207 protein-coding genes, 1 tRNA gene and 5 pseudogenes (1 of these 213 cut by a window edge) are annotated in these 227,757 nt (G+C 66.9%); 108 read left to right on the top strand and 105 right to left on the bottom strand.

Annotated features, from left to right (window positions below):
* Positions 1-21 precede the first annotated feature (21 nt).
* On the top strand, positions 22-306 hold the full coding sequence (locus tag ACOGI8_RS03320) for a hypothetical protein (protein WP_419855472.1): 285 nt from the start codon (positions 22-24) through the stop codon (positions 304-306).
* 10 nt (positions 307-316) lie between these two features.
* Positions 317-772, top strand: coding sequence for a hypothetical protein (locus ACOGI8_RS03315; protein WP_419855471.1), 456 nt, complete (start codon positions 317-319; stop codon positions 770-772).
* A 10-nt stretch (positions 773-782) separates the two neighbouring features.
* Here ACOGI8_RS03315 and ACOGI8_RS03310 read toward each other — a convergent pair whose 3' ends face one another.
* Genes ACOGI8_RS03310 through ACOGI8_RS03260 form a run of 11 tightly spaced genes read right to left on the bottom strand, consistent with a single transcriptional unit; the run spans position 783 to position 7,884 of the window.
* The gene (locus tag ACOGI8_RS03310; protein ID WP_419855470.1) at positions 783-1,145 is read right to left on the bottom strand and encodes a hypothetical protein; all 363 of its coding nucleotides are present in this window, start codon (positions 1,143-1,145) and stop codon (positions 783-785) included.
* On the bottom strand, positions 1,142-1,432 hold the full coding sequence (locus ACOGI8_RS03305; RefSeq protein WP_323672530.1) for a hypothetical protein: 291 nt from the start codon (positions 1,430-1,432) through the stop codon (positions 1,142-1,144). Before ACOGI8_RS03305 ends, ACOGI8_RS03310 begins: the two co-directional genes overlap by 4 nt.
* A 1-nt stretch (position 1,433) precedes the next feature.
* Positions 1,434-1,712, bottom strand: coding sequence for a hypothetical protein (locus tag ACOGI8_RS03300; RefSeq protein WP_419855469.1), 279 nt, complete (start codon positions 1,710-1,712; stop codon positions 1,434-1,436).
* A 13-nt stretch (positions 1,713-1,725) separates the two neighbouring features.
* Positions 1,726-1,953, bottom strand: coding sequence for a hypothetical protein (locus tag ACOGI8_RS03295; RefSeq protein ID WP_419855468.1), 228 nt, complete (start codon positions 1,951-1,953; stop codon positions 1,726-1,728).
* An 11-nt stretch (positions 1,954-1,964) separates the two neighbouring features.
* A complete protein-coding gene (locus ACOGI8_RS03290) occupies positions 1,965-2,180 on the bottom strand; it encodes a hypothetical protein (protein ID WP_419855467.1) in 216 nt (71 codons plus the stop codon).
* Between the two features lie 46 nt (positions 2,181-2,226).
* Positions 2,227-2,811: an SRPBCC family protein gene (locus ACOGI8_RS03285; protein WP_419855466.1), complete on the bottom strand. Its 585-nt coding sequence runs from the start codon at positions 2,809-2,811 to the stop codon at positions 2,227-2,229.
* A complete protein-coding gene (locus tag ACOGI8_RS03280) occupies positions 2,811-3,770 on the bottom strand; it encodes an XdhC family protein (protein WP_419855465.1) in 960 nt (319 codons plus the stop codon). Before ACOGI8_RS03280 ends, ACOGI8_RS03285 begins: the two co-directional genes overlap by 1 nt.
* Positions 3,767-6,148, bottom strand: a complete 2,382-nt coding sequence (locus tag ACOGI8_RS03275) for an aerobic carbon-monoxide dehydrogenase large subunit (RefSeq protein ID WP_419855464.1) — start codon at positions 6,146-6,148, stop codon at positions 3,767-3,769. Before ACOGI8_RS03275 ends, ACOGI8_RS03280 begins: the two co-directional genes overlap by 4 nt.
* Before the next feature lies 1 nt (position 6,149).
* Positions 6,150-6,749, bottom strand: a complete 600-nt coding sequence (locus ACOGI8_RS03270; RefSeq protein WP_419855463.1) for a (2Fe-2S)-binding protein — start codon at positions 6,747-6,749, stop codon at positions 6,150-6,152.
* Position 6,750: 1 nt separating this feature from the next.
* A complete protein-coding gene (locus ACOGI8_RS03265) occupies positions 6,751-7,626 on the bottom strand; it encodes an FAD binding domain-containing protein (RefSeq protein WP_419855462.1) in 876 nt (291 codons plus the stop codon).
* A 3-nt stretch (positions 7,627-7,629) separates the two neighbouring features.
* Complete coding sequence (locus ACOGI8_RS03260) at positions 7,630-7,884, bottom strand: hypothetical protein (RefSeq protein ID WP_419855461.1); 255 nt, start codon at positions 7,882-7,884, stop codon at positions 7,630-7,632.
* Between the two features lie 148 nt (positions 7,885-8,032).
* On the opposite strand from ACOGI8_RS03260, the gene ACOGI8_RS03255 reads away from it, so the two are divergent.
* The 3 genes from ACOGI8_RS03255 to ACOGI8_RS03245 all read left to right on the top strand — a co-directional run bounded on the left by ACOGI8_RS03255 (position 8,033) and on the right by ACOGI8_RS03245 (position 13,611).
* Positions 8,033-8,539, top strand: coding sequence for a DUF2269 family protein (locus tag ACOGI8_RS03255; RefSeq protein ID WP_419855460.1), 507 nt, complete (start codon positions 8,033-8,035; stop codon positions 8,537-8,539).
* Between the two features lie 49 nt (positions 8,540-8,588).
* On the top strand, positions 8,589-9,653 hold the full coding sequence (locus ACOGI8_RS03250) for an isocitrate/isopropylmalate dehydrogenase family protein (protein ID WP_419855459.1): 1,065 nt from the start codon (positions 8,589-8,591) through the stop codon (positions 9,651-9,653).
* A 208-nt stretch (positions 9,654-9,861) separates the two neighbouring features.
* Entirely contained in the window at positions 9,862-13,611 is a 3,750-nt protein-coding gene (locus ACOGI8_RS03245) for an AAA domain-containing protein (RefSeq protein ID WP_419855458.1), read from the top strand.
* A gap of 90 nt (positions 13,612-13,701) precedes the next feature.
* Here ACOGI8_RS03245 and ACOGI8_RS03240 read toward each other — a convergent pair whose 3' ends face one another.
* The gene (locus ACOGI8_RS03240) at positions 13,702-14,163 is read right to left on the bottom strand and encodes a hypothetical protein (protein WP_419855457.1); all 462 of its coding nucleotides are present in this window, start codon (positions 14,161-14,163) and stop codon (positions 13,702-13,704) included.
* 67 nt (positions 14,164-14,230) lie between these two features.
* Between ACOGI8_RS03240 and ACOGI8_RS03235 the strand changes: the two genes are divergently transcribed.
* From ACOGI8_RS03235 to ACOGI8_RS03220, 4 genes are all read left to right on the top strand, one after another.
* Entirely contained in the window at positions 14,231-14,503 is a 273-nt protein-coding gene (locus tag ACOGI8_RS03235; protein WP_419855456.1) for a type II toxin-antitoxin system HicB family antitoxin, read from the top strand.
* Complete coding sequence (locus tag ACOGI8_RS03230; protein WP_419855455.1) at positions 14,500-14,715, top strand: type II toxin-antitoxin system HicA family toxin; 216 nt, start codon at positions 14,500-14,502, stop codon at positions 14,713-14,715. Before ACOGI8_RS03235 ends, ACOGI8_RS03230 begins: the two co-directional genes overlap by 4 nt.
* A 120-nt stretch (positions 14,716-14,835) precedes the next feature.
* The gene (locus ACOGI8_RS03225; RefSeq protein WP_419855454.1) at positions 14,836-15,057 is read left to right on the top strand and encodes a hypothetical protein; all 222 of its coding nucleotides are present in this window, start codon (positions 14,836-14,838) and stop codon (positions 15,055-15,057) included.
* Complete coding sequence (locus ACOGI8_RS03220; protein ID WP_419855453.1) at positions 15,020-15,358, top strand: type II toxin-antitoxin system PemK/MazF family toxin; 339 nt, start codon at positions 15,020-15,022, stop codon at positions 15,356-15,358. Before ACOGI8_RS03225 ends, ACOGI8_RS03220 begins: the two co-directional genes overlap by 38 nt.
* Before the next feature lie 366 nt (positions 15,359-15,724).
* On the opposite strand, the gene ACOGI8_RS03215 is transcribed toward ACOGI8_RS03220, so the two are convergent.
* Complete coding sequence (locus ACOGI8_RS03215; protein ID WP_419855452.1) at positions 15,725-21,277, bottom strand: cadherin-like beta sandwich domain-containing protein; 5,553 nt, start codon at positions 21,275-21,277, stop codon at positions 15,725-15,727.
* A gap of 242 nt (positions 21,278-21,519) precedes the next feature.
* Between ACOGI8_RS03215 and ACOGI8_RS03210 the strand changes: the two genes are divergently transcribed.
* The 3 genes from ACOGI8_RS03210 to ACOGI8_RS03200 all read left to right on the top strand — a co-directional run bounded on the left by ACOGI8_RS03210 (position 21,520) and on the right by ACOGI8_RS03200 (position 22,710).
* Entirely contained in the window at positions 21,520-21,840 is a 321-nt protein-coding gene (locus ACOGI8_RS03210; protein WP_419855451.1) for a helix-turn-helix domain-containing protein, read from the top strand.
* Between the two features lie 300 nt (positions 21,841-22,140).
* A complete protein-coding gene (locus tag ACOGI8_RS03205; RefSeq protein WP_419855450.1) occupies positions 22,141-22,470 on the top strand; it encodes a hypothetical protein in 330 nt (109 codons plus the stop codon).
* 75 nt (positions 22,471-22,545) lie between these two features.
* A complete protein-coding gene (locus tag ACOGI8_RS03200; RefSeq protein WP_419855449.1) occupies positions 22,546-22,710 on the top strand; it encodes a hypothetical protein in 165 nt (54 codons plus the stop codon).
* 104 nt (positions 22,711-22,814) lie between these two features.
* On the opposite strand, the gene ACOGI8_RS03195 is transcribed toward ACOGI8_RS03200, so the two are convergent.
* From ACOGI8_RS03195 to ACOGI8_RS03185, 3 genes are all read right to left on the bottom strand, one after another.
* Positions 22,815-24,104 (bottom strand): IS256 family transposase, encoded by a 1,290-nt coding sequence (locus tag ACOGI8_RS03195; protein ID WP_419855237.1) that lies wholly within the window; start codon positions 24,102-24,104, stop codon positions 22,815-22,817.
* Positions 24,105-24,606: 502 nt separating this feature from the next.
* On the bottom strand, positions 24,607-24,948 hold the full coding sequence (locus ACOGI8_RS03190) for a retropepsin-like aspartic protease (protein WP_419855448.1): 342 nt from the start codon (positions 24,946-24,948) through the stop codon (positions 24,607-24,609).
* 103 nt (positions 24,949-25,051) lie between these two features.
* Positions 25,052-25,357 carry a hypothetical protein gene (locus ACOGI8_RS03185; protein WP_419855447.1) on the bottom strand — a complete coding sequence of 102 codons (306 nt, stop codon included), beginning with the start codon at positions 25,355-25,357 and terminating at the stop codon, positions 25,052-25,054.
* Between the two features lie 173 nt (positions 25,358-25,530).
* On the opposite strand from ACOGI8_RS03185, the pseudogene ACOGI8_RS03180 reads away from it, so the two are divergent.
* Positions 25,531-25,695 (top strand): annotated as a pseudogene (locus tag ACOGI8_RS03180) (isocitrate/isopropylmalate family dehydrogenase); the annotation flags it as partial.
* Positions 25,696-26,874: 1,179 nt separating this feature from the next.
* On the opposite strand, the gene ACOGI8_RS03175 reads toward ACOGI8_RS03180, so the two are convergent.
* Positions 26,875-28,197: an ATP-binding protein gene (locus ACOGI8_RS03175; RefSeq protein ID WP_419855446.1), complete on the bottom strand. Its 1,323-nt coding sequence runs from the start codon at positions 28,195-28,197 to the stop codon at positions 26,875-26,877.
* Between the two features lie 253 nt (positions 28,198-28,450).
* On the opposite strand from ACOGI8_RS03175, the gene ACOGI8_RS03170 reads away from it, so the two are divergent.
* Both ACOGI8_RS03170 and ACOGI8_RS03165 read left to right on the top strand, forming a co-directional pair.
* The gene (locus tag ACOGI8_RS03170; protein ID WP_419855445.1) at positions 28,451-29,608 is read left to right on the top strand and encodes an Ldh family oxidoreductase; all 1,158 of its coding nucleotides are present in this window, start codon (positions 28,451-28,453) and stop codon (positions 29,606-29,608) included.
* Positions 29,605-30,852 carry an acyl-CoA dehydrogenase family protein gene (locus ACOGI8_RS03165; protein WP_419855444.1) on the top strand — a complete coding sequence of 416 codons (1,248 nt, stop codon included), beginning with the start codon at positions 29,605-29,607 and terminating at the stop codon, positions 30,850-30,852. The genes ACOGI8_RS03170 and ACOGI8_RS03165 overlap by 4 nt, the downstream gene beginning before the upstream one ends.
* A 379-nt stretch (positions 30,853-31,231) precedes the next feature.
* On the opposite strand, the gene ACOGI8_RS03160 is transcribed toward ACOGI8_RS03165, so the two are convergent.
* The 4 genes from ACOGI8_RS03160 to ACOGI8_RS03145 all read right to left on the bottom strand — a co-directional run bounded on the left by ACOGI8_RS03160 (position 31,232) and on the right by ACOGI8_RS03145 (position 36,007).
* Positions 31,232-32,893, bottom strand: a complete 1,662-nt coding sequence (locus ACOGI8_RS03160) for a deaminase (RefSeq protein ID WP_419855443.1) — start codon at positions 32,891-32,893, stop codon at positions 31,232-31,234.
* Positions 32,894-33,015: 122 nt separating this feature from the next.
* Positions 33,016-34,689 carry a thiamine pyrophosphate-binding protein gene (locus ACOGI8_RS03155; RefSeq protein ID WP_419855442.1) on the bottom strand — a complete coding sequence of 558 codons (1,674 nt, stop codon included), beginning with the start codon at positions 34,687-34,689 and terminating at the stop codon, positions 33,016-33,018.
* A 124-nt stretch (positions 34,690-34,813) separates the two neighbouring features.
* Entirely contained in the window at positions 34,814-35,377 is a 564-nt protein-coding gene (locus tag ACOGI8_RS03150; protein WP_419855441.1) for a DUF4389 domain-containing protein, read from the bottom strand.
* 87 nt (positions 35,378-35,464) lie between these two features.
* Positions 35,465-36,007 (bottom strand): DUF4389 domain-containing protein, encoded by a 543-nt coding sequence (locus tag ACOGI8_RS03145; RefSeq protein WP_419855440.1) that lies wholly within the window; start codon positions 36,005-36,007, stop codon positions 35,465-35,467.
* 209 nt (positions 36,008-36,216) lie between these two features.
* Here ACOGI8_RS03145 and ACOGI8_RS03140 point away from each other — a divergent pair, with 209 nt between their 5' ends.
* Both ACOGI8_RS03140 and ACOGI8_RS03135 read left to right on the top strand, forming a co-directional pair.
* Positions 36,217-37,620 carry a 3' terminal RNA ribose 2'-O-methyltransferase Hen1 gene (locus ACOGI8_RS03140; protein WP_419855439.1) on the top strand — a complete coding sequence of 468 codons (1,404 nt, stop codon included), beginning with the start codon at positions 36,217-36,219 and terminating at the stop codon, positions 37,618-37,620.
* Positions 37,621-37,630: 10 nt separating this feature from the next.
* Positions 37,631-40,174: a polynucleotide kinase-phosphatase gene (locus ACOGI8_RS03135; RefSeq protein WP_419855438.1), complete on the top strand. Its 2,544-nt coding sequence runs from the start codon at positions 37,631-37,633 to the stop codon at positions 40,172-40,174.
* 12 nt (positions 40,175-40,186) lie between these two features.
* On the opposite strand, the gene ACOGI8_RS03130 is transcribed toward ACOGI8_RS03135, so the two are convergent.
* Together ACOGI8_RS03130 and ACOGI8_RS03125 are read right to left on the bottom strand one after the other, a co-directional pair.
* Entirely contained in the window at positions 40,187-41,038 is an 852-nt protein-coding gene (locus tag ACOGI8_RS03130) for a phytanoyl-CoA dioxygenase family protein (protein ID WP_419855437.1), read from the bottom strand.
* Positions 41,039-41,075: 37 nt separating this feature from the next.
* Entirely contained in the window at positions 41,076-42,659 is a 1,584-nt protein-coding gene (locus tag ACOGI8_RS03125; RefSeq protein ID WP_419855436.1) for an FMN-binding glutamate synthase family protein, read from the bottom strand.
* A gap of 133 nt (positions 42,660-42,792) precedes the next feature.
* On the opposite strand from ACOGI8_RS03125, the gene ACOGI8_RS03120 reads away from it, so the two are divergent.
* Positions 42,793-43,887 carry a sucrase ferredoxin gene (locus ACOGI8_RS03120; protein WP_419855435.1) on the top strand — a complete coding sequence of 365 codons (1,095 nt, stop codon included), beginning with the start codon at positions 42,793-42,795 and terminating at the stop codon, positions 43,885-43,887.
* The gene (locus tag ACOGI8_RS03115) at positions 43,884-45,107 is read left to right on the top strand and encodes a CaiB/BaiF CoA transferase family protein (protein ID WP_419855434.1); all 1,224 of its coding nucleotides are present in this window, start codon (positions 43,884-43,886) and stop codon (positions 45,105-45,107) included. The genes ACOGI8_RS03120 and ACOGI8_RS03115 overlap by 4 nt, the downstream gene beginning before the upstream one ends.
* Positions 45,108-45,162: 55 nt before the next feature.
* Here the strand turns inward: ACOGI8_RS03115 and ACOGI8_RS03110 are convergent, their stop codons facing one another.
* Positions 45,163-45,684 carry a shikimate kinase gene (locus ACOGI8_RS03110; RefSeq protein ID WP_419855433.1) on the bottom strand — a complete coding sequence of 174 codons (522 nt, stop codon included), beginning with the start codon at positions 45,682-45,684 and terminating at the stop codon, positions 45,163-45,165.
* 216 nt (positions 45,685-45,900) lie between these two features.
* Between ACOGI8_RS03110 and ACOGI8_RS03105 the strand changes: the two genes are divergently transcribed.
* Entirely contained in the window at positions 45,901-46,605 is a 705-nt protein-coding gene (locus ACOGI8_RS03105; protein ID WP_419855432.1) for an arsenate reductase ArsC, read from the top strand.
* A gap of 53 nt (positions 46,606-46,658) precedes the next feature.
* Here the strand turns inward: ACOGI8_RS03105 and ACOGI8_RS03100 are convergent, their stop codons facing one another.
* Positions 46,659-48,242: a trimethylamine methyltransferase family protein gene (locus tag ACOGI8_RS03100; protein WP_419855431.1), complete on the bottom strand. Its 1,584-nt coding sequence runs from the start codon at positions 48,240-48,242 to the stop codon at positions 46,659-46,661.
* Positions 48,239-50,749, bottom strand: a complete 2,511-nt coding sequence (locus ACOGI8_RS03095) for a GcvT family protein (RefSeq protein WP_419855430.1) — start codon at positions 50,747-50,749, stop codon at positions 48,239-48,241. The genes ACOGI8_RS03100 and ACOGI8_RS03095 overlap by 4 nt, the downstream gene beginning before the upstream one ends.
* A 337-nt stretch (positions 50,750-51,086) precedes the next feature.
* Between ACOGI8_RS03095 and ACOGI8_RS03090 the strand changes: the two genes are divergently transcribed.
* Positions 51,087-52,361 (top strand): ATP-binding protein, encoded by a 1,275-nt coding sequence (locus ACOGI8_RS03090; RefSeq protein ID WP_419855429.1) that lies wholly within the window; start codon positions 51,087-51,089, stop codon positions 52,359-52,361.
* Positions 52,362-52,572: 211 nt separating this feature from the next.
* Here ACOGI8_RS03090 and ACOGI8_RS03085 read toward each other — a convergent pair whose 3' ends face one another.
* Both ACOGI8_RS03085 and ACOGI8_RS03080 read right to left on the bottom strand, forming a co-directional pair.
* A complete protein-coding gene (locus ACOGI8_RS03085) occupies positions 52,573-55,137 on the bottom strand; it encodes a GcvT family protein (RefSeq protein ID WP_419855428.1) in 2,565 nt (854 codons plus the stop codon).
* Between the two features lie 10 nt (positions 55,138-55,147).
* Entirely contained in the window at positions 55,148-56,386 is a 1,239-nt protein-coding gene (locus tag ACOGI8_RS03080; RefSeq protein WP_419855427.1) for an alpha-hydroxy acid oxidase, read from the bottom strand.
* A gap of 24 nt (positions 56,387-56,410) precedes the next feature.
* Here ACOGI8_RS03080 and ACOGI8_RS03075 point away from each other — a divergent pair, with 24 nt between their 5' ends.
* Both ACOGI8_RS03075 and ACOGI8_RS03070 read left to right on the top strand, forming a co-directional pair.
* On the top strand, positions 56,411-57,700 hold the full coding sequence (locus ACOGI8_RS03075; RefSeq protein WP_419855426.1) for an aspartate aminotransferase family protein: 1,290 nt from the start codon (positions 56,411-56,413) through the stop codon (positions 57,698-57,700).
* A gap of 100 nt (positions 57,701-57,800) precedes the next feature.
* Entirely contained in the window at positions 57,801-59,099 is a 1,299-nt protein-coding gene (locus ACOGI8_RS03070) for an ATP-binding protein (RefSeq protein ID WP_419855425.1), read from the top strand.
* 52 nt (positions 59,100-59,151) lie between these two features.
* Here ACOGI8_RS03070 and ACOGI8_RS03065 read toward each other — a convergent pair whose 3' ends face one another.
* Positions 59,152-60,555: a hypothetical protein gene (locus ACOGI8_RS03065; RefSeq protein ID WP_419855424.1), complete on the bottom strand. Its 1,404-nt coding sequence runs from the start codon at positions 60,553-60,555 to the stop codon at positions 59,152-59,154.
* Positions 60,556-60,562: 7 nt separating this feature from the next.
* Positions 60,563-61,627, bottom strand: a complete 1,065-nt coding sequence (locus ACOGI8_RS03060) for a zinc-dependent alcohol dehydrogenase (RefSeq protein WP_419855423.1) — start codon at positions 61,625-61,627, stop codon at positions 60,563-60,565.
* Between ACOGI8_RS03060 and ACOGI8_RS03055 the strand changes: the two genes are divergently transcribed.
* Both ACOGI8_RS03055 and ACOGI8_RS03050 read left to right on the top strand, forming a co-directional pair.
* The gene (locus tag ACOGI8_RS03055) at positions 61,602-63,287 is read left to right on the top strand and encodes an MFS transporter (protein ID WP_419855422.1); all 1,686 of its coding nucleotides are present in this window, start codon (positions 61,602-61,604) and stop codon (positions 63,285-63,287) included. The two genes, ACOGI8_RS03060 and ACOGI8_RS03055, sit on opposite strands and share 26 nt — an antisense overlap.
* A 53-nt stretch (positions 63,288-63,340) precedes the next feature.
* Positions 63,341-65,014, top strand: a complete 1,674-nt coding sequence (locus ACOGI8_RS03050; protein WP_419855421.1) for an SDR family oxidoreductase — start codon at positions 63,341-63,343, stop codon at positions 65,012-65,014.
* On the opposite strand, the gene ACOGI8_RS03045 is transcribed toward ACOGI8_RS03050, so the two are convergent.
* On the bottom strand, positions 65,011-68,469 hold the full coding sequence (locus ACOGI8_RS03045; RefSeq protein WP_419855420.1) for a carboxyl transferase domain-containing protein: 3,459 nt from the start codon (positions 68,467-68,469) through the stop codon (positions 65,011-65,013). The two genes, ACOGI8_RS03050 and ACOGI8_RS03045, sit on opposite strands and share 4 nt — an antisense overlap.
* A gap of 112 nt (positions 68,470-68,581) precedes the next feature.
* Between ACOGI8_RS03045 and ACOGI8_RS03040 the strand changes: the two genes are divergently transcribed.
* The 3 genes from ACOGI8_RS03040 to ACOGI8_RS03030 all read left to right on the top strand — a co-directional run bounded on the left by ACOGI8_RS03040 (position 68,582) and on the right by ACOGI8_RS03030 (position 71,332).
* A complete protein-coding gene (locus tag ACOGI8_RS03040) occupies positions 68,582-69,256 on the top strand; it encodes a nitroreductase family protein (protein ID WP_323671549.1) in 675 nt (224 codons plus the stop codon).
* Between the two features lie 31 nt (positions 69,257-69,287).
* Positions 69,288-70,538, top strand: coding sequence for an acyl-CoA dehydrogenase family protein (locus tag ACOGI8_RS03035; protein WP_419855419.1), 1,251 nt, complete (start codon positions 69,288-69,290; stop codon positions 70,536-70,538).
* A 71-nt stretch (positions 70,539-70,609) separates the two neighbouring features.
* Entirely contained in the window at positions 70,610-71,332 is a 723-nt protein-coding gene (locus tag ACOGI8_RS03030; protein ID WP_419855418.1) for a TSUP family transporter, read from the top strand.
* Positions 71,333-71,369: 37 nt separating this feature from the next.
* Here the strand turns inward: ACOGI8_RS03030 and ACOGI8_RS03025 are convergent, their stop codons facing one another.
* The gene (locus tag ACOGI8_RS03025) at positions 71,370-72,596 is read right to left on the bottom strand and encodes a pyridoxal-phosphate-dependent aminotransferase family protein (RefSeq protein ID WP_419855417.1); all 1,227 of its coding nucleotides are present in this window, start codon (positions 72,594-72,596) and stop codon (positions 71,370-71,372) included.
* A gap of 145 nt (positions 72,597-72,741) precedes the next feature.
* Here ACOGI8_RS03025 and ACOGI8_RS03020 point away from each other — a divergent pair, with 145 nt between their 5' ends.
* The 5 genes from ACOGI8_RS03020 (at position 72,742) to ACOGI8_RS03000 (ending at position 78,170) form a co-directional block, all read left to right on the top strand.
* Positions 72,742-73,962, top strand: coding sequence for an aspartate aminotransferase family protein (locus tag ACOGI8_RS03020; RefSeq protein ID WP_419855416.1), 1,221 nt, complete (start codon positions 72,742-72,744; stop codon positions 73,960-73,962).
* Positions 73,963-74,029: 67 nt separating this feature from the next.
* Entirely contained in the window at positions 74,030-74,449 is a 420-nt protein-coding gene (locus ACOGI8_RS03015) for a nuclear transport factor 2 family protein (protein ID WP_419855415.1), read from the top strand.
* 142 nt (positions 74,450-74,591) lie between these two features.
* Positions 74,592-76,289, top strand: a complete 1,698-nt coding sequence (locus tag ACOGI8_RS03010) for an N-acyl-D-amino-acid deacylase family protein (protein ID WP_419855414.1) — start codon at positions 74,592-74,594, stop codon at positions 76,287-76,289.
* A 29-nt stretch (positions 76,290-76,318) separates the two neighbouring features.
* Complete coding sequence (locus tag ACOGI8_RS03005; protein WP_419855413.1) at positions 76,319-77,479, top strand: amidohydrolase family protein; 1,161 nt, start codon at positions 76,319-76,321, stop codon at positions 77,477-77,479.
* 97 nt (positions 77,480-77,576) lie between these two features.
* Positions 77,577-78,170 (top strand): isochorismatase family protein, encoded by a 594-nt coding sequence (locus ACOGI8_RS03000; RefSeq protein ID WP_419855412.1) that lies wholly within the window; start codon positions 77,577-77,579, stop codon positions 78,168-78,170.
* A gap of 36 nt (positions 78,171-78,206) precedes the next feature.
* Here the strand turns inward: ACOGI8_RS03000 and ACOGI8_RS02995 are convergent, their stop codons facing one another.
* Positions 78,207-78,521: a chorismate mutase gene (locus ACOGI8_RS02995; protein ID WP_419855411.1), complete on the bottom strand. Its 315-nt coding sequence runs from the start codon at positions 78,519-78,521 to the stop codon at positions 78,207-78,209.
* A gap of 107 nt (positions 78,522-78,628) precedes the next feature.
* Between ACOGI8_RS02995 and ACOGI8_RS02990 the strand changes: the two genes are divergently transcribed.
* Both ACOGI8_RS02990 and ACOGI8_RS02985 read left to right on the top strand, forming a co-directional pair.
* Complete coding sequence (locus ACOGI8_RS02990; protein ID WP_419855410.1) at positions 78,629-79,825, top strand: thiolase C-terminal domain-containing protein; 1,197 nt, start codon at positions 78,629-78,631, stop codon at positions 79,823-79,825.
* Entirely contained in the window at positions 79,822-80,280 is a 459-nt protein-coding gene (locus ACOGI8_RS02985; RefSeq protein WP_419855409.1) for a Zn-ribbon domain-containing OB-fold protein, read from the top strand. The genes ACOGI8_RS02990 and ACOGI8_RS02985 overlap by 4 nt, the downstream gene beginning before the upstream one ends.
* A gap of 6 nt (positions 80,281-80,286) precedes the next feature.
* On the opposite strand, the gene ACOGI8_RS02980 is transcribed toward ACOGI8_RS02985, so the two are convergent.
* The 3 genes from ACOGI8_RS02980 to ACOGI8_RS02970 are packed head-to-tail and all read right to left on the bottom strand — an operon-like array spanning position 80,287 to position 81,390.
* The gene (locus ACOGI8_RS02980) at positions 80,287-80,739 is read right to left on the bottom strand and encodes a PIN domain-containing protein (RefSeq protein ID WP_419855408.1); all 453 of its coding nucleotides are present in this window, start codon (positions 80,737-80,739) and stop codon (positions 80,287-80,289) included.
* Positions 80,736-80,945: a type II toxin-antitoxin system VapB family antitoxin gene (locus ACOGI8_RS02975; protein ID WP_419855407.1), complete on the bottom strand. Its 210-nt coding sequence runs from the start codon at positions 80,943-80,945 to the stop codon at positions 80,736-80,738. Before ACOGI8_RS02975 ends, ACOGI8_RS02980 begins: the two co-directional genes overlap by 4 nt.
* 37 nt (positions 80,946-80,982) lie before the next feature.
* The gene (locus ACOGI8_RS02970; protein WP_323671536.1) at positions 80,983-81,390 is read right to left on the bottom strand and encodes a PPOX class F420-dependent oxidoreductase; all 408 of its coding nucleotides are present in this window, start codon (positions 81,388-81,390) and stop codon (positions 80,983-80,985) included.
* 131 nt (positions 81,391-81,521) lie between these two features.
* Between ACOGI8_RS02970 and ACOGI8_RS02965 the strand changes: the two genes are divergently transcribed.
* The 11 genes from ACOGI8_RS02965 to ACOGI8_RS02915 all read left to right on the top strand — a co-directional run bounded on the left by ACOGI8_RS02965 (position 81,522) and on the right by ACOGI8_RS02915 (position 91,820).
* Positions 81,522-82,502, top strand: coding sequence for an LLM class flavin-dependent oxidoreductase (locus ACOGI8_RS02965; RefSeq protein WP_419855406.1), 981 nt, complete (start codon positions 81,522-81,524; stop codon positions 82,500-82,502).
* Between the two features lie 72 nt (positions 82,503-82,574).
* Entirely contained in the window at positions 82,575-83,249 is a 675-nt protein-coding gene (locus ACOGI8_RS02960; protein WP_419855405.1) for a helix-turn-helix domain-containing protein, read from the top strand.
* Between the two features lie 4 nt (positions 83,250-83,253).
* Positions 83,254-83,481 carry a hypothetical protein gene (locus ACOGI8_RS02955; protein WP_419855404.1) on the top strand — a complete coding sequence of 76 codons (228 nt, stop codon included), beginning with the start codon at positions 83,254-83,256 and terminating at the stop codon, positions 83,479-83,481.
* A gap of 32 nt (positions 83,482-83,513) precedes the next feature.
* The gene (locus tag ACOGI8_RS02950; RefSeq protein ID WP_419855403.1) at positions 83,514-83,927 is read left to right on the top strand and encodes a hypothetical protein; all 414 of its coding nucleotides are present in this window, start codon (positions 83,514-83,516) and stop codon (positions 83,925-83,927) included.
* 256 nt (positions 83,928-84,183) lie between these two features.
* Entirely contained in the window at positions 84,184-85,569 is a 1,386-nt protein-coding gene (locus ACOGI8_RS02945; RefSeq protein ID WP_419855402.1) for an ammonium transporter, read from the top strand.
* A gap of 163 nt (positions 85,570-85,732) precedes the next feature.
* A complete protein-coding gene (locus ACOGI8_RS02940) occupies positions 85,733-85,948 on the top strand; it encodes a hypothetical protein (RefSeq protein ID WP_419855401.1) in 216 nt (71 codons plus the stop codon).
* Positions 85,949-85,958: 10 nt separating this feature from the next.
* A complete protein-coding gene (locus ACOGI8_RS02935; RefSeq protein WP_419855400.1) occupies positions 85,959-86,087 on the top strand; it encodes a hypothetical protein in 129 nt (42 codons plus the stop codon).
* A gap of 211 nt (positions 86,088-86,298) precedes the next feature.
* Positions 86,299-86,724: a hypothetical protein gene (locus tag ACOGI8_RS02930; RefSeq protein ID WP_419855399.1), complete on the top strand. Its 426-nt coding sequence runs from the start codon at positions 86,299-86,301 to the stop codon at positions 86,722-86,724.
* A gap of 28 nt (positions 86,725-86,752) precedes the next feature.
* Complete coding sequence (locus ACOGI8_RS02925) at positions 86,753-89,131, top strand: DUF1989 domain-containing protein (protein WP_419855398.1); 2,379 nt, start codon at positions 86,753-86,755, stop codon at positions 89,129-89,131.
* A 90-nt stretch (positions 89,132-89,221) separates the two neighbouring features.
* A complete protein-coding gene (locus tag ACOGI8_RS02920) occupies positions 89,222-90,565 on the top strand; it encodes a flavin-containing monooxygenase (RefSeq protein ID WP_419855397.1) in 1,344 nt (447 codons plus the stop codon).
* A 43-nt stretch (positions 90,566-90,608) separates the two neighbouring features.
* Positions 90,609-91,820, top strand: a complete 1,212-nt coding sequence (locus ACOGI8_RS02915) for an NAD(P)/FAD-dependent oxidoreductase (RefSeq protein WP_419855396.1) — start codon at positions 90,609-90,611, stop codon at positions 91,818-91,820.
* On the opposite strand, the gene ACOGI8_RS02910 is transcribed toward ACOGI8_RS02915, so the two are convergent.
* The 6 genes from ACOGI8_RS02910 to ACOGI8_RS02885 all read right to left on the bottom strand — a co-directional run bounded on the left by ACOGI8_RS02910 (position 91,817) and on the right by ACOGI8_RS02885 (position 98,243).
* Entirely contained in the window at positions 91,817-93,148 is a 1,332-nt protein-coding gene (locus ACOGI8_RS02910) for an NAD(P)/FAD-dependent oxidoreductase (protein WP_419855395.1), read from the bottom strand. The two genes, ACOGI8_RS02915 and ACOGI8_RS02910, sit on opposite strands and share 4 nt — an antisense overlap.
* Positions 93,149-93,163: 15 nt before the next feature.
* Entirely contained in the window at positions 93,164-93,619 is a 456-nt protein-coding gene (locus ACOGI8_RS02905; RefSeq protein ID WP_419855394.1) for a hypothetical protein, read from the bottom strand.
* Between the two features lie 2 nt (positions 93,620-93,621).
* Positions 93,622-95,025, bottom strand: a complete 1,404-nt coding sequence (locus ACOGI8_RS02900; RefSeq protein ID WP_419855393.1) for an FMN-binding glutamate synthase family protein — start codon at positions 95,023-95,025, stop codon at positions 93,622-93,624.
* A 20-nt stretch (positions 95,026-95,045) separates the two neighbouring features.
* Positions 95,046-95,840 carry a GXGXG motif-containing protein gene (locus ACOGI8_RS02895; RefSeq protein WP_419855392.1) on the bottom strand — a complete coding sequence of 265 codons (795 nt, stop codon included), beginning with the start codon at positions 95,838-95,840 and terminating at the stop codon, positions 95,046-95,048.
* Positions 95,828-96,757, bottom strand: coding sequence for a glutamine amidotransferase (locus ACOGI8_RS02890; protein ID WP_419855391.1), 930 nt, complete (start codon positions 96,755-96,757; stop codon positions 95,828-95,830). The genes ACOGI8_RS02895 and ACOGI8_RS02890 overlap by 13 nt, the downstream gene beginning before the upstream one ends.
* Positions 96,758-96,842: 85 nt before the next feature.
* On the bottom strand, positions 96,843-98,243 hold the full coding sequence (locus tag ACOGI8_RS02885) for a glutamine synthetase family protein (protein WP_419855390.1): 1,401 nt from the start codon (positions 98,241-98,243) through the stop codon (positions 96,843-96,845).
* Positions 98,244-98,468: 225 nt separating this feature from the next.
* On the opposite strand from ACOGI8_RS02885, the gene ACOGI8_RS02880 reads away from it, so the two are divergent.
* Positions 98,469-99,482, top strand: a complete 1,014-nt coding sequence (locus ACOGI8_RS02880; protein ID WP_419855389.1) for a L,D-transpeptidase family protein — start codon at positions 98,469-98,471, stop codon at positions 99,480-99,482.
* Positions 99,483-99,538: 56 nt separating this feature from the next.
* Here ACOGI8_RS02880 and ACOGI8_RS02875 read toward each other — a convergent pair whose 3' ends face one another.
* The gene (locus ACOGI8_RS02875; protein WP_419855388.1) at positions 99,539-99,697 is read right to left on the bottom strand and encodes a hypothetical protein; all 159 of its coding nucleotides are present in this window, start codon (positions 99,695-99,697) and stop codon (positions 99,539-99,541) included.
* Positions 99,698-99,835: 138 nt separating this feature from the next.
* Between ACOGI8_RS02875 and ACOGI8_RS02870 the strand changes: the two are divergent.
* Positions 99,836-100,054 (top strand): annotated as a pseudogene (locus ACOGI8_RS02870) (IS3 family transposase); the annotation flags it as partial.
* Between the two features lie 57 nt (positions 100,055-100,111).
* Here ACOGI8_RS02870 and ACOGI8_RS02865 read toward each other — a convergent pair.
* The 3 genes from ACOGI8_RS02865 to ACOGI8_RS02855 all read right to left on the bottom strand — a co-directional run bounded on the left by ACOGI8_RS02865 (position 100,112) and on the right by ACOGI8_RS02855 (position 108,340).
* The gene (locus ACOGI8_RS02865) at positions 100,112-101,140 is read right to left on the bottom strand and encodes a hypothetical protein (protein WP_419855387.1); all 1,029 of its coding nucleotides are present in this window, start codon (positions 101,138-101,140) and stop codon (positions 100,112-100,114) included.
* A 110-nt stretch (positions 101,141-101,250) separates the two neighbouring features.
* A complete protein-coding gene (locus ACOGI8_RS02860; RefSeq protein WP_419855386.1) occupies positions 101,251-101,976 on the bottom strand; it encodes a hypothetical protein in 726 nt (241 codons plus the stop codon).
* 340 nt (positions 101,977-102,316) lie between these two features.
* Positions 102,317-108,340, bottom strand: a complete 6,024-nt coding sequence (locus ACOGI8_RS02855) for a hypothetical protein (protein WP_419855385.1) — start codon at positions 108,338-108,340, stop codon at positions 102,317-102,319.
* Positions 108,341-108,685: 345 nt separating this feature from the next.
* Between ACOGI8_RS02855 and ACOGI8_RS02850 the strand changes: the two genes are divergently transcribed.
* Genes ACOGI8_RS02850 through ACOGI8_RS02825 form a run of 6 tightly spaced genes read left to right on the top strand, consistent with a single transcriptional unit; the run spans position 108,686 to position 114,129 of the window.
* Positions 108,686-109,672 (top strand): SAF domain-containing protein, encoded by a 987-nt coding sequence (locus tag ACOGI8_RS02850; RefSeq protein WP_419855384.1) that lies wholly within the window; start codon positions 108,686-108,688, stop codon positions 109,670-109,672.
* Entirely contained in the window at positions 109,672-110,577 is a 906-nt protein-coding gene (locus ACOGI8_RS02845; protein WP_419855383.1) for a hypothetical protein, read from the top strand. Before ACOGI8_RS02850 ends, ACOGI8_RS02845 begins: the two co-directional genes overlap by 1 nt.
* Complete coding sequence (locus ACOGI8_RS02840; RefSeq protein ID WP_419855382.1) at positions 110,574-111,857, top strand: CpaF family protein; 1,284 nt, start codon at positions 110,574-110,576, stop codon at positions 111,855-111,857. The genes ACOGI8_RS02845 and ACOGI8_RS02840 overlap by 4 nt, the downstream gene beginning before the upstream one ends.
* Complete coding sequence (locus tag ACOGI8_RS02835; RefSeq protein ID WP_419853873.1) at positions 111,854-112,801, top strand: type II secretion system F family protein; 948 nt, start codon at positions 111,854-111,856, stop codon at positions 112,799-112,801. Before ACOGI8_RS02840 ends, ACOGI8_RS02835 begins: the two co-directional genes overlap by 4 nt.
* Complete coding sequence (locus tag ACOGI8_RS02830; protein WP_419855381.1) at positions 112,798-113,622, top strand: hypothetical protein; 825 nt, start codon at positions 112,798-112,800, stop codon at positions 113,620-113,622. Before ACOGI8_RS02835 ends, ACOGI8_RS02830 begins: the two co-directional genes overlap by 4 nt.
* A gap of 3 nt (positions 113,623-113,625) precedes the next feature.
* Positions 113,626-114,129 carry a hypothetical protein gene (locus tag ACOGI8_RS02825; protein ID WP_419855380.1) on the top strand — a complete coding sequence of 168 codons (504 nt, stop codon included), beginning with the start codon at positions 113,626-113,628 and terminating at the stop codon, positions 114,127-114,129.
* 7 nt (positions 114,130-114,136) lie between these two features.
* Here the strand turns inward: ACOGI8_RS02825 and ACOGI8_RS02820 are convergent, their stop codons facing one another.
* The gene (locus ACOGI8_RS02820; protein ID WP_419855379.1) at positions 114,137-114,706 is read right to left on the bottom strand and encodes a hypothetical protein; all 570 of its coding nucleotides are present in this window, start codon (positions 114,704-114,706) and stop codon (positions 114,137-114,139) included.
* Positions 114,707-114,745: 39 nt separating this feature from the next.
* On the opposite strand from ACOGI8_RS02820, the gene ACOGI8_RS02815 reads away from it, so the two are divergent.
* The 4 genes from ACOGI8_RS02815 to ACOGI8_RS02800 are packed head-to-tail and all read left to right on the top strand — an operon-like array spanning position 114,746 to position 117,096.
* Positions 114,746-115,495, top strand: coding sequence for a hypothetical protein (locus ACOGI8_RS02815; protein WP_419855378.1), 750 nt, complete (start codon positions 114,746-114,748; stop codon positions 115,493-115,495).
* An 8-nt stretch (positions 115,496-115,503) separates the two neighbouring features.
* Positions 115,504-116,133, top strand: a complete 630-nt coding sequence (locus ACOGI8_RS02810) for a hypothetical protein (RefSeq protein WP_419855377.1) — start codon at positions 115,504-115,506, stop codon at positions 116,131-116,133.
* Positions 116,130-116,615: a prepilin peptidase gene (locus ACOGI8_RS02805; RefSeq protein WP_419855376.1), complete on the top strand. Its 486-nt coding sequence runs from the start codon at positions 116,130-116,132 to the stop codon at positions 116,613-116,615. The genes ACOGI8_RS02810 and ACOGI8_RS02805 overlap by 4 nt, the downstream gene beginning before the upstream one ends.
* A gap of 31 nt (positions 116,616-116,646) precedes the next feature.
* The gene (locus ACOGI8_RS02800; RefSeq protein WP_419855375.1) at positions 116,647-117,096 is read left to right on the top strand and encodes a hypothetical protein; all 450 of its coding nucleotides are present in this window, start codon (positions 116,647-116,649) and stop codon (positions 117,094-117,096) included.
* Positions 117,097-117,123: 27 nt separating this feature from the next.
* Here the strand turns inward: ACOGI8_RS02800 and ACOGI8_RS02795 are convergent, their stop codons facing one another.
* From ACOGI8_RS02795 to ACOGI8_RS02775, 5 genes are all read right to left on the bottom strand, one after another.
* Positions 117,124-117,543 (bottom strand): hypothetical protein, encoded by a 420-nt coding sequence (locus ACOGI8_RS02795; RefSeq protein ID WP_419855374.1) that lies wholly within the window; start codon positions 117,541-117,543, stop codon positions 117,124-117,126.
* Positions 117,544-117,732: 189 nt separating this feature from the next.
* Entirely contained in the window at positions 117,733-118,323 is a 591-nt protein-coding gene (locus ACOGI8_RS02790) for a hypothetical protein (RefSeq protein WP_419855373.1), read from the bottom strand.
* Positions 118,316-121,177, bottom strand: a complete 2,862-nt coding sequence (locus ACOGI8_RS02785; RefSeq protein WP_419855372.1) for a 2Fe-2S iron-sulfur cluster-binding protein — start codon at positions 121,175-121,177, stop codon at positions 118,316-118,318. Before ACOGI8_RS02785 ends, ACOGI8_RS02790 begins: the two co-directional genes overlap by 8 nt.
* A 78-nt stretch (positions 121,178-121,255) precedes the next feature.
* On the bottom strand, positions 121,256-121,528 hold the full coding sequence (locus ACOGI8_RS02780) for a sarcosine oxidase subunit delta (protein WP_419855371.1): 273 nt from the start codon (positions 121,526-121,528) through the stop codon (positions 121,256-121,258).
* A 13-nt stretch (positions 121,529-121,541) separates the two neighbouring features.
* Entirely contained in the window at positions 121,542-122,852 is a 1,311-nt protein-coding gene (locus ACOGI8_RS02775) for an FAD-dependent oxidoreductase (RefSeq protein ID WP_419855370.1), read from the bottom strand.
* A gap of 96 nt (positions 122,853-122,948) precedes the next feature.
* Between ACOGI8_RS02775 and ACOGI8_RS02770 the strand changes: the two genes are divergently transcribed.
* On the top strand, positions 122,949-123,845 hold the full coding sequence (locus tag ACOGI8_RS02770) for a LysR family transcriptional regulator (protein ID WP_419855369.1): 897 nt from the start codon (positions 122,949-122,951) through the stop codon (positions 123,843-123,845).
* A gap of 21 nt (positions 123,846-123,866) precedes the next feature.
* Here ACOGI8_RS02770 and ACOGI8_RS02765 read toward each other — a convergent pair whose 3' ends face one another.
* Positions 123,867-125,054: a phytanoyl-CoA dioxygenase family protein gene (locus ACOGI8_RS02765; protein ID WP_419855368.1), complete on the bottom strand. Its 1,188-nt coding sequence runs from the start codon at positions 125,052-125,054 to the stop codon at positions 123,867-123,869.
* 92 nt (positions 125,055-125,146) lie between these two features.
* Between ACOGI8_RS02765 and ACOGI8_RS02760 the strand changes: the two genes are divergently transcribed.
* Positions 125,147-125,935 carry an enoyl-CoA hydratase/isomerase family protein gene (locus tag ACOGI8_RS02760; protein WP_419855367.1) on the top strand — a complete coding sequence of 263 codons (789 nt, stop codon included), beginning with the start codon at positions 125,147-125,149 and terminating at the stop codon, positions 125,933-125,935.
* A gap of 22 nt (positions 125,936-125,957) precedes the next feature.
* Here the strand turns inward: ACOGI8_RS02760 and ACOGI8_RS02755 are convergent, their stop codons facing one another.
* Complete coding sequence (locus ACOGI8_RS02755) at positions 125,958-126,887, bottom strand: Dyp-type peroxidase (protein ID WP_419855366.1); 930 nt, start codon at positions 126,885-126,887, stop codon at positions 125,958-125,960.
* 213 nt (positions 126,888-127,100) lie between these two features.
* Between ACOGI8_RS02755 and ACOGI8_RS02750 the strand changes: the two genes are divergently transcribed.
* Together ACOGI8_RS02750 and ACOGI8_RS02745 are read left to right on the top strand one after the other, a co-directional pair.
* Positions 127,101-127,814 (top strand): alkylhydroperoxidase-related (seleno)protein, encoded by a 714-nt coding sequence (locus ACOGI8_RS02750; protein WP_419855365.1) that lies wholly within the window; start codon positions 127,101-127,103, stop codon positions 127,812-127,814.
* A gap of 15 nt (positions 127,815-127,829) precedes the next feature.
* Positions 127,830-128,216 (top strand): hypothetical protein, encoded by a 387-nt coding sequence (locus ACOGI8_RS02745; protein ID WP_419855364.1) that lies wholly within the window; start codon positions 127,830-127,832, stop codon positions 128,214-128,216.
* 21 nt (positions 128,217-128,237) lie between these two features.
* Here ACOGI8_RS02745 and ACOGI8_RS02740 read toward each other — a convergent pair whose 3' ends face one another.
* Both ACOGI8_RS02740 and ACOGI8_RS02735 read right to left on the bottom strand, forming a co-directional pair.
* Complete coding sequence (locus ACOGI8_RS02740) at positions 128,238-129,980, bottom strand: hypothetical protein (RefSeq protein ID WP_419855363.1); 1,743 nt, start codon at positions 129,978-129,980, stop codon at positions 128,238-128,240.
* Positions 129,981-130,083: 103 nt separating this feature from the next.
* Positions 130,084-130,620, bottom strand: coding sequence for a YbhB/YbcL family Raf kinase inhibitor-like protein (locus tag ACOGI8_RS02735; protein WP_419855362.1), 537 nt, complete (start codon positions 130,618-130,620; stop codon positions 130,084-130,086).
* A gap of 262 nt (positions 130,621-130,882) precedes the next feature.
* Here ACOGI8_RS02735 and ACOGI8_RS02730 point away from each other — a divergent pair, with 262 nt between their 5' ends.
* The 8 genes from ACOGI8_RS02730 (at position 130,883) to ACOGI8_RS02695 (ending at position 141,170) form a co-directional block, all read left to right on the top strand.
* On the top strand, positions 130,883-132,583 hold the full coding sequence (locus tag ACOGI8_RS02730) for an alpha-amylase family glycosyl hydrolase (protein WP_419855361.1): 1,701 nt from the start codon (positions 130,883-130,885) through the stop codon (positions 132,581-132,583).
* Complete coding sequence (locus ACOGI8_RS02725) at positions 132,571-133,647, top strand: LacI family DNA-binding transcriptional regulator (RefSeq protein ID WP_419855360.1); 1,077 nt, start codon at positions 132,571-132,573, stop codon at positions 133,645-133,647. Before ACOGI8_RS02730 ends, ACOGI8_RS02725 begins: the two co-directional genes overlap by 13 nt.
* Positions 133,648-133,809: 162 nt before the next feature.
* Complete coding sequence (locus ACOGI8_RS02720; protein ID WP_419855359.1) at positions 133,810-135,255, top strand: ABC transporter substrate-binding protein; 1,446 nt, start codon at positions 133,810-133,812, stop codon at positions 135,253-135,255.
* Between the two features lie 167 nt (positions 135,256-135,422).
* Positions 135,423-136,982, top strand: a complete 1,560-nt coding sequence (locus tag ACOGI8_RS02715; protein WP_419855358.1) for an ABC transporter permease subunit — start codon at positions 135,423-135,425, stop codon at positions 136,980-136,982.
* A 5-nt stretch (positions 136,983-136,987) separates the two neighbouring features.
* The gene (locus ACOGI8_RS02710; protein ID WP_419855357.1) at positions 136,988-137,950 is read left to right on the top strand and encodes a carbohydrate ABC transporter permease; all 963 of its coding nucleotides are present in this window, start codon (positions 136,988-136,990) and stop codon (positions 137,948-137,950) included.
* Between the two features lie 23 nt (positions 137,951-137,973).
* Complete coding sequence (locus ACOGI8_RS02705; RefSeq protein WP_419855356.1) at positions 137,974-138,879, top strand: aldo/keto reductase; 906 nt, start codon at positions 137,974-137,976, stop codon at positions 138,877-138,879.
* Positions 138,880-138,928: 49 nt separating this feature from the next.
* Positions 138,929-140,068, top strand: coding sequence for a Gfo/Idh/MocA family protein (locus tag ACOGI8_RS02700; RefSeq protein ID WP_419855355.1), 1,140 nt, complete (start codon positions 138,929-138,931; stop codon positions 140,066-140,068).
* A 31-nt stretch (positions 140,069-140,099) separates the two neighbouring features.
* Positions 140,100-141,170 (top strand): LLM class flavin-dependent oxidoreductase, encoded by a 1,071-nt coding sequence (locus tag ACOGI8_RS02695; RefSeq protein ID WP_419855354.1) that lies wholly within the window; start codon positions 140,100-140,102, stop codon positions 141,168-141,170.
* Between the two features lie 4 nt (positions 141,171-141,174).
* On the opposite strand, the gene ACOGI8_RS02690 is transcribed toward ACOGI8_RS02695, so the two are convergent.
* Positions 141,175-142,335, bottom strand: coding sequence for an ABC transporter ATP-binding protein (locus ACOGI8_RS02690; protein ID WP_419855353.1), 1,161 nt, complete (start codon positions 142,333-142,335; stop codon positions 141,175-141,177).
* 168 nt (positions 142,336-142,503) lie between these two features.
* Between ACOGI8_RS02690 and ACOGI8_RS02685 the strand changes: the two genes are divergently transcribed.
* From ACOGI8_RS02685 to ACOGI8_RS02670, 4 genes are all read left to right on the top strand, one after another.
* Positions 142,504-143,265 (top strand): class II aldolase/adducin family protein, encoded by a 762-nt coding sequence (locus ACOGI8_RS02685; RefSeq protein ID WP_419855352.1) that lies wholly within the window; start codon positions 142,504-142,506, stop codon positions 143,263-143,265.
* Positions 143,266-143,360: 95 nt separating this feature from the next.
* On the top strand, positions 143,361-145,139 hold the full coding sequence (locus ACOGI8_RS02680) for an FAD-dependent oxidoreductase (protein ID WP_419856356.1): 1,779 nt from the start codon (positions 143,361-143,363) through the stop codon (positions 145,137-145,139).
* 33 nt (positions 145,140-145,172) lie between these two features.
* The gene (locus ACOGI8_RS02675; RefSeq protein WP_419855351.1) at positions 145,173-145,931 is read left to right on the top strand and encodes a crotonase/enoyl-CoA hydratase family protein; all 759 of its coding nucleotides are present in this window, start codon (positions 145,173-145,175) and stop codon (positions 145,929-145,931) included.
* A 189-nt stretch (positions 145,932-146,120) separates the two neighbouring features.
* A complete protein-coding gene (locus ACOGI8_RS02670; protein ID WP_419855350.1) occupies positions 146,121-147,107 on the top strand; it encodes an SDR family NAD(P)-dependent oxidoreductase in 987 nt (328 codons plus the stop codon).
* Positions 147,108-147,216: 109 nt separating this feature from the next.
* Here ACOGI8_RS02670 and ACOGI8_RS02665 read toward each other — a convergent pair whose 3' ends face one another.
* Positions 147,217-148,452, bottom strand: a complete 1,236-nt coding sequence (locus ACOGI8_RS02665) for an FEA1-related lipoprotein (RefSeq protein ID WP_419856355.1) — start codon at positions 148,450-148,452, stop codon at positions 147,217-147,219.
* 112 nt (positions 148,453-148,564) lie between these two features.
* Positions 148,565-150,247, bottom strand: a complete 1,683-nt coding sequence (locus ACOGI8_RS02660) for a lysylphosphatidylglycerol synthase domain-containing protein (protein WP_419855349.1) — start codon at positions 150,245-150,247, stop codon at positions 148,565-148,567.
* 75 nt (positions 150,248-150,322) lie between these two features.
* Here ACOGI8_RS02660 and ACOGI8_RS02655 point away from each other — a divergent pair, with 75 nt between their 5' ends.
* From ACOGI8_RS02655 to ACOGI8_RS02645, 3 genes are read left to right on the top strand one after another with little or no spacing between them, the layout of a single operon-like run.
* The gene (locus ACOGI8_RS02655) at positions 150,323-151,453 is read left to right on the top strand and encodes an extracellular solute-binding protein (RefSeq protein ID WP_419855348.1); all 1,131 of its coding nucleotides are present in this window, start codon (positions 150,323-150,325) and stop codon (positions 151,451-151,453) included.
* 36 nt (positions 151,454-151,489) lie between these two features.
* Complete coding sequence (locus ACOGI8_RS02650) at positions 151,490-153,124, top strand: ABC transporter permease (RefSeq protein WP_419855347.1); 1,635 nt, start codon at positions 151,490-151,492, stop codon at positions 153,122-153,124.
* 55 nt (positions 153,125-153,179) lie between these two features.
* Positions 153,180-154,622 carry a hypothetical protein gene (locus ACOGI8_RS02645; RefSeq protein ID WP_419855346.1) on the top strand — a complete coding sequence of 481 codons (1,443 nt, stop codon included), beginning with the start codon at positions 153,180-153,182 and terminating at the stop codon, positions 154,620-154,622.
* Here ACOGI8_RS02645 and ACOGI8_RS02640 read toward each other — a convergent pair.
* Positions 154,553-155,566 (bottom strand): NAD-dependent epimerase/dehydratase family protein, encoded by a 1,014-nt coding sequence (locus ACOGI8_RS02640; protein ID WP_419855345.1) that lies wholly within the window; start codon positions 155,564-155,566, stop codon positions 154,553-154,555. The genes ACOGI8_RS02645 and ACOGI8_RS02640 overlap by 70 nt on opposite strands.
* 153 nt (positions 155,567-155,719) lie before the next feature.
* Between ACOGI8_RS02640 and ACOGI8_RS02635 the strand changes: the two genes are divergently transcribed.
* Positions 155,720-156,904: a protoporphyrinogen/coproporphyrinogen oxidase gene (locus ACOGI8_RS02635; protein ID WP_419855344.1), complete on the top strand. Its 1,185-nt coding sequence runs from the start codon at positions 155,720-155,722 to the stop codon at positions 156,902-156,904.
* A gap of 84 nt (positions 156,905-156,988) precedes the next feature.
* Positions 156,989-157,273, top strand: a complete 285-nt coding sequence (locus ACOGI8_RS02630) for a hypothetical protein (RefSeq protein WP_419855343.1) — start codon at positions 156,989-156,991, stop codon at positions 157,271-157,273.
* A 17-nt stretch (positions 157,274-157,290) separates the two neighbouring features.
* Here the strand turns inward: ACOGI8_RS02630 and ACOGI8_RS02625 are convergent, their stop codons facing one another.
* Positions 157,291-158,064, bottom strand: coding sequence for an EthD domain-containing protein (locus ACOGI8_RS02625; RefSeq protein ID WP_419855342.1), 774 nt, complete (start codon positions 158,062-158,064; stop codon positions 157,291-157,293).
* Positions 158,065-158,253: 189 nt separating this feature from the next.
* Between ACOGI8_RS02625 and ACOGI8_RS02620 the strand changes: the two genes are divergently transcribed.
* Complete coding sequence (locus ACOGI8_RS02620; RefSeq protein WP_419855341.1) at positions 158,254-159,429, top strand: amidohydrolase family protein; 1,176 nt, start codon at positions 158,254-158,256, stop codon at positions 159,427-159,429.
* 19 nt (positions 159,430-159,448) lie between these two features.
* Here ACOGI8_RS02620 and ACOGI8_RS02615 read toward each other — a convergent pair whose 3' ends face one another.
* Entirely contained in the window at positions 159,449-160,963 is a 1,515-nt protein-coding gene (locus ACOGI8_RS02615) for a Fic family protein (protein WP_419855340.1), read from the bottom strand.
* 297 nt (positions 160,964-161,260) lie between these two features.
* Positions 161,261-162,496, bottom strand: coding sequence for an acyl-CoA dehydrogenase family protein (locus tag ACOGI8_RS02610; protein ID WP_419855339.1), 1,236 nt, complete (start codon positions 162,494-162,496; stop codon positions 161,261-161,263).
* A gap of 169 nt (positions 162,497-162,665) precedes the next feature.
* Between ACOGI8_RS02610 and ACOGI8_RS02605 the strand changes: the two genes are divergently transcribed.
* From ACOGI8_RS02605 to ACOGI8_RS02570, 8 genes are all read left to right on the top strand, one after another.
* Positions 162,666-163,928, top strand: coding sequence for a Fic family protein (locus tag ACOGI8_RS02605; protein ID WP_419855338.1), 1,263 nt, complete (start codon positions 162,666-162,668; stop codon positions 163,926-163,928).
* Positions 163,929-163,991: 63 nt separating this feature from the next.
* On the top strand, positions 163,992-164,780 hold the full coding sequence (locus tag ACOGI8_RS02600; RefSeq protein WP_419855337.1) for a short-chain dehydrogenase/reductase: 789 nt from the start codon (positions 163,992-163,994) through the stop codon (positions 164,778-164,780).
* A gap of 78 nt (positions 164,781-164,858) precedes the next feature.
* Positions 164,859-166,277 (top strand): amidase, encoded by a 1,419-nt coding sequence (locus tag ACOGI8_RS02595; RefSeq protein WP_419855336.1) that lies wholly within the window; start codon positions 164,859-164,861, stop codon positions 166,275-166,277.
* 100 nt (positions 166,278-166,377) lie between these two features.
* Positions 166,378-166,839: a cupin domain-containing protein gene (locus ACOGI8_RS02590; RefSeq protein WP_419855335.1), complete on the top strand. Its 462-nt coding sequence runs from the start codon at positions 166,378-166,380 to the stop codon at positions 166,837-166,839.
* Positions 166,832-167,665 carry an SDR family NAD(P)-dependent oxidoreductase gene (locus ACOGI8_RS02585; RefSeq protein WP_419855334.1) on the top strand — a complete coding sequence of 278 codons (834 nt, stop codon included), beginning with the start codon at positions 166,832-166,834 and terminating at the stop codon, positions 167,663-167,665. Before ACOGI8_RS02590 ends, ACOGI8_RS02585 begins: the two co-directional genes overlap by 8 nt.
* A 269-nt stretch (positions 167,666-167,934) precedes the next feature.
* Positions 167,935-168,684, top strand: coding sequence for a RidA family protein (locus tag ACOGI8_RS02580; protein ID WP_419855333.1), 750 nt, complete (start codon positions 167,935-167,937; stop codon positions 168,682-168,684).
* Between the two features lie 90 nt (positions 168,685-168,774).
* Positions 168,775-169,416, top strand: a complete 642-nt coding sequence (locus tag ACOGI8_RS02575; protein WP_419855332.1) for a TetR/AcrR family transcriptional regulator — start codon at positions 168,775-168,777, stop codon at positions 169,414-169,416.
* Positions 169,417-169,501: 85 nt separating this feature from the next.
* Positions 169,502-169,873 carry a DUF2237 family protein gene (locus tag ACOGI8_RS02570; RefSeq protein ID WP_419855331.1) on the top strand — a complete coding sequence of 124 codons (372 nt, stop codon included), beginning with the start codon at positions 169,502-169,504 and terminating at the stop codon, positions 169,871-169,873.
* Between the two features lie 37 nt (positions 169,874-169,910).
* Here ACOGI8_RS02570 and ACOGI8_RS02565 read toward each other — a convergent pair whose 3' ends face one another.
* Together ACOGI8_RS02565 and ACOGI8_RS02560 are read right to left on the bottom strand one after the other, a co-directional pair.
* On the bottom strand, positions 169,911-171,266 hold the full coding sequence (locus ACOGI8_RS02565) for a hypothetical protein (RefSeq protein WP_419855330.1): 1,356 nt from the start codon (positions 171,264-171,266) through the stop codon (positions 169,911-169,913).
* Positions 171,267-171,304: 38 nt separating this feature from the next.
* Entirely contained in the window at positions 171,305-173,254 is a 1,950-nt protein-coding gene (locus tag ACOGI8_RS02560) for a hypothetical protein (protein WP_419855329.1), read from the bottom strand.
* Positions 173,255-173,505: 251 nt separating this feature from the next.
* On the opposite strand from ACOGI8_RS02560, the gene ACOGI8_RS02555 reads away from it, so the two are divergent.
* Entirely contained in the window at positions 173,506-173,883 is a 378-nt protein-coding gene (locus ACOGI8_RS02555) for a DUF2784 family protein (RefSeq protein ID WP_419855328.1), read from the top strand.
* A 36-nt stretch (positions 173,884-173,919) separates the two neighbouring features.
* Here ACOGI8_RS02555 and ACOGI8_RS02550 read toward each other — a convergent pair whose 3' ends face one another.
* Both ACOGI8_RS02550 and ACOGI8_RS02545 read right to left on the bottom strand, forming a co-directional pair.
* Complete coding sequence (locus ACOGI8_RS02550) at positions 173,920-174,318, bottom strand: PIN domain-containing protein (protein WP_419855327.1); 399 nt, start codon at positions 174,316-174,318, stop codon at positions 173,920-173,922.
* Entirely contained in the window at positions 174,315-174,557 is a 243-nt protein-coding gene (locus tag ACOGI8_RS02545; protein ID WP_419855326.1) for a type II toxin-antitoxin system Phd/YefM family antitoxin, read from the bottom strand. The genes ACOGI8_RS02550 and ACOGI8_RS02545 overlap by 4 nt, the downstream gene beginning before the upstream one ends.
* An 81-nt stretch (positions 174,558-174,638) precedes the next feature.
* On the opposite strand from ACOGI8_RS02545, the gene ACOGI8_RS02540 reads away from it, so the two are divergent.
* Positions 174,639-175,262 (top strand): hypothetical protein, encoded by a 624-nt coding sequence (locus ACOGI8_RS02540; protein ID WP_419855325.1) that lies wholly within the window; start codon positions 174,639-174,641, stop codon positions 175,260-175,262.
* Between the two features lie 57 nt (positions 175,263-175,319).
* Here the strand turns inward: ACOGI8_RS02540 and ACOGI8_RS02535 are convergent, their stop codons facing one another.
* Positions 175,320-175,769, bottom strand: coding sequence for a PIN domain-containing protein (locus ACOGI8_RS02535; protein WP_419855324.1), 450 nt, complete (start codon positions 175,767-175,769; stop codon positions 175,320-175,322).
* Positions 175,753-176,106, bottom strand: coding sequence for a type II toxin-antitoxin system Phd/YefM family antitoxin (locus ACOGI8_RS02530; RefSeq protein ID WP_419855323.1), 354 nt, complete (start codon positions 176,104-176,106; stop codon positions 175,753-175,755). Before ACOGI8_RS02530 ends, ACOGI8_RS02535 begins: the two co-directional genes overlap by 17 nt.
* 60 nt (positions 176,107-176,166) lie before the next feature.
* Here ACOGI8_RS02530 and ACOGI8_RS02525 point away from each other — a divergent pair, with 60 nt between their 5' ends.
* The 3 genes from ACOGI8_RS02525 to ACOGI8_RS02515 are packed head-to-tail and all read left to right on the top strand — an operon-like array spanning position 176,167 to position 178,558.
* A complete protein-coding gene (locus ACOGI8_RS02525; protein ID WP_419855322.1) occupies positions 176,167-176,571 on the top strand; it encodes a DUF983 domain-containing protein in 405 nt (134 codons plus the stop codon).
* 37 nt (positions 176,572-176,608) lie between these two features.
* The gene (gene betC / locus ACOGI8_RS02520; protein WP_419855321.1) at positions 176,609-178,153 is read left to right on the top strand and encodes a choline-sulfatase; all 1,545 of its coding nucleotides are present in this window, start codon (positions 176,609-176,611) and stop codon (positions 178,151-178,153) included.
* 39 nt (positions 178,154-178,192) lie between these two features.
* Entirely contained in the window at positions 178,193-178,558 is a 366-nt protein-coding gene (locus tag ACOGI8_RS02515) for a hypothetical protein (protein WP_419855320.1), read from the top strand.
* Positions 178,559-178,839: 281 nt separating this feature from the next.
* Here ACOGI8_RS02515 and ACOGI8_RS02510 read toward each other — a convergent pair whose 3' ends face one another.
* From ACOGI8_RS02510 to ACOGI8_RS02485, 6 genes are all read right to left on the bottom strand, one after another.
* Positions 178,840-179,889 (bottom strand): hypothetical protein, encoded by a 1,050-nt coding sequence (locus ACOGI8_RS02510; RefSeq protein ID WP_419855319.1) that lies wholly within the window; start codon positions 179,887-179,889, stop codon positions 178,840-178,842.
* Between the two features lie 164 nt (positions 179,890-180,053).
* Entirely contained in the window at positions 180,054-180,329 is a 276-nt protein-coding gene (locus ACOGI8_RS02505; RefSeq protein ID WP_419855318.1) for a hypothetical protein, read from the bottom strand.
* 443 nt (positions 180,330-180,772) lie between these two features.
* Positions 180,773-181,456, bottom strand: coding sequence for a DUF6338 family protein (locus ACOGI8_RS02500; protein WP_419855317.1), 684 nt, complete (start codon positions 181,454-181,456; stop codon positions 180,773-180,775).
* A gap of 79 nt (positions 181,457-181,535) precedes the next feature.
* Positions 181,536-181,721 carry a hypothetical protein gene (locus tag ACOGI8_RS02495; protein ID WP_419855316.1) on the bottom strand — a complete coding sequence of 62 codons (186 nt, stop codon included), beginning with the start codon at positions 181,719-181,721 and terminating at the stop codon, positions 181,536-181,538.
* Between the two features lie 80 nt (positions 181,722-181,801).
* Complete coding sequence (locus tag ACOGI8_RS02490) at positions 181,802-182,272, bottom strand: helix-turn-helix domain-containing protein (protein WP_419855315.1); 471 nt, start codon at positions 182,270-182,272, stop codon at positions 181,802-181,804.
* A gap of 240 nt (positions 182,273-182,512) precedes the next feature.
* Positions 182,513-182,698 (bottom strand): hypothetical protein, encoded by a 186-nt coding sequence (locus ACOGI8_RS02485; RefSeq protein WP_419855314.1) that lies wholly within the window; start codon positions 182,696-182,698, stop codon positions 182,513-182,515.
* An 85-nt stretch (positions 182,699-182,783) separates the two neighbouring features.
* On the opposite strand from ACOGI8_RS02485, the gene ACOGI8_RS02480 reads away from it, so the two are divergent.
* The 3 genes from ACOGI8_RS02480 (at position 182,784) to ACOGI8_RS02470 (ending at position 184,727) form a co-directional block, all read left to right on the top strand.
* Positions 182,784-183,476, top strand: a complete 693-nt coding sequence (locus ACOGI8_RS02480) for a hypothetical protein (protein WP_419855313.1) — start codon at positions 182,784-182,786, stop codon at positions 183,474-183,476.
* Positions 183,473-183,913, top strand: a complete 441-nt coding sequence (locus tag ACOGI8_RS02475) for a hypothetical protein (RefSeq protein WP_419855312.1) — start codon at positions 183,473-183,475, stop codon at positions 183,911-183,913. Before ACOGI8_RS02480 ends, ACOGI8_RS02475 begins: the two co-directional genes overlap by 4 nt.
* Positions 183,914-184,151: 238 nt before the next feature.
* Positions 184,152-184,727, top strand: coding sequence for an RDD family protein (locus ACOGI8_RS02470; RefSeq protein WP_419855311.1), 576 nt, complete (start codon positions 184,152-184,154; stop codon positions 184,725-184,727).
* Positions 184,728-184,732: 5 nt separating this feature from the next.
* On the opposite strand, the gene ACOGI8_RS02465 is transcribed toward ACOGI8_RS02470, so the two are convergent.
* Positions 184,733-184,906 (bottom strand): hypothetical protein, encoded by a 174-nt coding sequence (locus tag ACOGI8_RS02465; protein ID WP_419855310.1) that lies wholly within the window; start codon positions 184,904-184,906, stop codon positions 184,733-184,735.
* Positions 184,907-185,050: 144 nt separating this feature from the next.
* Here ACOGI8_RS02465 and ACOGI8_RS02460 point away from each other — a divergent pair, with 144 nt between their 5' ends.
* Both ACOGI8_RS02460 and ACOGI8_RS02455 read left to right on the top strand, forming a co-directional pair.
* Positions 185,051-185,371: a hypothetical protein gene (locus ACOGI8_RS02460; RefSeq protein ID WP_419855309.1), complete on the top strand. Its 321-nt coding sequence runs from the start codon at positions 185,051-185,053 to the stop codon at positions 185,369-185,371.
* A gap of 8 nt (positions 185,372-185,379) precedes the next feature.
* Entirely contained in the window at positions 185,380-185,997 is a 618-nt protein-coding gene (locus ACOGI8_RS02455; protein ID WP_419855308.1) for a hypothetical protein, read from the top strand.
* A gap of 87 nt (positions 185,998-186,084) precedes the next feature.
* On the opposite strand, the gene ACOGI8_RS02450 is transcribed toward ACOGI8_RS02455, so the two are convergent.
* Together ACOGI8_RS02450 and ACOGI8_RS02445 are read right to left on the bottom strand one after the other, a co-directional pair.
* Positions 186,085-186,798, bottom strand: coding sequence for a phosphotransferase (locus ACOGI8_RS02450; protein ID WP_419855307.1), 714 nt, complete (start codon positions 186,796-186,798; stop codon positions 186,085-186,087).
* A gap of 53 nt (positions 186,799-186,851) precedes the next feature.
* Positions 186,852-187,037 (bottom strand): hypothetical protein, encoded by a 186-nt coding sequence (locus ACOGI8_RS02445; RefSeq protein ID WP_419855306.1) that lies wholly within the window; start codon positions 187,035-187,037, stop codon positions 186,852-186,854.
* 206 nt (positions 187,038-187,243) lie between these two features.
* Here ACOGI8_RS02445 and ACOGI8_RS02440 point away from each other — a divergent pair, with 206 nt between their 5' ends.
* Complete coding sequence (locus ACOGI8_RS02440) at positions 187,244-187,549, top strand: hypothetical protein (protein WP_419855305.1); 306 nt, start codon at positions 187,244-187,246, stop codon at positions 187,547-187,549.
* Positions 187,546-187,782, top strand: a complete 237-nt coding sequence (locus ACOGI8_RS02435) for an Arc family DNA-binding protein (RefSeq protein ID WP_419855304.1) — start codon at positions 187,546-187,548, stop codon at positions 187,780-187,782. The genes ACOGI8_RS02440 and ACOGI8_RS02435 overlap by 4 nt, the downstream gene beginning before the upstream one ends.
* 59 nt (positions 187,783-187,841) lie before the next feature.
* On the opposite strand, the pseudogene ACOGI8_RS02430 reads toward ACOGI8_RS02435, so the two are convergent.
* Positions 187,842-188,177 (bottom strand): annotated as a pseudogene (locus tag ACOGI8_RS02430) (phosphotransferase); the annotation flags it as partial.
* A 107-nt stretch (positions 188,178-188,284) separates the two neighbouring features.
* On the opposite strand from ACOGI8_RS02430, the gene ACOGI8_RS02425 reads away from it, so the two are divergent.
* Entirely contained in the window at positions 188,285-188,440 is a 156-nt protein-coding gene (locus ACOGI8_RS02425) for a hypothetical protein (protein WP_419855303.1), read from the top strand.
* Between the two features lie 277 nt (positions 188,441-188,717).
* Here the strand turns inward: ACOGI8_RS02425 and ACOGI8_RS02420 are convergent, their stop codons facing one another.
* From ACOGI8_RS02420 to ACOGI8_RS02360, 13 genes and pseudogenes are all read right to left on the bottom strand, one after another.
* Positions 188,718-189,701, bottom strand: coding sequence for a ComEC/Rec2 family competence protein (locus tag ACOGI8_RS02420; protein ID WP_419855302.1), 984 nt, complete (start codon positions 189,699-189,701; stop codon positions 188,718-188,720).
* A 56-nt stretch (positions 189,702-189,757) separates the two neighbouring features.
* Complete coding sequence (locus ACOGI8_RS02415) at positions 189,758-190,462, bottom strand: hypothetical protein (RefSeq protein WP_419855301.1); 705 nt, start codon at positions 190,460-190,462, stop codon at positions 189,758-189,760.
* A 668-nt stretch (positions 190,463-191,130) separates the two neighbouring features.
* Positions 191,131-191,550, bottom strand: a complete 420-nt coding sequence (locus ACOGI8_RS02410) for a hypothetical protein (RefSeq protein ID WP_419855300.1) — start codon at positions 191,548-191,550, stop codon at positions 191,131-191,133.
* 481 nt (positions 191,551-192,031) lie between these two features.
* Positions 192,032-195,670, bottom strand: a complete 3,639-nt coding sequence (locus ACOGI8_RS02405; protein WP_419855299.1) for a DUF4062 domain-containing protein — start codon at positions 195,668-195,670, stop codon at positions 192,032-192,034.
* A gap of 9 nt (positions 195,671-195,679) precedes the next feature.
* Complete coding sequence (locus ACOGI8_RS02400; protein WP_419855298.1) at positions 195,680-198,823, bottom strand: type I restriction endonuclease subunit R; 3,144 nt, start codon at positions 198,821-198,823, stop codon at positions 195,680-195,682.
* Positions 198,823-200,088, bottom strand: a complete 1,266-nt coding sequence (locus ACOGI8_RS02395; RefSeq protein WP_419855297.1) for a hypothetical protein — start codon at positions 200,086-200,088, stop codon at positions 198,823-198,825. Before ACOGI8_RS02395 ends, ACOGI8_RS02400 begins: the two co-directional genes overlap by 1 nt.
* Positions 200,089-200,201: 113 nt before the next feature.
* Positions 200,202-202,310, bottom strand: a complete 2,109-nt coding sequence (locus ACOGI8_RS02390) for a type I restriction-modification system subunit M (protein WP_419855296.1) — start codon at positions 202,308-202,310, stop codon at positions 200,202-200,204.
* Between the two features lie 214 nt (positions 202,311-202,524).
* Positions 202,525-203,511, bottom strand: a complete 987-nt coding sequence (locus ACOGI8_RS02385) for a tyrosine-type recombinase/integrase (RefSeq protein ID WP_419855295.1) — start codon at positions 203,509-203,511, stop codon at positions 202,525-202,527.
* A gap of 391 nt (positions 203,512-203,902) precedes the next feature.
* Positions 203,903-205,246, bottom strand: a complete 1,344-nt coding sequence (locus ACOGI8_RS02380; protein WP_419855294.1) for a PASTA domain-containing protein — start codon at positions 205,244-205,246, stop codon at positions 203,903-203,905.
* 503 nt (positions 205,247-205,749) lie between these two features.
* Positions 205,750-206,181, bottom strand: a complete 432-nt coding sequence (locus ACOGI8_RS02375; RefSeq protein ID WP_419856438.1) for an HNH endonuclease — start codon at positions 206,179-206,181, stop codon at positions 205,750-205,752.
* 102 nt (positions 206,182-206,283) lie between these two features.
* Positions 206,284-206,442: pseudogene (locus ACOGI8_RS02370) on the bottom strand (topoisomerase DNA-binding C4 zinc finger domain-containing protein); the annotation flags it as partial.
* Positions 206,443-206,699: 257 nt separating this feature from the next.
* On the bottom strand, positions 206,700-206,855 hold the full coding sequence (locus ACOGI8_RS02365) for a hypothetical protein (RefSeq protein WP_419855293.1): 156 nt from the start codon (positions 206,853-206,855) through the stop codon (positions 206,700-206,702).
* A 226-nt stretch (positions 206,856-207,081) separates the two neighbouring features.
* On the bottom strand, positions 207,082-207,378 hold the full coding sequence (locus ACOGI8_RS02360; protein WP_419855292.1) for a hypothetical protein: 297 nt from the start codon (positions 207,376-207,378) through the stop codon (positions 207,082-207,084).
* A gap of 147 nt (positions 207,379-207,525) precedes the next feature.
* On the opposite strand from ACOGI8_RS02360, the gene ACOGI8_RS02355 reads away from it, so the two are divergent.
* From ACOGI8_RS02355 to ACOGI8_RS02340, 4 genes are all read left to right on the top strand, one after another.
* Positions 207,526-208,746, top strand: a complete 1,221-nt coding sequence (locus ACOGI8_RS02355; protein WP_419855291.1) for an ATP-binding protein — start codon at positions 207,526-207,528, stop codon at positions 208,744-208,746.
* Complete coding sequence (locus tag ACOGI8_RS02350) at positions 208,746-208,940, top strand: hypothetical protein (RefSeq protein WP_419855290.1); 195 nt, start codon at positions 208,746-208,748, stop codon at positions 208,938-208,940. The genes ACOGI8_RS02355 and ACOGI8_RS02350 overlap by 1 nt, the downstream gene beginning before the upstream one ends.
* Before the next feature lie 168 nt (positions 208,941-209,108).
* The gene (locus tag ACOGI8_RS02345) at positions 209,109-210,434 is read left to right on the top strand and encodes a metallophosphoesterase (protein WP_419855289.1); all 1,326 of its coding nucleotides are present in this window, start codon (positions 209,109-209,111) and stop codon (positions 210,432-210,434) included.
* A 246-nt stretch (positions 210,435-210,680) separates the two neighbouring features.
* Complete coding sequence (locus tag ACOGI8_RS02340) at positions 210,681-212,111, top strand: hypothetical protein (protein ID WP_419855288.1); 1,431 nt, start codon at positions 210,681-210,683, stop codon at positions 212,109-212,111.
* 129 nt (positions 212,112-212,240) lie between these two features.
* Here ACOGI8_RS02340 and ACOGI8_RS02335 read toward each other — a convergent pair whose 3' ends face one another.
* Complete coding sequence (locus ACOGI8_RS02335; RefSeq protein ID WP_419855237.1) at positions 212,241-213,530, bottom strand: IS256 family transposase; 1,290 nt, start codon at positions 213,528-213,530, stop codon at positions 212,241-212,243.
* A gap of 109 nt (positions 213,531-213,639) precedes the next feature.
* Here ACOGI8_RS02335 and ACOGI8_RS02330 point away from each other — a divergent pair.
* Positions 213,640-213,712: transfer RNA gene (locus ACOGI8_RS02330), tRNA-Arg, on the top strand.
* A 48-nt stretch (positions 213,713-213,760) separates the two neighbouring features.
* Here the strand turns inward: ACOGI8_RS02330 and ACOGI8_RS02325 are convergent.
* From ACOGI8_RS02325 to ACOGI8_RS02305, 5 genes and pseudogenes are all read right to left on the bottom strand, one after another.
* Positions 213,761-214,915, bottom strand: a complete 1,155-nt coding sequence (locus tag ACOGI8_RS02325; RefSeq protein WP_419854680.1) for an IS481 family transposase — start codon at positions 214,913-214,915, stop codon at positions 213,761-213,763.
* Between the two features lie 99 nt (positions 214,916-215,014).
* The gene (locus tag ACOGI8_RS02320) at positions 215,015-215,761 is read right to left on the bottom strand and encodes a TetR/AcrR family transcriptional regulator (RefSeq protein ID WP_419855287.1); all 747 of its coding nucleotides are present in this window, start codon (positions 215,759-215,761) and stop codon (positions 215,015-215,017) included.
* 69 nt (positions 215,762-215,830) lie between these two features.
* Positions 215,831-216,403, bottom strand: coding sequence for a type 1 glutamine amidotransferase domain-containing protein (locus tag ACOGI8_RS02315; protein WP_419856354.1), 573 nt, complete (start codon positions 216,401-216,403; stop codon positions 215,831-215,833).
* 219 nt (positions 216,404-216,622) lie between these two features.
* Positions 216,623-218,464, bottom strand: a pseudogene (locus tag ACOGI8_RS02310) (sulfatase-like hydrolase/transferase); the annotation flags it as partial.
* On the bottom strand, positions 218,461-218,904 hold the full coding sequence (locus tag ACOGI8_RS02305; RefSeq protein WP_419855286.1) for an SRPBCC family protein: 444 nt from the start codon (positions 218,902-218,904) through the stop codon (positions 218,461-218,463). The gene ACOGI8_RS02305 and the pseudogene ACOGI8_RS02310, both read right to left, overlap by 4 nt.
* A gap of 100 nt (positions 218,905-219,004) precedes the next feature.
* On the opposite strand from ACOGI8_RS02305, the gene ACOGI8_RS02300 reads away from it, so the two are divergent.
* Positions 219,005-220,129, top strand: coding sequence for a TIGR03617 family F420-dependent LLM class oxidoreductase (locus ACOGI8_RS02300; protein WP_419855285.1), 1,125 nt, complete (start codon positions 219,005-219,007; stop codon positions 220,127-220,129).
* Positions 220,130-220,229: 100 nt separating this feature from the next.
* Positions 220,230-220,580: a hypothetical protein gene (locus ACOGI8_RS02295; protein ID WP_419855284.1), complete on the top strand. Its 351-nt coding sequence runs from the start codon at positions 220,230-220,232 to the stop codon at positions 220,578-220,580.
* Here ACOGI8_RS02295 and ACOGI8_RS02290 read toward each other — a convergent pair whose 3' ends face one another.
* The 7 genes from ACOGI8_RS02290 to ACOGI8_RS02260 all read right to left on the bottom strand — a co-directional run.
* On the bottom strand, positions 220,581-221,750 hold the full coding sequence (locus tag ACOGI8_RS02290) for an amidohydrolase family protein (RefSeq protein WP_419855283.1): 1,170 nt from the start codon (positions 221,748-221,750) through the stop codon (positions 220,581-220,583).
* Positions 221,750-222,322 (bottom strand): amino acid synthesis family protein, encoded by a 573-nt coding sequence (locus tag ACOGI8_RS02285; protein ID WP_419855282.1) that lies wholly within the window; start codon positions 222,320-222,322, stop codon positions 221,750-221,752. The genes ACOGI8_RS02290 and ACOGI8_RS02285 overlap by 1 nt, the downstream gene beginning before the upstream one ends.
* Positions 222,322-223,785 carry a 4-hydroxyphenylacetate 3-hydroxylase family protein gene (locus tag ACOGI8_RS02280; RefSeq protein WP_419855281.1) on the bottom strand — a complete coding sequence of 488 codons (1,464 nt, stop codon included), beginning with the start codon at positions 223,783-223,785 and terminating at the stop codon, positions 222,322-222,324. Before ACOGI8_RS02280 ends, ACOGI8_RS02285 begins: the two co-directional genes overlap by 1 nt.
* 69 nt (positions 223,786-223,854) lie before the next feature.
* Positions 223,855-224,718 carry a DM13 domain-containing protein gene (locus ACOGI8_RS02275; RefSeq protein WP_419855280.1) on the bottom strand — a complete coding sequence of 288 codons (864 nt, stop codon included), beginning with the start codon at positions 224,716-224,718 and terminating at the stop codon, positions 223,855-223,857.
* Between the two features lie 129 nt (positions 224,719-224,847).
* Complete coding sequence (locus ACOGI8_RS02270) at positions 224,848-225,384, bottom strand: disulfide bond formation protein B (protein WP_419855279.1); 537 nt, start codon at positions 225,382-225,384, stop codon at positions 224,848-224,850.
* A 48-nt stretch (positions 225,385-225,432) separates the two neighbouring features.
* Entirely contained in the window at positions 225,433-227,037 is a 1,605-nt protein-coding gene (locus ACOGI8_RS02265; protein WP_419855278.1) for an MFS transporter, read from the bottom strand.
* Between the two features lie 62 nt (positions 227,038-227,099).
* Positions 227,100-227,757, bottom strand: the 3' portion of a protein-coding gene (locus ACOGI8_RS02260) for an enoyl-CoA hydratase-related protein (RefSeq protein WP_419855277.1). 170 nt of this gene lie beyond the right edge of the window; only the last 658 of its 828 coding nucleotides appear in the window; its start codon lies beyond the right edge, outside the window — the gene reads right to left on this strand; it ends in the stop codon at positions 227,100-227,102.

Below are 227,757 nucleotides of genomic sequence, written 5' to 3'. Positions count from 1 at the left end.
ACGAACGATGGAATGCCGACGGTGAGCAAGTGGAGCGTTTCCATCCAGGCCGAAGGCGATCGGCCCGTCGAGCTGGGCGAAGTGGTGGCCCTGGCCGATGCTGTCGCACCGCTCGAAGGCATCGCATCCGGCGTTGGTGCGATGGCCTACGGCGCCCAGATCGTTGTGGAGGCTGAGAGTTCCGACCAAGCGGTCGAAGCGGCCATGGCGGCATTCGCTGCTGCCGTCGAGACAGCAGACCTTCCGGCTTGGCCGATGACCCGAGCCGAAGTCATCGGCGAGGACGAGTTGGAGTTCGACGAGTGACGCGGCCCCAATGATTCGGCTCGGCTCGCTTGCCGGTTACCCCTTCGAGGGACCACGGGTGCTCGGCGGCTGGACGCCGCCGGCAAGTGCAGCCGTGTTCGCGATCCTGTACCGGGCCGACCCCGACGGCAAGCCGTACGACTACGCCGTGCTCGATGTCGATCACGCGGACAACCTGGCTGCAGCGGGGCTGCCGTTCGGCCATCCCCGCGCCAAGTGCTGGGAGCGGCGCGCCGGAAACAAGTGGAACCTCCACATCTGCACCTATGAGGTGCCGGGCGGGCTGCGCTCACATCGCGAGCAGATCGTCCAGGAGCTGGTTGCCATTTACCGGCCCGGCTGCGCGCCCGACCAGTTCGACCAAGTGTGGGAGGACGAGTGGATCGGCAGCTACCGGGCCCCCACCGCAGGCCCGCTCACCACGACGCGAGACCCCAGCGGTTCGACTGGGCCAGACTCAAGCTGATTGCTGGCGGCTATTCGGGGTGATAGCCGACTGCTTCGTGAAGCCGGCTGCGGCGCGTACCCATCGCAGGCCGGGCCGAGGACGGCTCGCGAGGCTCGGGTTCAGGCTCGTACGTGGCGCCGGTCACGATGCCTTCGGCCATGCCGTACAGCAACGGCAATGCGCCCGCGATGACGCCGGCCGTGTTGTTGATGCGCTCGACGCCCGGCTCGACAGCCTCGGCGTCGGATTTGATCTTCCACACGATCTGCGAGCACTCCTCGAGCAGGCCGGCGATCCGGGTGAGCTGGCTGCCCACCACGAACAGGTAGAACGCGAGCCCGGCTATGAACAGGCCGATCAGGATGACCGAGAGAACTACGAGTGTCGTCATGAGCGCACCTTGTCGAGTACTCGGCCCAGGAACAGGTGGTGTTCGAGGCCTTCGGTCAGCACCGCGTCGACCCCGTCGGCGGTCTCGGCGATCAGGGCGGTGTCAGACGTGTTGGCGGCGGCTCGCTCGAGCGTGCCTTTGATGGTCTCCACCCGGCGCTCGATCGTGCGCACCAGCAGCACCAGCATGGTGAGCAGCACCACCACGGCCACGATCACCACGAATCCGCCGATGATGACACCCCACCACAGGTTCTCCTGGGTGTCAGTGAGAGCCAGCAGGTTCATGTCAGCCTCCTAACCGGTTGCGGCCGCGTTTGAGGCCGTCGACGATCACCGTTGCAGCTGCGATCGTCGTGTTCAGTTCCCCGAGCGCCGCCGTATTTGTGACGGCGTCTTCCAGTCCGTCGTTGATCTCGGTGGCCCGATTGCCGATCGAACGGGCCAGCACGAGGATCGGCACGACGAGGGCGACCACTGCGATCACGACGACGATGCCGATGACGATGCCGATGACCCATCCCGTAGTGGATCCGGCGTCCGAACTCTGGGCGAGCAACTGCAGCATGGCGGCGCCTCCCTCAGATCGATTCGCAGAAGTCGTGGACGGGCATCAGCGTCGAGTTGACCGACGGCAGCACAGTGGGCACCGTCGAGGTCTGTTCGGCGATGACACGAACGCCGCCGGCCACTTGGGTGAGCGTGCGGTGCACCGCCACCAAATGCAGTACCACCCGCAGCAGGCCCACCGCGGCCGCCAGGATGATCAAGCCGCCGATAATGACGGTGACCCAGGCAACAACAGGCATCACGTCCCCTTTCAGCCCAGGAGCTTCCCGACCGAGCCGGCGTAGCGGACCGCACCGTCCGCCACTTCTTCGATCGTTTCGTCAGTGGTTGCGAGCAAGTCCTGCGTGGTGTCGAGCTCGCCGATGATCCCCACGCCGCCGGCCAGGATGTCGTCGCTGGCCTTGCGAATACGCTCGATCGCGGCGAGCACCCGGTTCAGCAGCGCGAGCGCAACCGGCACGACCACCAGGAGCAGTATCAGGTTTCCTATCCACCAGAGCACGAGCGCCTCCTCACACGGCCTCGGGTCGGTACGGAAGGGCAAGCCGGCGCACGACGCGGGCGAGACCCATTCCCGCGGCACGCAGACCGATGGCGACGCCACCGGCGGCTTGAACCTGTTCGACTTGGTCTGGATCGCGCCCCTCCGCGATGGCAGCGAGCCGGTTCTGGACGTTGGCGGCAAAGTCGTTCAGCAGCACCGCGGTGATGTCACCCACCAGGCCACGCCCATACTGAGCTGCGGGCCCGGACAGCTGCAGGTCCATGGCCACCTCCACGCTCGTGCCGCCTGCGGCCGCAGCGAGGCTGGCATTGAGCTCGAGCGTGGCTTGGCCCCGGCCCTTGCGATCGGCGCCGCTGGCAGCGACGGAGATCGTCCGGTTCTCCTCGTCCCGCTGCGTGATCTCGGCACCGCCGTCGAAGTCGAGCTTGATGGGGCCGAGGCCGATGGACACGGTGCCGCCGTAGCGGTCGTCGCCCAGCTCGGTGGTCAGCTCCGTGCCGGGCAGGCATGCGGCGACCTGCGGCACGTCGCCGAAGAAGTTCCACACAGCCTCCAGCGGCTGCGCGACCTGGAACTGGTTGGTGATCTGCATCAGGCGACTCCCCGCTCGCGTGCGAAGGTTGTGCGGCACCCCGCACAGCAGAAGTAGAAGACCTCGTCGCCGATCTGCAGCGACGGCGTCGCCGGATCGACCTGGACGGTCATGCCGCAAACAGGGTCGACAGCCGCCGGCGTCGCTGACGCTTGGGCGCTGGCTGTCGCTGCGAACGCACCCTGGGCACGGAGCTGCACCAGCTCGGCCAGGATCGACACTGCGACTTCCTTGTGCGAGGTGCTGCCGAGATCCAGGCCGGCGGGAGCTCTCAGTGCGCCGAGCTGGGTTTCTCCCACGCCTTGATCTGCGAGCAGGGTCCGGACGCTGCGGCCTCGTCGAGCCGACGAGACCAGGCCCACGTAGGCCGGATCGGCCTTGAACGCAGCGACCAGCACGTCCTCATCGCCGTGTCCTTGGGTGGCAACTACCACCATCGACTGCGGCGTGAGCAGCCCCTCGCTGAATTCGGCGCGGTCGACCAGCTCGACACGCCAGTCGAGCTGGGCGGCCAGCACCGACAGGGTGGTCGCCATGGGCGAGCCTCCGACGATCACGAGGTGCGGTGCGGCCACGACGGGCTCCAGGTAGATCTGCAGGGCGCCTTCGCTCTGACACGACATCGGCACCGCAGTGGTGCCCTGGGGCAGGTCGCCGAATCGGTCGCTCGCACCGAGCGCCAATAGGCGCGGCGTGCCCGCTTCGAGCGTGGCGATGGCCTCGCGGATGAACACCGGCTCGGCGCAGGCGCCGCCGATCCACCCGTACATCTCGCCCGCCGCCGTGTAGATGGCGCGAGAACCGCGCTGCCCCGATGTCGGACCCTCGCGCCAGACAACCGTGGCCAGCACGAACGCCTCGCCGCTGCGAGCGAGCTCGGTGGCGCGCTCGATCACGCCCCAGCCCTCGACGGCCCCTTCTCCGACGGGTTCGGGCCCGACGAGTCCGGAGCTGCTCATGGCTCGGTCTTCACCGGCGGAGCGCCGGAGACATCGTGGCCCTGCGTGATGGCCTCATGCACCCGATCGGGCAGCAGCGGCATGTCGATATTGCGCACACCGCTGTCGCCGATGGCGTCGATCACCGCGTTGACGAATGCCGCTGGGCCGCCCACGGTGGCGCACTCCCCGATGCCCTTCGCACCGATGGGATGGTGGGGGCAGGGGGTCACCACCTCGTGGAGCTCGAAGCCCGGTGTCTCCCATGCCGTCGGCAGCAGGTAGTCCATGTAGTTGGAGCCGATGCAGTTGCCGTCCTCGTCGAAGGTGATGAACTGCATGTTGGCCATGGCGTAGGCCTCGGTGAGCCCGCCCATGATCTGGCCCTCGACGATCATGGGGTTGATGCGCACGCCGCAGTCGTCCACCGCCACCACCCGCAGCACGTCCCACACGCCGGTCTCGGGATCGACCTCGACGGTCGCGATGTAGCAAGCGAACGGCCACGTCAGATTCGGCGGGTCGTAGTAGGCGTTGTTCTCCAGGCCCGGCTCCATGCCGTCGGGCATGTTGCTGTAGGCGGCAATCGCGCATTCCTGGATGGTCACTCCCCGGTCAGGTGCACCACGCACCGAGAACCGGCCCAGCTCCCATTCGACGTCCTCTTCGGACACCTCAAGCAGGTGCGCGGCGATCTGGCGGGCCTTGGCCCGGATCTTGCGCGACACCATGGCCACCGCCGCCCCGGCCACGGGGGTGCTGCGTGACGCGTACGTACCCATACCGAATGGGGCCGTGTCGGTGTCGCCCTCTTCGACCAGGACATCCTCGGCGGGAATGCCGAGTTCGTGGGCCACGATCTGCGCCCAGGTGGTTTCGTGGCCCTGGCCCTGGGTCTTGGCGCCGGTGCGCAGCAGCGCCTTGCCGGTCATGTGGACCTTCAGCTCTGCCGAGTCGAACATCTTGATGCCCAAGATGTCGTACTCCCGGCTGTTGCCCGCCCCGAGGGGCTCGGTCATGGTCGAGATGCCGATGCCCAGCAGCCGGCCCCGCTGGCGCGCCTCCTCCTTCTGGCGCAGGAAGTCCTCGTAGCCGATCGCTTCGAGGCCGAGGTCGAGGCATTTGCCGTACTGGCCGGAATCGGTGAGGAACCCCCAGGGCGTGCGATGGGGGAAGTCGTCGTCGCGCACCAGGTTGATGCGGCGGAACTCGGCCTGGTCCATGCCCAGGTCGGCGGCGGCCGCCTGCACCATGCGCTCCTGGAAGTACATGGCCTCGGTGACCCGGAATGAGCAGCGATACGCGACGCCGCCGGGTGCCTTGTTGGTGTAGACGCCTTGGGCTGTGAGATGCGCGGCGGGAATGTCGTAACAGCTGAAGGCCGAGTGCATCAGGCCGATCTTGAACTTGCTCGGCTGGGCATCGGAGAAGAAGGCGCCGTGGTCGGAGTCGGTGTGCATCCGCACGCCGAGAATGCGGCCGTCGTTGCGCAGCGCCATCTCGCCCTTGAGGTAGATGTCGCGGCCGAACCCCGTCGAGATGAGGTTGCCGCTCTTGTCCTCGATCCACTTGACGGGGCACTCGAGCAGGATCGACGCCAGGATCGACACGACATAGCCCGGGTACACCGGCACCTTGTTCCCGAATCCGCCGCCGAGGTCGGGGGACACGATGCGGATCATGTGCTCGGGCAGCTCGGCTACCAAGGCCACCGCGGCGCGGATGATGTGCGGCGCCTGGGTGGTCATGTACACGGTGAGCTTCGAGGTCGCCCGGTTGAAATCGGCGATCGAGCCGCACGCCTCGATGGGCGACGGGTGCGAGCGCGGGTAGTGCATGTCGATGGTCGAGACCACATCGGCCTGCGCGAAGGCTCGATCGGTGCCATCGCGGTCGCCGACCTCCCAGTCGAAGACGACGTTGGAGTCTTGGCCGGTCTTGTCGTCGCGGATCAGCGGGGCGCCGGGGGCCGTTGCCTGGGTCGGGTTGACGATGGGCGGCAGCGGTTCGTAGTCGACCACGATGGCCTCGCAGCCGTCCTTGGCGATGTAGGGGTCGTCGGCGACGACGCAGGCCACTTCCTGGCCCTGGAACCGGACCTTGTCGGTGGCGAGGACAGCCTGGGTGTCGTACGACAGCGTCGGCATCCACGCCAGATTCCGGGCGGCCAGCATGTCGCCGGTGAGCACCATGCGAACGCCGGGGATGGCCCAGGCAGCGCTGACGTCAATGGAACGGATGCGGGCGTGAGCGAGCGGGCTGCGCAGGATCTCCATGTGCAGCATCCCGGGCAGGGCGATGTCGTCGATGTAATTGCCCTTGCCGCGAATGAAGCGATTGTCCTCCACCCGCCGCCGGCTGGCTCCGAGGCCGCCGATCTTGATCTCGTCGAGCGCCATCTCAGCCCTCCCCGCCTGCGTTGGAAGCAGCGCCTTCGGCGCTGCTGGCGTCGCCGGCATCGTCCGCGCCGTCGCTCTCAGCGTTGGCGCCTAGCTTGTCGGCGGCCCACATCACTGCCTTGACGATGTTCTGGTAACCGGTGCAGCGGCAGAGATTGCCCGACAGCGCCCAGCGGATCTCGTCCTCGCTGGGATTCGGATTCTCTTCCAGCAACGCCTTCGCGGCGAGCATCATGCCCGGGGTGCAGAAGCCGCACTGCAGGCCGTGCTCGTCCTTGAAGCCCTCCTGGATCGGATGCAGCTCGCTCGCGGTCGCCAGGCCTTCGACGGTGAGCACCTCGTGGCCGTCGGCTTGGACGGCGAACATCGTGCAGCTCTTGACGGGCACGCCGTCGTACAGCACCGTGCAGGCACCGCAGTTGGTGGTGTCGCAACCGGTGTGAGTTCCCGTCAGCCGGAAGCCGTTGCGCAGCAGGTGCGCCAGCAGCAGTCGCGGTTCGACGTCGGCCGCACGCCGCTCGCCGTTCACGGTCAGCTCCACCCGGCGAACGGGCACATCTTCAGCGAAGCTCGGCGGTACCTCTTCGTACAACGTGCTCATGTCAGGCCGCCTCTTGTTCTGATCGCTGGATCTGAGCCCCGATGCGCCGCACAAAGGTGGCGACGACATGGCGCTTGTAATCGGCGCTGCCCCGGTGGTCAGAGCGTGGCTGCGCTGCCTCGGCGGCGAGCTGGGCCGCCGCAGCGACGGCGTTTGCATCGAGTGCCGTGCCGACCAGCGCCGCCGCGGCGTCCGAAGCGTTGATGGTGGCTGGCCCGACTCCGGTCAGCCCGATGCCCGCCCGAGCAACGCTGCCGCCCGACATCTCGACCGAGACCGCCACGCCGACGGTGGCGAAGTCACCGACCCGACGTTCGAGCTTGAGATAGCCACCCGCCCGGGCGCCGCGTGCTGCGGGAATCACTGCCTCGACGGCGATCTCGTCGGGAGCGAGCACCGTCTGGAACGGGCCGTCGATGAGATCGGCCACCTGAATGCTCCGGCGCCCATTCGGGCCTTGAGCCACGATGGCGCCTTCCAGCGACACCATGACCGAGGCCCAGTCGCCTTGCGGGTCGGCGTGACACACCGAGCCCACGAGCGTCCCCCGTGTACGCACCAACGGGTCGGCCACGACGGGGGCCGCCGCAGCGATGGTCGGTTGGGCATCGGCGAGCGCAGCGGATTTCTCGAGATCAGCGTGCCGGCACAGCGCCCCGATGCGATAGGTGCCGTCGGGATCGGACCGGTGGTAGTCGAGGCCGCCGATGCCGTTGATGTCCACGATCATCGCGGGCGCCGCGAATCGCAGCTTCATCATCGGAATGAGGCTCTGGCCGCCCGCCAGGATCTTGGCCTCGCCGTCTGCGGCGGCGAGCATCGCGACTGCCTCGGCGACGGTCGAGGGCGCTTCGTAGCGGAAGCGAGATGGATACATGCGTCAGCCCCCTGTCGACGGCCCGCCGGGACCTTGCGGATCCGGCACAGCTCGCGGCAACGACTCGGCGTCGGGATCAGGCCGTCGCTCCTGGTGTGGCGGCCATGGCCCCTGAACTGGCTGACCAGCGACTTTGAGATAGTCGATGATCTGCGGCCAGGCCCAGATCGTCGGGCTGGCGCCTTCCTTGGGCGCACCCTCAATGACCTCGTACAGCCTCGGGTTGCCTGCGCTATGGCCTGATGACTCGATCGGCATGGATACCCCTTCCCCCGGAGATCCGGCCGTGTCTCTGCGGCACAGCGAACTTACCACTGCCCGTCCCGGCGGTCCGAACGAACTCACGAGCCACGCCGGTACCTGCTCCCGCTGCGGCATCTGTGCGTCTGGCAGCGATACTCGCGGCATGGCGCTTGGCTTCGGCGATTCCTTGGTGGCGGCCAGCTTCAATTCCGGCTGGTATCAGGCAGTACTGGTTGTCCACTTGGTGAGTGCCGTGGTGGGGTTCGGCGGCAGCGCCCTGGGCACCGTCATGCTGAGGCGGGCATGGGCTGATGGTCCCGACGCAGCAGGAGCCGTACGGCGGGCGTTCGAATTCGCGTCGAACCGCTTGACGGACATAGCGGCATATCTCGCCGGTGTTGCCGGCCTGGTCGCGGTGCTCATCGATGACCGCTGGACGTTCCGGCAAGGCTGGGTGACGACGGCGCTCATTTTGTACTTCGTCTGGTTGGGCATTGCCCACGGCGCGCTACGTCCGACCAGCGCCAAGCTTGCCGAGGCCATGGACGCGGGCCCCGAACGGTCCAACGACGCGAAGCGACTGCGCAAGCGAGCCGAACTGTGGTCGATGGCGAACAACCTGGTGATCGTGGCAGCCATCGCCGTGATGGTGACCAAGCCAGGCTTGTGAACCCCGGCGCCCACGCGGGTCTCGGCCCTGACGCGTAGCGTCGGCGGGCATGACCGAACAGCGGCGGCACCGGGTGTGCGTGATCCCCGGCGACGATGCCGCACCCGAAGCAATGGCAGCGTCGTTGCGCGTGCTCGATGCGTTGGACCTGCCCATCGACTGGGACCACGTGCCGGTGGGCGACGAGCTAGCAGCGCTGACTCCCGACGAACGGGAAGCGCTGGTCGGTGAGCACATCGACGCTGCCGACACCGTGCTGTTTGGATCGTCGAACGGCACGACGCCGGGCGCGGGCTTCATGCGTTGGGGCAAGCGCACCTACGCCAACGTGCGACCGGTGCGCTGGCGTCCCGGCTATGCCTCGCCGCTGGCCCGGCCTGAGGGGATCGACTACGTGATCGTCAGGGAGAACCTCGAGGACATGTACGTCGGCGTCATGGGCCCAGCGCAGCGGCTGCTCGATGCGGGACTGACCGAGGGCCGATCTCGCGTCCCGCCCGATGCCGCCAACGGGCGCTTCGCGGCGAAGATCATCACCCGTCCCGGCACCGAACAGGTCACCCGCTTCGCCGCCGAGCTGGCGCTGAGCCGCGGCGGCAAGCTGACCGTCTCGGCCAAGACGAACATGCTGCCTGCGACCGACAGGTGGTTCTGCGACATCGCTCGGGAAGTGGCACAGGAGTACCCCGGCCTGGAATACGAGCAGTTCATCATCGACGACATGGCGCACCGTTTGGTGGTGCGACCGCACGAGCTCGACGTGCTGCTGCTGCCGAACCTGTATGGCGACATCCTGTCCGACCAGGGCGCCGGCACGATCGGCGGCATGGGCCTGGCGCCGTCGGGCTGTTACGGCGACGACTGGGCGTACTTCGAATCGGCCCACGGCACGGCACCCGACATCGCCGGGCAGGGCATCATCAACCCGACAGCCACGCTCGAATCGGCCGAGATGATGCTGCGCCACCTGGGCCTCGACGCACCGGCAGATCGGTTGGACCGGTCGCTGGCCGCCGTGTACGAAGCAGGCGAGCACCTGACCCCCGACCAAGGCGGCACTGCGGGCACCGAGGATTTCGCCACCGTTGTCATCGACAATCTGTCGGGTCACTAATCAACAACCTGCACAAACCCTCGTCAACAAACTTTCGCCTCGCCGACGCCGCGATTGGCAATCAGCCGCTGAAGAGCCGAGGTTGAGTCTCAGGTAGTGGTGTGCGGGGTCGCCCCCGCTCATTCGAGGCCAAGTTGGTCGGCACTCGACGGACAGCACAACCGGTCCAGAGAGCGGTCTCGCAGGGCTTGGCTACGATGCCGCGACTATGTCGCTCGACGACCAGCGTCTTGATGCCGTGCGCTCAGCGGCAGAGCGGTGGCAGCGCGAGCTCTTGGACACGAGCGGGCGCAATCGACTGCGCAACTATCGAGACCTGAGGACGGGCACGCTCGATCTCACCCCAGGCGGGCAAATAGGGCTGAGCGCGCCTGCATTGGACCGTCTGCTGGCCGGTCGCACGGTGCGCCTCAGCGAGCTCTTCGCAGCGGCCGCGGCGCCGGACGCTGCGACGCCGTTGGATGATGCTCGACGGCGCATGACCAACATCCACAAGACAGCGCTGACCAATCTGGAAGAGAAGGGCATCGACACCTGCTTCGCGGGAATCGGCCTCGCTACGTGGAATGTCGATCAGTGCACGGAACCGAATACACCGGTGATCCTCGTGCCGCTGCACACGGCACCGACGGGAGCCGCTACACGCGACTACGAGGTCTCGGTGGCCGGCGACGCGCACCTGAACCCGGTTCTTGCACACATCTTGCGAAGCGAGCACAGCATCGACACCGACGACACTGAAGCCGACCTCGCCGAGGATCCTCCCGCTTCGCTCGAAGCCTTCGATGAGCTGTTCGACCAGCTGGCCGGCGCATGGAGCGAGCTCCCGGGATTCGCCATCACGCCACGGGCCGTGTGCGGCAATTTCTCGTATTCGACGATGCCGCTGGTTCACGACCTCGAACAGAACACCGAGGCGCTCGCACAGAACGATCTCGTGGCGGCAATCGCAGGGGTCGCACACGCCCGTGATGCGCTCAGCGCTCAGGTGTGCGACCCGAGTCCCAGCCAGCCTGATGCCGATCCTCTCGAATCGGAGTTCCTGATCCTCGACGCCGACTCCAGCCAGCATCGAGCCATCAATCAAGTGCTCGGCGGCGAGTCGCTGGTGATCCAAGGACCGCCCGGGACGGGCAAGTCGCAGACCATCTCCAACCTCATCGCAGCACTCGCTGCCCGCAGCAAGCGAGTGCTCTTCGTCGCCGAGAAGCGGGCCGCCATCGAGGCGGTCACCAAGCGACTGAATCAGGCCGCACTGGGCGACTTGGTCATGGACTTGCACGGCGGTGTCACGTCTCGCCGGGACTTCGCATCCAACCTGGCTGCGTCGCTCGACAATGTCAGCAAGATCCCTGCTCAGGACTATGCCGACTTGCATGGCCAGTTGGCGGCCCGAAGGGGTGAGTTGCTCGCGATGTCGGCGGCGCTTCACGAAGCCCGCGAGCCGTGGGACCTCAGCGTGCGGGAGATCTATGAACGGCTGCTGGCGCATGATCCACCGGCCCGCTCAGACCAGCGCCTGAGGGGCGACGCCGCTCGGCGAATCGATCGCGACGACTGGCGCACGCTGGAGAGCCGAATCATCGAGTGGGTCGAACTCGGCGGCCCCCTGTTTCCGAAACAGCACCCGCGCTGGCACAACAGCACAGTCACATCGCCGTCCGAAGCCCGGGCAGCGGTCGAGACGCTGCGACATGCCGCACACACTGCGCTCCCCACGGCCGACCGCGAAATCCGCTCCTGTCTCGAGAGCGTCGGCATACCCATCTCGGGCGAAGCCTCCGATCGAGCCGGCGTCCTGAGCCTCTTCGGCGAGATTCGGTCGCTGCTCGAACGCTGCAGCCCCAACGTGTATCTCCTTGATCTGACTGCGCTGAACGCCGAATTCGCACGAGCCCGCGACTCGTGGAAGCTCACCCAGGCGTTCTCGCGCAAGCTGCGGCAGTGCCGCAGGACTGTCGAGGACACGTTGCTCGACGGCGGCAGCAAGCGGCTGGGAGCAGACGAGGCAGCCGAGATTGTGGAACAGGCACTGCGTCATCAGTCGACGTGGTCCGAGCTCGGCGCCGACGGCCTGCCCCGACCGCCCGTTGACCTCGATGCCGCGCTCACAGCAGCAGCCGAAGCGCTGTCGGCGCTGGTCCAGCTCGCCGAGACCGGGTTGATCGACCGGGCCGCTGCCGAAGCTCGGTCGTGGGCAGAGCTGTCGGCCGACATCGGCGCGCTCGCCGCAGACGCGCATGCTGCCCAGCGTCTGCCTCGGCTGCGCGAACTGGAATCAGACCTGCACGCATTCGGCGTCACAGACGTTCTCGCCTCGCTTGACGATGAGTGTTCCCCGAGCAAGGCCGCGGAGGCGGTCGAGCGCGCTTGGCTGAGCCAAGTCCTCGAGGAGATCCAGTTCGCCGATCCTCGAATCTCGAACTTTGACAGCAAACGCGCAACCCGCTTGCTGAGCGAATTCGCCGAGTTCGATCGGGATCATCTCGCTGCCAATCCGATGCGCCTCCGGCGCGAGGTCGCGGAGAGCGTCGTCGCTGCAATGGACGCACACCCGGGCGAGGCTGACATCCTTCGCAAGGAAGCTGCGAAGCGGCGCCGTCATCGCAGCATCCGCCGTCTGCTTGCTGACGCGCCGCATGTGCTGACCGCGCTGCGCCCCTGCTGGACGATGTCACCGGTGCTCGTCGCCGAGATGATCCCAATGCAGTCGAGTCTCTTCGACGTGGTCATCTTCGACGAGGCGTCGCAGATCCCGCCGGCTGAGGCCATCAGCAGCCTTGCGCGTGCCCGTCAAGCTGTCATCGCCGGCGACAGCCGTCAGCTGCCGCCCACGACGTTCTTCGGACGAGAGTCCTACGAACATGAAGGCGTCGAAGACGACACCGATTTCTCGACGGGGGACGTGGAGTCTCTGCTTGATCTCGCGGACGTTTTCCTTCGCGACGCCATGCTGACGTGGCACTACCGCAGCCGCGACGACCGCCTCATCGCCTTCTCGAACAAGCACGTCTACAGCGGTTCGCTGACCACGTTCCCCGGCACAGACGCAGCGCCGCCAGTGACGCACCATGAGGTCGAGTTCCGCGCGCTCGCCGCTGCGAACGGCACGCGTTCCAATCCCGACGAAGCCCGCTATGTGGCCGAGCGGGTGCTGGAACACGCACGCACCTCGCCGCACGAGACGCTCGGCGTGATCGCGTTCGGCCAAGCCCACGCCGACGCCATAGAAGGTGAACTCAGCCGGCTCATGCGAGACCTCGAAGATCAGTCCTTGGATGCCTTCTTCTCCGAAGCCAATGAGGAGCGCTTCTTCGTGAAGAACATCGAGCGGGTTCAGGGCGATGAACGGGACGCCATCGTGCTGAGCGTCGGCTACCACAAGGACGCCAACGGGCGGCTGCCGTACCGGTTCGGTCCGTTGAATCAGGAAGGCGGCGAGCGGCGTCTCAACGTTGCAGTGACCAGGGCCCGCTCACGTTTAGCACTCGTCTCCTCGTTCAGTCATCGCGACATGGCGCCTGATCGTTCGTCGGCGCGGGGTGTAGAGCTCTTGCGTCAGTATCTGGAGTACGCCCATTCCCGATGCGAGGTGCTCGGATCGGCCGCACATGATGTACCGCTCAACCCTTTCGAACTCTCGGTACAGCGCGGCCTGCAACGTCGCGGCATTCCCGCCACGCCGCAATTCGCCGTCGCCGGCTACCGGGTCGATTTCGCGTGCGCCCATCCCGACAAGCCAGGGCTGATGGTGCTCCTTCTTGAGGCCGACGGTGCCAGCTACCACTCCGGCGCGACCGCCAGAGATCGAGACCGCATCCGCCAGCAAGTGCTTGAAGACAAGGGCTGGAGCGTTCACCGCATCTGGTCGACCTCATGGTTCACCGACTCCGAAGCCGAACTCGACAAGGCAGAAGAAGCTTGGCGCGAGGCGGTTTCTGCTGCGGACGCTCCGTGAAAGCCACAACGATCGGCGAGTTCGTCGGCAATACGGCCTGTCACCTCGCCCGCATCTCGCGGTGCCAGGCCAAACGTTCCCCGTGTCGGCTCACCGGGGAGGCGGAACATCGGCGACTACACGCACGCCGAACTGGTGGCCCTCGCCCGCTGGATCAAGCGGGACACGCTGCTTCGTACCCAAGCCGACCTGATCTCGGAACTTGCCGCCGAGCTGGGTTTCAAGCGACTCGGCAAGCGAATAGTCGAGGCCCTGACGGCAGCGGCCAAGGCCGTCGGAGACGGGCCGACGGCCTAGCCGTGCCGGAATATGCGAACAGTGGCGGTGGGGCCGTTCCATTCCACCAGTGCCCTGCCGCGGACTGGCAGCGGGGTCGGCATAGCCAGCGCGAATCGCGTCCCATTCGTCGTCCAACACTTGGAGCAGCGGCACCAGTCTTGAACTGCGGTCGATGAGCAGCGCCCACTGACCGGGATCGTCAGCGACAAGCATCGATCGAAGCTTCTCAAACCGCTCCTCCAAGCGGGTGAGCACAGCATCGGGCTGCGCCATGGCGCCCACGCTGGCGGATTGGGCCTGCCGCCGTAGTCGCTCCGAGAGCCAGAACTACACTGAGGCCATGGCGCAGGCCCCGTCGCAGCTCCCGTCAGAGGAATGGCTCGACGCTGCGCTTGCCGGTGCAACCGTCGAAGAGGTATTCGATGACGACGGATCGCTGACCGGATGGTGGGCCGAGAACCCTGACTGCCTCGGTGCAGCCGCATACGGTGCCACCCACGAGGAAGCTCGCACGAAGCTCCGCGAAGTGCTCAGAGGATGGGTCCAACTCGGTCAAGAGCTCGACCATCCGATTCCTTCGATCCGTGAGGGCGAAATCGCCGCACCTGCATGACAAGTCGGCTCCCTCCAGCCACACGTCGAGACTTCATCCGCTTCCTCAGCGAGCGAGGCTGGGACGGTCCCCGGCCCGGCCGTAATCACGACTTCATGATCAAGGGAAGCCACCGGCAAGTCATACCGAGCGACCGCGAGATCCCCGCACCGTTTCTGCAGCGCCTTCTGAAGCAGGCCGGCTACACACGCCAAGATTGGCTGGGTCGTTGAAGACCCGATGCGATTGGGCCCGTGATCTTGGCTAGAGCCTCGACGTCTCGCTGGCTCGCAGCAGCGCTAGATGTTCTGGACCTAGAGGTCGGCAGCAGGGTGATGGGTATACTTAGTGGTATGCCTGAGTCGACTACCATCAAGGTGTCGGTGCGGACCCGGGATGCGTTGCGTCAGCTTGCCGATCGTGAGGGGCTGACGTTTGACGCGCAGATCGAGATGCTGATCCGGCGGGAGCGCCGCCGCATCTTGGGGGCGCAGCTCGCGAGCGCCCCGCTGGATGGCGACGAACAGGCTGTGCTCGATGCGTCAGCGAGCGATGTCGCCGATGCAAGCGGGTGACGTCGTCCACTGCGACTTCGGTGCGCCGGCAAGGGGCGAGCCGGGGTTCGTGCGGCCGGCTGTTGTCGTCACGTCCGATGACGTGCTCGAGTTCCGCCAGCATGCGATCGTGGTCGTTCCCTGCACGGCCACGCGGCGAGGGTGGCTGAGCGAAGTCGACGTCGCCGGCTTCGGTGTCGCCCAGGCGCATCTGCCCACGACGCTGAGCGTCGACCGCGTCGTCGCGGTGACCGACACCAACATCGGCCCTGTCGCGTTGCGGCAGATCCGCGAACTCATCGCCGACCTGATCGGACTCTGACCCACGCCGCCCCGTTGGAGCGCAGCACTTCGACGAAGCCGATCTGCGCGTCGGCATCCCAGCAGCTACGTCGACTTCGGCCGGCTGCTCTACTGCAGGAGCAAGACGAATCGCGAGATCGATTTCGTCGGCCGCGATCTCGGGGACATCGCCATCGAGTCCAAATACGTCGACGGCGGCTGGCGGGGCGGCGCCGGGCGCACGATCGGTGCGTCCAGGTGACGATGAGGTCCGAGGGCGGGCCGATCACCGAGGTGTCGACGCGGTCGCGGAGCTTGAGCAGCGCCGCGGCAGCGTGATCGACGGCGGCGCGGGTGCCCAGTTTCACCGGTGAACCGCCGGGTGCTGCGGTTCGGGTTCGGGCTGTTACCCGGCGGCCTTGGGGGTGGTGTGCTCGCCTTTGACCCGTATCCACTGGCTGGAGTGCTCGCTGCGTTCGGAGTAGCTGCTGTCGGTGAATGAGCGGACGAAGACCCCCGTCGCCACGCCGTTCTGCAGGCCGGTGATGGTGTAGGACGCGACTCCGCCTTCGACCACGATGCCGTCTTCATGAGCGCCCGACGGCCCGGGCGGGTTGGCCCAGACGCCGGACTGCTGGCTCCAGCGCAGGGCGTGGCGTATCGCATCGTCCTCGAGCCCCTCGCGGGGCGCGACCGTCCAGGTGACGGTGAGCGTCCCGTCGCCGGGCGTGACCCGCACGTTGTACGGCTCGGTCTGTCCCGGCGTCGGCGGGGCCTCCGGGACGGTCTCCTCCTCCACCGGGGCATCCTCCACCGGGGCATCCTCCACCGGGGCATCCTCCACCGGCGCAGCCTCCACCTTCACCGTGGCGGGCCCGCACGGCGAGCTCTGGTCGTCGGGGCTGAGGCCGCCATGCTTGAGGACCGGGTACTGGCACGACGTTCCGAAGTCCCAGGGGTCGTCGGCGCTGCCGTCGCCGTCGAGGTCCGCGTTCCAGTTGGCGTAGATGCCGGTGTAGCCCGTGGGAGTCTGCAGCTCGGAGGTGGTCTTGCCCTCGCCGCCGGGTCCGGCGGCCTGGGACTCGTCCGAATCCCAGTAGCTGGCGGTGATTGAGCCGCCGCGGTGGCCCACCAGTCCGCCCGCGTCCGTGCCGCCCGCCGTCGCGCCGGCCGCGTAGCTGGCGGTGATTGCTCCCGCGTAGTGGCTGCCCGCCAGCCCGCCGATGTACCGGCCGCTGCCGGTCACGTCCAGGCGGGCGTAGCTGGCAATGACGGCGCCGCTGTTGAACCCCACCAGGCCGCCGGTGTTGTTGGCCCTGCCGGACACGGCGCCTGCGGCGTAGCTGGCCCGGACGGCGCCCTCGTTGTAGCCCACCAGGCCGCCCACGTCCCGGCCGCCCTCGCTGCGCGGCTTGGTTCCGGTGACGCTCGCCGTCGAGCGGCCGGCGGTGATGACGCCGGACGCGACGGACGCGCCCGCCACGCCGCCCACGGAGTTCCGGCCCGTCACCTCGCCGCTCACGCTGACGCCGCTGATTGACCCGGCGTTCCGCCCGACGAGACCGCCGACCTGTCCGACGGCGGTGACGCCGACCGATTCCAGCGTCAGGCTGCGGACGGTTCCGCCGCTGGCGATGCCGCTGAACAGCCCCGCGCCGTCGCCGGTCGACGAGACGAACAGGCTGCGGATGGCAAAGTCGTTGCCCTCGAAGACGGCCGAGAAGTCGCCGACCCCGTGGTCGATCGGGCCGTCATCGGGCCCGTAGCCGATGGGGGTCCAGCCCGCGCCGCCGTTCCAATAGGCATCAGCGGAGTTGGCGCCGCCGCTGGCGTCGGTGTCAAAGTCCAGGCTGGCGGTCAGCTCGTAACCGACGCAGCCCGAGGACGGACAGCCCATGTCGGCCATGGCATCGGGGAAATAGGCGTAGTACTCGTTGTTGCCGGGGGAGCCGTCGCCGTCGAGGTCCCAGCGGATGGCGTTCAGCTGCCCCAGGCCGGAAACGTCGATCAGCCCGTCGTCGTCCGCGTCGTAGTCCTTGTCGCCGAATGCCGACGGCGAGTCGGCCGGCTGCCCCGCAGCGGGATCATCCGACGACCCCGGACGCTGGCCGGCCACGCTGGGGCCGGCGTTCTTCAATACCGGGTACTGGCTGCCCGTGCCGAAGTCCCAGGGATCATCTGCGTTGCCGTCGCCGTCGAGGTCCCGGTTCCAGTTGGCGTAGATGCCGGTGTAGCCGGTTGGCGCCTGCAACTCGGCGGTGGTCTTGCCCACGCCCAGGGAGCTGCCGCTCTGACCGGAGGTCTGGGTATCCCAATAGCTGCTGACGGCGTCGCCGCCCCGACCCAGCCCGGTGGTGAGTGAGCCCCAGCTGGACACGACGCTGGTGGAGTAGCTGGCAGTCACGGAGCTCTTCACGCTGCCGTATCCGATGAGGCCGCCCGTGGCCAAGGCCTGACCGGACACACGGCCCGCGGCGTAACTGGCGATGACGGCGCCGTCATCGTTGAACCCGACGAGACCGCCGATATATCTCCCCATCAAGCTCTGCGGCATGCGGCCAACCACGCTGGCCGTGGAGTAGCTTTCGACAATCGTGCCGGACACGTACGACAGTCCAACCAATCCACCCACAGCGTGCAGTCCGGTTACGGACCCGGTCACGTAGCTGCGGATGATTCTCCCCTTATTCAATCCGACCAATCCACCAACGTTCTCCATACCAGCGACGTTCACTGATTCCAGTCCAACGTTGCGGATAATTCCCCGGGACGCGCCGAACAAACCCTGATTTTCATACGAGCGGTTGCGCCACCAGGTCCTTTCCGAGGACGTCCGGTTGAGGTAGAGATTGCGAATCACGTTGCCGTTGCCTTCGAACACGCCGGAAAACGGGCCGGAACCGAGGCAGACCGAGCCCCACGTCCAGCAGGCAACGCCCACCGGATGCCAGCCCGCGCCGCCGTTCCAATAGGCGTCGCCGGCGTCGGCCTCGCCGTTCCCGTTGGTGTCAAAGTCCAGGTCGTTGGCCAGCTCATAGCCGGAGCACCATGACGACGGACAGCCCATGCCGTTCATGGCGTCAGGGAAGGCGGCCGCGTATGGCTCCAACAAATACGCATAGCCGTTGCCGTCCGGATCCCAGCGCATGGCGTTCAACTGCGCCAGCGTGGACACTTCAATCAGTCCGTCGTTGTCCACGTCGTAGTCGGTGCTGCCATTGGGCAACTGAACTCCGGGCTGCCGCACCGGCGCGCCGATGATCACGGCCGCTTTGCCGGTGAAGGCAAAACTGGTTGTCAGCCAGTCGGTTGTGTCCCTAGGATACTTCCCAACGATATAGCCGCGACCCCTGACCCGGTACTCGGAACCGTTGACTGCTGAATCAGGGAGCGTACCGGCCTCCCTGAATGCCTTCGAAGTTGGTTTCTTCGAGCGTCCGGGCGTATGCGGCGTAAGGTAAGCGTCCAACTGCTTCCACGGGCCACCGTTCTCGCTGACCTCAAGCTGATAGCCATCCACGATGCGCCCGGCGCAAGCGGCCGGTCCGGAAGTGGCCCAAACCTCACCGCTTTCGTCCATGATTACGGACGGAGCGGCGAGCGTGCGACACTCGCCCGGTTTGGCGCGGATTACCTGAACCGTCAGCGTGTCCAGATCGCCGTTGTACCGCGGGTCGTCGCTGACCCCCACGTGCGTAATGGTGAAGGTGCCGATCGCGTCGCGAGTCACGATGTATCCCAAAGCTTCTCCAACTGCCCCCGGCTGGTAGCTGCCGGCGCTGAAATGGGCAGTACGTTGGACGTGAGAGGCCTTCTCAAAGAATGATGGTGGATCGGATTTCAGATAGATTGTTACGTCTGCCGTGGGAGGATGCTTCAGCGCGATGTAGTGAACGGCGGTCATACCTTGCGCTACGGTTACGGGACGTATCAGTTTGGTAAAGCCGACGATGCTGGAATCCCCGATCATTCGACCTTCGGAGAACCGCAGCACGCCGTCATCCTCGTTGGGGGAAAGGTAGATGCCCCCCGCCGTGATCTCTCCCCTCAGCGTGTCGGTCGTGGAGGCCAGGGTGTAGTTGCTTGCCTTGAACGAGCCGTGGTCCTGCAGCGAGTAGGTCACGCTCACGTCGTGCGTTCCCGCAGTCGCGGCATTGAACGTCCCGCTCACTTGCAGGCCGCCCGCTCGAAAGTCGGCAAGCTCCGATGACAGGACGCCCGTTCCCCGGGCATTGCCGGTGTCGAAGGTCGCGTCCGTGGTTCCGTCCGCCGTCCGGCTGTTCACGGTCACGCCGCTGACTGCCGTTATCTCCTTGGCAGTGATGGCGTAGGTCGCGACGGACGGACTGGACGGCAGCGTGTACTTGTCCGCGTAGGCGCCGGCTATCGCCAGCGTCCCCATGTTGATGGCGTAGCTGCCCGTGTCGTCGCCGGTCGCCCGAGCCAGCGCTCCCGTGACCACGCCGGCCGCCGCGTCGCCCGGCGCCAGCCCGCCCACCGTGTAGCTCAGGTCGTCCGTGCCCCCGTACTCCCGCGTGGGGCTGGCAGGCGTGATGGTCAGCTCAGTCTTGGGCTCGGCCGGCGTCGCCCGCGCCGCCACCCAGCCGCTGGCCAGCCAGTCGTCCTTGCGCTCGTCAGGCACATTGTGGCCGTAGTAGCTGCGCCCGCCGCCCACCAGGGCCTCCAGCTCCACCACGTACTCCGCGCCGTTCTCCAGCCCGGTGATGGTGTAGGTCAGCGGGCTGGATCCCTGGCTCCAGACCCACGTGCCGCCTTTCGCGCCGGTGATGGCGCTCTTCAGTGCCGTGTGCCGCAGCTGACCGGAGTTCAGCCAGGTCGTCGTGCCCGCCTTCCGCCAGCGGGCAAAGTAGTTCTGCGCCTCTCCCGACGCCGGATGCTCCCAGGTCAGCGTCAGCTGCCTGTCCCCCGGCGTCAGCTTCACGTTCCGCGGGTCGCCGGTCGGCCCGTACTCCACCCTCACGCTGTAGGTCTTCGCCGTCGTGCCGTCGGCCGCGGTCACCTTCACGTCGACCCAGGTGTACCCCGCCGGCGTCGCCCACGGCCCGCTGGCCCACGGCCCGTTGCCCTCGCCCTCCCCTTCGGCAGTGGCCGGGTGGGTATCGGGCCGGACCGGCGCCCGCTTCGGGTCCCGCGTCTCACCGCCCAGCCGCCGGCCCGTCACCAGGAACGTCACCGGCGCCGGCGCGTCCGACGCCACCACCGCCGTGATCCGCGGGCCGTGGCCAAAAAAGTCTTCCGCGGATGAGTAGGCCGACTCCGGTATCCGCACCTCATACTGGGTGATCTGCGGATCGAAGGCCGGCGTCAACGCGTGGGCCGAACCCTTGGGGGTAACGATCCAGCCGGCGTCCGGGCCGCTGTTGTCCGTCATGAATATCTGAAGCCGGCTCAGGGTCGCGTCGCTGGAGCGCGGCGCGTCCTGCCGCTGCTGCTGTTCGGGCTGGGTGTCCGGCTCCGGTGTCCGCTTCACCGGCTCCGGAGTCGGCGTGGGCTCCTCGGGCGCGGGCTCCTCAGGCGCGGACGCCGACGCCGGCAGCTGGCCGTCGATGCCAATGGTGTAGGTGCGCGTCGTCGAGCCGTCCGCCGCCGTAACCAGCACCGTGATGTTCGCGGGCCGGGGGTCCAGCGACACGATGAACCAGCCGCCGGGGATCGACCGCGTGCCGGGGACCGCCGCAGTGGCCTCCGAATGATTCACCCGTGCCCGCACGTAGGCTGTGGACTGGTTCTGCCCCACGGTGGCGGCGTACTCGGTGCGTGCCGGGTCGAAGGGCTCGGTGAAGGGAGATCCAGAGATGTACAGGTCGCGCAGGCTGGCGTCAGACGACGCATCCTGCGCCTGGGCGGGCGGGGGCGAGAGCGCGAACAGCGAGAGCGTGATGATCAGGACGGCGAGAGCGCCGACGGCGATGCAGGGGCGGGACCCCCCCCCGAACATGGGTGCTGGTGGGGTCGGAGTACGTGCTGAATCACCCATTATTCGGCCTCTTGTCGTTCATGGATACGGGCGAGATTACAAGCGGCAGATCGTGGGCAGGGACATTCAGTGGTAGGGGAGGTACTCGTTGATCTCCCACTCGCTGATGTCGTCGTGTGTTGCGTCTGAGTTCGCCGCGGATGTGTGGTGGATTGATTGTCCAAGTCTGGTTTTGTTCTCGCTGACTTGTGAAGGAGTCCCAGGTGACGACCGGCGAGAGGCGGCGGCCCAAACGGCTGTCGGCGGAGGCGAAGTGGGAGATCTACCTGCAGGTGACCAGCGGCGCTGTCACTCAGGCCGACGCGGCCCCCAAGTGGGGGGTGGACGTGTCGACGGTGATCACCATCAGACGCACGGTCAAGGACGCCGCTTTGGCTGCGCTGGCCCGCAAGCCGGGACGCCCCGCCGCCGAGCGGAACTGGGGGCTCGAAGAGGCGCAGGCGGAGATCGGGCGGCTGGCCGAGGCGGTGAAGGCCCAGGCGATAGAGCTGGCGATCGTGCGGGGAGAATCGGGCTGGGACTGAGCGGACCGGTACCGGCGAGAGTCCCCGCCGATGCCAAAGAACTGGTCCTGCGCACTGTCGATGATGCTGTCGCGGCGGGCTTGGCGCACCGCTGGGCGACCGGCGTGTGGCAGGTGTCCGACGACCGGGTGCACCGCTGGCGGGCACGCCGACGCGAGCTGGGCGCCCTCGAGGACTCCGCCCCCGGCGGCGTGCCGGTCCATGGGCTGCTGGCCGAGGAGATCGCGGAGATACTCGCTGTCGCGCAGGAGCGGGGGCCGACCGACCGGTCTCATCGCAAGCTCGCCCACCGCGGGTCCTATGAGGGCCGCGTGTGGGTGGCGCCGGCGACGTTCCGCCGCCCTCGTCACGACCGAGGAGACCTCCACCCAAGTGCGCGTCATCCTCGACCAGGCACTCGCCGACCAAGGCCTCAATGAGCTTCTCACCGACGAACGTCTCGATCTCGACGCCGACGACCCCGCCCGGCCGATCCTGCCCGCCGTGTCCGACAACGGCCCCGCCATGACCAGCCGCGACACGCGCGCATGGATGGCCATGATGGCGATCGCCCAGCACCACGGACGGCCCAACACCCCCACCGACCAAGCCCGGACCGAGAGCCTCTACGGGCACATCAAACACGAATAGCCCCACCTCGCCGACATCGAACACCCCGAGCTGCTCGAAACAGAAGCCGCGCGCGTCCGCAACGACTACAACAACGTGCGACCGCACCAAGCCATCGGCTACCTCACCCCCGACGACGAACACCACCACCGAGGACAGACAATCCGCGAGGCCCGCCGGCAACGCCTCCAACGAGCCCGCCAACAACAGCTCGAACACAACCGCCGGAACACCAACAACCACCCCGAGAACACACCATGACTAGGTTCATCACCCAGCCCATCTCCGCGGAAGACTCAGACACACCTCAGTTTTGCGCAGGCTCGGGACTGTCAGATTTTTTGTGTAACCGGCCGTGATGGTGTTCATCGGATGTGGTCGGCGATCCGGTCGCCGTAGTGGACGGTCAGGGTGTTCAGGATGGTCTTCCAGCCGTTGGTCTTTCCGGTCAGGTTGCTGCGGTTTTTGCGTCTGGCGTTGGCGACAAGGTAGAGGACCTTCATCGCGGCCTGCTCGTTGGGGAAGTGGCCTCGATGGCGCACGGCCCGTCGGAATCTGGCGTTGAGGCTCTCGATGGCGTTGGTGGTGTAGACGACTCTGCGCAGCTCAGCGGGGAACTCCAGGAACGGCACGAATTCGTCCCAGGCCTGCCGCCAGGAGCCGATCATGGCGGGGTAGGTGTGCTCCCAGTCCTCGGCGAAGCTCTCGAAGCGTGCCTCGGCGGCCTCGGCGGTGGGCGACGTGTAGATCTCCCGCATTGCCTTGGTGATCGGCCCCCAGTGCCGTTTGGAGGCGTAGCGGAGGCTGTTGCGGACCATGTGCACCACGCAGGTCTGCACCGTGGCCTGGGGCCAGGTCGCCCGGATCGACTCGGGCAGGCCCCGCAGCCCGTCGCAGCACACGATCAACGCGTCAGCGAGGCCTCGGTTTCTCAGCTCGGTCAGCATCGCTGCCCACTGCTTGGCGCCCTCGCCGCCTGCGGGGCCCAGCCACAGGCCCAGCACGTCGCGCTCGCCGGCGAGATCGACGCCGATGGCGACATAGACGGGCCGGTTGGCGACCTGGGAGTCGCGGACCTTGATGACGATCGCGTCGATCAGCAGCACGGCGTAGACCGGCTCAAGGGGCCGGTTCTGCCACACCGCCATGTCGGCGACGATCTCGTCGGTGATCTTCGAGATCGTCTCCCGGCTCACCGAGGTGTCGTAGATCTCTGCTAGATGGTCCTGGATCTCCCCGGTGGTGAGCCCCTTCGCATAGAGGCTGATCACGTTGCCCGACAGCCCGTCGAGACGGCGCCGGTGCTTGGGCACCGTGGTCGGCTCGAAGGTGCCCGCCCGGTCACGCGGCACCGCCAGGTCGACCTCGCCGATCTCGGTCGTCACCCGCTTGGGCGTCGACCCGTTGCGCGAGTTCGGGGTGCCGCGGCCCTCAGGAGCGTGACGCTCATAGCCCAGATGCTCGGTCATCTCGACCTCGAGACCGGTCTGGAGCACCTGGCGCACCAGCCCGGTCAACAGGCCACCGTCACCGGTCAGCTCCACGCCCTCAGCGCGGGCCTGGGCCACCAGCTGCTCGGCCCAGTCGGCCATCGCCGCCTCGCCGGCAGCCTCGCTCGCCGGCACAGCCGGCATGTCATGATCAGTCACAGACATGATCCTCTCCAGCCCACAGCCCCCGGCTGCGGACCCTCAGATCACGCCCGATACACAAAATTCCTGACAGGCCCTCAGGCTCTGGTCGGACCGGCGAGGTGTCAACACCCACGACTTCCAGCGGGTGAGCTGGTACGTCGGCTGGTGCGGTGTCCGCAAACCCGCGGCGGGTCGGATCATGGCGAAACGCGCTGTCGCTGCGGGAATTTGTGGAGCACAAGCGCGCAAACGTTTGTGGTCACAGCACTAGTTCCGTGACGGCACGACCACCTCAGCACCGAATTTCGCGCCGTTCGGCAGCCGCCGGAAGCTGTTCGGCAACAACCCGATCGAGTGGGCGTTCCCCCGCCGCGACCAGCCGCATCAAGCGGGACACGCTGCTTCGTACCCAAGCCGATCTGATCTCGGAACTTGCCGCCGAGCTGGGTTTCAAGCGACTCGGCAAGCGAATAGTCGAGGCCCTGACGGCAGCGGCCAAGGCCGTCGGAGACGGGCCGACGGCCTAGCCGTGCCGGAATATGCGAACAGTGGCGGTGGGGCCGTTCCATTCCATGCGACTGCGACGGAGCACGTCGAGGCCAAGCAGCATGTCTTCTTGCAGCGTGTCGGCACGCCCGACGATCAGGTCTTGAGGCTTGCCGATGACGGTTCCGTGCGACACGAATGAGAACGCAACGGCGTAGCAGAGAGCGGTAGTCCGACCGGCGGCGGTGCGCAGCACCGTTGTGCGCGTCGGGTCAAGGCCGAGTGCCTGCGCGACGCGGTCGCTTATCAGGGACATCTGAGTACCGGTGTCGATCAGTGCCCTGCCGCGGACTGGCAGCGGCAGCGGGCGCGCGACCATTCGATGCTCTTGCACATCGACGGCCGTGGCGTTCAACTCGAAATCGACGCGTGCGCCGCTGCCTGTGATGCGGGCCGTCAGCGGCCATGGGGCAGCCGCGGACTCAATGCCGGGCCCCCAACGAATTCACCATCAACTCTGGGTCGGCCTCAAGGATCGGCTTGACACAGAAGCGGCGGACGGCGGGGTCGGCATAGCCAGCGCGAATCGCGTCCCATTCGTCGTCCAACACTTGGAGCAGCGGCACCAGTCTTGAACCGCGGTCGATGAGCAGCGCCCACTGACCGGGATGGTCAGCGACAAGCGTCGATCGAAGCTTCTCAAACCGCTCCTCCAAGCGGGTGAGCACAGCATCGGGCTGCGCCATGGCGCCCATGTTGGCCAATTGGGCCTGCTGCAACTGGCTCACTCCGGCAGCATCGCACATCGTCGCTCGGAGTCCACATCATTTTCCTGACTCGCTGATTCCCATGTCCGTCCGGCGCGAAGCAGCGGCTGCCGGTGTACACACTCGCGTACGGTTCGATATGAAGGCAGGCGAAACGAGATGAGCGAGCAGACGGCGATGATTGGACGTACTTCGAATCGGCGCCCGGCACGGCACCCGACATGGCCGGCCAAGGCATCATCAACCCAACTGCCGCGCTGGAATCGACGGAGATGATGCTGCGCCACCTCGGCTTCGAGACCCCAGCGGACCGGCTCAACGGGCCTTTGCGATCGTGTACGAAGCGGGCTGGCACCTGACCCCCGACCAAGACAGCACTGCCGACACAGAGGATTTCGCCACGGCCGTCAGCGACGCGCTGGGGAAGCGCTCCGAGAGCCAGAACGACACTGAGGCCACGATGCAGGCCCTGTCGCAGCTGCCGTCAGAGGAATGGCTCGACGCTGCGCTCGCGGGTGCAACCGTCGAAGAGGTGTTCGATGACGACGGATCGCTGACCGGATGGTGGGCCGAGAACCTTGGCTGCCCCGGCGCATCCGCATATGGGGCGCTTCGCACTCATACTGGTAGTTGTGTCTCTGACCGGCGTGGGTCTGACTCAGCGCTTCGCTGGCTTCGTGCCTTGCAAACGATCTGTCGGCCTGCGCCGTGTCGGGGGCGCGCACCAGCCGGTCGGATCGAATGTGACCTGATAGGAGCGTCGGTTCGAGCGCCTTGAGTGCACTGTCCGTCGTTCCGGCCGGTGGTGCCCTGTCCGTTGGATGTTCCGAGGAGGGCCAGCCGATTATGCCAAATGAGAATCGAGTCGTGGGCGGGGTCGACACGCACCGCGACCGGCACACTGCCGCGGCACTCGACGCGGCAGGCTGCTCGACACAGTCCCTGGTCGCAGCGCTGAAGGCGCCACCGAATGGATCGGTGCCCGGTCGTCTCGGTGGCGAAGACAGATCCGCTGGGGAGTGATGGATCTGTCGGGTCCGTACCGCAAGACGTTCACCGAGGGAGTGTCACATGTTCTGTGTAAGGGGGGTGGTGGGTGGTCATGTTAGGGGGAGTCGTCCTGGGTAGCGGATGGCGAGGGAGGACGCGGAGAACACCAAGGGTCCACGCGCAGACGTGGGCCACGGCCGTATGTGCCACGGCTCGGTTCAGGCGGACGCAACAGCATCACCGACTACAGCATCGACGAGTTGGCGCGCCTCGCTCGCTGGATCGAATCGGACACTCTGCTGCGTACGCAGAGTGACGTGGTTCAGGCCATGATGGACGAGATCGGCTTCAAGCGCAGCGGCAAGCGGATTGTCTCTGCACTTGAGGAAGCGATCAGCACCTCTCGCCTACCGCAGCCACAGCCACCATCGCGACGTCGGTACCGTCGCCATACTTGAAGATGCGATCAGGACAGCCCGCGAACCACACCGGATCCAAGGCCTCTTCTCTGTCACGCGGCCCCTCGGTGGCGCGGCTCGACGCTGCGTTCACCCGCGCCAGAGTGTGTCGAGCGGGGCGGACAGCAGGCGGTCTCCTTGGGGAAGTGTGTTCACGCCAGCGTGGAGCAGCACGCCTGCGCGGAATGCGCCGGGGTCCACAGTGTCGAGACGGTCGCGGAAGTGGGCCAGGTGGCGCAAGTCTTCTGCCCGCGGCGAGGACGTTGCCTTGACCTCGATGGCCACGACAGCTCCGTCCGCTCGTTCCACCACCAGATCGACCTCGCGTTGGGTTGTGTCGCGGTAGTGGTACAGCGTGACGGGCATCTCGGCGGCGGAGCAGAGCCGCACGATCTCATTGATCGCGAACGTCTCGAACAGCGGGCCTGTCATGGGGTGTTTCAGCGAGGCCAGCGCACCGTGGTCCAGACCGAGCAGGCCGGCGGCGAGCCCGCTGTCTGCGATGTGCAGTTTCGGGCGCCGCACCGCTCGTGCCGTGCGGTTGCGGTGCCATGCCGGCAGTTCGTGGACGAGGAAGACCGTCCGCAGCCAGCCGAGATACGACTGGACGGTTGCTCGATCCGCGCCCAGCTGATCGGCCCAGCGCGACATGTTTAGCTCCGATGAGGTCTGCGCGGCTGCCAGTCGGAGCATCTGCGGCAGCACGGCGACTCGTCGGATGTCACCGAGTTCGGCTATGTCCCGGCTCACCACCGTCTGGACGTACCCCGTGAACCATCGGCTGCGCCGGCCTGCGCTGAGCCGCTGTACCTCGGGGAAGCCGCCGACGCAGACCATCTCCAAGTAGTCGCCGCGGCTCAGGGGCGGGTGAGGTGACCCCGCGGCCGGGCGGTCGCCGCTCAGCCACTGCTCGACAGGATTGATGCGGCGATCTTCGCCAACGCGCTCGGCGGAACTGGAAGGCGCACCCCGCATTTCGGCTTGGCTGAACGGCCACAGCGTCAGGATCGACACGCGGCCCGCAAGCGACTCGCTGATCGTCGGCACGGTCAAGAAGTTCGTCGAGCCAGTCAGCAGGAAACGCCCGGTGGCGTTCGACCCGTCGTCCACGGCAGTCTTCACTGCTCGCACCAGTCGGTCTCCGGCGCGTTGCACCTCGTCAATGACAACGGGCGGGCGGAACGCAGCGAGGAAGGCATGGGGATCGTCAAGCGCCACCGCCAGCGCGTCATCGTCGTCAAGCGAGACATAACTGCCTCCGCGTTCCGCAGCGATCCGCCGAGCCAGCGTCGTCTTGCCGCTCTGTCGCGGGCCGTGAAGCACCACTGCCCGCGACGCGTCCAGCGCGTCGATGACGTTGGCGCTCAGATGCCGCCGGTGCTCCTCCACGCCCTCCGAGCCTACCTCCCTCATCGACAATTTGTCCGACCACTCATCGACAATTCATCAGCCCGCTAGTCTAAAATTCTCCACATGTCCCCATCGCTCGGCGCCGGGATGGCACGCAGCGCCCGTGTGGTGCAGCCATCAGGCAGCAGGTGGACTGTCGTGCCGGGGCCGCTCCATTCCAACCGGCAGCGGCGGATCACTTCGAGGCCCAGCGCGAACTCGGGCCTACGGGTGTACACACTCGATTGCGGATCGACACCAAGGCAGGTGACGGGACATGAATAAGCAGGAGGGGAGCAGGGAGGCGCTGCCTCGGGGGATACCTGACGACCGGCCGGCGGAGGGCGACGACAGCGCACCGGTGTCGTTTCGCCTCGACGAGCTCCGGCCCTGGGGCATCGCGGCGTACGTGGCGGCCGGCATGGCTGCCGACGACGCGGCGACCGTGGTCGACAACCAGCTCTGGTCGGACCGGCGCGGTGTCGACACGCACGGCTTCCAGCGGGTGAGTTGGTACGTCAATTGGTTCCGCGACGGCACGACTGACCCGACTGCGCAGTGCGAGATCGTCACCCGCACGCCGTCAGTGCTCGTAGCCGACGGGCACCACGGGCTCGGGCAGCTGGTGATCACCCGGTTCATGGAGCAGCTCATTGACGCCGCCCGCGAGAGCGGTCTGGTGGTTGGCGTGATCCGCAATTCCAACGACTGGGGCTGCGGCGCGAACTACCCGTACCAGGCCGCCGAGGCCGGATTCGTCTGCTACGGCACCACCACGTCGGTGCCGAACCTGGCGCCGTTCGGCAGCCGCCGCAAGCTGTTCGGCAACAACCCGATCGTGTGGACGTTCCCCCGCCGCGCCCAGCCGCCGATCGTGCTCGACATGGCCATCACGCCCGTCGCGCTCGGCAAGGTGCTGCGGGCCCGTTCCGAGGGCTCGGAGATCCCGGTGGAGTGGGGATTCCTGGACCGCGACGGCAACCCCACGGTCGATCCCGACGTGGCGATGCGCGGCATCGTGCCGGCCATCGGCGGCTACAAGGGCATCGGCATGATCACCGCCTCGAACATCGCCGCAGGAATCCTGGGCGGCTCAGCCCACACCGGCGATGTGGCCGTGGGGCGGAGGGGGCAGTTCTTCCTGCTGATGGACCCGGGTGTGTTCCGCGACCGTGAGGGCTACTTCGACGACATCGAGGACATGGTCGACCAGATCCGCGCTGCCGGCGAAGAAGACGTGCTGCCGGGCCAGACCGTGTACCTGCCGGGCGAGCTCGAACAACTTGAGATGGACCGGCGGACTGCGGCTGGCACCGTCAGCTACCCCGCGTCGGTCGTCCGGTCGCTTGGCCGTGTCGGCGACGAGCTGGGCGTGCCGTTCGAGTGCGAGCCGGTGTCGGCAGCGGCCAACGCGCAGCAGGACGCTTCGCCGTGAACTCCGCAGTCGCCGGCGAGACTGCCGGCAACAAGATGCTGGCGGCGGCGGCGGCAGGACTCGTGCCCGAGCTGCGCGAGCGCAGCCCGGAGATCGACCGGCTGCGACAGCTTCCGCAGGATCTCGCAGAGTCGCTTGCCGAGGCGGGCTTCTACCGGACGCTGGTGCCGCCCGAACTGGGCGGACTGGGGCTTCCACCGGCGGTGGTCGCTGAGATCAGCGAAGTGCTCGCCATGGGCAATGCCTCCGCAGCGTGGTGTACGTTCATCGGTGCGACATCGCAGATCATGTTCGCCGCACTCGAGCCAGCCCAGCTCGCAGAGTTGCTGGAGAATCCCGACGTCATCACGGCCGGGGTGTTCGCACACTCGGGAACAGCCACGGCCGCGCCCGGGCCCGACGGTACCGACGGGTACGTCGTAAGCGGCCGCTGGGCCTGGGCATCGGGCTCTCACAACGCAGAGTGGATCTCCGGCGGCGTGCAGATCGGCAGCGGGGATACCGCTCGACGCGGTGGCGACGACAGCGGCGACGAGGCTGGACCCAGCGGTGCCGATGAGGGCGACCCTCGGCCAGCGCTTGGCCGGGCGTTCTTCCGGCCCGACGACATCGTGCTCCACGACGACTGGTACACCAGCGGGCTGCGCGGCTCGGGTTCGAGCACATTCGAGGCTCACGATGTCTGGCTGCCTGCATCGCGCATCGCCTACGAGCGGGCCATCCTGAAGTCGCCGTATGCCGCTGAGCCGCTGTACCGCATGCCGCTGTTCGGCCTGCTGGCACTGCCCATCGGCGCGATCGCGCTGGGGATGGCCCGGGCGTGCGTGGACGAGGTCATCGACGTCGCCAAGTCGAAGGTGCCCCAAGGCTCGCGGCGCACCCTGGGCCAGCGGCCGGCACTGCACAGCGCCGTGGCGGTGGCAGACACCGAGGTACGGGCGGCCCGGACGCTGCTGTACACGTGCATCGATGCCGCGTGGGAGCGCGCACAGCACGGCCTGTCCGACTTGGAACTCCGCCGTGACCTGCGCACGGCAACCACCCATGCGATGCAAACCAGCCTGCGAGTCATCCAGTCGATGAACAACGCCGTAGGCGGCACGGCGGTGTTCGAAGCATCCCCGCTGCAACGCCACCTGCGCGATGCCCAGACCGCCTCGGCTCACTTCATGGTTGCGATGCCGGTGATGGAGCTGGCCGGCCGCACCTTCTTCGACCCCGACGCCGACACCTCCGGCCTCTGAGCGAGTTTGACGGTCCGATCGCGATCAGAACGGCATCCCATTGGCAGCGGAGCCGCGGCTGCTCAGGGGTTGTGTGTAGTTAGTCTCCTACTCACCGTGCACCCTTCAGATCTCGGCTATTCCAGCGTCGAAAGGCCCATGAGCGGTGGCTGTACCGCCGAACTCTCCGTCGTCGCACCCCCATCGATCCCCTGAAGTTCAGACATGGGGTTGCCTACCGGCGTCCGGACGTAAGGAACGGCCGATACGAGCCGCCGCGCTGCTGGCCCGAGCTTTTCGAAGGGCATCTCTCGCAAATGCCGACGTGCGTCATCCGCGATTTCGTCAAAGATTGCGTCATCTCCGCTCATCAATCCTCAATTCGTTTCAACTGAACTGGCTATCTTTCATGTACACGTGGAAGTTCCGAAATGGTTCCGACATCACGTGATTGCTCGGCATCTGCATCGGGTGCGCTGCTATCAGACTCAACGGTTTGGTGCGAATCCATTCCATCAATAGTTTCAGTAATCGACTCTATCACACCCGACTCGAGTTCTTCGACTGCAAGCTGAATCCAGTCGTTAGAACGTGGGTTGGCCTCACTGCGAACAAAATCCACGAGTTTGTTACCCATGCGACGCTCCTGTGCCCTGAACGCTTGAGAATACCATCGGGGAGCGATACCGGTGAACTGGACAAATGGCAGCCGATTGGCCGATTGCGCTTCCCCATCATCACCGAATCTGTCTGGAGATGTGTCAATTTCGTTCCGAAACAGGCGGTCGACCAAGCTCTTCGGATAAGGTTCGATATATTGAACTTCGGAAATACCAGCACCGACGATCATCTTCGCACATTCATGACACGGAAATGCGGTGCTATAAAGAACTGCATCCTGTGTAGAAACACCGCCACGTGCAGCGTTAATGATCGCCGCCTGCTCAGCGTGTAGACAACGGGTGAATTCTATCAGTGACGCGACATAGGCGTCCTTCAGAGACGGTGCTGTCGAATCTCCCGCGCTCCGCGCCAACTCCAAGAGTTCGGGCCCGGTCTTGTTGGCTAGATCGTCCTGCAGTAAGCCCGTATTCCTGAGCGTCACGAGCAGGTCTTGGATAAGCTCTTGCACGAAGTTCGGGTTTGGATCTCTGCCTGCCCTGAAGTCGCGATAATCGGGTGAATCGCCTTCCCAGTACTGGCCACCCCCTGGCTTTGGGACCTCATTGACGCCTGCAACTATAGGCGTCCCAATAACCGGCAGCAGGGCTGCTCCTACTTGACGACCTGCAGCAGCAGATCGAAGCGACGCACCGTCTGCAAAGAACATCGCCTCCTCACCAGGCGTGGGTGTCACGAATGGCGCTCCAAATATGGTATCGACGAAACGATTGATCTCAAGCGATACGTTGATACCACGATTGCCTGGCACATACGCGTCTGCCAGTTCGTAAGCGTCGCGGACCTTCTGGCCATATTCTCGATTGGAGCTATCGGCTTGGTCGCGTGCAACAAGTTCTTCTACTTGTGATTTGTGATCCTCGAACAATGACAGCGAATCGGAAAGAACCTCACGACGTTCTTGCGCACTGCACACAACTCCGACTGCAAAAAACGCACTTCCGTAGACGTAACGCAAGAGATCGATCTCACTTGGGTGCTTGAGACTGCGCAACAGATACGCGACAGGTACCTTGGATGTGCGGGATTTCCTCAGGCGTACAATCTGTCTCACGGCGAGGGCGGCCATCGCAGCCGCGTTCTTGGCACTCGATCTCAATTCGTCGCCTGCATTCATCCGTCGGTCGTAGTACTCGGCAGAATCGCGTTCTGGCAGTTCCTGAAATATCTGAGGCCCGAGATCGTCCAAGAGACTTGCAAGATGTATCAACTCAACCGTGTAATCGAATCGTTTGAATGACTCTTCAAAGCTGCGAATGACTTGCTCCCAAGGAGTACCGATAGCACCGACGAATCCCACAATCAGGTCATGTCGCTGTGGCTCCCGTTTCACGAGCATGTCGAGCGCGTCGACATGCGGTGCATTTCCGATTTCAGGCATGTCTGCCCCCCACACTCACGACAGCTTCTCCAATTGGCGCAGGATTGTACGCGTGCCGCAGGCGCACGCTGCTTGATTTTTCGAATACGGAGATCACAGGGCGTGTGGCCACGGGCTGGTGCTCAGTCGTCGCGGCGGCGCTGGTGGGCGGGGAGCGGGAATGTGATCGGGATGAGCGCGGTGAGGTCGATGTCGATCAGCGACGGTCCCGCGGAGCCCGATTCGCCGCTGGCACGGGCAACCGCTTCGCCGAAGGCAGCTTCGAACTCGGCGACGCTGCGTACGCGCCGGGCCGGAACGCTCATGGCCTCGGCCACGGCGACGAAGTCGATGCCGCCGATCTCTGTGCCGTGGTGGGAGTCCCACAGGGCATCCTGGATAATGCGCAGCACGCCGTAGCCGCCGTCGTTGAAGACGCACACGATGACGGGCAGGTCGTGCTCGGCGAGCGTCGAGATCTCCCCCACCGACAGCATCAGCCCGCCGTCGCCCTGGATCACCACGGTCGGCTGGCCGGTGGCGAGCGCCGCACCGACCGCCATCGGCACGCCCGGCCCGATGGCAGCGTTGGCCGCCCGGATGGACGTGCGCGGCGCCACGATCGGCAGCAGCCGGTTGCCCCACATGTAGCCGGGCACGGTGGTGTCGCGCACGATGCGGGCTTCGTCGGGGAGCATGCGGCGGATCGCGTCGCAGATCGCCGCGTGGTCGGGGCCGATCTCCTCCCGCATCGCCTCGATGTCAGACGAGCGGTGCTTGCGTGCCCGCTCGACGTAGCCGTCGTCGATGGTGGGGCTGACATCGCCCAGCCGCTCGAGCAGCCCGGCCAGGCTGAGCTTCGCGTCGCCGACGACGGCCAGCGACGCCGGGTAGTTGAGACCGATCACGCCGGGGTCGGCATCAAGGTGGATCAGCTCGTCGGGCAAACGCAGCGCCCACACCCGGGTGGCGTAGTTCTGGAACCGGGTGCCCACGGCGAGCAGCAGGTCGGCCTCGGCAAAAACCTCGGCCATCTGGGGGCGGTCCGAGCGGAAGCCCAGCGACAGCGGGTGCAGCTCGCTCAGCGCGCTGCGACCCTCGATGGTCGTCACGACCGGAGCGCCGAGCCGCTCAGCCAGTGCGGTGAGCTCGGCTGACGCATCGGCGCTGACGACGCCGCCACCGGCCCAGATCAGCGGGCGCTGAGCTGCAGCCAATCGCTCGGCAGCATCGTCGAGCAACGATGCATCTGGCCGAAGGCGGGGCACCTCGGATGAGCCGGCGATGGGCCCATCGCCGACCTTGGCGTACTGGAAGTCGATCGGGATCTCCACAGCACCCGGCTGCGGGCGACCGGTGCGGATGTCGTCGGCGACGCGGGCGATCTCGGCAGAGATCTCGCTGGGATGCCGTACCGATGCCACGCTGCGACACACGGAGCGCAGCATGTCGACCTGCTGATCGTTCTCGTGCAGGAAGCCCTTCCCCTTGCCATAGAACCGTGACTCGGTCTGACCGGTCACCATCAGCACTGCGGAACTCGTGAACGACGCCTCGTAGAGACCGGGCACGGCGTTGGCGGCGCCGGGGCCGGTGGAGGTGAGCAGCACCCCCATCTCACCGGTGGCGCGGTAGTAGGCGTCGGCGGCATGCGCGGCCGCCTGCTCGTGGCGGACCTTGACGACCTCGATGTCGTCACGCACGGAAAGCGCCTCATACATCGGCAGGTTGTGGACGCTGACGATCCCGAACACGTGCCGCACGCCGAGGCGCGCCAGCGTCGCCGCGACGGCCTCGCCGCCGGTTGTCTCACTCATGGCAGTCACACTCCGAGGGGATTCGCTCACCGCCCGCACGGTAGCCCCGCCGCATTGCGGACTGTTCGGCAGGACACGCCCGACCGAGATAGATGTTGGCGCTGCCGAACAAGCAGCTGGCGGCTCAGGCGTCGAGGCTGAAGGGCGGGTAGTCGTCGGTCAGCAGGCCCATGTACGCACCGAGACGCAAGTCCACGCCCATGGCCGACACGACCCAGCCGCGCAGCCCTGCCGGCCAGCGACCGGTGAACAGCACTGCCAGGAAGCCCAGCAGGTGCACCACCATGGCAATGATGCCGACGACCAGCGCGAACAGCATCGCCGGGATGGCCAGGATCAGCCGCACCAGCGTTGTCAGACGATTGCGGCCGTCAAGCTGGGGCTGCACATTCACTGACACCGGAGTGCCGCCGGGGTCATCACCCGTCATGTCAAATGCGAACGGCGGGTAGCTGCTGTGCAGGAACCCTGCGTACGCGTTGAGGCGGGCGCTGTAGCGCAGGTACATGATCTGGAAGTTCGCCAGTCCCGCCGGAAGGCGGCCGGTGAACAGGATCGCGAACCACGAGATGAAGCTGACCGCAGAGGACACATAACCGAGAACGGTCACGATGATCCAATGCGGCAGCGCCAAGAGCCATTGCAGCAATGGACGCCAGTTGGCGATCCGCTCCGGTGACTCGACCATGAGGGAAGCTGGATAAACCATGCAGCCGAACCTACTTGGAAGCCTGGAACGCTCGATGCATGGTCGAGCGGCGGGCGAGAACAGGCTCTATGCGGCGGCGCTGAAGGGCGGGTACTTGTCGGTGAGCATGTACATGAAGGCCAAGTAGCGCGCATGGGCCCGGTAGAACCCGATCACGAAGTTGCGCATGCCTACGGGCCAGCGGCCGGTGAACAGGATGATGAGGTAGGCGATCGTCACCACTGCTACGACGAGATACGAGTAGACGGTGACGAAAACGATCTGCGGCAGCCCGTAGATCGGACGGAACAGTGCTGCCAGACGATTGCGGTTCCCCGACGGCACTGCGATATTCACCGCCACCGGCGAACCGCCCGGATCCTCTTCCGACGAAGGGAATTCAAATGGCGGGTACTGGTCGTGGATGATGTGCACGTACGACAGCACACGGTGGTAATAGCGGATGTACATCACTTGGAAGCTCGCGATGCCTGCCGGCAGCTTGCCGGTGAAGAGAACCACGAGCATGGTCAAGATCGCGAGCAGCCAAGCCACGATGTGGAACACGGCGAGGATCACGAAGTGCGGGATCAGCATGATCCAGTGGACCAGCGGACGCCAGTTCGCCACGCGCTCTGAGGGTTGGACAGCAACGGAGGCTGGGTAGTCCACACCCCGAAACTACTCGCGTTCTAGTAGTCACTGCTACTAACTCGTCGGGCGGCAGCTGCGCTACGCGGCGACGAGGGGATATCGCTCGCCATCGGGCCGTGCCGGGCCGAAGGGCGTCCGAAATCCTGTGGACCGGCACGTCGCCGTGCCGATTGAATGGGTGCTTCATGCTCGTCTCGCTGACGTCGACAACACCGGATGCGACCGACTTGGGATACCTGCTGCACAAGCATCCCAATCGGGTGCGATCTGTCGACGTCGGATTTGGGCGCGCCCATGTCTTCTACCCCCAGGCGGCACCGGATCGCTGCACGGCCACGTTGTTCGTGGAGGTCGACTCGTTCGCTGTGTCTCAGCGCCGTCCAGGACGGCGGCCGCTGCATCTCGGAGGACTCGAGCCCTACGTGAACGATCGGCCATATGCGGCATCATCGATGCTGAGCGTGGCCATCGGCCGGCTGTTCCGCACGGCGCTCGCCGGCACATGCGAGGCCCGGCCCGAACTTGTCGATCGGCCCCTTGATCTTGAAGTCGAGCTGCCGGTACTCGGAGTGCGGGGAGGTGCGGAACTGCTTCGACGGCTGTTCGAGCCGCTGGGCTACGACGTCGAGAGCGCGGCCATTCCCCTCGACACGGAGTTCGAGACTTGGGGAGACAGCCGGTATCTGTCGGTCGGGTTGACGGGTCAGCACACCATCCGCCGCACTCTGGAGCATCTCTACGTCATGCTGCCGGTGCTTGACGACCGCAAGCACTATTGGATCGGGCCCGACGAAGTCGACAAGCTGATGCGGCGGGGAGGCGAGTGGCTGGCCGCGCACCCCGAGTCGGAAATGATCACTCGGCGCTACCTGCGCTTTGGCACGCTCGCCCGCGAAGCACTGACGCGTCTCGCCGAAGCCGGCGAGGATGTTGATCGGGCCGACCAGCGAAATGACGACGCGGAGCAGGCGAACGAGCGCCAGATGAACCTGCGGGAGTCGCGATTGGATGCAGTCATGGACGCCGTGCGGAACGTGGGCGCGGGGCGGGTCGCCGACCTGGGATGCGGTGAGGGACGGCTGTTGCAGCGGCTCATTGACGAACCCGCTGTAACTGAAGTACTCGGCATGGACACCTCCATCGGGGCACTCGAGCGCGCGGGGCGACGCCTCGGACTCGGCGAGATGTCCGAACGTCGCCGCGAGCGAATCTCGCTGCTGCAGGGCTCCCTCACCTATACCGATGCGCGCCTGCGCAGCTTCGATGTCGCCACGCTGGTGGAAGTTGTCGAGCACGTCGACCCCGAGCGTCTCGACGTGTTTGCCGATGTCGTGTTCGGCCACGCCGGCCCATCGGCGGTGGTGTTGACGACGCCCAACCGCGAATACAACGTCAACTTCGAGTACTTGGGCCCGACCGGACTGCGTCACGGCGACCACCGATTCGAGTGGACGCGCGACGAATTTGCAGCGTGGGCGCACGGCGTCGGGGCCGAATACGGCTACGGCTGCGACATCAGCGGCATCGGACCTGAGGATCCCGAGTGCGGGCCGCCGACCCAGATGGCGGTCTTCCGCCGGGCAGCATGAGCAGCGTCCGATGAGGCCAGTGCTGACCGAGATCGAGATCGCCGAACCGGGGCTGGTCGTGCTGTGCGGTGCGTCGGGTTCGGGCAAGTCCACCTTCGCCCGGCGGCACTTCGCTGCCACCGAGGTCGTGTCGAGCGATCAGTGCCGGGCCATGGTGGGCGACGACGAGACTGACCAGACGGTCACTGCGGAGGCCTTCGACCTGCTGCACACCATCGTGCGCAAGCGGCTCGAAATCGGACGCCTCACCGTGGTCGACGCCACCAATACTAAGGCACCCGACCGCAAGTCGCTGGTGGAGTTGGCGCGCCGGGCCGACCTGATGGTCACGGCCATTGTCTTCGACCTGCCGCTGGCGCTGTGCGTCGAGCGAAACAACGCTCGCCGGGACCGGCAGACGCCACGCCATGCCATCAAGCGCCAGCACGAGACGCTGCGCCGCAATGCTCGGCGTCTGCGCAAGGAAGGTTTCGGCCGGGTCTACACGATCGGCTCCGGCGACGAGCTGGACTCCGTGCGCATCGGTCGCACCAAGCTCTGGTGCGACCGCCGGGACGACGCCGGGCCATTCGACATCATCGGCGACGTTCATGGCTGTCACACCGAGCTCATCGAGCTGCTCGATCGCTTGGGCTACGACGTCACCGCTCGACCGATCGCGCACCCCGACAATCGGCGGGCGGTGTTCGTGGGCGACCTCGTCGATCGTGGACCAGGCGTCGCCGAGGTGCTCGAGGTGGCGATGTCGATGGTCGAGAACGGCAGCGCGCTCTGCATCGCAGGCAATCACGAGAACAAGCTGGGACGAGCGTTGGCGGGACGCCAAGTGCAGATGACGCACGGACTGGCCGAGTCGCTCGCTCAGCTCGAACAGCGCAGTGCCGCCTTCCGCGATCAGGTTGCCTCCTTCATCGACGGACTCATCAGCCACTACGTGCTCGACGGCGGCCGCTTGGTGGTCGCCCATGCGGGCCTTCCCGAGCGATACCACGGACGGGCGTCGGCTCGGGTGCGTGACATCGCGCTCTTCGGCGACACCGACGGCGAGAGCGACGAGTACGGCTTGCCTGTCCGCTACCCGTGGGCCGCCGACTATCGGGGCGACGCCGCCGTGGTGTACGGCCACACGCCGGTGATTGCCGCGGAATGGGTCAACAACACGATCTGCGTCGACACCGGCGCAGTCTTCGGCGGCGAGCTGACCGCGCTGCGCTGGCCCGAGCGCGACTTGGTGTCGGTGCGGGCGGCTGAGGTGCATTACGAGCCCATCCGGCCGCTCAAGGCCGAGCCTCCTGTCGGCGATCGGGCGCACGCCTCGCTTGACATCAGCGATGTGGAAGGCAAGCTCGTCGTGGACACGTCGCTCGCAGGCCGCCTCACCATCGAAGCTGAGCAGTCGAGCGCGGCCCTCGAGGTCATGAGCCGCTTCGCCGTCGATCCCCGCTGGCTCCCCTATCTCCCGCCCACAATGGCGCCAGTAGCCACAAGCACTCGCGACGGCTACCTGGAGCATCCTGACGAGGCCTTCGCCTACTTCCGGCGTGCCGGCGTGCGTGAGGTCGTGTGCCAGGAGAAGCACATGGGCTCGCGGGCTGTGGTGGTGATGGCACGCGACGCGGATGCCGCCGAGGCCCGGTTCGGCATCGCCAACCAGGCTGCCGGAGTCATCGTGACCCGTACGGGACGGGCGTTCTTCGCCGAGCCCGCAGCGACAGCATCACTGCTCGCACAACTGCGTGCTGCGGCCGAAAGCACCGGGCTGTGGGATCGCCTCGGGACCGATTGGCTCCTGCTCGACGCCGAGCTGCTGCCCTGGTCGGCGAAGGGTGTCGAGCTGATCCGAGACCTGTACGCCGCAACGGGAGCCGCAGGCACTGCCGCCCTGAGCACGGCGAGCAAGCTGATCGCCGACGCCGCCGAGCGAGACGTGATGCTCGACGAGCTATCAGCCCGTACCGATGAGCGGGCATCCCACCTCGGGTCGTTCATCGACGCATACCGGCAGTACTGCTGGGACACCGACGGCATCGACGGCGTCGAGATCGCCCCGTTCCAGATCCTGGCCGCCGACTCTGAGGTCCTCGGTCGTCGGCCGCATGCGTGGCACCTCGAAGAGATCGACGCGCTGATTGCCCAGGCCCCCGATCTGCTCCGCCGCACTGATCGCCATTACGTCAAAACGGACGACGATGCGTCGATTGCCGATGCGACCGATTGGTGGCATTCGATGACCGAGCGCGGTGGCGAGGGCATGGTGGCCAAGCCCGCCGATCCCGTCACGGTCAACGACAAGGGCCTCGTGCAGCCGGGCGTCAAGTGCCGCGGCCGGGAATATCTCCGCCTCATCTATGGAGCCGAATACCTCGCGCCGGAGAACCTGCAGCGACTCCGCCAGCGATCGCTCAAGCGCAAGTCGTCGCTGGCACGGCGGGAATTCGCACTCGGCATCGAAGCCCTCGAGCGGTTCGTGGCCAACGAGCACCTGTCCCGGGTTCACCAGTGCGCTTTTGCCGTGCTCGCGCTCGAGAGCGAGCCGGTCGACCCGCGGCTCTGAGCCGCGGGAGCGCTACGCAGCGACGAGCGGGAACTTGTCGTTGTCGGCGGGATACTCGCCGGCGACTGATGTGGTGTCATCGTCGCCCACGATGGGATCGCACCCGGGATGGGGGTACCACACGGCGTCGTCGCCCAGCCAGCGGGTCGACAGTGCGACGCGCCGGTGATCGCCGGCATTGCCCGGCGAGCCGTGGACGATCCACGATGAGAAGAACAGCGCATCGCCGGGCTCGACGTCGAACCCGATGATGTCGTACGCGGCCCGGTCAGCCTCGACGTCGGGCATCTTCTCGCCTTCGAAGTCGGCCATGAAGCCCTTCTTGCCGTCGAAAGACTCGGGTGCGTAGTAGGCGTCCCAGCTGTGCGAACCTCGCACGAACTCGAGCGAGCTCTCTGCCACGGTCACGGGCGTCATCGCCACCCACGCAGAGCAGATCTGCTTGCCCAAGAAGGGCCAGTACGGGATGTCCTGGTGCCACGGGGTGGGGTTGGCTGTCCGCGGTTCCTTGATGAGCAGGTGGTCGAAGTAGAAGCGGGCGGTATCCGAGCCCATCAGCGCCGCGGCCATCTGCGCCATGCCGGAGCCAAAAACGAAATCGCCGATGACCGGATCGATCTCCCACCGGTACCGGCTCGTGAACAGACGATTCTCCGACGCTCCCGGATTCGTGTCTGACACCCATTTGCCGGGCTCGCGCAGCTGCTGGTCGGCCACGTTGAGCACCCGTTCGACCCACCCGTCCGACACCGCATGGGTCACCTTCACCACGCCGTCTGCGGCGAACACCGCCTTGTGCTCGTCGGTAATGCGCTCGGCGGCATGCGAACTGGCCTGAATCGGGTGGCCATAGGGGCGGCTCATGGCTCCTCCTCGACGCGAATGGCGGGGCTGGCTGCGGCTAGGCAGCGCCTGCTGACGATTCCGATGCGAGAGAGTTTGCCAGCGCTTCGGCGTCGGTTTGTGCGTCCTTGGCCGCCCGTGCGTTCACGGCCTCCAGCAGGCCGGCGATGCGGGCTGGGCTGTGCGTGCGCTCCGGGGTCACGCCGAATGCATGATGCGCCGGGATGAGGTCGCCGAAGGGGCTCACCACGTTGACGTTGTCGCCTCCGATGAGTCCCGGGTGGGGCACTCCGCATGCATCGGCCAGTCGGAACAGTTCCTTGCGCAGGCCCACGACATAGTTCGCGAGCCGCACGCTCTTCAGCGTCGGGTCGAGGCCGCGGGAGAGCCACTTATTCTGCGTTGCCACGCCGGTGGGGCAATGGTCGGTGTGGCAGCGCTGCGCTTGGATGCAGCCAATGGCCATCATCGGCTCACGGGCCACGCCGATCATGTCCACGCCGATGTTGAACGCCAGCGCTGACGGGGCCGGAAAGCCGAGCTTGGCCGAGCCGATCATCACGATCTCGTCGGTCAGGCCAGCCTCGCCGAAGGCGCGGTGCACGACTCCGAACGCCCGCCAGAACGGCAGTGCCACGTGATCGGTGAACACCAGCGGCCCAGCACCGGTACCGCCCTCGGCACCGTCCACCGTCACGAAATCCGGTCCCCTGCGAGTCTCGGCCATGTGCTGGGCCAACTCGGTCCAGAACGCCTCTTGGCCTACCGCTGACTTGATGCCCACCGGCAGACCAGTCGCAGCGGCCACTTCCTCTACGAAGTCCACCAGCTCGGCGACGCTGCCGAATGCGGAATGGCGGCTGGGGCTCACCACGTCCTTGCCGACCGGGACGCCGCGCGCCTCTGCGATCTCGGGGCTCACCTTTGCCGCAGGCAGCAATCCCCCGACACCGGGCTTGGCTCCCTGGGATAGCTTCACTTCGATGGAGCGAACCGGCGCGCTGTCGATCGTCTCCAGCAAGCGGTCCATCGAGAAAGTGCCATCGAGGTTCCTGCACCCGAAGTAGCCGGTTCCCATCTGGAAGACCAGGTCGCCGCCGCTGCGGTGGTACTTCGAGATGCCGCCCTCGCCCGTGTTGTGCATGCAGCCGGCCATCTTCGCCCCGCGGTTGAGCGCTTCGATCGCCGTGCCCGACAACGATCCGAAGCTCATCGCCGAGACGTTCACGATCGAAGCGGGTCGGAATGCGTTGGCCCGGTTGCTCCATGCGCCCATGACCTTGCCGCACGGCAGCGGGGCATCAACCGGCACGGTGCGGCCCAGCGGGAAAGGACTGTGACGGAACGTGATGTGACCCGGCTTGTCGATCTCGTCATCGGTGCCGAAGCCGAAGTACGTGTTCTGCTCTTTGGCGGTCGAGTACACCCAGCGTCGCTCGTCCCGGTTGAACGGCCGCTCCTCCTCGTTGTGAGCCACGATGTACTGCCGCAGCTCGGGGCCGATCTTCTCCAGCAGGAAACGGAGATGACCGATGACCGGGTACGTGCGCAGGATCGAGTGCCGTTTCTGGATGCTGTCGTGAATGAACACGAGTGCAAGAAAGACCCCGATGCTGATCAACAACCACAGCCACCACGGCACGTACCCGAACCTACCGCGAGCCCGAACAACGCTTGAGCAGCGCCATGGTGAACCTCTCTCAACGATTCGGGATGCGACCGCTCGGCGCCGGGTTCATCGGGCCCCGGCCAGAACGGCTTCCTATGCTGGCCCGATGGCAGCGGCACCGGAGGGAACAGGGTCCCGACTGGCGCAGCCGACCCTGCCAAACCTGCCACCGCTCGAGGCCGAAGTGCTGGCTCTGCTGCCTGCCGCCGATGATGCGCCGCGCTGCTCGATGCACGCGGCCGCCATCGGCACCGATCCCGGCGGCACCGCAATCTCCGCTGATGCCGTGGCACTGGTGGAAACGCCGCTGCCGTGGCCGAAGCCGGTGTTCGCGAGCGGCTTGCTCGAGGGCTTCACGCCCATGATGGACCTGCACGCAGGCCTGACCCGGGTGCTCGCGGTGGTGCCGCCCCACGAGCGCAGTCCGCACGACAGGGTTCCCGTAGCGCTGCACTGGCGCGCCGGTGCGGGCACGCAATCGGCCTACTTCGACGCCGACGGCCGCGACGGACTCCGCCAGCTGTTCGCCCACCTCGGGGATCAATCGCCCGCAGACCCGGTACCGAACGGGGCAGCGTTCGCTTCGGTCGGCTACGCCGAGAACGAACGGGCGGTGCTGATCTGCACCCAAGGCAGCCATGACGTGTGCTGCGGCAGCGAGGGCACACGTCTCGCGGCCGACTTCGAAGCGGTATTGCGCGCCTACCGGGATGCCGACGTCAACGAGCCGTACGCCGGTGCGCCCACCGCGGGCGGACGGGTCGCCGTGCACCGCGTCAGCCACACCGGAGGCCACCGATTCGCCCCCACGGCGATGACGCTGCCCGACGGCCGCATGTGGGCCAGCATCGAAGCCGGCGAGATCGCGACGATCTTGGACCAGACCGCCGACGCATCCGCCATGGCGCCACGCTGCAGGGGATGGTGGGGCGCGCCGACCGGGCCCGCGCAGGTCGCCGAGCGTGCGGTGTTCGCAGAGGTCGGCTGGCCGCTCGAGCACATGGCTCGCGAGGTCCGCTTCCGATCTGCGGGAAGTGGCTGGGACGTCGAGGTAGTTGCGGCGGAGGCCGAGCGGGCATGGAAAGTGTCGGTGGAGGCCGGGCGCACCGTGCCGACCATTGCGTGCCGGGCGCTCGGCGGTCTCCCCGCCAAGCCCGCGACAGAATTCACCGTCACCGATATCTGGGAGACATCGACATGACATCACCGCTTGATGGGATCCGCGTCGTCGAGTTCGCCAATTTCGCTGCGGCGCCGTCCGCCGTGGCGATCATGGCCGACCTGGGGGCGGAGGTGATCAAGGTAGAAGCCATCGGCGGCGACCCGATTCGCGGGCTGATGAAGCAGGCCAAGGTGCCTGAGGGCGCTCACAACCCCGACGTGGCGTTCCAATTCATCAACCGGGGCAAGCAGTCGATCCAGCTCAACCTCGAGGATCCCGACGGCTCAGCGATTGCGCGACGCCTGGTCGCGGCCTCCGATGTCGTGGTCATGAACCTGCTGCCCGAGCGCCGCGACCGCTTCGGCCTGAGCACCGGCGACCTGCTGGCGCTGAAGCCTGACCTGGTGATCGGCGTGCTGTCGGGCTACGGCGAAGTGGGAGACGAGATCGACCGGCCGGGCTACGACGTGACGGCCTTCTTCTCACGGTCGGGCTTGTACGGCGCCTCGACGCCTCCCGGCGGCGCCCCGCCACACGCCCGGCCAGGCCAAGGAGACCACACCACGAGCCTGGCGTTCTTCGGCGCGATCATGGCCGGGCTGCGGGCGCGGGATGTCACCGGCGAGGGCCAGGTGGTGGAATCGTCGCTGCTGCGCACTGCGACCTGGACCATCGCCATCGACATGTCCACCTCGCTGGTGGACGGTCGACCGAACACCGAACGTCCTCGTGACAGCGGCCTGTCGCCCATGCTCGAAGCCTTCGAGTGCGCGGACGGGCGCTGGCTGCACTTCACGATGCCCGACACCGGCGACGCATGGGAACGCTTCTGCAAAGCCATCGAGCGCGAGGACCTGCTGTCCAATCCCGACTACCAGACCGGCCGGCAGCGATTCCGGGCGATGCGCGCACTGCTGGCCGACATCGACGACACGCTCAAGTCACAGCCATCCGACTACTGGATGCCCCGGCTGGACGAGCACCGCTGCATCTGGGCGCCGATCAACGACACGGCGCAAGCAGCGCAGGATCCGCAGGTGCGCGCAACCGGCGCCTTCGAGACCATTCACCACCCAGAGGCCGGCGACTTCGAGACGATCGCCGCCCCGTTCCGCATGCACAACTCGCCCGACGTGGGCGTGCGCGGCCCCGCGCCACGAGCCGGCGAGCACACAGCAGCCCTGCTGGGCGATCTGCTCGGCCTGGACGAGAGCGAGATCGCCGACTTGACCGAGCGCGGCATCGTCGCCTCCGACTGAGCATCCCCTGACGATCCGCCGGCTTTCGACAGCCGGTCAAGCGTGCTATCGCGGGTCAGGCTTCGAGGCGCTTGATGATGTCTGCCGCTATGTCCTGCGGTGAGCGGCCCGCTGTGTGGACCTGCTCGAACTGCCCGTAGCCCGCGGCCCGCTCGTCGAGGAGCCGGGCAACTGCGGCGGCCGGGTCGTCGCCCGCAAGCAATGGCCGCACCGGGCCATCGACATCGGCCCTCAGGCGGCGGAGGATCTCGTCGACACTGGCGGCGAGACAGAAGACGCGACCCGTGGCGGTCAGCGCGTCGGCATTGGCCGAGTCGAGAAGCATCCGACCGCCAGTGGCGATGACGTGCTGCCGACTGCGGGCAGCTTCGGCAGCCACCTCCCGCTCGAGTGCTCGGAAAGCACGTTCGCCCTGCTCGGCGAAGATGGCGTTGATCGGTCCGTGCCGGGCCACGATCACGTCATCTGTGTCGATGAACGTCCAATCCAGCTCGTGTGCGACCAACCGACCGACGGTGGTCTTGCCCGTCCCCATGAAGCCAGTCAGCACCACGTTGAGATCGAGCGAGCGCGCCACAGGATCACGCTAGGAGGCCGAGCCGATCGGCGACGCCGCCTCGCCCGGTGCATTGCGGACCGTGGAGGCGCAGCGATGCCTAACGCAAACATCGCGGAAACATCGGCCAACGATGCCGCGACATCGCTTGATCCCTCTCCCGGTCGCCGCTTACCTACGACGCTGAGCCGGTTGCCGCGCGGCGGCAGATGCGCGGCCGCACACCCAGGAGCACCTATGTCCACGAACTCGACATCGGACAGCGCTGCGCTGCGCAACCTCACGGCGAGCGACCACGAGATCGGCCTGCCGGAGTTCACCACCGAGCAGCTGCTGCTGATCAAGCAGGGCTCGGCTCGACTACGCGACGAGTTCGATGGCGTCTTCAATGCCGAGACCATCGAGCGATACATGCTCGACTCGCGCACGAAGCTGAAGGCCGGGGCGAGGCTGCTGGACTGGCTACCGCTGCTGATCGAACGCTTCACCCGCGACCGCTTGCGAGCGCTCAAGCGTCTCGAAGTCGGCTCGCTCGACGTACCTGCGGTGCTGTTCCTGTGCACGCACAATGCGGGGCGCTCCCAGATGGCGGCCGGCTGGCTCCGGCACCTTGCGGGCAGCCGCGTCGACGTGTTCTCCGGCGGTTCGGATCCCGGGCTCGAGACCAACGCCGCCGTCATCGAGGCCATGGGCGAGATCGGTATCGACATCACCGGCGAGTACCCCAAGCCGTGGACCGATGAGATTGCCCGAGCTGCTGACGTGATCGTCACCATGGGATGCGGCGATGCCTGCCCGATCTTCCCCGGCAAGCGTTACGAGGACTGGGAGCTCACCGACCCGGCCGGCCAAGCGATTGAGGTGGTGCGGGAGGTACGCGACGACATCGGCCAGCGAGTCGGCGCGCTCTTGGCCACGCTCAATATCCCCGCGGCGGCCTAGTCGCCGCGCTCACGGGCCGCTCGGGCAACGGCTTCGCCATTCGGCTCAGCCTCTTAGGAGGCGACGGCAGTGGTCGAAGGGCCTTGCGGCTGCAGGCCGATCGGGAAGGCGTCCCGGATGGCAGCGTCGACGGCAGGGCTGATGTGCGAGGGCCAGTGGCTCTCCAAGGTGGCCACCACATGGTCGTGGGCCACATCGTGTGCAGGCCGGCTGCCCGCTTCGGTCCAGTCCTCGGGAGTGTCCCGGTTGGACACCAGCGGGTAGAGGTACTCGGTTTCCATGAGCTCAAGCGTCTGCGGCGAGCCGAGGAAGTGGCCCGGCCCGGCAATGACCTCGCCGATGAGCTCTGCCGACAGCGTGTCGGCGTTCACCTCGATGCCGCGCACGGTGCGGTTGATGGCGCCGAGCATGTCGTTGTCGATCACCAGCGCCTCGTGCGAGCACGCCAGCAGGCTCGCCAGCATCCCCGCCGACTCATAGACGATGTTCGCTCCCGCATGGCCGGCCAGCCCCACGTTCAGGCCCTTCTCGTAGCCGGCCTGGGCGTCGTTCACCTTGGAGTCGGTCATGCCCGCGGCCACACCGGTGGGCAGCCCGAGCCAGTGGCCCACTTCGGCCGCTGCAGCGTTGAGGATTCCTTCCTCGCCCGATCCCCCACTCATCGCGCCCGTGCGCAGGTCCGACACGAACGGCCACAAGCCCAGCAGGCAGGGATGGCCCGGCGACAGCAGGTTCACGAAGGTCAACCCCCCGAGGCACTCGGCCACCGCCTGCGCGAGAGCGCCTGCGAGCGCCGCAGGCGCAGTGGCGCCGGCCTGCAGGGCCGACAGCAGGTTGATGGGCATGCCCGTGCGCACCTGTGCGACGAGGCATCTCGCCGAGTCGTAAGCGAAGCGCAGCGGTGGTACGACGAAGGTGTTGTTCGCGGCGATGAACGGGCGCTTGGCGAACTCGCCCTCGCCTCCCAGCACGAGATCGAACATCTCGACCGACTCGTACACCCACTCCGGCTCGAACCACGACGATCCGCCCGGCTTGGTGGTGCTGCACATCACTGCGTATGCCGTGGTCATGTCGAGGTCACGGGTCTCGACCATGTCGCGTGCCACCACCGTGCGCACGTAGAAGTGCAGGTTGTCGAGCGTGTCGACCAAGCGGCCGCAGTCGTACACGTCCTGCGCGAGCGAATCGCGGAACGTGCCCGTCTCGTGGTCGTACATCATCACCGCAGCGCCGGACGTGCCGAAATAGACGTGCTCACCGCCCACGTGCACCGACTGGTCGTCGTCGAAGCCGTGCCAGATCCATTCCTTGGCCGCCGTCTCGATGGCTCGCTCCACGACGCCACGGGGCAGGTGCAGACGGCCCGTGTCGTCAACCCAGGCACCCAACGGCACCGCTGCCTCGATGAACTCGTCCAGCGGCTCGCCCATGCCGACGTCTTCGAGCAGCCCGAGTGCGGTGTCATACACCTGCTGCATGTCGCTCTCGGTCAAAGGTTTGAATCGCCCTGCTGGCAGGCCGGGGCGAACAGGTCGGCGATCGCGCTCGGGCGCAGCTTCGCGGACGGCGATGCGGCCAGCCCGGCCGCCGCCGCGGCGTCGCCGAGGTGCCTCGCTCGTGTCGGTCTCGCTCATGACCGCAATCCCCGGTTCTGCGGGTCGTAGGCCGCTTCGGCCAGCACAGTCGCTGTGCGCCGCTCGCCGAGCAGGTCCAGTTCGAAGGTGCTGCCGGGGGCTTCGAACCGGGGGTCGACGTACACGAAGGCCAAGCTGCGGCCCACGGTGTGGCCCCAGGCGCCGCTGGTGCCGATGCCCATGGGCTCGTCGCTGCCCGGCGCGAACGCCGGCTCATTGCCGCGGAGGTCGTTGCCCATTGGACCCATCTCGGTGTCCACCTCGCAGTACACGAGCACCATCGACAACGGCTCGCCCTGCTGCTCAGATTCCCGGCGAGCCTGTGCCGCGTCACGGCCGAGGAAGGGACGGCTGTAGTCCACGAAGCGCCCGAGTCGGGCCTCGACCGGCGTGATCTCGGTGGTGAGTTCGCTGCCCCATGCCTTGTAGGCCTTCTCGATGCGCATGACATTCATGGCGTAGCTGCCGAAGTGCACCAGGCCGTGGGGCTCGCCGGCTTCGGCGACTGCGTCATACACGCGGGCCAGATCGTCCATCGGGCAGTGCAGCTCCCAGCCCAGTTCACCGACGTAGGACACCCGTAGCGCAATGACGGGCACGCCTGCCACGAAGACCTCTCGGGCTGTCAGCCAGATGAATGCGTCATTGCTCAAATCGGCGTCGGTCACCGGCGACAGCACGTCACGAGCACGCGGGCCGGTCACCCCCAAGATGGCAGTGCTGTCGGTGGCGTCGCGCACGCTCACCTGCTCGCCGGCCGCGACGTGATCGCGCAGCCAGTCCAGGTCGTGGCTCTGGCCCATGATCGCGGAGGCCAGCCAGAACCGGTCCGGCGCCAGCCGTGCAATGGTCATCTCGCACTCGATGCCGCCCAGCTCCGTGAGCATGTGGGTCAGGCGAATTCCGCCGTCGCGCCCGGGCAGGCGGTTGGCCGACAGCCGATCCAGCAGGGCCGCCGCGTCAGGCCCGGTCACCTCGAACTTGGCGAACGCGCTCAGGTCGGCCACGCCGACCCGCTCACGAACGCCGCGCACTTCGGCGCCGACAACGTCATGCGCGTTGGAGCGGCGGAACGAGTGGGCCTCAGGCGTGCCGTCGGGCGAGAAGTACTGGGGGCGCTCCCACCCGTAAATCTCCTGCCACTGCGCTCCCAGCGCGTCGAAGCGTCCCCACAGCGGCGTGGTCTTGACCGGCCTGCCGGCGGCTCGCTGCTCCCCCGGCAGCCGCACTTGGTACATCTCGTGGTACTCGTCGAGCGCCTTCTCGAGAGCGAATTGCGACTTGGGGCCGGTGTGGTCGCCGAAGCGGCGCGGGTCCATGGCGCGCACGTTGATCTCGGTCTGACCGTGGACCATCCACTGCGCCAGGAACTTCCCGGCGCCCGGGCCCTGGGTGATGCCGATGGACGCCCCGTTGCAGTGCCAGTAATTGCGCACCCCCGGTGCGGGGCCCATCAGATAGCCCGAGTCGGGGGTATGGGTGATCGGCCCCGACACGACCTGCTTGATGCCCGCGTCGGACAGCACGCCGATGCGCTGCTCGGCGAAGCCGAGGCATTCTTCGAGCACATCGAGGTTCTCGCCGGGCAGATGGAAGTGCAGGTCCCAGTCGATGCCGTCGATGCCGTAGGACCGGGATCCGGACATCTCGTACGGCCCGATGAGCAGGCCGTCGATCTCCTGGCGGTAGTAGCAGGAAGCACGGGGATCGCGCACTACCGGCAGCTCAAAATCGAGGGCTTCGACCTCGGGCACGGTCTCGGTCACCAAGTACTGGTGGATGACCGACACGATCGGCACGTCGAGTCCGATCATGGCTCCGAGCTGGGGTGCGTAGTGCCCGGCGGCATTCACGACATGCTCGCAGTGGATGGTGTCCTGCTCGTCGTGGCCGTTCGAACCGTTGCGGCGCCGGCCCGGATCGGCACCGCCGCGCACGACCGTGACATCCCAGCTGCCGTCGGGGCGCTGGGACATGCCGGTCACGAGCGTGTGACGCATGATCCGGCAGCCCAGATCGCGGGCACCCTTGGCCATGGCGTTCGTGCAGCTCGACGGATCGGTCCAGCCGTCATGCGGTGTGAAGAAGCCGAGCCGTACGTCGTCGAGATCGGTCAGCAACGGGTGCCGTTCAGCAATCTCAGCGGGCCCGATCAGGTGCGACTCCACGCCGATCTGGGTGAGCATGGCGTGGACGTAGTGGTGCCAGTCGGCCTCGTCGGCCGTGCGCGCCAGCCGGATTGCGCCGCAGCCGTGCCAGCCCGCCGACAGTCCTGTTTCGGCTTCCAACCGCGGGTAGAGCGCGACCGCCTCCTGATGCACCTTGGCCATGTTGAGATCGCCGATGAAGTTCGGGATCAGGCCGGCCGCATGCCAGGTGGACCCAGAGGTGAGCTCGCCCTTCTCCACCAGGATCGTGTCGGTCCAACCCTCGTGCGCGAGGGCATACAGCAGGCCGGCCCCCATGGCCCCACCGCCGATGATGACGCATTGCGCTTGTTCAGGCATGCTCAGTGATGCCGGGCCTGCTCAGACATACACAGGTCCCCATGTGTCCAGGCCAGACGTGAGCCGAACCCCCCGGTTCGGACCCCGTGGCATGCCGATGTGGTGCGCGCAAATTATCACCACTCCGCGCACCACTGCGCGCATCTTGACGCTCATGGATATGCAATCCGAAAGTTCAGGTTGCAGATTGCAGACTCACATTTCAGCTTCACCCGACTTCGCCGGTCGCGGCGCAGGTGTGGCGCAACGGCAGTCGGCGCGCTGCTGTTTGTGTGATTCCGGCATTGTATGTCGTGCTGGCACGCCATACAACGCGATATTGAGGTAGGATTCCGGCATGGCTGGCACCTACCTGCGCCGGCATGTCGACGGGCTGCTCGAAACGTACCTCGCGGAGTTCCCCGCGATCATGCTCGTCGGGCCACGCGCCTGCGGCAAGACCACGACCGCCGCACGGCACGCCGCCGCCGTGCTCAGGCTCGACACCGCACAGGGCTCCGATGCCCTGCGCGCCGATCCGGACGCCGCGTTGCGCAACCGGCCCGAACCGCTGCTGCTCGACGAATGGCAGGAATACCCGCCGGTGATGGGAGCGGTGAAACGAGCGGTGGACGCCGAACGTCGACCCGGGCGATTCCTCATCACCGGTTCGGCACGCTCCAACACTGACGAGCGACTGTGGCCCGGGACTGGCCGTGTCGTGATGCTCCCCATGTACCCGCTGACCGTGGCCGAGACACGGGGCAGGCCGCTTCGGCCGTTCATCGACCGTGTCGTCGCCGGCGAAGTGCTCTCTGGCGACGAAGCGCTGCCCGACCTCTCCGACTACCTCGGCATGGCGCTGCGAGGCGGCTTTCCCGAACCTGCGCTCGAACTCGGCGAGGCAGGCGCGCAACGCTGGCTCGCGAGCTACGCCGATCAGGCAGCGCTACGCGACGCCCGTTCTCACGACCGCATGCCCGACGCATCTCGCCTGCGCAGGTACCTCGAGGCACTGGCACTCAACTCGGCCGGAACCCCGCAGGACAAAACCCTGTATGAGGCCGCCGGCATCGACCGCAGGACGGCCCGGGCGTACGAACAGCTCCTCAGCGATCTCGTGCTGGTCGATCACCTCGAAGCCTGGTCCACGAACCGGCTCAAGCGCATGAGCCGCACACCGAAGCGATACCTCATCGACTCAGGGCTGATGGCCGGAATCCTCGGACTGAGCCACGAGGACATCCTGGGCGACAGCGCGATGCTTGGCGCCCTGATCGACACCTTCGTCGCGGCCCAGCTCCGCGCCGAGGCCCCCGCAGCCACAACGCGCTACCGACTCTCGCACCTGCGAGACCAGAACGGCCGGCGAGAGGTCGACGTGATCGCCGAACTGCCCCGCGGACGCCTGATCGGCATCGAGATCAAGGCAGCCGCCAGCGTCCGGCGCAGCGACACCCGTCATCTGGCTTGGCTCCGAGACTCCATAGGCGAATCCTTCGTCGCCGGCCTCGTGCTGCACACCGGCCACGACACCGTCCAACTCGACGACCGGATCGTCGCCGCCCCCATCTCAGCGCTGTGGTCCCCCAGGCCCAACGGCCAGCAGAGCTTCACGACTCAAGGGGACTGATCCGTAAGCCTCACACTTGGCATCGCGGCACATAATGCTCGAAGGCCCGCCGAAGCGGGCCTTCGCCCAACCACCAGAAGCGACTGGGGGATATGCCGACACGATACAGCAGACGCGTGACACTGACCACAGCGCGGACGCCTTCGGAGTGGCAGATCGCTGATCTGCACGGTCTGCGATCTGCTGCAGACTGGCGTTCGAGTCGGTGCGGCTACAGGCGGACGCGCTGGTTGGTGGGGTCGTAGAAGCTGCGGATCGAGGGCGTGGCGGCGATGCGCCGACCGGCGATCTCGATGTCGAAGCTGCCGGCGTCGAGCCAGGCCTTGGTGACGGCCTGCGGCTCGGGGTCGGCCGCGGTCGGGTGCGTCACGTAGCCCATCGCCAGGCAGCGATCCTCGGTGTAGCTCCACATCGCCGAGGTGACCCGTCCGACGAGCTCGCCGTCGCGGCGGATCGGCTCGTCGTGGTAGGCCAGCACGTCGGGATCTTCGAGCCGGAACTGGATGAGTCGGTGTGTGCGGGGCTCGTGGCGCTGTGCCTCCAGTGCGGCGCGGCCGATGAAGTCCCGCTGCTTGTCCCACGCGATCGCGAAGCCGAGGCCGGCCTCCAGCGGCGTGTCCTCGTCGCTGATGTCGTGCCCCCAGTGGCGGTAGCCGCACTCCAGCCGCAGCGTGTTCATGGCGTGGTAGCCGGCGTGTGCCAGCTCCAGCCCGTCCGCGGCTGCGGCGGCGTCGCGCAGTGCTTCGTAGACCGCGACTGCCTCGGCGTTGGGCACATACAGCTCCCAGCCGAGTTCCCCCACGTAGCTCATGCGCACGGCCAGCACCGCAATCGGGCCAGCCGAGGCCGCCACCTCGATGTGCTGCGCAGCGCCGAAGCCGAACGACTCGTTGTCGAGCGCGGCGTCGGTGACTCGGCTGAGCAGATCTCGAGAGTGCGGCCCCATCAGCCCGAGCACTGCCCACTCATCGGTGACGTCGGCGATGTCCACGTCACGATCTCGGCAGTGGCGCCGCAGCCACGCCCAATCGCGGGTCTGGCAGGCAGCCGAGGTGACCACCCAGAATTCATCGTCGCCCAGCCGGGTGACCGTCAGGTCGGCCTCGATGCCGCCTCGCTCGTTGCACCACTGCGTGTACACCGCGCGCCCCGCAGGCACGTCCACCGACGCCACGCTCAACGTGTCGAGCACGTCGAGCGCGTCGGGGCCGCGCACCGTGAACTTGGCGAATGACGACTGGTCGAACACGGCAACGCCGTTGCGCACGGCGTCGCACTCACGCCCGGAGTTCTTGAACCAGTTCTGCTTGCCGTAGCTGTAGCGGTACTCGCGCTCCTGGCCCGGCTCGGCGAACCAGTTGGCCCGCTCCCAGCCGGCCGTCTCGCCGAAGACCGCCCCGGCCGCATCCATCGCGTCGTGCAGCGCCGAGCGCCGCTGGTCACGAGCGCTCGTGTACTGGAAGAACGGCCAGTGCATCGCATACAGCAGCCCGAGACTCTCGCTGATGCGCTCGGCCAGGTAGCCGTTGTCGGCCTGGAATGGCATGGCACGCCGGATGTCGACCGCTGAGAGGTCCATCGGCGGGTGCCGATCGGCGATCCAGTCGGCCAGCACCCAACCGGCTCCCCCCGCGGACTGGATGCCGACGGAGTTGAAGCCGGCCGCCACGAAACAGCCGTCGATCTCGGGCGCTTCGCCGAGGTAGTAGGTGCCGTCGGGAGTGAACGATTCGGGGCCGTTGAAAAACAGCTGCACGCCGCAGTCGGCCAGCGCAGGCACCCGATGGCAGGAGCGCTCGAACACCGGCCCGACGTGGTCCCAGTCTTCCGGCAGCGTCCCGAACTTGAAGTCGCGGGGAATGCCGTCGAGGCGCCACACCTTGGCTTCCGGCTCGAAGAAGCCGACCATGAGCTTGCCGGTCTCTTCCTTGAAGTACGTGTAGTTCGTGGGGTCGCGCACGATGGGCGTGGAGGTGTCGAGGCCTTCGAGCGGCTCGGTGACCACGTAGAAGTGCTCGCACGCCTGCAACGGGACGTTCACGCCGATCTGTGCGGCGAGGTGGCGGGTCCACATGCCGGTGGCCAGCACCACCGTCTCGGTTTCGATGAGGTGGTCGCCCCCAGCGGCTTCACCGGTGCCGCTCGCGGCGCCGGGTGTCAACTCAGTCCGGACGCCGCAGATGGCACCGTTGCGGGTCTCGAGCCCGGTGACCGCGACTCCCTCGATGATCCGGCAGCCGTGCGCACGTGCGCCCTTGGCGAGCGCCATCGTGGCGTCCACCGGCGAGACCAAGCCGTCGTCTGGCAGGTACAACGCTCCTACCAAGTCGTCTGTGCGCATCAGCGGCCACATCTCAGTGAGCTCGTCCATGTCGATCTGGCGAGATTCGACGCCGACAGTGGCCCCCATCGACGCGCCCCGCAGGATCTCCTCCCAACGCTCGGCGTCAGACGCCACCGAGATCGAACCCGGCGCACGGAAACCGGTGGCCTGGCCCGTCTCGTCTTCCAGTGCCTCGAACAGGCGCACCGAATAGGTGGCGAGCTTGGTGAGGCTGTACGTCGCCTTGAGCTGCGCCGCGAGACCGGCGGCGTGCCATGTGGTGCCCGCCGTGAGCTGGTTCTGCTCCAGCAGCAGCACGTCGGTGATGCCCCGACGCACCAAGTGGTACGCAACGGCGCACCCAACGATCCCGCCGCCCACGACGACCACTTCGGCACGATCCGGGATCGTGCGATCGCCAAGGGCGCGCCCGGGTGAAGTCTTTTCTGCCATCAGTGCCGCCTCAGACGCGTTCGAGCAAGTCGGGGGTCAGGTCCGCAGTGGAACGCACGCCGTTCAGGCGCATCGTGCGGGTCATCCCCTCGACGAAGTAGTTGAGCACCCAGTCGACACCGGTCTCGCCCGCGGCACCAAGGGCATACAGGTACGCCCGGCCGATCATGGCTGAGTCAGCACCCAGTGCCAGCGCTTTCACGATGTCGCTGCCGCGCCGGATGCCGCCATCACAGATGACCTCGCACCGGTCGCCGACGGCTTCGCGGATTGCAGGCACGCACTCCACCGGCGCAGGCGCCCCGTCGAGCTGGCGTCCGCCGTGATTCGACACAATGACGGCGTCGAGCTCCATGTCGGCAGCGATCTTGGCGTCGTCGGGCGACAGCACCCCCTTGAGCATCACCGGGCCGTCCCAGCGATCGCGGAACCACTCGATGTCGTCCCATGACAGCGACGGATCGAACTGGCTGTTGATGTAGTCGGCCAGGGCCACCGCGTCGCCGCCGTCGCCGCCGGCCGCGCCTTCGCAATTCGAGAACTTGATCGGTTCGTTGCTGAGGAAGTCCAGGAGCCAGCGCGGATGCAGCAATCCGTCGATGATCGTGTCGGGGCCTAGCTTGGGGGGAAGGCTGAAGCCGTGCCGGACATCGCGCTCGCGGCGTCCCAGCACTGCAGTGTCGACCGTGATCATGATCGCCTCGTAGCCGACTGCCGCCGAGCGCTTCAGCAGATCAGCCATCAGTTCGCGGTCACGCCAGACGTACACCTGGAAGAACTTCCTGCCGTCGCAGACGTCAGCGACCTCCTCGACCGAGCGCGTCCCCATGGTCGACAGCGAGTACGGGATGCCGGCGCGCTCGGCGGCGCGGGCCACAGCCAGCTCTCCTTGAGAGTGGGCGATGCGGTCAAAGCCGGTCGGTGCGATCACGAGCGGGATCGGTACTTCTTGGCCCAGGACCCTGCCCGAGATGTCCACATCGGTGACGTCCCGCAGCACTCGAGGCCGGAACTGCCAGCGGTGATACGCGGAGACGCTGCGCTCAGCGCTGACCTCGTCCTCCGCTGCCCCGTCGATGTAGTCGAAGCAGCCGACCGGCATCCGGCGTTTGGCCATACGCCGCAGGTCAGACACGTCGGCGGCGCGGATCAGCTGCCGTTTGTCTGCATCGCGTTCGAACTCGCCGAACTGCATGACGCTGCGGGCCGTTTCGTAGGCCTGCGATACCCATTTCGTCAACCCCGCCATAGGCGCGAACTCTACGATGTGGCGATGGCCACAAACGCCGAACTGGCGGAGCGTTACCGCGCGATCCTGCCCAGCTTCATCAGCCCGCTGTACGAGCGTCCGGTCTCGATCGACCGCGGCGAAGGGAGCTACGTCTTCGATTGTGAAGGCGCCCGCTACCTGGACTTCTTCGGCGGGATCCTCACCACCATGATCGGCCACGCCAATCCCGTCGTAGTCGAGGCCGTGCAGGCCCAAGCAGCCAAGGTGATGCACACCTCGACGCTGTACTTGAACGAGGAGATGATCTCGTTCGCCGAAGAGGTGGCCGCCGTCTCGGGCATCCCCGACCCCCGGGTGCTGTTCACCACGTCGGGCAGCGAGGCCAACGACACCGCCATCTTGCTGGCGACCAACTACCGCAACAGCAACCAGGTGCTGGCGATGCGCAACAGCTACCACGGTCGCTCGCTCACAGCCCAGGCGATCACCAGCCACCGCGCCTGGTCCACCAGCAGCTACAGCGGGCTCGACGTGCAGTTCGTGCAGGGCGGCTACCGGCTGCGCAGCCCGTTCCGGCAGCTCGACGATGACGCCTTCACCAATGCCTGCGTGGAGGACCTGGTCCAGCTCATTGACATGACCGACTCCGGCGGCTTCTCGGCACTCATCGCCGAGCCCATCCAGGGCGTCGGCGGCTTCGCCACACCGCCCGATGGCTTCTTCGGCGCCATGGGCAAGGTGCTGCACTCGGAGGGGATCCTGTTCATCTCCGACGAGGTGCAGTCGGGCTGGGGTCGCACCGGCGAGCACTTCTGGGGTTATGAGGCCCACGGCATCACGCCCGATGCGATCACCTTCGCCAAGGGCGTCGGCAACGGCATCACCCTGGCGGGCATCGTGGCCCGGGCCGAGCTGATGAACTGCCTGACGCGCAACTCGATCACCACGTTCGGGGGGAACCCACTCTCGACAGCGGCCGGGCGGGCCACGCTGCGCTACCTGCTCGAGAACGACCTGCAGGGCAACGCTGCGGCCCGCGGGGCGCAGATGCACGAGCGCCTGGCCCCCGTGTGCGACGCGTCACCGCACGTGGCTGAGCTGCGCGGCAAGGGGCTGATGCAGGGTCTTGAGTTCTGCCATGCCGGCAGCATCGAGCCCGACGCCGCCACCACCGCAGCGGTGCTCGAATCCGCCAAAGACCACGGCTTGCTCGTGGGCAAGGGCGGTCTCTACGGCAACGTCATCCGCATCACGCCGATGCTGAACGTGACCGAAGCCGAGATGGACGAGGGCCTCGACATCCTCGTGCAGGTGATCGAAGCGCTCGACTGAGCCTGCCGCACCGACCCGCTGCGATCAGACGCTCGCGAGATGAGGAAAAGTAGCGTAATAGAGAATTTGTAGTGTTTCCGAGGAATGGTAGCCTTTGCAGATGGCCACGATTCCGGGTGTCGAACATCAGCCACGCATCGCCGATGATCATTTGGCCGAACTTCTCAGCGCGCTGCCGGCCGTGAGCATCGAGGGACCTCGGGCCGTGGGCAAGACTTGGACCGCCAGCAGACTTGCCAACACCGTCTATGCACTCGACGACCCTGAGGTGTTCGCAGACGTCGAGGCCGACCCGCACATGCTCACCCGGGGCGAGCCGCCGATACTGATCGACGAATGGCAGCGGCTTGGCTCGGCGTGGGACATCGTGCGCCGTGCAGTGGACCGAGACTTCGGCCCAGGTCAGTTCATTCTCACCGGTTCCGCCCGTCCTCGCACGCAACCGGTGCACTCGGGTGCAGGACGCATGGTCACGCTGCGCATGTGGACCACAACTCTGGCTGAGCGGCATCGGGGCCAGAGCTCGGTCAGCTTCGCAGCGTTGCTCGGCGGGGACCGTCCCGAGATCTCTGGTGAGTCCAGTCTCACGCTGCAGGACTATGCCGAGGAGATCGTGTCGGGAGGGTTCCCCGGCTGGACCGGTGTCAGCGGTCAGGTGCGAGAACTCCTTGCCGAGAGCTATCTCCACCAGCTCGTCGAGCACGACTTTCGCCTTGCAGGTCACCGTGTCCGCAACCCGGCAGCTGTGCGCCGATGGTTGCGGTCGTATGCCGCGGCCACCGCGACGACCGCCGCCTTCGAGACGATCCGTGACGCAGCGACACCAGGCGAGAGCGACAAGCCAGCAAAGACGACGACGATTGCGTTCCGCGACACGCTCGAAGCGATGTGGGTGCTGGAGCCACTGCCCGCGTGGTTGCCGGTCGGGAGCCACCTGAGCCGTCTCAAGCGTGGTCCCAAGCATCACCTGGCTGACACCGCGCTTGCCGCGCGTCTGCTCGACGCTGACGTGGACTCTCTGCTCGGCGGCGCCCCGGCCGTCATGCGCGGAATTGGGGCTGCGCCGGCCGCCGCCAACCTGCTCGGAGCGTTGTTCGAATCGATGGTGGCTCATGACGTGAGAGTGCACGCCCACAGGACGGGCGCCAGCGTGTCGCATATGCGCACATGGAACGACGAGCGCGAAGTGGACCTCATCGTCGAGCACCGCGGGCGAGTGCTCGCCGTGGAGGTCAAGCTTGGTGCTGAGGTGACCGCCCGCGACACTCGTCACCTGCGCTGGCTGCGCGACCGGCTCGGCCCGACACTGCTGGATGCCATGGTGGTGAACACCGGCGAAGCTGCATACCGAGACGGCGACGGCATCGCCGTCGTGCCCGCCGGTTTGTTGGGGCCATGACCCGCGCCCGGATCACACCCGTCGGTCTTAAACCCGTGACGGTCGCGGGACGCTAGCTGGCAACCACCGGATCGTTCTCGATTTCGGCGTCGGTCCGACGCTCAAGACGCGGTGCTGGCGGCAGGACGGCACGAAGGTTCTGCAGGACATCTCCATAGAAGATGTTCACGGCATCGAGTAACGCATCGATAAAACCTGGCTTGCGGGCTGAGCGGCGGCCCTGACCCATCTCGGACCGCCGCAATACGCGAAACCGCACCGGTTCCTTGCGCTCCTCGCCAAGCCCCAGTCTTGGATCCTCGAGTAGGCACTCCAAAGTCGACACGACCGGGACTCTTGCACCCCGCGCGTACGTTTCGATGATCAGCGAACCTTCGGTGTCGCGCAGCTGCCGGGTGAGCCACGAGATTCGGGCCCTTCCGCCTCGGTCGCGAGGTGCATCGAATGTTGAACTGACGGTCACGAGCCGGGCCTTCAAGTCTGCAATGACAACCATGTCGGCGATCGTGTCAGGCACCCGAAGCGTGCCCATGAGAGTGCCGTCGTCGCAAAGCGACTCCACGAAGACCCGGTTGCGGTGCTGTCGATCAGCCCGGTGCGCCTTCGGAATCACCTCTTGAACATCGGATCCGATCTCTGCTCCTAGCCTCAACGCCGCGAAACGGATGAGCTGGTCCCAGCGTTGGCAGACCTCGATGACCGCCCCGTCTCGCCGGTCAAGAGTTCCCTCACGGGCACTGTCGCGAACGGCCGTCCAGTTGGCGCCCATGTCGGCGAACTCCAATGCGCCTGAGTTTGGGTGCTCAAGGTACCGAATCAGCTCTCCGAGAATCCACGCCTGCTCCGGGTCGTCAACACCGCGATGAGTGTGTTCCTTCACTGCCTCGGCGAGGATCATGGACCACGACATGTGATGCACCTGCACCCTCGAGTTGGATCTGATTCGCAGTCCATCAGTCGGATGCACTCCTGGCGACGGAGCGATCTCGTTCGAGACCGTTACTACGCAGTCATAGTCGTGCAGGCGAGCTATCTCGACGTATGCGTTGATCTGCTCAAGGTCCAGCTTCGCTTCGCCGGTCTTCACCTCAATGAGGGCTACAAAGTTGCGACGGCCGAAGGACACGCTCACCAGACCGTCCGGTCTGACCGTCCGTCCATCGGGCAGATCGAAGCTGACCTCGGTGAACGCCTCCACCGTCGCTTTGGCACCCCCGGTTGCTCCCAGCGGTGTCAACAGCGCTTTTGAGAAGGGCCGTACGATCGAAAGCACTGCCAGAAGGGCAGATGCCGCACGAGCCTCGGCATCCCGGCTGCCGGACATGCCGGCCACAGGGATCAAGCGTGCCTGCTGTGCGCTGAACTCCACGCTTCCTCCTGGCGCTTCTCCAATACCAAACAGACGGAGCCGGCTCACAGTAGCCGAGCATGTACAAACTCGATCTGCTGGTTGCACCCTGAGGTCAGTTGAAGCTGACCGACACTTTCAGCGCTCCGGCGTCGTGGGGTTCGTGGGCCATCCGGAAGGCGTCGCCGATCTCGCTCACGTCGTACACGTGGCTGAGCAACGGCGACACATCGATGTCGCCCGAAGCGATGAGCTGCAGCGCCTGGCGAAATGACATCGATCCGGGCTCGTCCTGGGCTCCGTAGGTGCTCGCCGCAGAGAGTCGCTTGCGGAAGAACTTCTGGAAGCGGACATGGATGTTGTCGTCGGTCGACGGCAGGCCGAACCACAGCAGCTGACCGTCCATGCGCACCAGCTCGACTGAGTCGAGAAACGTGTCCGAGCGGCCGACGGCCTCGACGACATAATCGGCTCCGCGACCGTTGGTCATGTCTTTGACCGCCTCGATGACGCCGGCGTTGCCGAGCTCGGCGGCATTGAGGCATTCGTCCGCGCCGTAGGCCTCGGCGACGGCGAGACGAGTCGGCGACAGGTCCGAGACGATGACCCGCTCGGCACCGGCTCGCTTCAGCAGGTAGGTGAAAAACAGCCCCGCCGAGCCTTGGCCCATGACCATGACCGTCTCGCCAGCAACATCACGTGGATGCTGACGCATGGCGTAGATCACCGTGCCGAGCTGCTGGCCCATGAGCAGGTGCGAGCGAGGCACGTCGCTGGCCGGCAATGGCACGCAGTAGCTGGAGTTGACCCGCTGGAAGGCGCAGAAGCACTCGCCTACCGGCGGGTTCGGGAACGTCAGCACGTGCGTGCCCTCCGGAAGCCCGGGCGCCCGGCTCTCCACCACCATGCCGATGCCTTCGTGACCCGGGAAACCGTGCGGGCAGGGCGGCCGGTGAGCGAGGCCGGCGCCCATCATCACCATGTGCAGGTCACTGCCGCAGATCGACGCCATCTCTGAGCGGATGAGGACGTCGTAGTTCACTGCCGTCATGCCCAAGGCGGCATCTGGCCGGGAGGACGGGGCGGCATCTGAGGAGATCTCATCCAGAGGCGGCACCGGGATCTCTTCGCACACCATGCGACCCACATCGACCATGCGGCCAGCCTTCATCATCTCCATCGGCTCGCTACTCCCTGCGTCGACGGCGCATCCGGGAAAGTTAGCTGGCAGGCTGTCCGGCGTGAATGTGCCGGTGGCGACCGCTGAGCGCAGCCAACGGTTCGTTCGGGGCTGGGTTGTGCTTGCGGGCGTTTTTGGGGTGATGCTGATCACCTCGGGCATGGTCTTCTACGCCTTGGGCGCCTTCTTGGATGCCTTTGTCGACGAGCAGGGATTCAGCACCGGACTGGCGGGTGCGGGCGTCGGCATGTTCTTGCTGGCCTCGGGTCTGTGCGGCTACTACACGGGCAAGCTGGTCAATCGCTTCGATGCCCGGTGGGTGATCACGGCGGGCACCGCAGTCAGCACCGTCGGCATGGCACTGCTCTCCCAGGTGCGCAGCGGCTGGCAGATGTTCGTCGTGATGACGATCTTCGGCATCGGCTTCGGGCTCTGCGGTCTGGTGCCCACCACCACGTTGGTGACGCGCTGGTTCGAGCGCCGACGCTCGGTGGCGATGGCGATCTCGTCAACCGGTCTGTCGCTCGGCGGCATCATCCTGCTGCCGCAGATGAGTGTTCGAATCGAAGCGGACACGTTGATCTACTGGGCGCCCCGATTCGCCGTCGTGTACTGCGTTCTGATGCTGATCTCCACGTGGTTCTTTCTCCGGGCATGGCCCCGAGATGTGGGGCTGCTGCCCGACGGCGCCAGACAGTCCAGCGAGTCGGACGGCGCTCCCGCCGGACCACCACCCGGAATGCCGTACCAGCACGCCATCCGCACACGGTTCTTCATCTTCACCGCCATCGGCTTCGTGCTGGTGATGAGCAGCCAGGTCGGGGCGATTCAGCACATGTACAAGCTCACCGGCGACCGGCTGGGGTTGGATACCGCCGCCGCCGGTGCCGTGCAGGTGCTCGCGGGCACGAGCGTCGTGGCGAGGATCTGCGGCGGCATCGCAGCACTGAAGGTGTCGCTGCGCTGGCTCACGATGGTGCTGATGGTGGTGCAGGTGGTCGGGCTGTGCATGCTGGCTGTGGCCGGCAGCGGGCTTGCCATCCTGTTCGGCGTGCTGGTGCTGGGCAGCGCCATGGGCAACTTGCTGATGCTGCACCCGCTGATCCTGGCCGACGCCTTCGGCGTGCGGGACTACCCGCGCATCTACGGCTTCGGCTCGCTGCTGATGGTGTCCGGCCTGGCCGGGGGGCCGTTCCTCACCGGGGTCCTCAATGATGCGTACAGCTACCGGTCGGCATTCTTCGCTTTGGCAGCGATCGCGGTGGTGGGTTTGATCATTTACAGCTTCGCCGGCAACCCGGCCCGCGACTACCTCACGGCGCCGGCACCAGAATCGGAGTGGGCTGCTCCGGTCCGGCCTCGATCCGCAAGGCCGACGCCGACACCCGTGCTGACCGCCACGCGTGATCTCCCCAAGCCGGCCGGAAGCGGACGGGGCGACGCCGGTTGGTTCGCCGCCAACGAGTCTCGGAGCGCTCTCGTCGAAATCATCACCCGCAAAAGAGAAGCAGACCGATACCGCGCCCGTGCCATACCGGCCGCTAACGGCGTGGTGAACGGCGCTCCCGATGACAGCGAGTCCCTCACTCCGGCGAGCACTGCCGGGTCGCAAATCGGGCCGCGCGGGGCACCCGAGGTCTGGTCAGTCGAACGAGCCTGAACTCAGCGCCGTCGCGACCATCGGAGTGTCCCGGTGGAAGCGAAGCTGGTGTCATGCGAATAGCAGTGCTCGGTGCGACGGGGTACGTCGGCGGCCGTCTCGTGCCGCACCTGATCTCCAGTGGCCACGACGTGGTGTGCGTCTCGCGCAATCCTCAGCGACTGGCGAACCGTCCCTGGCGCCAAGACGTCGAGGTGCGCTCCGGCGACGTGGCTGACGCTGCGTCGCTGGAAGCTGCGCTGGCCGGATGCGACGCGGCGTTCTACCTCGTTCATGCCATGGGCATGACCGACGACTTCGCGCACGCTGACCGGATCGGCGCGCAGAACATGGCGCACGCTGCTGAGGCCGTCGGGCTGCGGCGGATCGTGTATCTCGGCGGGCTCGGCAGCGATGCAGCCTCAGAGCTGTCGCCGCACCTGGAGAGCCGGCACGAGGTCGGGCGACTGCTTGCCAGCGGATCGGTGCCGGTCACCGAGCTTCGAGCAGCGGTCATCATCGGCTCGGGCAGTGCTTCATTTGAAATGCTGCGTCATCTCGTCGAAGTGCTGCCGGCGATGATCTGTCCTCGCTGGGTCACGGCCACTCGCTGCCAGCCCATCGCCATTGCCGATGTCCTGCACTACCTCGCCGAGGCGGTGGGCATGCCCGCGGGGGCACACGAGATCGCCGAGATCGGCGGCCCAGATGTCGTGTCGTATCGCGACATGATGAATGCCTACGCGCGCTGTGCAGGTCTGCGACGGAGGCTGATCCTGCCAGTGCCGGTGCTCACCCCCCGCCTGTCGGGGCACTGGGTGAAGCTGGTCACCCCGCTTCCCTACGACCTTGCGCGGCCGCTCGTGGACAGCCTTGTCAATGACGTCGTGGTCAGCGAGGCCCGCAGCATCGATCGTTGCCTAGAGGCTGAGCCCCGGGCCCGAGCGGCCCGCGAGCGCAGCGAGCTAGAGCGGGAAGCACAGGGCGAAGCCGTGGCCCGAGCGGCCCGTGAGCGCAGCGAACAAGAGCGGGAAATAACGGGCACCGCGACGGAAGGCTCCGCCAATCCGCGCATGCGCTTGGGGCATCAACCACTGTCCTTGGACGAGGCTCTCGAGCGGGCCTCGCAGCATGTTCAGGACTTGGACATTACGACCAGCTGGATGGACAGCGCCGCGGGTCGCACAGCAGCGTCACCGATGCCCCAAGACCCCGATTGGGCCGGGGGGACCGTGCTGGCAGACGAGCGCGAGGTGTTGGTGGCAGCGTCCATCGAGGACGTGTTCGCAACAGTGTCCGGCATTGGCGGCCAGCGCGGCTGGTACGCAGGACAGCGGCTGTGGCAGCTGCGAGGTGCGCTCGACAAGCTGGTCGGCGGCGTCGGCATGCGGCGGGGACGGCGACACCCGGATGACCTGCAGGTCGGCGACGCCGTCGACTTCTTCCGTGTCGAGGTTTGCGAGCCGCCCAGACTGCTTCGGCTGCGGGCAGAGATGCGCTTGCCCGGCGACGCATGGCTCGAATGGCAGCTCAGCGAGTCAGCCGAGGGAGTGCTGCTGTGTCAGCGGGCACGCTTCCATCCCAGGGGCGTGCTCGGCCGTCTCTACTGGTGGTCGCTCGTCCCGATCCATACCATGATCTTCCGTGAGCTGATCGTGCGGCTGGCATCTTCGGCCGTGGCCCGGGCGGTGCAGCCCGATCATGGTCGGCTCGAACAGGGCCAAACAAATCAGGGCCAAATGAACTAGGGCCTATATGCGATCGGGCGCGGCACGAGCTGAGCCGGGCGGTTCACCACCCGGTAGGCGCCCTTGATCCACTCGCAGATCAGCCGGCGGGTGTCGCGAGGATCAATCATCTCCTCGATCTGGAAGCGGTTGAGCGGCCCGATGGGGCCACGCGCCGCCTCGATGCGAGCTTCGAGCTCGGCCCGCAGCGCCACCGGGTCTTCCGCCTCAGCCAGCTGCCGCTTGTAGGCAGCCTCGATGCCGCCTTCGGGCGGGATGCCGCCGACATCGGCGGCCGGCCACACCACACGGGCGTTGTGCTGGCGCCGTGGCGTGGCGTAGTTGTTGCCGGCCACGCCGAAGCTGCGCCGCATGAGCACAGTGAAGATCGGCACCGCGGCTTGGGCGAACGCTGTCATCCACGTCGCACCCTTGCGGATGGTGCCGGTGATCTCGTGCTCCACGCCGACTGCGAAGCCGGGGTTGTCGCAGAGGTTGAGGATCGGCATGTGGAACAGGTCGCACAAGTCGATGTGGCGGGTCAGCTTGTCGCAGCCGTCGGCGGTCAGCGCGCCGCCGTTGGGGTGGCGGCTGTCGGACGCCAGCACACCGACCGGGTGGCCGTTCATGCGCGCAAACCCGACGACCTGATCGGTCCCCCACAGCGGACCGATCTCGAAGAACGAGCCTCGGTCACAGATCAGCTCGATACCCCGGCGGATGTCGAACGTCGTGGTGCGCTTGCGCGGGATCAGCGTCAGCAGCTCCTCGTCGCGCCGGTCCGGCGGATCGTCGGGATCCGGCGGCAGCACCGGCGGTGTCTCGAACACCGACGACGGCAGGTACGACAGGAACCGTCGAACGAGCTCGGCCGCCTCTTCTTCGGTCTCGGCGAGATTGTCCACCGAGCCGTTCGTGCAGTGGATGCGCCAGTCGCCGAGATCTTCCTTGGAGATGTCGTACCCCATGGCGTGACTGACGACAGGCGGCCCTGCCACGAACAGCTGCGAGATGTCGCGCACCATGACGGCGAAGTGCCCCAACACGGCCTTCGCCGCTCCGATGCCGACCACGCTGCCCAACAGCATGTTGACCACCGGCACCGTCGCGAGCTGCTCCGCATACTCGGTGCTGCCCAAGTGCGATGGCAGGAACGAACCTCCGCCGCCTGTCACACGAGGTCGGCCGGCTTTGATGGCCCCGGTGCTCTCCTTGGCACTGCTCTCGCCTTCCTTGCGCTGCTCGGGCACCATCGAGGCGACGCTGCCGCCGCCTGACGAACCATCCAGCAGCCGGATGGAGGGCACGCCCAGCTCAGTGGACAGCAAGTCCAAGTAGAAGCTCTTGGCGCCAATGGCACCGTCGGCATGACCGCCGCGCGACGTGAAGTCGTCGGCGCAGACCACGACGTCCCGGCTGTTGATCTTGCCGGTCCCACCGACATGGTTGGCCGGCGTGAAGGCTGCGATCTCGCCCTCGTCGTCGTAGGAAGCGAAACCGGCCAGGCTGCCGACCTCACGGAAGCTGCCGTCGTCGAGCAGCAAGCGGATGCGGTCCCGGCAATGCAGCTTCCCCCGGTTGCGCTGGCGAACCACGCCCGGCTCGTCTGAGTCCGGACCCAAGCGTTCTTCGGCGAGCCGTTGCAACGTCTGCACGTCATCCAGCAGCGGCTCCCAGCCGCTGGGGGCTGTTCCCGCGCTCGGAGCGCCGCCGGCATCTGCACCGGACAGCACCACCGCCAGCACGTCCCCGGCCGCCAGCTGGTCGCCGGGTTGCAGGTCGCGCAGCGCCGAGACAGTGCCGTCGCACGGTGCGTTGACCTCTGTCTCCATCTTCATGGCCGACAGCACCACGAGCGCTTGCCCCGTTGCCACGGCGTCGCCGTCGCTCACCCGCATCTCGATGACACTGGCGGGCAGCGGGCTGCGAATCGCAACCTCACCGTCGGCGAGCTCGCGGTCCGGCCACGTTGAGGCCGCAGCTGTGACCGGTGGCGCCGTCACAGGCGGCACCGCTGAGGTGGGCTCCAACATCGCGGCGCGCCTCGAGCCGCTGCCGCCCACGTCACCCGATAGTCCGTTGGTGCTCACTGCACCCGTCGTCCCGTCGGCGAGCGGCGCCATCTCCGCAAGCAGCGTGGTGCGCGCGTCACCGCTGCGCACGGCGGGGTGGCTGAGAATCTGGCGAAGCTGGTCGATGTTGGTGGGCAGCTGGCCGATGTGGAAATCGGCCAATGCCGCCGATGTGCGCGCCACTGCGGCTTCGAGAGTGCTCCCCGTGCCGATGACCTTGGCGAGCAACGGGTCGTAGTGCGACGGCGGCCTATAGCCGGCATAGCCAGCGGCGTCCACCCTTACGCCTGCGCCCGATGGCTCGTGGTAAGCCGAGATCGCGCCCGAACCAGTCGCCACGACTCGTGCCTGCACGGCGTAGCCGCGCGGAGCGGCCACGAACGCCTCCGCGGCCTTGTCCCGGTCTGCGTTGCCCGGAACAACGCCGATCTCCTCCAAGCGCGCACCTGCAGCGATCCTGAACTGCGCCTCGACCAGATCGACGCCGGTGACCTGCTCGGTGACGGTGTGCTCCACCTGGATGCGCGGGTTGCACTCGATGAAGAAGTGGTCCCCGGTCTCGGGCGACACCAAGAACTCCACCGTTGCTGCATTCGCCAGACCGGCCTGTGCAGCGAGCCGAACAGCATCAGCATGCAGCCGGTCACGCAGGCTGGCATCAAGTCCCGGCGCAGGAGCGATCTCGATGACCTTCTGATTGCGCTGCTGCACCGAGCAGTCCCGTTCATACAGGTGCGCCACGCTGCCGTGAAGGTCGGCGAGCACCTGCACCTCGATGTGGCGCGGTCGTTCCACGAGGCGCTCCACAAACACAGCGCCGTCGCCGAACGCCGCTGCCGCCTCGCTGGTGCACCGCTCGAACGCCTCGGCGATGTCCTCGATGCGCTCCACAGCGCGCATGCCCCGGCCGCCGCCGCCGGCTGCAGCCTTCAGCATCACCGGCAGACCGACCTCCGCGGCGGCGTCGGCCGCCGCTGCCGCATCGGCGACGGCCCCCGGCGATCCGCCCGCGACCGGAACATCGATCGAAGCAGCCAATGCGCGGGCGCGGACCTTGTCGCCGAAGAGTTCGAGCGTGTCGGCGGCGGGGCCTACAAAGGCGAGGCCCGCTTCGGCACAGCCAGCGGCAAAGGCCGCGTTCTCCGCCAAGAAGCCATAGCCCGGATGGACGCAATCGCAGCCGTGTTCGGTTGCGATTCGCAGCAACGCGTCGATGTCCAGGTATGCGGCCAACGGGTCGCCGCCCGGCAGCGGAGCGACCTGGTCGGCGGCCGTCAGGTGCAGCGAGCGCTCGTCCACCGGCGCGTGCACCGCCACCGTCTCGATTCCCAAGGCATCAGCAGCCTTGGCGATCCGGATAGCGATCTCGCCGCGATTGGCGATCAGGACACGGGTGAAACTCACGATCCCCCCTCGATATGGCCATCACATGGCCGTGACATGGCCGGGTACCGGCGATTCTGGCGCGAAATTGATCCTCGGCGCGGAGTTGGCCGACCGGTGCGAGACTGGCGAGATGGAGATTTACGACGTCATGCGCACCACCTTCGCCGCTCGGGACTTCACCGACGACGAAGTCACCGACGAAGTGCTGTACCGCATCTTCGACAATGCCCGATTCGCCGCCAGCGGCGGCAACCGCCAGGGCCACAAGGTCATCGTGGTACGCGATCCCGCCCGCAAGAAGCGCCTCGGCGAGCTGTGCATTCCAGCGATGCGCGTTGCCGCGGCGCAGGTCGCTGCCGGCGAGGTGTACTGGCAGAGCTACAGCCCGTCATCGGTGAACATCGAAGAGGCCATGGCCGACGAATCGCTGAAGTTCCCGCTTCCGATGTTCGAGCACATGGACGAAGTGCCCGTCGTGCTGGTGATCACCGTCGATCTGCGCAACGTGGCCTCGATCGACAAGGAACAGGACCGCATCGGTGTAGTCAGCGGCGCATCGGTGTACCCGTTCGCGTGGAACATCCTGCTGGGTGCCCGCAACGAGGGCCTGGGCGGGGCAATGACCACGCTGCTCTCGGCAAGCGAACCCGCAGCCAAGGAATTCCTCGGACTCGAGGACTGGGAAGCGGTGTGCGCCCTGCTGCCGATCGGCAAGCCGACCAAGCAGCTCACCAAGCTCAGCCGCAAGCCGGTCGAGGAGATTGCCGTGCGCGAGCGCGGCGACGGGGAGCCCTTCACGATCTAGCGCCGGCACACACCCGCCGGAGGAGGCAGCGATGGCCATTGACTTCAGCTTGAGCCCCGAACTGGAGGAGCTCCGCAAGCGCATCGCCGCGTTCATCGACGTCGAGGTGCGTCCGGTCGAAGGACGCATCGATGCCGAACAGCTCGAAGAGACCGACCGCGATGCATACGTGACTGCCCTGCTGGGCATGCGCCAGCGAGCACGCGAGGAGAGCTTGTGGCTGCCACACATGCCCGACGAATGGGGCGGCATGGGGCTGGGCCACGTCGAGATGGCGATGGTGCAGGCTGAGGCCGCCAAGACCCGGTTCGGCCCGTGGGTGCTCAACTGCCAGGCGCCCAACGAGGGCAACATGCACACGCTGCTGCACTGGGGCACCGACGAGCAGAAGCAGCGCTACCTAGCGCCGCTGTGCGAGGGCCGCGCCGAGTCGTGCTTCGCCATGACCGAGCCCGAGGTGGCCGGCTCAGATCCCACGCTCATCCAGACCCGCGGCTATCCCGACGGCGACGAGTGGGTGCTGAACGGCCACAAGTGGTTCATCTCGAACGCGCACCGTTCCAAGTTCGCCATCCTCATCGCCCGCACCGAGGACAACCCCGACATCCCCCAAGCCGGCAACTCAGCGTTCATTGTCGACCTGCCAACCGACGGCTGGACCGAGGTGCGCCAGATCGAGACCATGCACGGCTCGACGGGCCACAGCGAGATCCTCATCGAGGACTTGCGAGTCGGCGCCGGCCAGATGCTGGGCGGGCGGGGCCAAGGACATCTGCTGGGCCAGTATCGGCTGGGGCCGGCGCGCCTGGCGCACTGCATGCGCTGGATCGCCCAGGCTCAGACGGCGCTCGACATGATGGTCGACCGGTCGCTCAACCGGTTCGCCCACGGTTCGCTGCTCGCTGAGAAGCAGGGCATCCAGTGGATGATCGCCGACAGCACCATGGAGCTGTACCAGGCGAAGCTGATGGTGCTGCATGCGGCCTACAAGGTCGACCGGGCGCAAGCCGGCACGGGCGAAGACTTCAAGGCCGAAGTGTCGATGGCGAAGCACTTCGTGGCGAACATGCTGGGGCGGGTCATCGACCGGTCGATCCAGGTGCACGGAGCGCTCGGCTACTCCACCGACACCCCGCTGGCCCACATGTACCAGCACGCCCGCTGGGCACGCTTCGCCGACGGCGCCGACGAGGTGCACCAGATGCGCATCGCGCAGCGGACTATCGCCGCCTACACCGACACCGGCAGCACCGGGGCCGCCACCGGCAACCTGCCGGTGTGAGCGTGCCCATACCGCAAGGGGCCAGATGAGCGGTTGGGGAAGCACCTCGTGAGCCCCGTCCTGCTCAATCTATGAGCGTCCTGGAGTATGTGGTCGTGGCGGTGGTGGTCGCCGCCGGCGCAGGAACACAGGCGTGCATCGGCCTCGGCATGGGCCTGATCGTGGGACCTGTGCTGGTGACCATCGAGCCGACGGGAATCCCTGGGCCGATGCTGATGCTCGCCGGGGGCATCAATATCCGCAACGCTGTCGCGGACCGAGCGGCACTGAAAGCCCCGGCCTTGCGCCGGCAGTTGATCGCGGCACCCCTCGGTCTCGTCGGCGGTGTCGCGCTGCTGACCGTGCTGAGCGACCGCTCGCTGGCGATCGCTGTGAGCGTGTTCGTGCTGGCAGCTGTGGCAGTGCAGGCCATCGGCTTCCGGCCGCCCGAGGGTCGCCGGGCCGACTATGCGGCCGGTGCGGGAACGGCCTTCTCGTCGTCGGTGGCGGCAGTGCCCGGGCCGGTGTACGCGGTGTTCGCCAGCCACTGGGAGCCAGCAGCCCTGCGGGCCACCTTGGCCACCTTCATGCTGTTCGTCGGCACGGCAATCATCGCCGCCCTCGTCATCATCGGCGAATTCGGCCTGCGGGAACTGTGGCTCGGGCTGGGCTTGCTGCCCGCCGTCGCACTCGGCCTGCCGATCGGCAGGTGGCTGCGGCCGCGGATTGCCGGACCGCGCTTTCGGATCATCGTGCTGTCGGTGGCGGCAACCAGCGCCACAGTCGTGCTTATCCGTCAGCTCGCCGCGGGCTAGGGGTCCTCAGGGCTCGGCGGAGCGTCGGCGTAGTCGTCTAGGACCAGAGATCCTCGGGGCCGGAGGCCGGCTTGGGCACCGGCGTGGTGGCTTGGGCGATGACGCTGGCCGCTGCCGCGGCCCCCGAACCGCCCATCGGCGCATCCATGGATCCGAGCACGGCCTCGATGGTGCCGATGGTCCCGAGCAGCATCGGCGGGTTGAGGTGCCCCATGTGCCCGATGCGGAACGCCGCATCGGGGTCGCCTTGAATGTTGAGTCCCAAGGTGAGGCCAGCTTCGTCTTCGCACGTATGGCGGATCTGGCCAGCCGGCACCTCGCCCGTGCGAACCAGCGTCACCGAGTTCGAGCGATGCGACGGGACCGACACGTTCAGCTCGAGAGCATCCGGCACCGACCATGCATCCACCGCAGCGTGCACGGCACGCGCCATCACATCGTGACGCGCCCAGATGTTCTCCAAGCCCTCCTCGTCGATGATGTCGAGCGCTTCTGCCAGGCCCCACAGGTGCTGGACCGGCGGGGTGCCGCAGAAGATCCAGTAGTGGGCGTCGGGATCGGTCCGGCGTGACCAGTCCCAGTAAGCGGTGCGCAGGTCGGCTCGCTGATGTGCTTCCCATGCCTTCGGGCCCACCCAGACGATGCCGAGACCCGGCGGCACCATCAGGCCCTTCTGGCTGCCCGCAACCGTCACGTCCACACCCCAAGCGTCCATCTCGAAGGGCTCACAACCCAGTGACGCCACGCAGTCGGCCATCAGCAGCGCCGGGTGGTCGGCCTCGTCCAGCGCGCGCCGCACCGCGGCGATGTCGTTTCGCACCGTCGTCGAGGTGTCGGTCTGGGCGACGAAGACCGCCGCAAACTCCCGTCCGACATCGGCACGCAGCCGGTCCAGCACGGCATCGAATTCGATGGCTGCCCGATCCGGTGCGTGCAGCACTTCGAACTTGACACCGCTCATCGCGGCCATCTCGGCCCAGTTCGTGGCGAAGTGACCCACTTCGAGCACGAGCACCTTGTCGCCGCGTGACAGCGTGTTCGTCGTGGCCATCTCCCAGGCACCGTGCCCGTTGGAGATGGCGATGTAGGCCCGATGCTCGGTGCGGGCCAGCGCGGGCAGCCGCTCGAGCAGGGAGTAGGTGAGGTCGACCACCTCGCCCTCGTAGATGTTCGGAAGCGGGCGGCGCATCGCGTTCAGCACCCGATCCGGGATGACCGACGGTCCGGGAATCATGACCAGCGGCCGGCCGTATCGCAGCGACATCGCAACTCCCTCCGGCAGCCGCGCCTGCCAGCGCCCCGCCAAACGCCATCAGCCTAAAGAGGCTGAGCCCTGGGGCGGAGTGCACGCGTAGGCTGCGCTCAGGTTCGTGTCGTCGATGCGCCAAGGCACGCAGGGGGATTCCACGATGAGCAGCAACGCACTCATCCACCCGTTCTCGATTGTCAGCCGCGACGAGAACGAATTCATCGAGATCGTCTCCGGCGAGGGCGTCATGCTGCGCGACGCCGCCGGCAACGAGTACATCGACGCGCTCGCCAGCTTGTGGCTGTGCCAGATCGGGCACGGCAACCAGACCGTCATCGATGCGATCAACGCACAGCTCTCGAAGCTGCAGACCTACAACACCTTCGAGCCGTTCTCCAATGGACCCGCCGTCGAGGTGGCGGAGATGATCCGTGCGCGCTCGCAGCACACCGATGGCCGGGTATTCCTGGGCTGCTCGGGCTCTGAGGCGGTCGACACCGTGCTCAAGTTCGCCCGGCGCATTCACCAGCTGCGCGGCGATGCCGACCGGCAGATCATCGTGCGGCGAACCGGCGGCTACCACGGCGTGAACGTGGGCGGCACCAGCGTGCAGGGTCTCGAGCCGATCCGCGACGGCTGGGGCGACCTGCTGCCTCATGTGGTCGAGATTCCCGCCGACGACGTCGAGCCCGCTGCGCAGCTGTTCGCCGAGCAGGGCGAGCGCATCGCGGCCGTCATCACCGAGCCGATCCAAGGTGCCGGCGGCGTGATCCCGCCCCCGTCGGGCTACTTCGAGGGGCTGCGGCGGCTGTGCGACGAGCACGGCGCGCTGCTCATCTTCGACGAGGTCATCTGCGGTTTCGGCCGCACCGGAAGCTGGTTCGGCGGCCAGACCTTCGGGGTGGTCCCCGACATGTTCACGTTCGCCAAGGGCGTGACGTCGGGCTACATCCCGCTGTCGGGCGTGGTCGTGTCTCGCGAGATCGCAGACACGCTCGAAGCTGACGAGAACAAGTTCATGCACGGCTACACCTATTCGGGACACCCCACCGCCTGCGCGGCCGGCGTCGCCAACATCGGCGTCATCGAGTCCGAAGGGCTGGTGGAGCGGGCCACCTACATCGGCGATCGGATGGAAGAGGGCTTCCTGGCGCTCCAAGGCGACGGCATGATCGACAGCTACCGGGGCCTCGGCGGCATCTGGGCATGCGACCTGGGCCGCGACGCCACCGACGCCCGCGAGGCGTTCCTCAAGCGGGGCGTGATCTCGCGCCCCATCGGCAACGCGCTGGGCTTCTGCCCGCCGCTCATCATCACCGATGACGAGATCGGCCAGATGTTCGATCGGCTCGACGACGCACTGCGCGCCACGGCGCCCTAGAGGCTGAGCCGCATCGCTTCGCAACGACGCTTCCTTGCAACGCATCCCAACAGGAGGAATGACGACCATGGAGACCGCTGAGACGCGCGAGCTCGTCGAGCGCTACTACAAGGCCCTCACGACCGGCGACCGGGACACTGTCTTGGATTGTCTGGATCCCGGTGTGGTGTGGGAACCGCCGGGCACGGCCGCAGTCGGCAAGATGACCGGCGCCGAAGAGATCGCGCGGGCCTTGGGCTCGCGCGTCATCAAGGAAACATTCGACATCTCCAAGCCGTTCGGCCTCGAGATCCGCAAGATGACTGTCGAAGGCGATACCGCCGTCGTGCAGCAGCGGCTGACTGCGACGGCCAAGGCAACCGGCAACGACTACGACAACCAGTACTGCTGGGTCTACACCTGCGCCGGCGGTCGCATCACCTACATGGAGGAATACGTCGACACGCTCTACGCAGCGCGCCAGATGGGCTGGGACCTGAACGCCTGACCCACCACGCCCAGCGCAGCGCCGAGAGCTTGGGCCGCTCCGCGAGGCTGCGGCCGCGACGGTCTCCAAGAACCGTTTGACACCCCTTCACTACAGTGGCTCCACGGGCCACTACCCATGCCTGAACGCGGGAGCACACGCCATGAGCACCTACGACATCGTCATCAAGGACGGGATGATCTTCGACGGCACCGGGGCACCGAGGGTGCGCGGCGACGTCGGCATCGCCGGCGGGAGCATCGCCGCTGTCGGCCGGGTCGATGCCCGGGAGGGCGCCAAGGTCATCGACGCCTCCGGCATGCACATCGCCCCCGGCTTCGTCGATCTGCACACCCACTACGACGCGCAGGTCTTCTGGGACCCCTACTGCACGCTGTCGGGCTGGCACGGCATCACCTCGGTCGCCATCGGCAACTGCGGCTTCGGCTTCGCCCCGGTAGATCCCGACATGCGCGAGTACGCCATGCGCTCGATGACCCGCGTCGAGGCCATCCCGTACGAGTCGATGCGCCAGGGCATGCCCTGGGACTGGGTGACGTTCCCGGAGTACCTCGACAGCCTCGAACGCACGCCCAAGGCGATGAACATCCTGCCGTACGTGCCCATCGGCCCGATGCTGGTGATGGTGCTCGGCCTCGACGATGCGAAGTCCGGGCGGCTGCCCACCGAAGGCGAGCACGAGATGCTGGCCAAGCTGGTGCACGAGGCGATGGATGCGGGCGGTTGCGGCTGGTCGGCACAACGGCTGCCTCCGACCGGGCCCGCTGCGGTGCAACGCGACTGGGACGGCACACCAATGCCGACCGACATGATGAACGACGAGACCGCCCGGGTGCTGGCCCGCGTGCTGGCCGAGCGCAACGAGGGCGTCGTGCAGATGACGCTCACCAGCGGCAACGTGGCTCACGACATGGCCCACCTCGAGGAGATCGCATCGATCAGCGGCCGCCCGCTGCTGCACAACGTGGTGCAGGCGTTCGAGGACAAGCCCAACATCCACCGCCGTCAGATCGAGTGGCTGGAGCGCTGCCGTGAGCAGGGCGTCCCGGTGTACGGCCAAGGCGTAACCAGCGATGCCGGTTTCACCTTCACCCTCGAGGACTGGAACCTCTACGACGACTCCGAGGCCTGGATGGAAGCCTGCATGGGCGACAAGGCCGAGCGCTTGGCCAAGATGGCCGACCCCAGCCGCCGCCAGGCGCTCAAGGACACGATGCCCCGCACGGCGACCGCGGGCATCGAGACCGTGACCATCCTTTCGCCGCGCAGCGAATCGACCGAGCAGTACCGGGAGATGTCGGTGGGCCAAGCAGCAGAGGTGGCCGGCAAGCACCCGGTGGACCTCATGCTGGATGTGGCCGTCACGGACGGGCTCGACACGCTGTTCTTCGTGGCGCCGCCGCAGGGCAGCTCAGAGCTGCTGCGCGACGTGGTGCAGTACCCGCACATGCTGTTCGGCGTGTCCGACGGCGGGGCGCACACCAAGTTCCTCACGGCGGGGCGCTACCCCACCGAGACACTCGCCGAGCAGGTGCGTGAGAACCAGTGGGTGACCTACGAGGAAGCGCATCGTCGGCTGGCGGCGCTTCCCGCGCAGCTCGCCGGATTCCGCGACCGGGGCCTCATCCGCCAGGGCGGCCCTGCTGACGTCGTGGTGTATGACCCCGAGAACCTCGCCGTCGGGCCGAACGAAGTGGTGCACGACCTGCCGGGCGGCGAGTGGCGCCGCATCCAGCGGGCCAGCGGCTACCGCAGCGTCATCGTGAACGGCGCCGAGACCATCTCAGAGGACACCCAGACCGAGACCTACAGCGGCCAGCTCCTCCGCCACGGCGGCTAGCGGCCCGCACCTGCAACCCAGGGGGGATCATGACGACGTATGCAGGCGAGCGACTGATTCACGACACCGACAGCCATCTGATGGAACCGGTGGATTGGCTGGCGAGCTACGCCGACAGCTCCGTGGCCGCCAAGCTCCGGGACCTGAGCTTGTTGGGTGGGGGCGATGCAGCCACCCATGAGCTGGTGGAACAGTGCTGGGCGCGGCGCGACGATCCTGCGGAGACGGCCAAGCTGGCAGCCGACGTGGTCGGCGGGCCGAAGGGCTACTTCGCCTACGGCTCGATGGACGCCAATGAACGGGTCGGGGCGCTCGACCAGCTGGGCTTCGCCAGCCAGCTCGTGTTCACGACGTTCGCGCACACGCAGTTCCACGCCCGCGGCGATGTCGATCTGGCGTACGGCGGCGCCTCGGCGCACAACCGCGGCATCGCCGACTTCTGCTCGGTCGACCCGCGGCTGCTGGGCGTGGCGTTCGTGCCTCTGGAGGATCCGCAGCGCACCCTCGAGTGCGCCCGCGAGGCCATCGAGGTGGGATGCCGGGCCGCATGGATCCCCCACGGCGTGCCGACCGCGACGAGCCCCACACACCCCGACTTCGACCCGCTGTGGGCGCTGCTGTCCGAGGCCGACGTGCCGGTGCTGATGCACCTCGGGCCGAACGGCGGCAACCAGCTGCCGAAGACGTACCACAACAACGGACGTGTTCCGGGCAAGGACTTCGTGGGCGGCGGCGAGAACATGCGCTCGAAGGACTTCTTGAACCTGTACCACGACGCCGAGAACCTGCTGGCTTGCATGGTGCTCGACGGCATCTTCGAGAAGTTCCCCGATCTGCGCTGCGGGCTGATCGAGCTGGGCGCGGGCTGGGTGCCCAACCTGCTGCGTTCGCTGGACAACAGCGTCAAGGCCTTCGGCCGTCACGAGCCTGAGCTGTCCAAGCTGACCATGGCACCCTCGGACTACATCCGCCGCCAGGTGCGGTTCACGCCGTGGCACTTCGAGGACGTGGGCTGGCTGGTGGCCAACAGCGGGCCGGAGCTGTACCTGTTCTCGTCGGATTGGCCGCACCCCGAAGGCGGCCGCGACCCCATCGCAGAGTTCCAGGCATCGTTCACCGCGGCCGGTCTCAGCGAGGGCGTCACCGCACCGTTCTGGGCGGGCAACGCCTCGTTCCTGCTCGGCGTGTAGCGCCGTCTCAAGCCCCATCGGGCCGTCGGTAGATTTGGCCTCAGCGCGCTGCGGGAGCCGCGCCCGGCGGCACGAGTCGCGACGCAGGAGACCAGACATGGCTGAGAATCCCGATCAGCATTCCCGCACCGCCCTGCTCGTCGTGGACGTGCAACCGACATTCTGCGAGGGCGGCGCGCTGGGGGTCGAGGGTGGCAACGACGTCGCCGCCAATGTGGCCGACTTGCTCGCCGGCGACCACGGCTACGACCTCGTGGTGACCACCCAGGACTGGCACATCGACCCGGGTGATCACTTCAGCGACGAGCCCGACTTCGTCGACACATGGCCGCCCCACGGCGTGGCCGGCACCACAGAGGCCGAGCTGCACCCTGCACTCGACGCTGTAGCCGGTCGCATCGACGCGGGAGTGCGCAAGGGCATGCACGCTGCCGCGTATTCCGGCTTCGAAGGCGTGGACGGCGACGGCCGGACCCTCAACGACCTGCTGAGCTCTGCAGGCGTACACGAAGTCGACGTGGTCGGTATCGCCTTCGACCATTGCGTTCGTGCCACCGCGATGGACGCTGCTGCGAACGGTTACGTGACCACGGTGATCGAGGGGCTCTCCGCTTCGGTGGCGCCCGAGACCGAAGCCGCAGCACGCACCCAGCTCGCCGACGCTGGCATCGAGGTCATCATCTCGCGCTGAACCGCCCGTTCAGCTTGCCAGCGGTCTCGCCCGTCTCTAGAGAGTTTCCTGCTCGATGGTGAACTCGCTGGCGGCCTCGGCGATGCGTTTGTGGTTGCGGATCACCTCGTCCATCACGAAATGCACGAACCTCTCGCAGAAGTCGGGATCGAGTCCCTCCGCCAAGGCGAGCCGGCGCAGCCCGTCCACCTGCTCATGCTGGCGAGGCAGGTCAACCGGCGGCAGGTCGTTCGCAGCCTTGTAGACGCCGATGTCATGAGTGATGCGGAAGCGCTCCGCTAGCAGCCGAACCAGCTCCGCATCGACCTTGTCGATACTGCGGCGGAAGTCAGCGAGCTCGTCGTCGGACATCGGCCCTGTTTCTAGCCCATCGAACTGCGACAGCCACCGGACGAGGGGTGCAGCAGACCCGGCGGTGCATCGGCGGGGGCGGGCAGGGCTTGGCTACGGTTTGCGCCGTGAGTGCCTCAGGTGCTGATCGCGGCCTGCGTGGCCGCACGGCCGTTGCAGGTGTCGGTGAGACCACCTACTACAAGCGCGGCCAATCGACCGATCCTGAATTCGTGCTGGTCGTGAAGGCGATCTTGGCGGCGTGCGAGGACGCAGGCATCAACCCACGGGAGATCGACGGGTTCTGTTCGTACAGCAACGACCGCAACACGCCGGCTCGGCTGGCCAACGCCCTCGGCCTCGAAGAGCTGCGCTACTCCAACATGCAGTGGGGCGGCGGGGGCGGCGGCGCTGCAGCCGTCGTGCAGAACGCCGCCAGCGCCGTGCACGCCGGATCGGCCAACGTCGTGGTGGCCTACCGGGGCCTCGCCCAAGGCCAGTTCGGCCGCTTCGGCCAGGGCGGGCGCCGACCGGCCGTGCGGGGCGAGTTCGCCTACACGCTGCCCTATGGCGTGATGAGCCCGGCCCAGATGTACGCGATGCGTACCACGCGGCTCATGTGGGAGCACGGTATCGATCGCTCCACCATGCGGGCGGTGGCGCTGGCTGCCTACCACCACGCTCAGAACAACCCCCGGGCGGTCATGTACGGCCGCCCGCTCGACGCCGAGACCTACGACTCATCCCGCTGGATCACCGAACCGTTCCGGCTGTACGACTGCTGCCTGGAGAACGACGGCGGTGCCGCCATGATCGTCACATCTGCCGAGCGAGCCGCCGACCTCAGCGACACACCGGTGCTGGTGCTGGCAGCCCAGCAGAGCGGCGGTCACCGTTCGGGCGCCTGGGTCCACAACCCGACCGACTATGCGACCTCCAGCTTCAAGCTCGGGGCGCAGCACCTGTACGAGCAGGCCGGCGTGACACCTGACGACGTGGACGTCGTGCAGAGCTACGAGAACTTCACCGGTGCCGTGGTGATGAGCCTCATCGAGCACGGCTTGTGTACCTACGAGAACGCCAACGAAGTGCTGACGTTCGGGAATCTGCGGGCGGACGGTGGGAGCATCCCGCTCAACACCAGCGGCGGCAACCTCGCCGAGTGCTACATGCACGGGCTCGGCATGCAGATCGAGGCCGTGCGGCAGGTGCGCGGCGACTCCACCAACCAGGTGCCGAACGTGAACGTGTCGCTCTCCAACGCCGGACCCATGGTCGAGATCGCCTCGACAGCGATCTACGGCACGGCGGAGGTGCTCGGATGAGTGCGCTCGCCGAGGCCACGTATCTGCCGGAAGGCCTCACCCAGCCTGCCCCGATGCGCGACGGGATGGATGCGCCGTACTGGGAGGGCACCCGCGAGCACGAGCTGCGAGTGCAGCGCTGCGCCGACTGCGGCACCCACCAATGGGGGCCCGACTGGGTGTGCCACGCCTGCCAGTCGCTCAATGTCGAGTGGGTGACGGTCGAGCCCACAGCGCGCATCTACTCCTGGCAGCGCGTGCACCACCCGGTGCATCCGGCGCTGGCCGAACACGGCCCGTACATCGTGGTGCTGGTCGAGCTGCCCCACGCCGACAACCTGCGCATGATCGGCAACCTGCTCGGCGACCCGATGCAGGACATCGTCATAGGCAGCAACGTCGAGGCCGTATTCGAGGACCACGACAACGGCAACCCTCCCTACACCCTCGTCCACTGGCAGGTCACCGGCAGCTGACGTCCTCTATCGATCGGGCATGTGAGTCGCAGATGCAGGATGGACTTGTAGCTGGGTGTGTTGAGCGAGCGCTGTGAAATCGCGATCGGCGTGCAGCACCGCTGCGCTGCTCCTGATGGCGATCGCAGCAATGAGGCAGTCGATCATGTTGCGCACCGTCGCGCCAGACCGTCGGCACGTTCGGTACAGCAGCGCTGCTCGCTGGTAATCGACCGAATTGGTTGGAATCAACTTCGCACGACCGAGCAATGCACGCAGCCGAGCCAGATGCACTTCGTAACGGGCACCTGCCAGCACTTCCATGCGGACTGCGTCACAGGTGAGCACGCCGCCGACGAGCGCAGACTCGACTGCGTCAGCGATCGCGTCATCGCTCCCACGCAAGAACGCGACCCACGCCGACGTCTCAACGAGCACTGCTTCCGCCGGTCGGCCGACATTGCCAGCGGGCTGTGTCACAGGTGCTCGACGCGGCCTCCACGCATGGCTTCCAGGTCGCCGTCCCAACCGGTGCCGCGCATGGCGAGCGCTTCATCAAGCGACATCGGTTCCTCGGAGGCGAGTTCCAAGGCGAAGTTCACTGCTGCTCGCTTGCTGCTGAGTCCATAGCGCTGCATGACACGCATGCACGCAGCCTCGTCGATGTCAATGTTTGTGCGTGCCATACACCAACGATACACCGCGGCGCTCAGCCCCGGCGGATCAGCCGTGCTTGTCGGGGCCGGCCTTGGTGATGTGGAAGCGGACGAGGCAACGCTTGTCCTCCACCATCGCGCGGCGGTAGTCGTCCCAGTCGGGGTGCTCGCCCTGCAGCGTTCGGTAGTACTCGACCAGCGGGTCGAGCGCAGCCTCGCCCGAGATGATCTCAGCCTGGCACTCGAGCTGGACCCAGCGGCCCAGCCACTTCTCGGGAAACACGCACAGCCACGACTGCGGGTCGCGATGCAGGTTCTTGACCTTGAAGGCCGTGTCCCGTGTGCTCATCACCACCGTGTCGTCGACGACGGCCAACGTCACTGGCGACAGCTGCGGCGTCCCGTCGCGCGCCTTGGTGGCCAGCACAGCGCGGTCGTTCTTGCGCACGTAGTCGAGTGCCTTCGAGATCTCCATGCGCGCAGCCTCGCACATACGAGCACCGGCGATCAGGGCTGCCGAGGGGGCGCGAGCCTCGGACGTGCGAATCCGCGCGTTCAGGGCTGGCGACCCGGGCCGAGGCCTGCGCATTTCGCGAGACTGCCGCCATGAAGATCTCTGCAGCGTTCCCGCCCGTGCCCGACACACCCGACCACATCGTGCTGGCCGAGGAGCTGAGCTACGAGACCGCCTGGGTGTACGACACCCCAGCGCTGCAGCTCGACGTGTGGATGACGCTCGCGCTCGCCGCGGTGCGCACCGAGCGCATCCGTCTCGGTCCCGGCGTGCTCATCCCCTCGCTGCGTCACCCGATGACCACGGCTTCAGCCATCGCGACGCTGGTCGGGCTCGTCGGGCCCGAACGGGTCATCGTCGGCGTCGGCACCGGATTCACCGGTCGCCGGGCCATGGGCCAAAAGCCGCTGCGCTGGGCCGAGTTCCCTCAGATGGTCGCCGACACCCAGGCACTGCTGCGAGGCGAGATCGTCGAAGTCGACGGCAGGGCCGCCAAGATGCTGCACTGGCCGGGGCAGGCCGTCGAGCGCCCCATCGAAGTGCCGTGGATCCTGGGCGTGAACGGCCCCCGGGGCCTCGAGGCCGCAGCGAAGATGGGTTGCGGCGTCTTCACCTCACGACCCCGGCCCGACGCCGACTACGCGGGCATCGACGACGTCATCTTGCTGGGCTTCGGAACCGTCATGGACGACGGCGAGACAATCTCGTCGCAGCGTGTCATGGACACCGCCGGGCCGGGGGTGAGCGTGGCGTACCACGCCTTCCTCGAACAGCGCGACGCCCGGCTGAGCACGCTGCCCAACGCCGAGCGATTCAGCGAGATCATCGGTCCCATGGACCCCGACACCTTGCACCTCTCGCTGCACGAAGGCCACCTCACCCAGCTGAATGCCATCGATCGCCAAGTGCTCACGCCTGAGTCCCTGCGCATCGCCCCATTCGTGTGCCATGCCAGCGAGGTGCCCGAGCGCATGGAACGACTCGCTGCCGCAGGCATCACCGAAGTCTCGTTCCAGCCGATGGGCGACGTCGAACGCGAACTGCGCACCTTCGCCGCAGCCGCCAGCCTCTGAGGATCCTGCCGCCTCCGCAGCGGGCACACCGGGCGCACCGGCCAGCACTTGCCATCTGGCACTATCAGGGCGATGAACCCGGACCCGCGGGAAGATCCCGACGGCCCCGAACCGCTGAGCCTTGCGGAGTCAGCCATCGATTCGCCGCTGACCACGGCCGAGCTGTGCCGCGTGGTCGGCAGCCGGGTCCGCGAACTCCGCCAAGCCTTGAATATGACGATGTCGGCGTTCGCCAACGATGCCGGCATCTCGCTGGGGATGCTCTCCAAGATCGAGCACGGCCAGAGTGCGCCGAGCCTGTCGACGCTCGCTCGCCTCGCCGGCACGGCGAAGGTACCCGTGACCGCGCTGTTCCGGGGCCTCGACGAGGAACACGACCTGGTCATCGTGCGAGCGGGCGAAGGCCATGAGATCCACCACGACCGCGGCGGGCCGGACCGGCTGTACCAGGATCTCGGCACACTGCGAGGACCCAACCGGATCATCGAGCCGATGATCACCACCATCACCGAGCCGGGCGGCGTGTTCCCGCTCTACCAGCACCCGGGTGTGGAGTTTCTCCACGTGCTGGAGGGATCGCTCAACTACGGCTACGGCGGCAAGGCCTACCTGCTCAACACCGGCGACACCATGCAGATCCACGGCGAGGTGGCCCACGGCCCGGTCGAGCTCGTCGAGCTGCCGGTGCGGTTCATCTCCATCAAGGTGTACCCCGCCAGCGAGTCGCGCTCGGCGGCGGGAGGGTGAGGCAATGGGCTTGATGTTCGTCGCCGACTGGATCAGCGACACTGGCTTCGCGCGCCGCAGCCTCCTGCTGTGGATCCTGCTGGCCGCAGCGGTCGGCCTCACCTACTGGGAATGCCGCGAACGCGGCTACCGCCAGACCGTCATGCTGTGGTGGGTGTCCTTCGTGGCCATCACCCATGTGGTGGGCTACGTCATCCTGCGTCTCGTGCCGCGCCCGCCCCGAGACGACTGATCCCACCAGCCGAAAAGCCAGAGGACATCACGATGCCTGATGACGGGTTGATCCCCCCCGAGCCGCCCGACGGATCGAAGGGCCTGATCGGCCGCCTGAACGCGATGCCTGGTCGGCCACTGCTGCTGATCACCGTCGGCGTGATCCTGGCAATCCTGCTCATCTTCGCCCCGGGAAGCTGCTCCGGCGTCGACCTCGAGGAGCGCGAGGCCATCGCCATAGCCCGCGCCGAACTCGACGACCATCCCGACGGCTTCGCGCCCGAACGTACCGAGACCAAAGTGCTCCGCCAGGGCTTCCCCCCGACGCCCTATTGGGTTGTGGTCTTCACGGTCCCAGACCCCGACGGCGGGTCCGAGGACTTCCTCCACCACGCAGCGATCTGGGTGCACGCCGGCACCGGGGAGATCCGCGAAGTGCAGGTCGGCGCCGCCGGCGACGGCTGATCAGAACAGCCGGGCTGAACACACGACGTCAGCGGCATTTGCACCTCTGCAGTACGGGCGCTGACCAACCGCTCGGGCGTTGATCGCGCGCGCCGCACGAGCGGGCTCTGCCAAAAACCGCCCACGACGTTCAAATTCCACCCATGGCGCGGGTGATGTCAAGGCGAACATTGCGAACCTGTTACGGTTTCCCCCAATTGGTCTGGCGCCCGGGTTGTTGGGGACTCAGCGCAAACCGAAAATGGGGGGAGGCGCGATGGATACCTCTGTTGTGTTCACGGAGGCTTACTACTTCTTCACGGTCGCGATCATGTGGCTATTGCACGTCGGCTTCATGACGTATGAAGCCGGCGTCAGCCGTCGCAAGAACGTCATGTCGACGGCCATGAAGAACATCATGACGATCGCCGTCGTGACACCGACGTTCTATTACGTCGGTTGGTATGTGTACTTCTGCTTCCAGGAAGGCATCAAGTTCACGGGTGATACCACCGGCAACGGCAATGCCGGTGTCGATGCCTACTACTGCGGCGACCAGTACGGCTTGCCATGGGACGGCACCGCAGGACCGAACCTCGGCGACAACATCACGGGCGTCTTCTGGGCGGCCTTCGTGCTGTTCTCGTGGACGACCGGTTCGATCATGTCCGGTGCCGTACTCGAGCGAATCCGGATCTCGGCCTACCTCTGGCTCACCGCCCTCATGGGCGGCATCGTCTGGGTGGTCGCGGCCGCCTGGGGCTGGAGCTACGGCGGCTGGCTGGTCACCCACTTCGGCTACCACGACTTCGCCGCTTCGGGCGTGGTCCACGGCGTGGCCGGCATCTTCGCCCTCGGGGTGCTCTTCAACCTTGGGCCGAGAATCGGCCGCTACGACGCGAATGGCGGGACGCGGGTGTTCAAGCCCCACAACCTCCATCTGACGCTGATGGGGCTGATGATCATCTTCACGGCGTTCTACGGGTTCTACGCGGCGTGCTTGGCGATCACGGCCGACACCACTCTGGGTTGGGCGAACATCTATTTGAACCCGGCCACGCTGTCGGCGATCACCTACACCATCACGATGGGCTTCGCAGGCGGTTTCGCCGGCGGCTACATCTTCGCCAAGGGCGATCCGTTCTGGACCATCTCCGGTGGTCTGGCCGGCGTGGTGGCTGTCTCAGCAGGCGCCGACATCTACAGCCCGAACCTCGTGCTGATCCTGGCGTTCTTCTCGGCCGGTCTTGCCTACACCGTGGGCAACTGGATCGAGCAGAAGGCCCGCATCGACGACGCAGTCGGCGCGGTGTCAGTGCACGGTGTCATGGGTTTCTGGGGTGTCATGGCCGTCGGCATCTTCGCCGGGGGCTACCCGACAGGGCCCAACGGAGTGACTACCACCTTCCTGGGCCAGCTCGTGGGCGCTGCGGCGATTTTCGCATTGTCGTTCGTCACCGGTTACGTGGCCTCGTGGGTCCTGAAGAAGCTGAACTTGCTTCGGGTGCCACCCGAGGTGGAGGTCGAAGGTCTCGACATGGCCGAATTCGAGACGGACTTCTATCCGGAGTTCGGTCGAGCCGCTGAGCCGATTGTCCACGCTGACGGGACCGAGGGGGACGCAGACGAAACGCTGCGGGCCGACCTCGCCGCCAACCGCTAAGTCGGGTGTCCGCCTCGTGGTTGCAGTTCATTCTTGCGATCGCCGTCATGTACCTGCTGGTTGCGGCTGCCGGGTACTGGGGCAAGCAGAAGCGAGCGCAGCAAGAGGCACCAGGACAGAACCGACACGATCACTGACATCGTTCAGGACTAAGGAGGACTGAATGAACACCTTCCCGTACGACAGTTGGGAAGCCGCTATCGAGGCAGCCGACGGCACGACCGGGTACTTCACGTGGGGTCCCGGTGGCAATACGGGCTCGTATGTTCTCGCCATCATCGGGATTGCCGTCTCGGTGGTTGCAGCACTGCTCGTGACCGTGCGTGAGGACAAGCTGCTGAACCATGCGGCTGACCGTCTCGCTGACAAGTACAGCTAGGAGGACTGACATGGCTCGACGCAAGCAGATCGAATTCCAAGGTCTGCACGGTCACAACAAGGCCGTCGAGATGGGAGTGGTGGTTTTCACCATCGCCTGCATCGTCTTTACGATCATTGCTATCCAGGTCGTCGGCTGACAGCAGTCGGCAGACGCATCACAACCAACGCGGCAGACGCCGCGCCGCCCACTGGCGACGCGGCGTCTGCTGGCGCGTTGAAGGCCCGGAGGCTGAGCCGAATGGCGAAGCCGTGGCCCGAGCGGCCCGTGAGCGAAGCGAACAAGAGCGGGAAATAACAGGTGACGCAACGCGGACGTTCCACAGTGCGCTCACGACCTAGGTTGAGGTTATGAGCGCCACTCGCAAGTGGATCGCCCAAGCGTGCGTGGTGGTGGCCGGCGCGGCGATGTTTCTGCCGTGGAACGTGAACGCCGGGCTGAGCGGCACCCAGACGGTGACCGGCATCAGCACCGGTGTCGGGCGGATCCTGCTCGTCATCTGCATCCTGACAGTGGTGCTGATTCAGATCCGCTGGCGTCCCGCATGGATCGGTGCCGGATTTGCTGGCGCGATCGCGGTGCGCGAGCTCTTCAGCCCGTCAGGCACCGGCACTCCCGATGCGGGCTTGGGTCCGCAGATCGCCTTCATCGCGTGCGCGGTGGCCGTCCTCCTGCTCGGGTGGAACATGTTCGCCGGCGTTGCAGCCGGTGAAGGCCGCGGTCCCGACGAGCCCCCGCGCTGGTTCTTCTCCGGTCCGCTCGGCCGGCGCCGATGACGCTGCCTCTGGACCTCGGGCGACAGCAATGACGCTGCTGGTGACGGCCGAGGCCCCGGGGCTGGTGCCCGGCTTGATGCTGCTCGGCACCGGGGTGGAGCGCTACCGCGTGACGGGCGGCGGAGCAACGGTGCTCGCGCTCGCAGCCGGCGATGAATTGGAGATCGTCGATCCCGAGGGCTGCCAGCCATGCGAGCTGGTCGCCTTCAATGCCGGCGGGCAGTCAGATCCAGCCCTGCTCGAGGTAACCAACGGCAACGCCACGGCCTCCGTCCCAACCGATCCGGCGGCTGTCGGCATCCTCTCGGCGCCGCTGACTGATGCCCGCCGCGTACGGACCGGTCTCGAGCGTGTCGGCGTCGACATGCCCGCCGTGCAGGCGGCGACACCGCTGAGGCTGCTCGACGGCGCCACGCCGGCGAATGTCACGGCACGGGTGACCGCGCTCGACGATGTCGCCTGCGTGGTCGCGGCGCCCGGCGGCCCGATGTCGGCGCACGAGGGTGCTCCGCCCACCGATCTCATCGCCTATGTCCACCGCCGCGACCCCGCCGGCGAGGGTGCCGAGCCACTGCTGCCGACGCCGCTGGCCGACCCCAGCCAGGACTTCATCGTGCTGGCCAGCACGGCACGCGCCTACCAGGTGTCGAAGGGCGACTGGTTCCAGGTGGTGGACATGGAGGGCCGGCAGTGCTCCGACTTCCAGTGCTTCGCAGTGGCAGATCTCGAAGCGGGCACCGATCTCTGCCTCGACGCCACCATCACCCGGTCGCTCATGGGCGCGAGCTACCCGATGCCGGGCCTGTACTCCAAGTTCTTCAACGCCAAGATGCAGCCGCTCGTGGAGGTGGTGCAGGACACGGTGGGCCGCCACGACACCTTCAACACCGCCTGCAACGCCCGCTACTACGAGGAGATGGGCTACCCCGGCCACATCAACTGCACCGACAACATCAACGGTGAGCTCGAGCCCTACGGCGTCGCTGCACGGCGGGGCTGGGAGGCGATCAACTTCTTCTACAACACCCAAGTGGACGACGCGAATCAGATCTACCTCGACGAGCCGTGGTCACGCCCCGGCGACTACGTGCTGTTGCGGGCGCTGGAAGACCTGGTGTGCGTCAGCACTGCGTGCCCGTGCGATGTCGACGCTGCCAACGGCTGGAACCCCACCGACATCGCGGTGCGGGTGTATCCCGCAGCGAACATGTTCAAGAAAGCGACGGCCATCAGAATGACCGCGGACTCCGAAGCCCAGCTCACCAAAGAGACCGGATTCCACTCCCGCACCGCTGCGCTGACGCGCAGCTTCAGCGAGTACTGCGGGTACTGGCTGGCCGACCACTTCACGGCACACGGCGCTGTCGAGGAGTACTGGGCGTGCCGACAGGCAGCAGCCGCCATCGACCTGTCGCCGCTGCGCAAGTACGAGGTCACCGGGCCAGACGCCGAGCTGCTGATGCAGACCTGCGTCACTCGCAACGTCCGCAAGCTGGCTGACGGGCAAGTTGTGTACACCGCCATGTGCCACCCCACCGGCGGCATGATCGACGACGGCACGGTCTTCCGGATCGGGCGCGAGAACTTCCGCTGGATCGGCGGCCAGCTCGGCTACAGCGGGGTGTGGCTGCGCGAGCAGGCCGAGCGGCTCGGCTTGAACGTGTGGGTACGCAACTCCACCGAGCAGCTGCACAACCTGCAAGTGCAAGGGCCCAAAAGCCGCCGCATTCTCGACGAGATCATCTGGACCCGCCCCGACCAGCAGACGGTGTCCGAGCTGGGCTGGTTCCGCTTCTCGATCGCCCGCATCGGCGACTACGACGGCATCCCGATCGTGGTCTCACGCACCGGCTACACCGGCGAGCTCGGCTTCGAGGTGTTCTGCCACCCCTCCGACGCCCCGGCGGTGTGGGACGCCATCTTCGAGGCGGGTACACCCCACGGGCTCGTGCCCATGGGCCTGAGTGCGCTCGACATGCTGCGCATCGAGGCCGGGCTGGTGTTCGCCGGCCACGAGTTCTGCGACCAGACCGACCCCTACGAGGCGGGGATCGGCTTCACCGTGCCGCTCAAGACCAAGGAAGACGACTTCATCGGGCGCGATGCGCTGTTCGACCGGCGCGACAACCCCCAGCGGCGTCTGGTGGGGCTGGAGCTCGACGGGGGTGAGCCGGGGGCGCTGGGCGATGGCGTGTACGTGGGGCGCAACCACGTCGGCGAGATCACCAGCGGCACCATCTCCCCCATCCTGCGCAAGAACATCGCCCTGTGCCGCATGACGCTGCCCTACAACGAGATCGGCACGGCCGTCGAGGTGGGCAAGCTGGACGGACACGAGAAGCGGATCGCCGCCGAGGTGGTGCGCTACCCCTTCTACGACCCCGACAAGTCCCGAGTCCGCGCCTGACCGGTGTCCCGGACGCTTGCACGCAGGTGCAAGACTGAGCGGTGTTCTACTGTCGTTGCATAAACGTCTAACCACATGGGGGATTCCGACATGACTCGGGTAGCCATCATCGGTGCGGGACCGTGCGGACTGTCGCAGCTGCATGCGTTCGCCAGTGACAGCTCAGCAGAGGCCGCAGGCGTCGAACTTGTCTGCTTCGAGAAGCAGGACGACTGGGGTGGCCTGTGGAACTACACATGGCGCACGGGCCTCGATGAGCACGGCGAGCCCTGCCACGGCTCCATGTACCGCTACCTGTGGTCCAACGGCCCCAAGGAGTGCCTGGAGTTCGCCGACTACGGCTTCGAGGAGCATTTCGGCAAGCCGGTGGCGTCGTTCCCGCCCCGCGAGGTGCTCTACGACTACATCGTGGGCCGGGCCGACCGCAGCGGCATCCGCGACAAGATCCGGTTCAATCACGCCGTGCGAGGCGTGAGCCGTTCGGCTTCCGGCGACGGCTTCACGGTGACCACCCACGATCACGCCACCGACGCCACCACCAGCGAGGACTTCGATTGGGTGGTGGTGTCGACGGGGCATTTCTCCACGCCCAACATGCCGCACTATCCCGGCTACGAGACGTTCGGGGGCACGCTGATACACGCGCATGACTTCCGTGACGCCGTGCAGTTCGAGGGCGATGTGGTGATGGTGATCGGGTCGAGCTACTCGGCCGAGGACATCGCGTCGCAGCTGTGGAAGTACGGGGCGGCCGAGGTGATCTGCTCGTCACGCAGCGGGCCGATGGGCTTCGACTGGCCCGAGGGCATCAACGAGAAGCCGATCCTCACCCACGTCGACGGCCGCACGGTGCACTTCGAAGACGGCACCAGCGCCGATGTTGACGCCATCGTCTCGTGCACCGGCTACCTCCACCACTTCCCGTTCATGGATGACGAGCTGCGCCTGGTGACCGCCAACCGGTTGGCCAGCTCGATGCTCTACCGGGGCGTGGTGTTCCAGCCCGAGAACCGTGTCCTCTACCTGGGAATGCAGGACCAGTGGTACACGTTCAACATGTTCGACGCCCAGGCCTGGTACGCCCGTGACGTGATACTGGGTCGCATTGAGCTGCCCAGCGCTGATGAGCAGGCCCGCTGGATCGACGACTTTCAGGCCGCCGAGGACGCCGTCGCCGACGACTACGAGGCCATCGACTTCCAAGGCGACTACACGCAGGATCTGCTCGACCAGACCGACTACCCAGACCCGAACACCCAGCTCATCAACAAGATGTTCAAGGACTGGAAGAAGCACAAGAAGCAGTCGATCATCGGTTACCGCGACCATGGCCACACGTCGCCGGTGACCGGCACGATGGCACCGGTGCACCACACGTCGTGGGAAGAGGCGCTCGACGACTCGCTGGAGTCGTACCTGGCCGACTCGGGCTGATCGGCGGGTCTCGCCATCCGAGAGGGCATTGAAGGGCCGTTTCGTGCAGGCGATCCGATCTGAAGCAGATGTCGTAGTGATCGGCGCCGGGGTGACCGGTGCCAGCATCGGCTACCAGCTCGCCCGGCACTCGGACCTGCGCGTGGTCATCATCGACGCCCGGGCGCCGGTGGGCGGCATCTCGGGCCGTACCTTCGGCCAGATCCGCCAGCACTACTCCAACGAGCTGATGGTGCGCATCGCGCAACGCGGCTTCCACTGCATCCAGAACTGGGACTCGGTGGTGGGCTTCGGCGACCCCGGCTACGCCCGCTTCGGCTACATGCTGCTGGTGGTCGAGGATCAGCTCGACGGCCTGCGCTACAACATCGATCTCGGCCGCGGTCTCGGCGTGGACACCAGTTTCGTGGTCGGCAGCCAGATCACCGAGATCGAGCCGCTGGTGAACGCTGACGGCCTCGCCGGTGGTGCCTACGAGCCCGAGGGCGGCTACATCGACGTCACCAAGATGGTGCTGAGCTGGCTCACCGCAGCAAGCGCAGCCGGAGCCCACGTGCTGGCTCCGGTCGCCGTGAACGAGATCGTGACCTCCAGCGGTGCCGTCACCGGCGTGGCGACGTCGGCTGGCGAGATCACGACGCCGCTGGTGATCGCCGCCACCGGGGCATGGGCGCGCGACCTGCTCGACCCCCTCGGCATCGAGGTGCCAGTTGAGCGGCGGAGGCTGGACATGGCAGTGCTCGAACAACACGCCGGCGCACGGGCGCTGGGAACCTGCATCACCGACGGGAACTCCAACCTGGTCATCCGGCCCGACATGGGACGCCACATCGTGGCGGTGGCGTACCCGCCGGAGATGCCCGTGGTCGTTGACCCGCTTGCCGATGCATCCGACGCTGACCACGCAGCGCATGCCGAGCGCCTCGAAGCGGCCATCTCCGAGCGCCTCCCGAGCTTGACCGTCGCTTCGACGGTCAGTACCACCAGCGGCGCCTATGACGTGTCGCCGGACTATCACCCCATCCTGGGCTGGGCATCGGAGATCGCCCCGGTGGACGGTTTGTACCTGGCCGTCGGCCTTTCCGGCCATGGGCTGAAGCTGTCGCCGGCGCTCGGCGAGATCGTCGCCGCCCGCATGCTTGAAGTCGACAGCGTGGGCGACGCACCCCCGATCGATATCAGCGCGCTGCGACCCTCACGCTTCGCCGACGGCGACCTGATGCACCTGTCCTACGGCCCCAGCGCCCGCGCCTAGCTCCAGGGGTAGGGCGAGTTGCTCACCGGGTGGAGCCGGCCTTCGGCGTAGCGCGAGTAGCGGAACGGCTCCAGCAACGCCTGCGGCTCGCCGAGCAGCTCCTTGGCAACCAGTGCGCCCACGCCGATCATCTTGTAGCCATGATTCGAATCGGCGATGAAGAAGGCGTTGTCGCAGAAGGTGTCGAACACCGGGAAGTTGTCGGGCGAGAAGCTGCCGATGCCGCCTGAGGGCTCGTCGCTGATGAGGTGGTTCTTGCCCTCGAAGCGCTTGTGGCAGTGCGCCAAGGCCGCCGTCCAGGTGCGGTAGAAGTCGCCGCCCACCACGAAGTCGGGCGAGTCGGGCCCGTAGGGATCCACAGCCACCTCGTCGGACGGCTTGTCGACCACATAGGGCATGTAGCCGCCCTGCACGCCGCCGAAGTTGAAGTCGGGCTTGTAGTAGATGCCCCACGGACCCTCGGTCACCAGGCCCTCGGCGTCGTACAGCGGGGCGTCGGTATCGACGTGCACCACCGGCGGCATGTTGCCCTCGTTGTCGGTGAGGTAGCCGGGATCGACCGTCAGCGTGCCCTCCTGCAGGCACATGTAGGTCCACGTGGGCACGTTGTGCAGCTCACCGTCGCCGCCGAGGATGTCGGTAGTCGTCGGCAGGTCGAGCATCGCCCAGATCTTCTGCACCCACGGCCCCACGGCCACCACCACGTGCTCGCAGGCAACCGGGCCCTGGTCGGTGAGCACGGCAGTGACGGCCCCCGATGAGTCCTGGTCGAACCCGGTGACGGTCACGCCGCCGACCACGTTGACCTCTTCGGCTTCAGCCTTGCCCAGCAAGCCCTTCAGCGAGGCCATGTTGTTGGCATACCCGCCACGGTGCTCGTGCAGCACGCTGGTGATGCCCTGCGCCTGCCAGTCGTCGAAGATGCCCTTCATGTAGCTGTCGGACGCAGCGGCGCCCTCGACGAACGTCGACGAGTAACCGATGGCCTGCTGCTGGGCATGGATCGAGGCCACGTCGGTGCGCATCGCCTCGTGGCTGATCTGCATGTAGCCGACAGGGTGGTACGAGAACGCCTCGGGATCGCTGTCCCACACGTCCACCGAGTGCGCCATCAGTTCTCGCATGGCCGGCTGGAAGTAGTTGTTGCGGATGACGCCGCAGGCAATTCCCGAGGCGCCCGCGCCCACACCCGACTTGTCGATCACGACGATGTCGGCGCCCGAGCCCCGTCCCGACGACCGCAGGTCGCGGGCCAGGTTCCACGCCGTGGACAGGCCGTGGATGCCCGAGCCGATGATGACGTAACGAGCGCTGCTCGGTAGTGCCATGTACCAGAACCTTCCTCAGTGAGCTGCGGGGGCTTCCCAGCCCTCCAGCACCGGCGGGCGCCATTCGGTGCCGACGATGCGGGAGCTCTCCACCCACGGTCCCAGCTCCACCTGCGGGAACTTGCAGTGGATGTCTTTCAGCGTGATGCCGTAGCTGTTGCCCTCGGTGAGGTGCTTCATCAGCACCTTGCGGGCGATCTCGTCTTCGCGGCCTGCGGGAATGTCGAAGTAGATCTTCAGGAACGAGTTGGAGTAGCGGTCGAACACGGCGGGGACGCCGTCTTCCTCCAACAGCGTGATGTCCTCAAGCCAGTTGATGTCGGGCCCCGGCGTGAGCGCCAGCAGATCGATGCCTTCCACCAACGACATGTCCTCCTGGTACGGGAACCGCTTGCCTGCCAGCACCTCGGCGTCGATGGCGACCGTGCGAGTCTCGCGGGTGCTCTCGCCTGTGCTTGCTTGTCCAGCCATGCCTACAGTCCTCCGTCGATCACGTGCTTGTCGAAGAGATCACGGATCTCCGCCAGGGTCCGCTCCTCGGTGACGCCTGGGATGTAGTTGGTACCGGCGATCGGCACCTTCGCCATGGCTGCCGCCTCGTGCGTCAGCGCTGCGAGGTCCTCGGGCTCGAGTGAGTGGATGTCGGTTTTGCCGCACGCCCGGGCCAGCATCTGCACTTCCATGGTGAGGGTGATCAGGAAGTTGTAGACCCGCAGCGCCGCTTCGTCGACGTCGAGGCGCTTGCGCAGCTCCACGTCCTGGGTGGCCACGCCCACCGGGCAACGGCCGGTGTGGCAGTGGTAGCACTCGCCCGCCGGCACGCCGATCGTGCCCTCGTAGTCGGTGACCCCGGGGATCTCCTTGTTGCAGTTGAGCGCCATCAGCGCCGCAGTGCCGAGCGCGACGGCGTTCGCACCCAGCGCCAGGCATTTGGCCACGTCGCCGCCGTTGCGGATGCCGCCCGCAACCACCAGGTCGATGTCGTCGGCGAGGCCCACGTCTTCGAGCGCCCGGCGGGCTTCGGGGATGGCAGCCATCAGCGGGATACCGGTCTCCTCGGTGGCCAGGTGCGGCCCCGCACCCGTGCCGCCCTCGGCGCCGTCGAGGTAGATGACGTCGGGGCCGCACTTGGCGGCCATCCGCACGTCGTCGTACACCCGGGCCGACCCCAGCTTGAGCTGGATCGGGATCTGGTAGTCGGTGGCCTCACGCACCTCTTGGATCTTCAGCGACAGGTCGTCGGGGCCCAGCCAGTCCGGATGACGGGCCGGTGAGCGCTGGTCGATGCCCGCCGGCAACGACCGCATCTCGGCCACCTGCTCGGTGACCTTCTGTCCCATCAGGTGGCCGCCGAGGCCCACCTTGCAGCCTTGGCCGATGAAGAACTCCACGGCGTCGGCCAGCATCAGGTGGTGAGGGTTGAAGCCGTAGCGGCTCTGGATGATCTGGTAGTACCACTTGGTTGACAGATCACGCTCGGGCGGGATCATGCCGCCCTCGCCCGAGCAGGTGGCCGTGCCGGCCATCGAGGCGCCCTTGGCCAGCGCCATCTTGGCCTCCAGCGACAGCGCACCGAAGCTCATGCCGGTGATGTACACCGGGATGTCGAGCTCGAGCGGCTTCTCGGCGAAGCGGGAGCCGATGACCGTCTTGGTCTCGCACTTCTCCCGGTAACCCTCGATCACGAACCGGGTGAGCGTGCCCGGCAAAAACACCAACTCGTCCCAATGGGGGATCTTCTTGAAGATCGAGAACCCCCGCATCCGGTAGCGGCCCAGCTCGGACTTCACGTGGATGTCGTTGATGACCTCGCGGGTGAAGATCCGGCTCTTGCCGAGCACGTCGGTGCTCGCATTCACCTCGTTTTCGTCGGCCATGACTGTTCTTCCCCCTGCCTCTAGTGGATCACGAGCTTGCGCTCGGACGGCTCAAGCTGGTCGTAGTTGTGCAGCACCTTGCCGCAGACGAATTTCTGGAACTCGGGCGGGTCGCCGAGCCCGTGAATGCGGAACTTGCGCTCGATCAGCTCGGTGTCGGCATCGTTCCACTCACCAGGAACACAGTCGACCCCCAGCGACGCCACCTTGCCGGCCACGTAGATCTCGCCGTCGTACATCGAGTCGCCCAGGTTCATGCCGGCGTTGCCGCAGATGATCTGCCGGCCCCGCTGCATCATGAAGCCGGTGTTGATGCCCACATCGCCAAGCACGATGATCGTGCCGCCCTTCTGATCGATGCCGGTGCGGGCACCCACATCGCCCTTGACGATCAGGTCGCCGCCACGGATGGCGGCACCGGTCAGCGAACCGGCGCTTCGCTCGATGGTCACCACGCCCGACATCATGTTCTCGGCCACCGACCAGCCGACTCGGCCGTTGATCGTCACCTCGGGACCGTCGATGAGCCCGCACGCGAACCAGCCGGGACTGCCTTCGAAGTGGATGCGGCAGCGCTTCAGAATCCCGACCGCCAGCGAGTGCTTGGAGGCCGGATTCAGGATCGTGACGTCGGTGATGCCGTCGTCGTAGATGAGCTTGCGCAGTGCCATGTTGATCTGGCGGATCGTCAGATCGGACGCATCAAAACGAGCCCGGCCGCCGTCCACTTCGATGTTGTCGGGCATGTCGGCAGTGGGCTCGACCAGCCCCCGGGCGTCGTAGGAGACGCCGCTGCGGGAACCTACACCTGCCACACCAGCACCTCCCGCTCGTAGGGATCACGTGTCACGACCTCGCGCTTGACGAGCGACCGGATGGCCACTTCCTCGGTGGCAACCGCCACGAGCGGCTCCGACTCGAACAGCACCAGCGGCTTGGCCGCCATCTCGTCCTTGGCAACGCCGAGCTGGTTGCCGGTGACGCAGACGTAGGTGAACACGCCGTCGAGGTCATCGAGGCTGTGCTTCATGGACGTTTCGAGCGTCAGGCCCCGGCTCATGTACTCGGCGAGGTACACGGCGATGATCTCCGAGTCGCACTCGCTCTGGAAGCGGTGGCCGTGCTGCTCGAGGCGGCGGCGCCACTGGTGGTAATTGGTGAGCTGGCCGTTGTGCACCACGGCCACGTCTGCGAACGGGTACGCCCAGTAGGGGTGCGCGCTGGCGAGGTCCACTTCGGACTCGGTGGCCATGCGCACGTGGCCGATGCCGTGGGTGCCCCGGAACGAGCCCAGGTTGTACTGGTCGCTCACGGTGGCGGCGTCGCCCAGGTCCTTGATGATCTCCAGCGAGCTGCCCAGCGACAGCACCTCGCAGCCAGGCACGTCCTCGAGGTAGTCGGCCAGGGCCTTGAGGTCGCCGCCGTAGCGGATGGTGGCCCGGAAGGCGTACCCGGTCTCGCTGGTGACCGTGGCCACCTCGGCGCCGATCTTGGCCAGGCGGCTCTCGACCTCGGCCCGGTTGCGTTCGAGGCGCTCGGCCATGCCGATGCCCGTGCTCTTGTTGGGCTCGGCCAGCACGAACCGGATCACGACCAGGTCGTCAGCCGGTCCGTACACGGCGTAGCCGGTGGAGTCCGGCCCCCGGTGCTTCATCGATTGGAGCATCGCGGTGAGCTCTGCTCCGATGTCGGCGGTTCCGTCGCGGTGGATCACTCCCGCAATGCCGCACATGGTGCCCCCCTTCGTGGGTGCTGTTCTGTTTCAGATTGAGTGCCGGCCCGCCTCGGCGAACCGGCCGGATTGCTGCAGGTGCCCCTCACGGCAGGACGTCGAGGTACTCCTCCACGTCCCAGTCCGAAACGGTATGCAGGAAGCGTTCCCACTCGTCGGTCTTGTAGTGGAAGAACACCTTCTCCATCTCGCCGGGCAGCGATCGCATGATGCACTCGTCATTGCGGAGCGCCTCAAGGGCCTCGCCCAGCGTGAGCGGGATCTTCTGCACGTCCTTGCCGGCTTCCATGGCCTCGTAGATGTTGCGCTCCTCGGGCTCGCCCGGGTCGAGGCTGCGGTCGAGGCCGTCGTCCATCGCCATGAGCAGCCCGGCGAACGACAGGTGCGGATTGACCGAGCTGTCTGCCGAGCGATACTCGAAGCGGCCCGGAGCGCTCACCCGCAGCGCAGTCGTGCGGTTCTGGAAGCCCCAGTCGGCGAAGACCGGCGCCCAGAAGCCGGTGTCCCACAGCCGGCGGTAGGAGTTGACGGTCGGCGAGGACAGGCACGTGAGCGCCCGCACATGCTCGAGGATGCCGCCGATGGCCTTCATACCGATGGGCCCGGGGAGCTGCGGGTTGTCGCCCTCGGGCATGAACTTGTTGTTGCCCTCGGCATCCCACAGCGAGATGTTGTGGTGGCAGCCGTTGGCCGAGACGCCCATGAACGGCTTGGGCATGAAGCACGGGAAGGCGCCCAGCTCGCGGCCCACCTGCTTGCACACCTGGCGGTAGGTGGTGAGGCGGTCGGCGGTGAGCTCGGCCCGGTCGAACTGGAAGTTCAGCTCGAGCTGGCCGGGAGCGTCCTCGTGGTCGCCTTGGATCATCTCGAGGCCCATCGCCTCGCAGTACTCCACCACCTTGTGGATGAGCGGCTGCAGCTCTGCGAACTGGTCGATGTGGTAGCAGTTCGGCTTGGTCATGCCCTCCACCGTGGGCTTGCCGTCTGCATCGGCCTTGAGCCACATCATCTCGGGCTCGCAGCCGGCCCGCAGGTGCAGGCCGTGCTTGGCCTCGAATTCGGCGTGCAGCCGCTTGAGATTGCCCCGGCAGTCCGAGGTGAGGAACGCGCCGCCGTCGACCTCTTCTTCACGGCCCCGGAACAGGGTGCACCAGACTCGTGCCGTCTTGGGATCCCACGGCAACGGCATGAACGTCTCGGGCTCGCCGATGCCGACGAGCTCGCGGGCTTCGGGGCCGTAGCCGATGTAGTTGCCGTGGCGATCGATGAAGAGATTGGCGGTGGAGCCGTAGACGAGCTGGAAGCCTTTGCGGGCGATCATCCCGAAGTGCTTGGCAGGGATCCCCTTGCCCATGATCCGGCCGGTGACCGAGACGAACTGGCAGTAGAGGTACTGGATGCCGTCGGCCTCTATCTGGCGCTCGACTTCAGCAATCTGTTCCTCGCGTCCGTCGGCTTCGACGAACATCTCAAGATCTGTGGCCATTGCTCCCCCTGTTGGCATGGCTTTCGGGTTCATGCGAACCGTAACGCCCCGCGTCTTGTGCCTTGGCACGCCCGCTCCCGGACGCGTCCAAGCTGCTCCGCAACCTAGCACAGACTCCGAGATGATGTCTAACCTGAGTAGCGGCTCTTTCCTCACAGTAGAGGCCACAACGAGTGCTCATAAAGTCTTGTCAGAACCGGGACACCTGCCGTACTCTCGCCATGCGTGCTCGTTTCGAACACGCCTTGGCGCACCCTCGCCACAGTGCTCGTCGTGGCGGTGGTGCTTGACGTACTGCCCTCCAGTCACGCGTCTGCGGCCAGCCGGTTCACCGACCTGAGCGCAGAGCCGAGCCAGCTGTGGCACTCCGAATTCGACGCGTCCTGGCCACTCGGCAGCATCACCAAGGCCATCGACCCTGCTGACCGATCTCCTCACGGCCCCCCATCGACCGTCATCCTGGGACCCGGCGAGTATCTGTCGGTCGGTCAATCAGCCACCTCCCCGAATGGCTGGTACGAGCTGACGCTGGAACAGGAAGGTCAGCTGGTGCTCCGCGTCACCGATCCGCAGCTGGGTCCGGATGGCACCCTGTGGTCGACGGGGAGCGCCCAATCAGCGATGCCGCTGCTGCTGATGCGCAGCAACGGCGAACTCGCCGTGTACGACGTCTCCGACCCCGGATTCCTGGCCGCTACCTCCGACGGCGACCTGGCCAAGCTGTGGAGCGCCGGCACCCGCAGCGAGTCGGGTGCCGTGCTCCGGCTGTACGACGACGGCACCTTGGCCGTGGTCACGCCGCAAGGAGGCGTGCTCTGGCGGGGCGGCAATTCGGTGCCCGACGTCGGGCTCGCGGGGCACCGCCATGTCATCTACGACCGGGGCGAGCAGTGGGTCTGGCTGGTGGACGCCGACGGGACTGTCGTGGACAACTATCCGGTAAGCGGCCATCCCGAGTCACCGGAGCCAGGCCGCTATGCGGTTTCCTCGAAGTCAAAAGATGCCATCTCCTACAACTGGCTGGTCACCATGCGCCACATGGTGCGATTCACGACCGATGCCGATGGCGACTGGATCGGCTTCCACTCCATTCCCCGCGGCTGGAGCGATGTGCCAGTGCAGACCGAGGCAGAACTCGGTGACTTCCTGTCGTTGGGCTGCATCCGTCAACGAGACGACAAGGCAGAGCGCTTGTACCGCTGGGCGCCGATCGGCACTCCCGTCGTCGTGCTTGCCTGAGCGCTCGGCGCAGTCCACTCGAACCGTACCGACGGCCCGAACCTGCGCCCGCTGTGTCACGGCAGCCGGAGCTTGATTCCGCCCAAGGCAGCGTCGTCAGGGTCTCGCAGCGCATTGGTGGCCTCGAGCTGGCCATCGGCAGCACCTCGGTCATGCCATGGCATCGCAGCCGTCCACCTCCACGCGAAGCTCATCACCCTCATCAGTGCAGTCACGTCGTCGGCTTGGGTTGTGGAGGTGCGCCGCAGGCAGCCGATGTACTCGTTGCGATACACAGCGGGAATGATGATCCGCGCAGCGTCGACAGCCGACAGCTCGGCGTTCATCATGACCCGAGCCGCACGCCCGTTGCCGTCGGGGACTGCTTCGACAACGCCATGGTCGAGTCGTTCTGGTCCCGCATGCAAGTCGAGCTGCTCGACCGCAAACGCTGGAACACCCGCATCGAGCTCGCCAACGCGATCTTCGAATATCTCGAGATCTGGCACAACCGTCAGCGCCGCCACACCTCCCTTGGCATGCTCACACCCATCGAGTTCGAGACTCGACATCAACATCAACCGGCAGCATGAATCCAGTAATCCGCCTCCGCCAAACGCAGGGAACACCACCCACAAGAAGACGAAGGCTCATGAATCACGATGGACGGCACTCAGGTTGAGCCGGGCCCCGCATTCCAGATAGTCGGGTACATCCTCGGGACGCGGTAGCTGCATTTCCGGCCAGCCTGCTGTGGAACCGAACCCATCGGTGTTGGTGTCCGCCCGTGCGATTGCCGTCGCCATGGTGTTGGCGCCGCAGGCGATCAGTTCGCCTGTCGAGACGTCAAATGCCCACGTCACTCCCGAGAAGCACGGCAAATGTGCCGGCTGCGCCGTGACCAGCAAGAGCGAACCCGCGCGCACGGTTTGGACTTCCCACCCTGGGCTGTCGGGCCAAGGCGGCGAGCGCACCTGCAACGAACCCGCTTCAGCGATGCTCACCGTGTCGCCCAACGACGTGACCGGAACATCCAAGCGCCGGTCCGAGATCGCACCGGCAAGCGGCGTCGAGGGGTTATCTCGCCACTCGACGCCGTCATCGGCCGTTATCCACACTGCGTTGGCGGTGTCGCCGACTTCTAGTGCTCCGTCGTCATGAACGACTGCCGAAGTCACGCCGACACATTCGACCGAGAAATCCTCGGGCAATGCGACGGCATCCAGTGGCGTGCCGCTGACGCAGCGGTCGTCGTCAAGCGCGAGCCCCGTACGGATCAGCGCCCATCTGACAGGCTGATCCGAATGCGCATCCTCATAGCGGTCGATGAGGGGCATCAGTTGCACAAGCTCGGCGAATGCGACACCGCTCGGCGGCGAATCAAAATCCAACGAACTCGCCCACGGCACGATGCCGTCCATCGTGTGCAGCTCGTCGGGCAGCATGTGATACCTGCAAGGTGACGCTCTCGGATGCCGACGCTCCTCATCGCTGTCGTCGGGCACCGATTCAGATGCATGCACGGAATCCGCCGCCTCGCTGACGAGCGGAGCTTCGCTGACAAGCGGAGTCGCGCCCGAAGGCGACGTCTCCGAAGGCTCAGCATCTGCCCCGGCCGCTGGGACACTTACTGCGGCCGAAGCGCCATCCAACGCTCCGGCGTCGTGCTCGCCGCTCATGCCCAAGTCAGCTTCGGCTTGACCAGCTTCATGCAATGGCTGATCCGGCGCAGCGCAGCTAGCCGAAGCGAGCGCAACACACAGCAGAAGCGTCAGAGCGCGTATCCCTATCACGATTCTTCGCCTGTCGATGGGTCATGCGTATCGTCCGCCGCCGACAGCGTCCCGAGCACCGATTCCCAAGGCCTCGCGGCGCAGTCGTCAAGACCTCGGAGCGGGGGCACGTCCGTTAGCTCCGGACTCGAATCCATCGCAACCCGCAGCAACACACTGGAGGTGCAGCTCACCGCCGACCCGGTCTGCACATCTTGTACTACGACATGAGGCAGCGTGCACAAATTGCTCCAAAGCTGCGCCCCCATCGACCAGGCCACGTACTCATCGCTGACACGATCCAATCTCAGCGAGTGAGTCGGACTTGCCCCGGCCTCTTCTTCCGACTCTTCCGAGATCGGGCTATCTCCATCTGCCGACGGGACATCCTCGGAATCTCGCAGCAGCAGATCGGCTTCGGTGCCGTCAATCTCCAGCAACGGGTCGAGCCCATTAGTCAGCAGATAATGCTGTTCCCCTACGTCGTTCTTGAATCTGAGCACCTCGCTCCCAGCATGCTGACCAGCAGGGACATATCCCAAGGAGACCAGCGGCTGTACATCTGCACCCCGCGATCGCGGCGGAGCTGACAGCGTTCCGCCCGGCGAGGAATCATCCTCCGTGCTGAACCTGTCCATCGTCAACGGATAATCAGATCCGCGCAACAAACGCCAAGACTGAATCGGGCCTGTCAACAGCGGGTAGGCAGCATCGCCCCAAGGCGCCACGAACGAGCCCGCCACCCACGGACCAGTCTGGTGAGCGTGTCTCAGCCTGCCAAAGAAGACGTACTCATCGCTATAGCCAAGGTGACTGCCCCCGTTCGACATCAGGCAGTCTTCCGCCCGCAACCCCAACCTGAAAACACTTCCATCCGGCAGCCCGACGAATGTCCCCGAATGATCCACGACTCCTGCGAATGGCCAGACTGGAGCAACGGGAGAAACGGCCTCACCCCCAGCCCGATCATCGGAGTCGGCCGAAGCCGCAGGCCCACCGGCCAGCGCCACCGAGAGGACTGCACAGGCGAACGCCAATCCCAGAACAACACGCCTCATAACCATCTACCAGCCAGAGATTCCTCTATGCCACCGGAGAGGTCGCATGGTCTCCATACCTATACCGGCCGGCTCTCTCGTCCGCAAATCCATGCATCATGATGTAATTCAAAAAGAGCCAGTAGTGAGAGCTGTACCTTTCCGGTGTCAGACGCTCCATTCCTAGATCCGACATGAGCGTCATGTAGCCAGCACGGGCGTCACTGTCGTACTGTCGGTTGTGAACGCCGAACTGGTCCCCATCCTCACTAAGTCGCACATCGGTAAACGCCTCTACACAATCCTTGATGAACCTGACATGGGATGAATACCTAAGATTGAGACCAACGCACGGCCCATCATCCACATGAAAATGGTTCCAATGTGCACTATCGTAATTGCGGTTGATCACCGTACCAAAGTACTTCCGCAAACACGCCTCTACTGCGACCATACGGCGATACGCAGCAGTGCTAGATTGTACATCGCTCCGCCCGCGACAAGGACGCGACGCACGTCTCTGAATCGGACGTTCGAGAGTCGCATTATTCCAACCAATCCAAGCGATGTCCATCGCACGTTCGTGATAATGCCAGCTCTTCTTGACTTTGAATGTAGAGGCGACGGGCCCGAGGAGTTGTTCGGTGGCCTTGTGATGACGCACGCGGACGGTCAGGTCCTTGTGGGTGTGGACGAGCTGCGGGGTGAGGGTGATGGTGGCAGTGCCGTGAACGACGCCGTCCGTAACGGTTCGGGCAGTGGCGATGGAAGGCTGGAGTTCTGCGTCGGCGGCGGCGCTCACTGCAACCTCGGCATCTGCGGGCCAGTAGTTGACGGTGATGGTCTTGGGCGAGCCGACGGTCGCTGTGTAGCTGTCTTGCAGACCTGACTCGATCACCTCGATGTTGAGGTCGTAGTCGCCGGCGGTTCGGGCGCGTGCGGTGGTGGCTTCGATGGTGTAGCGGCCGGGTTGGAGGAAGATGTCAGTCAGGCGGGCGTTGGTGTCGCGTCTGCTGCGGTTGTCGTTGCGCACGACCGGGGTGCCTTCGTCGTCGTCGTCTTTGAGCAGCACCAGGTAGGTGTCGAACGAGTCGGCGTTCGCGGCGGCGCTGTCGAGGCTGATGGTGACCCAGCCGGGCGTGTCGAGAGCGAAGGTGTGCCGCTTGGCCCAATGACGCGCCTGGCGGGCGTAGAACACGCTGGTGGTAGCCGGCCGACGGGCTTTGGCGACGCAGCCGTCGTTTGTGATGGTTCCGCTGTGGGTGACGGTGCCGGTGGCGAGTGTGCCGAGGTGGGTCGAGCACGGCCGGCGGGCGGTGAGGGCGACGCGGCGGACGGCGTCCGCGTAGCCGGTGGCTTTGCAGGTGACGGTGACTTCCAGGGTGGCGGGCACCGTGACCCGGGCGCTGAGGGTGCGGGCGTCGCCGATGCCTGCGGTGACGGTCGCTGCGTCCGGGTCAGCGGTGCAGTTGGCGGTCGGGGGCGTGACGGTGAAGCTGCGGGTGACCGTGAGGGTGCCGGTGCCCTCGGCCGAGGTGTCTTGGAGGCCTGTGATCTGGACTGCGTCGGCGCAGACCACTGTCAGCCGGGCGGTCTTCTTTGCAGTGGTGCCCGCCAGGGTGGCCTTGGCGGTGGCGGTGCCGTTGGCGGTGCAGGCCAGATCGACGGTTGCGGTGCGCTTCCAGGCGGCGATGCTGTTGTCGGGCCCGAAGGTCGGCGTCGCAGCACCCAGCCGGTGGCCCGACGCCGTTATGGCGCCGGTGGTGTTCCAGGCGACCTCGACGCCGGGGCCCGTGGCGGTGGCGTCCGCTGCGATGGTGACGGTATTGCCGCGCCCGATCCTGCACCGGTACGCCGCATCGACGCCGCGGCGGGTCCTTGCGGTCTCGCACTCGCCGCCGCTGGTGGCGGCGCGCGCGGTGATGGTGGTGAGCGCGCCGGCGTGGGTGAGGGTGACCTGCTGGCGGGCAGGGCCGCGGCCCGCGGCGGTGCAGGTGACCGTCACCGGCAGCGGCCCGGGCTCGTCGAGGGTGGCGGTCACGGTGCGCCGCCTGCCGCTGCCTGCGGCGACCGACGCCGCGTCGGGTGTCGCGGTGCAGGCGGCGGTCGACGGCGACACGGTGAAGGGCTCGGACACCGTCACCGCGCCTGTTCCCGCCCCGGCGGCGTCCGCGAGGCCGCTGATGCGCACCGGGGAGCTGTACACGGCGCGCACCCCCAGCCGGTAGCCGCCCACGGCCTGCGCCGCGGCGGTGGTGGCCTCGATCGTGTAGTCGCCCGCCCCCAGACGCAGGTTCCTCAGGCGGCTGTCGCTGCCGGGCCCCGAGTTATCGTCGCTGTGCAGCACCGCACCTGCCGCGGCGTCGTGGCCGCGGTACAGCACCGCATAAGCGTCCAGCGGCCCGGCGTCCGACGCGGTGCCGGCGAGATCGACGCTGACGCGCGCCGCTGCGTCGAGAGTGAACGTGTGCCGACGCGCGTAGAACGTGCCGCTCAGGCCGCGGCCGGCCGACGTGCACCCCGCATCCGCGGCGACAGCGCCGTCGCGGGCGGCGGTGACGCCGTGCACGAGACTGCCCAGCGAATCGTCGCAGTCCGCCGCCACCCCCGACAGCACCGCAGACGCCGTCCCGTCGGCGCGGTCGTTGTTGGTGCAGGTGACGGTGACGGTGGTGGTGGTGCCGGTGGGGATCTGTGCGCTGAGCAGCCGCTGTTGGGGCCGGCGGGGGTCGGGGGCGGTGACGGTGCCTGTGGGCGCGGCGGTGCAGTCGGCGGTGGCGGGGTCAACGGTGAAGGCGTCGGTGACGGTGGCTGCGGTGCCCGCTGCGCTGTAGCCGGTGGCGTCGTCGAGGCCGCCGATGCGGACTTGCTGCTCGCAGTCGATGCCGATGTGTGTGGTGTGGGTGTCTGTGGCGGGATGCCGGCCGGCGGTGACCGTGGCGGTGACAGTGCCGTCGTCGGTGCAGGCCAAGGCGGCGGTGGCGGTGCGCTGCCAGTCGCCGGTGGCGGCGTTGTCGGGGCCGATGACCGGCGTCGCAGCAGGCACGCTCGCGGGCGTGGCGGCTGCCCCGCCGGTGGTGTCCCAGCTCGCGGCGATCGCGGCGCTGTCAGCAGTGACGGTCAGCGTGACAGCGAGCGAGCTGCCCTCGGCGAGGGTGCAGCTGTGGGCGGCATCGGCTTCGTTCGCGGGCGCGGCGGTGCAGGCGTCTTTGGGTGTGAACGTGGCGGTGACGGTGCCCATCTGGGGGCGGGGCTTGGCGGAGAACAGTGCTTGGGCCGTCCCGGGGCTGTGGTCGGGGGCGGTGCAGGTGACCGTGACGGTCGCGGCGGCGCCGGGCCAGATGCGCGCCAGCACGGTGCGCGTGGCGGACAGGCTGCTCACCCACGGCGTGCCCACACCGCGGCCCGCGGCGGTGCCGGTGCAGGTCGCATCGGCGGGGTCGACGGTGAAGGTGTCGCGGGCGTAGATCGCGCCGTCGGCGGGCACCGAGTCCTCCAGGCCGGTGACGCTCACTGCAGGCAGGCGCCCCGACAAGGTCACCACGACAGACGTGGGTGACCGGCGCGTCGCGTCGCAGGTCACGGTGACTTCGTGGCTGAACGGCGCCGCGAGCCTCAGGCTCACGGTGCGCTCGGCGGGTGCGCCGGTGTTGGTCACCGACGGGGCCGCCCCCGCAGCCGCAGCGGTGGCGGTGCAGGCCGCATCGGCGGGCTCCACGGTGAACGCGTCAGCAGCGGTGAGGGTGCCGTTGCCGGTCACCTCGGCGTCGGCGAGATCGGTGATCACGACGGGGGGCTCGTCGAGCGCGGTGGTGACGGTGAGGGCGAACGCGCCCGCCGGGCCCGCGACCGAGGTGGTCACCTCGATCGTGTACGTGACGCCCGCCGCCAGGGGAACGTCGGTGACCTCGGCGTCGGTGTCGGTGCCCGAGTCGTCGTCGGAGTCCTCCACGGTGACGTTGCCCGCCGAGCCCGACAGCACGTAGATGAACATGTCGGCTGCCGCCGACGACGCGGTGATCGTCGCCGTGGACGCCGCGGTCACGCTCAGGGTGTACCGGCGCGCGTAGTACGGCGACTGGGCGTCTCCCTTGCGCAGCGACGTGCAGCCCGCCGCGAGCGTGCCGCTGCGGGTCACGGTGCCCGCCCCGAGCGTGCCGAGATGGTCGATGCACTCGGCGCCGATCGGCGTCTGGGTGGGGTCGCCGAGCAGCGTGCGCGCACAGCGCCCTCCGCCGGCGGCGTCATAGCCGTCGGGGCACGACACGGTCGGCGCGCGCCCGACCAGCTTGGTGAGCGGATCGGTCGGATCGGTGTAGGCGGTCTTCTCGCAGCGGCTCGTCACCGACGAGTACGCGAACCCCGCCGTGGTGCACTGCGGATCCGCCGGGGCGTAGCTGTGCTTGGTGGGGGCCTTGTCGGTGCGGTCCCATGTGACAGTGGCGACATCGGACTGGCACTGGGTGCCGTTGTCGGAGTAGCCGGTCCTGCAATAGGGGGTCGCGGACTGGGTCAGCTCGGTCAGCGGCGTGCTGGTAGTACGCACCCACCGCTGCGACGCCGTGTCGGACTCGCACTGGACACCGTTGTCGGAATAACCGGTCCTGCAATAGGGGGTCGCGGACTGGGTCAGCTCGGTCAGCGGCGTGCTGGTAGTACGCACCCACCGCTGCGACGCCGTGTCGGACTCGCACTGGACACCGTTGTCGGAATAACCGCGGATGCACGACTTGTCCGCCGTGCCGTACCGGTACTTCGTCGGCGTGCTGCGGGTGCGCTCCCACCTGGTCGACGCCGTGTCGGCGGTGCAGCCGGTGCCGTCAGGCGAGTACCCCGACGGGCACGACTCGATCACCGCCGTCGTCACCGTGCGAGTGCGGTTCTCATACCAGCACTGCTGCCCCGCGACCGGGTCGAAGCCGCACACCCGCTTGCGGTACTTCTCGGTCTTGGAGCACGACCGAGTAGCACCGGAGGTCTTCAGCGTGTAGGTCGCCGGGCACGAATAGTCCAACGGCTGCGAGTCATAGAACAGCACCGACCGATAACAGCCCTTGGCGGGCGCCGTGCGATACTTCTCGTCGTCGGGGCACGTCGGCGGGTTCAGCGTGATCCTGCACCGATAGGACACCCCGTGATCGCCCGAATTCGTCACCCGCGTGCCCTCGCTGCACGTCCACGTATAGCCACGCGTCGGGTAATAGTCCTGCTGCTCGTAACAGCCTCGGCTCGGCGACGTCCGATACGCCTCACCGACGGGGCACTGCGGCGGCGACAACGTCTTGGTGCACGTCGTGGCCATCCCGTCATGGCTCTGCGAATACCCCGACGGGCACCTGTACCTATACGGCTCGGTCTTGTAGTAGTCCTGCTGCTCGTAACAGCCCCGGCTCGGCGACGTCCGATACGTCTTGCCGCCGGCGCAATACGGCGGCACCGTCTTGACGCACGTCGTGGCCATCCCGTCATGGCTCTGCGAATACCCCGACGGGCACCTGTACTCATACGGCTCGGTCTCATAGGACACGTTCTTCACATAGCAGCCCTCGCTCGGGCTGGTGCGATAGGTCTGCCCGCCGTCGCAGGTCGGCGTGTCGAGTGCGATCTTGCAGTTGTGGGCCACCCCTTGGTCGCCCGAGCTCGTCTCCAGCGTGCCGTCGACGCAGATCCACGTCGCCGGCTCGTGCTCGACGGTGGCGGTTTGGCATTTGCCTTCGTGGAGTACCTTGCCGCCGGTGCAGTACGCCGGTACGGTCTTCTGGCAGCTATGAGACTCCCCCAGCTCGCCGACCTCGGTGACCACCACATAGCCGTCGGCAGCCTGGGGACACGTACGCGTCACCGGCACGGTCTCGGTCTTGGGCGTCTTGCACAGCCCGTCGTCGAGCACCATGCCCGACGGGCAGCTCAGACCGGGCGCCCCCGACGCTGCGGCGCCGGCCTCGCCGGCCAGGCTGTTCCACTCCACGCCGAGCTCTTCGGTGCCGTCGCCGTCACTGTCGGAGCGCTCCAGCCAAGGCACGGCGCCCACGCCCGAGATCACCGAGGTGGCGACCAGCGTCGCGACCACCAGCCGCGATGCCCAGCCGAGCCGGCCTGCGCGCCGCGGCCTGTTCGCGCGGCGGGGCGGGCGATTTCCAGTACCCCCCCCCCCCCCCCCGTTTGGACGGACTGTCGGCAGAGGCGGGTCATGAGCTCGGCACGCTAACCCCGCACCGCATCGCCGTCAACAACCCCGATCGGCGCAGGCCCGCTGTGGGCCGCGCCCGCACCACTGCCTGCCCCGATGCCTGAAGGGGCCCAGGTGCCGCCCGCAGGGGCACGAACCGCCGACGCGGCAGCGCCGACACGGACCCGACGGCGGCTGCCGCGCGCGGCAAAGCGGACACTGTGGGGGCTCGGCGGTTTGGCGCTGATGGCAGCCAGCATCACGGGGTTCTGGGCGACGGCCGACGCGTTCGACGAGCGTGTCCCCGCGGTGGTCGCAGCGCGGGATCTGGCTGAGGGGCACGTGCTCGGCGCAACCGATCTGGCGCCCGCGGAGGTGCTGCTCGGCGACGTTCCGCACATCGCGTGGTCAGCGGAGGTGCCCGATGCGCTGGCCGGCCTCGCCGTGTCGGCTGATGTGCCGGCGGGGTCGCTGCTGGGCGCGCATCTGCTCGTCGAACCGTCCGCCGGTGCGTTCGGGGACGCCCTCGAGGTCGTGGTTCCGCTCGATGCGAGCTTGGCGCCGTCGGGGGTGAGCGAGGGCGGGCTGGTGCTGCTGGTCGACCCCGGCCTCTCGCCGTCGCGTGAGCGGGCGGGGCGGCCTAGGTCGGTGATCCGCTCGCTCGAGCTCGCTTCTTTCGACGGCTCGGCCATGCGGTTGTTCGTGCCGCCTGCGGAGTGGGTGTGGTGGCGGGCGCTGCCCGCGGAGCTGGGCGCGCCGCCGATGGTGCTGCCGGTGCCGCTCGGCGGTGACGCTGCAGCGTTGGCTGCCGATCTGGACGAGCTGTGGGCGGCCTCCTATGAACAGGAGGCCGCAGCGCTGCATCCCTTCGGCGACGAATGGCGTGCCCGAGCCTCGCCGGGCGAGCTGGAGGTGATCATCGCGCTCGACCTGAGCCTGGCCGCGTCGGCGATCACCGAAGGGGACCTGGCGCTGCTGGTCGACCCCGGCGCGCCCGCCGACGGTGCGGGCGGCGGCAGGCCTCGCTCGGTGCTGCGGGCGATCCGGCTCGACCACTACCGCGACGGCATGCTCGGCGTGTGGGCCGAGCCCGCTGAGTGGGTGTGGTGGAGGACCCTTTCGCAACGGCTCGGCGCGGCACCGATGGTGCTGCGCGTCACCGAGGGCTCCGACACCGACGCTGTCGCCGCCGAGCTCAACGACCGGTGGCGGCAGGCGTGGGAGCAGGGCTGATGCTCGCCGTGCGCGCCGGTGGCGATCTCGACGCGGATGCGCCAGAGCCCGTTGCGGGGGCGCTCGACACGGGCACCTTCGCGGTGGGCGTCGCCCGCTCGTGGGCCCGAGCGGGCCGCGATGTGCTGGTGATCGACGCTGACGCGCACGGCACCGGTCTGGCGAGGCGCATCGGTGCGGCAACCTGTGCCGGGGTGCCGCCCGCGCAGCGGGGCCTGCCGTCGCTGATCGCAGCGCGCACGCCGCTCAACGCGCGCAGCGTGCCGGCTCACTGCTGGGCGCTGCGGGCGGGCGGGAGCGGGTCGGTCCTGCTGCTGGGGGCACCCGGCCATCCCGCTGGGGCCCGCCGCTCGGCGGCGTGGCTGGCCGAGCGGGCCGACGCTGTCGCCGCACTCGGCGACAGGTGGGCCGTCGTCGTGTCGATGCCCGGGTCTCACACCGAGCCCTATGCGGCGCTGACGCGCGCAGCAGCGTTGCAGGTGACGCTGTCGCCTGCACCGGGCACTGCGCCGCCCGGCGGGCTGCGCGGTGTGCTCGGTGCGTTCTGGCTGCGCTTCGACCCCGACCCGTTGACGCTGGTGTGCGCCGGTGCAGGCGACATGGAGAGCCCGCGCCTGGCGGCTGCGGGAGGTGCCGCTGCGGGATTGCCGGTCGTCGGCCGGCTCGGGCCGGTGAACGAGTCGGCACTGCTGGGCGGTCGTGCGAGGCGGCGGGACCGAGCCGCGCTCGACGCCCTGGGCGTCGCCTCGGACCACCTGCACGGTCGCGCAGAGCTCTCGGCCGGCCTGTCGCTGGACACAGCGAGCACCAACGGGCTGCTGTGGGCACACCGTCCTGCCGACAGCCAGCCGGAACCGCCTCGCAGGGACGTCTCGGCGCCCACGGCCACCGGAGCGCGGCGATGAGCCTGGCGGCGGCGATCTGGGACGAGGTGCTGCCGCGGGTTCAGGAGCGCCGGCTGAGCACAGCCGAGCCGCTGCCGGCGGTGGCCGACGCATGCCGACAGATCGCCGAGGACATCACCCGGGCGCGGGAGGCCGAGGCGCTCGACGCACGCGGCGAGTCGCTGAGCGACGACGAGCTGTCGTGGCTGCGAAGCCAGCTCGAAGCGCTGCTCGGCACCGGCCCGCTGGAGCGATACCTGCGGCGCGACGACGTGGAGAACATCTGGCTGTTCGGCCCGCACACAGGGGTGCTGGGCCTCGTCGGCGGCCGCCAGGAGGCCATCAGCGGGCTGTTCGCCGATGCCGAGGAGATGATCGGGTTCGTCGCGCACCTCGCCGTCACGCACGGCCAGACGGGCCGCCGGTTCGATCAGTCGGCGCCGCTGCTGGATCTGCGGCTGCGCAGCGGCGAGCGGGTGTTCGCGGCGATGGAGGTGTGCGGGCAGCCGTATCTGACCGTGCGGTGCCATCGCCACCGCATCGTGCGGCTCGACGATCTCGTCGCCGCAGGGTCGCTGACGCACGAGGCTGCAGAGTTCCTCGCCGCGGCGGTGCGGCCGCCTGCGCCCGCGAACGTGCTGATCTGCGGCGCGCTCGGGTCTGGCAAAACCACGCTGCTGCGCGCGCTGCTCGGCGAGATCGGCCCGACGGAGGTGGTGTGCACGCTCGAGCAGACCTTCGAGCTGTTCCTGCACGACACGCACCCGTACGTGTTCGCGGCCGAGACCCGCGAGCCCAACAGCGACGGCGAGGGCGAGATCGGCATGGAGGAGCTCGCCAGGCGCTCGCTGCGGTCGGGCGCAGACCGGGTGATCGTCGGGGAGCTGCGCGGACCCGAGGCGGCGACGTTCCTGTCTGCATGCGGCACCGGCTCGGACGGCTCCATGGCCACCATCCACGCATCGTCGCCCCGCCAAGCCCTTGCACGCATCGTCCGCTACTGCCTCAGCTCGGGTCTCGCAGGAGCGCAGTCGGCGCTGATCCAAGAAGCAGCCGACGTGATCCATCTCGTCGTTCACATGGGCAGCAACCCGCACACCGGGTTCCGGGGCATCCGCTCGATCACCGAGGTGCTCGGCGCTCCCGACGACCGGTTCGAGGTCCACGACATCTTCGCCCGACCCAATCGAGGAGACCCGCTCGTGATGACCGGCCGGCCGCGCAGCCCTGAATTGGCTGAACGGCTGGCTGAAGGCGGTGCAGACGTCGCCGCATGGCCCAGCGAGCCTCGCCGGCCATGACGGGCGCTGTGTGGTTCGGGCTGCTGTTCGCAGCCGGCGCGGCAGTGACGGCGCTGGCCGGGACCGGCGTGATCGGGGGGCGGGCCCGGGGGCGCCATGATGCCGCCCCCGCGCCGGGCGGCGACGCACAGCCTGAGCACCGCGCCGCTGCCGCAGCGCACTCGGCGCGCAATTCGCCAGTGCTCGCCAGATCGGGACTGGGCCCTAGCCGGCGGCTGTGGATCATCCAGGGCGCGGCCGCGGCGTGCGGCGCCGGCGGCGGGTACGCGGCGACGCGGCTGTGGGGCATGGCAGTGCTCGCCGGGGGCCTCGGGCTGCTGCTGCCGCCGTTCGTCGCAGCCCCCGCCCAGCGGCGGCGCCACACCGCCGAGGCGGTGGCCTGGCAGACCTGGACACGTCAGATTGCCGAACTGGCCCGATCCGGTGCGGGGCTCGGCGACGCTCTGGCCGCCAGCACCTCCCACGCCCCGCCCCAGATCGCCGACACGGTCGCCCGAACAGCCCGCACTGCGCGCCTCGCCGGCCTCGGCGCGGCGACCGGCGAACTCGCCGCGGCCGGGCAGACCTGGGAGCCCGAGGTTGCCGCGGGACTGCGGGTTGCCGCGACCTCCGGCGGGTCGCTGGCGGGACCCTTGGGAGAGCTCGCCGGGCGTATCGGCGACATCGTCGCCCTGCACCGCACCCGCACCGAAGCCGTCGTGCAGCTCTGGACGCAGACCATCGCGCTGCTGGCACTGGCCAGCGGCGTGATCACGCTCATGTACCGCAACAACCCCGCCTATTTCGAGCCCTACCGCACCCCGACCGGCCAAGCCGTGCTCATGCTCATCGCCTTCGTGCTGCTGGGCGCCACTGCATTCCTGGTGCGCCACTCAGTCGTGCGCGCTGACCCGTCGGTCCTGGTCGATCCCAGACGGCGCGGGCGCGCCCGGGACCCGCTGTGAGCACGACCGTGCTGGTGCTGGCCGCCGCAGGCGTCTTCACCGCAGGCGCCGCTCTCGCCGTCACAGCGGTCGCTGCCCCGCGAGAGCGTCCGGCGCGGCGCGGCACCGCGGAGGCGATGCTGGGGCTGCTGCCCCAGCCGAGGCAGAGCCGCCGGGCCGACCTGCGGCTTGCCGGGGTCACGCCGCACGCCTATGCAGCGCAGCGTGCGGCTGGTCTCGTCGGCGGCCTGGCCGTCGGTGTGGTTGCCGCAGCCCTGTGGACCCGCACACCGGTCGCCGCAGTGCTCACCGTGGCATTGGTCACGGTCGCGGGATGGCAGTTGCCCGCCCAGAGCGTCCGCGACGCCGCCCGCCGCGCCCGGGCCGAACTCGACCAAGTGGTGCGGCTGTGGATCGTGCTCGCCGCCCAGCAAGTCAGCGCGGGCACAGACCCCGAGACAGCGATGCTGTCTGCCGCTGGGGTCGGCCGCCGGGCCGGATGGAAACTGCTGCACCAGCATCTGCAGCGAGCCCAGAACGAGCGGCGCCCCGCCGCCGAAGGCCTCGCCGAACTCGTCGACCGGTACAGCCTGACAAGCCTGACCGCCGCAGTCGGCGCCTTCGAACTCGCCGCGCGCCGCGGCACACGCATGGCCGACGCCGTGCTGGCCGCGGCAGACAACCTGTGGCGCGACACCCTCGGACGCGAACGCGAGGCGGCCGAGCGGCGCAACCAGATCATCGTGCTGCCCGCCACCGCAGTGGCGCTGGCGCTCGCAGCCATCCTGATCTACCCGCCGTTCGTGTCGCTCACCGGCGGCATCATCACCCAGGCCCCCTGAACGATGCCGCCACGCCACGACCCCGCCGGGCTCGCGACCCTCGAATGGCTGCTCGTCATCGCCGCCGCCGGCGGCTTCGCCGCGGCGATGACAATCGCCTTCCAGAACCTGCTCGACGACGCCCCCCGCACACCCCCCGACCCCGCAGGCCGCCTCATCGACGCCGGCATCGACGCTGCCCGCATCTCCTCCGAAGCGATCGCCCCCCAGATCATCGCCGAGACCTCCGCTGATGACACCGCGCAGGCGGACGCCCACGCAGCCCTGGCGACGCTCGAGCGCCAGTGCGAAGACCTCGTATCGGCCTACCCCGACACGCTCGCCGCAGCCAGATGGACCTGGGACACGGTCCCCATCGACATACCTCCCCCGCCCACGACGGTTCCCGACGACACAGCCCCTACCACCGTCACGCTCGCGCCTGGCACCGAGACCACCCTCGGCCCCGGCAGCCTGCCGCAGACCAGCGGACGCTGGGTGTGCCGGATCAGCCACTCGCCCCGATGAACGCCGATCAGCACTCTGGCAGGTCCGCGGGCACCACAGGCAGCCCGCCGCCGAGATCGGCCGCGTTCTGCATGCCCGGCGCGTTCGCATCGGGCAGCGGCGCCAGCACCGCCGGTCCGGCCGCTGCCGCATGCACCCGGTCGAGCCGGCCCGGCCACAAGGCGCTGAAGGGGCCGACCACCTCGCCGGACACCTCCACCCGCACCCATCCCGGAGCGCCCGGGCCGGGCCGCAGAGCCGCGTCGGCGCCGCTGTGGCACCAATCGCTGCTGACCGTCACCCCGGCGGGGGTCCACCAACGCCACCCGTCGGGGCTCACCCCCGCCGCGTGCGCCGCGGCGTCGTGCGCAGACGCCGTCATCGACGACACACGAGGGTGCGGGTCGGCTGCTGAGTACACGCTGCCGTCGTCTGCGTGTGCCAGCCCTGCGTCGCCCACTGCGGCCCACGCTGCGCGCAAGCCCGCAGACGCTGCAGTCTCGGCCTGCGCCCGGGCGCCGGTCACCAGGAAGGCGTGCGCCGCGAGGATCAGCAGGAGCACGATGATCCCGGGCCACAGGATCAGCAACGGCAGCACTTCGCCGCGCTCGTCTCGACGGGCGGCAGGAGGCCGCCCGTGAGGGCCCGTGCCCGGCAGTCGGCAGGGCCGCCGAAACGCGGCGACGAGACCGGCGGCGCCGTGAGCTTGCTGGTGATGCTGATGGTGCCCGTCTGCGTGCTCGCAGCCGTGGTCGCCGCCGCGGTGCCGCGAAGGATCGCAGCGCAGGCCTCGGCGGACAGCGCAGCCAGCAACCTCGCCTCGCTCGCGGCCGGGTGGCGCGACGTCCAAGGCCGCGACCACGGCCGCATCGGCTGGTTCCCGCCCGACTGCGGCCCCGCCCCCGACCGCGCCGGGGGCCAAGCCGCCGAAGCGCTCGGCGCGGACCTGCAGAGCGCCTGCGAAACCCTCGCACGGTCGCTGCTCGCCGATCTGGGCGCTCGCGGCTTCGACGAATCCGACATCACGGGCTTCTACAGCAGCGCCTACACGACATCGACCGGCTCGGCGACACAGGGCGACGCTCACCCAGCCAGTCTGCCTTGCCGCGCAGGCGGCCGAGCCGTGATTGCCGACGCCGCCCATGTCGCCCTTGCGGCCGACTGGGGCGCGCGCGACTGGGCCACAGCCCACGTGTGGCCAGACGGCATCACGATCCGCAGCGAAGCCATCGGGCGCATCACGCAGCCAGCGGGCGACGACAACACCGGGCCGCCCGACTGCGGCGGACTACTCGACGCAACGCTGCTCGAAGGGCTGCCACGGCTCAGCGATGAGGCGCTGTCGTTCGCCGAAACGCTCCCCACGCGCACGGCGTTCGGCAACTAGGCGTGCCCATGCGACTCACGGCACTTGTCCCCGCCCGGCGAGCGCGACACCGCCGCGGCGCCCCGACGACACGCCCTCTGACCCCGCGCACAGCACGCGACGAGCGCGGATCCACCTCGTCGCTCGAGCTGATGGCCCTCACCCCGATGCTGGCGCTGGGGGTGCTGTTCATCCTGTGGGCAGGCCGAGGCGCCCGCGCCGAACTCGTCACCAGCCTCGCCGCGCAAGAAGCAGCCGTCGTCGCCGCGCTGTGCTGCGCCGACAGCAGCGCTATACAACCCGGCGGTCTCGACGACGACCAGCGACGCGAACTCACCGCAGCAGCGGTGCTGAACGCTCGGCCGGGGCTGGACTATCTCTGTCTCAGCGGGCCGCAGCCGGCTCCCGGTGCCACCGGGTTCGTCACCGAAGCCCACGTCGACCTCAAGCAGCCGTCCTCGGCTGCCGAGCACGCCGAACGGGTCGAGATCGTGACCACCCACGTCACCTGCGAGGCCGACGGCGCCGTCGCCCCCATACGCGGCCTGTTCGCAAGCCGCACAGTGCACGGGCACGGCGCACACGTCATCGTGCACACGGGCGCGCCGGAGCCAGTCGGCAAGACACCTGACGACCTCGGCGAGAGCGAGCAGCAATGAGCGCCGCTGCGGGCGTGTGGACCGCCGTCGGCACATGGGCGCTGCTCGGCATGCATGCGTCATGGACCGATCTGCGTCGAGCCGTCATCAGCCGGCGCGCCTGCTGGGCCGCGGGCATCGCCATCGCTGCCCTGCTGGGCGCATCGACGCTCGCCCTCAGCGACCCCCGCCGGTACCTGTATGTGCTCGCCGGCACCGCCGCCGTCGCCGCGCTCACCGAGATCGCCTACCGGACCCGGCCCGACGCGATCGGCTACGGCGACATCCGCCTCATCATCGTCAACAGCCTCCTGCTCAGCTGGTGGGGACCGGCGTGGCCATGGTGGGGGCTCGCCGCCGGCGCGGCCGCCGCATGGCCCCAAGCACTCGCCGCCACGCTGCGCCGCGGACGCGGCGCTGCAGTGCGCTGCGCACCCGCGCTCACCCTCGGTGCCGGGCTCATCCTCACCACCCGCCTCACCTCCGTCGGACCGCTCCCATGACACACCCACAACCGAACCAAAGGAAACTCCCATGACCCACCGCACCACTCCCCGCAATGAAGCCGGCCTCACCACGCTGGAATGGCTGCTCATCGTGGCCGCCGTCGCCGGACTCGCCGCGCTGGCCGTCGTGCTCGTCCAGAACGTCGTCGACGACACCGCCGAGCAGCTCGGCGGCGCCAGCGCACGCGCCACCGCAGCCAACGTCGCCGCCGACACGGTTATCCGCGAAGCACGCACAGCGGATGTCAACGACGCCCGCTTCAACACATGGCAGAGATGGGAGCTGTACTTCACCGCCCGCTGCGAACGCCTCGAAATCCTCTACAGCGACACCAACCTCGACGTCGACGCCATCTTCGAAGGGCCCACCGACAAAGGCGACGACATCCAACCCCTCACCGGCGAGCTCAACAAAGCCAACGAGGCAGCCCCCGGCTCAGGCAAACCCCAAGCGGTCTGCCGCCGCAAGACAACCTGAGGCACCAGCAGCGCGCCCCGGCGGACATCACTCGAGCTGACGCGCCTGCAGATCGACGGGAGCGGCTTCGCCGGGCACCGTCGGGGACGACCCGAAACGCTCCCGCTCCCCACGCACGTTGCGCAAGCTGCACACCGGCAGCTTGTGCACCTCGTACCAGCCGCCCCCGGAGTCGAGCACACCCGGCTTCCAGAACGGCAACACCTCGGTGTCCGCGTAGGTGATCCCGAGACGAGCGCACCGCTCCCCATAGCGCCGATTCAACAAATCGGCCTCGAACTGACTGGTCGGATGATGCGCACGCCACTCCCGCGTCAACGAATCCGCATGGATCCGAGCCGCCCGGAAACGGGCACTAAAACCCCCCGCATCCACACCCACATCACGCACCACCGACCCCACCGCGACCACCGCAGAAGCCGTGAACGCCGCCACGGCAGCGGTCAACAACAGCCACCCCAACGTCGACAAACCGGATCCAGTTCGGAGGCCGCAACCGCGAGAGCGCATCATTGTCGGGTCGGGTCATGCACAGCATGTGACTGCTTCATGATGCGACGACCCTAGGCCGCGGCAACGGCGGGGGCCGATGCGTCGGCCTGTGTCCCGGGGCGATTCAGTCGGCCGTCAGCCGGCTCAGCCGGCGTGAACCGTGATGCCGAATTCGTTGCCGGCGTCGATCAGCGCGTCGAACAGGTACTGGCCGAAGGAACGGTCGCAGAAGATGAGGTAGGAGCGTGTGTCGTCGATGTCGTTGCGGGCGAGGTCGCAGGTGGTCAACGCCACCGAGGCCGAGAGCACTGCGCCGTCGGGCGTCATGTGGTCGCCCCAGTCGATGCCGCACACCTTCTCCAGCATGCGCGCTGCCTCGGCGCCGGTCACCCGGAACATCGCCCGGCTGTGGGTCCAGTCCAGCGCCGTCATGAACTCCTCGGCGTCGAGCCCGTCGAGGTCGGCGACCGCTGCAGCGACTTCCCCCGGCGAGCCCACGATGATCCACTCGCCGGGTCGGGAGCCCAGCACGAGTGCGCCGCCCGGCGTGCGGTTCGACGATCCGAACGCGGTTCCCATGCGCTCGGCGGTCGGTCCGTCAGGGCTGGCCCGCACCAGCCACTTGGTGGCGGCGCTCGCGTCGGCAAGCGTCAGATCACCGTCTGCCGACGCGGGATAGCTCCGCACCACCGGACTCTCGAACGCCGGGCCCTGGGGAGATGCTGCGTCAACCACGGAGACGCTCCCCCGCAGGATCGAAATGGGCGTGATGGTCGATCACCGTCGCGCTGATGCGCTTGCCCGACTCAAGCAGCACCGTCAGCTTCGTGCCGCCGGCGGCCAGGTCGGGCTCCACCTGCCCCAAGCAGATCGAGCGGTTCAGGGTCGGAGAGAAGCGCGAGGACGTGATGCGGCCCAGGATCTCGTTGGTCTCGCCCCGCACGATCTGGGCGGCTTCTTCGGGCACCACATGGGGATCGTCGGGCTGGATCGCCACGACGAGCGGCAGCGGCCGATCGGCAGCCCACGCCAGCTCGGGCTTGCCGGCGAAGTCGTCCTTGTCGAGCTTGATCAGCGATCCCAAGCCGGTGCTGGGTCCCAGCGTCAAGCCGTCGGTGTCCTGGCCGACGATGAAGTGCCCCTTCTCGAGGCGCATGATGCGCTGGCCCTCGAGACCGAACGGGCCGACGCCAAGATCGACGCCGGCGTCCATGAGGGCTTCCCAGACATGGCAGCCGTGACCGGAAGGCACGTGCAGCTCGAAGGACAGCTCGCCGGTGAAGCCGATCCGCCACATGAAGCAGCCCTCCACACCGGCCACGGTGGCCTGGCGGACGGTCATGTACGGGAATGCCTCGGCGTCGAGGTCGACGCCCTCGCAGACCCTGCCCATGAGCTCGCGGGACTTGGGCCCGGCCACGTTGATGCTGGCGTAGGCGGTGGTGACCGGCGTGACGTGCACCTGCCAGTCGGGGCGCTCGGTCTGGAGCCAGTTCTCGACCCATTCCCACACGCCGCCGGCACCCGAGCTGGTGGTGGACATCATGTAGTGGTCTTCGCCGAGGCGACCGGTGACGCCGTCGTCGAGCACCACGCCGTCCTCGGCGCACATCATCCCGTAGCGCACCCGGCCGATGCCCAGCTTCATCCACTTGTTGACATACAGCAGGCTGAGCAGTTTTGGCACATCGGGGCCGCGCAGGTCGAGCTTGCCCAGCGGCGTGACGTCGATGAGCCCGACGTTCTCACGGACGTTGCGGACCTCGCCTTGGGGGTCGCCGTAGTGATCGGGGCGCAGCCACTGGCCGGCCTGGATGACCGAGACGTTGTTGGCCTCGTGCCAGGGGTGGATCGATGACACCCGCACCGGCTCGAACATCCGGCCGCCGAGCGCTCCCAGCGTGATAGGCGCGAAGGGGGGCCGCCACACGGTGGTGCCGACCTCGCTGATCGTCTCGCCACGCGCCTCAGCGATGGCCGCAACGGTGTTGACCGTCTCGAGCTTGCCCTGCGAGGGTCCCATCGTGGCGGTGGTGTAGCGCTTGGCCAGCTCCACCGAGTCGTAACCCTCGTGCGCGGCGGCGACGAGGTCCTTGGAGCTGATGTCCTCGGACATGTCGACCATGCCGTGGGTGTCGGCGCGGTAGAGCTCGGGATGAGGATCACGGCCGAGCGGCGCCCGCTCGTCAGGCACCCACGCGGGTTCGTCGCCGTCGACCGGCAGCGCCCGAGCGGTGCGAGCCTGCAGGCGATGGCGTACCGCAGCGGCACGGGATGCGGCGAGGCGACCTGTCTCCGCGCCGTGCCGGCGCAGCCGATCCAGATCGCCGTCGCCGGCAAGCCCGCCCGTCGCCAGCACAGTGCTGGGGGGGTCTGACGGAAAAAATCTGGCCGCGGCCGGGTCGTAGACCGGACGGTCGCCTGCCATATTGAGCAGCGAGGTGGGGGCAGTCCAGCCTGCGGCCACCACCAGCACATCTGCTTCGACTCTTTGGGGGCCGTCGGTTCCGTCCACCATGACGGCCTCGACGGCCCGGGACGAACCTGCGGTCGAGCTGACGCGCGCGGCGGTACGACCGTCGATGACGGCAGCGACCTCGGTGCCGGCCCGCTCGAGGTCGGCGACTGCCGCGTCGCCCTCGGCATTCGCGCTGAACACCACGGCCCGCTCGCCCGGCTTGATGCCCCACAGGTTGATGAGGCGTCGAGCCGCTCCCGGGGTGATGACCCCGGGCCGGTCGTTGCCTTCGAACACATACGGACGCTCGATCAGGCCGGGCGCCACCACCAACGTCTTGGCGCGGGCCTTGATGAGCCGCTCGACCGCGATCGGGTGGTTGCGCTGGACAATGCCGAGCCAGTTGTCCTCATATCGACCCGTCACGGTTGAATCAGTCAGCACTTCGATGTCGGACGCGTCGAGCGCTGCCCGCAGTTCTGCCAGGGCAGCTTGATCGGCGGCATCGCTCGAATAGCGCAGATGCCCGCCGACCGCGTGCTCGTGCTCGACGAGCAGCACGCTGGCGCCCGCGCTGCTGGCGGCCAGCGCCGCCTCGATGCCTGCCGGGCCTGCTCCGGCCACCACCACGTCGGGGTGCATATAGCGCTTGTCGTGGTAGGCGTGCGGGGTGTCGAGGTCGATCTTGCCGCCCGGGGCGAACGTGGCGAGCACCCGCTCGTAGGTGGGCCACAGCCACTGCGGCCGCATGAAGGTCTTGTAGTAGAAGCCCGCCGTCAGGAAGCGCCCGAGCAGGCTGTTCGCCGCCTTGATGTCGCGGTTCAGCGACGGCCACGCGTTCTGCGAGCGGACGTCCATGCCGGATGCCAGCAAGCGGTGGCCGGCCCGCACGTTGGGATCGTCGCCCACTTGGACCATCAGGTTGGGATCCCAGTAGTCGGCGGTGAGGATCCCCCGGGGCCGGTGGTACTTCATGGACCGGGAGAAGATCTGCACTCCAGACGCGGCCAGAGCAGATGCGATCGTGTCGCCCTCGAAGCCGCTGAAGCGCTTGCCGTTCCAGCGGAAGCGGAGCTTGGCAGCCCGGTCGATCACCTCGGTGGGCTGGACGCCCTGCCGGCTCATCGTCATGCCGCGCTGCCCTTCCTGCCGTCTGGCTGGAGTCCCCGGACAGCATCGGGCACACACGCGCTCATGCCGCACCGTCCCTCATGCCGCACCGCCTCGCTTGTCCCCTGGCAGGGGCGGATCACGGAATTCGTTGGTGGCGGTGTTGCGTTCCACCGAGAACCACCGGCGGCAGCCCGACGCGCAATACCAGTTCTCGCGCAGCCAGCCGGCCGGGTTGTCGCGCAGGTACAGGTAGGCCCGCCATTCGGACGGCGAGGCCGTGTTGGGGTCTGGACGGGCGTGCGACTCGCCGCCGTACCGGAGGTCGGTCGAGTTGCGTGGGCCGCAGTTGGGGCACGGGACAAGCAGCATCAGATACTCCCCATCAGTGGCCCACCGACGCTGCGCCTTTTTCGCCGACCAGCTCGCCGTTGTCGAAACGGCTGAGGGCGAACGCCTCGATCAGCTTGGGCGTGCGGCCCGTGGCCGCGGCTTCGGCCATCTGCTCACCCGAGACGGGAGCGGCCTTGAAGCCGTAGGTGCCCCAGCCCACATCCACCAGGAAGCCATCCACGGGTGTGAAGCCCATCACGGGCGAATAGTCCGGGGTCATGTCGCACAGGCCCGACCACTGGCGCAGAATCCGCATGCGCGAGACGCCGGGCATCAGCTCGAGCACGTGCCCGGCCAGTCCCTCGGTGAACTCCAGCGAGCCGCGCACTGAGTAGTTGGCGTAGGGGTCGACCGAAGCGCCGAACACCAGCTCGCCCCGGTCGGTCTGGCTCACGTACACGTGCAGCGAGCCCGAGACCACCACCGTCGGCAGGAACATCTTCACCGGCTCGGTGACGGCAGCCTGCAGCGGGTGGGTGGTGATGGGCAGCCGCACGCCGGCCATCGTCGAGATGAGCGACGCCCACCCGGCGGTGCAGTTGATCACGATCGGCGTGGAGATGTCGCCCCGGTTCGTGCGAACCCCGGTCACCCGGCCCCCGGCACCTTTGCCGTCGGGACCGTCGCCGCCCTCGCACAGAATGTCAGTGACCTCGGTCTTCTGGTGCATCTCGACACCCATGTGGTCCGCCGCCCGGGCGTAGCCCCACACCACCGCGTCGTGGCGGACGACGCCGCCGGGCGGGTGATACAGGGCGCCCTGAATCGGGTAGCGGGGGTGGTCGGAAGTATCGAGGCTCGGGCACTCCTTCTTGATCTCGTCGGGGCCGATCACGCTGGAGTTGACGCCGCCGAGCTTGTTGACCTCGGCGCGCCAGTGCATCGTGCGCAGCGAGCTGTCGGAGTGGGCCAGCGTCAGGTGGCCGCGCTGGCTGAACATCACGTTGATATTCAGCTCGATTGCCATCTGCTCATAGAGGCGCACTGAGCGGTCGTAGAAGGCCACGCCCTCCGGGGTGAGGTAGTTGGAGCGCACGATGGCGGTGTTGCGCCCCGAGCCGCCGCTGCCCAGATAGGCCTTGTCGAGCACGGCCACGTCGGTCATGCCGTGATTGCGGGCCAGGTAGTAGGCGGTAGCCAGGCCGTGCACCCCGCCGCCGATCACCACGGCGTCGTAGGACCGCTTCAGGTCACAGTCGCGCCACACGCGCGGCCAACTCTCGCCGCGCAGACCCTTCCAGGCCAGCGCCGCCGCCGAGTACTTCGGCGGGCGTCGCCGCAGCCGACTCCCGAATGCTGCCATCGCCATGCAGGGTAAGCACCTCGCTCGGTGACGGGAAGTATCAATTTACGATCAATTCAGACGTGTTGCCTCTCATTCCTGCCTACGCTGTGCGGCATGAATCTGCAGCGCCTGCGCTATTTCGTCACCGTGGCCGAGGAGCTGCACTTCGGCCGAGCAGCGCAGCGACTGCATATGTCCCAGCCGCCGCTGAGCCAGCAGATACGCCTGCTGGAGCACGAACTCGATGCCCCGCTCTTCGACCGCAGCACCCGCCGCGTCACGCTCACGGAGGCTGGGCGGTTCCTCTACCCCGAAGCTCTTCGCCTGCTGGCGGCCGCAGACGGTGTCGAGCGCCTGATGTCACAGCGCCGCGAAGGCCACACGGGCACCCTGCGTGTCGGCTTCGTCGACTCGGCCGCGTACGAGGTCATGCCGCGCGTGCTGGCCGAGTACCGGCGGCGGCGGCCCCGGGTCGACTTCGAGCTGCACACGCTGAGCTCGGACGAGCAGGTCAAGGCGCTGCGGGCCGGGCGCATCGATCTGGGCATCGGCAGGGCCACCGGAGACGCCGACCAGGTGGAGGCGACGCTGGTGATGAACGAACGGCTGCTGCTGGCCGCTGGAAGCGCCCACCGGCTAGCGCAGCAGCCGAATGCAGCACTGCGCGACGTGGCCGGCGAGCCGATCATCGGCTTCGATCGGGGGGTGTCGCCCAGCCTGCACGCCGTGCTGGCTGGGATGTTCAGCGCCCAGGGAGTCGCCTACGACCCCATGATCGAGGCCACCGAGTACACCACCATTCTCGGATTCGTGGCCGCAGGCGAGGGCGTCGCCATCGTGCCCGCCAGCGTGCAGACGTTCCGGCCGCCAGGCCTGCACTACGTGCCGATCAGCGACACCGCCGCTTCGGTCCCCCTGCTGCTGCTCACCCGTTCCGGCGAACCCCTGCCGCTGGTCACCCAAGCCCTCGACGTCGTCACCGAGCTCTACGCCCCGGCGTCGGCGGCCTGAGGAGTCGAGATTGGCGGTGGGTCAGATGGCGAGATCGTTGAGGTTGTAGTCGCGGATGACGCGCTCGAAGGTCTCGTCGCTGTAGCGGAAGTCGTCTTCGAGGCCCACGAAGGGGGCGTAGGTGTAGCGGCGCTCGCCGGGACGATGCTGCGCCCGGGCGTCGATGGCCACGGCAATCACCGACGACCGCTTGAACACGCGCTCCTCGTCGTAGACGACCACACCGTCACGCTCGTGCACCCGCAGTTGACCTGCCACGCCCAGCACCGAGCTGCGCCGGTGGAAGCCGAACGTGACCGAGATGCGCGGGTCCGCAGAGGTGTTGGCGTAGGAGCCGTGGACCATGTGACGGTTCACCACGGTCGCATCACCCGGCTCGCACAGCAGCGGGATGGCGTCGGGCAGCATGGTGCTGCCGCCGTTGTCGGCCACCTTTGCACGCAGGTCGATGCGCCCCGACGTGTGCGTGCCGGGCACGACCCACAGCGCATTCGCCGCCGTGGTGTCATACAGCTGCACCTGGAAGTTGAAGCCGTGAATGCCCATGTCCCAGTCGGGGTTGTCCCAGTGGGTGACGCCGTCCTGGTGCCACGACACCGAGCCGCCCAGCCCGGGTTCCTTCACGAAGATGGCGTCGTTGTAGGGAACGAAGTCGGGGCCGTTGATGCTCTCGGCGATCGACATCAGGTCGGGATGGCCGTACAGCCGCAGCGCGGAGGGCATCGACTGGCACATGCCGAAGATCAGGTAGACCACATCAGGCGGGGCGTCGGCATCGGGGGTCGGCTGGTCCATCTGGACCTGGTGGCGACCGCCGAGGGCGCTGGTGCCGCCGAACGGGTCTGACAGCGGCGCGATGTGGATGTACGGCTCGACTGCGTAGTCGCGGCCCAGCGCGGGCCGGCCGTGGCGGTCGAGGGCCTCGCCCTTGCGCACCGGCGCCCGCTCGATGACCTCGCCCACATCGGCCCGGAGCTCGGCAATCTCGTCAGGGCCGACGACGCCGGTGAAGACATAGAAGCCGTGCTTCCAGTAGTTCTCCAGGATCTCGGGATGCAGCTTGCCGTCGGGCCCGAACCGGACCGGACCCCGGTTGCCGGTCTCGTGGGCTCGCTGCACGCCGCCGGCGAGGTAGTCGGCCATGTCTGCGAGATGCTGCTCTCTCGTCGGCGCATCGGCCGCTTCCGTTCGATCCGCAACGTCAGTCATCGCGCTCCCCCAGGCAGTCCCCGTCGGAACGATGGTAATCGGGCAACCCGCCGGCTCTCTCGTGGTTATCCGCGTTCTGCGAGCATGAAGCCATGGAATTCGCTGAGTACGCAGACCGATACCGCACCGCCGAGGCGACCCGCGACGACGCCGGGGTGGTGACCGTTCGCATGAACACCCGCGGCGGGCCGCTGCAGTGGGGCGGCCGCCCGCACCGTGAGCTGCCCGAGCTGTTCATGGCACTGGCATCCGACCGGGACATCAAGGTGGTGATCCTCACCGGCACCGGAGACTCGTTCATCGAACTGCCCGACGAGGTCAACGCACTGGCCGAAGGGCGGGCCAATGCCACCGTGTGGGACCGCATCATCTGGGAGGGCAACCGGCTCGTCGACCAGATGCTCGACATCGAGGTGCCGATGATCGCCGCCGTGAACGGCCCGGTCACCGTGCATTCGGAGCTGGCCGTGCTGTGCGACATCGTGCTGGCTGCCGAGGGCGCCTACTTCCAGGACGCCCCGCATTTCCCCGGCGGGCTGGTGCCCGGCGACAGCATGCAGATCGTGTGGCCGCTGCTGCTCGGCCCGAACCGAGGCCGCTACTTCCTGCTCACCGGCCAGCAGATCGACGCCGCCGAAGCCCACGAGCTCGGCATCGTGGGCGAGGTGCTGCCCGCCGACGACTTGATGGCCCGCGCGCAGGAGATCGCCGCCGACCTCGCCAAGCTGAACCCGATCCTGCTGCGCAACACGCGCCACGCACTGGTGCGCCCACTGCGGCGCGCCATGGCCGACGACCTGCACACCGGCCTGGCCCTCGAGGCAATCGCCTCGATGTCAGCCCGCGAGTGGTTCCGCGACCAAGCCGCCGACGACGCCTAGGGGCGCCTCGGCGATTGGCCTCTCAGCCGGTGATGGCGTCGAGGGTTTCGGTGCTGGGAGCGAAGTAGAACGAGCCCGAGGCCGGGTTCGAGAAGTCGGTGATGGCGTCGCGCACGCCGTTGGCGTCGTCAAGGCCGTACATCCGCCGCAGGCGGCGCCGCAGCGGCGCCTGGTCCTTGCAGAACGCCATGAAGTACAGGCCAACGGTGCCGTCGTGGAACGCATACGGCGTGGAGCGGCGGGCGATCTCGTTGATCTTGTCGCTGCCCTCGTTGCCGTGGTTGCCGTCCGCGCGCAGCTCGACGTGGCTCAGGTGGCTGTAAGGCTCCTGGGAGTCGGTCTTGTCGGTCTCGGGGTACTTCTTGCGCCCGAAGTTCTTTTCCTGCTGTTCGTCGGACAGCGCGTTCCAGCCGTCGAGGTCGTGCACCCAGCGCTGGGCGATGATGTGGCTGCCGCCGGCGCCCGCATCGCCGTCGGGCACGACGGCCACGGCCGGCTGGTCCTCGTCGGCAGGGTTGCCGGTGCCGTCCTTGAAGCCGGTCATGTCGAGCGAGTCACCGTAGATGAACGTGGGCGTCTCACGAGCGACGGCCATGTGGCCCGCCAGCGCGGTGCGGGCGTCGTACTGCGCCTTCCACACCTTGTCCTTGTCGTCGTGGTTCAGCCACAGCAACAGCTCTTCCTGGGTGCCCTTGGCCTCACGCCCCGAGCCATCCTCGGACTGGACGGTCACATAGGCCTGGAAGTCGTCGGGCACATCGTCGGTGAGCTCGGGCAGCAGGCCCGGGCCGAAGCCGAGCGTCAGGTTGATGCCCTCGGCGTCGCATGCGGCCCGCAGGTCGGCGAGCACCGACGTGATCGCGCCGAGGTCGGCACCCTCGACACGGCTCAGGTGGACGTACCACTGGTTGGCGCCCATTTCGTTGAAGATGGCCTTCTGCGGCGTCGGCATCTGTGCTCCTTGAGGGGTTCGGTAGTGCAAGCGAAAGCGACCCCGCCGGGCAGCTCGAGCGGCGGCACGGCGAGATTGCGGGGCTGATCGTAGGCCAACCGGAACGGCGCGCGCACCGCCGGTTCCCGCCGTTCGGCATAGCTGCGGTGTGACTGTTCGACGTGTGCCAGCATGTGGCAATTGACCCCGCCCCCCACCAGCAGAGATCCGGCCATGAGCATCACAGCACCACAGCGCACCTATGACACAACGCTGCCGATCCGGGACGATCTGAGAGCCGCCCACGGCGAGATCGCGGCTCGCTGGTCGCGGCCCGGCACGTGGTGGACCGGCGAGCAGCGGGCCGAGATCGTGCGGCAGGTGCGCGCAGCCCGGGACCACCGCACCGACGACGGCGGCGTGTTGCCGCCGTGGGTGCAGCCAAGCAGCATCGACGGCCTTGTCGATGCTGACGGCCCGCTGCGGGCCGCTGCCGTCGACGCGGTGTGGCGCATCACCAACCACCCGGGAACGCTGACCGAAGACTGGTACCAGTCGGTCGTCGACCGCGGCGTTGATCCGCTGGCCTATGTGGAGTTGGTGGGCCTGGTCGCGCAGTCCAACTGCGTCGATCGCTTCGCCGACGCGCTGGAGCTGCCGCGCATCGAGCTGGACGAGCCGGCCGACGGCCCACCGAGGCGGGAAGGCGCACCTGCAGCCGTCAAGTACCACTGGGTTCCCACGGCCGACATCAAGATGCCCAACGTCACCAAGGCGCTCAGCGCCGTGCCGGCGGAGAACGAGGCACTGTTCATCCTCTCCGACGCCCAGTACGTGCCGATGGAGCGCGTGCGGGGCGATGTGGTGTCCGACCGCAACTCGCTCACCCGGCCCCAGATCGAGGTGCTCGCGGCGCGGACCTCCAAGCTCAACGAGTGCTTCTACTGAACGTCGGCCCACGCGTTGCTGCTCGGTCTGAGCGGCCAGAACAAGGACATGGACGTCAGCTACGAAGCCGTCAACGGCTCCGACGCAGGTGACGGCGGCGTTCCTCACGGCGCGCTGCTCGCGCGACTCGCCGAGGCGATGTGGGAAGGCGACCGCGAGGCCACGGCCGCTGCGCGATCCGCTGTGGTCGACGCCGCCGGCGCCGACGTGATGGTCGATGCCGTGGCGGTCAGCGCCAACTTCCACATGATGACCCGGGTCGCCGACGGCACCGGCACGCCGCTGGATCCAGGCACCTACGACATGTCGGCGCCGGTGCGCGAGGCCTGCGATCTCAACGGGTTCGTGTCGCGCCGCGATCCGCAGGGCGACCGCCAGACCGCCCAGGGAGCGTCGAACTGACTATCCGGCGCCGCCTCGATCTTACGATCTGAAGCGCTTGGTGGGCATGTGGGGGCCGATGTAGCCCACGTGCACTTTGCCAGTCGGCCCCCGCGTGTCGTCGTGGAAATAAAGCCGCGGCGCCATCGACCCGTTGGCCAGCTTCAGGTGCGACTGCATCACGGTCCGACCTGACGGGTCGACGCCCTTCGAGACCGGCAGCACGCGGTGCTGGCGAAGCTCCGAACGGCGCATCACCTCTTCAGACTCGTTCATCGCCAGCTTCTTGGCGTTCGCGAACCAGGCGCGCTCATGCTTGCTGCGGGCGCACCAATCGCGGAAGTCGCCGAAGTCGGAGCCCTTGTGCGCATACACCTCCAGAGCCAGCAGGCCGTCGAACACGCTGCGCGCCCACGACCTTGACTCGATGGCGCTGTCGAGGTCGGCGATGCGGTGTTCCGCCTCCGGCGGGATCTCGACCTTGCGCAGGTTGATCCGCGCGAGCGAGAGGGCTTGACGGATGGAGGTCACCTGCGGGTACTTGGTATGGGTGGGATCAGCATCGGCCGCCGCTGACGTGCCTGAGGCCATCAGCGCTCTGACCGTTTGATCGCGCGATTCCTCCAGCAGCTGATGCAGCTGCTCGACGCGCTGCTGGGCCATCTCGAGTTCTTCGAGCACGTCGTAGAGCTGCTCGGACTGCTCGTCGCGCTCAGCTCGGGCCGCTGCTCGTTCCTCGCGGGCTTGGTAGAGGGCGTCCCAGACCGCTTCCACCTCGGCCTCAAGGGCTTCGGCCCGCTCGGCCGCGTCGGTGTCGGGCGAGGGCTCATGCCGCTCACGGCGATCGCCCAGCAGCTGGCGGGAACGGCGATAGAGCTCGGGCGGTTCGCGATCGACAAGCATCGTCTGCAGCAAACGGCCGAACCAGCGAGCTGTCTCGTCGAGATCGCTTCGCACGAACTCCGCAGCGAGCGTCCGGTGCCGGTGCGGCTCATGCTCGCCAGGCAGGTACAGCCGGGCCTCGCCGGGCTGCACGTCGAGCTCGGGACCCATCGCCACCTGGAAGGGATTGATGGTCTGTGCCGGCAGCACGTAGACACGGGCGAGGCCCGCGAGTTGGCGTGCCGTCGTGCGGGCACGCTCCATGGTGGGCCCCGGCCCGTCGAGGTAGTCGTGTGCCATCACGACGCACGGCATGACCCTGCTCGCTCCCCGCAGCGCGTTCGCAAGGGGCACCACCGCCTGACGCGTCGGTTCAACCGCAAGCGGTCGCGTGCCCAGCCGTTCCGTTGCCATCCGGGGACGACCGCCTCCCTGTTCGGCGTCGTCGAGCAGCGTGCAGACCAGGACCTGCACGTCACTGATGTTGGCCACGGCAGCCTGCTCGTGCGGCATCTCCACATCGACCCACACCCAGCCGTCAGTGCCGTTCGTCAGCACGCGCAAGACGACAACGGAAGAGCCCGACGGATCTTGCTGGTCCAGCTCGAGCAGCGTCTCGGACACACCGCCGTGCGCTGCAGTCTCCCGGCGCAGATTCACTCGCGCCTCATCGGTGGCGACCTCGCCCTCGAACCCGTTCGATGGCCTCGTGCCTGCCGGCTCGCTGGGCACCGGCGCCTTGGCGTTCGCACCGGCATCCCCCCCGCCAAGCTGCGGGTGGAGCGCACGAGCCCAAGCGCGAAACGTCCGCGCGGCAAGCTCGTGCAGGCCTGGTCGGTCGTCATTCCACATCGCCCGGTACACCACCGGCGTCGCAGCGGCTCGCATCTCGGCGGAACTCATGAGGCCACCTCAGATTCGAGGACGGCCGCTAGTGCCGTCACGCCGCTGAGCGCTGGAGCCGGTGGGACCGGAACGCCGCTGCGGGCGGTTCCGGCCGCCATGGCTAGCTCTGTTCGTAGATCGGCGTGAGGAGAGCGCGGCCCAGCGTGGTGCCGAACATGTTGAAGCCGCAGATTGCCGGCGAGACGTTCTCGTCGATCGGCAGCGAGGCAACGCTCAGCGCGTGCACGGCGAACATGTAGCGGTGCGGGCCGTGGCCCGCAGGCGGCGCGGAGCCCAAGTAGCCGGGCAGCCCTGCGTCATTGCGAAGCTGCTTGGCGCCGTCGGGCAGCCCGCTGCCTTCGGCGTCGCCGGCACCCGATGCGAGCTCGGTGCATGACGTGGGAATGTCGAACACGATCCAGTGCCAGAAGCCGCTGCCGGTCGGCGCGTCGGGGTCGAAGCAGGTGACGGCGTAGCTCTGCGTGCCCTCAGGCGCTCCCGACCACGCCAAGTGAGGGGATCGATCTTCGCCTCCGGCGCCGAAGATGCCCGAGACCTGTGGCATCGGGAGCATCTGCCCGTCGGCGACATCGTCGCTTTGCACCTCAAACGACGCAACTGCGGGAAGGAAGTCGTAGGGGCTGGGAGGTTGCGGCATGACGGGTGCCTTTCTGTTCGCTGACCGGACAGTTGACACTATTCGTTGCACTGCGCTAGACAAGCCGTGTGTTCACCGCTCGGGGTGTGAACTCCGAGCCGCACATCACACAACCCAAACTGACAGACCAAGGACCGGCCCGCTTCGGCGGGTCGGTCTTTGGGTTGTAGGGACTGGCTCAGGGTGGGCGACGGGTGGGCCATGCCGCAAACGGTTACAGACACGCGGCAGACTGACGGTCGATCAACGACCGGAGGTGGCCGTGACGCGCTGCAGCCCCGCATCAGCCCCAGACAACCTCCGACGCTGGTGGGCCGATGCCGTCGGCTATCAGGTGTACCTGCGCTCCTTCGCCGATTCTGACAACGACGGCGTGGGCGATCTGGGCGGTGTGATCGCCAAGCTCGACTACCTGGCGCGCCTCGGCGTGGACTTCGTCTGGATCACGCCCTTCTACCCCACGCCCGGCCATGACTGGGGCTACGACGTGGCCGACTACTGCGACGTCGACCCGCTCTTCGGCGACTTGGCCACGCTCGACCGGCTAGTGGCCGCAGCACACGACCGCGACATCCGCATCGTCACCGACCTGGTGCCGAATCACACGAGCAGCGACCATCGCTGGTTCCAGGCGGCGCTCGGCAACTCGGGCGCAGCGGAACGTGAGCGCTATCGCGACTACTACATCTGGCGCGACCCGGCGCCCGGCGGCGGCCCACCGAACAACTGGGTCGGCTATTTCGGCGGCCCGGCATGGACGCTGGATCCCGACTCGGGCCAGTACTACCTGCACCTGTTCCTGCCGTCGCAGCCCGATCTGAACTGGCGGAACCCGGCCGTCGCCGCCGAGTGGGACGACATCCTGCGCTTCTGGCTGGACCGCGGCGTCGACGGCTTCCGTGTCGACGTCGCCGGCGGCCTGGTGAAAGACGAGCACTTGCGCTCCAACCCGCAGCTGCAGGCCATCCCCCCGGGGGCCTCGCGCTGGGAGCAATGGGACTGCTTCGAGCACCTCTACGACGTATTCCAGCCTGAGAGCCAAGACGTCTTCCGGCGCTGGCGCACTATCTGCGACCGCTACGGGGCCTTCCTGCACGGCGAGACGTACCACCTCGACCCGCGGGGCATGGACGACCTGCTGCCCCCCGACGGCATGCACGGCGGCTACTGGTTTGCGCCCATGCACATCGAGTGGGAGCCCGCGGCGATCCGCACGACGCTGCGCGCACCCACCGGCGACCTTGCCGAACGGCTGCTGTGGGCAATGAGCAGCCACGACATGCCCCGGGCCCCCACTCGCTTCGCCCTCCGCAGCGACGCCGGCAGCGACCAACCTGCCGCGCCGGACGGCTGGGGTGCCGCACGCACGCTCGCCTTCAACGTGCTCGCGGCATTCCTGCCTGGCACCTTCGTCCTCTACCAGGGCGAGGAGCTCGGGCTGATCGACGGCGAGGTGGCAGTGGCAGACAAGCTCGACCCCGTCGGCCCCGACAGCGACGTGGGTGCGGGCCGTGACGGCTGCCGCACGCCCATGCCGTGGGGTGACGGCCCGCACAACGGCTTCTCCGACACCGAGCCGTGGCTGCGGTCGGCGCAGCGCCCGTACGTCCACACGGCTGCAGCGCAGGACGGGGCTGCGCGCTCGTGGCTGGAGGCCTACCGCGATCTGCTCGCTGCACAGCGGGACGCCCGCCACGACCTCGAAACCGCCGGAGCGACCGTCACCTGGACCGACGGCGGCGAGGGACCGGTCATCTCGTACCGGCGGGGCCGCCTGGTGGTGGCGGCCAACGTCGGCGATACGGCCAGCGAGGTGCCGCTTGGGGACGGCGCCACGCTGCTCTTCGACTCGGCAATCGCATGCCGTCACCCGAGCGCAGCCCCGTCGGACGCTTCGGCGCAGCATGCGCCCGGCGGCGTTGACCTATTGCCTCCCGCGAGCGCAGCCGTATGGCGGATCTAGGCGAGGCATCGCTCGTCGAGCGGCCCGCGGCGCGAGCAGCCGGTGCCGGATCACCGGTCCGCATCGGCGATGTCGCGCGGGCGGCAGAAGTGTCGACGGCAACCGTCAGCCGTGCGCTTCGCGGCCTGCCGCACGTTGCGTCTGCGACACGGCAGCGAGTGCTCGCAGTGGCCGCCGAACTCGACTACCGGCCCAACCTGCCCGCCGCGCGGCTGGCCGCAGGAACCACGAACACGATTGCGGTGGCGGTGCCAGACCCGGCTGCCTGGTTCAACGCGACGATGGTGGGCGCGCTGGGCCGCGAGATGACTGCGGCCGGGTACGACCTGCTGCTGTCAGGCGTCGCAAACCTCGACGAGCGGCAGCGCTTCATCGAGTTGAACGGTGTGAGATCGGGGCGGAGCGATGCGGTGGTGCTCATCGACGTCGCCCTCGACGAGGCGGCTGCGGACGCCTTCGTCGCCCAGGGCGGGCGCGCCGTCAGCGTCGGCTTTCGTACGAAGGCGCTGAGCTCGGTGACGGTCGACAACGTGACCGTCGGCAGCGACGCCACCGGGATCCTGCTCCGGCACGGGCATCGGCGCATCGGCCTGCTCAGCCTCGACAGCGGCGACTCGCTGAACTTCAGCATTCCCACTCATCGAGCCCAGGGCTATGCGCGGGCGCACGCCGAGGCGGGGCTGACGCCAGACCCGGCGCTGCGGGTGTCCACCAGCAACAGCTGGGCCGAAGCGCGTCGGGCAGCCCATGCACTGCTGGACTCGGCCGAACGTCCGACCGCGATCTTCGCCATGTGCGACGAGCAGGCCTTCGGTGTCATGCTCGCGGCTCGCGACCTCGAACTGCGCATCGGCGACGACCTGTCGATCGTGGGTGTCGACGACCACGATCAGAGTCGACTCGTGGGCCTGACGACCGTCAGGCAGCACGTGGCCAGGCAGGGAGCTGTCGCCGCCGAACTGCTGCTGCAGATGCTCCAGCCGAGCGTTGAGCCCCCTGAGCACGTGCAGCTCGACACCGAGCTCATCATCCGGGATTCGGTGGGACCGCCGAGCGGCGATTGAGCACGAGTCTGGGCGTCGATCTGGGCCGGAATCCGGCCTTCGCCGCGGACACATGACGGAATTGCATGTTCAGCCGTCGCGCTAGGCTTCCGGCACGGTGACTGCAAGCGCTTGCAACGTCGACAATCGAATGGGCTTGCGACCCCACAGGGAGGAACACACATGAAAGAACACCGCACTAGATCAACCCGCCTACGCACATCTCGGCTGCTGGCCGTCGTGCTTGCCTTCGGGCTCATCGTTGCTGCGTGCGGCAGTGACGACAGCGGTGACGCCGTCGAGGCACCCGCCGCCACGGAGGCGATGGCCGAGGAGTCGATGGACGACTCCATGGACGACGAGTCCATGGACGAGTCGATGGACGACGAGTCAATGGACGACTCCATGATGGACCTGTCCGGCACCAAGGTGACGGTGTTCGGCCCTGAGTCGAGCGAGGAAGAAGCCGGCGCCATGCAGGACGCCCTCGACGTCTTCGCTGCGGCAACCGGCATCGAGATCGTCTACACGGGCGCCCGCGACTTCTCCGACCAGATCAACGCCCAGGCAGCCGGCGGTAACCCGCCGGACATCGCGGTGTTCCCGCAGCCGGGCAAGGTCGGTGACTTCGCAGCCGAGGACTGGATCCTGGCCGTACCCGACGAGGTACAGGGCGCGATTGGCGCCCAGTGGCCCGCCGGCACGCTCGACACCGTCACCTTCGGCGGCACGCTGTACGGCGTCCCCAACAAGACCGACCTCAAGTCGATCGTCTGGTACAACACCTCGATCTTCGAGAGCGGCGGCTACGCCATTCCGGAGTCGCAGGAAGAGCTGCAAGCACTGACGATCCAGATGATCACCGAGGGTGTGACCCCGTGGTGCGTCGGCATCGAGTCGGGACCTGCCACCGGCTGGACCTTCACCGACTGGATGGAGGACCTGATCCTGCGCGTCTTGGACGAGAACGTCTATGACCAGTGGGTCGCTGGCGAAGTGAAGTTCGCCGATCCGCGCATCGTGGGCGTCGCTGAGCTTGTGCTGTCGCTGTGGAACGCGCCGGGTGCGGTGTACGCCGCCGGCGGCTCCATCGCTGCGACGCCATTCGGCGACAACGGTGAGCCGCTTGTCGCTGGCGACTGCGCCATGCACCGTCAGGCGTCGTTCTACGCGGCGTTCCTGCCCGAAGGCACCAGTGTTGGCCCAGGCCAGGACATCGACGTGTTCTACTTCCCGGCCGTCGCTGCCAAGGGCAACCGTCCAGTGCTGACCGCGGGCACCTACGTCTCGGCATTCCGTGACGCGCCGGAGGTGTGGGCCGTGATGGCGTACCTGGGCAGCGCCGAGTACGCGGAGGTCCGCCAGTCTGCACAGGCGGCCCGCAAGGGCGGCGGCCAGTCCGGCTTCCTGTCGGCGAATCTCGACCAGGACCTCAGCGTCTACAACGACCTCGAGCGTTCGTTCGTCGAGATCTTGCAGACGGCCAGCCCGGCCCGCTTCGACGGGTCCGACCTGATGCCTGCCGCTGTCGGCGCCGGCACCTTCTGGACTGAGGGAACCAGCGCAGTCAACGGCGACAAGACCGTCGCCGAGGCGTTTGCAGCGATCGACGCTTCCTGGCCGCAATAGCCGGCTTGAGTCGTCTGAGAACGGCTGAAGGAAAACACTCGTGAACGGAGGCCGGTCCAGCGTGCTGGGCCGGCCTCCTTCGCGCCTGCGTATCCCATGAATCCCGCCGGCGTGACGACACGCTTCGCAGTCATCCTGGATGATTGCGCGCCTGCAAGACTGCGACGATGGGCGCGCTAGGCGGTGCGCTGATCGGCGTGGTCATCGCCATCGGCGCCAGCACAGCTCTGTTCTTCGGAGCGAACTGGCTCTTCGACTTGGCAGTTGATCGCTGGCACACGTTCCTTGCGACATCTGGCGCACTCGTCGGTGCGCTGATCGGTGCAGTGATCGCCGGCAACGACGTTGCCGGCGGGCCATTGTGGGTCTGGGCGGCGGTGTGCGCGGTCGTCGGTGCTGCCGCGGGCATTGCGGCCAGCCTGCTGGGCACACCGTCCAAGTCCAGCCGGACCCGCCTGTCCGAACGCGGCCGTCTCGTCACCTTCCTCGGGCCGTCGCTGCTGTTCGCGGCGCTCGGGTTGGTGATCCCGCTGCTCCGGTCGATCTATCTCTCGCTGCTCGACTCGCGGGCCGCCGAATGGGTGGGGCTCGCCAACTACGGCGAGATTCTCACCAACCCCAACAGCCTCGACCTGAGCGGCTGGACCGAGATCTTCACCAGCCGGCCCTTCTACGCGGCGCTGGTGCTCATCGCCATCGGCTTGGGGATCGGCATGGCTGTGGGTCGCCGCCGTGGCCGGCGGATGGAGGCCCTGCCCGGCTCGATCGGCCCGATCGCCATCGGATTGTTCGTGCTCTCGTTCGCCGTGTTCACCACGCTGCGGGGAACCGTCATCAACAACCTGTGGTGGGTGGTGGTGGTGACGGGGCTGTCGACGGCACTCGGGCTGGCCGCAGCCGTGCTCGCAGACGGGGTGCGCTGGGAGTCGGTGGCCAAGAGCCTCATCTTCCTGCCCATGGCCATCTCGTTCGTGGGTGCCGGGATCATCTGGCGGTTCATGTACATCGCCCGGCCGCCGCAGAAACCGCAGACAGGGTTCCTCAACGCCATCTGGGTCTGGCTGGGCAGCCTGCGGCCCCGCACCACCGGCGCGTGGGTGGCCGTGCTGATCTTGGCCCTCGTCACTGTGCTGCTGGCGGGCCTGTGCGCGTTCGGGGTGAGGCGGCGGCAGACCGCCTTCGCCATCGGCGCCGCAGTAACCGCCGTACCTGTGCTGTGGCTCATCTACCGGTTCCTGGGGCCCGGGCTGGGCGGCTCGGTGCCCGGCCCGAACGGTGAGCCCATCGCCGGCACCATCCTGTTCTTGCAGGAAGCGCCCTTCAACAACGTGTGGCTGATGGTGGTGCTCGTCTGGATCCAGACGGGCTTTGCCATGGTCATCCTGTCGGCGGCCATCAAGGCAGTGCCGTCCGAGCTGCTCGAAGCGGCTCGCGTCGACGGGGCCACCGAGCGGCAGACGTTCTGGAACGTCATCATCCCCACGATCATCCCCACCATCACGGTGGTGGCCACCACGCTGATCGTGCTGGTGATGAAGGTGTACGACATCGTGAAGGTGATGACCGCCGGCAACTTCGGCACGCAGGTCATCGCCAATGAGATGTGGCAGCGGGCCTTCACCGAGCTCAACTTCGGCCTTGGCTCCGCGTTGGCCGTGGTGCTGTTCCTGGCCGTCGTGCCGGCTATGGCGTTCAACATCCGGCGGATGCAGCGGGCGGACGCATGAGCTCGATGACCGCTTCGAAGCCCGGGCCGGTCGGCGGCGCCATCGAGCGGGTCGATCGCACCGGCAAGCTCATCTACGGCTTCCTGCGCCGCATCCCCACGTGGGTGCTGTGGCTGATGGTGATCGTGTGGAGCATCCCGGCGAGCAGCCTGTTCCTGAACTCGTTCCGCACCCGTGACGCGCAGCGCAACAGCGGCTGGTGGGAGTCGTTCAACGAGGGCGGGTGGACGCTCGCCAACTACTCCGAGGTACTGGGCACCGAGCAGACCGGCGGGCTGGCGCGGGCGCTGGTGAACTCGTTCGCTATCGCCATTCCGGCCACGGTGATCCCGGTCGCGATCGCCGCCATGGCCGCCTATGCCTTCGCCTGGATCAAGTTCCGGGGCCGCGAGTGGCTCTTCATCGTGTTCGTGTCGCTGCTGGCGCTGCCGAACCAGGTGGCGCTGCTGCCGCTGCTGCAGCTTTACGCCGGCGGCGCGCACTGGACGATCCCCGGCACCGAGTTCACGCTGACGCTGTTCCCCGATTTCGACCTCGCCGGCAGCGCCACCGCGGTGTGGCTGACGCACACCGCGTTCGCGCTGCCGTTCGCCGTGTTCCTGCTGCACAACTACATCTCGTCGCTGCCCGGCGAGCTGTTCGAGGCAGCGCGCATCGACGGTGCCGATCACGTCACGATCTTCTGGCGGCTCGTCGTGCCGCTGTCGGTGCCTGCGCTGGCAGCGTTCACCATCTTCCAGTTCCTGTGGACGTGGAACGACTACCTCGTGGCCATCACCATGATCGGCTCGAACGGCGAGGCGTGGCCCGCCACCATCCGGATCGCGTCGCTGGCCGGCGAGTTCGGCTTGCGTGAGCACGTGCTGTCTGCGGGCGCGTTCGTGCAGGCGGGCGTGCCGCTGATCGTGTTCTTCGCCCTGCAGCGGTTCTTCGTACGGGGGCTGCTGGCCGGCTCGGTGAAGTCTTGAGCGCTGCGGCAAGTTGGAATCTGGTGCGCACGGGCCCGCGGCGGCTCGGACCAAGCGGTGTCGAGATCGGTCCGCTGGCGCTGGGACTCTGGCGTTTCACCGGCACCGATGTCGGCCAGAACGCGGCGCTGATCGAGGCTGGGCTGGAACTCGGCATGAACTTGGTGGACATCGCCGACGTATACGGCCTGGACTGGGGCGGCACCGGCTTCGGGGCCTGCGAGGAGAACCTGGGTGAGGTGCTGCGGGCCCGGCCCGATCTGCGCGACCGCATGGTGCTGGCCACCAAGGGCGGCATCGTGCCGCCGGTGCCCTACAACTCGGGCGCAGCCGCGATGCGATCGGCGTGCGAGGCCTCGCTGGCACGGCTCAGCACCGACCGCATCGACCTGTACCAGGTGCACCGGCCCGACATGTTCACGCACCCCGCCGAAGTGGCTGACACGCTCGACGGGTTGGTTGCCGACGGGTTGGTGGGGGCCACCGGGGTGTCCAACTACACGCCTGCGCAGACCCGGGCGCTGTCGGCCCATCTCGACGCACCGCTGGTGAGCACCCAGCCCGAGTACTCAGCCGCCTGCCTGGACGCGCTGCGAGACGGCACGCTCGATCTCTGTGCCGAGACCGGCTTGGTGCCGCTGGCCTGGAGCCCGCTCGCCGGCGGCCGACTCATGGCACAAGTGGGCGAGGACGGCGGGGTGCGGCCGGAACTGCTGGCCACGCTGGACCGGCTGGCCGAACGGGAGGGCGTCGACCGCGCCGCGGTGTGCATTGCCTTTGTGCTCGCCCACCCCACTGCGCCGGTGGCCATTGTCGGCACCCAGCAGCCCGAACGGCTCGAAGGGCTGCAGGCAGCGCTCGGCGTGCAGCTCGATCGCAACGACGTGTACGACATTGTCGAAGCCTCCGAGGGCGTGCCACTTCCGTGAACAGCAGCCAAGTGGACGCGATCGGGCCGCCCATGCGCTTGGTGCTGGCATGAGTTTCGACGCGGCAGGCAGCGGCGGTTCGATGCGCTTCGGCGTCATCGGCACCGGCATGATGGGCATCGAGCACATCGTCAACCTCGTAGCGCTCGACGGCGTCGAGGTCGCGGTGCTCTGCGACAACTGGGAGCCATCGCTCAAGGCGGCCCAGCACGAACTGGCCTGCAGCGGGCTCGACCCGGTGCCGTGCTTTAGCGACCATCGCGAGCTGCTCGCCGCAGGGCTGTGCGACGCCGTGGTGGTGGCGACGCCGAACCACCTACACACCGACATCGTTCTGGATGTGGCGGCTGCCGGTGTGCCCCAGCTCGTCGAGAAGCCGCTGGCCACCACTTTGGCCGGCTGCCGCCGCATCATCGACGGCGTCGAGGCGCTCGGGCGCAACGCGCCGCTGGTGTGGGTGGGGCTGGAATACCGCTACATGGCGCCGGTGGCTGCGCTGATCGAACAGGCGCACGCGGGTGCCGTGGGCCGCATTGCGATGGTGTCCATCCGAGAGCACCGCTTCCCCTTCCAGCCGAAGGTGCGGGACTGGAACCGGTTCAATCGCAACACCGGCGGGACGTTGGTGGAGAAGTGCTGCCACTTCTTCGACCTGATGCGCTTCATCCTGGGCGACGAGCCGGTGCGCGTGATGGCGTCGGGCGCGCAGGATCTGAACCATCTCGACGAGACCTACGGCAGCGAGACGCCCGACATCTTGGACAACGCCTTCGTGATCGTCGACTTCGCCTCGGGCGCGAGGGCGCTGCTGGACTTGTGCATGTTCGCCGACGCAACGCGGAACCAAGAAGAGCTGTCGGTGGTGGGCGAGGCCGGCAAGCTCGAGGCGCTGATCCCCGACGATGTGCTGCGGGTGGGCGTGCGCGGGCGCGACTGGATCGGCAATGTCACCGAGCGGCAGATCACCAGCACCGCGCCGGTGACCGGCCATCACCATGGCTCGTCGTACATCGAGCTGGAACGCTTCCGTGACGCCGTGATCACATCGAGTCCGGCGGAGTGCACGCTGGCCGATGGATTGTGGTCGGTGGCCATCGGCCGGGCCGCCCACATCTCAATTGACGAGGGCCGACCGGTGGAGATGAGTGAGCTGCTCACCTCTTCAGAACTCGCCGGGCCGGGCCAGTGAGTACCGCGGCGCAGCTTGCGGAGCCGCAGCAATGAGCACTGCCCCGCCCGAGGTCGCCTGGTTCTCGGCGCTGTGCGACGACGATTACGAGTTCCTCGGCGTGCCAGACCCCACCCTGGCCAGCACCTGGGACCACTGTGCAGACATCGTCACCGCAGCCGAGCGCAACGGATTCGACAACGTGCTGCTTCCCTCGGGCTACACGCTGGGCATCGACGCCACCGCGTTCGCCGCGGGCATCGCCACCCGCACCAGTCGCATCAACCTGCTGCTGGCGGTGCGCATGGGCGAGCTCTGGCCGCCGCAGCTCGCGCGCCAGCTCGCCACCATCGACCAGATGGCAGGCGGCCGACTCACCATCAACATCATCTCCAGCGATCTGCCCGGCGCCCCTCTGCCGTCAGCCCCTCGCTACCAGCGCACCCGTGAGTACATGGAGGTGCTGCGTACCCTGCTCGACGGCCAGCCCGTCGACTTCGACGGCGAATTCGTCTCGGTGCAACTCGAACCGCCACGCGTCGGCACCGTGAGCGGCAAGTGCCCGCCCTTCTACTTCGGCGGTTTCTCCGACGATGCCAAGCACACCGCCGCCCTAGCAGCCGATGTGTTCCTCACCTGGCCCGACACCGTCGCAGGCGTGGCGGCAACCGTCACCGAAATGCGAGACCGGGCCGCGGCAGTAGGGCGCGAGCTGAAGTTCGGCCTGCGTGCGCACATGATCGTGCGACCCACAACCGCAGAAGCCATCGACGCCACCCGCCGGCTGGTGAGCCAGCTTGACGACGACACCGGAGCATCCATCCGAGCCCGAGCACTCGACTCGGCCTCCGTCGGGGTGCAGCGCCAAGCCCAGCTACGCGACAGCGCCGACGACGACGGCTTCGCCGAGGACGGCCTCTGGACCGGCATCGGCAGAGCCCGAAGCGGCGCCGGCGCAGCCATCGTCGGCAACCCCGAAGAAGTCACCGCCAAGCTGAACGCCTACCGCGCCGTGGGCATCGACGCCTTCATCCTCTCCGGCTACCCCCACCAAGCCGAGTGCGACCTCTTCGGTCGCCTAGTTCTGCCATCGCTTCCCCACCGAAAGCTCTGGAACCCCTGATCGCTCAGCCGCGAATGGCGGCCTCAGTCGCGGCATCGAAGAAATGCAGGCCGTCTACGTCGACGGTGAGCTCAACGGTGGAACCAGGCCGGGCCGCACTACGAGGATGCACCCGGGCGATGACCATCCGGTCCTCAATGCCCTCCAGCGCGTCAGGATCACCAGCCTCCACCGAGGGTGCGTCGAGCGGGAAGTGCAGCAGCAGATCCGAGCCCAGCGCTTCGGTCAGCGACACCGTTGCCCGGAGGCGCGGCGCCCCGTCGTCGGTTGTGACGGCAGCATCCTCGAATGCCTCCGGCCGGATGCCGACCACCACGTCGGCCCCGTCGTAACCCCGCAAGGCGGGATTCGCCGCCAGCACCTGTTCATTGAGCAGCAGCGTCTGCGAGCCCAGGCGCAGCTGCCACGCGTCGGCGCCGCTTTCCAACCGTGCCAGGCGCAGGTTCATGGCAGGCGCCCCGATGAAGCCGGCCACGAACAGGTTGTCGGGCCGCTCGTACAGGTCGGTCGGGTCGTCCACCTGCTGCAGCAGCCCGTCCTTGAGCACCGCCACACGGTCGCCCATGGTCATGGCCTCGACTTGGTCGTGCGTGACGTAGATGGTGGTGGCGCCCAGGCGGTGCTGCAGGGCCGTGATCTCGGCGCGCATCTGCACCCGCAGCTTGGCGTCGAGGTTCGACAGCGGTTCGTCCATGAGGAACACCGCCGGGTCGCGCACGATGGCCCGGCCCATGGCCACGCGCTGGCGCTGGCCGCCCGAGAGCTGCGCCGGCTTGTTGCCGAGCAGCGGCTCCAGCTCGAGCAGGCGTGCGGCGGTGCGCACCCGCTCGGTGATTTCCGCCTTGGGGACGCCCGCCAGCTTCAGGGGGAAGCCGATGTTGCGGGCCACGTCGAGGTGGGGATACAGCGCGTAGCTCTGGAACACCATGGCGATGTTGCGGTCCTTGGGCTCTACGTCGTTCATGCGCTCGCTGCCGATCAGCAGCTCCCCGTCGCTGATCTCCTCGAGACCGGCCACCATCCGCAGCGCCGTCGACTTGCCGCAGCCCGACGGCCCCACCAGCACGAGGAACTCGCCGTCGGCGATGTCGATGTTCAGGTCGGTGACGGCGACGAACCCGTTCGGGTATTTCTTCGTGAGCCGGTCGAGGGTGACCGTTGCCATGAGACCCCCATGTGCGGACCCGGTGAGCCCAATTGGCCGAGATTACTTCGCGACTGTGAACGCTCGTGCTTGGGCCTTGTTTCCCGCTCTTGTTCGCTGCGCTCACGGGCCGCTCGGGCCACGGCTTCGCCTACGGGCTCAGCCTCTGGGCGTGGCAGAATTCGCGAAGTGACTGCTTGCGACCCTGCCACCGAGACCGCCGAGCCGTTCGAGGCCGACCCGCACGCCGAGCGCTCCCGCCTGCTCGCCGACCTGGCCCAGGCGTACCGCCTGTTCGGCGTGCTGCGCTGGGGCGAGCTGGGCGACGGCCACATCACCTGCCGCGACCCGCTGCAGCCGGACCACATGTGGCTGCTGCGGTACGGCGTGCCTTTCGAACGAGCGAGCGTCGACGACCTCGTGCTGCTGGCGCCCGACGGCACCGCCGCCGACCAGCAAGGCAGGCCGGCCACCATCAACAACGCCGCCTACCACATACATCACCCCATCCACGAGGCCCGGCCCGACATCGGCGCTGCCGCACATACCCACACCCAGTGGGGCACGCCGTTCTCGGCTGAACGGCGGATGATCGAGCCGATCAACCAGGAGGCGACCTGCTTCTTCGAAGACCATGCACTCTTCGACGACGGGGAAGTGCAGGTCCTCTCGACCGACGGCGGCAAGCGCATCGCCGCTGCCCTCGGCGACTGCCGCACCGTCATCCTGGCCAACCACGGGCTGCTCACGGTGGGGGCGAGCCCAGCCGACGCGGTGGGCTGGTTCGTGCTTGCCGAACGCGTGGCTGAAGTGCAGATGAAGGCCACCCGCGGCATCCCGATCTCCGACGAGGACGCACGCATAGCGCAGCGCAACCTCACTGAGGGCGACTTCGGCTGGATCCTGTTCGGCTGGGCGGCCCGCCGCCACCTGCCCCACGAGTTCGCCTGAACGCCGCGGACATTGCTCAGAGTGGCTGAACAGTGAGCGAGCCCAACGCGACCGATGACGGTGAATCCGAAGCCGACGCTGCCGGTGACAGCAGGCTGGGACCAGCGCAGCGCGCCGCGTGGCTCGACGAGCTGAGCGGCGAACAGGGTGACGGCCGCGTCGACATCGTGGTCATCGGCGGCGGTGTCACCGGCGCGGGCTGCGCGCTCGACCTGGCGCTGCGGGGCCATAGCGTCGCGCTGCTCGAGCAGCGCGACCTGGCGTCGGGCACATCAAGCCGTTCGTCGAAGCTGATCCACGGTGGCCTGCGCTACCTGCAGCGCCTCGAGTTCGGCCTGGTGAAGGAATCGCTCACCGAGCGCCGCCTGCTGCTGGGCCGGCTGGCACCTCACCTCGTGCGCCCCGTCCAGTTCCTCTACCCCATCCGGCGGGGTTGGCGAGAGCGGCTGCACACCGGGCTCGGCATTGCGCTGTACAGCGCGATGGCCGGTCGGGGGCGCCACGCCCATGGCTCGCACCGGCACCTCGGCCGGCGTGGCACCCATCGCCTGGCGCCCGGCCTCGATCCGGACGTCGTGCGAGGCGGCATCACCTATTGGGACGGCCAGACCGACGACGCCCGGCTCGTGGTGGCCATCGCCCGCACCGCTGCCGCCCATGGCGCACGCATTCTCACCTCCACCCGCGTCCAGGAGCTGGTGGTCACCGGCGGTGCGGTCCGGGGCGTGATTGCGCATTGCGGCGAGACCGGACGCACCTTCAAGCTGGACGCCGACGCGGTGATCAACGCCACCGGTGTGTGGACAAGCCAGATCGAGCAGTTGGCCGGCCGGGGCACCTGGCCCTCAGAGGGGCCCCGCACCCGTATCCGTGCGTCGAAGGGGATCCACCTGCTGGTGCCGCGGGACCGGATCGACCTGCAGTGCGGGCTGATCGTGCCCACGCCGCCCAGCGTGCTCTTCGTGGTGCCATGGGGCGAGCGCTGGATCATCGGCACCACCGACAGCGACTGGGATCTCGACTACGCCCACCCCGCTGCCAGCAGTGCCGACATCGAGCTGCTGCTCGAACGTCTCAACGGCGTGCTGGCCCGCCCGATTGGCCGTGACGACATCTGCGGTGTCTATGCCGGGCTGCGACCGCTGGTGGCCGGCGATGCCCCCGAGGCGGCTGAGCAGTCGGCCAAGCTGAGCCGCGAGCATGCGATCACCCGGGTGGCGCCGGGGCTGGTCTCGGTGGCGGGCGGCAAGTACACGACCTACCGGGTGATGGCGGCCGACACGGTCGAACTCGCCATCGGTGAGGTGTGGGCGGCTCGGGGCCACACGGCGCCACGGCTTCCCCGCCGTCGCCGTGACGCTGCAGCCCGCCGATCCGCCACGCTGGTTACGCCGCTCGTCGGTGCCAAGGGTTACGAGGAACGGCGAGGGCACCACGACGAGCTTGGTGCCCGGATGGGAGTGAGGCTGAGCCGCGTCGCGTCTGCGCATCTGCTGGACCGCCACGGCGATCGGATCGACGAAGTGATCGAGCTGATCGCCGCCCAGCCCGAGCTGGCGCGGCCGCTGGCAGAGGGGCTGCCGTACCTGCGTGCCGAAGTGGTCCACGCAGTGCGCCACGAGGGGGCTCTGCATCTCGATGATGTGCTGACCCGACGGACACGGCTGTCTGTCGAGTCGTGGGACCGCGGCGTCGACGCCGCACAGGACACAGCCGAGTTGATGGGCGCCGAGCTCGGCTGGTCGCCCGAGACCGTCGAGCGCGAGGTGTGGCACTACCAAGCACGGGTGGAGGCCGAGCGCGACAGCCAGACCCGGCCCGACGACCAGACCGCCGACGCGGCCCGACTCGGCGCACCCGACATCCGCCGCTGAGCGAGGTGTTGCGCACTCTCTTAGATTGACGCGATGGTCGTTGATTACGAAGTCCAGGGGCGGGTGGCGATCTTCACGCTGAACCGGCCCGAAGCCCGCAATGCCATCAGCCACGAGGTGTCCTCGGAGATGGAAGCCCATCTCGACACCTTTGAGGCCGATCCCGAGGTCTGGGTCGGGATCCTGGCCGGTACTGGCACCGTGTTCAGCGCCGGCGCCGACCTGAAGTCGGTTGCGGCGAAGAAGCCAATCGAGACCGAAAAGGGCGGCTTTGCCGGGCTCGCCCGCTACCCCCGCACCAAGCCGCTCATCGCGGCGGTGGACGGCGCGGCGCTGGCAGGCGGCCTCGAGATCGTGCTGTCCTGCGATCTGGTGGTGGCCTCGCCACGGGCCCGCTTCGGCATTCCCGAAGTGAAGCGGTCGCTGGTGGCCGCCGCGGGCGGGCTGTTCCGCCTGCCCCAGGTGGTGGGCCGCAACGTGGCGCTGGAGCTGGCCATGACGGGCGACCCGATCTCGGCCGAGCGGGCCTACCAGCTCGGCCTGGTCAACGAGATGGCCGACGAGGGCGAGGTGGTGCCGGCCGCTATGGAGCTCGCCGGGCGGATCATCGCGAACGCTCCCAAGGCCGTGCGCGAGAGCCGCGCCGTGGTGCTCGAGAGCCATGCGCGCTCCGAGGACGACGGCTGGGAGATCACCAAGGATCACTTCCGCAACATCCTCGGCACCGAGGACTTCCTGGAGGGGCCACGGGCGTTCGTCGAGAAGCGCGATCCGGTCTGGACCGGCCGCTAGCGCGCACCGTCCTGGGTCCGAGCGGCCCCGGAGCGAAACGGACGCGGGCGGGCAGCTGCGTGACCGTCCGAGCGCGTATTTCGCGCCTGTCCACGTAGGGCAGACTCGCGGTCTGCATTGGCCGTCCGGCCGGAAGCTCGACTGGCAGCTTCCAACACCTCAGCCCGTCGCTCAATGAGGAGCAACGCCATGACCTACACCGCGCCCACCGACAGGTTCCGCTTCGATGCGCTGCGCGGCGGCGTAGAGGGCAAGCGCGTGCTCATCACCGGCGCCGGCAAGGACGGCGGCATCGGCCAAGCGATGGCGCTCAGCGCCGGGCTCAACGGCGCCGACTCGGTCGGCATTCACTTCCATCGCAGCTACGAAGACGGGTTCGACCTGGTCGATCGCCTGCGTGACGAGGGCGTGCACGCCTTCCCCGTGCAGGCCGATGTCACCAATCTGCGCGACCTGTGGGCCATCCGCAGCTACGTCATCGACCAGATGGGCGGCTTGCCGCCGAACCTAGTGATCTGCAATTCGGGCCTGACCGAATCGGGCTACAGCCTCGGCCGCACGCTGCGCCCGGTCGAGGGCGAGTCGTCATCGCTTCGGAGGGCCCGGGTGCGCCAGGCGTTCATTGAGAATCTGGAGCAGTCACGGCTGGTGCTCGACACCAAGGTCGACGGCTTCCTGGCATCGACCCACCTGTGGGCGGGCGAGGCGGTGTACGCCGGCGAGCAGGCGCAGTTCGTGTATGTGTCGTCTCGACAGGCGGTGGACCCGGGCCCGGCAGTACCCGGCTACGCGCTCAGCAACTGGGCGGTGTTGCAGCTTCCCAAGGTGCTCAAGGTGAATCTGGGTCGCAGCGCCGACCTGGTCACCTGCTTCACGCTGCTGCTGCCGTTCGTGCGCACGGGCATGACCAACGAGTACGCCGGCAACGAGCGGGTTTTCGGGCGCTGGCAGCCGCGGATGCTGGAACCCTGCGAGATGGCCGAGGCGTTCATGGAGCTGCTGGCCCGGCCCACCGACGAGACCGACGGCGCCATGTACGAGCTCATGGTGAACGCCGCCGACGAGGCCGACCCGGTGGGTCCGCCGGCGGTGGAACTGGTCTGGCACCAGCTCGCACTGAATCTCGACGAGCAACCCGTCGACTGGAGCGCCGCCGAACCCCTGCGCTTCGACTGACCTCGATGCCCGGTCCCAGATGCGGAGAGCAGGCAGGCCCTGTGTCCGAAGGGCCTGCCCGCATCCGCCGCATCCGGGAGGAACGGCCGAAGTGTGTGGGTGGGGAGCTCTACTGGAGCGTGCCGATGTCGTCGGCGCTGATGCCCAGAGCCGTCCACGCCGGCTGAAGTGCGGCGCGCACGGCATCGCCGTAGCCGTTTGCGCCAGGCGCATTGCTGAGATCGAGGATGGCGGACATCGCCGCCGCGTCGGCACCCGCTGGCACGGCGTAGGGCTCGATGACCCGCCAGAACGCCAGTCCCTCGGCCTGATGCTCGGCAGCCTTGGCGTCGTTGCCGTCGGCCAGGTCGCCCTCGATGAGCGACGCATAGCGGATCGCCGCCTGCGAGTAGGTGATGACCAGGTTGCGCACGATCTCGAGGGCCGCTGCCTCTGTACTGGCCCTGTCGCCGTCGAGCAGTGCGTCGCGGCCCTCGATCATCGCAGCGAGGATCGCTTCGTTCGCCCGGGCGGTCTCGCCGTCTGCACCCATCGTGGCGAAGTTGCCGGCGCGCTTGTTGGCCGTGGCGTAGGGCGCGCAGCCCGGCTCGGCGCCGTGATAGAAGGCCCACGCCTCATCCCAGTTGTGCGGAGCGCCGCTGGCGGCGTCGAAGTTGCCGTCGGCGGCCTTGGCCAGCGCAGCGTCGAGCTCGTGCACCACCCAGGCCACCATCACCTGGTTCTGGATGCCCTTCTCGACACCCTGGCCGCGGACGGCATCGCTGGTGCCGGAGAACATGCCAGTGCCGTCGAGCGCTGCGCTCACGAAGTCATCGAGCGGCGTCGCTGTGCCGTAGTAGGCGTCGTGCCCGTGGCTGCGATCGTCGCGCGACGCGAACCCGCCGATGGTGCGGATGGAGCCGTCGCTCTTCACCGAGTTCTTGCCGTTGCGGTAGATGTCGTCCACGGCGGCGAAGTCGCCGGCATCGAGCAGGTCGCCGATGCCGCAGATGTCGGCCACCACCAGCCGGTGGGAGTCGACATTGGAGGCGTACTCGTAGCCACCGTCGCCGGGCGTCATGCCCGAGTCGGATCCGGCCGGGGCCGAGGCCGAGCCTGACGCCGATCCAGTGTGCGTGCCCGACGCTGACGCTGAGCCGCTGGCCGATCCCGTGTGCGTGCCCGACGCAGATGCCGAGCCGCTGGCCGAGCCGGAGCCTGAGGCACTGCCGCTGACCGATCCGGAGGATTCGCCGATCTCGCGCACCTCCGATCCGTCATCGCTGCCGGTGCACGAGGCCGCCAACAGCGCGACCGCCGCGAATACGGCGATGAGAATTCCCCAGGTGCGTCTGGCATGAAGCATTGCTGTCTCTTTCGTCATGGCGACTTGCGCATCACATCGCTCGGCCGCGGTTCGGTGGGCTGTTCTCAGAATTGCTATGTCAGTATTGCTAACTACAAACTGATAAGTGACCCTATCGGCCAATAGTAGCTTTGTCTAATGAAGTTTCGGAAACCGCGGCACTGCGACCCGCTGTCAGCTCGCGGGCCACGGCCGGCACCACGTGGCGCAGGTAGCGGCCGAGCTTGATGAAGCTGTCGCCGGTGGTGCGGAAGCGGTAGCTGATCGGCACCTCGGCATAGCGGTAGCCCTTGTCGAGCAGGTCCAGCGTGAGCACCTGCGCGTAGTTGAAGTCGTGGATGATCTCCGCGTGCCGTGCAGCGTCGAGCGACAGGGCCCGGTAGCCGCTCTGCCCGTCGCTGATGCGCCGTCGCGCTACCAGCGACAGTGCAAGCGTCAGCACGACGTTCCCGAGACGCCGGTGCGGCTTCATCACCTCGATCTGGCCGCCGAACCTGCTGCCGACCACGTAGTCGGCCGTGCCAGCCAGGATCGGCGCAACCAGCGCCGGCAGTTCTTCGGGTGCGTACTCGCCGTCGGCATCGCAGAAGACGACGGCTGCCGCGCCGCGCTCGGCGCCCGCAGCGAGACCGATGCGCACCGCGTTGCCCAGGCCCCGGTTGGCGGCCAGCGAGATGACCGTCGCGCCGGCGGCACGGGCGCGCTCGGCGGTCGCATCGGCTGAGCCGTCATCGACCACCAGCACCTCGACATCGCAGCCGAGCACTGCCGCTGGCGCGCGGCGCACGCAATCGCCCACCGATGCTTCCTCGTTGAAGGCAGGCATGAACAGCACCACCAGCGGCCGGTCCACCGCCGACGGCACCGAGGTTGCGGGCTCAGCCTCCGGTGGTCTGGTGTGCAAGCGGGCCGACATGACGCCCGGTGTGGGAACCACTGCGGCCACACCGCCGGCGACGACCGAGTACGCGGTCTTCAGCGCATGAGCGGTCAGGGCCGCAACCAGCGCGGCAGCGGGGTCGTAGCCGAACGCGACGTACGCAGCCACCGCTGCTGCCTCATAGGTCCCGAATCCGCCTGGCGCGATCGCGACGATCTGCGCGATGACCGACAGCGCGGTAACGCCGACGGCCTCAGCCGCGCTGATCTCCAGGCCGGCCCAGTGGGCTGCCTCGTGCACCAGCACCGCCTCTGCGGGCCAGGCCAGCGCCGAGAGCCCGAGCGCTGCGAGGCCGGGAGGGCGCACATCGCTCCGGCCGCCGACCGACGCACGCAGCCACCACCACGCCAGCCCCGCGGCAATCACGGCCACGCCCGCGCCCATAAGCAGCCACCCGGCGGTTCCCATGATCGCCACGAGCACCACCGGGCTGACGGCGAGACCCCAGCCGAGCAGCGCCAGCGTGTCGGCAGTGCGCAGCGTGAGCGACGAGGCAATCGCCGCATCGGTGCTGATCGGCGTGCGCCTCACCACGCTCACCACGCGCAAGGCCTCGCCGAGCCGCAACGGCAACACGTGGTTGCCGCCGAGCGCGAGGTGGATGCCGGCGAGCGAGTGCCCGAAGCTCAGCGTGGGCAGCACCCGCCGCCACGCCACGGCGCGCATCATGAACGCCGCGCCGAAGGCGCTCAGCGCGATCGCCACGCTGAACGGCTCGGATGCTGCCCGCCGCCACGCCGCTCCGAGAGCTGCTCCGTCGGTCGCCCGCACCACGAACACCACCGCTACGGCAGTGACGGCGGCGACGATCAACGCGCCGGCTCGGCGCGACAGCGTCGCTCGGAGATAGGACACAGGGTTCAGGGTGCGCACCATAGCAAGTTAGGTTTGCCTTACATCAAGAAGAAACCGCCGCTATATTCGCGCCCCATGTCCATCCCGCATCTCGACCGGCTCACCTCTCCGCGTGGTATCTCGCACCGCCGACGGCCAGCACGTCTGGCGGCCGCAGTCGTCATCGCCTCCGCGCTGGCCGTATCGGCATGCGGCAGCAGCAGCACGCCCCGCTTCCTCGACGGTGCCGCGGCAGGGATCTACGGCGGCGAGTGCGCCCCGAGCTCCGGGAACGAAATCGCCATCTACTCGGGCCGCACCGAGAACCTCATCCGGCCTGTCCTCGACGCGTTCGCCTGTGAGAAGGGCATCGACGTGGCAGTGCGCTGGGGCGGTTCGACCGACCTGGCGCTGCTGCTGGCCGAGGAAGGCGACCGCACAGCGGCCGACGTCTTCCTGTCACGATCGCCCGGACCGGTGGGCTTCCTGGAGAGCCAGGATCTGCTCGGCACGATCGACCCTGACGTGCTGGCGCTGGTCGAGCCCCAGAACCACTCTGCATCAGGCACCTGGGTCGGCTTCTCGGGACGCAAGCGGGTGCTGGTGTACAACATCGACAGCTACTCGCCCGACGAGCTGCCCCAGTCGGTGTTCGACCTCACCGACGAGCGATTCCGCGGCCAGGTGGCGATCCCTGCCACAAACGGCTCGTTCATCGACTGGTTCACGGTGTTCCGGGATCAGTACGGATCCGACGTGGCAGCCGGATGGCTGTCGGACATGGTCGACAACGACGCCCGCTACTACCCCAACAACCGGTCCATCGTGGAAGCGGCCGGGCGGGGCGAGATCGAGATGGGCCTCGTGAACCACTACTACCAGTACCAAGAAGCCGCGGCGGAAGGCGACAGCCACCGGGCGTCCAACTGGGATCTGGCCGACGACGACATCGGCTCGCTCCTCATCATCACCGCAGCCACGGTGACGGCCTCCAGCGAGCGGACCGCCGAGGCCAACGAGCTGCTGTCGTACCTGCTCAGCGAGCCCGTCCAGCGCTACTTCAGCGAGGAGACCTTCGAGTACCCGCTGGCTGCAGGCGTCCAGCCGGTGGACATCCTGCCGCCGCTGCAGGCACTCGAGATCGGCAGCGTCGACTTCGACGCGCTGGGCGGCGGATTCGCCGAGACGACCGCAATCGTCGAAGCGAGTGGCATCCTCAACCAGTGAGCGCCCCCACGGTTCATCGCTAGCCGGGCCACCACGATGGCCACCACGACACAAGCGGAGCCGGCAGGCCGCAAGACGCCGGCGCTGCTGCGCGCCGGCGGGCTGGTGCTGGCGTTCGTGTTCGCCTTTCCCGGCATCTACCTGACCTACCGGGCCTTCGGCGAGGGCGCCGACCCCGGCAACCTGCTGTTCAGCGAGCGCACCCTCGCCCCGCTGTGGCGCACGCTGAAGCTCGCAGCGGCGGTGTCGGCCGGCTCGCTGGTGATGGGCACCGGCCTGGCTTGGCTGACCCACCGCACCGACCTGCCCGGACGGCGCATCTGGCGTGTGGTGCTGCCGCTGCCGCTGGTCTATCCCACGTTCCTGGGCGCGGCCGCGTTCATCAGAACGCTGAACCCGGGCGGGCTGGCCAACGACATGCTCAGCGGGGTTGGCGTCGGCACCACGCCCGAGCTGCGGGGGTTCTTCGGCGCCTGGCTGGTGCTGCTGCTGATGTGCTACCCGTACGTGTACATCCCGGTGGCGGCGCGCCTGCGCCAGTTGCCGTCCTCGCTGGAGGAAAGTGCGCGCTTGCTGGGCGACAGCGCGCTTGCGGCGTTCTGGCGCATCTCGTTGCCCTATGCCGCGACCGCCATCGGGGCGGGCACGCTGCTGGTGTTCCTCTACACGCTGAGCGACTTCGGTGCGGTGCAGCTCATGCGCTACGACACGCTGACACGCGCCATCGCCACCAACCACTTGGCCGACCCGCCCGCAGCGCTGGCGCTCAGCCTGATGCTGCTGGTGCTCGCGGCCGTAGTGGTGCTGGCCGAGCGATGGTTCTCACGACGGCTGCCCGACGGCTCCCGAGCCAGCGGCCCCGAACCCGCGACCCTGCGGCTGGGCCGCTGGCGCCCGCTGGCAACTACCGCCGTGGCCGTGGCCGCATTTGCCGGCGTGGGCGCGCCTCTTGTCGCCCTGGTCGACTGGGCTGCCGGCGGCGTCGCACGCACGTTCGGCGACGGGCGGCCGCTTACCGTCGACTACTCCCGGGTTGCCGATGCCACTCTCAACACGCTGTGGGTGAGCGTGGTGGCTGCGATCGTGGCGGTGGCCGCCGTGCTGCCGATCGCGTTCCTCGTCGGCCGCTACCGCTCACGGGCTGGCTGGCTTGCCCACGCCGTGGTCATCAGCACGTTCGCGGTTCCCGGGCTGCTGATCGCCCTGTCAATGCGCTTCTGGACGCTGCGCTCCGACATCGCGTTCACGCTGTTCGGCGATACCTTCGCTCTGCTGATCTTTGCCTACATCGTGCGGTTCGGCTCGCTGGCGATGGGCGTCAGCGTCGTGGCGGTGCGCAGCGTGCCCGACCGGCTGCACGACTCGGCGCGCCTCCTGGGTGCCGGCCCCCTGCGCCGGTTCTTCACGATCGACATGCCGCTCATGGGGCCCGCCCTGCTTGCCGGCGCCGGACTGGTGCTGCTGTCGGTCATGAAGGAGCTGCCGATCAGCCTGCTGATCTCGCCGTTGGGCTTCTCGACGCTGGCCACCCAGATCTTCGGCTCCTTCGAGGATGCCTTCGTGGCGGAGGCGGGTTTGATGGGCGTGACCCTGGTGGCGATGTCGTTCTTGCTGACCTGGTTCCTCGTCGTTCGCCGCCAGGAGCAGGCCTCGGGTCCAGAACGCAGGTGACAGCGTGACGGGGTCGGCAGCGAGCGTCGAGCCTGCCGTTTCGTGTGATGAGGGCGTGGCGAGACGAGGGCTCGCGCTGGCCATGGCCGGTGTGGCGCTGTGGTCGCTGGCATGGGCGCTCATCGCCATCGACGCCCGCGCCACCTACGGCGCCCGGGTCAGCGCGGACGAGCCCCAGTACCTCACCACGGCGCTGAGCCTCGGCACCGACTTCGATCTCGACATCTCTGACGAGCTGAGCGAGCGGAGTTTCCTGCCGTATCACGAGATCGATCTCAACCCCCAGACCCGGCCGCTGAACGACGACGGGCAGCGACTCAGCCCGCACGACCCGCTGCTGCCGCTGCTGCTGGCCGCTCCCATGCGCGCTGGCGGCTGGGTTGCGGCCAAGGCAACGCTGGCGGTGTTCGCAGCGCTCACGGCCGCCGCTGCGCTGTGGCTGGCGGTTCGCCGCGTGGGGGTCGGGCTGGGCATCGCCGCCGGTGTCGTGGCGATGTTCTTCGCCGCACCGCCGCTGGTGGCATATGGCTCGCAGGTGTACCCCGAGATGCCAGCGGCGCTGTGCGTCACGCTGGGCCTGGCCGCAGTGTGCGGCCAGCTCGGGCGCGGTGCCCGCGTGCTGGCAGCCGTGACGGTGGTCGCGTTGCCCTGGCTGTCGGTGAAATACGTGCCGCTCGCGGCAGTGATCGCCTTGGCGGTGGTGGTGCGGATGTGGTCGCGCCGGCGGCGAGAGCTGCTCGCCGAGGCGGTGTTCTATGTCATAGCCGGGGCTGTGTACCTGTGGCTGCACCAGGCGATCTACGGCGGATGGACTGTGTACGCGGCCGGCGACCACTTCGTCAGCAGCGAATTCACCGTGGTCGGCCGCCAGCCCGACTACGTCGGCCGAACCCGGCGCCTGGTGGGCCTGCTAGTAGACCGCGAGTTCGGCCTCGCGGCGTGGATGCCCGCGTACCTAGTTCTGCCCGGTGCGATGGCGGTGCTGGCCCGCGTGCGGCCGCCAAGGTGGTGGGCGATCGGCGCGGCGGTCGCGGTGGGTTACGGCGTGGCCACTTGGGTTGCGTTCACCATGCATGGGTGGTGGTGGCCCGGCCGCCAACTCGTGGTGATCCTGCCGGCTGCAGTCGCCGTCATCGCGCTGGCCGTCGAGCGCATCGCCGCGCTGCGGTGGGTGGTGCTCGGGAGCTGGATCGTCGGGGCGCTGAGCTGGGTGTGGCTGGCGATCGAGGCCTCGACGGATCGCCGCACGCTCATCGTGGACTTCGCCGAGACATCGAACCCCTGGTACCAGGCATGGTCGGCACTGCTGCCCAACTACCAGTCCTTCGGCGGGTTGGGCTCAGTGACGCTTCACTGGCTATGGGCGATCGTGCTGATCGCCATCGCGGCAACGGCGTGGCGCTGCTGTGGCGGATCGGGTCCGTCGTCTCACACCCCGGCGGGCACGAGCTCAGCGGAGCGCAGTACCGACGGCATCGATGCAAGCCGGATCCCCTGATGCCAAACCCACTGGGCGCAGAGCGCGTGTCGCAGGCTGGTGCGGGGTTGCCAGCCCAGGATCGCCCGGGCCTCGTCGTTCGCAGCCACGGTGGTCCACGGCTCGCCGGCAGGCGCGGGCTCCGCTCGCACCCGCACTGGGGCGCCTGCGATCCGTCCCACCGTGTCGATGACCTCGTTGAGCGACACGGTGCAGCCGCCGCCGATGTCGAACGTGCGGCCACGGGCCTCGGCGACCGTGCCGGCCAGCACCGTGGCGGCCACCGCGTCGCCCACGAAGGTGAATTCCCGCGACTGCTCGCCGCTGCCGCGCCGCCCGAAGGCTGGGCCGCACCGGCGAGTGGCCTCGAACAGCCGGTGCATCGCCATGTCGGGACGCTGCCGCGGGCCGAAGACGGTGAAGTAGCGCAGCGTGACCACATCGAGTCCGCGGTGGCGGTACACGTCGGCCAGGTCTTCGCAGGCCGCCTTGGATGCGCCGTAGGGGCTGAGCGGCGCCTTGCTGCGGGAGCCACCCGCCGCGGCGGTGTTGCCGTAGATCGACGAGCTCGATGCCAGCACGACACGGTCGACGCCTGCGCCGATGGCGGCGTCGAGCACCTTGCCGGTCACCGTGACGTTCATCTCGATGGTGCGAGTCAGCCCGGCACCCCACGAGTGCTGCACTCCCGGCCGGGCTGCCAGGTGGTAGACGGTGCTCGCGCCGTCGAACAGCTCTCGCAGGTCTGCCGTACGAAGATCCTTGACCTCGAGCCGGAACCCCGGATCAGCGCAGGCGATCTCGATGTTGCGTGCCCGATGGGCGGGGCTGTACCACGGGTCGAAGGAATCAATGCCGACGACGCAGTGGCCGACCTCAAGCAACGCGTCGACGAGGTGTGAGCCGATGAAGCCTGCCGCCCCGGTGACCACATCAGTGCATTCGGCGCGCTCAATAACCGACATTAGGGTTACCTTACACAACATGATTCGCGGCTGCTCGCGTTGCCTGGCTCAGCCTGTGCCGCCAGCCGGCACGTGTGCTTCGGGGCTGCACCATGGCTGACGTCGTCGTAATCGGAGCGGGACCGGCCGCTACATGCGCGGCACGGGTGCGCCATGGCTGAGATCGTCATCATCGGTGCCGGACCGGCCGGCCTGTCCGCTGCGCTCGATGCTGCCGAGGCCGGTCATCACTGCACGCTGGTGGAGGCCGGCAGCGCAGTCGGCGGCATGGCAGGGAGCTTCGAGTTCGCCGGCCAGCGCGTGGACTACGGGTCGCATCGTCTCCACTTCGCGCTCGGCGATCGTCAGCGCGCCCGTTTCGAGCGGCTGCTGGGCGACGACCTGCAGGTTCGGCCGCGCAACGGGCGCATCCGCCTGCGCGATCGCTGGATCGGGTTCCCGCTGCGCACCTGGGATCTCCTGACGCATGTGCCGCCGTCGTTCGGGCTGCGAGTCGCCGCCGACATCGCAACGGCCCCATTGAGGCGCACACCGACAGACCCAACGCGGCGCCCAGCGACGGGACGACTGCGACGCACACCGGGCACAGGGGGCACATCGTCCGACCGTTCGTCGGACTCGTCATTTGACACTGAGGTCCGGGCGCGCCTAGGTCCCACGGTTGCCGAGGAGTTCTACGGCCCCTACGCGCGCAAGCTGTACGGCATCGAGCCCGTCGAGCTGGATGCCGAACTGGCCCACCGGCGGGTGTCAGCATCGGGAATTAGCGATGTGCTGCGGCGGGTGGTGCGCGCCGCCCGACCCGCGGGTCGCCAGTTTCTGTACCCCCGTCGGGGCTACGGCCAGCTCAGCGAGGCCATGGCTGCCGCTGCCGTCGATGCGGGAGTCGACCTGCGTCTCGACACGGCCGCTGCGCGCATCGATCTGAGCGCAGGCGGCGTCACCGTGCACCTGCGCCCGCAGGGCCGACAGACCGACGTCGACGGCGGTGGCCAGCCGAGCACGGCAAGCGAGAGCGGCGCGGCGCTGGGCCCCCGAACCGATGCGAACGAGATCGTGCGTGCGGATTCGGTGCTGTCGACTGTGCCGGTTGCGACGCTCGCGTCGATCGTGGAGCCGGCACCGCCGCCTGCAGTCGTCGACGCACTAGCGCGATGCCGCACCCGGTCGATGGTGCTGGCATACCTCATAGTCGATCGGGATCAGTACACGCCCTACGACGCCCACTACTTCCCCGGGCTCGACACCGTGATCGCCAGGCTCTCTGAACCGAAGAACTACCGCGACGGAGACGACCCCGCAGGGCAGTCAGTGTTGTGCGCGGAGATTCCCTGCTGATCCCACGACGACATCTGGCATGCCGACGGGTCGGAGATCGCCGAACGGGTCGCCGCGGACCTCCACGTCAGCGGGCTGCCGGCGGTGTCCCCCTCAGAGACGACAGTGCGGCGCTTGCCGTCGGTGTACCCCGTCTTCGAACGAGCCACCATGGGCGATCGAGCCACGATGGCTGAGTGGCTCGCATCGCTCGCACCCGCGGGCCTGCTTTCGTTCGGCCGCCAGGGCCTCGCCGTCATCGACAACCTCCACCACGTCACCGACATGGGCGCCGACGCCGCGTCGGCGCTCACGCCCGAGGGCGAGATCTCGTCAGATGCCTGGCTGGCGTCGCTCGAGCGCTTCGCCAGCCACATCGTCGAAGACTGATCCCGACTCAGAACCGCTCAGCGGTGGTCGACCATCACGTGCTCTTTGGCGAGGAACATCGTCGAGCGGCCGAAGTCGATGAAGTTGGTTTCGTCCTCATAGGCACGGCGCGATGCCGCCCGGTTCTCGGGGATCGCGTTTCCCATGGCGCTGCGGTCCATCCAGACCTCGGCGTGACCGGTGTAGGGCTCCACCTTCGATCCTCGTGAGCGGTTGACGGCCGCAGTGAAGGAGTGCTCGTCGGCGTGCGCCTGCTGGTAGCGCAGGATGCCCGACGACTGCGCCTGCCGCCGGATGACCGGCCCGTGGTGGGTGCGCCAGTACCACTGCGCCTCGTCGATGCTCAGCGACGGCAGGTGGCGCAGCGGGAAGTACAGCTTGACCAGGCTGGATCGCTCGGTGGCCACGATGTTCTCCGGCGTCGGGTTCACCTGCGGGTACTCGTAGCAGTAGTACGCGGAAGAGTTCTCGATGTCGGCGAAGTTGAGCTCGTCTTCCACCAGCACCCGGTCGAACTCGCGCCCTTCGTCGGTGCGCATGGCGGCGAGCATCGATTCCTTCGATTCCCACCACACCTCGGCAACCCCGTCATAGGGCTCCTCCATCTCGCCGCGCCGGCCCGGCAGGCGACTGTGGTCGTCGCTGGTGGTATGCACCTGCACGTAGCGCAGGAAGTTCGCCGTGGCCGAGTGCGATACCACCAGCGGGCCGTGCACGTTCAGCCAGTAGTCCTGCATCTCGGCCCGGGTCATGCCCTTCTTGCGCCGCAGCAAGAACGTGAGTCGCAGCATGGTCCGCCTCCTCCGCCGTCGAGCGATCGAGCTTGGTGGCGACATTAGTTGTGGCCCGTTGCGCGCTCGCCCGAGCAGTGGCTGGCGGGCAGCAGGCCTGCGGCGGTGGATGGCCGGCCCGGAACTGCTGAAGGGGCGGCTGGTAGTTTCGGATCCGGCGCCGGCAGGCACCGAGAGGGGGCGCAGACCATGCCGATCACCGAGTTCTTTCCCGGGATCAAGATCGTCGACTCCGACACGCATTGGACCGAGCCGCACGACCTGTGGACCAGCCTCGCGCCCGCCAAGTACCGCGACCTGGTGCCCCAGATCCGCGAGCACGACGGCAAGCGCAAGTGGGTGGTGAACGGCGACATCCCGATCGCGGGCGACTCGGCGGTGTCGGCGATCCTGCCCGACGGCGAGAAGATGCTCGGGCTGAAGTTCCTCAAGCACGACATCGAGATGGTGCACGCGGCGTCGTACGACTGCGACGCCCGTCTCGAGCTGATGGACGCCATGGGCGTGAGCCACGGCATCGTGTACCCCAACGTCGGCGGCTTCGGGAACCAGAACTTCCTCAAGGTGGAGGACCGGGCGCTGCGCATCGCCTGCGTGGAGATCTACAACGACTGGATGGCCGACCTGCAGGCCCGCTCGGGCGGCCGCATCCTGCCGATGGCGCTGGTGCCGTGGTGGGACATCGACGCCAGCGTGCTCGAGGTCGACCGGGCACATCGCAACGGCGCCAAGGGCATCGTGATGTGCTCCAACCCGCACGACTCGGGCATGCCCAACTTCGCCCAGCCCGACTGGCGGCCGTTCTGGGAGATCTGCGAAGCGCTGGAGATGCCGGTCAACTTCCACATCGGCGCGTCAGAGGGCGACATCGACTGGTCGGGCAAGGTGCCGTACGACACCTGGTCGGGCGATGTGAAGATCTCCCTCGGCGGGGCGGCGATCTTCCTGGGCCAGCTGCGCTGGATGGTGAACCTGCTGGTGAGCGATGTGCCCGAGCGCTACCCCAACCTCAACTTCGTGTCGGTGGAGAGCGGCGTCGGCTGGATCCCGTTCCTACTCGACGCGCTCGACTACCAGTGCGGCGAGACCGCGCCCGAGCACCTGGCGCACCTGTCGATGAAGCCCTCGGAGTACTTCCGGCGGCAGTTCTACGGCTGCTTCTGGTTCGAGTCGCAGACGCTGGCACCGGCCATCGACCACATCGGGGCCACCCAGATCATGTTCGAGACCGACATCCCCCACCCGACGTGCCTGTACCCCCGCAGCGTCGAGCGGGTGCGTGACGCGATCGGCAACCTCGACGCCGCCACCCAGAAGCGGATCCTGCAGGACAACGCCGCAGAGCTCTACAAGATCGACGTGTAGCCCGAGCGCAGCCGCTGCATCACGGCAGCCGGAGCTTGATAGCGCCGAAAGCAGCGTCGTCGGGGTCTCGGAGCGCGTTGGTGGCCTCGAGCTGGCCATCGGTAGCACCTCGGTCATGCCAGGGCATCGCAGCCGTCCATCTCCATGCGAAGCTCATCACCCTCATCAGTGCCGCCACGTCGGTGGCCTGCGTCGTCGAGGTGCGCCGCAGGCAGCCGATGTACTCGTTGCGATACACGGCGGGAACGATGATCCGCGCAGCGTCGACCGCCGACAGCTCGGCATTCATCATGACCCGCGCCACACGACCGTTGCCGTCGGTGAATGGATGCACTTCGGCGACGAGGAACATCATGAATAGCGCCCGACGGAAGCCGGCAGGGACCATCCCGGCCAGCTCGAATCCCTGGCGCAGCGTTCCCTCCACAAGTTGGGGCTTGACGAACACGAAAGCCCCGACCTGGTTGTTCTTCTGCTTCCACTCGCCCGGTGTCATCTCGGGCCGGCCGCCCAGGATCATCCGATGGCGCTCGCGCAACAGGCCCAAGAACCCGTCAGCGTCGCTCGCTACCGATTTGCGTCCGACGGTGTCAGCGACGCAGCGATAGGTGCCCAGGATGTCGTGACCGTCGGCCGGACGATCGGCCGGCGGTTGCTGTGTGTCCACGATCCGGCGTGCTTCGGACACGCTGAACACCGTGCCTTCGATGTAGTTGGAGAAGTAGCTCTCAAAGAACGGCAGCGCTTCGGTGTCGGTTCCGGCCGGCAGCCAGCCGGGCACGTCGGGGTTCTCGTAACTGGTCACTTCCTGCGCCAGCCGGTTGAACAACTCAAGCCTGCGCTCGTCCCACGCGCGACCGCTCGTGTAGGCCACGAGCAGCTGGCCGCTGGTGGGACGCGCTGGCTCGTCGCCGCCCAATCGAGCGAACAGCCGGTCGATCGTCTCTGCACGGTCGGGATGACCCATTGCATCGGCAAGCAGCACTGCTTGGTCGCGAAGCCGGGCCATGCGCTCAGGGCCCCAGGAGATGGCCTTGCCAGCCAACCAATCCTCGAGTTCGGCAAGCGACAGCGTGCGGGCCACCTGCCCAGCGCGGCCGCGAGTCACGGCAAGGTTGTCCACCACGATGCGCGCAGGGCTGGACATCCGCAGCCCGTTGGCCCACGGCGGATCGTCGACCGGTTCGGCAAGCGGGGCGCCGGGACGTATCCGAATCTCCATCCCGGGAAGCCCAATGGACTTTCGATGGGTCTCGGCTGCGACAGTGATGCAGCCCTCGGTGACGCCGCCGTCGCGAGCCGCGGATCGGTCGACGATGACCGCTCCCGGAAGCAGTCGCCCAAGGATGGGCCAGCGGTTGGCGACCACGATCTCGGCGGGATCGGTGCTGAGGTCAGAGGAATACAGCCGAGGCGCCAGCCGACGAATGCGGCCGTCTGCCACAGCCCTGCTGAGCGTGTCCCGGGACGCCACGTCATCGAAGAACACGGTGCGCGGCCCAGTCGGCCAAGGGACAGTCAACCGTCGAGCCATAATCTGACGCTAGCGCTCTGAGTGCTCAGAAACCAGCAATTTCCCCTTAAATAGAGAATCTCTGCCGGTCATTTTTTGTTCTATAACCTTATTTTCTGACATCTATCCTATGAAAGACTTATTGAGGCTCACAGGTACCAACGAGAGGTCGAACACCGTGCGGTCACAGCGGAGCAGACGCGGCCCCACACAACGGCAGTTGCTGCCGGACTCGCACTAAACGGACATTTTTCTTCGGTTTGGCCCTTACGAGCCAACTATTTTCCGAATAGCACCTGACAACTGCGCAAGCGGCGGTCAGTTGCGGCGGGCGTCTTTGTAGGGGAGGTCCTTGGCGTCGTCGGGCTCCTTGGGCAGGCCCAGCACCCGCTCGCCGATGATGTTGCGCTGGATCTCGTCGGTGCCGCCGGCGATCGACATGGCCGGGGTCGACATCAGGATCTCCGACACGATGCCGTCGGCGTTGGAGCCGGGGCCCACGAGCATCCCCATCGAGCCGGCGATCATGGTGTGGGCGGTGTGGCAGGCCCGGGCGGTCACCGACATGTTCAGCTTGGTGAGCGAGCCCTCGGGGCCGGGCGGCTTGCCGGCGGCACGCGCGGCTCGGGCGCGTTGGGTGGTCCACGACGAGATGCGGCGCAGCGTCTCGACCCGGGCGATCTGCTGGCGGACTACCGGGTCGCTCACCCGGCCGGTGCGCTGCGCTTCGGGCACGACGAGGTTGGCCCGCCCTGCCCGCTGCGGGTACCACTTGTAGGTGGCGAAGTACTCGTCGCTCTCCTGGCGGGCTCGCTCGACCGTCGGACCGCCGTCGGCCGGGTAGCGGGGACGGCGTGTGGCCACCGCCGCCCGTTCGTGGGTGAGCGTGGTGAGGCCGATGCGCCAGCCGTCGCCGGGGTTGCCGACCAGCTCGTTGCCCGGCACCCGGGCGTCTTCGAAGAACACCTCGTTGAACGTGGCATGGCCGTTCATCTGGCGCAGCGGGCGCACCTCCACGCCGGGCTGGTCCATCGGGATGAGGAAGTACGAGATGCCCTGGTGCTTGGGCACGTCCCAGTTGGTACGCGCCATCAAGATGCCGAAGCGGGCCTTGTGCGCGCCCGAGTTCCAGACCTTCTGGCCGTTGACGATCCATTCGTCGCCGTCGCGATCGGCCCGGGTCACCAGTCCCGCCAGGTCGGAGCCGTTGGTGGGCTCGGAGAAGAGCTGGCACCACTTGTGCTCGCCGGTCAGGATCGGGCGCAGGTGGCGCCGCTTCTGCTCGTCGTCGGCGTGCGCGAGCAGTGTCGGCGCCACGAGGTACATGCTCACGCCCGCCGCAACGCCCACCGCTCCGACAGCATCGAACTCACGAGCCACCACGGCGTCCATCGACGGCGGCAGGCCCCGCCCGTGCCACTCCGCCGGCCACGACGGCGTGCCCCAGCCGGTGTCGGCCAGCAGGTTGCGCCACTCGATGAGCGGCCGCTCACGGTGCCAGTGCTCTTCCAGCCACGTCCGGGCTTCGTCGCGGACTTCGTCGGCGCTGGCCATGCGCGCAGCGTAGAACCACCGCGCCAACCCCGCCCAAACGCCACCACCGCCCGACCCGGCTGCCCAGTGCCGAATCCCCCCCCTATGGTTGTTTCACATTATAATTTCGTTATTGATTGATAAATAATATTCATTGTCAAACGACGAATAAATAGGTAGAATCACGCGCGTGATCTACGAAGTCCCCGACATGACAGCCACCGACGCGGCTGTCGCGGACGAAATCGAGCAGCTGCGCGAACAGCTCAGGCCCTATCTCCGCATGCGACGGCGTTGGTACGGCACCCTTCGTCGGGCCCAATTCGCGCGCGCTGTCCAGGGCTCGAATTCGATCGAGGGGTATCACGCCAGCGTCGAAGATGCGGCTGCGGTCATCGATGACGATGAGCCGATCGCCGAGGTGTCCGAGGACACCGTCAGTGCTGTAGCCGGTTATCGCGACGCGATGACGTACGCACTTCAGCTCGCTGCCGGCGTGTCGCCGCGAGACCGGCTTCGCAAGCCGTCGGCACGAGGCGCGGCAGGCCCCGAATCGTCGACCTTGTTGGCCCCGCCGCTGCCGGTCGACCTGTCGACCCTTCGTTCGCTGCACTTCATGATGATCAGGCATGACCTCGCCCATAACCCGGGTCAACTGCGTCCAGGTGCGATCTGGGTTGCCGACGCCGACGGCGAGTCGGTGTACGACGCCCCCGAGCGCCATGTCATCGAAGCTCTGCTCGGAGAGTTCTTCGAGCAATGCGCCGATGTCTTCGCCGATGACACCGTGCCGACGATGGTCGCTGCAGCAATGGCGTACCTCAACTTGGTGCTGATCCATCCATTCAGCGACGGCAACGGCCGGATGGCGCGCTGCGTGCAGACGCTGTTGCTCGCCGCTGCCGCCGTCCGGGACGACGATCCGCTCGCGCCGGAGTTTCTCAGCATCGAGGAGTACCTCGGACGGAACACGCTGGACTATTACGCAGCACTCAGCGCGGTCGCCAATGGTCAATGGTCGCCGGAGCGCAGCGCGCGCCCCTGGATCGAGTTCTGCTTGACTGCGCATCTTCGCCAAGCGCACACCGTGCTCCGCCGGGTGCTCGAGTTCGAGACGCTGTGGGATGCGTGCAGCCAGCTGGCTCAACAGCGCGGCGTGCCCGAACGCGCAGTGGGCACGCTCTGCGACGCCGCCCGCGGGTGGACCGTGCGCCGATCCCTGTACCTCACTCGTACCGAAACGAACGACGGCGAGCCGATCAGCGACGGCATGGCCTCGCGAGATCTGCAGATGATGGTGAGGGCAGGGCTGCTCACCGCGCTGGGCAACAAACGCGGGCGGCGGTACCGCCCCTCAGCCGAACTCGTCGACATCTGGCAGCAAATCCGGAGCATGCGGCTTGCACGCGATGACACCGACCCGTACCAATCCGCACAGCCCCAGCTGTTCTAGGCGAACGCCCGGTTGACGGACTGCCGTCGTTCAGGCAGAGAAGTACGGGGTTACGTTGAGCCGATGGACTTGGGGCTGACGGGCAGGCGCGCCGTGATCACCGGCGCATCGAAGGGCATCGGGCTGGGGTGCGCACTGGCGCTGGCCCGCGAAGGCTGCGATGTTGCATTGGCCGCCCGGTCGGCGGACGTACTGGCGCGGGCTGCTGAAGCGGTGCGGGAGGCGGCGCCCGGTGCGGCCGTGACGACACACGCTGTCGACCTGTCGACGGCCGACGGTCGCCAGACATTGCTTGCCGAGACCGGCTGTGACGGCGGTGGCGCCGGTCTGGCGGACATCTGGGTGAACAATGCCGGGGCGATACCTGCCGGCGACATCGTGACGGTCGACGACGAGACGTGGCGCGACGCCTGGGACCTGAAGGTCTTCGGCTACATCGACCTGTGCCGGGCCGTGCTGCCGCTGATGACAGCCCGGGGCAGCGGAGTCATCGTCAACGTGATCGGCGTGGCGTCGCTGCGGCCGCAGCCGAACTACATCGCGGGCGGAGTGGGCAACAGCGGCCTGGTCGCCATGACCGCTGCGCTCGGCAGCCGCAGCCTGCGTGACGGCGTGCGCGTGGTTGCCGTGAACCCCGGCCTGATCATCACCGACCGGATGGGCGACATGCTCCGACGCCAAGCGATCGACGAGCTCGGCGACGAATCGCGCTGGGAGGAGCTGATTCCCGCCGACCCGGCGCCGGGCACCGTGGAGCAGGTAGCCGACGTAGTGGCCTTCCTCGCATCAGACCGCGCGAGCCATGTCAGCGGAACCTCAATCACCATTGACGGCGGCGCATCGTCCCGCTGAAAGGCTGAGCCAGCGGGGTCTCGGTGGCTCGCTAGTGTCCCGCGGCGAGGGGAACTGACGAGCGCAGCGGAGGCAGCCATGGATGTGCCCGACTTTCGGACGGTGACGGTGGAGGCGCTGGCGGCGATGGTGCGCAACCGGACGCTGACGGCTGCCGCCGTGACCGAGCACGCGCTCGAGCGGATCGAGGTGCTGAACCCGCAGCTCAATGCGTTTGTGGCGCTCGATGCGGAGAGCGCTCGCTCGCAGGCCGCTGCCATCGACGAGCGGCTCGATGCCGGCGACGACGTGGGGCCGCTGGCGGGCATTCCGATCGGGGTCAAGGACCTGGCGGATGCTGCGGGATTCGTCACCACCCGGGGGGCGATGCACTTGCGTGACTCGCCTCCGGTAGCTGCGGATTCCACCGAAGTTGCCCGCATGCGGGCCGCCGGTGCCGTGATTCTGGGCAAGACCAACACGCCTGAGTTCGGCTGCATGGGCGACACCTACAACCCGGTGTTCGGAGCGACATGGAACCCGTGGAACACCGGCCGCTCCCCTGGCGGATCATCCGGCGGCACCAGTGCCGCGATCGCTTCGGGCATGGTGCCGGTGGGCACGGGCTCTGACGGCGGCGGCTCGATTCGCATCCCGTCGTCGATCTGCGGCATGTCGGGCCTCAAGCCCAGCCACGGGCGCGTGCCCAGCGGACCGCCGCCACCGGGGCTGCTGGACCTGTCATGCGTCGGACCGATGGCCCGCCGGATCCGCGATGTGGCGTACTGCCTCGACGCCGTGGTGGGGCCGCATCCGTCCGACCTGCGCAGCCTGCCGGCGCCAACCGAGTCGTGGCGCGCTGCGCTCGACGATCCTCCCCTGCCGGCACGAGTGCTGTGGGTGCCGTCGTTCGACGGCGATGCAGTGGACTCGGAGATCCTGGCGAGCTGCGCCGCTGCAGTCGAGCTGCTGGCGGCCGAAGGCGTCGAGGTAGTCGAGATGGGCACGCTCTTCGACACCGTGTCAGCCGCGTTCGTGCCGCTGTTCCTAGGCGGGCTGATCGCGCCTTCGTACAGGCCGCTGCTCGGCACGCCCGCATGGGATGACGTGACCGACCTGCTGGCCGTGGCTCTTGAGGAATCCTTGGAGAACGTGACCGTGGAGGCGATCTCGTCGGCTCGCCAGCAGGCCACCGAGTTGTCCATGCAGCTCGGCGAGGTCATGTCGGGCTTCGACGTGATGCTGCTGCCGACCATGGCGTCGCAGACCCCCGTAGTGGGCGGCGACGGGCTCATTGACGGCGTCGAGACCGAGAACTGGGTGCGCTTCACACCGCTCGCCAATCTCACCCGGCGGCCGGCGGGAACGGTGTGCAGCGGCTTCACCGGTGACGGCATGCCAATCGGCCTCGGCGTGCTCGGCCACCAAACCGACGACGTGGGCGTGCTGCAAACCGTGGCGGTGCTGGAAGACCTGCTCGACCTCGATCCGATCGCGCCCGACATCGACGCCGGCTGAGGCCGGACCCAGCGCGCCGAAAGAGAGCGTCGAGAGGCACCCTCCGCTGGCGCGTGATCGATCTGGCCTTGGGGTTACGTCAGAGGGTTACGTTGGACCGGTGGATGCCGACGAGGTGATCGAGCTGCTGGGGCTTGAACCGTTGGTTGACGAGGGCGGCCAGTGGGCGCAGATCTGGCGGGACGGGCACTCCTCGGCGATCTACTTCCTGCTGCGACCCGACGACTTCTCGGCGCTGCATCGGCTGGGCGGCGTCGAGCTGTGGCACCACTACTCCGGCGCTGCAGTCGAGATGCTCTTGCTCGAACCGGACGGCGCGGTGCTGCGGCCGCGGCTCGGGGCCGACTTGGCGAACGGTGAGCGGCCGGTGGCAGCCGTCGGGTTGGGCACCTGGATGGCCGCGGGAACATGCGGCGAGTGGTCGCTGGTGGGCACCACCATGGCCCCTCCCTTCGATGAAGCGAGCTTCGAACTCGGCGACCGGGCGGTGTTGTCGGCCGCATACCCCGAGGCCGCGGACGACATCGCCCGCTTCACCCGCGAGGATGCAGCCGATGGCTGAGCAGAACCAGTCGCCGCCGGGTCAGAAGCCGTCGCACGCCAAATCGTCGGCGGCAGACAAATTGCCGCCGCCGGGCGAGCTGATCCGGCTGGACGGCCGGGTCATCGTGGTGACCGGTGCAGGCGGCGGCATCGGCACCGGCATCGCCCGCCGGCTCATCGCTGCGGGTGCAAACGTGGTCGCCCACACCCGCTCGTCGTCAGTCGATCACCTGGCGGGTCTCGATCGAGTGCCCGTCGTCTCCGTGCAGGCCGACCTGGCTGCACCGGATGGTCCCCAGCAAGTGGTCGATGCCGCACTTGAGCACCACGGCCGCTTGGACGGGCTCGTCAACAACGCAGGCATCCAGCCGCTCGTGCACTTCGCCGAGTTGAGCGATGCCGAGTGGGCCGAGATGATCGACGTCAACCTGACCGCGGTGCACCGCCTGACCCACGCCGCAGCGAGCGCGATGCGAGCAGGGGGCACCGGCGGGTCGATCGTCCACATCGCCTCGATCGAAGGGCACCAGCCCACCGACCTGCACGGTCATTACGCAACTGCCAAGGCCGGCCTGCTGATGCACGCCCGGGCAGCCGCCGGCGCATATGGCCCCGACGGGATCCGCGTCAACAGCATCTCGCCCGGCCTCATCGACCGGCCCGGCCTCGCCGACGACTGGCCCGAGGGTGTGGCTCGCTGGCAGGCAGCGGCGCCGCTGGGCCGGCTGGGCACCGCCGCCGACGTCGGCGACGCATGCGTGTTCCTGTGCTCGGACCTCGCGAGATGGATCACCGGCGTGGATCTGGTGGTCGACGGCGGCGTCCTCACCCGGCCCACATGGTGAGCCTGTGCTGTTGGTTGTCACACCCCCTTGGTGCACTGAGGGAAACACCACGTGCACCTCACGGGCACGCTTCACGGAAGCGGAGAAACCACCATGGACACCTCGACTCAGTCTCGGGCCCGGGCCGGCGATTGGCTGCTCGCCATCGCCGTGGCGCTGGCCGGCTGCCTGCTGGTCCTGAGCTGGACAATGGCCAGCGGCTAGCCGAGCCCGCCCGGTCACCGGGAGCGTTCTGCTAAGTAGAGGCCAGCCCCTACAAGGAGAGACGCATGCTCATCGACAATCCCCGAGGCGGCTATGGCTTCCTCACCGGCATCTCGCCCTTCTCCAGCGGGGTCGTGGCATCAGACGGCCACGAGGTGGTTCATGCCACGCTCGGCGCCCACGTCCCGTGGCGTCAGGGGTTCGAGCTGATCGATGCTCACCTGTCCGCCGCCGGGCGGGAGCGCCCGGCCCTGTGCGCGATCGAGCTGCGCTGCCCAGAGCCGTATTCGATGCCCGGTTTCATCGAGTTCAACGCGGGCTACGTCGAGCTCATCCGGTCATGGGACCTCTACGTCGGCGATCACAACCCGCTGGCCCGCACCAACGTGGCCCCCGCGCACGGCCCACCCACCGAGCCGGTGCTGCACGCCTTCTCCTATACCGTCGAGGCCGCAGCCGGCGCGCCCACCACCTTCGTGGTGTCGGGTGCGGGGGAGATCCCCGAAGCGACGCTCGACGACAACGAGATCGTCCGCAAGGGCGAGGCCGGCCCTGAGGCCATGCGAGAGAAGGCCGGCCATGTCGTGGCCACGATGGGGTCGCGGCTGGCGGCCATGGGTGCCGGCTGGAGTCAGGTCACCACCACCGACGTGTACACGGTCTTCATGCATGAAGGCCTGCTCGAGGATGCGGTCATCGGCCAGATGGGAGCAGCCACCCGTCACGGCCTGCGCTGGTACCGGTCGCGCCCGCCCGTCATCGATCTCGACTTCGAGATGGACGTCCGCGGGATCCGGCACGAGATCACAGTGTGAAGGAATCCCCACAAACACTCGAGTTGTCAGGACAAAGCACCTTCGAGATCGCATCGACCAACTAGGTGCGACAGCTACGCTCAGCAGGCAGTGACAGCTGCACAGGATCCCGGGCCTCCGATCCATGAGGAGACCTCCCAGCCCAAGCGGAAGTCCGAACGGGTCACCGAGCAACTCCTGGACGCGGCCACAGCGGTGTTCGGCAAGCGCGGCTTCGAAGCCGCCACGGTGTCGGAGGTTGCCCGCAGATGTGGCATGACGTCCGGCGCGGTCTATGCGCGCTGGCCCAACAAGCGAGAGCTGTTCCTGGCCGCCGTCGAACACATGTCGGCGCAGCGCATGCTGCTGTCAATCAAACAGGCTGAAGCGGCGGCCGGCGAAAAGCTTGGGATGCTCGGCGCAGACCTGCTCACCTCACCACGAGACGAGACGCGCAACCTGTGGATCGAGGCGTGTGTCAGCGCCAGCCGCGACCCATCGGTGCACCCCACGGTCGCCGGGTGCATGGAGCTCGAAGCGGGCGATCTCACTGAGATCGTGGAGGACGGCAAGACATCCGGTGTCATCGACCCGGCGCTGAGCACCGCCGCCATCGTGTTTCTCTGCCAATCGCTCGGCCTCGGCACATACCTGGCGCTGCGGGTTCAGTCCCCCGAGCGGCCCCAGCTGTCCGGCGACGAGTGGTCGGCAGTGGTGGACCGGCTCATCACCGCAGTCGCACCCCGCTCCTGACGCACCGAGTCAACCCATGCCCAAGCAAACGGCGCAGTTGCGCCGTGAGGCTCTGGCGTGGCGGTGACCTGAGAGACTGGGCGGCGTGGCCCGCAACGTTGTCGGAGGCGAACTGCAGCCGTGCTCGTATGACCCGCTGACGGGCTGGTTCCGGGACGGCTGCTGCAATACCGATTCGGGCGATTTCGGCGTGCACACGGTGTGCGCGGTGATGACGGCGGAGTTCCTGGAGTTCTCCAAGGCGGCAGGCAACGACCTGTCGACCCCGCAGCCGATGGTCGGCTTCGACGGCTTGGTTCCCGGCGACCGCTGGTGCCTGTGCGCGTCGCGCTGGACCGAAGCGTTCGAGGCGGGAAGCGCTCCCCCGGTCGTCCTCGAAGCGACCCACGCCCGGACCCTCGAGTGGGCCTCGTTGAGCCAGCTCGAAGCACACCGCTACACCGGCGACCCCACCTGACCCCACGGCGGGAGCGTCACGCCGACTCGCCCAAGTGTCAGGGTGGTGGTTGGAGAGGTGCGGGTGGCATCAGGGCGCCGTTGAGCAAGGCTCGTTCGCCGAGCGGACGCGACAGATCAACCCTGACCGGGGTGGCCGGGGCCCCTTGGCAGGTGGCAACACCCCACACCGGAATCACGGCGAACGCCACCAGCACCTCGTCGTCGGTCTCGATGATCTGCGGCCCTCGCAGCTCGTTGTCGATCTCGCGCCCGTTGGAACAGTCGATGTCCTCTACGAACAGGAAGATGCTGGTGCTGGCGGGCCTGGGCAGCGTGTCGGGATCGAGGTGAACTCTGACGTGGGCGAGTCCCGGCGGGAGCGGGACACGCGATTCGCACGGGCGGCCACCGCCCCCATAACCCGACAGCACCCACCGATCGCCAGCCAGGCGGAACGATGCACGACCGGCGACGACATTGCCCTCGACGATGGCGAACGTGGCGCTGTCTTCATCAATGTGCATGACGGACCAGTCGCCGGCAGGAAGCGGCTCGGGGCTGGGCGCTTCGATCTCCGCCCGCAGAGCCTCCACGGCGGCATGATCGACCTCGTCGACTGAGACCGGGTCGACAAGCCGGGAATAGCGAACGGTGCCGATGCCGCGGCATTCCACCAACGGATCCTCGGCATTGACGAGCGGGATGATGTTGAGCGGCCCGCTGGGCGGATCAGGCGGGTAGAAGACTTCGACGCACACCATCGCTGCAGGCACGAGCTCGACGAGCCAGTCCAACGTGATGTCAGGCGGGTCGACGAAACCGATCTCGACCCGGTTGAGCGACGCCGGGGCGCCGAAACTGCTCAGTCCTTCAAGCTGGGCAACGTTGGCCTGAATCACTGCCCGGACTGCGTCGAGCTCGGCGACGGAATTCTCGGCTCGGACGATGTCGAAGGGTGTGCCTTGCGGCAGCAGGGCAGTCAGCGCTTCGCGGTGGGCCTCAAGGTCATCAGTGAACGCTGCCACGAGCGCCCCGCCGTGTGCCCGCTCGATCCACAGATCAGCGAACGACTCATGCTGGCTGCCGTAGGAACGAATGATGCCGATCAGCCGGTCAGACGGGTTCTGGGTGCCGCTCAAGTTGCCTTCGACCGTGCCCTCGAGCCGAGGAACGTCATCGCACGCGACAAGTTCGCTCGCCAAGAACGCTGCGGTCGATGTCGTCAGAGACGGTTCACGCTGAACAGACGGCGCTTCGGTCGTGGCGGTGGCCGATGCCGTGTCCTGGGCGGTTCCCGTTCCGGCAGTCGAAACCCGCTCTCCTTGGTCAGCCGAGCCACACGACGAGGCAGCGAGGATCGCAACGGCCCCCAGTGTCCACGCACAGGCCCGCAACCGAGATCGTGCCGCCATGTCACCCTGCCCGCTGCGCCGTGCGGCGTCGCGGCGAATCACGGCAGGTCCTCAACCCGCTTGATGTGGACCGTTCCCCAAGTGTGGTCGTAGCTGCACGACGGCGCATCCCGCCCTTTCGCGAATTCGCCTCCGATGGCGCCGACCTGGTCGCCGGTGACGAACGGACCGTTGCCGAACACCCACAACTCTCCCGTCTCGCTGTCGTACCGAGCACCCAATCGGGGCAGATGCAACAGATGCCGCTCGGGGGGCGATGCGGCGCCTGCCTCACGCGGCGACACGACAAGCAGGTACGCGCACGGCGGCTCAAGGGCCAATGTGCCCACTCGCACACTGGCGCCGACCGACATCGGGCCGTACTCATTCTCGTACAGCATCGCCTCGAAGGTCGGCGCAGGCACATAGTTGACAGCCTCGAGCAACTCTTCGGCGCCCAGCTGTGGACCATTCGGATACAAGCCGGTCGCGGACCACACGGAGTCGAAGCTGCACTCAGCCGCGTCATCTTCCGGTGAGCCTCCCCCTCCGCCGGCGCCGACTTGGTCACCAGTGACGAATGGGCCGTCGTCCCACACCCACACTTCACCGGTTTCGGCGTCATAACGAGTGCCCGACCGGGGAAGTCGAATCAAGGAGCGGTCAAGCCAAGGCTCGCCGCTCTCTTGGTAGCCGATGTCCGACACGATGTACACGCACGGCGCCTCAATGACCAGGGTGCCCGAGAACAAGGCATCGTTCGAATCATCCCCTCGCTCGTGACCCCACATCGACACGAACTGGGCCGGTTCGCCGCCGGGTTCCTGCACGCGTGGGGAGTGCGGGTCCTCCCACGGAGTGATCGCTTTGGGCGAAAGGTAAGTGCCGTCGCGCAAGGCACGGGTGCCAAGAGGTTCAGACAGCATGAGTCGCACCGGCGCGATCCATGGGAACCCTCCTACCGCAGCGCAGTCGTCCGTGACCGAAGCGCCCACGGCAGCGAACGCCACCAGCACTTCGTCGTCGGTCTCGACGATCTGCGGACCCCGCAGCACGTCGCCCGTGTCACGCCCCTTCACGCAGCCGCTGATCCTGACCTGCAAGTCGACCGCTGCATCGGCCGGCGCCGCTTCAGCGTCGCGGTAGACGCCGACATAACCGAGGCCGGGGGGAAGCGCTACACGAACGTCACAGGAGTAGGCATCGCTGCTCCAGCCGCCGATGCGCCATCGACCTCTGCCATAGATGACGGTCACGTCTTTGATTCCCTCGTCGCTGAACGCGGCGAAGCTCACGGAATCCTCGTCGATGTCCATGACGTGGAATTCGCCAGCGGGAAGAAGCCCACCGGGAGGCGAGTCGAGGGCGGCACGCAGCCGCTCGGCGGCGGGATGGTCGACATCGTCGATGTGGGGCGGGTTCAGAAACCTCGAGTAGGGCATCGGCCCGTAGCGCCCGCAGATCACCATGGGATCGTCGGCGGCCAGATCCGGAATGGCCTCCAACGGCCCACTCGGCGGCTCGGGGCCGATGTAGACGTTGGCGCACACCATGTCGACGGGCACGAGCTGCGCTATCTCGTCCAACGCCCCTGCGGGCGGGTCGTTGAAGTGCAGCGTCACCCGATTGCGAGTCGTGTTCAGGCCGACGCCGGTCAAGCCATAGACCGCCCCCGCATAGCTGGCGACCCCGTGGTGCAGGGCAAGCAATTCCCGTTCGGAATGGTCAACCTGCACGACGTCGAACGCCACTCTCGACGGCACCAATGCTGCGATCGCCGTCCGATGGGCTTCGATGTCGTCGGTGAACGCGACGACGATGGCACCACCCATCAGCCGGCCAGTCCAGTAACCGCCGAAAGTGCCTGGATGTTGCTGGCCGTACCGGAGGATGGCTGTCTTGTGGCGGAGTGCGGGATCTTCGACCTGGTCGAGAACGCGCTCAAGATTGCCCATCACGCTCGACTCGAACTCAGGAATGTCCTCGCAGAATTCGAACCCAGGTGTCACAGCACGTTGCGTGGTTGCCGGAGCGGGTTCCTCCTCGGAATTCGCCTCCTCGGCAGCCGAAGTGCACGCTGCTACAGCGAGGAGCGCAACGGCTCCCAGTGCCCTCGCATGCGCTCGCAGGCGCAGCCGCGTCCCCATGTCGCAGGCGTACTACGCCCCGGGGCTCTCAGCCAGTCGCGCTGCTCGATTGACATCCAGCTGCCGCCGATCTGACACGCCTTGGCCGGGATCGGCTGGCGTAGCGTGGCGGTGTGGTCGCATGGTTGCTGGCGGCCGCTGTGGCACTTGCCCACGGGCTGCTGGCCGTTTTCATCGTGGTCGGCTCACCGCTGGCTGCACGCAGTCCCCGGTTGATGCGCTGGTACCTGGCTGCGCTGGCGCCGATCGCTGCGATCAACCTGCCCGGGTTGCCGTGCCCGCTGACCGTCTGGGAGAAGGATCTTTGGCGTCTCGCCGGTCACACGCCGTACCGGGGTGGCTTCGTCTCCCAGTACTTCGTTGAGCCGTTCTACGCCCCCGGCTTGGACGCTCGCGGCGAGACGGTTCTGCTGGTGGCGGTGACGGTCTGGTGCGGGGCGTGGCTGCTGTACGCCGCCGCATCACGCCTGCGCCTGCGCGCCGCACGCTGAACTCGGCACGGCTTCGCCTGCATCTGAGTCCACCCGTCAGCGGTACGTGGCGATAGAGACGCCGGGGAGCCCGTCGAAACCGGTCGGGTCGGCGGTGATGACCGTGCGGTTCGTGGCTCGTGCCGTGGCCGCAATGATGAGGTCGTGAGCGCCGCGTGGCCGGCCCGCTCGATGGGTCTCGGCCAGCAGCTCGGCATGCGCCGCAGCCACCTCGGTGCCGTAGGGCAGGACCGGGATGGCGTCGACCACGGCGTCGGCGAATGCCTGGCGATGGGCGCGATGTCGCTGCGTGGCGAGATGGACGCCGACGAGGAGTTCGGCAACGGTGATGGCAGCGATGGCTACGGAGTCGTCGTCACCGATGAGCCGGTCAAGCTGTTCTTGGTCGCGTTCGGCGTCGATGAGGACGGTCGTGTCGAGCAGCAGTGCTGTCATGTTCGAGTGTCGAGTTCAAGCAGTCGGCGAGTCTCGGCGAGCTGGCCGGCCCATTCTGTATCGGGGCTCGTCTCGGCAAGAAGCTGTTTTGCCCTGCGGCCTTCGCCGCTCGCCAACGGCTCGATGCGAGCGATCGCCCTGCCGCGCCGCACGACCGTGAACCGCTCCCCACGGTGCTCAACTGCGTCAAGCACATCTGCAAACTCCCGTGCAGCCTCAGTAGCGCTGATCTCTGTCACAAAATCAGATTATCTGATATCACTGGCCGCAGCGACTAGGAGCACCTGAGGGCTGACGACCTCGCTCCTACGCTTGTCGAGGTGACAGTGCTCAGATGGTCCGATGCACTGCCGCTGAGGCTGGTGCGGATCGTAGGTGTTGCGGTGATTGTCGGGGTCGCCTTCGCTTGCACTGGGAGCACTGCCGACAATCAGACGGTCGAAGATCGACCGGGGCATCGAGTTGTCGAGTGCGTGCACGTCATCGACGTGGTCCCCGATCCCGGTCGTGGCTACACGGCATATGGCGCTAACGGCGGGTTCATCGCGCTGCCATCGGGACAGCTGCAGCTCGGGCGATTCGGCCCGGAGGGCTCGAGTTACGAGGACTACCGGTTCGCAAAGTTCGGGCTGCTCGTGCGCCGTTCCCAGCAGGCATCGCTTGAGATTGTGAAAGCTCCGGGCGACGCGTTCCTCGAACATGGGCAAGTCGGCTTCGCGTCTGCCGATGCGCTGACAGCCGGCCCCTGCGACTCAGACGGTCCCGCATGCGACGTCGACTCGGCCGAATACGTAGGCGGCTGGCCGTGCGGGGCCGATCGCGGCGAGTGGATCGTCTGGGCAGGCGGCATCTGGGTGAACGAACCTGGCTGCGTCGAAGTGCTCGTCTCGTCCGGCGAAGAAGAGATTCCCGTACAGCTCGCAGTCGGCACTTCCTGCCCTTGACCCCAACACGATGATGCTCGCGGCCGGTCGCCACAGCTCCAAACGAGGGTCAGGGCGCTAGGTCTTGTCGGCTGGATCTGCTCGTTGCAGCCAGAGGTCGAGTGTGGCTGTCGTCCACGTCGGCACGCCCGTGCCCAGAAAGTCGTTGTCGTTGGTCCACACACCGTCGCCGAGCGACAGCGCGCACGCCACGACAGGCCAATCGTCGGGGTCGCGCAACGAACGAGCCCGCGCCTCGTCTTCCCTCGCCAGGTAGATCGGCTCGGCAACGATGTCAACGTTTCCCATGACCGCCTCTAGGCACGCCGTCACCAAGTCACGCTGGGTCGGCAGCGCGAGCCCGTGCTGCTCGCCGAATCGCTCTATCCGGGCAGGAAGCATCCACTGCGTCTCCTGCCACATTCGTTCAGGGAGAAACAGATTGAGTCGGTTGTCGCGCAGGCGTTCCCGTCCGGCCTCCCGCACCAGCTCGCCGACGAGAACGCTGGTGTCAACGACGAGCCTCATCGGGCTCGGTTACCCAGCGTGCGGTGGAATAGGCGACCCCCTCTGACGGGCCGCCGCTCACTCGAGCGGTCTGCAGCTGAATTCTCCAATCGCGGCCGTCGTCGGCACCGACGATCTCGGACACCAACTCGTCCTCGCTCAGACCCCGCTCTTCGAGCACTTCGGTGACGAGAACGTCCAGGCGCTCGAGTGCTTGTGCCCCAGCGCGCCGGTCCTTGGCGACGATCGGCACGAAGAAACCGACCGGCTCGCCGTGTTTCTCGATGACGAGCGTCTCGCCGGAGCCGATCAGCTTCGTCGCATGGTCACGGAACTCCCGCACCCCGACTGACCTCATCTGAGCTGCCTCCCGCGCCGGTGGATCGATTTGTGACCACAAGCGTAGCCACACCGCTTCGTGCCCGGACGACCGCCGCACGACGGGCAGACTGCGGGGGTGCGCGTTTTGTGGCGCGGATTGACGTTGGCTTGCCCGTCGTGCGGCGGTCGCGGCCTGTTTCGACGCTGGGGACTCTTCGCCATACGCGAGCGGTGCCCCCACTGCCGCCTCAAGTTCGAGCGCATGGAAGGTCACTGGCTGGGCGCAGTGGCCGTGAACACGGTGGTGTCGGCAACCGCCGTGATCCTGACCGTCGTGGTGGCCATGCTCGTCTGGGGCACAGACGTCAGCCGCGGCTTGCTGCTGGCAATCGCGGCACCCGTCGGGGTCATCTTGCCAGTGCTGTTCGACCCGGTGTCGCGCACGCTGTGGACGGCAATCGACGCACTCGTCAGGCCCCCGACCCCGGCCGACTTCGACTGATCCAACCGGTGCCGAGGCTGGGTGTAGGTTCCGCTCGGTGACGCGCTCGGGACGACGCCCGAACATCCTCGTCGTGATGGCGGATCAGCTGGCGCCCCACTTCACCGGTGCGTACGGCCATCCGGTGGTGCAGACCCCGGCGCTGGATGCCCTCGTCGAGCGCGGCGTGCGCTTCGATGCGGCGTACTGCAACTTCCCGCTGTGCGCCCCGTCACGGTTCTCGATGCTGTCGGGCCAGCTGCCGGCGTCGATCGGGGCGTGGGACAACGGCGCCGAGTTCGCTGCGTCGGTGCCCACGCTGATGCACTACCTGCGACTGCTGGGCTACCGCACGACGCTGTCGGGAAAGATGCACTTCATCGGCCCCGACCAGCTCCATGGCTTCGAGCAGCGCCTCACCACCGACATCTACCCCTCGGGCTTTGCGCTCACGCCCGACTGGGATGCGGCGTCGGGGCCGCCGAGCGACTGGTACACCATGGCCAGCCTGTCCGAAGCGGGCCCGGTGGTGACCAACTACCAGCACGATTTCGACGAGGAGGTCGGGTTCGCTGCGGTGCGGCACCTGTATGACCTGGTCCGCGCCCCAGACGAGCGGCCGTTCTTCGTGGTGGCCTCGTTCACCCATCCCCACGATCCCTACGAGGCCCGGCCGCAGTGGTGGGACCTGTACGACCACGACAGCATCGACCTGCCCGACCCGATCGCCCCCGACGCCGTCGATCCGCACACCCGCCGGCTGCGCCAGGGCATCGGGGCCGACGGCGTCGGCTTCACCGAGGAGCAGTGCCGCAACGCCCGCCACGGCTACTACGCAAACACCAGCTACTTCGACTCGTGGGTGGGGCGCCTGGTGGAGGTGCTGGACGAGACGGGCCGCACCGACGACACCGTCGTGATCGCCATCAGCGACCACGGCGACATGCTGGGCGACCGCGGCACGTTCTTCAAGATGTGCTTCTTCGAGCGGGCGGCGCGGGTGCCGTTCGTGATGGCCGGGCCGGGCGTGGCCAACCGTGCCGTTCCCGATGTGTGCTCGCTGGTCGACCTGCTGCCGACGCTGCTCGACATTGCGACCGACGGGGGCAGTGACGGTTGGCCTGAGATGAGCGCAGCGCCCGCGGGGCGGAGCCTGTGGGAGCTGGCGTCGGGCGACGGCGGCAGCGACGGCGAGGACGGTGGCGAGGCGATCGGCGAGTACACGGCGGTGCTGACCACACAGCCGATGTTCATGATCCGCCGGGGGCGCCACAAGTGGATCCACTGCGAGGGCGACCCGGCCCTGCTGTACGACCTGGTCGACGATCCGCTCGAGCGCAACAACCTGGCGGCTGACCCTGCCCACGCCGATCTGGTCGCTGCGTTCGCCGCGGAGACCGTCGAACGCTGGGACGGCGCCGCGCTGCGCGACCAGGTCCTGGCGTCGCAGCGCTCCCGGCGGGTGGTGAGCGCCGCGGCACACGCCGCCGGCATCGACTGGTGGGACTACAGCCCGCAGCGAAACGCCACCGGCGAGTACGTCCGCGACGGCATGAACTGGCTGAACACCAGCCGCGGCAGCCGCATCCCCACCCCACCCTGAGCGGCGGCATCTGTCGGCGTGAGCAGTACGTTGAAAGGCATGGCAGCCACGAAGAGCCGGCTCACTGTCACCGTCGACGCCGACATCGCCGACCAAGTGAAAGCGGTGGTCGCCCAAGGCGGCGCAGCGAGCGTGTCGGCCTACGTCGAACATGCCGTGAAGTGCCAGCTCGCGGCCGATGCCGACTTCGACGTACTGCTGGCCACGATGCTCGACGAAACCGGCGGGCCGCTCACACCCGACGAACGCGCTGCCGCCGGTCGTCTGCTGCCAGCCGAGGCTGCTGCTCTCAGCGCTGACCTCGCTGCGAGCGCCGCTCGCAACCCAGACCTTTCCGAGGACGAAGCACTCGACATCGCCGTCGAGGAAGTACGAGAAGTGCGCAGAGCTCGCCGAGCACCCTGAGCGTATGACGCCCGCCGAGGAATACGAGTTCTACAGCCGGCCAGAAAATCTGCGTCCCCAAGGACCAGCACAACGACGCTCAGCGAGGCCGTCCGACACAGCCACCCGTGGTCCTTCATCGAGGCCCGAGCCGGGAGCGAACACCGCTACACAGTCGTGATCGCACCGCGGTGCCCACGAGGCCGAAACCGCCTCAGCGCAACATCTGCTGGATGAGGGCTTGAATCCTTGTCTCCCGGCGTGTGGCTTCGACATCGGAGAGGGATTGCGCGCTGACGATCTCACCTATCGCATCGCCGCCTCGGGCGAACTGCGTCTCCAGGACTCCCCTGACCCGCTCCCAGCAGCCATTCGCGAACCTTCTCCGCCGCCTCGTGTCGATCGGCCCCGCCGAGTCGCTGGAGGTCCACGATCACCTGCGTCGGGTGGGCGAGCGCCGCATCTTCTTCGTGGCGGATGCGCAGAATCGACTGGTCTGCGGGGACGATCAACTCGACGTTCGCGTCGTCGGGGCCTTGAGCGGGAGTCAACTCAAGTTGGGTCGCAAGTCGATGATCGTTCGTGTACACCGTCGTATGCGTGGGCACGCGCCACGGGACGAGACGGTCAGCTGCGACGTCACCGGAGATGACGGTGTCTGCGTGCAGCGACTCTCCGACGGCCGCGATCTGCTCGCATGCCTGGTTGGGGGAATCCAGGGAGTAGAACCAGCTGGCGATCCCCCGCGCATCGGCGTAGCTGTTCAGGAAGGCATCGAGCAGTACCGGACGGTCCGCGGCCCAGGTTGATCGTCCCCGACGCTCGACGAGCCCAGCGGTCGACAGCGCCGTCAACACTTGTGAGACCCGAGGCTGGCTGACACCAGCGCGTTCGGCGAGTTCGGCCTCGCCTTCCATGACGCCGTCCGAGATCAGCGAGCGCATGATCGACCACGATCCGGATCCTCTGGGCAGGCCACGCGGGGTCCTGCTCACGGGCCGACTTGGCACGCGGCAACTGATGCGTATGCCGCTTGCGCGGACATCGGCGTTGCCCTGGCTGTCGACCCACGACCACTGGGCTTCCGTGAGCGCCCTTCCTGCTGCCTCGGAAATGAGCGGGGCCACGAGCAATGGCACACCTACGGTTACAAGGCGATTGCGCAATGGCTCCAGGCGCGGAATCTCGCCGGGATACGGAGCACGACTCTTCACTTGGACAGCAAATCGAACGAGCTTGTCGTCGACCTCGGCGTCGAGCAGCGCATCTGCAAGCTGGTCGGCAGGCAGGTCTGAACTCACCATCGCCTCGATGGCAACGCTGTCAAACAGCCGCTTGACATTCATAAGCACGAGCGAATTATAAGCACTGTGCTTATTCGACCCAAATGCTCATTTACAAGCCGGGAGGCCCACCAACGGCATGCGGAAGTGCACACCCCGGAAACAACATTCTTCGACCTGTCGGACTGTGGATTCTGAGGCCCTCGCCGAGCGCATGACGCCGGCGTCGAGGATTACCGTCGGCTGAAATGGCGCTCGCGCATCGCAGCCACCCCGTCGGGGTCTGGCGGCCCCGACTCGGCTACCCACTCGGCCATGAAGTCCGCCAAGGCACGTCGACGGCGATGCTCTTCGGCGAGCATCACCAGTCCTTGCTTGATCGCTGCTGAGCGACCGCCGAATTTGGACGCGAGCTCGTCGAGCAGCTCCCGATCCGCAGCGATCTCTTTGTCAGCCCAGGCCCGTTCCTCGGCGCTGAGCTCGCCGTGCTCCCAGCCGCTCCCAGACATGCGCGAGTTCGCACCGAGCAGGCCCGTTCCTCGGCGCTGAGCTCGCCGTGCTCCTGCTCCCACTCGCGCACCGCAGCAAGCCCGTCCTCAATACGGATCGCCCGCTCCGCAGCCGCATTGAGCCATGCAGACAGGCTGACCCCGTGCGACGCAGCGGCGCTGGCCGCACGTTCGGCAACCGACTCGTCCAAAGAGATCGACAGCTTGTTCACCGCCACGAACCCAACGGTAGCCCTGCGCTTCGATCCAAGTGATTTCGGTGTGACGCCAGGTCGGGACCATCGGCGAAGCCCGAGCCGCGATGGAAGCTCTAGCTGCGGCTCTCTTTCATGAGCTCCTCGGTTGTCTTGCGACGGAACAGGTCCTTGGGAACATCTGCCGGGGTCACGCCAGGCCGTGGGTAGTAGCCGCCGACGTAGTCCGGGCGCGGATCCCGGGGCCGCTTACGCTTGGAGCGGCGCTTCTTCGCCATCAGCATTCTCCGTTCCCAGTTCACGTGTCTGCCGAAACTCTAACGACTCGATATCGGCCCACTTGAGCAGAATTCCGCCGCCCGTCCACACGTGGCCGCCATCGAGGCTGACCGGATCGCCGGTGTCCTGATCGAACTCGGCGGCATGCGCTATGTAGATGTCTTGGACCGGACCGTCCGCCCCCACGTACGACCTGACCGAGTCAGCATCTGCATACAGGCCGCCTACCCACCGACCCGACCGCAGTCGACAGCTCACGAACCCAGACTCTCTGGTGTCAAACAGCAGATCCCAGGCAGACGGCGCGCGGATCGGGCCGAGCAGCCGTGACATCGGCGATCCCGAGCGGCGCACCAGCAGGCCTAGCGCCCACCCTCCCGACGCAGGCAGCACCAGGTAGAGACCAGGCACGAGATACAGCCACCACGGCAACGCCTCGCGTTCGGCGAAATCACGCCCGTAGGTAGCCATCAGCCAGTACAACGGCCCCGCCCCCAACGCGAGGCATACCGCCGACAAGCCGGCCAACCGCAGCAGCCAGTCCTTCAGACGCCGGCCGTAGCGCTGCACATGCCGCTCGAATCCCCAGGCTGCGAACGCGCCCGGAAGCAGCAGCACCAGCACCAGCAGTGCGGCCTCGTAGCCGGACGTCACCGAGCTGCCCTCAACCGCTGCGGCAACACGCCTGGCACCGTCGTTGCATCATGGCGCCACAGTAGGAGTGATACCTGCGTTAGTTCCAGTGATTTTCGTGCCTCTTGCGCACCACCGCCCGCCCGCCGGCGAACACCGTGTTGCGCGCAGCGCCGTCAGAGCGGCCCGAACTGTTGACGTATCGCGGCCACGGTGCGAGGAAGTCCCACGTCTCGCAGCCGTTCGAGGAGTTCTTCGAAGGTCGTCTCAGGCCTTGTGAGCGCATGGGCCTGATCCTTGATGATGCAGATGACGCGGGGAAGTGACGCAGGTTGGCGTCGTACAAGGCGACGAACGCCATGGCCGTTAGTAGCTCAGCGCGATCTCTTGAGCCTCACGAGTGAGCTCATCAGCGATCTCTCGCCGCATCGCCTCATCGCGGCGCTTGTACTCGACCAGGTCGACCAGCAGCACCTTGCGCCGGTTGCCGACGCGCCGGTACGGGATCGCCCGCTCATCGAGCAGCTTGACGAGGTACGGCCGACTCACATTCAAAAGGTCCGCTGCCTGCTGTGTGGTGAGCTCAGCGTGCACCGCAGCGACCGTGACCGCGTTTCCATTCGCCAGCTCAGCGAGCACGTCGACAAAGAACCGGAACGCGACCGAGGGAACGACAATCTGAGTCGCTCCGTCAGGATCCTCGCTCACGAGTTGCACATGCGTGGTCGGCGTCGGGTGCGCCCGCAGAAACTCCGTCAGCTGCTTAACAGCGTCAGCAGCCTGCGCGGCTCCGTGCTCGTCGAGCAGTTCGAGCTCCCTGACTGATCCCTGTGCCATCGGTGCGCCTCCCTCGGGCCGCCGGCGCCTTTCGGGCAGCGTAGCAGGGCATCACTATGTTCGCAATATTCGAAAGGGTCGAATCCCAAGCGCTATTCGCAATCTTCGAACGCCACACGTGCGAGCTCGCCTGCGCCCAGCCGCCAGCAATCGGCACGGCGGTAGCGTGTTTGCGAACACCCCGGAACCGTCCCTGCTTCGGCAAACGGCCGGGGTTAAGTCTTTCCGAGGACGCGGCAATCACTCACCGCCCGAAAGTGACTCGGCACTGGCACCAGCTACGGCGTGGGCGATGAGCGGGCGGAGCTGTTCGGCGGCGCGGTGCTGGCTGTCGAGCGTGGCCAGGATCCCCTCGCGCTCCATCTGCACGAACGCCGGGACCCCCGCAGCGATCTTGCGCACCACCGCCCGCCCGCCGGCGAACACCGTGTTGCGCGCAGCGACGTCGCCGATCTCGACAGACTCAGTGATGCGGTCAACGCCTGGAGTGGGCTCTCGTTACGCTTCGAGCATGGAGCAGCTCAAGTTGGAACTTGATGCTGAACTGATTCGATTCCTCAACAAGCGCGCCCACGAACTTCACAGCACACCCGATGTCCTGGTCTCATCCGTGCTCACTCATTGGCTTCGGACCGCGCACGAGCAGGAGGCCCTCGGTTCGGACGAGACCGTCCAAGAGCGCATCTCCAGGATCGCCGAGCACTACGTGGACGAGAGCCGCACGATTCTCGAAGACGACCCTGATCTCGGCCTAGATTTAGCCGAACCGCCGTCAAGCGCTGCTGATACCGCGCTCCAGGAACAGACCCCGCCGCGCGGCTCAAGCGATGAAAGACCACCTGCTCAGATGAGCGAGGCGGCGATGAGGCAGGCATTCGCCGAGATCGCTGAGAACTACGAGGAGATCAGCCGTGAAATCCTCGGCGACGATCCTCCTCTCTCAGCGGATCTCTTCCCTGGACACCTCTTCATTGCCTACCGATTCTCGATTCCCGAGAAGCCTCAGAGTGAGAACTGGACATCAACGCTGATGGAGCGCATTGAGCGCATCCTCGCTCGGCGACCGAAGAAGCGTCTTGCTGAGACAAGCCAGCCCACCATGCATATGTGGCTTCCCATGGGCGAGCGGATCGACGGGCCGACCCTCCTTGTTGTGGAACCGGACCCCGTGCGCTCGCGACTGTCCGCTGCCACTGATCAGTGATCCTCGTCGACGACGGGCTCGCGGTGAGAGCCTTGGCGGGCGAGGAAAGTGCCTATGGGCAGGACGAGGTCCCGTCGGTGGCATGGGGCTTCTATGTGAGATTGCTGACTGTGCTGCGTAGGAACAACCGTCGGCGTAGCGAGATCACGCGGCCAGGCAAGATCACCCGGCTGGTCACTGACGAGGTCATCCGTTACGCATCGACGCCACCGCCCGAAGTACTTCAGGTAGTCGACCCACGGCCGTACGCATCTCTGGCGGTGGACTTGTTGCGTCGCCATGGCACCGGCATCAACAGGCTCGCTGCCGACTTCCTCGGCGCCGCAATTCACCACCAGACGCCGCTGCATGTCATCGAAGGCAACGTCGGCAGGAACTGGCAGGCGCTCTGCGACACAGAAGGTGTGGAACTGTGCATCATCCCCACCAACGAATAGCTCGCATGCACAGCCACCGGCGCGAACTGCCACACGGCGTGCGCGAGGTCCCACATCGGCGACGCCACGAAGATCGCGTCCCAGTCGATGAACGCCACCGAGGCGAGCTCGCCTGCGCCCAGCCGCCAGCACCCACCCCTCGACCGAGATGAGCACCATGGAGCCGTCAGGCTCGGTACTGAGATATCAGGGAGCGCCACCGGCATCCTCGCGCTAGTCGAGGGCTACCGTTGCCGAGATGCCGACGCGCAGCCGTTTCGGTCCGCAACAGCCCGAGATCACACTCCGCTCAGGTGAGAATGTGCCGCTCGTCAGGCTCAAGGAACGGGCTGCAGCACGCGTAATCGACATGGTGCCCGCCGGACTCGTGCTGGTGCTCGCGACTGGGCTGATGGGGTACTTGGCGTACGCCAGTCTCGTCACCGGTGACGAATACGAGCCATACGGGTGGCTGCTTGCGCCGCTGGCCATGGTGTTCGGGGCGCTGTTCTTGACCGCTGCGTGCGAGACTTGGGCAACATCGGCGACTGGGCAGACACGAGGAAAGCGCCTGAAGGGGATACACGTCGTGCGCTTGCGCGACGGCCGCAAACCAGGAGTGGCGGCGTCGTTCGTCCGCGCTGCAATGCCTGCTTCGGCAAGTCTGCTCGGGCTGATACTCATCTGGAGGGCCAGCCCGCTGATAGCGACGCTCGTTGCAGTCGCCGTCTATTGCCTGACGTATCTCTCGGCGATCTGGGATCGACACGGGCGCGCCTGGCACGACAGGTTGTCCCAGACCGCCCTCACCACTCACGTCACGATCCGCCGCTAACGCGATCAGCTGGCGTCAGAGCCCGCTTCGCCGCCGATGTGACACCAGGCCTGACTCCGGATGATCTGACCCGGTGCGAGTTGCTCACTGGCGACGTTGCCGTTGCCATTCTGGATGAAGTGCAGGTTTTCTTTGAGCCGCTGCTTGGAAGCACCGCTCAGTCGCCGCTGCGTTGCCATGCCCCGAACCTAACGCCCGTTCGCGTACGACACATACGTGATTTGAGCTGCTGACCTGCACATATGGCGCGTCGCCTACGAGCAGTGCTCGCGCTGCAATACTGCGCGCAACGGCACCGACCGTGCCTCGAGGGGGTTCTGCAAATGGACAGCACCGTTGTCGAGCTAGACCTCAACGCACAACCCGGCGAGTGCCTCTACATCTTCGACGGGCTGACCGGACTCCCTGCACGAGCACTGTTCCTTGACAAGCCCATGGTCAAGTCCGGCGAACTGACCCCCGATGCAAAGGTGATCCTCACTACACCGCAAGAGCAGCGCTTCCCAGTGATGGTGACCGCTCTGCGCCGCACGGTCACCGACGAGTCAGTTCCTGAGCCGTTTAAGGGTCGGCAGGTGATCGAGATGCTGTTCCGCGCGTTCGGGCCTGCCGATACGAAGCCGGACATTGCCGCGACGGCATAAACCCGTCAGTGTCCAAGAACCGCGCATGCTGCGCTAACGGACAGCGTCACAGCTTCTTCAAGTCCCGCCGTTACGCCTACAAGTCGTCGCCCCAAGTCGGCATCCACAGTGGAGGAACCACCGAAGCCATCACCTACCGAGTGCTCCGCATACCGCGTCAGGTACAACGCCCAAGCTGGCCCGACGATGACTGGGCTCTGGATGAGTGGTTAGATCTCCTGCAACGTGAACCGCTTCAAGTCCCCGGTCAACTCGAAATCGAATACCCACCGCCTGAAGACCTCGCGGAGATCTGGGAACGATTTGACACCGATGTACCTGACCCTCCAGAACCAGACTTCGAGCCGATGTTCGAGCCGGACCTGCCTGAGCCTCCACCACCGCCCGATCTACCTTCGCCCGACGACGGCTTCGAGGTGCTGTGCCTCGGGGGGCACTGGGTTAGGCCCTACGAAAGCAGTGCTGTGGTTTGGGAGTTTCGCTCCCCGCGGGCTGCTGACGACATGGTTCGCCGACTCAACGCTTGGATGCCCGTACACCGGGACAAGTGGCTCGGCGCTGGTGCGCTGATCTTGCTCGCTGCTGCGTGTACTGAAGCAGTGATGGCCGTAGTGGCAGGCACCTAAGTGCATTGGTGAGCTGCTGCAAACGTGCCTCAGCCGTAGAAGCACGGGGCGACTTCCGGACACGGGGCTCGATAGTTATTCCGGTCGTTACAGCCGTCGGCGGGCGGCGTGGTCGATGAGCAGGCAGAGCTGTCCGGTAGCGATCACCTCGGCCACCATGTCGGCGAGCTCATCGGCCCGCCCGGCGCCCAGCCCGTAGCCGCCCACCAACGCCGCTATGCGCGCCGACCGATCAGGCGCGCTGGGCCAGCGGTCCAACCATCGATCCGCATCGCCGCACACCGGCGCGAACTGCCACACGGCGTGCGCGAGGTCCCACATCGGCGACGCCACGAAGATCGCGTCCCAGTCGATGAACGCCACTGCCCGCCCGCCGGCGAACACCGTGTTGCGCGCAGCGATGTCGCCGTGGCACACCACCTGTCCGGGCCCCACCGCCTGGGGGCCCTCGGCGAAGCCCGAGCCCGCAGCGAACCCCGCGACGCAGTCGTGATAGGACCCCAGCAGCTCCCCCACCGACGCCAGCTCGCCTGTGCCCAGCTGCCAGCACTCGGCATCGGCCGGCACCCACCCCTCGACCCAGCTGAGCACCATCGACCCGTCAGGCTCGGTACCGAGGTACCGGGGAGCGCCGCCGAAGCCGGCCTCCTCGAGATGGACGAGCAACTCCCGCACCGACGCCGACGACTCGGTCGCAGGACGCCGCACCGTGTCACCGACCCTGACGAACTCAGTGACACGACCGGCCAGCGCCTCCGGTTCGGGCGTGGTGTCTGGGTTAGGGCCGGGACTGTCCTGCATCGGTGAGGACGCTAACGAGCGAACTCACGCCAAAGAAGCCGGCGCCGCTGCGTTCAGAAGCCCGCTTGTATGCAGCCAGCCCGAAGGAACGTGTCCTTCTCGCGCTCCAGGTCGGCCCTGGCAGTCTCGGCATCGCTGTCGGGGCTGACGACACCTTCTTGGGCGTCGACAAGTTCCGAGCGGCGTTCGATTCTTCGGCGTCGAGCCGTCGTGCCGCCGATGACCTCCCTCCGAGCCATGTGGCCCAGCGTATGACAGCCGGACACGCTGTTGCGCGGGGCGACGTCACCGAGGCACAGCGCCTGCCCCGACCCCACCGTCGGGGAGCCCTCGGCGAAGCCCGAGCCCGCAGCAAACCGCGCGACGCTGGACCGAGGCGTCGACGTCAATTGGCCGAGCCTCTATCTGCGCCCACTCTGTATTCGGTTGTAATACAATCATCTCTGTGGAGAGCCCGTTCGACCTGGATCTCCTCGACGACGATGACCCATTCGAAATCACCGACCAGCTGCCGCACCTGTTCAAGCACAGCGCGCTCGGCGTACCCGACATCATCGACGTCTGGCAAAGCGACCCGCTCTTCTACCCTGCAACCCCGCCGGCGCACTGGCTCATGGTCTCCGAAGTCAGCGGAGTCGTGCTCGTGGTCCCCCTCGCACCATCGGACTCGGGCGACCCGACGCGGTGCCGACCGATCGGTTGCTATGAGGCACCTTCGCAACTCGTCTCCCTATACATGGAGGACCGATGAGCGCTGAGCGCATGACCCCCGCCGAGGAATTCGAGTTCTACGGCCAACCAGAAAACCTGCGTCCCCAAGGACCAGCGCAACGACGCACACCGAGGCTGTCTGATCCGATTGCCGTGCGCTTCCCGCCGAGTGTGCTCGAACAGATCAGAGCAGTCGCCGCAGCCGAGGATCGCTCAGTGTCATCCTGGGTTCGACGCGCAGTGAACGAGGCCCTGCCGGCGCCCAGCCCGTAGCCGCCCACCAACGCCGCTATGCGCGCCGACCGATCAGGCGCGCCGGGCCAGCCCTCCAACCACCGATCCGCATCGCCGCACACCGGCGCGAACTGCCACACGGCGTGCGCGAGGTCCCACATCGGCGACGCCACGAAGATCCCGTCCCAATCGATGAACGCCACCGCCCGCCCGCCGGCGAACACCGTGTTGCGCGCAGCGATGTCGCCGTGGCACACCACCTGTCCCGGCCCCACCGCCTGGGGGCCCTCAGCGAAGCCCGAGCCCGGGGCGAACCGCGCGACGCAGTCGTGATAGGACCCCAGCAGCTCCCCCACCGAGGCCAGCTCGCCTGTGCCCAGCCGCCAGCACTCGGCATCGGCGGGCACCCACCCCTCGACCCAGCTGAGCACCATCGACCCGTCAGGCTCGGTACCGAGATACCGGGGGGCGCCGCCGAAGCCGGCCTCCTCGAGATGGACGAGCAGCTGCTGTACCGACGCTGATGATCTGCTGCCGGCAGGTGGATCTGCTCCTAGCGAACTACAGGAACGACATTGCCCACGGGCGCACGGGCGGCATCGACGCGAGATACCCGGCCAACGTCCAACGCATGGTCAACCAGCTGATCCGCGCCAAGTACTTCCGGCCCGAACAAATTGATGAACCCAACGACTGACTCCCTCCTACTACTTCTCGGCTTGGCAACCGACACCCCCGACCGCCTGATTCTCGACCGTCATATCAGCGAGTTGAGGGCCATAGACTGCGAGCTGGCTCTAGAACTCGGCCCGGCAAAGAGTCGCGTTGTCCAAATGAATTCATGGCGCCAATTTCCGTGAGCAACACTGATTGGCAAACGCCAAAATCACCGTGTCTTCGCGTCACCGTAGCTTCAGGAACCGGGGCAGCCTAGACCTAACTGCGGCACTTCGGCCACCATTAGATTCCCTTTGTCAAATCGAATCTATGGGCCCAACATACCAGGCTTGGTAGCGACTGCTCCACGTAGACAACGAATTTTTCGACTTGGCAAATGTTTCGTTCGTCACATACAATGTCATTGGCGAGGTACCTGCATCTACGACCATGCAATTCGCTTGATTGTTAGTGACTATTGGAAGTCCACGTCGAGACCATGCATCGTATGCAAGATGCTCGGAGCGTGCGTTGCCAAAAAAGGTGAGGGTTGGTTGCAGAATGTCCAAGAAGTCGTACGATCGCCCGGAATCACGACCATGGTGAGGAGCAATCAGCAAGTCGACATTTGTGACCGAGTCTTCGTGTCTCTCCAAGATGTGCTCCCATGTGGCGTCATGCGAGTCACCACCGAACACTATCTTGTTATTTGCTGTTCGATATAGCAACACATACGAGCAGTCGTTGTAGTCACTAGCGCTCTCATTCGCGGAGTTCACCAGCTCCTCCGTTGGCGCCAAAATATGAAGCCCGTCATGCCATCGGCCATCTTCCGCTTCGTTCCAGTATTTCCCTTTGTCACCCGAGAGGTTCACCAACCGCTTCGGATTCGCAGTCGGTTTCGTGTCCCGGAGGTTCTTGTAAAACTTCCAATCTGCTTCATCGTATGGGGAGCCTTGCCACGATGAGGAATCCATTTCCTTATTGTTGTCTGTATCCCAAAAGTTCAGCGGAGAAAAGGCATCGAACAGATGCCGTATGCCGTCCATATGATCCATATCTGGGTGAGTTTGTATATATCTGAAGATGCCATCAACATCATGATTTCGCATGTAGTCAACGGGATTCACGGGGTGTTTTTTCTGCCCGAAGTTGCCTAGCGTGCCGCGTTGACTTGTCAAGCCGCTCAAGGCCTGATCTACGCCGCCCGTATCAGGTGGTTCTGCGTTGCATACATCGATCACTGTAATGCGTTCAGAATTGTGCCGTATTACGGAGCAGTCACCCTCTTTGACGTTCAAGAAGTGTATTGTGGCCATAGCTCCCTCCCAATTGGTGTAATGAACAGACTGTGCAGTTAGTGGCCTTCTTGCGACAAGGCGGCGAAAAAACTCTCTGCATACCGGTCGGCATAACGCAGCACATATGAGCTTCTCCGAATAGCTGCCGCTACTGCCAATACCGCAACAATCGATGCGAGCACCGGCCATAGCAGATGGACGTCCTCTACTACATACAGAATCCAAGTTGTGCAACACGATCCAAAGCCTGTAGTCAGCCAAACCCAATGGAGCGCGGCAAGATTCCGGACGAAACCGTAGTCTTCATTATGTTTCACTAAGAGGCCATTGCCGGGTGATGATCGGAATCGATGGCGCAGAGCACGAACGGCGTCATCGATGGTGTGATCTAGTTCCGCTGGATCGGATGAGCTAACTACGGCTTGGATGTCGAGATTTACCGTACCTCGGATCAACCGATAATAGTTGTTTCGTTGTTGGGACGAGAGGCGTGGTCCATCGGGTCGGAGCCACTGATGTGTCGGCAGATCGTACGGCCAGTTACGGAATAGTTTTCGTTCGTAGTTCGTACCCGCTATCGCGGAAAAATACATCAAGCCGGTGCCACACACGACGGCCCAGCCGCCTTCTAGCAAAATCACCGCATACCAGTCCAAGAACTCGACACCGATAGCCGCCAAGGCGATGGCAGCTGGTGAGGTCGCCAGCAGTGCCGGGAGGAGTCTGGCCTTGACCTCATACCGGTCGTTCAGTGCTAGCAATGTCGTTCCTTCCGCATTGGAGGGGCACCGGGCATCTCGGAATTCTCGCTACGGATCGGCAATACGTGAGTTACGCCACTGAGCGGGTCAACAGTCCCAGTTCGCTCACGTCGACCTCGGTCAGCTCAGAACGGCCCGCCGCATCAGCTTTCGTCGGATGAACGGAAGACGGTGCCTCGGTCCTTCCCAGGCGCCCGAGGGTCTCTGCCTCGATCCTCCACGAGATCGTCAGCGCAGCGGGGCGATGCAAGCTACGGACCTGCGCGGCCCGCCGTAGGTCTGCCCTCCTCCCACCGCTTCGCGGCCTCTCTTGTGGTTCGGTTGCCGACCTGTTCGACGCGACCTGACCCATATTGACGCCGGAGCTCAGACTCGCGCCGCTTGAGGTCGTTCGTGATCCCTGAGTGCTTGATCCGTCCGTTAGTGCTGATGAACCGATACTTGTAGGTGTCCCGAGGTGTACCCATTCCTACTCCTAATCACAATGGTGTAGTTCTCTGGAAGACGCGAGGCTACCGACCGCGCGGCCGCGTCATCACGGTGACTTCCGCCTAGGTGTGGTCTCGCGGGGGTTGCGTGCGCGTGATGCGGGCCGGCGATGAGCTTCACTGTCCCCTAAGCATCCTTGGTGAGCGACGACAGCGCGGGCGAGTGCAGCAGTTGCTGAGTTACTCGCAAGCTGGCGGCAGGGTCGCGGTGCGCAGCAACACTGGCTCATGGAAATAGCTCCGGCAGCCTGTCTTTAGTTCCTCGAGCCTTGCCGCTGCCGCGTCGCGACTGCTGACCCAGGCTTGCAGGGTCCCATCGCTCATCACTTGCTCACAGGCTTCTGACTCGATCACCCGCTCAGCGGCCGCGATTTGGTCGTAGAGCCCGAGAATGGTGCGCGTGTAGCCGGCGGCGACCGCTGCGTGGTCCTGCCGAACAGCACTCAGCATGTCAGTCTCTATGTTGGATCGCTCAACAGATAGGTGGTTCTGTATGACGAGATTCGCTCCCGTGGTGATCTCGCGGCAGCGAGCAAGGTCCATCTCACGGGCCTGACGAGCTATCTCCTCCGCCTGCGCTGAGCCCTCTGCGTCTCTCATCGGCGACTCATCAGCAGCTCGCTGCTCTGCCTCTTCGCCGTCGACGCGTGACCCCGCGTGCGGTGCCTCCGCTTCGGGCGCTTGCTTCCCGGCGACTTCGTCATCTCTTGGTGGAGACTCAATCTGCGGGGCCGTAGGCGGCGCTGCGCTCTCAGCTGCGGTGCCGACGCCGTCAGAAGATGACGCCGCCAGCGTGGACCGAGTGCTCGCTGCGGATGGGCCACCGGTTCCTTTACCCTCCGGCCCAATCCCAATCTGTGCCTCCGTCGCAGCCCCTTCACTTGAGGGGCCACTCGAAATACTGCTCACAGCGGCCTCAACTGGATCCGCTGTTGGAGTTGCCTGCGGAGCAGCGGACAGCCCGCAAGCCGATATCAGCGCCGCCGCCTGCACCAAGATTGAGATTGCGTTCCGCCATCGCGGCGCTGACAGGGATCCCTGACTTGGGATCAGGCCAGCTGGATCCACAATTGAGTCCTCGTCAGCGTGCATCCACGAGAATCTGAGAGACGATCTGCCTATCGTCGGCATCCACTTGCGAAAACAGCTCCTCGATGCCCCGGACAACCTCTGATTCGGAGCGCCCTGGGTCGCTAGCACGAAGGAGATTACGGACGGCGCTCTCTAATGGGTCGGGACCATCACCGAGAGCCAGCACGTTCGAAGCTTGGCGCCCGGCATCGAGCAGTCGTGGCACGGCCTCGGGATCGTTAACGCACGAAATCGTAGAAGCAACGATATCTCCGATACTATTCACTCGTTCGGACTCGTCTTTAGCAACGCCTCTACCAATGCAAGCCGAATAGAGAAGCGCACACATTCTCTCGGTGTGAGATGACTCCGCGTGTGTTTTGATCCTGATCAGGTACCAGCCTAGTGTGTTGATCTCGTCTTGCTGCCATTGGATGGGCCTCTGCAGCAGGATAGCGAGCGCCTCATCCGAGCCATCGTCGTCTTGAGCAGTCTTGACTAGTTCAGCTACAGAAATCGGAACGTCAGCGGCGCGAGCTCGTAGTAGTTGAATTTGAAGTTGTCGAATAGTCGGGAGCCAAGACCAATCTGACTTCGTCGCCAGTACCTCGTATAGGGCCCAAGTACCAAAGGCTGGGATTCCTTGGCTTCGTGCAAGCCGACGAAGGGCCAGATCATCGCACCACAGAGGGACTTGGCGTTCAAGTGCGAGCCGAATGGATGCATCCCACGGCCGAAACTCATCGTTCCCCTCGTAGTCAGCGGGCCGGATCCTACTGCTCGTGACAATTTGCCAGCGTTCCATTCGGTCAACAAGTGCACTTGCTCGATCTCTAATCGCACGGCGCTCATCGTCACTGAATTCGTGCAAGATAGCTTGCCCTGTGCCGAGATCATGAACAAGTGTGCCTATCGCTTCTCGGCGTGAGAAATCGAATGCCAAGCGAGCATCGTATATCAACTCATCCGGAATGAGAACACGTACAAATGCACCGGATACTCGGGAGACATCGAACTCTGCCAATACGCCGAGAACCGCAATGCTCGTGTCAGCGACTACATGGCCTCGAAGTGCTTCACTTGCGACTCGGCATTCTTGGAGTCTTTCTTCCCAGTTGACTGGTATTGACGTAATGTCGTTAGCGGCGCGCGAGAGCAGTATGTCTGCGTATGGTGCATCGTATGCACTGAGCAGTAAACCATACGGTACCTCGCCGTACCTGACCCGCTGCCGTGCCTCATGCTGGTAGGTCGCTCTATTGCGTGCGGCTTGACGCATGGCTGTAATGAACTCTTCCTCGGTATCAGACGAATCTCGCTGCAGTAGAGAGCTGTCGGGATAACGCGTCACGAATTCGTCGCGCAACTCGACAAAACGTCGTTGCTGTTTGCCGTCAAGTTCCAGGCTCTCTCCCTGCATCTGTATCGCCATCAGAGCAATACCCACCACTTGCTCCGAGTCACGGAACTGCTCACCGAGGTCAAGCACACTGTCTACGTCTTGTCGGACCATGTCGGCTGTGTTCGCTACAACAATTGAGAGCGCAGCCTCCTGTTCATCAGCCGGTATCAGACTGTGTGCAGTTATATAGGCCCACGCTTGTCTGTTGAGAACCTGATGGTGCATCGCATAAACGACTGCCCAATGAGCCTCGGTGTCGTCTGGGGACTCATCCACCCAAGCCAATGCACGAGCTTCCATGGTCCGCCAGTCTTCGTGTCGTTGCGCAATGTGCACCAACAGACGTTGCGCACGGTGTTTGTGCGACCCTCTTGGGAGCGCCGCGGATGCCTCTTGTGCAAGTTCCTCGGCTCTGTCAAGTTGTCCTTGATCCAGGTGAATTTCTGCCGCGGTGATCCGGAGCGATACAGCGCCGAGGTGTTCGGCGGCATCCATGAGTGTTGCCGCCGCTTCCTCTGGGTGTCCTGTCGCAAACTGCGCTCGCGCGAACTGGTCGGCATGCAACGCGGAATCAAAGCAGTACGGGGCCAGCTCGCGAAGCACGATGTCATGGTCTCCGCGCATGGATGCTGCAAGGGCCCGCAAGAATGCCGTTTCCTCTGCAGGAAGGGCCGCGGCCCGTTCCTCGTCTGTTTGGCCGCAGAAGGCCAACCCGAGCAGCGCCCGCCTGAGGGCTTCCTCGTCACGAGCCTGATCGACGGCCTGGCGCATTCTGGCGGGCGCAGTTCGATCGCCCACGGCTTGTGCTTGCATGGCACGGATGTAGGCCGCATCAGGCTCCTCGATAGTCCGAAGGTCCAAGGTGTCGATTCGCTCGGGTTGCCCCAGCATGAGCCAGGCTTGTACCAGCAGCACTTGAACATCTGAAAACTCGGACTCCCGCACTAGAGCGCTGCCATCAGGCCCCGTAGCTCCGATCTCGATCGCGCGCTGGGGGTCACCCAAGGCAAGACATGCCTTCATCGCCAGGGCGACCGCTCTATGCGACGGTCCCTGCCAAGCTCGCAACAGGTCACGGGCCTGCAGCGACTCGTCGATTACCTCGACGAAGAGAGCATTACTGGCAGCGACATCGACCCCCGTTTGGTCAGCTAGGAGTGCGGTCATGAGTGCCTGGTGGAACACCAGCGATCCGCGACCAAGGAAGCGTCCGTTAGCGCTTCGGAGCATCTCGCGGCCAGCGTCGAACTGCTCAAGCTGAACATAGGCCCACATCAAGACAACAACGCAATGCAGCGCTTCGTCTTCGTCGTCGGACTCATGCAGTCCAGATTCCGACACCAGTTCGACCACCTCGCCTGGACTACTGTCAATGACCGCCCGCATCACCGGTGTTAAGGGATGGTCCTGCGGCATGGAGGCAACGAATTCCTCGGCCGCTGCAGCGTCACCGTCTTCCATGGCGGCACCCGCCAAGTGCGCCAGATGCACAACTGAGCTAGGCGAACCGAGGTCGATTGCTCGTTGCCGCGCACTCGCAGCTCCGTCTAGTCCATAAGCATCGAGGAAGTCGGCCAGCACCTCCCAAGCAGCGAAGCCTGCTTCGCGCAACCACTCAGGCGGCTCCGCAACCATGCGGGCAAGCGCTCCGGCTTGCCTAGCGGATGGCGCGGACAGCAGCTCCGTCAGCTTCGACGCGGTCGCAGGGCTCGTTGCCCGAAGGTGTTCGATCCGATTGCCGCAATTGGAAGGCAGTCCAGCCGTCGGTTCCGATGTCGTGTTTGCCACCAGTGATGCCGAGAAACGATGCAGCGCACGAACGACCTCGCGCAAGACTTCTCGCGCGGTTGAGAAACCAGTGCGAAAGCTCCCACTCTCGAAGTCGCTGACCTCTGCAATGAACTTTGCTTGGCGCTCTTCGACCTCGGAAGCATCGACCTCCTCCTTGAAGACCAAGATCGGCTTTCCAAGCTCCCTTGCGCGTTCCCACTCCTGGTGCGTGGGCGACTTCCCCGACGATTCGTCCCCATAGCGCCTGCCAAGAAGGAGAACGAATACGTCACAGTCAGCGACGGCCTCAAGGCACGCCTCTTGGGGGGTCGCTACCAACGACGGCTCGGTGATCTCCATTACGACTGGTTCGTGCCCGAGTGCCTCGATGGCCTCCTTCGCCGCCCGGCGGTACTCGCGGAATTCACCGCGCGCCACAGAGGACACGAACACCCGCCACCGTGTCGGTTCCGCCATTGGTAGCTACTAGATCCAGCCTGCCATTGAATCGGCATCGGCAGCAGGGTCGTTGGGCTGTCGCCGATGACCTCTCGATTGGCCAGCGTGGACGGTAGCGAAGATTTCGTTGAGGAGGCCGACCTCGACGATCTCGCCGAAGTCCTTCTCGTCGAGGCAGCGGTTGACGAACTTGTCATTGCCGGTGAGCCGCCGGAGCATCAGGTCCCGGAGGTGCTGGCGTTCGGCGAGGATGAACTTGTCGATGTCGTTCGCCCGGGCTGTGGCGAGCATCTCGTCCGCCTGCAGGGCGTCATTCTGAACCTGTTCGAGGAACAGGCGGTCGCTCTCATCGAAGTTGGTGCCGAACTGCTGGTTGAGGCGGTCGATGATCTGTGACAAGGGTTCTTTGTCCTCTTCGGTCTTGCCGGTGCCGACGGCTGAGGGGCTGACCACGGTGGCATCGCCGTCATCGAGGCTGATCGCTCCGCTGGAGATCTTTTGGATGCGGTAGTACTCCAGCTCCACGTCGTCGCCGAGGTGGACCGGTTCGGGGCCATCGCCGGTGGGCAGCTTCGGCAGCAGCTTCCGTCCGAACGAGTAGAGCCGTTCGAGCTCACTGTCGCCATAGGGGATGATCTGGCTCAAGAACATGTACAGACGCACGTAAGCGGTGAGCCGGTCGCGGAACGCTTCTTGGGCCTCTTCGTCAAGCGCCTTGAAGCGATCGACCGCAGGCTGCTGGATGGCCTCGATGCGGGCATGGTCGCCGGGGCTCTGCTTGTGCTGGGGCAGGTAGAACACCGAAGCAAAGTCGTCGACTTCGGCCTGCATGTACACCTGCACCCCGTTCAGCTCGTAGGCGAGGCTGTCGAGCTGATATGGGTCGGACTGCTCCTCCAATTTGGTGACGCCGTAGTAGGGAGCGAACGCCGCGGCGATGTCGGCTGGGGAGTTCCGAAAATCCAGCACGAAAGGCGGCTGCTTGCCGGCGGCGATCCGGTTGAGCCGCGACAAGGTCTGCACGGCATGCACGCCCGACAGGGGCTTATCGACGTACATCGCCTGCAGCAGCGGCTGATCGAAACCGGTTTGGTACTTCTCGGCCACGAGCAGGATCTGGTAGTCGGGCGAGGCGAACCGCCCAGGCAACGCCGATTCGCTGATCGGTTTGCCGGTGACGATGTCGGTGTTCATCTTCGGCTCGGTGTACTCGCCACCCGTGTCGGGGTCGACGACGGTGCCGCTGAACGCCACCAGCGGTCGCACATCGTCGTAGCCGCGGGCATCGATGTAGTCGCCGAACGCGTTCATGTAGCGCACGGCATGCAGCCGCGACGAGGCCACCACCATGGCCTTGGCGCGTCCGCCCATGGCGTGCATCACCTGGTTGCGGAAGTGCTCGACGATGATCTCGGTCTTCTGGGACAGGTTGTGCTCGTGCAGCGTGACGAACTTCGACAGCTTGGTGGCGGTCTGGCGCTTGGGAAAATCGGGATCGTTCTCGGCGGTGTTGACGAGCTTGAAGTACGTGTCGTAGTCGGTGTAGTTGTCGAGCACGTGGAGGATGAAGCCCTCCTCAATGGCCTGGCGCATGCTGTAGGTGTGGAACGGCACCGGCATGCCGTCCGCGTCTGGACGGCCGAACAGCTCGATCGTCTTGCCCTTCGGCGTCGCAGTGAACGCGAAGAAGCTCAGATTCTCCTGCGGACCGCGTGACTCGACGACGGCGTTCAGGCTGTCCTGCCAGTCATCGGAATCGTCATCGCTGCCTGCGAGCGAGCCTGCCCCCAAGAGCTCCTTCATCTTGAGAGCTGTGTCGCCAGTTTGGCTCGAGTGCGCTTCGTCCACGATGATCGCGTAGCGCCGCGACGCGAGCTCTTGAGCCCATTCGCCAGCTTTCGCGCTCTCCGCCGCGCTAGGGGCGTCGGGCGATTCGGCGCCGGCGAGGCGATACAGGTTGCCCATCACGAAGGGGAACTTCTGCAAGGTAGTGATGACGATCTTGGTGCCATCGACCAACGCCTGGGCGAGCTGGTGGGAATCCTCATCGATGGCCTGCACCACCCCCTGTGTGTGCTCGATCTGGTAGATCGCATCCTGCAACTGGGCGTCGAGCACCCGCCGGTCAGTGATGACCAGCACACAGTCGAAGACCTTGTCATCGCTGTCGGTGTGCAGGCTCGACAGGCGGTGCGCCAGCCACGAGATCGAGTTCGTCTTGCCGCTGCCCGCCGAATGCTGCACCAGGTAGTTGCGGCCGGCACCCTCTGTGCGGACCGACTCCACGAGCAGGTTCACCGAATCGAGCTGGTGGTAGCGGGGGAACACCAGCGTTTCGCTCGTCTTGGTGCGTGTGCCCTTCTTGTCGACGACCTTCTCTTCGCGACGCTCGGTGAACATGTACGAGCCGAGAATGTCGAGGAACCGATCCCGCCCCAGCACCTCGCTCCAGAAGTACCCGGTGCGATATCCCGACGGATGAGCCGGATTGCCCTTGCCGCACTGCACGTGCCCGGGAGCGCTGCCACGATTGAACGGCAAGAACCGGGTGTCGCCCTTGGCGAGCCGTGTCGTCATGTGTACCTCGTCGGGATCCGCAGCGAAGTGCACGAGGGCCCGCTTGCCGAAACGGAACAGCGGCGCACTCGGCTCCCGATCTGTGCGGTATTGGCTGACCGCGTGCTGCCACGTCTGGCCCGTCATCGGGTTCTTCAGCTCGCACGTCGCCACCGGCAATCCGTTGAGCGCGAACAGCAGGTCCACCGTGTGGCTCTTGCCCGGATGACAGCGGGCTTGTCGAGTGACCGTCAACTCGTTGCTGCCGAACTGTGCGAGCGAATCCGGGTTGAGGCCGTGCGCCGGCTTGAAGTACGCCAGCCGGAAGGATTTGCCCACGAACTTGAACCCGTGACGCAGCACCTCCAAGGTGCCCTTCATGTCGAGTTCCTTGCACAACCGCTCGACAATGCGGTGCTCAACTTCGGCACCGTGGGTCTTCTCAGCAGACTCCCAGAGTTCGGGCTGCGTGGAACGGATGAAGGACAGCGCCCGATCGGGGAATAGCGCCCGGTCCACGTCCCACTCGCCGGGCTCCACCGATACCCATCCCGCCTCGGCAAGCATCGACCCCACATTCGACTCGAATGCATGCTCAGTTGTTTGAGTGGACATCAGACGCCCGCCCCAGAATCGGCCTGGGCAGCGCCCCGCACATCGATCTTGCCCGTTACCGCCGCCGAAATCAGAGCCGAGCGATACTCGGACAGACGCTCGATCGAAACCTCAGCCTTCTCCCGGAGGGCGTCTATGCGCGTCGATTGAGAGTCGAGGTAGTCAGCGATTGCCCTCTGCTCCGTGAACGGGGGATGCGCGACGAGCAAATCAAAATACGCCGACGCATCCAGATTCTGGATGCCTGTCGTCTGCTTGATGGCCGGGTAGTTCAGCCTGCCTGCGTACAGCGCCTTGTGGACATAGGCCCAAAAGGTTGGGTCAGCACCGTCGGCAAGTACCACGCGGCCGACGAAGTTCGAACACACGGCCGGCAGCTCATGGTCGTAGAGAACGACGCAACCCACGAGCTGCTTGGGGCCACCGCCTGATTTTTCCAATAGCAGGTCGCCTGCGTTCAGCATGCGGTTTCCGCGCTGAGACTCTGGGACGTGCCTGTAGGTCGGAGTATCGAACGAGATGCGGGATGAGCGCCGGTCAAAATCAGCGACGCGAACGCACAAGAGATCATCCGTTCCGTCTGGTTCGTCGCCCCAGACCCCGTTGATCCAATACTCGGCTGACCACTTGAGGCGGGCTATCGACCAGTGACTCGGCACTTGCCCGAGCCACTCGACACCAGAGTCTTGGAGACGCGGTGTCGGGTCGAGCCCAGCGGCTTCTGCAGCTTCGGGGGGAAGACCGCATGTCACAGTCCGCGTGATTAGCGCCGCCCGGTATTCGTCGAGCCGCTCGATCAGCAACTCCTGCTTTGAGATCAACTCGTCGATACGAGCGGTCTCACGGTCAAGGTACGCAGCGATGGCACGCTGTTCGCTGACTTGCGGCTGAGGCAGCGGAAGAGTACCGATCTCGGATGGATTGATGGCGGGATAGCTGACGCCAACCGATCGCGCGACAATCGCTTCGACGAATCCATGCTCACGAAGGGCCCAATACATGAAGGCGGGGTCGCCACTCGTCGGTCGAACAACCGCAAAGCCTGTAGACACCACCATCTCTGATGGCGGTCGCCGAATCGGAGCTATCGCGCGGAGGTAAGTCCTTACCGTTGAGATGATCGTGTCTCCATCCCGCACTAGGCGGCGCGCCCGGGATGGAGAGTCTTCAAAGACCATCTCTTTGGTTTTGCCAATGCCAAAGCGCAAGTCAACTGAACCTATATCGACATAGGTCATCGGGCGTAACGGGTCTTCATCCTCCACGAGCTTCTCGTCATTGATTGTCGCCACGTACTTCAAACGCGGTGCTTCCCACCTCGGTAGATGGTCGCGTAGCCACTCCGTACCTGTACCCGCGCATGAGGAGTTCCGAGGCATCATGCTGTGGCCTCAGCGAGGAGTCGCCCAATCTCCTCTTCAAGTGCCGTTAGGTCGGCCTCGATGACCTCGAGGGGGCGTGGCGGCTCGTAGACGTAGAAATGGCGGTTGAACGGGATCTCATAGCCGATCTTGGTTTTGTCATGGTCAACCCATGCGTCAGCGACGTGGGGCTGAACTTCTCGTTGCATAAAGGCATCGATGCCTTCCCCGAAGGGCACGGTCTCGGTGTCCCGCAGGCTGACGTCGGGCTCAAGGTCTCCGTTTCGGCCTTCGCACGCATTGGCCTCGGGGTCGCGCTCGCCGAGTGCTGCGAGAACGGCCTTACGCTCGGGCGCCAACAGCCTTAGGCCGTGCGCATTGGCGGCAGCCCTCAGTTGGACGAGGAACTGATCACGATCCCTGATCACTTCCCCACTCGTGGTTTCCGCGAGAGTCGCGAGCGCGTTGCGAATGTCCTGCTGGCGCGCTGTGCCTTCGGCTACCTCGGCGTCGTGGGCTTCGCCGGCGCTCTTGCGGCTCTTGGCAAGGTTCACGAACGACGTCTCATCCTCGATGCGGACGATGCGCTCGGGGATAGCAGCGAAGTTGAGCCGCAGCGGGCGTTCGACGGTGATGTTGCGGTACCCGAAGTCGTTGTTGTCAAATACCTTGCTGACCACTCGGGGACGAGTGCGCGACTCGTGTGTGACCGGGTCTTCGTCGGTGAGTTCACGCGTCTCGCCGTCGGTGAAGCTGCCGTGGATAGCTGTCAGATCGGAGATGTGGTCGGCTGACAGCTCATTGCGCTTGTTGCCGAGACTGCGGGGCATCTTCTTGTAGAAGTTGCGGGCATCGATGAGCTGCGCCTTGCCTCGTCGGCGTTCTTCCTTGTTGTTGGTCAGCACCCAGATGTAGGTGGCGATGCCGGTGTTGTAGAAGAGTTGGTCCGGCAACGCCACGATCGCTTCGAGCCAGTCATTCTCGATAATCCAGCGGCGGATCTCGCTTTCACCGCTGCCCGCACCGCCGGTGAACAGCGGTGATGCGTTGAACACGATTGCGATACGGCTGCCGCCCGAGCCGTCGGCGGCTACCGGCTGCATCTTGGACAGCATGTGCTGTAGGAACAGCAGCGATCCGTCCTTTATGCGCGGCAGCCCGGCGCCAAAGCGGCCCGCGAAGCCGAGCGTGTCGCGTTCGGATTCGATGACCTGCTTCTGCTTGTCCCACTTGACCCCATACGGCGGGTTCGCCAGCATGTAATCGAACATCCAAGGGGTGCCGTCTGAGCGGTGGCGATACGCATCCTTGGTGAACGAGTCGCCCAGCGCTATGCGGTCCGCGTTCTCTCCCTTGATGAGCATGTCCGCACTGCACACTGCCCACGACTCGTCGTTGACGTCCTGACCAAACAGGTGCGGCCTCGCATCGGCGTTGTGCGCCCGGAGGAACTGCTCAGCGACGGTCAGCATCCCGCCGGTGCCGCAAGCTGGGTCATAGATGGTCTTTACGACATGGCTCTTGCCGAGATCGGGCTCGGGCGACAGCAACAGGCGCACCATGAGGCCGATCACCTCACGGGGTGTGAAGTGCTCCCCCGCTTCCTCATTGGACTGCTCAGCGCCGATGCGGATCAGCTCCTCGAACACGTAGCCCATCTGCACGTTGTCCACGCGTTTAGGCGACAAGTCCAATCTGGCGAAGCGCTGCACCACCTGGAAAATCAGGTCCTTCTCGTCCATGCGGTCGATGTGGGGCTCGAATTCGAAGCGCTCGATGATCTCCCGCACGTTTGGTGAGTACGCAGCGATGTAGGCATTGAGGTTCGCGGCGACCTGATTCGGGTCATCGAGCAGCCGTGCGAAGTCGAACGGCGAAGTGTTGTAGAAGGGCCGTTGCGACGCAGCAACGAGGAGCTGGTGGCGGACGTTCTCAGACTGCGAGGCGTGCAGCCGGGCGGCTGCCAACACGTCGTCCTTGGTGTCGGCCAGCACGCAGTCGAAGCGGCGCAGCACCGTGAGCGGCAGGATCACTTTGCGGTACTCGTTGCGTTTGTAAGGACCGCGCAACAGGTTGCAGATGCCCCAGATGAAGCTCGCCAGTTCGCTGTGCGTCTGCGCGTTCACGCAGAACTCGGCAGCGCTCGCGCTGGCTGACGACGGCGATGGGCGGGCCTGAGGCGCCGGCCCGGCACAAAATCACGCGATTCATGAGGCCTCGTCGGCTCACTTCGCGTTGGAAAATTGCCGTTATCCCTCACCTTGTGTCCCCCTGGCAGGCCGAATCCGCAGAGTAGCAACGCATCCGAGGGCCTTCCGAGACCGAGCCGCCCCGTGTGGATCAGGCCGTGCGAGACGGCTCGCGGGAGCTCCGCAGGTGGTTGTAGAACTGCGCCACTGCGCCCCGGTCGGCGGTCTCGTTGCGGGTGTAGTGGGCGGGCATCGTCGGGGAACGCCACCGTCCCGCGGTCATCAGGCTGGGCAGCTCGACGCCGATCCGTGCAAGGTCCTGAGCCATGCCGACACGCGGCGAGTGCCCGCTGAAGCCGTCGCCCAGGCCGGCCGCCACGGCTGCCTTCTTGATCCGCAGCGAGATCTGATTCGGGCTGAGCGCGAACACCCGGAGTTCCGCTGGGGCGCCATTGCGGATCGACGCAAGGGCCGCCATGGTCTGCGGCGACACGAACAGCACGGCGCCTTCGCCGTCGGGGTCGGTCTTCGAGCGCCGGATCAGCAGCCGCCCGCTGCCGTCGGGCACCGTCTCGATGTCGCTCCAGGTCAGCGCAGCGCATTCGGAGACCCGGAGCAGCGCGTCGCGCATGAGCCTCACGAGGGCGATGTCGACGCTGCCTCGCCTGGCGGCAGCGTGTGCGCTCTCTCGTCTGCCGTTCTTGCCGAGGCGTGGCCGGCAGGCGGTGGCTTCGATGGCGTCGAGTGCGTCTGCGGTGAGGCCCTTCGCCTGCTTCTGCGCCTTGCCGGCCACCCGGGTCGCTCCCCTGAGGGTTCGCTTGACGTCTTGGTGGTTGCACGGATTGGGGAGGCCGCAGCTGCTGTGGACGTAGGCGATCGCAGCGGCGGCGACGCGCAGCGTGGCCGGCTTGTGGCCGTGCTGCTCGAAGCGCTCGGCCAGGTAGGCGGCGATGTGTTCGGGCTGGGCGGGAACTGCTGGGATGCTCCGGGCGGTGGCCCAGGCGACGAAGCTGCGCCATTGGCTTCTGTAGCAGCGGATCGTGTTGTGAGTGACCTCGTGGCGAGAGAGTCCGTTCGGGTTGTGTGTGTCAGATTCTGCGAGCAGGACCGCTTCTACCGACGACCCCGGCGGGCCCATGGCCACCAGCTCCGTGTCAGAAACTCGCCCAAGGGGAGTTGTCATTAGCCGGCGCCGCAAGCGCACGATCTCCGCGTGCGTCCCGGACAGCATGCAGTGGAGAAATAGTCACAGGTATTCATACGGGGTCAGAACCTAAGGGATAACGGCAATTGTCCCCGCTGCGATCCTGACCGTGCGAGAAGGCTGAAACAAGCCCTCATTAGGCGTTTTTCTCGATGATTCAGCCCGCATTCGGCCCAAGAGGCTTGTTAGGTCCGATCACCTCGAATGCCCGAAAAAGCACGGCTGACATGGTTCGCGAGTCCCAGATCGGGCCATACCCGGTCGAGAACAAAAGCTCTGGCCGACGTGGCAAACAGCACGGTGACAGGGGCCGCACACGCTGAGGTCACAGCCGCTCGCAGGTGCCGTCGGCGCCGATTCTCCCTGGAAAGAGTGAACCCCGATGATCAGGATCGGGCTCGCGCCCGTACCGATCTACGACGCACTCCACATCCGTTGGGACATACGCCATCCCACAGAACGACTCCCAGCCGGCCTCCTCCAGGAAGCCGCTCCCGACGATCCCGTCTGAACACGTCCGGTCGCGAATCGCGTCGCGTGCGGCTGTTTGCCGCGCATCGTTCTCGGACCAGCCGTTGCAGTTGCTCCGATCATCGCACTCGACTCCGTAGCAGGTCCGCAACACCGCCTTCTCGTCAAACGACGGGTTGAACACAAGGACTTCGTTGGCTTCGAATACGTCGAGGGCATGATCTGACATGCAGTCGAAGAGCGCCGTGTAGACATCCATCATCAGTGATGGGTCGGGTTGTTCGGAATCCGCAAGGCAGCCATCGAAGCCGTCACTGGTGAAGTACCCGTAGCCCCGGCCTTCAGTGCCAAAGAGACGTCCGAGACCGAGGCTCTGCGGATCCTTCAAGCTCTGGACCGCAGCGAACGCCATCGTGTCTGCCAGCAGCTCGGCTGCAAGTCGGTCGGTGTCGAGGTCGAGACGATCGAGACGACATCCTGCGTAGTGGCGCGAGAACTGGTGCTCCAGCGCTTGGCCTGCCGATGTTGCGCGGGTGAACGCATGCGCCAGCTCATGCAGCACGATGTCCCTGCTGCTGCTTCGATCAAACGGGCCGGGTTCTTTTCGCAGTGCGTCGAGGCTCAGCCAGACCTCGCCCGTGCTGTGGTTGTAGCAACCGATTGCGCTGGCGCAGCTGTCCGGCAGGTCCTCGAAGAAGCTCAACTGCGCGCGTTCCATCGCGGGGACAATCCAGCGCCACTCATCGCTGTGCTCGTCGGCGATCGCCCCGACGATCTCCATCGCTTGGGCTTGTACCTGGGGATGGACTTCGGGTTCTTGCCTCGCCACCGGTGCCGGGGGATCGGCGATCGTCAGGGTGACAGCTGTGTCCGGTGTGATCTCGGCGCCAGCCCTCGGGCGTTGCATGATCACGGTCCCCGGTGCCACGTGTTCGTGAGCGGTGTACTCACTCCTGATGGACCTGATGCCACTATCAACCAACACCAGTCGAGCAGTCTCGAGGTCGAGCCCCACAACGTCGGGGAGTCGCACCGACTTCTGCTGAGCTGTCGTCGTCGCAGGCTCGGCGACGGTCGGCACCGCACCGCCTCCTAGGGACCCGTCCAGTACTGCGCTCGACTCTGTTGCGGGCGGGAACTCCCCCGTATCGACAGCCCGGTTGTCGTCGTCCCAGTCCCACCATCGCCCCAGCAGCACGCCCGCCAACACAGCTGCAACTCCGAAAGACACTGCGGCGGCAATCTTCCATCCTCTGCCGCTTGCGCTCGCCCGTTCAGGTCGCTGCTGTGGGTCAGGGGGCATAGAGGCACTCATTCAAGTCCGCCCTCAGCGCCTCCGCTGAAGCCATCCCGTTAGCGCCGTCTCGCGGGCAGGTCCGCGAAGCCACCGGCGAGAGCGGCCATGAGCAGGCCTTTTGACAAGAGTGCCGGATTTGGGCCAGGCGACGGGTCAAGCCGCGCATCACCGTCCCGACGCTGGCGCTGCTGTACGAGCACCCCGAGCCGCTGGCTGCACCGATACCGCTGCACCCGCTTCGACAGGCTCACGGCTTCCGATCGCCCCAGAGCCTCGCCTATGTGGGCCACACCCAGCGCAAGCGACTGCTGGCTGCCTAGACACCGGCCGCCTTCCGCAAGAGCCACGCGGGACGCCACACGTCAGGCAGCAACGCACTCGGCGCGCAGAACGGCCGGTCTTTCCTATGCCTCGTCCTTTGGCGGCAGCATCAGCACCCGGCCGTCATTGGCCTTGGCGACGACGAGCCGGGGCATGCTTGGGTGTCTCCACCTGCGAATGTCGGGCGTGTTGCCCTTGTACTTGTTGCACCGTGGGTGGGCTGCTTGGAGGTTCTCCATGCCGTGCAGCACGCTCGTGTAGTACGTGCCCTGCTGTGCCTCGCCTTCGGCGGTGAGCTCAAACACCGCGAACCGTTTTGGGACCACGTGCTCGACCTGGGCCCCTTTCAGCTTCATGGTGCCGCCGCACAGCCCGCAGCGCTCCCCGTCGCGAATGTGCAGGTATTCGAGCACCTTGCGACGATGCTTGGGATTCCAGCGGTCCGTCGCATCGGGCTCGTCTGCTTCGAGGCTCCAGCGCCAGATGCCGTCCACCGCTGCGACGGCTTTCCGCAACAGTCCCTTCTCCGGTTCAGGAGACGGGCTGCTGAAGGGGCACGTTTGATCGCTGTCATCAGCACTCGGGGGCTCCTTTGGCCCGGGTGCATCGATAGGCACGATCGACCTGCACTTCGGGAACGTCGAACAGCCCCAGAACTGGCTCCCCGCGTTCTCGCCCCGTTTCGCGACCCGGCGCACCATTGCCGCACCGCACTTCGGGCACGACAGCTCGGCGGAGTCCGCGGAGGCAGAGGGATCGACGCGTTTCGATGTCATGCATGGCCTCCCAGCGAGCGTGGACTGTAATTCGGGGCTGGGTCAACCGGCCGCAAGCTGGGATAGCCCTACAGAAGCCCTGCCGCATGGGCAATGCCAGCGATGGCGTCGCTGCCCAACCATTCCGGCTGAGGCCAGCACCGGGATCATCAGGTCATGCCGCGCATCGCGGATGCTCAGCGACGAGAACGCCCCAGACGCATCCGTGTATCGATGAGCACGGTGACCGACATGCCGAGGGCGATGAGCGCCCAGAACTACCGTGAGCCGACGTCGGGTCCGACTACGGCCAAGAACGCCAAGAATGCCGACCCAGCCAGCGCAAGGCCGAACCGAGCCAGCACCCGCGCCACCCACGCGAAGTAGTCGCGATCAAGATGCGCTCGACGCCAATGGACGTTCACGATGCTCACAGTAGGCGCCTCGCCAAGACGGCCCCGCTGGGTCATCAGGACTTCGCTCGGCGGTATTCTCGAGACATAACACCCTGTGCGCTTCGTCGTCCAGAACCCGAGGTCCCTCCTTGTGAGGGGCCTCTGTCATTTGCGGACTGCTGATCGGTTCACGGCCAGTGCACGCCTGGGGGTGGCGATGGATTGGCAATGGTCGACGGCGGGTACATCTCGTCAATCAGCGCCTTCACGGGGAGAGCCGACGTTCACGGCGTTCAGCGAGCGCCCGTAATTCTTCGGCGGCCCGGGCGTCGGCAGCGATGCGATCGTCGATCTCACCGGGGAACGTGGCGTAGTAGTCGGCCGCCAGATCGATCAGTTCGGATGCCAGGCCCGTTTCCTCGGCGACAAGACGGACCGGATCATCTTCGGCGCTGTGCCGTTTGAGGTCGCGCACGATCTCCCACACATCAGGCCCTCGTGCCAGCCCGGCACGGCGCCCGGTGGGCCCGTCTCGAGACACGATGCCGGGAAACCGTCTCATCTTGAACCATTCGTCGATCAGGATCACAGCCGGCGTCGCTCGAGGAGTCGAGTTCGCGACATTGCAGGGTTTACAAGATTTTTGTTCTAAAACCAAAAGTACTATAAAATCAATAAAGCATCTGCGTCGAGGAGTCGGGCCGCAGCTATGGACCGCCGTCTCAATCCGTACACGCCCAATGCGGGCGCCAGGCCTCCAGTGCTCGTGGGCCGCGAGGACGAGCTGGAGGAGTTCGATGTGCTGCTACATCGTCTCGAAGCCGGCCACACCGAGAAGTCGCTGATCGTTGTCGGGTTGCGCGGGGTGGGCAAGACCGTGCTGCTCGGCGAGTTCCGTCAGCTCGCGCTCGACCGCGAATGGCACGTCGTGGAGATCGAGGTTTCCAAATGGGACGACGCGCAGTTCCGACGGAGCATTGCCCGGGAGCTGCGGCGCGTGCTGCACAGCATCAGCGCCCGCAGTTGGTCTCAAAAGCTCAGGGGCGCCATGGGCGCGCTGCGATCGTTCACGCTCAAGGTCGACCCCGAGGGGCATCTCACGATCGGGCTCGACGCCGACGTCTCGGTGGGCGTGGCCGACAGCGGCGATCTCGATGCCGACCTGAGCGATCTGCTGGTGGGCGTCGGCGAGGCCGCTCGTGAGCACGGCACAGGCGTGGTGCTGCTGCTCGACGAGTTGCACTTCTTGTCCCGGCCGCAGATGGAGGCGCTCATCGCAGCCGTCCACAAGACCGTCCAGCGCTCGCTGCCCATCACCGCGGCCGCCGCCGGGCTGCCCCAGATTCACGAGCTCGTCGGCGACGCCAAGACCTATGCGGAACGTCTCTTCAAGTTCCCCTCCCTCGGGAGGCTTGCCGATGCGGACGCCCGGGAAGTGCTGCGAGAACCTGCGCGACTCCTTGACGTGCGCTTCGGCGACGAAGCCCTCAACGTGGGCTTGGAATTCTCCGAGGGCTACCCGTACTTCCTGCAGGAATTCGGCGAGGCAGCGTGGGACCTTGCCTCGGGGTCATCGATAGACGTCATGGACGGGCTGCGCGCCAAGCTGGTGGTGCAGGAGAAGCTGGACTCGGGGTTCTTCAAGGTTCGGCTGGAGCGCACGACCGAGCTGCAGAAGGCCTACCTGCGGGCCATGGCAGAACTCGGGCCAGATGCGCAGCTCGCGAGCCGGGTGGCCGACCTGCTCGAGCGCACCTCGTCTGAATGCGGTCCGACCCGCAAGCAGCTCATCGACAAGGGCTTGCTGTACGCGACCGAGCACGGCTACGCCGCCTTCACCGTTCCCGGATTCGACGAGTATCTCAAGCGAGCCATCCCTGAGCTGGCGCCGCCGCCGATACGGCGACGGCCGGGCCGCGGCGAGACGTGATGGCTGGCTCACGTGGTCGCGGCGGTGATGATGCGTCGACGGCGCTGCGGCGGGCAGCGTTGCGCCGGTTCCAGCGCATGCTCGACAACCACGTCGATGACGAAGAGCCAGCGCCGCCCGGCTGCAGCGCGGAAATCCTGATTCCACTGCGGGCAAGCCGAGCACGAGCGAATCGGATGCTGCTCGACGACTAGCTGTCACCTCGCAGCTTCATGCGTTACCCGCCATGTCCGATGACGTGCGCGGGTGTCGTGGACGAGCCGCCCAGTTCGGCAGCAGCCGCGGGCGGATGCTGCTTATCGAGCTTGGCCCTCGCGAGCTGCTCAGGAGGCGCGACTGTGACACCCTGCTGAGGCGGGGTGGTGCGGCCGGTGCTTCTGAACTACTACTGCGTTGCGGCGGCTGTGCTGGTGGGGGCTGTTGCGGGCGGCTTGGCGGTGCGGTGGCTGCGTGCGGGCGGTGGCGTGGGCGGCTGGCGGGTGGTGGGGCGTGCTGCGGGCGTGGGATTCGTGGGCACGGCAGTGCTGGGTGCCGGGGGGCTGCTCATCACCGGGGTGGACGGGTTCACGCTGATCCATGTGGCCTATGTGGTGGGGACCGTGGGGGTGCCGCTGGCCGGCGGGATCGTGCTCGTGGGGGCCCGGGGGCGGGCTCGGCCGCGGGTGGTCACTGCGGTGTGCGTGCTGGCGCTGGCGGCCGTTCCGGTCGGCGTCTATGCGACCTATGTGGAGCCGTTCTGGCTGAAGGTGGACCGGGTGGAGCTGGCGCTGCTGGCGATGGGGGCGGTGGGGGCAGCGGGGGCGGCGGACGGTGTCGATGGGCGGATCCGGATCGGCGTGCTGGCTGACCTGCAGACCACCGGCGTCGGCGACTACGAGCGGGATGCGGTGGAGCGTCTGCTGGGGTTCGGGCCTGATGTGGTGGTGCTGCCCGGCGATCTGTACCAGTTCGACGCTGCTGTGTTTGCCGAGCGGGCGCCGGGGTTTGCGCGGCTGATCGAGCGGATTGTCGGGGAGGTGCCGCACGTGTACCTGGTGAGCGGCAACACCGACACCGTGGCGGGGCTGCGGCGGATCGTCGGGGAGTCGGGCGCACGGGTGCTCGACAACGAGATCGACACGTTCGAGGTGCGGGGCGTGCCGGTGAGGGTGGGCGGCACGACGCTGTTCGGTGACGAGGTGGCGGCTCGGCGGATGGCGGCGGCGTTGGTGGGTGGTTGGCCGGGCGCAGACGGTGTGCGTGGCGACGGTCTTACTGAGGATGGGACGGGCGGCGACGGCGTCACTGGGAACGGAGCGGGCGGCGACGGCGTCACTGGGGACGGATTGGAAGCGGACGGAGTCGCTGGGGACGGACGCGACGGCGGCGGACAGGCCGGAGTGCGGATCCTGATCGGGCACAAGCCCGACGCCATCGAGCTGGTGCGGGCGACGCCGGTCGATCTCGTGATTGCCGGCCACACGCACGGCGGGCAGGTGTCGTTGCCGTTGTTGGGGCCTCCGTTGACGCTGACGAACGTGCCTCGGCACATTGCGGCCGGCGGGCTGCATGAGCTGCACGGAACGCCGATCTACGTGTCGACCGGCGTGGGGCGTGAGCGAGGCAACGCCCCGCAGCTGCGATTGGGTGTGCGGCCGTCGATCGGGATCATCGACCTGGTGCCCAGCGGCGGAGGCGGGCTTGGGTGAGCTGCGGCGGATGTCCGTCGGCGAACGGCCGCCGGCGATCGTCTGCCGTGCCGCCTCAGCGCCGTTGGAGGCAGAGAGAGCGATGCCTCCGGCGGGATTGGCCTGCTCGGAGGGATAGCTGGCCTTCACGACACGATGCTGGCGGCGGCGAGCGGGAGGCGTCGAACCGGCCAGTGGCTCATTCCGACTCCGCTGCGACTGCACGCTTCCCGATACGTGTGACACCCCGTTCGTACGGTTATTCCCATGTTGAGGGATGGTTCTGAGGGGACGAGACGCAGCGACGACGCCAGCGCTCGCGGCGCTGATGCCAGCCACCCCAACACCGAACGCAGCGCTGCGGTCACCCACGCCAGTCCCACCGGCGACCAACGAGCCAGCGATGGCCTGGCCACCCCTCACCCGTCCGGTCCGCTGTCGCTGATCCGGTTGAGCGCTGCGGCGCTGGCGGGGCTCAAGCGGGATGAGCTGTTGAGCGTGCTGAGCGACATCGAGCGGCTGACGAATCGGTTGGCTGGGTATCGGGCCGAGGTGCTGGGCGCGCTTGAGGTGCTGAACGAGTCGGGTGTGGCGCCCGATGCGAGCCCGCATCTGTCGCTGCGCGACGCGGCGGGGGTGTCCGAGCGTGACGCCCGCCGGATGCTTCGTGCAGCGGAGAAGACTCGCGAGCACGAAACCGTGCTGGAGGCACTGTCAGACGGCGACATCAACGCCGCACAGGCCGAGACGCTGTGCGACGCACGTGTGCCCGAACCGGTGCGGGCCAAACTGGTCGCGGCCGCCGCCGGCGAAGACACCGACGCCACCCGCCGCCGGGTGCAGCGCGCCGAGACCGAGCATTCGGTCGAGACGCCGATAGAGCGATTCGAGCGTCAGCGGGCGGCCCGTGGCGCGGGGTGGCGGCGAGATCACGAGGGGATGCTGCGGCTGTGGGCCAAGTTCGATCCCGACACCGGCGCTCACGTCGAGGCCGCGCTCGAGGCGCTGTGCCGCGAGTACTGGATCGACGACAAGCAAGTACGCAACGGGCGGCGCACCCCTGCCCAGCGAGACGCCGACGTGCTCGCGTATGCGCTGGCAGGCCTCACCTACACCGATGCCGATGCAGCAGCCGTCCGCCGGCTGCACGCCCGCGCCAGTGCCCGCAGCGACAACCTGCCGGACAAAGCCCATGACCCGTCGAGGCAGCTGCCGCCGGCGCAGATCAGCGTGCTGATCGGTCTCGATGCGCTTCGAGGGCAAACCGATGAGATGGGCCTGACCGATGCCGGGGTCGAACTGCCGCCCGAGGTCGTGCGACGCATGGCCTGTGATGCGGAGATCATCCCCATCATCCTGGGCACCCCAGGCGGCTCAGCCGACGCCGGTCGGTCCCGCCGCACGGTGTCACTGTGGCTGCGGCGCCTTCTCGTTGCACGCGACCGCCATTGCCGCTGGCCCGGCTGTCACGAACCGCCGTCACGCTGCGATGCGCACCACGTCTGGCACTGGATCGACGGCGGGCCGACCAACTTGGACAATCTCGTGCTGCTGTGCCACCGGCACCACCACTTCCTTCACCAGCACGGCCACAAGATGATCCCCCAGCCCGACGGCACCTGGACCACCATCCAAGAACCAGAAGCCGGTCCAACGCCCACTCCGCGACGGGCCAAACGGCAAGCCAGAGCCCCCTGAACCCCAGCGGGCCTTGGGCCCGTGAACCCGACGGGGCCGCCCCGCCCCGCGCCTCAGCGCAATGACGCCGCGAGTCCGGCAGCTCAGGGGGGACTGTCAGATTTTTTGTGTAACCGGCCGTGATGGTGTTCATCGGATGTGGTCGGCGATCCGGTCGCCGTAGTGGACGGTCAGGGTGTTCAGGATGGTCTTCCAGCCGTTGGTCTTTCCGGTCAGGTTGCTGCGGTTTTTGCGTCTGGCGTTGGCGACAAGGTAGAGGACCTTCATCGCGGCCTGCTCGTTGGGGAAGTGGCCTCGATGGCGCACGGCCCGTCGGAATCTGGCGTTGAGGCTCTCGATGGCGTTGGTGGTGTAGACGACTCTGCGCAGCTCAGCGGGGAACTCCAGGAACGGCACGAATTCGTCCCAGGCCTGCCGCCAGGAGCCGATCATGGCGGGGTAGGTGTGCTCCCAGTCCTCGGCGAAGCTCTCGAAGCGTGCCTCGGCGGCCTCGGCGGTGGGCGACGTGTAGATCTCCCGCATTGCCTTGGTGATCGGCCCCCAGTGCCGTTTGGAGGCGTAGCGGAGGCTGTTGCGGACCATGTGCACCACGCAGGTCTGCACCGTGGCCTGGGGCCAGGTCGCCCGGATCGACTCGGGCAGGCCCCGCAGCCCGTCGCAGCACACGATCAACGCGTCAGCGAGGCCTCGGTTTCTCAGCTCGGTCAGCATCGCTGCCCACTGCTTGGCGCCCTCGCCGCCTGCGGGGCCCAGCCACAGGCCCAGCACGTCGCGCTCGCCGGCGAGATCGACGCCGATGGCGACATAGACGGGCCGGTTGGCGACCTGGGAGTCGCGGACCTTGATGACGATCGCGTCGATCAGCAGCACGGCGTAGACCGGCTCAAGGGGCCGGTTCTGCCACACCGCCATGTCGGCGACGATCTCGTCGGTGATCTTCGAGATCGTCTCCCGGCTCACCGAGGTGTCGTAGATCTCTGCTAGATGGTCCTGGATCTCCCCGGTGGTGAGCCCCTTCGCATAGAGGCTGATCACGTTGCCCGACAGCCCGTCGAGACGGCGCCGGTGCTTGGGCACCGTGGTCGGCTCGAAGGTGCCCGCCCGGTCACGCGGCACCGCCAGGTCGACCTCGCCGATCTCGGTCGTCACCCGCTTGGGCGTCGACCCGTTGCGCGAGTTCGGGGTGCCGCGGCCCTCAGGAGCGTGACGCTCATAGCCCAGATGCTCGGTCATCTCGACCTCGAGACCGGTCTGGAGCACCTGGCGCACCAGCCCGGTCAACAGGCCACCGTCACCGGTCAGCTCCACGCCCTCAGCGCGGGCCTGGGCCACCAGCTGCTCGGCCCAGTCGGCCATCGCCGCCTCGCCGGCAGCCTCGCTCGCCGGCACAGCCGGCATGTCATGATCAGTCACAGACATGATCCTCTCCAGCCCACAGCCCCCGGCTGCGGACCCTCAGATCACGCCCGATACACAAAATTCCTGACAGGCCCGCTCAGGGCCAGCAGTACATTTCGAGGGAGTCCCCGCCCTCGTAGCTCAGGGGATAGAGCGTCGGTTTCCTAAACCGTGCGTCGCAGGTTCGAATCCTGCCGAGGGCGCATGTGTGATGTCGCGAGACATCGGAACGTTGTGAACCTGCGCGGTTGTCAGTTTTGGGGTTGGTAGTCGCGTTGTGGGTTGAGGGTGAGGGCTCGGATGAGTTCTCCGGTGTCGTGGTCGATGACGCGGATGTTGAGTCCGGCGATGAGCAGGATGACTGGGGTGCCTGTGTGGGAGCGGCCGATGCCGATGTGGTGGAGTCGGCCGTTGTGGCGCAGTGTGACTGAGCCGGTTTTGTCGACGCGGTCTGTGCGGACGCGGTGGTGGGTGGGGCTGTTGTGGGGTTGGGGTGTGGCTTTGGGCAGGCGCCGGTAGGCGACCGCCGGGGTGGAGCGGCCGAGGCTGCGGTGGGGTCTGCGGTTGTTGTATTCGTCGGTGAAGTCGTCGAGGTGTGCTTGGAGCTGGTCGACGCTGTGGGCGGGGGGTCGGGCTGCGAGCCATTTTTTGAGGGTCTGCTGGAAGCGCTCGACTTTGCCGCAGGTTCTGGGGTGGTTGGGGCGGGAGTGCTTCTGTGCGACGCCGAGGTCGGCCAGGAGGGTCTCGAGGGCGTTCTTGCCGCCTCGGCCGCCGGCGTAGCGAGTGGTGTAGACCATGGCGTTGTCTGACAGCACCGAGGCGGGACACCCGTGCTGGTCTGCTGCTTTTGTGAACGTGTCGGCGACTGCTGGGCCGCTGACTCGCCGGTGGGCGGTGACCGACAGTGCGTAGCGGGAGCAGTCATCGAGCCAGGTCAGGATCTCGGCTGGGGCGCGGTCGGCGAGCCGAGTGTGGGTGAAGTCGGTCTGCCAGGTCTCGTTGGGCAGGTCCGCCGCGAATCGCACATAGGAGCTGCGGGGCCGCTTGGCGGGCTCGGGGGTGACCAGGCCCGCCGCGACCAGACGCCGCCGGATCGTGGAGGGCGACACCATGATCTGGTGACGGCGCTCCAGATGCCACGCGATCGTCGCCGGCCCCGCGTCGAGCCCCTGGGCGGCCAGCTCGATGCGCAGGCCCACAACCAGATCGGTCACCGCGTCGGGAACGCGGGCCGGCGAGCTGCGAGGGCGACGCGACCTGGGCTCGAACGCCGCCTCGCCCTCAGCCCGCCAGCGAGCCACCAGCTTGGTCACCCACGAACGCGACAACCCGTACTGAGCAGCCACATCAGCGTGGGTTCGCCCCTCCACCACAACAGCCATGATCACCAGGCGATTCCGCGACATCGCACACCCTGGACCGCACAGCCGAAGTTCCTATGTCTCGCGACATAAGGTTCCTATGTCCTGAACCACCACACTGCCGAGGGCGCATGGACGGCCGGTTCAGGCGAGAAGCGTGTTCAGGGTCGAGGTGAGAATGGTCTTGGTCTCGGCGGCGGACAGGCCGCGGTGGCGGCGGAGGTAGTCGATCGAGTCGAGCTGGGTCAGCAGGTCGCCTGCCGCGAGCACTGCGTCGCCGTCTGCCGCCGTGCCTGACGTCGGCGTATCGGTCTCAGGCCGAGGCGAGCGCGACGCCGACCCGGGGGCGTCTGTCCCCGAGTCAAGCGTGCGGGCTTCGAGTTCGGGGGCGAACTGGAGCTTGAACTGCTGACGCATCTCGTCGCGGGCCGTGGCGAGCTGCTCGCTGATGCGAGGCAGCCGGTGGGCATGCGCCAGGGTCGCCCGGTATTCCGGACCGATCGAGTCGTACAAGCGCAGGCGCATCGCCACGAAGTCGTCGATGCGGCGGTCCAGCGGGCCCTTGCCGATGGCGTGCAGGCGTGTGAGGGGAACGGTGCGCTCACGGTTGCGCCTGATCGTGGCTTCGAGCAGCTCGCCCGGATCGGCGAAGTAGCGATACAGCGAGCGCAACGACAGTCCTGATCGGGCCGCCGCTTGCTCCATGGTTGGGAACAGCGACTCCTCGGCGAACATCTCGAGCACCACGTCGAGCACCGCGTTGATGTTGCGCTCCCGTCGAGCAACCCGGCCGTCCGCCGGCGTCGCATCATCAGGCGGAGGGCCAGCCTCCACACCCGGTGGCACCCGATCAGTCACTGATGCACGCACCCGCTTCTGACGCCCCGCCATCTGCGGTCACCTTGGCGCCGGGCGTATCGGATGACGCGCCTCCTCGGGCGCCGGCCGCATGCCGGTCAGTCATGACATGAGTCTGAGCATCTCGCGGGCCACCATCGGGGCGGCGTTCTGGTTCTGGCCGGTCACGAGGTTGCCGTCGACGACCCAGTGGTTGGCGAGCGGGTCGCGGAACCGGGTCACGCTCTCGAACAGGGCGCCGGCCTTGCGCAGCTCGGCCTCGGGATGCTGCGGCGTGGCGGTGATGCCCAGCTCCCGGACTTGCTTGTCGGTCACCCCGGTCACCCTGCGGCCGGCCACCAGCGGGCTGCCGTCGGCGGCCTTCGCCTTGAGCAGCCCGAGCGGGCCGTGGCAGACGCCGCCGATCACGCTGCCGCGCTGGTTGGCCTCGGTGATCTTGCGGCCGAGCTCCTCAGAGAACCCGAAGTCGAACGCCGCACCCCAGCCGCCTGCCAGGAAGACGATCGAGTAGGCGGCGATATCGACCTCGCCGATGGCGAGCGAGTCGTTCACCTTGGCCTTGAATTCGTCGTCGGCCAGGAATCGGTCGCAGGCCTCGGTGCGCACCGGGGCACGCACCGACTGGGGGTCCACCGGGACGACTCCCCCTGTGGGGCTGGCGATGTCCACCGACATGCCTGCATCGGCGAAGGCGTAGTACGGCACCGTCATCTCGCTGGCGAACACACCGGTCGGCTTGCCGATGTCGAGCACGCCGTGGTTCGTCGCCACGATCAGCGCCCGCCGCCCGGCGCCGTCGGCGTCAGTCGTCTCGGTGTCTTCCGGGTGCATGCCGAGCCGCTGCAGCACCTTGCGAAGCGCACGGGCGGGCGGTGGCACCTTCTTCGAAGCAGAACCCGTCGTGGCTGGGAGCGGGCTGGGCGTTCGGGTGGCGTAGGGCCATGGCTGGTTGCGCTCGGGCACAGCCTGGGCTCGTTCGACAGCCAAGCGCTGCTCCAGCTCAGCGAACACCTCCTTCGCGCTCGGGTCTGCCCAGCGGTTGTGCGCCTCGATTGGGTCGGCGTCGAGGTCGTAGAGCTCCCACTGATCGGGCAACGGCTCGGTGCGGTACACCTCTCCCGCAGGGCCGTCGGCCGCCAGATGCCGCACGCCTGGCTCGGTCCACGTCGCCGGATCGTCGAACGTGCGCACGATCTTCCACAGATGGCCCGCGTCGTCGTCCCCGGCCCCGTCCGTATCTCTGCCCCCGCCCGAGCCGCCGGCCCCACTCCCGGCCGTGCCTCCGGCCCCGGCCACCCGGCAGACCAGGCTCTCGAAGTTGGCACCCACATGGGCGGGCACCTGGATGCGCAGCGGCGGCGGCGTCCTGCCCATCCGGCGGGCCATCCCGCTGGCCCCCGAGTCGCCCTCGGGCATGTTGTCGCGGGTCATCAGATAGACAGCGCGGTCCCGATCGGGCTCGGCGTTGCCGTCGACCACATCCATCAGGTCACGGCCCGGCAGCGGGTGCACCTCGGTGTGGCTGCCCCGCAGCTCCTCGGCGGCCGACGCCGCATCGATCCCCGCCGCCGACAGCAGCGTCGGCACCAGATCGACATGCGACGTTGGCGCATCGACAGCCCGGCCAGCCGTCGCCTTCGAGCCCACCCGGGCGATCACGAACGGCACACGCGTCGCCTCGTCATACAGGTTGAACCACTTCTGATGCAGCCCGCCGTGGGCGCCCAGCAGCTCGCCATGGTCCGACGTGCGCACCAGCACTGCGTCAGACGAGCCGCCCTCGGTCACCGCACGGCGCACCCGGTCGAGCGGGCCGTCGACCTCGGCGTGGAGCCGGTAGTACAGGCTGCGGTACTCGGCCGCGTGGTTGCGGTACAGCCGCTCGACCGCCGGCGCTAGCCCGTAAGTGGTTGGGTACGACGCCCGGTAGGCAATCTGCGCCGCGGGCTTGGTGGACAGATCCTCGTCGTCGGTCGGCGACGGCGGTATCAGCGGCGGCTCGGCAGCGGTCAGCGGGATCTCGCCCCTGCCGCGGCGCAGCCAGGCCGGGCCGAGCCACACCGGAGCGAACACGATGTCATGGGGGTTGACGAAGCTGGCCACCAGCAGGAACGGCCGCAGCGCCGCCGCCTCGCCCGCCCGCCGGCGTGCGTACCGATCTTCCAGCCAGGCCACCACCCGGTCAGCGAACAGTGGGTCGCGCGCGAGGCCGCTGTTGGCCAGTGCGGCGCCATGAGGCTCGGGCCCGATCCAGCCGGAGAAGCCGAACTCGTCGAGCGGGTCGGCGTCGAGATACGCCTGCTCGGCGTCGCCGTCGATCTGACCCTCGTCGTCATTGGTCGCCAGCGGGACGCCCGCAGCGCCGACCAGGTCGGCGTGGCTCATGTGCCACTTGCCCTGGTAGTGCGTGTCGTAGCCGCCGGCCCGGAACCAGTGGCCCAGCGTGGGCACCTCGCCCGACCTCAGCCAGCGCATCCGGCTGTCGTCGGCCATCTTGCCGAGACCATTCGTCTGGGTGACGCCGTGCACGTCGGGGTACTGGCCGGTGAACAGCGTGGGCCGGCTCGGCACGCAGGCCAGCGATCCGGTGTAGTGGCGACCGAAAGACACGCCATGCTCTGTGAACCATGCGGCGCCCAGACCCTTGCGCCACGCACTGACCTCGGCCGGCTCGTAGGGAGGCGCGGCCCGCTCCTGGTCGGTCATCAAGATCACGACGTCGGGCCGAGCGTTCATCGAGCGGCCTTTCGCAGGTGATCGTCGAGGCCGTGCAGCATCTGGTTCGACACCTTCGAGAGCTGGCGGCTCAGCACCTTTGCTGCCAACTGCTGCGGCGGGCGCGGCCCGACATCCACGGAACTGGTCAGCGTGACCTCAGTCGAGCCGCCGTCATCGTCGAGCTGCCAGGTGTTGCGCAGCGACCGGATCGCCGACGGCAGTCCTTCCACGACGTAGCTGAGCCGTTCGCCATCAACCCACTCGACGACCCGTTCGACGACGGTCCTGCGGCCGGACTGGATCCGCCGCACCGTTCCCACACCTTCCCGTTGGGCACTCAGCAGGCACGAATGATCCACGATGGGAGCCCAGCGAACGATCTCGCCGAAGTCCGCCAGCACCGCCCACACCTCTGCGGCCGGTGCCGGGACCCTCAGCGTGGCCGTGGTGTCGCTCACGCCGGCCACCCTAGCCCCGGCGCCATCAATTGTCGTGAAGACTGGCACTTGTTTCCACCCGTGCGGCGCTGACTCATTGCTCGGGGCAGGTTCGCAGCGGGTGCGAGGCACAGGCGGCAGCGCTTATCACGGCGCCAGCGAGAACAGCAGCCGGCCGGCGTCCGCGGCAACATTGGACCCCAGCAAATCGGAGAACCCCATGCACGTCAGCGCCACCCTGCCCCAGCACAACCTGCGAGCCGTGCCCGACGAGGTGCGCCGGATCGAAGCCGACGGCTACGACTGCGTCGTCACCATGGAGAACCGCCACGAGCCGTTCATCCCGCTGGGCATCGCGGCCGTGCACAGCGAGCGGGTGCGGCTGGCGACCAGCGTGGCCATCAGCTTCCCCCGCAGCCCCATGGTGACGGCGTCAACCGCCTGGGATCTGCAGGCGGCCTCGGACGGGCGGTTCGTGCTCGGCATCGGCAGCCAGGTCAAGGGGCACAACGAGCGGCGGTTCAGCGTGCCGTGGTCGGCACCGGCGCCCCGCATGGCCGAGTACGTGCAGGCGATCCGTGCCATCTGGCATACATGGTCGACCGGCGAGAAGCTGAGCTACGAGGGCGAGCACTACCAGTTCTCGCTGATGACGCCCAACTTCACGCCCGAGCCGATTGACGCAGCCCCGCCGATCATGATCGCTGCGGTCGGGCCCGCCATGCTGCGGGTGGCCGGGCAGCACTGCGACGGCGTGCGCCTGCACGGCTTCTGCACGCCGGACTACCTGAGACGGGAGGTGATGCCCGAGTTGCAGACTGGCCTCGATCGGGCCGGGCGCAGCCGCAGCGACTTCTGGATCACTGGCGGCGGGTTCATCTGCACCGGCCCCGACGACGAGACGGTCGACCGCATGGTCGAGTGGGTGCGCTACCGGATCGGCTTCTACGGCAGCACGCGGGCGTACTGGCCGGTGCTCGAGCAGCACGACCTGGGCGATCTCGGCGAGAAGCTGAATCACCTGTCCCGCAACGACGGCTGGGGCGAGATGGCCGGCTGCGTCGACGACGACGTCGTGCGACTGTTCGCCGCCGTTGGGCGTCATGACCAGATCGGCGGTGCCATCGCGGATCATTTCGACGGGCTGGTCGACGAGGTCAACGCCTCAGTGTCGATGGACATCGGCGCCGACCTGCCGCCCGACGTGATCCAAGACATCCAAGCCATCCCCACCGACGGCAGTTGATCCTGCGCGGGGGCGCGGCCACCATCAGACGGGTGTCACAGGCCCCTGCAAGACTGCGCTCACACCCGCAGGAGATTCTGCGGCAGCGAAGGGAGTGCCTATGTCAGAAGCAATCGTGGAAGTCCGCGACTACACCATCGATCCCGAGTGGTTCGAGGCGTACAAGGAGTGGGCCGCCGAGCACGCAGCGCCGTGGCTGCGGGAGAACCTCGACGTCATCGACTTCTGGGTTGATGACGGTCACGAGCCCGAGGTCGCCGGGTCGGATCCGCAGGTGTCGCCGCACGGCCAGCCGAACGTGTGCTGGATCATCCGATGGCCCAGCCGCGAGGCCCGCGAGGAGGGCTTCAGGTCACAGCTCAGCGGCCCCGAGTGGCAGGCGATCTGGGCGAAGCACCCCAACCCGAACGCCTACCTCCACCTCAACGTGCGCTTCATGGTGGCTGCCTGATCAGAACTCGCGAAGCACCGACGAGCGGGCCACTTGCACCTGGCGGGTGGTGGGCGGCGTGTTGCGGCTGCGGCCGACGAATCGGGGCACACCGTCGGTGATCACGGCACCCACCGCAACCATGTCGCCGTTCTTCATGGCATCGAGCGCGGTGTCCTTGGTGCCGCCGAGCGGGGCGTCGATCACGATCAGGTCGGCGTCGCGGCCCGGGGCGATCAAGCCGTTGTTCAGCCCGAACATCCGAGCCACGTTGCCGGTGGCGGCGCCGATGAGGTCAGTCACCTCCAGGTCGCTGACTGCCGCCATGTGGATGATCGTGTAGAGCATCCCGAGCGGCATGATCCCGCTGCCGGTGGGCGTGTCGGTGCCGATGAGCAGGCGGTCGAAGGCGTCGTGGCGGTGGGCTGCTTCGGCGGCGAGGATGCCGGTGCGCAGGTTGCCCGCAGCGCACACCTGCATGCCCATCCCGGTCGGGGCGATCATGTCGTAGTAGCGGTCTTCGATGGCGACCGGGCCACCGTTGATGTGGAACGAGATGTCGGGTTTGATGTCGAGCACGTCCTCGCCGGTCACCGGGAACGTGCCGGGGATCGAGCAGCCGCCGGTGTGCAATGTCGTGACAAGTCCGGCCTCTTTGGCCATGGCCACGAGCTCGACGTAGTCCTTGGCGCTCTCGACGGCACCGAAGCCGGCCTTGGAGAGCCACACCCCGTCGGCTCGCACGGCGGCGAAGTCGTCCGGCTCGAGTCCCGGCTCGAGCAACAGCGACCCGGCGTGGACGCGCATGCCGCCGGGCCGGAAGTTCTCGTAGCACTTGTGCGCAGCGACCGCGAGGGCCTTCACACCGGCCAGGTCGTGCGGTCGACCAGGGATGTGCACCTCACCGGCCGACAGCGCCGTCGTCGTGCCGCCGTGGAGGTAGCTCTCGAGGTAGCCGACCGTGTTCTGGCGGGGCGTGAAGTCGCCGAACGCCACATGCACATGCGAGTCGATCAGGCCCGGCGCCACCGTGGCACCGCCGGCATCGATCACCACGTCGCACGACCCGAGATCAGCATCGCCGATGGATTCGATCAGGCCGCCGTCCGCTACCACCGTGTCGGCCTCAACGAACGGATCGCGCCAGTCCCCCGACAGCACGGCGCCGATGTTGGTGATTGCCGTCCGCATCAGGTCAGCCCGTCCTCGCCGACGGCTTCGTCAATGCTGAGGCCACCGACTCGGTGATGGGGTCTGCCGCGGTTGGCGAAGCAGCAGATCACGGCGATCTCGTCGGGCAGCGGGGCGTCGTGCAGGGTGATGCTCATGGCGTCGTAGTGCGAGCGCACATACAACGCATCCTTGTACGCCAGCGGGATGTCGATGGACGCCCCGGGCTGCGCACGCTTGGCCGCCGAGGAGATCCAGGCCGAGCCGCCGCCGGCCGCTTCGCGCAGCACATTGCCGTACGGGGTGGTCAGCAGCGCCACGCCGTGCTCCTGCTCGCCGTCGAGCCCCACGATGGCCGCCTTGCCATAGCTCTCGATCGAGTACGGCTTCATCTGCTCCACCGCCAGCCCAGCGATCTCGTTGCCGATCTCGACGCTGGCCTCGTAGTACGGCGACAGATCCTGCACGTGACGCCCCGCGTACTCGTTGCGGACGACCGCCACCACGGCCACCTTGCGCAGCACCGGATCGACCGCCTCGCCGGCCTCGCTGCGCGTGTCCTCCACGAACGTAAGCATCTTGCGAATCTCCATCAGCGTCCCTTCCAGTCGGCGTCGTTGCCCTGGAGCATCGCTTCGAGCAGCCGGTCGGCGCCCTCCCAGTCGTAGGTGCGAAAGCTGTGGCCCTGGGTCACGAACTGGGCGCCGGCGTAGAACATCTCGTACTGGGTGTGACGGCTGGCGAACTCCGAGCCGACAGCGTCCCAGGCCAGCTTCAGGAACTTCATCCGCTCGTAGGCCCCCTCGCCCTCACGAGCCGACACCAGCGTGCTGTCGAGCACACTGGCAACTTCCGGATTGGACAGATCTTCGACCGACGACGGCAGCATGATCAGCCCGCCGCCGGCCAGCTCCCGGATCTCGGTGATCAGCTGCGGGTACAGCGCCTGCGTGGTGACCTGCGCCGAATACAGCAGGTGCCGGTTGGGCACGTAGTACTCGCCCATACGACATCCACTGGCCTCCATGCCGAACAGCAGACCCTCGATCGAGGCCACCCGGGCGGCCAGCTCGCCCAGCTTCCCCTGCACCATGTTCAGCGTGCCGATGGTCTCGGTAAGCCGTCGGGCCACCGCCAGCAGGAACCGGAGCTTCACCACCAGCCGAACCTGCGCTTGGTAGTTCTGGTACACGTGCCCCGGCGTGTCATGGAACTGCCGCCGGCACATGTCGACATCGCGGTACACGAAGACCCGCTCCCACGGCACGGTGACGTCGTCGAAGTAGATGATGGCGTCGTTCTCGTCGAACCGGTGTGACAGCGGGTTGTCGAACGGGCTGACGGCATGTTGCTCGAAGCTCTTGCGCGACACGATCTTGATGCCCGGCGTGTCGAGCGGCACGGCGAATGAGATGGCCAGATCCTCCTCGCCGGCCTGAAGCGGCTGCAGGTTCGCGACGAAGACCTCCTCGGCCATGATCGAGCCGGTCCCCAGCATCTTGGCTCCACGCACCGTCGGCCCGTTCGGCCCCTCGTCGACGATGTGGGTGCTGATCTGCTTGGGCTGATCGCCCCACGCCCGCGACCGGTCGCCTTGGGGGTTGATGATCACGTAGGTGAGAAAGATGTCGTTGGCCCGGGCCCACTCGTAGTAGTCCCAGTAGGCCTTGGCGCAGCGGGGGTTGTGCTCTTCGAACAGCTCGAGCGCCATGAGCTGACCCGACACGGCGCAGGCCAGATGATCGGGCGAGCGGCCCATGTAGCCGGCATGCAGCTCGGCCCAGGCCGTCATGGCCTGACGCTTGGCGACCAGCTCGTCATAAGAGCGAGGCATCTGCCATGCCCGGTTAACCCGCCGGCCGTCCCCGATGTCGAACGTCATCAGGTCCTGATTCGCGGCCTGGAAGTCGTACAGCCCAGCAATGGCCCGACAGCTCTCGGCAAACGCAGGATGCTCAGCGACCCGGGTGATCAGCTCGCCATCGAGAAAGACCGCCCGGTCGGTGTCGAGCGCAGCCAGATGGGCCCGCCCGTCCTTGACCGCCCCCGCCATCATGCCCGGACCTTAGAGGCTGGGCCGAATCGCCAAACCGTGACCCATGCGGCCAGAGCGGCCGGCGGCTGGCTAGTTCATCGGCGCGAGCGCAGCGGTGCCGAAGACCACGCGGAATCGGACGCACCAGACCGACACGGTGTTGTAGCGGTCGAGATCGACATCGCTGGGAATCACGAAGTTCTGCGCCCCGATGTTGCCCTTCAGGTCGCCCAGGTCGATGAAGTCGCCCACAAGATCATCGACCGATGCGTCGGGGCCCGCCGTGTGCAGGTACACGTTGAGGTCCGGGCCGTTGTCGGTGGCGAAGTCGTCGTCGAACCGCAGGAACGTCTGCGTGCCGTCGGTGAGCACCACCGCCGTGCCCTCGGCCGGGTGCGACCGGGGCCCGAAGCTGCCCACGTAGGCCACCCGCACACCCTGATCCTCGGTCTCCCCTGATTCCCCAGAATCGCTGGACTCGGCAGACTCAGTGGACCCGTCGGAACCGGCGGACGCGTCAGATTCAGCGGGCTCGCTGGGCTCACCGGATGCGTCAGTCTCGGCAGACTCGGCGGACTCGCTGGTTCCAGCAGACCCCGCTGAACCGTCAGTCTCCGCAGTACCGGCTGACCCGTCTGATGCGTCAGTGTCAGCATCATGCTCACCCACCGACATCGACTGGTCGGCGGGCTGGTCATCGCTGCCGGTCTCGGCGACGGCAGCCGTCGTCGCAACGGGACCGGCCTCGAGCGCCTCGCTAATCAGCTCGTCGATGTCGACCTCGACGGCGAACTCGGGGCCCGCCTCGTCGACCACCTCATCCACGAAGATCAGATGGAACGCAAAGACGAAGAACACCAGGTAGATGCCGACCCCGATCACACCGGCAACGCCGAGGCCTGCCGCCCAGCGCCCGCCAGTGGATCGAGGAATCAGCCGTGACAGAAATCTCATGAAACCCTCTTCATCATCACCACCACCGTAGGAGCCTTTCGCGCCCCCTCATGTTCAGGCGCGAAGCATGACTGACGGCCCGCAACGAACGGGAGCGAATGATGCCGGCGACGGAAGGCGCTTGCGGCATCAGGCACGGTGGCGCGACAGGTTCAGCAGCACACCGACGAGCACGAACACGCTGCCGGCCATGTAGGGGATCGACACGAACCCGAACTCCCACGCGTACCGCACGGCGCACGGGCTCGTGATGCTGCACGTCGTGGCGCCCTCCAGATCCGGGAAATGCTGCAGCAGGTAGTGCCACGTCGACATCGCAGCGCCCGCCAGGCACATCGGCAGCCCGTACAGGTGAACCCCGCGATCCCGCCGAAACCAACCCACAACAAGCACCAACGCGAGCGGGTACATGGCGATGCGCTGGAACCAGCACCAGCGGCACGGCTCCAGATGCGCAATCTCGGACAGGTACAGCGAACCGAGCGCGGCACCCAACGCAAACAGCGCCGCAACGCCCACAACCGCCCGGGCGCCGACAACCGCCGCCCCGCGGGCGTCCGAGCCGCGCCCACGTCGGAGCACGGCCGCCGCCACGAGGCCCAGCGAGGCGACATTGCACGCCAGCGCGGCCACCGCGAACAGCCGGAGCATCTGATCCAACGACACCGTCGCTCAGCGTGCCAGACGCACGCGCCCGGCATCAACGCGAATCGGCTAGCGATCTGACTGGCCAGGCCGACTCATCGGAATCCACAGCGACATGAACCCGACGCAGGCGGCAATCAGGAAGAACACGAGCGCCCGCTGGTAGTAGATCAGCGAAGCCGCACCGGAGTCTTCAGTGAGCACCGCAAAGAGCGCCGCTATGCCGATCGCCGCGGATGCGTAGCGCAGCGTGTTGAACAGCCCGCTGACTTCCCCGAAGTATTTCTCGGGCACCGCCTTGAGCGCCACGCTGTTGAGCAGCGGCACGCACATGCCCCAGCCCAAGCCAAACAGGGCGATGCTGGGCGCCATGACGAACCAGTAATTCGGCGTGGTCCCCAACGTCAGCACCATCCAGCCGACGGAGGCGATCTGCATTGCCGAGCCGGTCCGGCAGAAGCCGACCGCATTCCAGCGTTCGCCCAAGCGGCTGAACGTGATCGTGGAGAATCCCGCAGCGATCGGGCCCAGTGTGAGCGCCAGCCCGACCGCTGCCACCCCGTAGTTCCACACATTGAGCAGGAACAACGGCCACAGCAGCCACAGCGACTGCGACGAGAGGCCGACGAGGAAGTTGGCCAGCTGCGTCACCCACACGTTGCGCCGACGGAACAGGTGCAGGTTCAGCAACGGTTCCTGATGGCGTAATGAATTGAAGACGAAGACTGCCAGTGCCACCACACCGACCCCGCCGAGTGCCAGTGCGACAGGCGAGAGCAATCCCCAGTCTTTGCCCTGCATGAGCGGCGTCACGATTGCCAGCAGTGCCACCGTGCCGGCGGTCGCTCCCACGATGTCGAGCCGCTGGTGTCTCGGCGGTGTCGGCTGTTCTCGCAGTACGCGCCAGCCCACGACAAAAAGCAGCGCAGCAATCGGAGCGCTCACGAAATACAGCACGCGCCAACCCGCTGCGGCCAGCATCAGCGTGGACACCTGGGGTGCAATCGCGGCGGCCAGCGGCCCCGATGCCGACCAGAGTCCCACCGCGGTTGTTCGTCTCGACTCGGGGAACAACGGCAGCACAAGACTCAGCGACGCCGGAAGGATCGCTGCACCGCTGATCGCCTGCAGCACTCGGGCCATGTTCAGCGTCCACACGGTGGGCGCGATGGCGGAGAACACCGCTGACAGCGCGAACAGCGCCAGCCCGATCTGGAAGATGCGCTTGCGGCCGATCCTGTCGGCGAGACGTCCGGCCAGCGGCAGGAACGCAGCCGTGCCGATCATGAACCCGGCGATGCCCCAGCCCACGTCGGAGGCCGTTGCGCCGGCGAAGCCGTCGCGGATCGAGTCGAGCGCCAAGTTGGAAGCCGTGCTGTTGAAACCCACCAGCACCGTTCCCAGCGACGCCACAGTGAGCGCCCGCCAAGCTCGGCCCGACACCGCTTCGCGAACTTGCGGAGGCGCTGGAGGAACCTGACGATCTGCAGCGGGGACGGGACGAGCCGCCGTGGCCGACCGAACTGCAGAGGCCGGACGGGGTGCCGCGGCCAGGCCGTTTTGCTGACCGGCCTGGCCATCGCGACGTTCGATGACCGGGGTGCCTGACCCAACGCGTGCGACCTGCGGGACGCGCGCCAGATCAACCTGACCTGGTTCGACCTCGTTCCGCATCCGTACCAGCGTACGGCTCAGCCCGCGCCGCCAATCGCAGAAATCGAATGGTTGTTAGAGGATCAACGACCGTGGAACACCGGGTCGCGCTTCTCCACGAAGGCCTGCGCCGCTTCCTTGTGGTCGTCGGTCTGGCCGGTGTGGATGTGGTGCGCCGCCTCCATGTCCAAGCACTCGCCCATGTCGCCGTGAACTGCCCGGTTCAGGTTCTCCTTCATGTACCGGTACGCCACGGTCGGGCCGTTGGCCAGCCGCCGGGCAATGGCACCCACCTCGTCCATCAGGCTCTCCGCGGGGAACACGCCGTTCACCAAGCCCAGCGACACCGCCTGATCCATGTCGACCCGGTCGGACAGGAAGTACAGCTCACGCGCCTTGGCCGAGCCGATCAGCCGAGACATGAACCACGTGCCGCCGTAGTCGCCGCTGAACCCCACCCGGGCAAACGCGGTGGTCATGATCGCGTTGGGCGCCGCATACCGCAGGTCGCACGCCAGCGCCATCGACAGGCCAGCCCCAGCAGCCGCCCCCGGCAGCGCCGCAATGGTCGGCTTGGGCATCTCGTACAGCTTCCCCGAGGTATCGCGCTGGTTGCGGCGCTGGTTGTGCACCCGGGCGTCGTACTGCAGCGGGCTGCCGCCGCCCTCGCCGCCAGCGGCCGCCATGCCCTTCACATCGCCGCCGGCGCAGAACGCACCGCCCGCACCGGTCAGCACCAGC

It is taken from the genome of Candidatus Poriferisodalis sp., from assembly GCF_965204195.1.
Taxonomy (GTDB): domain Bacteria; phylum Actinomycetota; class Acidimicrobiia; order Acidimicrobiales; family Poriferisodalaceae; genus Poriferisodalis.
The sequence above is the reverse complement of the archived record's forward strand: the minus strand, read 5'-3'. Positions and strand labels throughout refer to the sequence as shown.

Coding starts and splice junctions, on each gene's coding strand:
- ACOGI8_RS03315 (WP_419855471.1), top strand. CDS start 317: ATGATTCGGCTCGGCTCGCTTGCCGGTTACCCCTTCGAGGGACCACGG.
- ACOGI8_RS03310 (WP_419855470.1), bottom strand. CDS start 1,145: ATGACGACACTCGTAGTTCTCTCGGTCATCCTGATCGGCCTGTTCATA.
- ACOGI8_RS03305 (WP_323672530.1), bottom strand. CDS start 1,432: ATGAACCTGCTGGCTCTCACTGACACCCAGGAGAACCTGTGGTGGGGT.
- ACOGI8_RS03300 (WP_419855469.1), bottom strand. CDS start 1,712: ATGCTGCAGTTGCTCGCCCAGAGTTCGGACGCCGGATCCACTACGGGA.
- ACOGI8_RS03295 (WP_419855468.1), bottom strand. CDS start 1,953: ATGCCTGTTGTTGCCTGGGTCACCGTCATTATCGGCGGCTTGATCATC.
- ACOGI8_RS03285 (WP_419855466.1), bottom strand. CDS start 2,811: ATGCAGATCACCAACCAGTTCCAGGTCGCGCAGCCGCTGGAGGCTGTG.
- ACOGI8_RS03280 (WP_419855465.1), bottom strand. CDS start 3,770: ATGAGCAGCTCCGGACTCGTCGGGCCCGAACCCGTCGGAGAAGGGGCC.
- ACOGI8_RS03275 (WP_419855464.1), bottom strand. CDS start 6,148: ATGGCGCTCGACGAGATCAAGATCGGCGGCCTCGGAGCCAGCCGGCGG.
- ACOGI8_RS03270 (WP_419855463.1), bottom strand. CDS start 6,749: ATGAGCACGTTGTACGAAGAGGTACCGCCGAGCTTCGCTGAAGATGTG.
- ACOGI8_RS03265 (WP_419855462.1), bottom strand. CDS start 7,626: ATGTATCCATCTCGCTTCCGCTACGAAGCGCCCTCGACCGTCGCCGAG.
- ACOGI8_RS03260 (WP_419855461.1), bottom strand. CDS start 7,884: ATGCCGATCGAGTCATCAGGCCATAGCGCAGGCAACCCGAGGCTGTAC.
- ACOGI8_RS03255 (WP_419855460.1), top strand. CDS start 8,033: ATGGCGCTTGGCTTCGGCGATTCCTTGGTGGCGGCCAGCTTCAATTCC.
- ACOGI8_RS03250 (WP_419855459.1), top strand. CDS start 8,589: ATGACCGAACAGCGGCGGCACCGGGTGTGCGTGATCCCCGGCGACGAT.
- ACOGI8_RS03245 (WP_419855458.1), top strand. CDS start 9,862: ATGTCGCTCGACGACCAGCGTCTTGATGCCGTGCGCTCAGCGGCAGAG.
- ACOGI8_RS03240 (WP_419855457.1), bottom strand. CDS start 14,163: ATGGCGCAGCCCGATGCTGTGCTCACCCGCTTGGAGGAGCGGTTTGAG.
- ACOGI8_RS03235 (WP_419855456.1), top strand. CDS start 14,231: ATGGCGCAGGCCCCGTCGCAGCTCCCGTCAGAGGAATGGCTCGACGCT.
- ACOGI8_RS03230 (WP_419855455.1), top strand. CDS start 14,500: ATGACAAGTCGGCTCCCTCCAGCCACACGTCGAGACTTCATCCGCTTC.
- ACOGI8_RS03225 (WP_419855454.1), top strand. CDS start 14,836: ATGCCTGAGTCGACTACCATCAAGGTGTCGGTGCGGACCCGGGATGCG.
- ACOGI8_RS03220 (WP_419855453.1), top strand. CDS start 15,020: ATGCGTCAGCGAGCGATGTCGCCGATGCAAGCGGGTGACGTCGTCCAC.
- ACOGI8_RS03215 (WP_419855452.1), bottom strand. CDS start 21,277: ATGTTCGGGGGGGGGTCCCGCCCCTGCATCGCCGTCGGCGCTCTCGCC.
- ACOGI8_RS03205 (WP_419855450.1), top strand. CDS start 22,141: ATGAGGGCCGCGTGTGGGTGGCGCCGGCGACGTTCCGCCGCCCTCGTC.
- ACOGI8_RS03195 (WP_419855237.1), bottom strand. CDS start 24,104: ATGTCTGTGACTGATCATGACATGCCGGCTGTGCCGGCGAGCGAGGCT.
- ACOGI8_RS03190 (WP_419855448.1), bottom strand. CDS start 24,948: ATGGTCGCGCGCCCGCTGCCGCTGCCAGTCCGCGGCAGGGCACTGATC.
- ACOGI8_RS03175 (WP_419855446.1), bottom strand. CDS start 28,197: ATGAGGGAGGTAGGCTCGGAGGGCGTGGAGGAGCACCGGCGGCATCTG.
- ACOGI8_RS03170 (WP_419855445.1), top strand. CDS start 28,451: ATGAATAAGCAGGAGGGGAGCAGGGAGGCGCTGCCTCGGGGGATACCT.
- ACOGI8_RS03160 (WP_419855443.1), bottom strand. CDS start 32,893: ATGCCTGAAATCGGAAATGCACCGCATGTCGACGCGCTCGACATGCTC.
- ACOGI8_RS03155 (WP_419855442.1), bottom strand. CDS start 34,689: ATGAGTGAGACAACCGGCGGCGAGGCCGTCGCGGCGACGCTGGCGCGC.
- ACOGI8_RS03150 (WP_419855441.1), bottom strand. CDS start 35,377: ATGGTCGAGTCACCGGAGCGGATCGCCAACTGGCGTCCATTGCTGCAA.
- ACOGI8_RS03140 (WP_419855439.1), top strand. CDS start 36,217: ATGCTCGTCTCGCTGACGTCGACAACACCGGATGCGACCGACTTGGGA.
- ACOGI8_RS03135 (WP_419855438.1), top strand. CDS start 37,631: ATGAGGCCAGTGCTGACCGAGATCGAGATCGCCGAACCGGGGCTGGTC.
- ACOGI8_RS03130 (WP_419855437.1), bottom strand. CDS start 41,038: ATGAGCCGCCCCTATGGCCACCCGATTCAGGCCAGTTCGCATGCCGCC.
- ACOGI8_RS03120 (WP_419855435.1), top strand. CDS start 42,793: ATGGCAGCGGCACCGGAGGGAACAGGGTCCCGACTGGCGCAGCCGACC.
- ACOGI8_RS03115 (WP_419855434.1), top strand. CDS start 43,884: ATGACATCACCGCTTGATGGGATCCGCGTCGTCGAGTTCGCCAATTTC.
- ACOGI8_RS03105 (WP_419855432.1), top strand. CDS start 45,901: ATGTCCACGAACTCGACATCGGACAGCGCTGCGCTGCGCAACCTCACG.
- ACOGI8_RS03100 (WP_419855431.1), bottom strand. CDS start 48,242: ATGAGCGAGACCGACACGAGCGAGGCACCTCGGCGACGCCGCGGCGGC.
- ACOGI8_RS03095 (WP_419855430.1), bottom strand. CDS start 50,749: ATGCCTGAACAAGCGCAATGCGTCATCATCGGCGGTGGGGCCATGGGG.
- ACOGI8_RS03090 (WP_419855429.1), top strand. CDS start 51,087: ATGGCTGGCACCTACCTGCGCCGGCATGTCGACGGGCTGCTCGAAACG.
- ACOGI8_RS03085 (WP_419855428.1), bottom strand. CDS start 55,137: ATGGCAGAAAAGACTTCACCCGGGCGCGCCCTTGGCGATCGCACGATC.
- ACOGI8_RS03080 (WP_419855427.1), bottom strand. CDS start 56,386: ATGGCGGGGTTGACGAAATGGGTATCGCAGGCCTACGAAACGGCCCGC.
- ACOGI8_RS03075 (WP_419855426.1), top strand. CDS start 56,411: ATGGCCACAAACGCCGAACTGGCGGAGCGTTACCGCGCGATCCTGCCC.
- ACOGI8_RS03070 (WP_419855425.1), top strand. CDS start 57,801: ATGGCCACGATTCCGGGTGTCGAACATCAGCCACGCATCGCCGATGAT.
- ACOGI8_RS03055 (WP_419855422.1), top strand. CDS start 61,602: ATGCGGCCAGCCTTCATCATCTCCATCGGCTCGCTACTCCCTGCGTCG.
- ACOGI8_RS03060 (WP_419855423.1), bottom strand. CDS start 61,627: ATGGAGATGATGAAGGCTGGCCGCATGGTCGATGTGGGTCGCATGGTG.
- ACOGI8_RS03050 (WP_419855421.1), top strand. CDS start 63,341: ATGCGAATAGCAGTGCTCGGTGCGACGGGGTACGTCGGCGGCCGTCTC.
- ACOGI8_RS03040 (WP_323671549.1), top strand. CDS start 68,582: ATGGAGATTTACGACGTCATGCGCACCACCTTCGCCGCTCGGGACTTC.
- ACOGI8_RS03035 (WP_419855419.1), top strand. CDS start 69,288: ATGGCCATTGACTTCAGCTTGAGCCCCGAACTGGAGGAGCTCCGCAAG.
- ACOGI8_RS03030 (WP_419855418.1), top strand. CDS start 70,610: ATGAGCGTCCTGGAGTATGTGGTCGTGGCGGTGGTGGTCGCCGCCGGC.
- ACOGI8_RS03025 (WP_419855417.1), bottom strand. CDS start 72,596: ATGTCGCTGCGATACGGCCGGCCGCTGGTCATGATTCCCGGACCGTCG.
- ACOGI8_RS03020 (WP_419855416.1), top strand. CDS start 72,742: ATGAGCAGCAACGCACTCATCCACCCGTTCTCGATTGTCAGCCGCGAC.
- ACOGI8_RS03015 (WP_419855415.1), top strand. CDS start 74,030: ATGGAGACCGCTGAGACGCGCGAGCTCGTCGAGCGCTACTACAAGGCC.
- ACOGI8_RS03010 (WP_419855414.1), top strand. CDS start 74,592: ATGAGCACCTACGACATCGTCATCAAGGACGGGATGATCTTCGACGGC.
- ACOGI8_RS03005 (WP_419855413.1), top strand. CDS start 76,319: ATGACGACGTATGCAGGCGAGCGACTGATTCACGACACCGACAGCCAT.
- ACOGI8_RS03000 (WP_419855412.1), top strand. CDS start 77,577: ATGGCTGAGAATCCCGATCAGCATTCCCGCACCGCCCTGCTCGTCGTG.
- ACOGI8_RS02995 (WP_419855411.1), bottom strand. CDS start 78,521: ATGTCCGACGACGAGCTCGCTGACTTCCGCCGCAGTATCGACAAGGTC.
- ACOGI8_RS02985 (WP_419855409.1), top strand. CDS start 79,822: ATGAGTGCGCTCGCCGAGGCCACGTATCTGCCGGAAGGCCTCACCCAG.
- ACOGI8_RS02975 (WP_419855407.1), bottom strand. CDS start 80,945: ATGGCACGCACAAACATTGACATCGACGAGGCTGCGTGCATGCGTGTC.
- ACOGI8_RS02970 (WP_323671536.1), bottom strand. CDS start 81,390: ATGGAGATCTCGAAGGCACTCGACTACGTGCGCAAGAACGACCGCGCT.
- ACOGI8_RS02965 (WP_419855406.1), top strand. CDS start 81,522: ATGAAGATCTCTGCAGCGTTCCCGCCCGTGCCCGACACACCCGACCAC.
- ACOGI8_RS02960 (WP_419855405.1), top strand. CDS start 82,575: ATGAACCCGGACCCGCGGGAAGATCCCGACGGCCCCGAACCGCTGAGC.
- ACOGI8_RS02955 (WP_419855404.1), top strand. CDS start 83,254: ATGGGCTTGATGTTCGTCGCCGACTGGATCAGCGACACTGGCTTCGCG.
- ACOGI8_RS02950 (WP_419855403.1), top strand. CDS start 83,514: ATGCCTGATGACGGGTTGATCCCCCCCGAGCCGCCCGACGGATCGAAG.
- ACOGI8_RS02945 (WP_419855402.1), top strand. CDS start 84,184: ATGGATACCTCTGTTGTGTTCACGGAGGCTTACTACTTCTTCACGGTC.
- ACOGI8_RS02940 (WP_419855401.1), top strand. CDS start 85,733: ATGAACACCTTCCCGTACGACAGTTGGGAAGCCGCTATCGAGGCAGCC.
- ACOGI8_RS02935 (WP_419855400.1), top strand. CDS start 85,959: ATGGCTCGACGCAAGCAGATCGAATTCCAAGGTCTGCACGGTCACAAC.
- ACOGI8_RS02930 (WP_419855399.1), top strand. CDS start 86,299: ATGAGCGCCACTCGCAAGTGGATCGCCCAAGCGTGCGTGGTGGTGGCC.
- ACOGI8_RS02925 (WP_419855398.1), top strand. CDS start 86,753: ATGACGCTGCTGGTGACGGCCGAGGCCCCGGGGCTGGTGCCCGGCTTG.
- ACOGI8_RS02920 (WP_419855397.1), top strand. CDS start 89,222: ATGACTCGGGTAGCCATCATCGGTGCGGGACCGTGCGGACTGTCGCAG.
- ACOGI8_RS02910 (WP_419855395.1), bottom strand. CDS start 93,148: ATGGCACTACCGAGCAGCGCTCGTTACGTCATCATCGGCTCGGGCATC.
- ACOGI8_RS02905 (WP_419855394.1), bottom strand. CDS start 93,619: ATGGCTGGACAAGCAAGCACAGGCGAGAGCACCCGCGAGACTCGCACG.
- ACOGI8_RS02900 (WP_419855393.1), bottom strand. CDS start 95,025: ATGGCCGACGAAAACGAGGTGAATGCGAGCACCGACGTGCTCGGCAAG.
- ACOGI8_RS02890 (WP_419855391.1), bottom strand. CDS start 96,757: ATGTGCGGCATTGCGGGAGTGATCCACCGCGACGGAACCGCCGACATC.
- ACOGI8_RS02885 (WP_419855390.1), bottom strand. CDS start 98,243: ATGGCCACAGATCTTGAGATGTTCGTCGAAGCCGACGGACGCGAGGAA.
- ACOGI8_RS02865 (WP_419855387.1), bottom strand. CDS start 101,140: ATGAGCGGCGAGCACGACGCCGGAGCGTTGGATGGCGCTTCGGCCGCA.
- ACOGI8_RS02850 (WP_419855384.1), top strand. CDS start 108,686: ATGGCAGCCAGCATCACGGGGTTCTGGGCGACGGCCGACGCGTTCGAC.
- ACOGI8_RS02845 (WP_419855383.1), top strand. CDS start 109,672: ATGCTCGCCGTGCGCGCCGGTGGCGATCTCGACGCGGATGCGCCAGAG.
- ACOGI8_RS02840 (WP_419855382.1), top strand. CDS start 110,574: ATGAGCCTGGCGGCGGCGATCTGGGACGAGGTGCTGCCGCGGGTTCAG.
- ACOGI8_RS02835 (WP_419853873.1), top strand. CDS start 111,854: ATGACGGGCGCTGTGTGGTTCGGGCTGCTGTTCGCAGCCGGCGCGGCA.
- ACOGI8_RS02825 (WP_419855380.1), top strand. CDS start 113,626: ATGCCGCCACGCCACGACCCCGCCGGGCTCGCGACCCTCGAATGGCTG.
- ACOGI8_RS02810 (WP_419855377.1), top strand. CDS start 115,504: ATGCGACTCACGGCACTTGTCCCCGCCCGGCGAGCGCGACACCGCCGC.
- ACOGI8_RS02805 (WP_419855376.1), top strand. CDS start 116,130: ATGAGCGCCGCTGCGGGCGTGTGGACCGCCGTCGGCACATGGGCGCTG.
- ACOGI8_RS02800 (WP_419855375.1), top strand. CDS start 116,647: ATGACCCACCGCACCACTCCCCGCAATGAAGCCGGCCTCACCACGCTG.
- ACOGI8_RS02785 (WP_419855372.1), bottom strand. CDS start 121,177: ATGACGATGAGCCGGCAGGGCGTCCAGCCCACCGAGGTGATCGACCGG.
- ACOGI8_RS02780 (WP_419855371.1), bottom strand. CDS start 121,528: ATGCTGCTTGTCCCGTGCCCCAACTGCGGCCCACGCAACTCGACCGAC.
- ACOGI8_RS02775 (WP_419855370.1), bottom strand. CDS start 122,852: ATGGCAGCATTCGGGAGTCGGCTGCGGCGACGCCCGCCGAAGTACTCG.
- ACOGI8_RS02770 (WP_419855369.1), top strand. CDS start 122,949: ATGAATCTGCAGCGCCTGCGCTATTTCGTCACCGTGGCCGAGGAGCTG.
- ACOGI8_RS02765 (WP_419855368.1), bottom strand. CDS start 125,054: ATGACTGACGTTGCGGATCGAACGGAAGCGGCCGATGCGCCGACGAGA.
- ACOGI8_RS02760 (WP_419855367.1), top strand. CDS start 125,147: ATGGAATTCGCTGAGTACGCAGACCGATACCGCACCGCCGAGGCGACC.
- ACOGI8_RS02755 (WP_419855366.1), bottom strand. CDS start 126,887: ATGCCGACGCCGCAGAAGGCCATCTTCAACGAAATGGGCGCCAACCAG.
- ACOGI8_RS02750 (WP_419855365.1), top strand. CDS start 127,101: ATGAGCATCACAGCACCACAGCGCACCTATGACACAACGCTGCCGATC.
- ACOGI8_RS02740 (WP_419855363.1), bottom strand. CDS start 129,980: ATGAGTTCCGCCGAGATGCGAGCCGCTGCGACGCCGGTGGTGTACCGG.
- ACOGI8_RS02735 (WP_419855362.1), bottom strand. CDS start 130,620: ATGCCGCAACCTCCCAGCCCCTACGACTTCCTTCCCGCAGTTGCGTCG.
- ACOGI8_RS02725 (WP_419855360.1), top strand. CDS start 132,571: ATGGCGGATCTAGGCGAGGCATCGCTCGTCGAGCGGCCCGCGGCGCGA.
- ACOGI8_RS02720 (WP_419855359.1), top strand. CDS start 133,810: ATGAAAGAACACCGCACTAGATCAACCCGCCTACGCACATCTCGGCTG.
- ACOGI8_RS02715 (WP_419855358.1), top strand. CDS start 135,423: ATGGGCGCGCTAGGCGGTGCGCTGATCGGCGTGGTCATCGCCATCGGC.
- ACOGI8_RS02710 (WP_419855357.1), top strand. CDS start 136,988: ATGACCGCTTCGAAGCCCGGGCCGGTCGGCGGCGCCATCGAGCGGGTC.
- ACOGI8_RS02700 (WP_419855355.1), top strand. CDS start 138,929: ATGAGTTTCGACGCGGCAGGCAGCGGCGGTTCGATGCGCTTCGGCGTC.
- ACOGI8_RS02695 (WP_419855354.1), top strand. CDS start 140,100: ATGAGCACTGCCCCGCCCGAGGTCGCCTGGTTCTCGGCGCTGTGCGAC.
- ACOGI8_RS02690 (WP_419855353.1), bottom strand. CDS start 142,335: ATGGCAACGGTCACCCTCGACCGGCTCACGAAGAAATACCCGAACGGG.
- ACOGI8_RS02675 (WP_419855351.1), top strand. CDS start 145,173: ATGGTCGTTGATTACGAAGTCCAGGGGCGGGTGGCGATCTTCACGCTG.
- ACOGI8_RS02670 (WP_419855350.1), top strand. CDS start 146,121: ATGACCTACACCGCGCCCACCGACAGGTTCCGCTTCGATGCGCTGCGC.
- ACOGI8_RS02665 (WP_419856355.1), bottom strand. CDS start 148,452: ATGCTTCATGCCAGACGCACCTGGGGAATTCTCATCGCCGTATTCGCG.
- ACOGI8_RS02655 (WP_419855348.1), top strand. CDS start 150,323: ATGTCCATCCCGCATCTCGACCGGCTCACCTCTCCGCGTGGTATCTCG.
- ACOGI8_RS02650 (WP_419855347.1), top strand. CDS start 151,490: ATGGCCACCACGACACAAGCGGAGCCGGCAGGCCGCAAGACGCCGGCG.
- ACOGI8_RS02640 (WP_419855345.1), bottom strand. CDS start 155,566: ATGTCGGTTATTGAGCGCGCCGAATGCACTGATGTGGTCACCGGGGCG.
- ACOGI8_RS02635 (WP_419855344.1), top strand. CDS start 155,720: ATGGCTGAGATCGTCATCATCGGTGCCGGACCGGCCGGCCTGTCCGCT.
- ACOGI8_RS02625 (WP_419855342.1), bottom strand. CDS start 158,064: ATGCTGCGACTCACGTTCTTGCTGCGGCGCAAGAAGGGCATGACCCGG.
- ACOGI8_RS02620 (WP_419855341.1), top strand. CDS start 158,254: ATGCCGATCACCGAGTTCTTTCCCGGGATCAAGATCGTCGACTCCGAC.
- ACOGI8_RS02615 (WP_419855340.1), bottom strand. CDS start 160,963: ATGGCTCGACGGTTGACTGTCCCTTGGCCGACTGGGCCGCGCACCGTG.
- ACOGI8_RS02610 (WP_419855339.1), bottom strand. CDS start 162,496: ATGGCCAGCGCCGACGAAGTCCGCGACGAAGCCCGGACGTGGCTGGAA.
- ACOGI8_RS02600 (WP_419855337.1), top strand. CDS start 163,992: ATGGACTTGGGGCTGACGGGCAGGCGCGCCGTGATCACCGGCGCATCG.
- ACOGI8_RS02595 (WP_419855336.1), top strand. CDS start 164,859: ATGGATGTGCCCGACTTTCGGACGGTGACGGTGGAGGCGCTGGCGGCG.
- ACOGI8_RS02585 (WP_419855334.1), top strand. CDS start 166,832: ATGGCTGAGCAGAACCAGTCGCCGCCGGGTCAGAAGCCGTCGCACGCC.
- ACOGI8_RS02580 (WP_419855333.1), top strand. CDS start 167,935: ATGCTCATCGACAATCCCCGAGGCGGCTATGGCTTCCTCACCGGCATC.
- ACOGI8_RS02565 (WP_419855330.1), bottom strand. CDS start 171,266: ATGGCGGCACGATCTCGGTTGCGGGCCTGTGCGTGGACACTGGGGGCC.
- ACOGI8_RS02550 (WP_419855327.1), bottom strand. CDS start 174,318: ATGACAGCACTGCTGCTCGACACGACCGTCCTCATCGACGCCGAACGC.
- ACOGI8_RS02535 (WP_419855324.1), bottom strand. CDS start 175,769: ATGAGGCTCGTCGTTGACACCAGCGTTCTCGTCGGCGAGCTGGTGCGG.
- ACOGI8_RS02530 (WP_419855323.1), bottom strand. CDS start 176,106: ATGAGGTCAGTCGGGGTGCGGGAGTTCCGTGACCATGCGACGAAGCTG.
- ACOGI8_RS02515 (WP_419855320.1), top strand. CDS start 178,193: ATGGCAGCCACGAAGAGCCGGCTCACTGTCACCGTCGACGCCGACATC.
- ACOGI8_RS02505 (WP_419855318.1), bottom strand. CDS start 180,329: ATGTCTGGGAGCGGCTGGGAGCACGGCGAGCTCAGCGCCGAGGAACGG.
- ACOGI8_RS02495 (WP_419855316.1), bottom strand. CDS start 181,721: ATGCGCTCACAAGGCCTGAGACGACCTTCGAAGAACTCCTCGAACGGC.
- ACOGI8_RS02490 (WP_419855315.1), bottom strand. CDS start 182,272: ATGGCACAGGGATCAGTCAGGGAGCTCGAACTGCTCGACGAGCACGGA.
- ACOGI8_RS02480 (WP_419855313.1), top strand. CDS start 182,784: ATGGAGCAGCTCAAGTTGGAACTTGATGCTGAACTGATTCGATTCCTC.
- ACOGI8_RS02470 (WP_419855311.1), top strand. CDS start 184,152: ATGCCGACGCGCAGCCGTTTCGGTCCGCAACAGCCCGAGATCACACTC.
- ACOGI8_RS02465 (WP_419855310.1), bottom strand. CDS start 184,906: ATGGCAACGCAGCGGCGACTGAGCGGTGCTTCCAAGCAGCGGCTCAAA.
- ACOGI8_RS02460 (WP_419855309.1), top strand. CDS start 185,051: ATGGACAGCACCGTTGTCGAGCTAGACCTCAACGCACAACCCGGCGAG.
- ACOGI8_RS02450 (WP_419855307.1), bottom strand. CDS start 186,798: ATGCAGGACAGTCCCGGCCCTAACCCAGACACCACGCCCGAACCGGAG.
- ACOGI8_RS02445 (WP_419855306.1), bottom strand. CDS start 187,037: ATGGCTCGGAGGGAGGTCATCGGCGGCACGACGGCTCGACGCCGAAGA.
- ACOGI8_RS02435 (WP_419855304.1), top strand. CDS start 187,546: ATGAGCGCTGAGCGCATGACCCCCGCCGAGGAATTCGAGTTCTACGGC.
- ACOGI8_RS02410 (WP_419855300.1), bottom strand. CDS start 191,550: ATGAGAGACGCAGAGGGCTCAGCGCAGGCGGAGGAGATAGCTCGTCAG.
- ACOGI8_RS02405 (WP_419855299.1), bottom strand. CDS start 195,670: ATGGCGGAACCGACACGGTGGCGGGTGTTCGTGTCCTCTGTGGCGCGC.
- ACOGI8_RS02400 (WP_419855298.1), bottom strand. CDS start 198,823: ATGTCCACTCAAACAACTGAGCATGCATTCGAGTCGAATGTGGGGTCG.
- ACOGI8_RS02385 (WP_419855295.1), bottom strand. CDS start 203,511: ATGGGCCCGCCGGGGTCGTCGGTAGAAGCGGTCCTGCTCGCAGAATCT.
- ACOGI8_RS02360 (WP_419855292.1), bottom strand. CDS start 207,378: ATGAGACGGTTTCCCGGCATCGTGTCTCGAGACGGGCCCACCGGGCGC.
- ACOGI8_RS02355 (WP_419855291.1), top strand. CDS start 207,526: ATGGACCGCCGTCTCAATCCGTACACGCCCAATGCGGGCGCCAGGCCT.
- ACOGI8_RS02350 (WP_419855290.1), top strand. CDS start 208,746: ATGGCTGGCTCACGTGGTCGCGGCGGTGATGATGCGTCGACGGCGCTG.
- ACOGI8_RS02340 (WP_419855288.1), top strand. CDS start 210,681: ATGTTGAGGGATGGTTCTGAGGGGACGAGACGCAGCGACGACGCCAGC.
- ACOGI8_RS02335 (WP_419855237.1), bottom strand. CDS start 213,530: ATGTCTGTGACTGATCATGACATGCCGGCTGTGCCGGCGAGCGAGGCT.
- ACOGI8_RS02325 (WP_419854680.1), bottom strand. CDS start 214,915: ATGTCGCGGAATCGCCTGGTGATCATGGCTGTTGTGGTGGAGGGGCGA.
- ACOGI8_RS02320 (WP_419855287.1), bottom strand. CDS start 215,761: ATGGCGGGGCGTCAGAAGCGGGTGCGTGCATCAGTGACTGATCGGGTG.
- ACOGI8_RS02315 (WP_419856354.1), bottom strand. CDS start 216,403: ATGTCGGTGGACATCGCCAGCCCCACAGGGGGAGTCGTCCCGGTGGAC.
- ACOGI8_RS02295 (WP_419855284.1), top strand. CDS start 220,230: ATGTCAGAAGCAATCGTGGAAGTCCGCGACTACACCATCGATCCCGAG.
- ACOGI8_RS02290 (WP_419855283.1), bottom strand. CDS start 221,750: ATGCGGACGGCAATCACCAACATCGGCGCCGTGCTGTCGGGGGACTGG.
- ACOGI8_RS02285 (WP_419855282.1), bottom strand. CDS start 222,322: ATGGAGATTCGCAAGATGCTTACGTTCGTGGAGGACACGCGCAGCGAG.
- ACOGI8_RS02280 (WP_419855281.1), bottom strand. CDS start 223,785: ATGATGGCGGGGGCGGTCAAGGACGGGCGGGCCCATCTGGCTGCGCTC.
- ACOGI8_RS02275 (WP_419855280.1), bottom strand. CDS start 224,718: ATGAGATTTCTGTCACGGCTGATTCCTCGATCCACTGGCGGGCGCTGG.
- ACOGI8_RS02265 (WP_419855278.1), bottom strand. CDS start 227,037: ATGCGGAACGAGGTCGAACCAGGTCAGGTTGATCTGGCGCGCGTCCCG.